210 protein-coding genes and 6 pseudogenes (1 of these 216 cut by a window edge) are annotated in these 226,285 nt (G+C 62.4%); 117 read left to right on the top strand and 99 right to left on the bottom strand.

Annotation, left to right across the window (positions count from 1 at the left end):
• Nucleotides 1-535 carry the 5' portion of a FecR family protein gene (locus tag AC244_RS05875; RefSeq protein WP_053247877.1) on the bottom strand. 443 nt of this gene lie to the left of the window's left edge, so only the first 535 of its 978 coding nucleotides appear in the window; its start codon is at nt 533-535; its stop codon lies off the left edge, out of view.
• Nucleotides 532-1,056: an RNA polymerase sigma factor gene (locus AC244_RS05870; RefSeq protein WP_053247876.1), complete on the bottom strand. Its 525-nt coding sequence runs from the start codon at nt 1,054-1,056 to the stop codon at nt 532-534. Before AC244_RS05870 ends, AC244_RS05875 begins: the two co-directional genes overlap by 4 nt.
• Nucleotides 1,057-1,650: 594 nt before the next feature.
• Here AC244_RS05870 and AC244_RS05865 point away from each other — a divergent pair.
• The 5 genes from AC244_RS05865 (at nt 1,651) to AC244_RS05845 (ending at nt 6,065) form a co-directional block, all read left to right on the top strand.
• On the top strand, nt 1,651-1,914 hold the full coding sequence (locus AC244_RS05865; RefSeq protein WP_234716856.1) for a hypothetical protein: 264 nt from the start codon (nt 1,651-1,653) through the stop codon (nt 1,912-1,914).
• Nucleotides 1,915-2,018: 104 nt separating this feature from the next.
• The gene (locus AC244_RS05860; RefSeq protein ID WP_053247874.1) at nt 2,019-2,402 is read left to right on the top strand and encodes a hypothetical protein; all 384 of its coding nucleotides are present in this window, start codon (nt 2,019-2,021) and stop codon (nt 2,400-2,402) included.
• Between the two features lie 87 nt (nt 2,403-2,489).
• Entirely contained in the window at nt 2,490-3,164 is a 675-nt protein-coding gene (locus tag AC244_RS05855) for a response regulator transcription factor (protein WP_053247873.1), read from the top strand.
• A complete protein-coding gene (locus AC244_RS05850) occupies nt 3,161-4,630 on the top strand; it encodes a sensor histidine kinase (protein ID WP_053247872.1) in 1,470 nt (489 codons plus the stop codon). The genes AC244_RS05855 and AC244_RS05850 overlap by 4 nt, the downstream gene beginning before the upstream one ends.
• Before the next feature lie 193 nt (nt 4,631-4,823).
• The gene (locus AC244_RS05845) at nt 4,824-6,065 is read left to right on the top strand and encodes an adenylate/guanylate cyclase domain-containing protein (RefSeq protein WP_053247871.1); all 1,242 of its coding nucleotides are present in this window, start codon (nt 4,824-4,826) and stop codon (nt 6,063-6,065) included.
• A gap of 61 nt (nt 6,066-6,126) precedes the next feature.
• Here the strand turns inward: AC244_RS05845 and AC244_RS05840 are convergent, their stop codons facing one another.
• On the bottom strand, nt 6,127-6,765 hold the full coding sequence (locus AC244_RS05840; protein WP_053247870.1) for an alpha/beta family hydrolase: 639 nt from the start codon (nt 6,763-6,765) through the stop codon (nt 6,127-6,129).
• Between the two features lie 127 nt (nt 6,766-6,892).
• Between AC244_RS05840 and AC244_RS05835 the strand changes: the two are divergent.
• Nucleotides 6,893-7,174, top strand: a pseudogene (locus AC244_RS05835) (low affinity iron permease family protein); the annotation flags it as partial.
• Between the two features lie 43 nt (nt 7,175-7,217).
• Here the strand turns inward: AC244_RS05835 and hutC are convergent.
• Both hutC and AC244_RS05825 read right to left on the bottom strand, forming a co-directional pair.
• On the bottom strand, nt 7,218-7,973 hold the full coding sequence (gene hutC / locus AC244_RS05830; RefSeq protein WP_053247869.1) for a histidine utilization repressor: 756 nt from the start codon (nt 7,971-7,973) through the stop codon (nt 7,218-7,220).
• A 672-nt stretch (nt 7,974-8,645) separates the two neighbouring features.
• A complete protein-coding gene (locus tag AC244_RS05825) occupies nt 8,646-8,825 on the bottom strand; it encodes a hypothetical protein (protein WP_053247868.1) in 180 nt (59 codons plus the stop codon).
• Between the two features lie 403 nt (nt 8,826-9,228).
• Between AC244_RS05825 and repA the strand changes: the two genes are divergently transcribed.
• From repA to AC244_RS05805, 4 genes are all read left to right on the top strand, one after another.
• Nucleotides 9,229-10,425 carry a plasmid partitioning protein RepA gene (gene repA / locus AC244_RS05820; RefSeq protein WP_053247867.1) on the top strand — a complete coding sequence of 399 codons (1,197 nt, stop codon included), beginning with the start codon at nt 9,229-9,231 and terminating at the stop codon, nt 10,423-10,425.
• 3 nt (nt 10,426-10,428) lie between these two features.
• On the top strand, nt 10,429-11,433 hold the full coding sequence (gene repB, locus AC244_RS05815) for a plasmid partitioning protein RepB (RefSeq protein WP_053247866.1): 1,005 nt from the start codon (nt 10,429-10,431) through the stop codon (nt 11,431-11,433).
• A 155-nt stretch (nt 11,434-11,588) separates the two neighbouring features.
• The gene (gene repC, locus AC244_RS05810; RefSeq protein WP_053247865.1) at nt 11,589-12,893 is read left to right on the top strand and encodes a plasmid replication protein RepC; all 1,305 of its coding nucleotides are present in this window, start codon (nt 11,589-11,591) and stop codon (nt 12,891-12,893) included.
• Between the two features lie 1,628 nt (nt 12,894-14,521).
• Nucleotides 14,522-15,676, top strand: coding sequence for an RHE_PE00001 family protein (locus AC244_RS05805; protein ID WP_053248377.1), 1,155 nt, complete (start codon nt 14,522-14,524; stop codon nt 15,674-15,676).
• A 291-nt stretch (nt 15,677-15,967) separates the two neighbouring features.
• Here the strand turns inward: AC244_RS05805 and AC244_RS05800 are convergent, their stop codons facing one another.
• Entirely contained in the window at nt 15,968-17,122 is a 1,155-nt protein-coding gene (locus tag AC244_RS05800) for an amidohydrolase (RefSeq protein ID WP_053248376.1), read from the bottom strand.
• Nucleotides 17,123-17,348: 226 nt separating this feature from the next.
• A complete protein-coding gene (locus AC244_RS05795) occupies nt 17,349-18,377 on the bottom strand; it encodes an NADP-dependent oxidoreductase (protein ID WP_053247864.1) in 1,029 nt (342 codons plus the stop codon).
• Between the two features lie 89 nt (nt 18,378-18,466).
• On the opposite strand from AC244_RS05795, the gene AC244_RS37435 reads away from it, so the two are divergent.
• Entirely contained in the window at nt 18,467-18,631 is a 165-nt protein-coding gene (locus AC244_RS37435) for a hypothetical protein (protein WP_202596057.1), read from the top strand.
• 35 nt (nt 18,632-18,666) lie between these two features.
• On the opposite strand, the pseudogene AC244_RS38820 reads toward AC244_RS37435, so the two are convergent.
• Nucleotides 18,667-19,038, bottom strand: a pseudogene (locus tag AC244_RS38820) (NAD(P)H-dependent oxidoreductase); the annotation flags it as partial.
• Nucleotides 19,039-19,136: 98 nt separating this feature from the next.
• Between AC244_RS38820 and AC244_RS05785 the strand changes: the two are divergent.
• The gene (locus AC244_RS05785; protein ID WP_053247862.1) at nt 19,137-20,030 is read left to right on the top strand and encodes a LysR family transcriptional regulator; all 894 of its coding nucleotides are present in this window, start codon (nt 19,137-19,139) and stop codon (nt 20,028-20,030) included.
• Nucleotides 20,031-20,052: 22 nt separating this feature from the next.
• On the opposite strand, the gene AC244_RS05780 is transcribed toward AC244_RS05785, so the two are convergent.
• On the bottom strand, nt 20,053-20,877 hold the full coding sequence (locus AC244_RS05780; protein WP_053247861.1) for an IclR family transcriptional regulator: 825 nt from the start codon (nt 20,875-20,877) through the stop codon (nt 20,053-20,055).
• Between the two features lie 148 nt (nt 20,878-21,025).
• Between AC244_RS05780 and AC244_RS05775 the strand changes: the two genes are divergently transcribed.
• Genes AC244_RS05775 through proC form a run of 6 tightly spaced genes read left to right on the top strand, consistent with a single transcriptional unit; the run spans nt 21,026 to nt 28,190 of the window.
• Nucleotides 21,026-21,796, top strand: coding sequence for an enoyl-CoA hydratase/isomerase family protein (locus tag AC244_RS05775; RefSeq protein WP_053247860.1), 771 nt, complete (start codon nt 21,026-21,028; stop codon nt 21,794-21,796).
• Nucleotides 21,797-21,854: 58 nt separating this feature from the next.
• Nucleotides 21,855-22,931, top strand: coding sequence for a polyamine ABC transporter substrate-binding protein (locus tag AC244_RS05770; RefSeq protein ID WP_053247859.1), 1,077 nt, complete (start codon nt 21,855-21,857; stop codon nt 22,929-22,931).
• 12 nt (nt 22,932-22,943) lie between these two features.
• Nucleotides 22,944-24,023, top strand: coding sequence for an ABC transporter ATP-binding protein (locus tag AC244_RS05765; RefSeq protein WP_053247858.1), 1,080 nt, complete (start codon nt 22,944-22,946; stop codon nt 24,021-24,023).
• On the top strand, nt 24,020-25,786 hold the full coding sequence (locus tag AC244_RS05760; RefSeq protein WP_053247857.1) for an ABC transporter permease subunit: 1,767 nt from the start codon (nt 24,020-24,022) through the stop codon (nt 25,784-25,786). Before AC244_RS05765 ends, AC244_RS05760 begins: the two co-directional genes overlap by 4 nt.
• Nucleotides 25,787-25,807: 21 nt before the next feature.
• Nucleotides 25,808-27,340, top strand: coding sequence for an AMP-binding protein (locus AC244_RS05755; protein ID WP_053247856.1), 1,533 nt, complete (start codon nt 25,808-25,810; stop codon nt 27,338-27,340).
• Nucleotides 27,341-27,368: 28 nt separating this feature from the next.
• A complete protein-coding gene (proC, locus tag AC244_RS05750; RefSeq protein WP_053247855.1) occupies nt 27,369-28,190 on the top strand; it encodes a pyrroline-5-carboxylate reductase in 822 nt (273 codons plus the stop codon).
• Between the two features lie 24 nt (nt 28,191-28,214).
• On the opposite strand, the gene AC244_RS05745 is transcribed toward proC, so the two are convergent.
• Entirely contained in the window at nt 28,215-29,141 is a 927-nt protein-coding gene (locus AC244_RS05745) for a LysR family transcriptional regulator (protein WP_053247854.1), read from the bottom strand.
• Nucleotides 29,142-29,411: 270 nt separating this feature from the next.
• Between AC244_RS05745 and AC244_RS05740 the strand changes: the two genes are divergently transcribed.
• The 5 genes from AC244_RS05740 to AC244_RS05720 are packed head-to-tail and all read left to right on the top strand — an operon-like array spanning nt 29,412 to nt 33,665.
• Entirely contained in the window at nt 29,412-30,188 is a 777-nt protein-coding gene (locus AC244_RS05740) for a 5-oxoprolinase subunit PxpA (protein WP_053247853.1), read from the top strand.
• 16 nt (nt 30,189-30,204) lie between these two features.
• A complete protein-coding gene (locus AC244_RS05735) occupies nt 30,205-30,447 on the top strand; it encodes an acetyl-CoA carboxylase (protein WP_053247852.1) in 243 nt (80 codons plus the stop codon).
• Nucleotides 30,444-31,829, top strand: a complete 1,386-nt coding sequence (locus AC244_RS05730; protein WP_053247851.1) for an acetyl-CoA carboxylase biotin carboxylase subunit — start codon at nt 30,444-30,446, stop codon at nt 31,827-31,829. Before AC244_RS05735 ends, AC244_RS05730 begins: the two co-directional genes overlap by 4 nt.
• A complete protein-coding gene (locus tag AC244_RS05725) occupies nt 31,829-32,704 on the top strand; it encodes a 5-oxoprolinase subunit B family protein (protein ID WP_053247850.1) in 876 nt (291 codons plus the stop codon). The genes AC244_RS05730 and AC244_RS05725 overlap by 1 nt, the downstream gene beginning before the upstream one ends.
• Nucleotides 32,694-33,665, top strand: coding sequence for a biotin-dependent carboxyltransferase family protein (locus tag AC244_RS05720; RefSeq protein WP_053247849.1), 972 nt, complete (start codon nt 32,694-32,696; stop codon nt 33,663-33,665). Before AC244_RS05725 ends, AC244_RS05720 begins: the two co-directional genes overlap by 11 nt.
• A gap of 110 nt (nt 33,666-33,775) precedes the next feature.
• Here AC244_RS05720 and AC244_RS05715 read toward each other — a convergent pair whose 3' ends face one another.
• Nucleotides 33,776-34,786 carry a GntR family transcriptional regulator gene (locus AC244_RS05715; RefSeq protein ID WP_053247848.1) on the bottom strand — a complete coding sequence of 337 codons (1,011 nt, stop codon included), beginning with the start codon at nt 34,784-34,786 and terminating at the stop codon, nt 33,776-33,778.
• Between the two features lie 266 nt (nt 34,787-35,052).
• Between AC244_RS05715 and AC244_RS37095 the strand changes: the two genes are divergently transcribed.
• The 22 genes and pseudogenes from AC244_RS37095 to abc-f all read left to right on the top strand — a co-directional run bounded on the left by AC244_RS37095 (nt 35,053) and on the right by abc-f (nt 59,378).
• Nucleotides 35,053-35,220, top strand: a complete 168-nt coding sequence (locus AC244_RS37095; protein ID WP_161807842.1) for a hypothetical protein — start codon at nt 35,053-35,055, stop codon at nt 35,218-35,220.
• 139 nt (nt 35,221-35,359) lie between these two features.
• On the top strand, nt 35,360-36,436 hold the full coding sequence (locus AC244_RS05710; RefSeq protein WP_053247847.1) for an ABC transporter ATP-binding protein: 1,077 nt from the start codon (nt 35,360-35,362) through the stop codon (nt 36,434-36,436).
• An 84-nt stretch (nt 36,437-36,520) separates the two neighbouring features.
• Complete coding sequence (locus AC244_RS05705; RefSeq protein WP_414735887.1) at nt 36,521-37,411, top strand: ABC transporter permease; 891 nt, start codon at nt 36,521-36,523, stop codon at nt 37,409-37,411.
• 2 nt (nt 37,412-37,413) lie between these two features.
• Nucleotides 37,414-38,259, top strand: a complete 846-nt coding sequence (locus AC244_RS05700) for an ABC transporter permease (RefSeq protein WP_053247845.1) — start codon at nt 37,414-37,416, stop codon at nt 38,257-38,259.
• Nucleotides 38,259-39,005, top strand: coding sequence for an SDR family NAD(P)-dependent oxidoreductase (locus AC244_RS05695; RefSeq protein WP_234716855.1), 747 nt, complete (start codon nt 38,259-38,261; stop codon nt 39,003-39,005). Before AC244_RS05700 ends, AC244_RS05695 begins: the two co-directional genes overlap by 1 nt.
• Nucleotides 39,006-39,019: 14 nt before the next feature.
• Complete coding sequence (locus AC244_RS05690) at nt 39,020-39,793, top strand: SDR family NAD(P)-dependent oxidoreductase (protein ID WP_053247844.1); 774 nt, start codon at nt 39,020-39,022, stop codon at nt 39,791-39,793.
• Between the two features lie 78 nt (nt 39,794-39,871).
• Nucleotides 39,872-41,104: an ABC transporter substrate-binding protein gene (locus AC244_RS05685; RefSeq protein WP_053247843.1), complete on the top strand. Its 1,233-nt coding sequence runs from the start codon at nt 39,872-39,874 to the stop codon at nt 41,102-41,104.
• A 123-nt stretch (nt 41,105-41,227) separates the two neighbouring features.
• Nucleotides 41,228-42,334 (top strand): ABC transporter ATP-binding protein, encoded by a 1,107-nt coding sequence (locus AC244_RS05680; protein ID WP_053247842.1) that lies wholly within the window; start codon nt 41,228-41,230, stop codon nt 42,332-42,334.
• Nucleotides 42,335-42,367: 33 nt separating this feature from the next.
• A complete protein-coding gene (locus AC244_RS05675; RefSeq protein ID WP_053247841.1) occupies nt 42,368-43,249 on the top strand; it encodes a polysaccharide deacetylase family protein in 882 nt (293 codons plus the stop codon).
• Between the two features lie 56 nt (nt 43,250-43,305).
• Nucleotides 43,306-43,638, top strand: coding sequence for a hypothetical protein (locus AC244_RS05670; protein WP_053247840.1), 333 nt, complete (start codon nt 43,306-43,308; stop codon nt 43,636-43,638).
• Nucleotides 43,631-44,710, top strand: coding sequence for a CobW family GTP-binding protein (locus tag AC244_RS05665; protein WP_053247839.1), 1,080 nt, complete (start codon nt 43,631-43,633; stop codon nt 44,708-44,710). Before AC244_RS05670 ends, AC244_RS05665 begins: the two co-directional genes overlap by 8 nt.
• Nucleotides 44,707-45,927: an ABC transporter substrate-binding protein gene (locus AC244_RS05660; RefSeq protein ID WP_053247838.1), complete on the top strand. Its 1,221-nt coding sequence runs from the start codon at nt 44,707-44,709 to the stop codon at nt 45,925-45,927. The genes AC244_RS05665 and AC244_RS05660 overlap by 4 nt, the downstream gene beginning before the upstream one ends.
• Nucleotides 45,928-45,938: 11 nt before the next feature.
• Entirely contained in the window at nt 45,939-47,306 is a 1,368-nt protein-coding gene (locus AC244_RS05655; RefSeq protein WP_053247837.1) for an amidase, read from the top strand.
• Between the two features lie 240 nt (nt 47,307-47,546).
• Nucleotides 47,547-48,512 (top strand): helix-turn-helix domain-containing protein, encoded by a 966-nt coding sequence (locus AC244_RS05650; protein WP_053247836.1) that lies wholly within the window; start codon nt 47,547-47,549, stop codon nt 48,510-48,512.
• Between the two features lie 108 nt (nt 48,513-48,620).
• A complete protein-coding gene (locus tag AC244_RS05645; RefSeq protein ID WP_053247835.1) occupies nt 48,621-50,660 on the top strand; it encodes a hydantoinase/oxoprolinase family protein in 2,040 nt (679 codons plus the stop codon).
• Nucleotides 50,653-52,608 carry a hydantoinase B/oxoprolinase family protein gene (locus AC244_RS05640; RefSeq protein ID WP_053247834.1) on the top strand — a complete coding sequence of 652 codons (1,956 nt, stop codon included), beginning with the start codon at nt 50,653-50,655 and terminating at the stop codon, nt 52,606-52,608. The genes AC244_RS05645 and AC244_RS05640 overlap by 8 nt, the downstream gene beginning before the upstream one ends.
• 55 nt (nt 52,609-52,663) lie before the next feature.
• Nucleotides 52,664-53,107 (top strand): GNAT family N-acetyltransferase, encoded by a 444-nt coding sequence (locus AC244_RS05635; protein ID WP_053247833.1) that lies wholly within the window; start codon nt 52,664-52,666, stop codon nt 53,105-53,107.
• Between the two features lie 41 nt (nt 53,108-53,148).
• Nucleotides 53,149-54,504, top strand: coding sequence for an aspartate aminotransferase family protein (locus tag AC244_RS05630; RefSeq protein WP_053247832.1), 1,356 nt, complete (start codon nt 53,149-53,151; stop codon nt 54,502-54,504).
• Between the two features lie 273 nt (nt 54,505-54,777).
• Nucleotides 54,778-55,014: pseudogene (locus AC244_RS37935) on the top strand (hypothetical protein); the annotation flags it as partial.
• A 78-nt stretch (nt 55,015-55,092) separates the two neighbouring features.
• A complete protein-coding gene (locus tag AC244_RS05620; protein WP_053247830.1) occupies nt 55,093-55,569 on the top strand; it encodes a GNAT family N-acetyltransferase in 477 nt (158 codons plus the stop codon).
• Between the two features lie 11 nt (nt 55,570-55,580).
• Nucleotides 55,581-57,611: a beta-N-acetylhexosaminidase gene (locus AC244_RS05615; protein ID WP_414735881.1), complete on the top strand. Its 2,031-nt coding sequence runs from the start codon at nt 55,581-55,583 to the stop codon at nt 57,609-57,611.
• Nucleotides 57,612-57,755: 144 nt separating this feature from the next.
• Nucleotides 57,756-59,378: a ribosomal protection-like ABC-F family protein gene (gene abc-f, locus AC244_RS05610; protein WP_053247829.1), complete on the top strand. Its 1,623-nt coding sequence runs from the start codon at nt 57,756-57,758 to the stop codon at nt 59,376-59,378.
• Between the two features lie 129 nt (nt 59,379-59,507).
• Here the strand turns inward: abc-f and pepT are convergent, their stop codons facing one another.
• Together pepT and AC244_RS05600 are read right to left on the bottom strand one after the other, a co-directional pair.
• The gene (pepT, locus tag AC244_RS05605) at nt 59,508-60,740 is read right to left on the bottom strand and encodes a peptidase T (RefSeq protein WP_053248373.1); all 1,233 of its coding nucleotides are present in this window, start codon (nt 60,738-60,740) and stop codon (nt 59,508-59,510) included.
• Between the two features lie 136 nt (nt 60,741-60,876).
• Entirely contained in the window at nt 60,877-62,412 is a 1,536-nt protein-coding gene (locus AC244_RS05600; protein WP_053248372.1) for an MFS transporter, read from the bottom strand.
• A 167-nt stretch (nt 62,413-62,579) separates the two neighbouring features.
• Here AC244_RS05600 and AC244_RS05595 point away from each other — a divergent pair, with 167 nt between their 5' ends.
• A complete protein-coding gene (locus AC244_RS05595; RefSeq protein ID WP_053247828.1) occupies nt 62,580-63,488 on the top strand; it encodes a LysR family transcriptional regulator in 909 nt (302 codons plus the stop codon).
• Between the two features lie 101 nt (nt 63,489-63,589).
• On the opposite strand, the gene AC244_RS05590 is transcribed toward AC244_RS05595, so the two are convergent.
• The 4 genes from AC244_RS05590 to AC244_RS05575 all read right to left on the bottom strand — a co-directional run bounded on the left by AC244_RS05590 (nt 63,590) and on the right by AC244_RS05575 (nt 67,549).
• Entirely contained in the window at nt 63,590-63,973 is a 384-nt protein-coding gene (locus tag AC244_RS05590) for a hypothetical protein (RefSeq protein WP_152975860.1), read from the bottom strand.
• A gap of 236 nt (nt 63,974-64,209) precedes the next feature.
• Entirely contained in the window at nt 64,210-65,451 is a 1,242-nt protein-coding gene (locus AC244_RS05585; protein WP_053247826.1) for a saccharopine dehydrogenase family protein, read from the bottom strand.
• A gap of 134 nt (nt 65,452-65,585) precedes the next feature.
• On the bottom strand, nt 65,586-66,683 hold the full coding sequence (locus AC244_RS05580; protein ID WP_053247825.1) for a carboxynorspermidine decarboxylase: 1,098 nt from the start codon (nt 66,681-66,683) through the stop codon (nt 65,586-65,588).
• A 50-nt stretch (nt 66,684-66,733) separates the two neighbouring features.
• A complete protein-coding gene (locus AC244_RS05575) occupies nt 66,734-67,549 on the bottom strand; it encodes a hypothetical protein (protein WP_053247824.1) in 816 nt (271 codons plus the stop codon).
• Between the two features lie 796 nt (nt 67,550-68,345).
• Between AC244_RS05575 and AC244_RS05570 the strand changes: the two genes are divergently transcribed.
• The 8 genes from AC244_RS05570 to AC244_RS05535 all read left to right on the top strand — a co-directional run bounded on the left by AC244_RS05570 (nt 68,346) and on the right by AC244_RS05535 (nt 78,398).
• Entirely contained in the window at nt 68,346-69,392 is a 1,047-nt protein-coding gene (locus AC244_RS05570; RefSeq protein ID WP_053247823.1) for a LacI family DNA-binding transcriptional regulator, read from the top strand.
• A 3-nt stretch (nt 69,393-69,395) separates the two neighbouring features.
• Nucleotides 69,396-70,373, top strand: a complete 978-nt coding sequence (locus AC244_RS05565) for an ABC transporter permease (RefSeq protein WP_053247822.1) — start codon at nt 69,396-69,398, stop codon at nt 70,371-70,373.
• Nucleotides 70,373-71,269 (top strand): carbohydrate ABC transporter permease, encoded by an 897-nt coding sequence (locus AC244_RS05560; protein WP_053247821.1) that lies wholly within the window; start codon nt 70,373-70,375, stop codon nt 71,267-71,269. The genes AC244_RS05565 and AC244_RS05560 overlap by 1 nt, the downstream gene beginning before the upstream one ends.
• A gap of 49 nt (nt 71,270-71,318) precedes the next feature.
• Entirely contained in the window at nt 71,319-72,743 is a 1,425-nt protein-coding gene (locus AC244_RS05555; RefSeq protein ID WP_234716854.1) for an extracellular solute-binding protein, read from the top strand.
• Nucleotides 72,730-73,914: an ADP-ribosylglycohydrolase family protein gene (locus AC244_RS05550; protein WP_053247819.1), complete on the top strand. Its 1,185-nt coding sequence runs from the start codon at nt 72,730-72,732 to the stop codon at nt 73,912-73,914. Before AC244_RS05555 ends, AC244_RS05550 begins: the two co-directional genes overlap by 14 nt.
• 17 nt (nt 73,915-73,931) lie before the next feature.
• The gene (locus AC244_RS05545) at nt 73,932-76,040 is read left to right on the top strand and encodes an ADP-ribosylglycohydrolase family protein (RefSeq protein ID WP_234716853.1); all 2,109 of its coding nucleotides are present in this window, start codon (nt 73,932-73,934) and stop codon (nt 76,038-76,040) included.
• An 88-nt stretch (nt 76,041-76,128) separates the two neighbouring features.
• Nucleotides 76,129-77,184: an ABC transporter ATP-binding protein gene (locus AC244_RS05540; protein ID WP_053247818.1), complete on the top strand. Its 1,056-nt coding sequence runs from the start codon at nt 76,129-76,131 to the stop codon at nt 77,182-77,184.
• Nucleotides 77,181-78,398 carry a CaiB/BaiF CoA transferase family protein gene (locus tag AC244_RS05535; protein ID WP_053247817.1) on the top strand — a complete coding sequence of 406 codons (1,218 nt, stop codon included), beginning with the start codon at nt 77,181-77,183 and terminating at the stop codon, nt 78,396-78,398. The genes AC244_RS05540 and AC244_RS05535 overlap by 4 nt, the downstream gene beginning before the upstream one ends.
• A gap of 137 nt (nt 78,399-78,535) precedes the next feature.
• Here the strand turns inward: AC244_RS05535 and AC244_RS05530 are convergent, their stop codons facing one another.
• The 3 genes from AC244_RS05530 to AC244_RS05520 all read right to left on the bottom strand — a co-directional run bounded on the left by AC244_RS05530 (nt 78,536) and on the right by AC244_RS05520 (nt 80,521).
• Nucleotides 78,536-78,919, bottom strand: a complete 384-nt coding sequence (locus AC244_RS05530) for a hypothetical protein (RefSeq protein ID WP_053247816.1) — start codon at nt 78,917-78,919, stop codon at nt 78,536-78,538.
• A gap of 175 nt (nt 78,920-79,094) precedes the next feature.
• Nucleotides 79,095-79,502, bottom strand: a complete 408-nt coding sequence (locus AC244_RS05525) for a VOC family protein (RefSeq protein ID WP_053247815.1) — start codon at nt 79,500-79,502, stop codon at nt 79,095-79,097.
• A gap of 2 nt (nt 79,503-79,504) precedes the next feature.
• A complete protein-coding gene (locus AC244_RS05520) occupies nt 79,505-80,521 on the bottom strand; it encodes a threonine/serine dehydratase (RefSeq protein WP_053247814.1) in 1,017 nt (338 codons plus the stop codon).
• Between the two features lie 85 nt (nt 80,522-80,606).
• On the opposite strand from AC244_RS05520, the gene AC244_RS05515 reads away from it, so the two are divergent.
• On the top strand, nt 80,607-81,941 hold the full coding sequence (locus tag AC244_RS05515) for a PLP-dependent aminotransferase family protein (protein ID WP_053247813.1): 1,335 nt from the start codon (nt 80,607-80,609) through the stop codon (nt 81,939-81,941).
• 120 nt (nt 81,942-82,061) lie between these two features.
• Here AC244_RS05515 and AC244_RS05510 read toward each other — a convergent pair whose 3' ends face one another.
• Nucleotides 82,062-82,499, bottom strand: coding sequence for a hypothetical protein (locus AC244_RS05510; RefSeq protein WP_053248370.1), 438 nt, complete (start codon nt 82,497-82,499; stop codon nt 82,062-82,064).
• A gap of 225 nt (nt 82,500-82,724) precedes the next feature.
• On the opposite strand from AC244_RS05510, the gene AC244_RS05505 reads away from it, so the two are divergent.
• A complete protein-coding gene (locus AC244_RS05505; protein ID WP_063934075.1) occupies nt 82,725-83,060 on the top strand; it encodes a hypothetical protein in 336 nt (111 codons plus the stop codon).
• Nucleotides 83,061-83,231: 171 nt separating this feature from the next.
• Here the strand turns inward: AC244_RS05505 and AC244_RS05500 are convergent, their stop codons facing one another.
• Entirely contained in the window at nt 83,232-83,624 is a 393-nt protein-coding gene (locus AC244_RS05500) for a hypothetical protein (RefSeq protein WP_053248369.1), read from the bottom strand.
• A 568-nt stretch (nt 83,625-84,192) separates the two neighbouring features.
• On the opposite strand from AC244_RS05500, the gene AC244_RS05495 reads away from it, so the two are divergent.
• Both AC244_RS05495 and AC244_RS05490 read left to right on the top strand, forming a co-directional pair.
• Nucleotides 84,193-86,142, top strand: coding sequence for a hypothetical protein (locus tag AC244_RS05495; protein ID WP_053247812.1), 1,950 nt, complete (start codon nt 84,193-84,195; stop codon nt 86,140-86,142).
• Nucleotides 86,143-86,175: 33 nt separating this feature from the next.
• Nucleotides 86,176-86,394: a hypothetical protein gene (locus AC244_RS05490; RefSeq protein ID WP_053247811.1), complete on the top strand. Its 219-nt coding sequence runs from the start codon at nt 86,176-86,178 to the stop codon at nt 86,392-86,394.
• 12 nt (nt 86,395-86,406) lie between these two features.
• Here AC244_RS05490 and AC244_RS05485 read toward each other — a convergent pair whose 3' ends face one another.
• From AC244_RS05485 to AC244_RS05475, 3 genes are all read right to left on the bottom strand, one after another.
• The gene (locus AC244_RS05485; RefSeq protein WP_053247810.1) at nt 86,407-86,853 is read right to left on the bottom strand and encodes a GNAT family N-acetyltransferase; all 447 of its coding nucleotides are present in this window, start codon (nt 86,851-86,853) and stop codon (nt 86,407-86,409) included.
• Between the two features lie 352 nt (nt 86,854-87,205).
• Nucleotides 87,206-88,564: a dicarboxylate/amino acid:cation symporter gene (locus AC244_RS05480; RefSeq protein ID WP_053247809.1), complete on the bottom strand. Its 1,359-nt coding sequence runs from the start codon at nt 88,562-88,564 to the stop codon at nt 87,206-87,208.
• Nucleotides 88,565-88,792: 228 nt separating this feature from the next.
• A complete protein-coding gene (locus AC244_RS05475) occupies nt 88,793-89,815 on the bottom strand; it encodes an LLM class flavin-dependent oxidoreductase (protein ID WP_053247808.1) in 1,023 nt (340 codons plus the stop codon).
• 214 nt (nt 89,816-90,029) lie between these two features.
• Here AC244_RS05475 and AC244_RS05470 point away from each other — a divergent pair, with 214 nt between their 5' ends.
• Nucleotides 90,030-90,623: an ABZJ_00895 family protein gene (locus tag AC244_RS05470; RefSeq protein WP_321166220.1), complete on the top strand. Its 594-nt coding sequence runs from the start codon at nt 90,030-90,032 to the stop codon at nt 90,621-90,623.
• A gap of 135 nt (nt 90,624-90,758) precedes the next feature.
• On the opposite strand, the gene AC244_RS05465 is transcribed toward AC244_RS05470, so the two are convergent.
• Nucleotides 90,759-91,730, bottom strand: coding sequence for a GlxA family transcriptional regulator (locus AC244_RS05465; protein WP_053247806.1), 972 nt, complete (start codon nt 91,728-91,730; stop codon nt 90,759-90,761).
• Nucleotides 91,731-91,857: 127 nt separating this feature from the next.
• On the opposite strand from AC244_RS05465, the gene AC244_RS05460 reads away from it, so the two are divergent.
• On the top strand, nt 91,858-92,475 hold the full coding sequence (locus AC244_RS05460) for a cysteine hydrolase family protein (protein ID WP_053248368.1): 618 nt from the start codon (nt 91,858-91,860) through the stop codon (nt 92,473-92,475).
• Between the two features lie 118 nt (nt 92,476-92,593).
• Here AC244_RS05460 and AC244_RS05455 read toward each other — a convergent pair whose 3' ends face one another.
• Nucleotides 92,594-93,793 carry an MFS transporter gene (locus AC244_RS05455; protein WP_053247805.1) on the bottom strand — a complete coding sequence of 400 codons (1,200 nt, stop codon included), beginning with the start codon at nt 93,791-93,793 and terminating at the stop codon, nt 92,594-92,596.
• 110 nt (nt 93,794-93,903) lie between these two features.
• Here AC244_RS05455 and AC244_RS05450 point away from each other — a divergent pair, with 110 nt between their 5' ends.
• Complete coding sequence (locus tag AC244_RS05450; protein WP_053247804.1) at nt 93,904-94,842, top strand: AraC family transcriptional regulator; 939 nt, start codon at nt 93,904-93,906, stop codon at nt 94,840-94,842.
• A 196-nt stretch (nt 94,843-95,038) separates the two neighbouring features.
• Here the strand turns inward: AC244_RS05450 and AC244_RS05445 are convergent, their stop codons facing one another.
• Complete coding sequence (locus tag AC244_RS05445) at nt 95,039-96,127, bottom strand: citrate synthase/methylcitrate synthase (RefSeq protein ID WP_053247803.1); 1,089 nt, start codon at nt 96,125-96,127, stop codon at nt 95,039-95,041.
• Nucleotides 96,128-96,200: 73 nt separating this feature from the next.
• Here AC244_RS05445 and AC244_RS05440 point away from each other — a divergent pair, with 73 nt between their 5' ends.
• Nucleotides 96,201-97,331, top strand: coding sequence for a citrate synthase (locus tag AC244_RS05440; protein ID WP_053248367.1), 1,131 nt, complete (start codon nt 96,201-96,203; stop codon nt 97,329-97,331).
• 283 nt (nt 97,332-97,614) lie between these two features.
• Nucleotides 97,615-97,923, top strand: coding sequence for a hypothetical protein (locus tag AC244_RS05435; protein WP_053247802.1), 309 nt, complete (start codon nt 97,615-97,617; stop codon nt 97,921-97,923).
• Nucleotides 97,924-98,333: 410 nt separating this feature from the next.
• Here the strand turns inward: AC244_RS05435 and AC244_RS05430 are convergent, their stop codons facing one another.
• The 5 genes from AC244_RS05430 to AC244_RS05410 all read right to left on the bottom strand — a co-directional run bounded on the left by AC244_RS05430 (nt 98,334) and on the right by AC244_RS05410 (nt 103,617).
• Nucleotides 98,334-99,452, bottom strand: coding sequence for an IS110 family transposase (locus tag AC244_RS05430; RefSeq protein ID WP_053247801.1), 1,119 nt, complete (start codon nt 99,450-99,452; stop codon nt 98,334-98,336).
• 105 nt (nt 99,453-99,557) lie between these two features.
• Complete coding sequence (locus AC244_RS05425) at nt 99,558-100,103, bottom strand: ribonuclease H family protein (RefSeq protein WP_053247800.1); 546 nt, start codon at nt 100,101-100,103, stop codon at nt 99,558-99,560.
• 276 nt (nt 100,104-100,379) lie between these two features.
• A complete protein-coding gene (locus AC244_RS05420) occupies nt 100,380-101,156 on the bottom strand; it encodes a sulfite exporter TauE/SafE family protein (protein WP_053248366.1) in 777 nt (258 codons plus the stop codon).
• Between the two features lie 97 nt (nt 101,157-101,253).
• Nucleotides 101,254-102,132 carry an MBL fold metallo-hydrolase gene (locus AC244_RS05415; RefSeq protein ID WP_053247799.1) on the bottom strand — a complete coding sequence of 293 codons (879 nt, stop codon included), beginning with the start codon at nt 102,130-102,132 and terminating at the stop codon, nt 101,254-101,256.
• A 3-nt stretch (nt 102,133-102,135) separates the two neighbouring features.
• Complete coding sequence (locus AC244_RS05410; RefSeq protein ID WP_053247798.1) at nt 102,136-103,617, bottom strand: aminotransferase class V-fold PLP-dependent enzyme; 1,482 nt, start codon at nt 103,615-103,617, stop codon at nt 102,136-102,138.
• A 108-nt stretch (nt 103,618-103,725) separates the two neighbouring features.
• On the opposite strand from AC244_RS05410, the gene AC244_RS05405 reads away from it, so the two are divergent.
• A complete protein-coding gene (locus AC244_RS05405; protein ID WP_053247797.1) occupies nt 103,726-104,199 on the top strand; it encodes an Lrp/AsnC family transcriptional regulator in 474 nt (157 codons plus the stop codon).
• A gap of 60 nt (nt 104,200-104,259) precedes the next feature.
• On the opposite strand, the gene AC244_RS05400 is transcribed toward AC244_RS05405, so the two are convergent.
• The gene (locus AC244_RS05400) at nt 104,260-105,168 is read right to left on the bottom strand and encodes a LysR family transcriptional regulator (protein ID WP_053247796.1); all 909 of its coding nucleotides are present in this window, start codon (nt 105,166-105,168) and stop codon (nt 104,260-104,262) included.
• 110 nt (nt 105,169-105,278) lie between these two features.
• Here AC244_RS05400 and ilvD point away from each other — a divergent pair, with 110 nt between their 5' ends.
• The 3 genes from ilvD to AC244_RS05385 all read left to right on the top strand — a co-directional run bounded on the left by ilvD (nt 105,279) and on the right by AC244_RS05385 (nt 108,659).
• On the top strand, nt 105,279-106,952 hold the full coding sequence (gene ilvD, locus AC244_RS05395; RefSeq protein ID WP_053247795.1) for a dihydroxy-acid dehydratase: 1,674 nt from the start codon (nt 105,279-105,281) through the stop codon (nt 106,950-106,952).
• A gap of 241 nt (nt 106,953-107,193) precedes the next feature.
• The gene (locus AC244_RS05390) at nt 107,194-107,904 is read left to right on the top strand and encodes a methyltransferase family protein (RefSeq protein WP_202596047.1); all 711 of its coding nucleotides are present in this window, start codon (nt 107,194-107,196) and stop codon (nt 107,902-107,904) included.
• A 350-nt stretch (nt 107,905-108,254) separates the two neighbouring features.
• Nucleotides 108,255-108,659, top strand: a complete 405-nt coding sequence (locus tag AC244_RS05385; protein ID WP_053247794.1) for a DUF2809 domain-containing protein — start codon at nt 108,255-108,257, stop codon at nt 108,657-108,659.
• On the opposite strand, the gene AC244_RS05380 is transcribed toward AC244_RS05385, so the two are convergent.
• Nucleotides 108,660-109,235 carry a TetR/AcrR family transcriptional regulator gene (locus AC244_RS05380; protein WP_053247793.1) on the bottom strand — a complete coding sequence of 192 codons (576 nt, stop codon included), beginning with the start codon at nt 109,233-109,235 and terminating at the stop codon, nt 108,660-108,662.
• A 133-nt stretch (nt 109,236-109,368) separates the two neighbouring features.
• On the opposite strand from AC244_RS05380, the gene AC244_RS05375 reads away from it, so the two are divergent.
• Nucleotides 109,369-110,574 carry an MFS transporter gene (locus AC244_RS05375; protein ID WP_053247792.1) on the top strand — a complete coding sequence of 402 codons (1,206 nt, stop codon included), beginning with the start codon at nt 109,369-109,371 and terminating at the stop codon, nt 110,572-110,574.
• A gap of 113 nt (nt 110,575-110,687) precedes the next feature.
• On the opposite strand, the gene AC244_RS37090 is transcribed toward AC244_RS05375, so the two are convergent.
• Nucleotides 110,688-110,993 (bottom strand): hypothetical protein, encoded by a 306-nt coding sequence (locus AC244_RS37090; RefSeq protein WP_161807841.1) that lies wholly within the window; start codon nt 110,991-110,993, stop codon nt 110,688-110,690.
• Nucleotides 110,994-111,118: 125 nt separating this feature from the next.
• On the bottom strand, nt 111,119-111,832 hold the full coding sequence (locus tag AC244_RS05365; protein WP_053247791.1) for a DUF6065 family protein: 714 nt from the start codon (nt 111,830-111,832) through the stop codon (nt 111,119-111,121).
• Between the two features lie 229 nt (nt 111,833-112,061).
• Here AC244_RS05365 and AC244_RS05360 point away from each other — a divergent pair, with 229 nt between their 5' ends.
• Nucleotides 112,062-112,463, top strand: coding sequence for a cupin domain-containing protein (locus AC244_RS05360; RefSeq protein ID WP_053247790.1), 402 nt, complete (start codon nt 112,062-112,064; stop codon nt 112,461-112,463).
• Nucleotides 112,464-112,788: 325 nt separating this feature from the next.
• Here AC244_RS05360 and AC244_RS05350 read toward each other — a convergent pair whose 3' ends face one another.
• The 4 genes from AC244_RS05350 to AC244_RS05335 all read right to left on the bottom strand — a co-directional run bounded on the left by AC244_RS05350 (nt 112,789) and on the right by AC244_RS05335 (nt 116,360).
• Nucleotides 112,789-113,028, bottom strand: a complete 240-nt coding sequence (locus AC244_RS05350) for a tautomerase family protein (RefSeq protein ID WP_053247788.1) — start codon at nt 113,026-113,028, stop codon at nt 112,789-112,791.
• Nucleotides 113,029-113,095: 67 nt separating this feature from the next.
• On the bottom strand, nt 113,096-113,809 hold the full coding sequence (locus AC244_RS05345) for an SDR family NAD(P)-dependent oxidoreductase (protein ID WP_053247787.1): 714 nt from the start codon (nt 113,807-113,809) through the stop codon (nt 113,096-113,098).
• 140 nt (nt 113,810-113,949) lie between these two features.
• Nucleotides 113,950-114,882, bottom strand: coding sequence for a LysR family transcriptional regulator (locus AC244_RS05340; RefSeq protein ID WP_053247786.1), 933 nt, complete (start codon nt 114,880-114,882; stop codon nt 113,950-113,952).
• A gap of 140 nt (nt 114,883-115,022) precedes the next feature.
• The gene (locus AC244_RS05335; RefSeq protein ID WP_053247785.1) at nt 115,023-116,360 is read right to left on the bottom strand and encodes an MFS transporter; all 1,338 of its coding nucleotides are present in this window, start codon (nt 116,358-116,360) and stop codon (nt 115,023-115,025) included.
• A 264-nt stretch (nt 116,361-116,624) separates the two neighbouring features.
• On the opposite strand from AC244_RS05335, the gene cyoA reads away from it, so the two are divergent.
• The 5 genes from cyoA to AC244_RS05310 are packed head-to-tail and all read left to right on the top strand — an operon-like array spanning nt 116,625 to nt 121,646.
• Nucleotides 116,625-117,815: a ubiquinol oxidase subunit II gene (cyoA, locus tag AC244_RS05330; RefSeq protein ID WP_053247784.1), complete on the top strand. Its 1,191-nt coding sequence runs from the start codon at nt 116,625-116,627 to the stop codon at nt 117,813-117,815.
• A gap of 32 nt (nt 117,816-117,847) precedes the next feature.
• Nucleotides 117,848-119,851, top strand: a complete 2,004-nt coding sequence (gene cyoB / locus AC244_RS05325) for a cytochrome o ubiquinol oxidase subunit I (RefSeq protein ID WP_053247783.1) — start codon at nt 117,848-117,850, stop codon at nt 119,849-119,851.
• Between the two features lies 1 nt (nt 119,852).
• Nucleotides 119,853-120,476: a cytochrome o ubiquinol oxidase subunit III gene (gene cyoC / locus AC244_RS05320; protein WP_053247782.1), complete on the top strand. Its 624-nt coding sequence runs from the start codon at nt 119,853-119,855 to the stop codon at nt 120,474-120,476.
• On the top strand, nt 120,473-120,880 hold the full coding sequence (gene cyoD, locus AC244_RS05315; RefSeq protein WP_053247781.1) for a cytochrome o ubiquinol oxidase subunit IV: 408 nt from the start codon (nt 120,473-120,475) through the stop codon (nt 120,878-120,880). The genes cyoC and cyoD overlap by 4 nt, the downstream gene beginning before the upstream one ends.
• A 22-nt stretch (nt 120,881-120,902) precedes the next feature.
• Entirely contained in the window at nt 120,903-121,646 is a 744-nt protein-coding gene (locus AC244_RS05310; RefSeq protein WP_234716852.1) for an SURF1 family protein, read from the top strand.
• Nucleotides 121,647-121,793: 147 nt separating this feature from the next.
• On the opposite strand, the gene AC244_RS05305 is transcribed toward AC244_RS05310, so the two are convergent.
• Entirely contained in the window at nt 121,794-123,905 is a 2,112-nt protein-coding gene (locus tag AC244_RS05305; RefSeq protein ID WP_053247780.1) for a methyl-accepting chemotaxis protein, read from the bottom strand.
• 354 nt (nt 123,906-124,259) lie between these two features.
• Between AC244_RS05305 and AC244_RS37425 the strand changes: the two genes are divergently transcribed.
• The 5 genes from AC244_RS37425 (at nt 124,260) to AC244_RS05280 (ending at nt 128,177) form a co-directional block, all read left to right on the top strand.
• The gene (locus AC244_RS37425; protein WP_202596056.1) at nt 124,260-124,406 is read left to right on the top strand and encodes a hypothetical protein; all 147 of its coding nucleotides are present in this window, start codon (nt 124,260-124,262) and stop codon (nt 124,404-124,406) included.
• 653 nt (nt 124,407-125,059) lie between these two features.
• Nucleotides 125,060-125,803: a septum site-determining protein MinC gene (gene minC / locus AC244_RS05295; protein WP_053247778.1), complete on the top strand. Its 744-nt coding sequence runs from the start codon at nt 125,060-125,062 to the stop codon at nt 125,801-125,803.
• Nucleotides 125,804-125,835: 32 nt separating this feature from the next.
• Complete coding sequence (gene minD, locus AC244_RS05290; protein WP_053247777.1) at nt 125,836-126,651, top strand: septum site-determining protein MinD; 816 nt, start codon at nt 125,836-125,838, stop codon at nt 126,649-126,651.
• Nucleotides 126,648-126,911: a cell division topological specificity factor MinE gene (minE, locus tag AC244_RS05285; RefSeq protein WP_025429518.1), complete on the top strand. Its 264-nt coding sequence runs from the start codon at nt 126,648-126,650 to the stop codon at nt 126,909-126,911. The genes minD and minE overlap by 4 nt, the downstream gene beginning before the upstream one ends.
• Nucleotides 126,912-127,076: 165 nt before the next feature.
• Complete coding sequence (locus AC244_RS05280) at nt 127,077-128,177, top strand: NAD(P)/FAD-dependent oxidoreductase (protein WP_053247776.1); 1,101 nt, start codon at nt 127,077-127,079, stop codon at nt 128,175-128,177.
• Nucleotides 128,178-128,385: 208 nt separating this feature from the next.
• Here the strand turns inward: AC244_RS05280 and AC244_RS05275 are convergent, their stop codons facing one another.
• Complete coding sequence (locus tag AC244_RS05275; RefSeq protein WP_234716851.1) at nt 128,386-129,459, bottom strand: adenylate/guanylate cyclase domain-containing protein; 1,074 nt, start codon at nt 129,457-129,459, stop codon at nt 128,386-128,388.
• Here AC244_RS05275 and AC244_RS37925 point away from each other — a divergent pair.
• Complete coding sequence (locus AC244_RS37925) at nt 129,439-129,636, top strand: hypothetical protein (RefSeq protein ID WP_234716850.1); 198 nt, start codon at nt 129,439-129,441, stop codon at nt 129,634-129,636. The genes AC244_RS05275 and AC244_RS37925 overlap by 21 nt on opposite strands.
• On the opposite strand, the gene AC244_RS05270 is transcribed toward AC244_RS37925, so the two are convergent.
• A complete protein-coding gene (locus AC244_RS05270; protein WP_053247774.1) occupies nt 129,633-130,532 on the bottom strand; it encodes a LysR family transcriptional regulator in 900 nt (299 codons plus the stop codon). The genes AC244_RS37925 and AC244_RS05270 overlap by 4 nt on opposite strands.
• 118 nt (nt 130,533-130,650) lie before the next feature.
• On the opposite strand from AC244_RS05270, the gene AC244_RS05265 reads away from it, so the two are divergent.
• The 5 genes from AC244_RS05265 (at nt 130,651) to AC244_RS05245 (ending at nt 134,815) form a co-directional block, all read left to right on the top strand.
• On the top strand, nt 130,651-131,487 hold the full coding sequence (locus AC244_RS05265) for an oxidoreductase (RefSeq protein WP_053247773.1): 837 nt from the start codon (nt 130,651-130,653) through the stop codon (nt 131,485-131,487).
• A 270-nt stretch (nt 131,488-131,757) separates the two neighbouring features.
• Nucleotides 131,758-132,648 (top strand): helix-turn-helix domain-containing protein, encoded by an 891-nt coding sequence (locus tag AC244_RS05260; RefSeq protein ID WP_053247772.1) that lies wholly within the window; start codon nt 131,758-131,760, stop codon nt 132,646-132,648.
• 296 nt (nt 132,649-132,944) lie between these two features.
• Nucleotides 132,945-133,358, top strand: coding sequence for a GlcG/HbpS family heme-binding protein (locus tag AC244_RS05255; protein WP_053247771.1), 414 nt, complete (start codon nt 132,945-132,947; stop codon nt 133,356-133,358).
• A 50-nt stretch (nt 133,359-133,408) separates the two neighbouring features.
• A complete protein-coding gene (locus tag AC244_RS05250; RefSeq protein ID WP_053247770.1) occupies nt 133,409-134,212 on the top strand; it encodes an SDR family oxidoreductase in 804 nt (267 codons plus the stop codon).
• A 105-nt stretch (nt 134,213-134,317) separates the two neighbouring features.
• Nucleotides 134,318-134,815, top strand: a complete 498-nt coding sequence (locus AC244_RS05245; protein WP_082366744.1) for a nuclear transport factor 2 family protein — start codon at nt 134,318-134,320, stop codon at nt 134,813-134,815.
• A 60-nt stretch (nt 134,816-134,875) separates the two neighbouring features.
• Here the strand turns inward: AC244_RS05245 and AC244_RS05240 are convergent, their stop codons facing one another.
• On the bottom strand, nt 134,876-136,333 hold the full coding sequence (locus tag AC244_RS05240) for a PLP-dependent aminotransferase family protein (RefSeq protein WP_053247768.1): 1,458 nt from the start codon (nt 136,331-136,333) through the stop codon (nt 134,876-134,878).
• A gap of 74 nt (nt 136,334-136,407) precedes the next feature.
• Here AC244_RS05240 and AC244_RS05235 point away from each other — a divergent pair, with 74 nt between their 5' ends.
• Nucleotides 136,408-137,046, top strand: coding sequence for an FMN-binding negative transcriptional regulator (locus AC244_RS05235; protein ID WP_053247767.1), 639 nt, complete (start codon nt 136,408-136,410; stop codon nt 137,044-137,046).
• A 9-nt stretch (nt 137,047-137,055) separates the two neighbouring features.
• Nucleotides 137,056-137,619 carry a GNAT family N-acetyltransferase gene (locus AC244_RS05230; protein ID WP_063934073.1) on the top strand — a complete coding sequence of 188 codons (564 nt, stop codon included), beginning with the start codon at nt 137,056-137,058 and terminating at the stop codon, nt 137,617-137,619.
• 108 nt (nt 137,620-137,727) lie between these two features.
• Here AC244_RS05230 and AC244_RS05225 read toward each other — a convergent pair whose 3' ends face one another.
• Complete coding sequence (locus AC244_RS05225) at nt 137,728-138,108, bottom strand: YciI family protein (protein ID WP_053247766.1); 381 nt, start codon at nt 138,106-138,108, stop codon at nt 137,728-137,730.
• 264 nt (nt 138,109-138,372) lie between these two features.
• Between AC244_RS05225 and AC244_RS05220 the strand changes: the two genes are divergently transcribed.
• Nucleotides 138,373-138,552, top strand: a complete 180-nt coding sequence (locus tag AC244_RS05220; RefSeq protein ID WP_141690503.1) for a hypothetical protein — start codon at nt 138,373-138,375, stop codon at nt 138,550-138,552.
• A gap of 136 nt (nt 138,553-138,688) precedes the next feature.
• On the opposite strand, the gene AC244_RS05215 is transcribed toward AC244_RS05220, so the two are convergent.
• Nucleotides 138,689-139,540, bottom strand: a complete 852-nt coding sequence (locus tag AC244_RS05215; protein ID WP_053247764.1) for an alpha/beta fold hydrolase — start codon at nt 139,538-139,540, stop codon at nt 138,689-138,691.
• 455 nt (nt 139,541-139,995) lie between these two features.
• On the opposite strand from AC244_RS05215, the gene AC244_RS05210 reads away from it, so the two are divergent.
• Nucleotides 139,996-140,427, top strand: a complete 432-nt coding sequence (locus AC244_RS05210; protein WP_053247763.1) for a GlcG/HbpS family heme-binding protein — start codon at nt 139,996-139,998, stop codon at nt 140,425-140,427.
• 136 nt (nt 140,428-140,563) lie between these two features.
• On the opposite strand, the gene AC244_RS05205 is transcribed toward AC244_RS05210, so the two are convergent.
• The 8 genes from AC244_RS05205 to AC244_RS05170 all read right to left on the bottom strand — a co-directional run bounded on the left by AC244_RS05205 (nt 140,564) and on the right by AC244_RS05170 (nt 149,311).
• Nucleotides 140,564-141,241 carry an RraA family protein gene (locus AC244_RS05205; RefSeq protein ID WP_053247762.1) on the bottom strand — a complete coding sequence of 226 codons (678 nt, stop codon included), beginning with the start codon at nt 141,239-141,241 and terminating at the stop codon, nt 140,564-140,566.
• A 122-nt stretch (nt 141,242-141,363) separates the two neighbouring features.
• Nucleotides 141,364-142,392: a hydroxyacid dehydrogenase gene (locus AC244_RS05200; protein ID WP_234716849.1), complete on the bottom strand. Its 1,029-nt coding sequence runs from the start codon at nt 142,390-142,392 to the stop codon at nt 141,364-141,366.
• Nucleotides 142,393-142,433: 41 nt separating this feature from the next.
• Entirely contained in the window at nt 142,434-143,282 is an 849-nt protein-coding gene (locus tag AC244_RS05195; protein WP_063934072.1) for an HpcH/HpaI aldolase/citrate lyase family protein, read from the bottom strand.
• On the bottom strand, nt 143,279-144,493 hold the full coding sequence (locus AC244_RS05190; protein ID WP_053247760.1) for a CaiB/BaiF CoA transferase family protein: 1,215 nt from the start codon (nt 144,491-144,493) through the stop codon (nt 143,279-143,281). The genes AC244_RS05195 and AC244_RS05190 overlap by 4 nt, the downstream gene beginning before the upstream one ends.
• A 21-nt stretch (nt 144,494-144,514) precedes the next feature.
• Nucleotides 144,515-145,594, bottom strand: a complete 1,080-nt coding sequence (locus AC244_RS05185; protein ID WP_053247759.1) for an ABC transporter ATP-binding protein — start codon at nt 145,592-145,594, stop codon at nt 144,515-144,517.
• Nucleotides 145,587-147,305: an ABC transporter permease gene (locus AC244_RS05180; RefSeq protein ID WP_053247758.1), complete on the bottom strand. Its 1,719-nt coding sequence runs from the start codon at nt 147,303-147,305 to the stop codon at nt 145,587-145,589. The genes AC244_RS05185 and AC244_RS05180 overlap by 8 nt, the downstream gene beginning before the upstream one ends.
• A gap of 129 nt (nt 147,306-147,434) precedes the next feature.
• Nucleotides 147,435-148,547, bottom strand: coding sequence for an ABC transporter substrate-binding protein (locus AC244_RS05175; protein ID WP_053247757.1), 1,113 nt, complete (start codon nt 148,545-148,547; stop codon nt 147,435-147,437).
• Nucleotides 148,547-149,311, bottom strand: coding sequence for an IclR family transcriptional regulator (locus AC244_RS05170; RefSeq protein ID WP_053247756.1), 765 nt, complete (start codon nt 149,309-149,311; stop codon nt 148,547-148,549). Before AC244_RS05170 ends, AC244_RS05175 begins: the two co-directional genes overlap by 1 nt.
• Before the next feature lie 352 nt (nt 149,312-149,663).
• On the opposite strand from AC244_RS05170, the gene AC244_RS05165 reads away from it, so the two are divergent.
• The gene (locus AC244_RS05165; RefSeq protein ID WP_053247755.1) at nt 149,664-149,849 is read left to right on the top strand and encodes a hypothetical protein; all 186 of its coding nucleotides are present in this window, start codon (nt 149,664-149,666) and stop codon (nt 149,847-149,849) included.
• Nucleotides 149,850-149,982: 133 nt separating this feature from the next.
• On the opposite strand, the gene AC244_RS05160 is transcribed toward AC244_RS05165, so the two are convergent.
• Nucleotides 149,983-150,702, bottom strand: coding sequence for a GNAT family N-acetyltransferase (locus AC244_RS05160; protein ID WP_202596046.1), 720 nt, complete (start codon nt 150,700-150,702; stop codon nt 149,983-149,985).
• Between the two features lie 239 nt (nt 150,703-150,941).
• Here AC244_RS05160 and AC244_RS05155 point away from each other — a divergent pair, with 239 nt between their 5' ends.
• The gene (locus AC244_RS05155) at nt 150,942-152,225 is read left to right on the top strand and encodes an MFS transporter (RefSeq protein ID WP_053247753.1); all 1,284 of its coding nucleotides are present in this window, start codon (nt 150,942-150,944) and stop codon (nt 152,223-152,225) included.
• Nucleotides 152,226-152,357: 132 nt separating this feature from the next.
• Here the strand turns inward: AC244_RS05155 and AC244_RS05150 are convergent, their stop codons facing one another.
• From AC244_RS05150 to mtnK, 5 genes are read right to left on the bottom strand one after another with little or no spacing between them, the layout of a single operon-like run.
• On the bottom strand, nt 152,358-153,476 hold the full coding sequence (locus AC244_RS05150; RefSeq protein ID WP_053247752.1) for a RuBisCO large subunit C-terminal-like domain-containing protein: 1,119 nt from the start codon (nt 153,474-153,476) through the stop codon (nt 152,358-152,360).
• Nucleotides 153,476-154,477, bottom strand: coding sequence for a transketolase family protein (locus tag AC244_RS05145; protein ID WP_053247751.1), 1,002 nt, complete (start codon nt 154,475-154,477; stop codon nt 153,476-153,478). The genes AC244_RS05150 and AC244_RS05145 overlap by 1 nt, the downstream gene beginning before the upstream one ends.
• Before the next feature lie 2 nt (nt 154,478-154,479).
• Entirely contained in the window at nt 154,480-155,415 is a 936-nt protein-coding gene (locus tag AC244_RS05140; protein WP_053247750.1) for a transketolase, read from the bottom strand.
• A 3-nt stretch (nt 155,416-155,418) separates the two neighbouring features.
• Entirely contained in the window at nt 155,419-156,513 is a 1,095-nt protein-coding gene (mtnA, locus tag AC244_RS05135; protein ID WP_053247749.1) for an S-methyl-5-thioribose-1-phosphate isomerase, read from the bottom strand.
• Nucleotides 156,510-157,781, bottom strand: coding sequence for an S-methyl-5-thioribose kinase (gene mtnK / locus AC244_RS05130; RefSeq protein ID WP_053247748.1), 1,272 nt, complete (start codon nt 157,779-157,781; stop codon nt 156,510-156,512). Before mtnK ends, mtnA begins: the two co-directional genes overlap by 4 nt.
• 145 nt (nt 157,782-157,926) lie before the next feature.
• On the opposite strand from mtnK, the gene AC244_RS05125 reads away from it, so the two are divergent.
• Genes AC244_RS05125 through AC244_RS05115 form a run of 3 tightly spaced genes read left to right on the top strand, consistent with a single transcriptional unit; the run spans nt 157,927 to nt 161,603 of the window.
• On the top strand, nt 157,927-159,450 hold the full coding sequence (locus AC244_RS05125; RefSeq protein WP_053247747.1) for a sugar ABC transporter ATP-binding protein: 1,524 nt from the start codon (nt 157,927-157,929) through the stop codon (nt 159,448-159,450).
• On the top strand, nt 159,440-160,507 hold the full coding sequence (locus tag AC244_RS05120) for an ABC transporter permease (protein ID WP_152975856.1): 1,068 nt from the start codon (nt 159,440-159,442) through the stop codon (nt 160,505-160,507). Before AC244_RS05125 ends, AC244_RS05120 begins: the two co-directional genes overlap by 11 nt.
• A gap of 52 nt (nt 160,508-160,559) precedes the next feature.
• On the top strand, nt 160,560-161,603 hold the full coding sequence (locus tag AC244_RS05115; RefSeq protein ID WP_053247746.1) for a substrate-binding domain-containing protein: 1,044 nt from the start codon (nt 160,560-160,562) through the stop codon (nt 161,601-161,603).
• 94 nt (nt 161,604-161,697) lie between these two features.
• On the opposite strand, the gene AC244_RS05110 is transcribed toward AC244_RS05115, so the two are convergent.
• The 4 genes and pseudogenes from AC244_RS05110 to AC244_RS05095 all read right to left on the bottom strand — a co-directional run bounded on the left by AC244_RS05110 (nt 161,698) and on the right by AC244_RS05095 (nt 167,425).
• Nucleotides 161,698-162,678 carry a sugar-binding transcriptional regulator gene (locus AC244_RS05110; RefSeq protein WP_053247745.1) on the bottom strand — a complete coding sequence of 327 codons (981 nt, stop codon included), beginning with the start codon at nt 162,676-162,678 and terminating at the stop codon, nt 161,698-161,700.
• 378 nt (nt 162,679-163,056) lie between these two features.
• Nucleotides 163,057-164,283, bottom strand: coding sequence for an alanine racemase (locus AC244_RS05105; RefSeq protein WP_053247744.1), 1,227 nt, complete (start codon nt 164,281-164,283; stop codon nt 163,057-163,059).
• Nucleotides 164,284-164,324: 41 nt separating this feature from the next.
• A pseudogene (locus tag AC244_RS38815) lies at nt 164,325-166,204 on the bottom strand (ABC transporter ATP-binding protein).
• Between the two features lie 267 nt (nt 166,205-166,471).
• The gene (locus tag AC244_RS05095; protein ID WP_053248360.1) at nt 166,472-167,425 is read right to left on the bottom strand and encodes a LysR family transcriptional regulator; all 954 of its coding nucleotides are present in this window, start codon (nt 167,423-167,425) and stop codon (nt 166,472-166,474) included.
• 123 nt (nt 167,426-167,548) lie between these two features.
• Here AC244_RS05095 and AC244_RS05090 point away from each other — a divergent pair, with 123 nt between their 5' ends.
• From AC244_RS05090 to AC244_RS05065, 6 genes are all read left to right on the top strand, one after another.
• Nucleotides 167,549-169,477: an ABC transporter substrate-binding protein gene (locus AC244_RS05090; RefSeq protein WP_053247743.1), complete on the top strand. Its 1,929-nt coding sequence runs from the start codon at nt 167,549-167,551 to the stop codon at nt 169,475-169,477.
• Nucleotides 169,478-169,553: 76 nt separating this feature from the next.
• Nucleotides 169,554-170,591, top strand: coding sequence for an ABC transporter permease (locus AC244_RS05085; protein WP_234716848.1), 1,038 nt, complete (start codon nt 169,554-169,556; stop codon nt 170,589-170,591).
• On the top strand, nt 170,588-171,460 hold the full coding sequence (locus AC244_RS05080) for an ABC transporter permease (protein WP_053247742.1): 873 nt from the start codon (nt 170,588-170,590) through the stop codon (nt 171,458-171,460). Before AC244_RS05085 ends, AC244_RS05080 begins: the two co-directional genes overlap by 4 nt.
• 36 nt (nt 171,461-171,496) lie before the next feature.
• Nucleotides 171,497-173,173: a serine hydrolase domain-containing protein gene (locus tag AC244_RS05075; protein ID WP_053247741.1), complete on the top strand. Its 1,677-nt coding sequence runs from the start codon at nt 171,497-171,499 to the stop codon at nt 173,171-173,173.
• 8 nt (nt 173,174-173,181) lie between these two features.
• Nucleotides 173,182-174,276 carry an aminotransferase class I/II-fold pyridoxal phosphate-dependent enzyme gene (locus AC244_RS05070; RefSeq protein ID WP_053247740.1) on the top strand — a complete coding sequence of 365 codons (1,095 nt, stop codon included), beginning with the start codon at nt 173,182-173,184 and terminating at the stop codon, nt 174,274-174,276.
• Between the two features lie 17 nt (nt 174,277-174,293).
• Complete coding sequence (locus AC244_RS05065) at nt 174,294-175,091, top strand: M55 family metallopeptidase (RefSeq protein ID WP_053247739.1); 798 nt, start codon at nt 174,294-174,296, stop codon at nt 175,089-175,091.
• A 110-nt stretch (nt 175,092-175,201) separates the two neighbouring features.
• Here the strand turns inward: AC244_RS05065 and AC244_RS05060 are convergent, their stop codons facing one another.
• The 4 genes and pseudogenes from AC244_RS05060 to AC244_RS05045 form a co-directional block, all read right to left on the bottom strand.
• Nucleotides 175,202-175,669, bottom strand: a complete 468-nt coding sequence (locus tag AC244_RS05060) for a DUF1801 domain-containing protein (RefSeq protein WP_053247738.1) — start codon at nt 175,667-175,669, stop codon at nt 175,202-175,204.
• Nucleotides 175,670-175,883: 214 nt separating this feature from the next.
• Nucleotides 175,884-176,588 (bottom strand): DUF899 family protein, encoded by a 705-nt coding sequence (locus AC244_RS05055; protein ID WP_053247737.1) that lies wholly within the window; start codon nt 176,586-176,588, stop codon nt 175,884-175,886.
• A 110-nt stretch (nt 176,589-176,698) separates the two neighbouring features.
• Nucleotides 176,699-176,929: pseudogene (locus AC244_RS05050) on the bottom strand (alpha/beta hydrolase); the annotation flags it as partial.
• A gap of 58 nt (nt 176,930-176,987) precedes the next feature.
• Entirely contained in the window at nt 176,988-178,763 is a 1,776-nt protein-coding gene (locus AC244_RS05045) for a cytochrome c biogenesis protein DipZ (protein WP_053247735.1), read from the bottom strand.
• A gap of 354 nt (nt 178,764-179,117) precedes the next feature.
• On the opposite strand from AC244_RS05045, the gene AC244_RS05040 reads away from it, so the two are divergent.
• The 5 genes from AC244_RS05040 to AC244_RS37420 all read left to right on the top strand — a co-directional run bounded on the left by AC244_RS05040 (nt 179,118) and on the right by AC244_RS37420 (nt 183,211).
• Entirely contained in the window at nt 179,118-180,170 is a 1,053-nt protein-coding gene (locus AC244_RS05040; protein WP_053247734.1) for an alpha/beta fold hydrolase, read from the top strand.
• A gap of 125 nt (nt 180,171-180,295) precedes the next feature.
• Nucleotides 180,296-181,036 carry a response regulator gene (locus tag AC244_RS05035; protein ID WP_053247733.1) on the top strand — a complete coding sequence of 247 codons (741 nt, stop codon included), beginning with the start codon at nt 180,296-180,298 and terminating at the stop codon, nt 181,034-181,036.
• Nucleotides 181,033-182,355 (top strand): sensor histidine kinase, encoded by a 1,323-nt coding sequence (locus tag AC244_RS05030; protein ID WP_053247732.1) that lies wholly within the window; start codon nt 181,033-181,035, stop codon nt 182,353-182,355. The genes AC244_RS05035 and AC244_RS05030 overlap by 4 nt, the downstream gene beginning before the upstream one ends.
• Before the next feature lie 170 nt (nt 182,356-182,525).
• Entirely contained in the window at nt 182,526-182,942 is a 417-nt protein-coding gene (locus AC244_RS05025; RefSeq protein WP_053247731.1) for an organic hydroperoxide resistance protein, read from the top strand.
• A 110-nt stretch (nt 182,943-183,052) separates the two neighbouring features.
• On the top strand, nt 183,053-183,211 hold the full coding sequence (locus AC244_RS37420; protein ID WP_202596045.1) for a hypothetical protein: 159 nt from the start codon (nt 183,053-183,055) through the stop codon (nt 183,209-183,211).
• Between the two features lie 71 nt (nt 183,212-183,282).
• Here AC244_RS37420 and AC244_RS05015 read toward each other — a convergent pair whose 3' ends face one another.
• From AC244_RS05015 to hemA, 4 genes are all read right to left on the bottom strand, one after another.
• Nucleotides 183,283-183,471, bottom strand: a complete 189-nt coding sequence (locus AC244_RS05015; RefSeq protein ID WP_053247729.1) for a hypothetical protein — start codon at nt 183,469-183,471, stop codon at nt 183,283-183,285.
• 76 nt (nt 183,472-183,547) lie between these two features.
• On the bottom strand, nt 183,548-186,667 hold the full coding sequence (locus AC244_RS05010; RefSeq protein WP_053247728.1) for an efflux RND transporter permease subunit: 3,120 nt from the start codon (nt 186,665-186,667) through the stop codon (nt 183,548-183,550).
• An 8-nt stretch (nt 186,668-186,675) separates the two neighbouring features.
• Entirely contained in the window at nt 186,676-188,001 is a 1,326-nt protein-coding gene (locus AC244_RS05005) for an efflux RND transporter periplasmic adaptor subunit (RefSeq protein ID WP_053247727.1), read from the bottom strand.
• 17 nt (nt 188,002-188,018) lie between these two features.
• Nucleotides 188,019-189,368: a 5-aminolevulinate synthase gene (hemA, locus tag AC244_RS05000; protein ID WP_053247726.1), complete on the bottom strand. Its 1,350-nt coding sequence runs from the start codon at nt 189,366-189,368 to the stop codon at nt 188,019-188,021.
• Between the two features lie 277 nt (nt 189,369-189,645).
• Between hemA and AC244_RS04995 the strand changes: the two genes are divergently transcribed.
• Nucleotides 189,646-189,984 (top strand): hypothetical protein, encoded by a 339-nt coding sequence (locus AC244_RS04995; protein ID WP_234716847.1) that lies wholly within the window; start codon nt 189,646-189,648, stop codon nt 189,982-189,984.
• 165 nt (nt 189,985-190,149) lie between these two features.
• Here the strand turns inward: AC244_RS04995 and AC244_RS04990 are convergent, their stop codons facing one another.
• Entirely contained in the window at nt 190,150-191,391 is a 1,242-nt protein-coding gene (locus AC244_RS04990) for an alpha/beta hydrolase (RefSeq protein ID WP_053248357.1), read from the bottom strand.
• 482 nt (nt 191,392-191,873) lie between these two features.
• Here AC244_RS04990 and AC244_RS04985 point away from each other — a divergent pair, with 482 nt between their 5' ends.
• Together AC244_RS04985 and AC244_RS38580 are read left to right on the top strand one after the other, a co-directional pair.
• The gene (locus AC244_RS04985; protein WP_053247725.1) at nt 191,874-192,113 is read left to right on the top strand and encodes a hypothetical protein; all 240 of its coding nucleotides are present in this window, start codon (nt 191,874-191,876) and stop codon (nt 192,111-192,113) included.
• A gap of 93 nt (nt 192,114-192,206) precedes the next feature.
• Nucleotides 192,207-192,329, top strand: a complete 123-nt coding sequence (locus AC244_RS38580; RefSeq protein ID WP_268750761.1) for a hypothetical protein — start codon at nt 192,207-192,209, stop codon at nt 192,327-192,329.
• 23 nt (nt 192,330-192,352) lie between these two features.
• On the opposite strand, the gene AC244_RS04980 is transcribed toward AC244_RS38580, so the two are convergent.
• The 10 genes from AC244_RS04980 to tauA form a co-directional block, all read right to left on the bottom strand.
• Nucleotides 192,353-193,078, bottom strand: coding sequence for an LrgB family protein (locus AC244_RS04980; RefSeq protein ID WP_053247724.1), 726 nt, complete (start codon nt 193,076-193,078; stop codon nt 192,353-192,355).
• Complete coding sequence (locus AC244_RS04975; protein WP_053247723.1) at nt 193,068-193,454, bottom strand: CidA/LrgA family protein; 387 nt, start codon at nt 193,452-193,454, stop codon at nt 193,068-193,070. Before AC244_RS04975 ends, AC244_RS04980 begins: the two co-directional genes overlap by 11 nt.
• A 382-nt stretch (nt 193,455-193,836) precedes the next feature.
• Nucleotides 193,837-194,835, bottom strand: coding sequence for a phosphate acetyltransferase (gene pta, locus AC244_RS04970; RefSeq protein ID WP_053247722.1), 999 nt, complete (start codon nt 194,833-194,835; stop codon nt 193,837-193,839).
• Entirely contained in the window at nt 194,835-195,872 is a 1,038-nt protein-coding gene (locus AC244_RS04965) for a YeiH family protein (protein ID WP_053247721.1), read from the bottom strand. The genes pta and AC244_RS04965 overlap by 1 nt, the downstream gene beginning before the upstream one ends.
• Before the next feature lie 76 nt (nt 195,873-195,948).
• Nucleotides 195,949-197,724, bottom strand: coding sequence for a sulfoacetaldehyde acetyltransferase (xsc, locus tag AC244_RS04960; RefSeq protein ID WP_053247720.1), 1,776 nt, complete (start codon nt 197,722-197,724; stop codon nt 195,949-195,951).
• Between the two features lie 43 nt (nt 197,725-197,767).
• Nucleotides 197,768-199,165 carry an NAD(P)/FAD-dependent oxidoreductase gene (locus AC244_RS04955; protein ID WP_053247719.1) on the bottom strand — a complete coding sequence of 466 codons (1,398 nt, stop codon included), beginning with the start codon at nt 199,163-199,165 and terminating at the stop codon, nt 197,768-197,770.
• A gap of 25 nt (nt 199,166-199,190) precedes the next feature.
• On the bottom strand, nt 199,191-199,577 hold the full coding sequence (locus AC244_RS04950) for a nuclear transport factor 2 family protein (protein ID WP_053247718.1): 387 nt from the start codon (nt 199,575-199,577) through the stop codon (nt 199,191-199,193).
• A 158-nt stretch (nt 199,578-199,735) separates the two neighbouring features.
• Complete coding sequence (locus tag AC244_RS04945) at nt 199,736-200,563, bottom strand: ABC transporter permease subunit (RefSeq protein ID WP_053247717.1); 828 nt, start codon at nt 200,561-200,563, stop codon at nt 199,736-199,738.
• Entirely contained in the window at nt 200,556-201,368 is an 813-nt protein-coding gene (locus tag AC244_RS04940) for a taurine ABC transporter ATP-binding protein (RefSeq protein ID WP_053247716.1), read from the bottom strand. The genes AC244_RS04945 and AC244_RS04940 overlap by 8 nt, the downstream gene beginning before the upstream one ends.
• 80 nt (nt 201,369-201,448) lie before the next feature.
• On the bottom strand, nt 201,449-202,468 hold the full coding sequence (gene tauA, locus AC244_RS04935; RefSeq protein WP_053247715.1) for a taurine ABC transporter substrate-binding protein: 1,020 nt from the start codon (nt 202,466-202,468) through the stop codon (nt 201,449-201,451).
• Nucleotides 202,469-202,620: 152 nt separating this feature from the next.
• On the opposite strand from tauA, the gene AC244_RS04930 reads away from it, so the two are divergent.
• The gene (locus AC244_RS04930; RefSeq protein WP_053247714.1) at nt 202,621-204,093 is read left to right on the top strand and encodes a PLP-dependent aminotransferase family protein; all 1,473 of its coding nucleotides are present in this window, start codon (nt 202,621-202,623) and stop codon (nt 204,091-204,093) included.
• Nucleotides 204,094-204,140: 47 nt separating this feature from the next.
• Here AC244_RS04930 and AC244_RS04925 read toward each other — a convergent pair whose 3' ends face one another.
• Together AC244_RS04925 and AC244_RS04920 are read right to left on the bottom strand one after the other, a co-directional pair.
• Nucleotides 204,141-204,332, bottom strand: coding sequence for a hypothetical protein (locus AC244_RS04925; protein WP_053247713.1), 192 nt, complete (start codon nt 204,330-204,332; stop codon nt 204,141-204,143).
• Between the two features lie 104 nt (nt 204,333-204,436).
• Entirely contained in the window at nt 204,437-205,114 is a 678-nt protein-coding gene (locus AC244_RS04920) for a GntR family transcriptional regulator (protein ID WP_053248356.1), read from the bottom strand.
• A gap of 181 nt (nt 205,115-205,295) precedes the next feature.
• Between AC244_RS04920 and AC244_RS04915 the strand changes: the two genes are divergently transcribed.
• From AC244_RS04915 to AC244_RS04895, 5 genes are read left to right on the top strand one after another with little or no spacing between them, the layout of a single operon-like run.
• Nucleotides 205,296-206,747, top strand: a complete 1,452-nt coding sequence (locus AC244_RS04915; RefSeq protein WP_053247712.1) for a M20 family metallopeptidase — start codon at nt 205,296-205,298, stop codon at nt 206,745-206,747.
• Entirely contained in the window at nt 206,744-207,463 is a 720-nt protein-coding gene (locus AC244_RS04910) for an ABC transporter permease (RefSeq protein ID WP_053247711.1), read from the top strand. Before AC244_RS04915 ends, AC244_RS04910 begins: the two co-directional genes overlap by 4 nt.
• Nucleotides 207,463-208,188, top strand: coding sequence for an ABC transporter permease (locus AC244_RS04905; protein WP_053247710.1), 726 nt, complete (start codon nt 207,463-207,465; stop codon nt 208,186-208,188). The genes AC244_RS04910 and AC244_RS04905 overlap by 1 nt, the downstream gene beginning before the upstream one ends.
• Nucleotides 208,185-208,967 carry an ABC transporter ATP-binding protein gene (locus AC244_RS04900; RefSeq protein ID WP_053247709.1) on the top strand — a complete coding sequence of 261 codons (783 nt, stop codon included), beginning with the start codon at nt 208,185-208,187 and terminating at the stop codon, nt 208,965-208,967. Before AC244_RS04905 ends, AC244_RS04900 begins: the two co-directional genes overlap by 4 nt.
• A 38-nt stretch (nt 208,968-209,005) precedes the next feature.
• Entirely contained in the window at nt 209,006-209,863 is an 858-nt protein-coding gene (locus AC244_RS04895) for a transporter substrate-binding domain-containing protein (RefSeq protein WP_053247708.1), read from the top strand.
• A 122-nt stretch (nt 209,864-209,985) separates the two neighbouring features.
• Here the strand turns inward: AC244_RS04895 and AC244_RS04890 are convergent, their stop codons facing one another.
• Complete coding sequence (locus AC244_RS04890) at nt 209,986-210,798, bottom strand: C1 family peptidase (RefSeq protein WP_053247707.1); 813 nt, start codon at nt 210,796-210,798, stop codon at nt 209,986-209,988.
• A gap of 525 nt (nt 210,799-211,323) precedes the next feature.
• Between AC244_RS04890 and AC244_RS04885 the strand changes: the two genes are divergently transcribed.
• Nucleotides 211,324-211,689: a hypothetical protein gene (locus AC244_RS04885; protein ID WP_053247706.1), complete on the top strand. Its 366-nt coding sequence runs from the start codon at nt 211,324-211,326 to the stop codon at nt 211,687-211,689.
• A gap of 300 nt (nt 211,690-211,989) precedes the next feature.
• On the opposite strand, the gene AC244_RS04880 is transcribed toward AC244_RS04885, so the two are convergent.
• From AC244_RS04880 to AC244_RS04845, 8 genes are all read right to left on the bottom strand, one after another.
• Nucleotides 211,990-213,693, bottom strand: coding sequence for an aconitase X (locus AC244_RS04880; protein ID WP_053247705.1), 1,704 nt, complete (start codon nt 213,691-213,693; stop codon nt 211,990-211,992).
• Nucleotides 213,690-214,691: a 4-hydroxyproline epimerase gene (locus AC244_RS04875; RefSeq protein ID WP_053247704.1), complete on the bottom strand. Its 1,002-nt coding sequence runs from the start codon at nt 214,689-214,691 to the stop codon at nt 213,690-213,692. Before AC244_RS04875 ends, AC244_RS04880 begins: the two co-directional genes overlap by 4 nt.
• Nucleotides 214,692-214,705: 14 nt before the next feature.
• Entirely contained in the window at nt 214,706-215,956 is a 1,251-nt protein-coding gene (locus AC244_RS04870; RefSeq protein WP_053247703.1) for an NAD(P)/FAD-dependent oxidoreductase, read from the bottom strand.
• Between the two features lie 7 nt (nt 215,957-215,963).
• Nucleotides 215,964-216,686 (bottom strand): amino acid ABC transporter ATP-binding protein, encoded by a 723-nt coding sequence (locus tag AC244_RS04865; RefSeq protein ID WP_053247702.1) that lies wholly within the window; start codon nt 216,684-216,686, stop codon nt 215,964-215,966.
• Nucleotides 216,679-217,332 (bottom strand): amino acid ABC transporter permease, encoded by a 654-nt coding sequence (locus tag AC244_RS04860; RefSeq protein WP_053247701.1) that lies wholly within the window; start codon nt 217,330-217,332, stop codon nt 216,679-216,681. Before AC244_RS04860 ends, AC244_RS04865 begins: the two co-directional genes overlap by 8 nt.
• A gap of 12 nt (nt 217,333-217,344) precedes the next feature.
• The gene (locus AC244_RS04855) at nt 217,345-218,010 is read right to left on the bottom strand and encodes an amino acid ABC transporter permease (RefSeq protein WP_053247700.1); all 666 of its coding nucleotides are present in this window, start codon (nt 218,008-218,010) and stop codon (nt 217,345-217,347) included.
• 72 nt (nt 218,011-218,082) lie between these two features.
• Nucleotides 218,083-218,889 (bottom strand): transporter substrate-binding domain-containing protein, encoded by an 807-nt coding sequence (locus AC244_RS04850; protein WP_053247699.1) that lies wholly within the window; start codon nt 218,887-218,889, stop codon nt 218,083-218,085.
• 182 nt (nt 218,890-219,071) lie between these two features.
• Entirely contained in the window at nt 219,072-220,589 is a 1,518-nt protein-coding gene (locus tag AC244_RS04845; protein ID WP_053247698.1) for an aldehyde dehydrogenase (NADP(+)), read from the bottom strand.
• A gap of 144 nt (nt 220,590-220,733) precedes the next feature.
• Here AC244_RS04845 and AC244_RS04840 point away from each other — a divergent pair, with 144 nt between their 5' ends.
• Nucleotides 220,734-221,771 carry an Ldh family oxidoreductase gene (locus AC244_RS04840; protein ID WP_053247697.1) on the top strand — a complete coding sequence of 346 codons (1,038 nt, stop codon included), beginning with the start codon at nt 220,734-220,736 and terminating at the stop codon, nt 221,769-221,771.
• Nucleotides 221,772-221,878: 107 nt separating this feature from the next.
• Here the strand turns inward: AC244_RS04840 and AC244_RS04835 are convergent, their stop codons facing one another.
• From AC244_RS04835 to AC244_RS04825, 3 genes are all read right to left on the bottom strand, one after another.
• On the bottom strand, nt 221,879-222,841 hold the full coding sequence (locus AC244_RS04835) for a dihydrodipicolinate synthase family protein (RefSeq protein ID WP_053247696.1): 963 nt from the start codon (nt 222,839-222,841) through the stop codon (nt 221,879-221,881).
• A 122-nt stretch (nt 222,842-222,963) separates the two neighbouring features.
• On the bottom strand, nt 222,964-223,668 hold the full coding sequence (locus AC244_RS04830; RefSeq protein ID WP_053247695.1) for a GntR family transcriptional regulator: 705 nt from the start codon (nt 223,666-223,668) through the stop codon (nt 222,964-222,966).
• 234 nt (nt 223,669-223,902) lie between these two features.
• Complete coding sequence (locus AC244_RS04825) at nt 223,903-225,054, bottom strand: hypothetical protein (RefSeq protein ID WP_053247694.1); 1,152 nt, start codon at nt 225,052-225,054, stop codon at nt 223,903-223,905.
• A 447-nt stretch (nt 225,055-225,501) separates the two neighbouring features.
• On the opposite strand from AC244_RS04825, the gene AC244_RS04820 reads away from it, so the two are divergent.
• Nucleotides 225,502-226,152: a YceH family protein gene (locus AC244_RS04820; protein WP_053248355.1), complete on the top strand. Its 651-nt coding sequence runs from the start codon at nt 225,502-225,504 to the stop codon at nt 226,150-226,152.
• Between the two features lie 22 nt (nt 226,153-226,174).
• On the opposite strand, the pseudogene AC244_RS04815 reads toward AC244_RS04820, so the two are convergent.
• Nucleotides 226,175-226,285, bottom strand: a pseudogene (locus tag AC244_RS04815) (IS5/IS1182 family transposase); the annotation flags it as partial.

The following is a 226,285-nucleotide window of genomic DNA, read 5'->3' as shown; positions in this document are numbered from 1 at the left end:
CGACGACGAAGGGTCTGTTCCTGTCGGCCGCGACCTCAACGAATGCCTCGCCGCGCAACAGAACGATCCGACGTTCGCTGGCGGTGAACTCATAGGCAACGGCCGATTGGGCGTTGAGCTGCAGCGTCGAGCCGTCGTCCAGCCTCAGGATCGGTCTTTCGCCCTTGCCGGCAATGACGTCAGCCCGCATCCACATCGCGCCGTCGAGCGTTAGGAAGGCAGCGGTGCCGGCAATGAGGACGGCAGCGAGCGACGAAAGTGTCCTTCGACGATTTCCCGGCGCCCTCGCCGCTCTTTGGGCGAACTCCGGCTCGCGCCGGATCAACAGCGTCGCATCGCCGACCGCCCGCCGAGCCCGTTCAAAAATCTCGGCATGCAGCGGGTCGTCTGCTCGCCACCGTTCGAAGGCGAGCCGCAGCTCTTCATCTCCAGGCTCGCCGGTCAGGCGGACGAGCCAGTCCACCGCCTGTTCGCGCACGCGTTTTTCAAGCGCCTCGCGGTTGGTTGGCGGATGTCGTCCGTCGAGCGCGGTCACGACGCGTCCTCCAGGCGGTCCAGGCAATGCAGGTAAGCCTTGCGCAGGTGCCGGTCCACCATGTTGCGGCTGATGCCGGTGCGCAGGGCAATTTCGTCGGAGGTCAGATTGCCGATGCGGCTGGCGAGGAACACCCGCCTTCGCTGCAGCGACATCTCCATGATGGCGGCCTTCAGGATCGACAGCCTGCGGCGAAGATCGATATTCGCATCGGGAGCAGCGATATCGCTCGCAACAGTCAGGGCTTCTGCCTCGCTGCCGGAGAACAGCTTGAGTTCAAAGCGGTCGCGTCGCAGCCAGTCGATACCAAGATTGGCGCAGGCACGGCGCAGGAAGGCCTTCAACGAGGATTTGCCTTCAAGCGATGTCCGGCGGTCCACCAGACGGACATAGAGTTCGTGAACGACCTCGTTTGCCGTTGCCGGTGCGTGACCGCGCCGCCGCGTCATCGTGCAAAGTTCGTCGTAGTAGGCCACGATCGCGTCGTCGAGCATCAAATGCGAAGCGGATTTCTCTGACATGTCTGTTTTCAGGACCGATCCGGGCCGGCCGGCGGGAAGAAGATGGACGGCAAGGCGCCCGCGAAAATCCGGCGCCGGCGTTCATTAACGTGTCCTTGCTGCGCAGACAACAAATATGAGAATAAAACTCATCTTTTGTCACAGCACGCCTGTTCGCCCCTACCCTTTGCCTTTCTGCTTCGACACACGAGCCGCAAACAGCCTCGAGGACGCCCCGCCAGCATCGGGTCATGAACATTTAGCCCCTCGACACGCGTGGCCGAACCGACCCTGACACTCGGTGCTTTACGGTTTCCTTATTCCCAAGCCGCGTCTTCCCAAGCGATTTTCTATGTGCGCTCGGGTTAGGCTCTGTGAGTGGTTGCCGCCGCCCTTGGATGATCAGTGGTGACCAGCGAAACGACGGCCGAGAGCACACTTGAACGCCGTTGCCATGCTTGCGCCGCTTTCGGGTGGCTTGAGACGCCCGCCTTTCTCTTTCCCGGCATGCGCGCCCGCTAGCGGTGCCCGACAGGCGAAGCGAGACCCTATGACGAGTACCAGACGATGAAGATAAAAAACGCATTCAAGCTCGCGCCGAAGCAGAGCCGGAGATTGCCCACCGAATATTTCACTTTGGCGAATGTGCGTTTTGAAGGACAGGTCGTCGGATATCTCGCCGGGCGGCCGATCCGCGAAACCGCTACCGACGGCGGCGGGCTTCGATACCGGTTCGTCGGTGTGGCCGCGCGTAACGCTGCCGGAGGGCCGGACGTACAGTCGCTGCGCAAGGGCGAGTGGATCGTTCAACCGGGATTGGTCTATGCCAGCATCGACGACGCCCCTGCCTCCATTGCTCCCGCGGACCGAGCCGCCTGATAACCACCGGTCGGTGCCGGCCGCGACGCTCGAAGGTGACCGCAATGTCTATGTAATCTTCGCAGATTAGCTCCGGGGCAGACAATTCGAACCCGGGATCGATCATGCCCTTCTGCAATGCGCGCAGCGCCTTCGCCGTCATCGCCACCACCGCAGCCGTCGTTCTGGCCGGTTGCGCCTCCACCGTCATGAAGAACTATATCGGTCAGCCGGTGGAATCGGTCATCATCGATTACGGCCCGCCGACGGCCGTGCTTGACCTCGGCTGGGATCAACGCGCCTACCAGTGGCGCAAGATCTCGACCAACGTCGTTTCCGGTTCAACCAGCGGCGAGATTCGCGACACCCGGCGCGGCCAGCGCTACGAAGAGACCGTGACGCCGGGCTATGTCGAGGAGCAGGAATGCTTTTACACATTCTACGCCCGCCAGCAGGGCGGCCGCTGGTACGTCACCAACTTCCGTCAACCGAAGCTCGAATGCGAGTGAGCGCTTCAACTCGCCCCCGATTTGAGAAATGATGCATTCGATACCGCGGTTACGGACCTTCCGTCGCCGCATTCAGGAGAAATCGGCATGCGCATCCTGCTGCTAGAGGACGAGCCCGAAATGGCATCGGCCCTGAAGGCTGCACTCGAGCGTCGACAGGTGATCGTCGATCATGTTTCGACGCTCGCCGATGCCGAGGCCGTGGTCGAGCTCTGGTCCTACGACGTGATCGTGCTCGATCGCCGCCTCCCCGACGGCGAAGGCCTGAGCCTCATTCCTAAACTGCGTGCGTTGCGCGTCGAAGCGCCGATCATGATGCTGACGGCGCTCGGCGCCATCAACGACCGGGTCGCCGGTCTCGATGGCGGGGCCGACGACTATCTCGCCAAGCCGTTTGCGGTCGAGGAGCTGATGGCGCGGCTTCGTGCGCTCGGCCGCCGCCCCGTCACGCTCAAGTCCGACCAGACCATGGTCGGCCGCCTGACCTACGATTTCCGCCATCGCGAAGCGGTCGTCGACGACAAGCCGCTCGACCTGTTGCGGCGGGAAAGGCTGGCGTTGGAGGCGCTGATGCGCCGGCCGGGGCGCACCGTCCTGCGCGCCACGCTGGAAGATTCCGTCTACGCTATGGAAGACGAGATCGATTCCAATGCGCTCGATTCTCACCTCTCGCGGCTGAGGCGAAAGCTCGACGAGGTCGCAGCCGGCGTCGAGATCAGGGCAATCCGCAACCTCGGCTATCTCTTGCGCGCCACGGCATGAGAAAACCCCGCCCGCGTTCACTTCAATGGGTCCTGGTCCGTCGCCTCATCCTGCTGCAGGCGGCGACCTTTGTTGCCTTCATCGGCCTGCTGGTCGCGATCCTGACGATTGCCCAGCCTCGGCTGATCATCGACAACGAGGCGGCCATAAAACACCTGTCCGAAGCCGTAGCCCGCGACGAGAACGGCGACCTCATCGTGCGCGACACCGAAGAGCTCCGCGCGTTCCGGGAAGATTTCCCCAATCTCTGGTTCGTCATCCGCGATGCCGACGGACATATGGTCCGGCAAGGCAGCATTCCCGCCGCCTATGAAGCGGCTGGCGGAGAGCTGTTGAAGAATATCGGCCGCGCGACATTGCGGTTTGATCAGGGCGATCGGAGGCCGGAAGCCGCGTTCGCCAATGTCGACACCGACGTCGGCCGGGTGCAGATCCTTGCCTCCTCGATCTCGTCACGCGACGAGAACGATGGCCTCGAAGTCGAGATCAACGTGGATGTCGAGATGGCGAAGGATGCCAACGGCGATCCCGAGTGGCTGCGCGTGCTGCCGGTCCTGGCGCTGCTTATCCTTTGCCTGCTGTCGCCGATCATTCTGGTGATGGGCGTCGCCACGCTAGTCACAACGCCGGCGGTCGTGCGGCGGTCGCTTGCCGGTCTCGTTTCAACGGCAGACCAGGCGGGGCGGATCGATATCGACAATCGCGCGGTGCAGCTCGAAACGGCCCAGGTTCCAACCGAAATCGCGCCGATGGTCCATGCCTTCAACAATGCACTTTCCCGCCTGGACGAAGGCTACGATCAACGCAATCGGTTCCTGACTGACGCTGCCCACGAGTTGCGTACGCCGATCGCCATCCTTCGCACCCGCGCCGAACTGCTGCAGGAAGATCCGCAGAGTGCGCGGCTCCGCAAGGATATCGAACGGTTGTCGCATCTGACCCAACAGCTCTTGGACCGCCAGGTGCTTGAGCACGGCATGGGCACCCGCGAGGTCGTTGATCTCGTGGCATTGGCCAAAACGCTTGCTGCCGACTTCGCGCCGCTTGCTTTCGAAGCCGGCTACGAACTGGCCTTCGAGGCGAATGCGACGCAGCCGGTGCCGGTCAGCATTCATGTGCAGCAGATCGAACAGGCGGTCGCCAATCTCCTGCGCAATGCCGTCGAGCATGGTAGCAATCGCGGAACGATCACCGTTCTGGTCGATGCCCGCGGCGGCATCGAAATCCACGACGAAGGCCCCGGTATTCCCGAAGATGAGTGCGAACGTGTCTTCGAGCCCTTCTATCGCCTGCGCCCGCGTTCGAGCGGCGCGGGCCTCGGGCTCAATCTGGCCCGCGAGATCGCCCGGCTGCATGGCGGCCGCATCGATATCCTTTACGGCTCGTGGTCCGGCGCGCGGATACGGCTGCAATTGCCAATGCTCGACGCAAATCATCCCGCGGCGCTCTTAACCGCCACCGTCTGAACAGCGCAGAGCGACACGTGGAAAGCCGAACCGGCACCGGCGGCTTGAAGCAACTTTTCAGATCACTTTTCGCCTTGGGCCTTATCAAGGGTCGACCGATGGTCCACATATGTCTCGGCGTTTCGAGGTCAGCGTTCTCCGGAGCTTCCGCTTCGAGAGCAGCAAGGCCGTCAGAACAGAATGGAGAATTGCGATGCAGACTTCATCCGAGGCAATGGCCGGACCGCTGCATGACAGCGGCGCCCGTCCCATCGACAGCAAGGGAATTCTCGACTGGCTGGTCACCGAGACCCGCGACCAGCGCTTCGTCGACAATATCTTCGTGGATCTGTGCGAACGACTGGTGGAAGCAGGCTTGCCGCTTGCGCGAGCGACGCTGCATTTCCGGATTCATCACCCGCAATGGCTCGGCGCCCGAATTCTTTGGCGCAAGGGTCTGTCGGAGGCGGATATCCGCATGTACGACTACGGCGTCGAAGACACGTCCCAATACCTCAACAGCCCACTTTACGCCATCAACAATGGCGCCAGCCAGGTTCGCAAGGACCTTGAGGCAGGGGCCGACGGTGAGGTGCCGAACTCGCTCTATGACGAGCTGCGTGCCGACGGTCTCACCGACTACCTCGCCTTGCCGCTGGAACACACGCTCGGCAAGCGCCATGTCGTCACCTTCGCCACCGATCGAAAAGGCGGCTTCGAGGCGGGACATATTGAGGTTCTCGTCGGTCTGTTGCCGGTTCTCGCCCTTGTCAGCGAAATCCGGCTGAAGAACAGGATGGCGCGAACGTTGCTTGAAACCTATGTCGGACCGCATGCAAGCGAGCAGATCCTTGCCGGCGCGACGACGCGTGGAAGCGGCGTGACCGTCAGCGCCGCAATCCTGATCTGTGACCTTCGCGACTTCACCAAGCTATCCGACCTCTGGCCGCGGGACGACGTGATCGAGCTTCTCAATGGCTATTTTGACGCCATGTCCGAACCGATCGAGCGGCATGGCGGCGAGATCCTGAAGTTCATGGGCGATGGCCTGCTGGCGATTTTCCCGCTCAGCAACGCTCAGGCCTGCGAAAGCCTGCTGCTGGCGATCGGCGAGGCAGAGGCCGCGATCGCCACCCTGAACCAGGAAAACCTGGCAAGGGGGCGCGAAGCCCTGGGCTACGGTATCGGCGTTAACGTCGGCGATGTGATGTACGGCAATATCGGCTCGCGTCGGCGGCTCGACTTCACGGTGATCGGACCGGCGGTCAACATCGCTTCACGTCTGGAAAACCTGACCAAGCAGGCGAAGCGCCCGGTGCTGCTATCACGCGCCTTCGTCGAATTGGCGGGACGCACGCGCGAAATGGAGCATCTGGGCACCTTTCCGGTGAAAGGTCTCGACGACCCGATCGACGTCTTCGCATTTTCGTCGGGCACCGCTCAAGCAGCGGAATGATCGGATTGGACCTCGATCCTCGATAACCGGACGGCCTTCCCCTCGGGAAGGCCGCAGCCATTCACTTCAGTCGATCGCCCGCCCAGCGGGCGACGGTCTGTGCCATCGTTTTCAGGTGATCCGCGGCTGAATAGCCGGATATCGTCTTGCGCGGTTTGAGATCGTGGTCGCCATCTTCGAGCCATAGGAGTTCTATCGCGTCGGACAACAGGTATCCGGGAACTTCCTCGCGTGTACCGAATTCGTCCCGCGTACCCTGGCAGATCAGCGTCGGCGTCTTCAACGCTTCGAGGTGCTTGGTCCGCAACTGATCGGGCTTTCCCGGTGGGTGGAAGGGATAGCCAAGGCAAAGCAGGCCGGTGATTTTTCCTTCGGCATAGAGCTCGTCGGCAACCATGCTGGCGACGCGTCCACCCATCGATTTGCCACCGATCAGCAATGGACCGGTCGCGCCGATGGTCGCCACGGCCGCCTTGAACTCCGGGTTTAGCGTTTCGGCGCGCGGCGGCGGCTTGCGGCCACCCGACCGACGCGCAGCCATATAGCCGAATTCGAACCGGGCGACACGAAAGCCTTCGGCAGCAAGCGCCTTGGCTGAGGCGGTCATCGAAGCCGAATCCATCGGCGCGCCGGCGCCATGCGCCAGCAAGATGGTTACGGGCGCGTTTTGTGGCCCATCGAACAGCATGGTCTTCTCCATCTCGCTACCTTCTGGCCTAACGCCACCAAATTGCAGGCTCATGTCAAACTCCGCGCCAGCGGCCTGTCGCCGCTTGCGACTAACGTGCTTCTACCATGTCGAGCGCCGTCAGCCACGGGTGCCCAGCAACACCGGGACGACGATCATCCCATTTCTGATGGTCTTCGTGCTCCAGAATTCCCAGAACCGCGACAGCACCGCACTCAAAGCCAAGCTCGACGAACTGATCCTGACCAGCTCAGCCGAAAACAAATATATCGGCATCGAGAAGCTGGAAGAACATGAGCTGGACCGGCTAACGGAATTGCTGAAGGAGCATGCGCAGGACGCGCACGATCACGCGCTTCACCGCAAGATTTCGAATGCCGTCGGCAAGAAGCGCAAACGGCGAACCGATCCGGCGGCGTGAGGCGACGCGCGTCGTGCCTCCCCTAACCGCCCGACGCATGCATCTAACCAAGTGGACTTGGCGCGAATTGTGCCACCAATTCATGCCGATCACCCGGGTAGGTTAATCTGACATGGGTAACCGGGGCGCGGCCGCTCCAGGTCCGCCGCTCGATGACGAGACAAGCCGCCCCTGTCGAGATGTCGAGCGCCTGCGCTGCACTGCGCCCTGCCGCCACGGCCCGGATGCGATGCTCAGCCGTGCTCCACGGCACCTTTCCCAGCAACCACGAACCAGGCGCCGACGTCTCGAAAAGCTCCGTCTCTGCCTCGGGAACGGCCGCCAGGCTGATAAGCCGCTCCTCGAAACAGAAGGGCCGGCCGCCTGCGAAATGCCGGCAGCTGACCTCGAGCAGTCTCGCAGACGGCGGCAGGTCAAGCCGACCGGCATCCCTTCCCTCGGCCTTGCGGATGCTGCGCTCATCCAGATGGAAGCTGTAATCCAGCCCAAGGGACTGAACCTCCAGTTTGACATCGTGGATTTCCATGACCGCCGACTGCACATGCGGAAAGGTGACATAGCTCCCGGACTTCCGCCGACGCTCGATCAGTCCACGTTTGACCAACTCCGTCAGCGCCTTGTTCACAGTCATACGCGAGCAACCATATTGCTCGGTCAACTCGTGCTCGAACGGGATACGGTGGCCAGGCGGCCACGCGCCGGAGAGAATATGACCTTCCACATCCCCGAGGATTCTCTGGTGCAACGAAAGCGACTGAGGCTGGTTGCCCGTTTCGTCGGCTGGCTGATCGCTCGGAATGTTGGCACCCTCAATGGTTTGCTGTTGCCGGCAAGCTTAAACATTTCCCAGCTTCGCGACAGCCCTCCCCTCACCCTTTCCTGTTTTTCCACCAAAGCTTCCCAGCCGCCGCATTACCACGGGAACGCCGCAGCTTGCGTAATCGGCCGTCAAAGGCACTTGCCAGGATCCACCCAACCGCCAATCTCGCTCCAGCGGCAGCCACCGCCCGACACCGGCCGGTGGCTGCTCCGCGGTCCCACGCCTTGCGTCGCCTGCCGGTGACCCATCTAACACATTGTATTTTCTGGCGTTTTTGTTCCGCTTCGAATCTCCTTTCGAAGCGGAATGTTCGCTGCCGTCGCCGAGCTGGCTCGAGCTCGTTCTTGAGCAGGAAACGCGCATGGGCAGTTGACAGCTGTCAACGTTGACGGCCCAGCGTATCGGCGCTCCAAAGAGCGGCGCCACAGGCCATGGCTTCACGACAAGCAGACACAACTAAGCCAAGGCCAACGGCATGCCGTGCAAAGTGCACAGCGGTTTTGGGATAACGACTTGTCCAAAAACAAGAGCTTAATGCGCCGCAGCGCATCTGAACGATCGCGGCGCGCTTTACCGTGGAAGCGAAGTTCACTTCAGACCATACGCAGCGGTAGCGCCGACCACCGCACGTTTTTGAGGGCAGCGTTCGTATCAGTAAAACAGATGCCAAGGCGTTAGAAAGGCTCGGGCCCATTCCTGGTCGCGCTCGCGTTCACGATCGTCCGCCGGCTCCCGAGGCGTCACTTCGATGCGCGGCTTAACCGACTGTACGACGGCCTTCGGTGCTGGTGGCTCGAGGTAACCAAGTGTCATCCCACCGAGATAGAACATGCTGCATCCCTTCCAGTCCGTCCGACACGATCGTCGTTGCATCACGATCTTGCCACAATTCACCTTCCTGTCAATAGTACACTAAATCCATATTCTAATAGCGTGCGTCTGGAGCCGGTGAGCGAGGCAGCCAAGGCAACGTCCTTTTCCCGTTCATCTCCAAAACAAACACGCGCGCCGTTGCATTTTTGGTGTTGGAATCGCATCCACATGATAGCAGTCTGGTCGGCCATCACATGAGTTGTCCGCGGACAACTGGTGCCGGCTGCGCCCCTCCCCGCTCATCGAAGCGACAAGACAGCCGTTCGGCTATCCATTTGTACATTCACGCCGAATCGGATCATAGTGCATCTGCGCATATTGCCGCGATATGACAATTTTTGCGCAGTTTTTGGAGAGTTCGATGTTGCAGCAGAAAATTCAGGGCCTCGATGTGCAGGAGCATTTGCCAACGCTCCTGGCTGCCGATGCCTTGGAACTTGCGCACCAACTCCAGCAGCATCAGAAGAAAATCTTCCCGCCGCAAGCGCAAAAGACATTACGACTTTTCAGCCCAGCTGAGGCGGCAGCCTTCATCGGGATCGCGGAAGGCTACTTGCGCCAGATCGCGTCGGAGGGTCACGGCCCCGAGCCGTTGTCAAACGGGCGTCGCATGTATGCGATCTCCGACATCGAGCGCATTCGCCGTGTTCTGGACGAAGGCGGTAAGTCGGGAAAATACATTCCGCATCGCCGCGGCGACGAGAGGCTGCAGGTCATCTCGGTCATGAACTTCAAGGGCGGATCGGCGAAAACGACGACCTCGGCGCATCTTGCACAATATCTCGCACTTCGAGGCTACCGGACACTGGCGATCGATCTCGATCCGCAGGCATCGCTTTCGGCCCTGTTCGGGCATCAGCCGGAGCTGGACGTCGGCGAGGCTGAAACGATCTATGGCGCCATCCGCTACGAAAACCCGCGACCGATCGCAGAGATTGTCCGTTCCACCCATCTGCCCAACCTGCACCTGATCCCCGGCAACCTCGAACTCATGGAGTTCGAGCACGAAACGCCGAAGGCCATGACCAGTGGCTCGGCAGAAACCATGTTTTTCGCGCGTATCGGCGACGTGCTTGCCGATATCGAGAGCTTTTACGACATCGTCATCATCGATTGCCCGCCGCAGCTCGGCTTTCTCACCATGTCGGCGCTGTGCGCGGCGACATCGGTGCTGATCACCGTGCACCCGCAGATGCTCGACGTCATGTCCATGTCCCAGTTTCTCTCAATGACCAGTGAGTTGATGCGCGTCGTCGAGAATGCCGGCGGTCGGACGAGCTACGACTGGATGCGCTACCTCGTGACCCGGTTCGAGCCGAATGACGGCCCGCAAAGCCAGATGACCGGATTCATGCGGTCGATCTTCGGCAACCGCATGCTCCACAATGCCATGGTCAAGTCGACAGCCGTTTCCGATGCCGGCGTGACCAAGCAGACGCTCTATGAAGTGGAACGCTCGCAGTTCGTCCGCGGCACCTACGATCGCGCGATGGATTCCCTGACGCTCGTCAATGGCGAGATCGAGGAACTCCTACGCAAAGTGTGGGGAAGGAAGTAAGCCATGGCCCGCAAGAACCTGATCGGTGTTTCAGACAGCCCGGCCACAGACGGCGAGGATGATCGTCCGCTTGCCGGACGGCCAATCGTTGGTCTCAATCCCGGCCAACGGCCATTGAGCCCGATCGGCGGCATCACTCGATCCCTGTCAAACATTACGCAGAAAGTGGAGCGCGCTCAGGAGCTGGAACGCCAGCTCGCCGAGGGCCTGGCAATTATCGAGCTCGATCCAGCCCTCGTCGATGCCTCCTTCGTCGCAGATCGCCTTGGCGTCGCAGCCGAAGCCGAGCAGTCGCTTCTTCAACAGATCCGGGATCACGGACAACATGTGCCTATCCTGGTTCGACCCCATCCGCGCGAGGACGGGCGCTACCAGGTCGCTTACGGTCACCGTCGTCTTGCCGCCACGCGTGAGCTTGGCAGCAAGGTCAGGGCTGTCGTTCGCGACCTCAGCGACGAACAGCTGGTGATCTCGCAAGGGCAGGAAAACAGCGCCCGCACGGACTTGTCCTTCATCGAGCGGTCGCTGTTCGCCACCCGTCTCGAAGACCGCGAATTCTCGCGTGACGTCATCATGTCGTCGCTGGGCGTCGACAAGGCGGCCCTGTCGAAGATGATTGCCATTGTCCGCCGGCTGCCGGTCGTCGTTATCGAGGCCATCGGCGCCGCACCCTCCATCGGGCGGCGGCGGTGGACGGAACTCGCTGATCTCATAGGAAACGATGACAAGCTCGCCGAGGCCCATGAGTTCGTGCGTCGTTCCGAATTTCTGGCCCGGGACAGCGATCAACGGTTTGAGACGCTCTTTTCCTTCCTGAGCACCGTCAAGGCCAGGAGCCAGGCAGTTGCTTGGGTAGCGCCGGATGATACGCGCCCCGTGCGCATCCGAGAAACAAACAGCGAAACCACGCTTTCCTTCAACAGGAAGGTCGCGCCGGGTTTTGCAGATTTCGTGAGGCAGAGGCTCAAATCTCTGTACCTCGAATTTCAAGAGGAAACAGGAGACTAACAGAGCAAAAGAAAAAGGCTTCCGAACGACTAGCGCTGCGGAAACCCTTCTCTCGTGTAGCAACTAGAGAATCCCATTTCCGCGAATCACTGTCAAGCGTTTTCAGCGTCGTCTCGGCGAACGGACTTCTTTTGCCTTTGAAAAGGTGAAGAAAGATGGAGCGTAGAAATGTGACGACGCCCTTTGGGCGGCGCGCGATGACGCTTGGCATGTTCGCAAGCCAAGTCATCGCGAGCGAAATCGATTCGCGTCAGCCGATCGATAAATGGAAACTGTTTCGTACCGTCTGCGAAGCCAAGGCTGTCGTCGGCGTGTCCGATCGTGCCTTGGCCGTGCTCAATGCGCTGCTCAGCTTCTATCCGAAGGTCGAGCTGACCTCAGGCAAAGGTTTGGTGGTATTCCCGTCAAACAACCAGCTCGCGCTGCGCACCCATGGAATGGCGGGCACGACGCTGCGCAGGCATCTGGCTGCATTGGTGGAGGCCGGCCTCATCCTTCGTAAGGATAGTCCCAATGGCAAGCGTTATGCACGCAGGGACAGCAAGGGCTCGATCGGCGATGCCTTCGGGTTCGATCTGTCGCCGCTGCTTGCACGCGCCCATGAACTACAGACCGCCGCAGCCGCAGTCGCACTGGCCCGTCAGGAGGAGCAGCTCGCTCGCGAGCGTCTCAGCCTTTGCCGTCGCGATCTTACCAAACTCATCGACGTGCTGCGCGAAACCGATGGAACGTCTGAGTGGAGTGACTTTCAAAGTCGTTATCTGCTCGCCGTCAACACTCTTCCAAGAAAGCCTGGTCTTGCTGAAATCGAGCCTGTGCTCAAGCAGCTCGACGCTTTGCGCGTGGAAGTGCTCAACCAATTGGAAAAACAGTTAAATCTTGAGAAAACGGCCACCAATGATAGCCAAAATGGCTGCCACATACAGAGTTCACATCCAGACTCTTTTACTGAATCTGAACAGGGCTTTGGAAGTGAAGCAGTGGCGAGTTTGAGCGCGAGCCGGAGCAGCAATGTGCCCGTGGTGCAGGTAAGTCAGCGGGAGGCAATTGCAACGGATGCTGCCTCTCATGCAGAAATGCCGAAGTTGACACGAGATGAAGTGCATCGATCTACCCAAGCGTTCCCGCTCGCAACGGTGCTGAAAGCTTGCCCTGACATCGTCGATTATGGTCCGGGCGGTCAGGTGCAGTCCTGGCGCGATCTGATGCTGGCTGCAGTTGTGGTTCGCTCCATGCTCAATGTCAGCCAGGGAGCGCATGATGAGGCTTGCCGGGTACTCGGTCCGGAAGTGGCCGCGGCCGTGCTCGCATGTATTCTGCAGCGCTCGCCGTACATCACGTCCGCCGGTGGTTACCTACGGGACCTGACACGTCGGTCTCTTCGGCAGGAATTTGCAGTTGGACCCATGATCATGGCGCTGTTGCGAGCCAATACCGGCGATATCGCGTTAGCCAGCTAACCTAGGGCAACTCGACTGTTTAGACAGACGTTGACAGCTGTCAACTGCAGCGGGCTGCGCGCATCCCTCAGCAATCAAGGCCGAGCGAGAGGCCGCGAGGTGGACTGATGCCGAGTTCCGCGGGGTGAAAGCTAAGCACTGTGCCTCGAACAGCGTTGCTACCGCGATAGGTATTCTTAGGTTTTCCTCCCGTGGTGGGGACATTGTGATCCCGGCAAGCCGTTGCTCCTGACGAGTGCCAAGGACGTAGTGCAAGCTAAATGGCCAATAATTTCGTCCACCGAGTTTCCCCGCTTGGGGGCACAAGTTAACGGCCTAACAGTGTGGCGTTTTAATCATCGTCTAACCAGCAACCTTCGGCGAACGCAACTCTCACAGGGAACGACGATCTCTCCGCAGAGCATGCAGAGTAGCAGTTGTTCCTGCCAAATTCGCGCGATCACGATGCGAGCATCCGGTGGTGAGTTGACAGCTGTCAACAGTATCGCCCGCGGAAATGCACTTTTGCGGTCGTCTCTAGGCTTGCCTGGCGCAAGCACGCGGAGTGTCGTTCTGCGAACGACCGAGATGTAGACAGCTGTCAACTTATGGACGGGCCTTGCCCGGTGCCTGAAAATCGCGCGCCACTCGATTGAACAGCAGAAATAGATATAAGACCCGATGGGGTCTACACCGCGGGTTGACTATATGGCAACGAACTGGTTTGCGGGGTTAGCCGAGACAGCCAGAATTGCTGGGGCACGTAGCTTTCGCGAACGTCTTCCGATCGCAGAACGCAGGCAAGTGGGCGACGATGGCGGGCGATATGTCCCATTCTTGGCGCTGGACGGCCAGCCAACTTAGCCAGGCACTGTCACTACCAACTGCGAACCCTCAATGTTGGGAATGCTTGTCTTCGGGTAAAACGCACGCTGCTACCGTTTGTCAGAGGTTGGAAGTATCACACGTGCCACCTGTGATTATCTCGATCGTGAGTTCTTTGGATAGCCAGACGACGCGCTTCTTGTCCGATCGGGTGGATATCTCGGCGGTCACACCGGGGCATTCCTCGTATGGGTGAGGCGGGGAATGAACATGCGCCGGGACCGATGACGACAGTGCAGGTCACGGGGCTGTGCGTCGGTCGGCTAGAGGAGGGCGGGGTGCAGTGGCGGCGGCATCGCCGAGGCTAGTATCCAACTGCCGCATCGTTGCCGGTTGACAGCTGTCAACACGTGGGCTCTGTCGGCTCCCGACCTGCGATGCCATGCGGGTTTATGGCTTCTTCAAGGACGTGTCGTCTGGTCGCGATGCTGCCTGACCTGACTATGGTCTTCGACCTCTAAAAGACTGCGCGGCCGCCTTTCGGCCTGTTATCGGAATGGAAAGGAAATGTTGCTATGTTGGTGACGCTGGCCTTCATGCGTTGCGAATGGCCCTCAAGAGCGTACAATGGCATGGTCAATTTCGCCGATTCGCGCCCATTTTGCGCTCAGTTGAAGCGCGGAGAGGGCCAGTTTAGTCCTCCGCATTGACCGATGCAGAAACCCGACGACAATCACCGTGGTATCCGCTAAAACGACACCTCCCATGTGTCGGAAGGAAAACATGCGTTTTCTTCCGTTTGCCAGAAATAGCGTGTGATTGTAATGCGATACGACATCCCGGATTTGCTCCTGCAGACGCTGTTTTCCGCGACGATCGAAGTTGAAGATCGCCTAGCGCGGCTGGATGAGCGCGCCGGTCGCCATCCCGTTGCCGAGGGCTTTCGCGAGCGTGGGCAGTTCTTCGATGCGGCCGGTGCCCTCTGGGTCGCCGGCGAGTTGGTTCATGTCGAGGACCTGGTGCTGCATGATGCGCATATGGACGCCCGCGCGCCGACGCATGAGTTGACGATTGCGCACGCAGTCTTGCGCGCCCGCCGGAGGATCTGGCTTTCAGAGCCGGATTGGGCGCTGTCGACCGCCGGCCTCGCTGTCCTTCGCGGAGAGCAGGGGGGTGGAGAGACACCACCAGGCGAGATCGACCGGGACGTTTCGTCCGGGGCTGCGGATGAGGACGATGTCGTCGCTGACGGCGATGACGACGACAACCCGCTTTCCCTTGAGTTCGCGGAGATCGACGCGGCGATCGCCCGATCGCAACGTTTGCTGGATGAACAAACCGGTGAGTTCGGCGACAGTGGGTTTGGCGGGCTGGAGCGCCCGTCCGCCTCAGAGCCCAAGGGGCAGTTGGGCCTGCTTTTCGATGACGAATGGGACGAGGGCGTGCGGCTCGACGCGTGGCGATCGTTGATCCCGGCGGTGGATCGACTGCCGGCCTGTCTCGGTGCTGCGATCCTCTTCGATGCCTGGGAGCAGATCGAGCCGCTTCGCAGGCAGCATTGGCTGGGCGGATTGCTCGTTGGCGCCTACCTGCGCGCGCGCGGCAAGGTGACCTCGCATTTGCTCTGCTTCCATACCGGCCTAAAGACAATCCGCCACGAACGGCGTCGAGCGAAGGATCAGGAGGTGCGGCTCAAAGCGTTTCTGGAGGCCCTGGTTCTCACTGGCGAACTTGGCCTCAAGGAACTGGATCGACTGTTTCTTGCCAAGACCCAGATGGAAATGCGCGTGCGCGACCGTCGTTCAAACAGCAGCCTGCCAAGCCTGATCGAGCTTCTGCTGTCCCGGCCGATCGTTTCCGCCGGACTGGTGGCACGCCATGTCGGCGTCACCCAACGGGGCGCACTCAATCTGGTTCGGGAACTCGGGGCCAAGGAAATGACGGGCAGGGGGCGTTACCGCGGCTGGGGCATACTTTAGCCGGTCAAGCAATTGCGCGATCGGCAAACGTCCTTGCCCATAATATATCAGCTCGCCGCGGTCTTATGGGTCAACGCGGGCGACGGCTCGCGATCGGTACAATGAGGTTGCGACAGACGACGACCGGTCGGTGCAAAGGGCACGGACGCCGCGCGACGTTTTTCCGGGGTGAGGCCGCCGCAGCCGATCCGGATCAACAGCCGTCGATCCTGATCTCGCCCGCAAAAAATGCTAACCGGTGCTGATCGCCGCGGCTGCTGTGATGCGGCCCCGTCGGCTCCCCGGCGGCGATCAGCCGAGCAGGTTACGGATCGTTCGCATGAATGCGCGCGCGCCCACCTCGATTAGTGCATCGGGAAAATCATAGTCCGGATTGTGCAGGCGAGGGTGGTTCTCACCTGCCCCAAGAAAGAACATTGCCGAGGGGGCGACACGGCCGAAAAGGCCGAAATCTTCCGACGCCTTCATCGGCAGCGCCGTAGGGCCTGCGTGCTGGCTGATCCCTTCGTCGCCAAGAGCGCGGCGCAGCTCGTGGACTGCCGCCGGTGCATTGCTGCAGTGATGGAAGATGTCTTCGTAGCTGATCGACGACGTGAGGCCGCTTGCCGTCGCGTGTTTACGGACCAGCGCTTCGGCGCGCTCCACTAGGCCGCCCATTCGCTCGTCTGTCAGCGTGCGCAATGTTGCCCAGATCTCGGCATAGCCGGGGCTGATGCCGAAGGCGGGTTCGCCGAGGCGCGCATGGGTCACGGTCACCAGCGTGAAATCGGCATTGAGCGAACCGCCAGCGCCAAGCCCGGTCAGCTCGCCCAAAAGGTGAGCCATGGCGAAGGTCGGCGCGATGCCATCCTCGGGGCAGGACGCGTGCGCCGTCTTGCCGGAAAGCGTGATCTTCATGCCGCGCGATGCACAATTGACCGGGCCTTCCGCCAAAGCGACGTGACCCAGTCGTAGGCCGGGAAAGTTATGCAGCGAAAACACGAAGTCCGGCTTCAGCGCCGCGAATTTCGGGTCAGCCAATACGGCCGCGGCACCGGCGCCGTTCTCTTCGGCGGGTTGGAAAAGCAGGATCGCCCGTCCGCATGCCGGCCTTTTGTGAGCGAGCCCTTTGGCGAGAGCCATCAGAATTGCCGTGTGGCCGTCATGTCCGCAGAGGTGTCCCTTGCCGGCGATTTCGGATCGGTGGGGTACGGTGGAAAGCTCCTCGATCGGCAGGGCATCGAGTTCGGCGCGGATCATCACCGTCGGACCGTCGGCCGTTCCCTGATAGATGGCAGCAATGCCGTGTCCGCCCAGGTCGGTGACGATCGCGTCCGGTTCGCCCGGCCGTAGTGCCCGTGCGACCATCCCGGCTGTCTCGACCTCTTCGCCCGAAAGCTCCGGCTTGCGGTGAAGCTCGCGTCGAAACGTGATGATCTCGTCCAGTTCGCCACCATTCAAAAACATGCCCAGCATCCCACAGCAGAAAGTATGCCCGCGGCGCCGCCGATCGAGCTTTGATATCGGCAGGGAATGTGAAGGCGCGCTCCGGCTGTGTCCAGCCATGAAGATACAAAAGACGGGTATGTTCGCGTCGCTGCCGCGCCTGGTGCCGCCTGCAGGTCGGTCGACGTTCTCCACCGCGCTGGGGGATAGGCGGTGGAGACGACGCGGCGAACCTCTGGACTTTGCGTTACCTTGACAAGGCGGCGTCCGTCGTCAGGCGCACCAGCATCTTGCCGTGGTTTACGCCGTTGAAGAGGTCGATGAAGGCGGATGGCGCATTATCGAGGCCGTCGACCACGGTTTCACGGATCTTGACCTGTCCCGCTTTCAGCCAGCCGATCATATCGCGATTGAAGTCCGCTGAGAGGTCGAGATGATCCGAACCGATGAGACCTTGCAAACGAATGCGTTTTTCGATGGCGGCGAAGATGTTCGATGGCCCTGCCTGCGGCTGTTCGGCATTGTAGCCGGAGATCATTCCGCAGAGCACAAACCGCGCATTGACATTGGCGATCGCCAGCGCAGCTTCCAGATGTTTGCCGCCGACATTGTCGAAGTAGATGTCGATGCCTTCCGGGGCCGCCTGCGCCAGCGCCGCAACCAGATCCGGCGTTTCGCGGTAGTTGATAACGGCGTCAACGCCCACGTCGTCGACGAGCCACTTCGCCTTGTCGGCTGAACCAACCGAGGCAACGACACGCAAGCCTTTGCTCTTTGCGATCTGGGCGACGATGCTGCCGACGGCACCGCTCGCCGCAGAAACGAAGATCGTTTCGCCCGCCTTGATCTCGGCAATCCGCATGAGCCCGGCATAGGCGGTCAGACCGGGAAAGCCGAGCGCGCTCAGATAGGTCTGCGGCGCGATGCCCGTGTCGGTGATCTTGGTTGCGCCATCCGCTGCGACGATGGCGTGATCGCGCCAACCGGAGAAGTGCACCACTCGATCACCAATGGCAAATGCAGGATCGTTCGAACGTTCGACGACGCCGACGACCGCCCCCTCCAGCGCTTCGCCGAGCTTGAACGGAGGGATATAGGTTTCGCGATCGACCATGCGGCCGCGCATATAGGGGTCGACCGACATCCAGGTGTTGCGCACAAGCAGTTGGCCGGGCGAGGGCGCTGCCAACGTCGTCTCGACAAGGTCGAAGTTTTCGGGGGTCGGCAGGCCAAGCGGCCGGCTCTTCAGGCGGATTTCGCGCGTGGTGGTACTCATTGTCGTTCCTTTCGTGAGGGAGGTTGATTGGGGAAGGAAGATCAGGAAGCTGTTGCGGGAATGCGGGTGCTGTATCCGGCGCCGAGCGCTTGCCCGAGTTCGAAGGCGGTCGCGAGGTTGCGCGGACGGGCCGCGCTGTCGCCATTTTCGACGTCGAGAAACAGATGCGTCTGCAGGTCGCGAACGCCGCTGAAACGGAAGATGCCATGCTCGATCTGCGCGGCGATCGCCGTGCGGTAGCCTGCTTCTCGTAAGCCCCGGGCTTCGATCCGCCTGTAGCGATCAGGCGAACGGACTTGGTCGCGAGCGGCCCTGAAAATCGGTCTTGCGCACCAAAGGCCCAGCCGTTGGTGAATACCCGGTCGATCCAACCTTTCATGACGGCCGGCATCGACCACCAATAGATCGGGAAGGCGAGAACCAGGACATCGGTGCGCTCGATCCGCAGCTGCTCGCGACGCACATCCTCCGGAACCGGTTCCTCGTTGCGATAAAGCGCCAGATCATCCTCCGTCATCCGAGGGTCGAAAGCCTCGCCAAACAGATCGGCTCGTTCGACGGCGGGCGTGGCATGACTTTGCACGCCCGCGAGGTAGCGCTCCGCCAAGGATGCCACGAAGGACCGGCTGCTCGGATCGGCTGTTATGACGAGAATGTGCATGACTGATTTCCTGTCTGGTGTATGGCGCTATACAATCAGGCAGCAGATCGATAAAAAAGTTCGATTTTTCGCGCTAAATCATCGAATGGATAGATGGAATGTCGCCACGTATTTCCCTGGATCAATGGAAGGCGCTGGTCGCCGTGGTGGAGGCCGGAGGTTTCGCGCAGGCGGCCGAAGCGCTCAACAAGTCGCAGTCGACCGTTAGCTACGCGATCCGGCAGATCGAGGAGCGTCTGGGTGTTTCGGCTTTCGAGATCGAAGGCCGCAAGGCCCTGCTCACGCGCCAGGGCCATGTTCTCTACCGGCGCGGCAAATCGCTCGTCGATGAAGCGCTAAGGCTTGAGCGGGCGGCGCGAAACCTCGCCAAGGGCCAGGAGCTGGAACTTCGCCTTGCGGTCGAGGGGCTATTTCCCACCTGGCTACTGCTGCGTTGCCTCGATCAGTTCGGAGCCGAACACCCGGAGACGCGCATCGAGCTCTTCGAAACCGTCATGGGAGGCACGGACGAACTGTTACTCAAAGGCGCCGTCGACCTTGCCATCTGCGCCGATACTCTTCCGGCAGGCCATAGGGGAGAGGTGCTGATGCGCTATCGGGCAATCGTGGCGGCCGCGCCGTTCCATCCGCTGCATCAGATCGGCCGCGAGTTGGCGATGGAGGATTTGAACGGGCACCGCCATCTCGTCATCCGCGACAGCGGGTTGCAACGGGTGCGCCATAGTGTCTGGAACGTGACCGAGCAGAGGCTCACGGTCAGCCACAAATCGACCTCCATTCGGGCGGCCTGCATGGGCATGGGCTTTGCCTGGTATCCGGAAGACTGGATCCGCGAAGAACTGGCCGCAGGACAGCTCAAGCCCCTGCCGCTCAAGGAAGGGGCGGAGCGATGGGGGGCGATGTATCTGGTCTATCCCGATCCGGATGGTGCCGGACCGGGTGCCCGCCGGTTGGGAGATATCATCCGGCACGAGGCACGGGGCATCGCCTAAGACGCGGCCCGAAGCTGGACAATTATCTTCGGGCGCCGCCGACGAGCGAGATCGAGCGCGCCGCGGCGGTCACCAGCGGGGCAAACCGTTCTTCCGTTTCTTCCGGCGTGTAGCGACTGCGCGATACCGCGATGTTGATCGCGCCGTAGGGCGTGCCGTTGGCATCGAGCACTGGTGCTGCGATCGACAGGTCGCCATGGAAGTATTCCTCGAAGGCCGTGGCATAGCCCTTGGTCGCGGATTGTTTCAGCTTTGCCTTCAGTGCGTCGATGTCCCATGTCGTATGCGGCGTAAACGGGTAAAGGTCCGATTTTTCGAGAATCGCATGCGCGGCGTCCTCCGGCAGGCCCGAGAGAATGGCGATGCCCGGTGCCGTGCAATAGGCCGGCAGCCTCGTGCCGGTGATGACGTCGTTGTTGAGAACGTGACGGCTCATGAAGCGCGACACGAACACGATGTCGGTATCGTCGAGCACGGTCAGGTTGACCGTTTCCTCGGTCGCTTTGCTCAGGTGCAGGAGATAGGGCATGCCGCGCTCAACGAAGCCGCTGGCGCGGGTGTAGTGATAGCCGAAATCGAGCGCCTTCACCGTCAGCTCAAAGCGCTTGGTGTCCGGGTTCTTGCCGAGATAGCCGAGCTTCGCAAGCGTATGCGTGAAGCGCTGGGCGGCGCTCATGTCGAGCCCGGTTTCTTCCGCGATCTGTGACAGGCTGAGGTTCGGCCGGCGACCATCAAAGGCTCTCAGAACCCTGAAGGCCTTCTCGACCGACTGCACCAGCAAGGGGTCGCGGTCTTCTCCCGACGTTTCGTTTTCTTCTGCCGCAGCCTTGTTCGCCTTGCGCGCCATGTATCCCCGGTCCCTGCCGTTTCCCACATATCGATAACAGAATCGCCAAGCATTGGAAAAGGTGCTTGACAGCTAAAATAAACATAATCACACTATGACATAACAATTATCGCATTGCAATAGTTGTTTCATTGCAACGGAGAAAATCATGGATCGCTTCATCCTGACAGAACGGCGCGGCGAGGTTGGCGTCATCACGCTGAACCGCCCCGAAATCCTTAATGCCTGGCATAGCCCGATGCGCCAGCAGCTGGTTGCTGCCTTCAAGGCTTTCGAAGAAGACGAGGCGGTCCGCGCCATTATCCTCACCGGTGCCGGTGACCGTGCGTTCAGCGCCGGCCAGGACCTGAACGAGACCCGCACGTTCGACGCCGCCCGCGGCCAGGAATGGGTCGGCGAATGGGAGCGGCTCTATGATGCGATGCGTTCGCTGTCGAAGCCGCTGATCGCCGCGCTCAACGGCGTTGCCGCCGGCTCGGCGTTCCAGGTGGCGCTTCTCTGCGATTTCCGCATCGCGCATCCGGGCGTGCGCATGGGCCAGCCGGAAATCAACTCCGGCATCGCCAGCACCACGGGCCCGTGGATGATGCGTGAAATGATTGGTCTTGCCCGCACCATCGACCTGACCCTCAGCGGCCGTCTGATGCAATCGGATGAATGCCAGGCCATCGGCATCATCAACCGCATCGTGCCGCAGGAACGCGTCATGGATGAGGCCCTCTCGCTGGCGCGCGAACTCGCCGCCAAGCCGCCGGTCGCCATGCGGCTTGACAAACAGCGCTTCAGGGAGATGACAGAGGCTGGTTTCCGCGACTGCCTCGAAGCCGGCGCTCGCATCCAGCGCGAAGCCTACGCCTCCGGCGAACCGGCGCGGATGATGGAACAGTTTCTCGCACGACGTGCGGCAAGCAAGGCCTGACAAAGGCCAGAGCCGCTTATGGGAGGCGGCGCGCAATCCAAAACAAGAGGGTAGAACAATGACCAACAATAAACGAATTCTGATTGATCGCCGCAGCCTGTTGAAAATCGGCGGCGGCCTCGGCGTTGCCCTGGCCGCGCCTGCCGTCTTCACGCGATCGGCATTTGCCGCCGAAACGCTGACCGTCGCCGATCCCGGCGGTCCTTATAGCCCGGGATACCGCAAGGCATTCTACGATCCTTTCGAACATGCAACCGGCATCAAGGTTATCAATGTCGCCCGCGACGCCGAACCGACCGCGCAGTTCCGGGCGATGGTCGAGACACAATCCTATAGCTGGGACGTCTGCACGCTGACGCTTTCCGCCCGCGACATCCTGAAAAAACGCGACCTGCTTGAGCCGATCAACCTGCCGGCGGCCGACGTGCCCGGGCTGATGCCCGACGCGCTGACCGAGCTGTGGCTTGGCGTTGATGTCTATTCGACGATCATGGCTTATCGCACCGATCGTTTCGACGCCGCCAATGGCCCGAACTCCTGGGCCGATTTCTGGAATGTCGAGAAATTCCCGGGCCGTCGCGCCCTGCGCAAGAACCCAATCGATACGCTGGAGCAGGCGCTGCTTGCCGATGGCGTGCCGCTTGCCGAACTCTACCCGCTCGACATCGAGCGTGCCTATGCCAGCCTCGAGAAGATCAAGCCGCATGTCGACGTCTGGTGGACCGGCGGCGCGCAGTCGAGCCAGCTGATCCAAAGCGGCGAAGTCGACGTGATCGCCCTATGGAACGCCCGCGCTCAGGCGGTCATCGATGGCGGTGCGCCGGTCAAGATCGGCTGGAACCAGGGGCTTTACTCGATCGAGGGATGGGGCATTCCCAAGGGCTCGCCGCGCGCTGATATCGCCCGGCAGTTCGTCCGGTTCTGCGCCGATCCAAAGCAGCAGGCGCTCTTTACCGAGTTCCTCGCCTACGGCCCGACCAACCTCAAGGCCTATGAGCATATCCCGGCAGAACGCGCTGCAGCCCTTCCGACCTCCGAGGCCAATCTCAAGGTCATGACCATTGCACGGGAAGACTGGTGGAGCGCCAACCGTTCCGAAATGACCGAGCGCTTCAACGCCTGGATCCTGGCTTAAGGGGAAAATTTGATGCTCGCGAAGCCCGAACAAGCCACTCAGCCAAAACTTCTCGTCGATGGATTGGCGAAAAGCTACGGAGCCACCGTCGCTCTCAAGCCCACTCACGTCGCGGTCAAGTCCGGCGAGTTCCTGACGCTTCTCGGGCCATCGGGCTCCGGCAAGACCACCTTGCTGCAAATGATCAGCGGGCTGGTCCTGCCGACTGAGGGGCGCCTGTTCATCGACGGCAGCAACGAGACGAACACGCCGGTGCACAAGCGCGACATCGGCCTGGTGTTCCAGCACTACGCGCTGTTTCCGCATCTGACGGTCGCCGAGAACATCGGCTTTCCCCTGAAGATGCGGGGCAAGAGCACCGCGGAGATTGACAAGCAGGTCAACGGAGCCCTGGACATGGTTCAGCTCGGCCATCTGGCCGGGCGGTTCCCGCGCGAGCTTTCGGGCGGGCAGCAGCAGCGCGTGGCGCTTGCCCGCTGCTTCGTCTACCAGCCATCGATCATCCTGATGGACGAGCCGCTCGGGGCACTCGACAAGAAGCTTCGCGAGCACATGCAATTCGAGATCAAGCGGCTGCACCGGCAGACCGGCGCCACGATCATTTATGTGACGCATGACCAGGAAGAAGCGCTGGCGCTTTCCGACCGCATCTGCCTGATGAACCACGCCATGGTCGAGCAGATCGGTCCGCCGCAGGAAATCTACGCCCGGCCGCGCACTGCCTTTGCCGCCGATTTCATCGGCATCTCGAACATCTTCCGCGGTCGCGTCGAGCTCGGCTCGGGCGGTGCTGCGCATCTTTCGACCGCGAGCGGCCGCTACCGGATCGATGGCGCCAGCCTTTCCAATAATGCCGAGCTGGCGCTGGTGGTGCGGCCGGAGCATCTCGAACTCGGCTCGACCGGAGCAAACGAGATCAGCGGCCGCGTCGCCGAGGTCGTCTATGCCGGATCGGAAACCCGCCTGCTCGTCGACATCTCGGCCGAACAACTGGTCACGGTTCGCGTTCTTCCCGGCAAGCCGCTGCCGAGCCTCGGCGAAAACATCACGCTGAGCTGGGCGCCCGAGGCGGCAGTATTGGTGACGCCATGAACGCGACGGCTGTTACCACCACGCGCGCTCAGCGCTCCAACCGCTTCCGCTTCGGCCCGCTTTGGCTGGCGGTGCCGGGCATCGCCTTTCTGCTGATCTTCTTCCTTGTCCCCGTCGCAAGGCTGATGGGTCTCAGCCTGGAGGATGCCGACACCGGCGCGATGACCGCCAGCCACTATGCGAGGATCTTCGAGACCGACGTCTATTTCCGCGTCCTCTTGATCACGTTCCGCATCGCCGGGCTGACGACGCTCTTCTCCCTGTTGCTCGGCTACCCCCTGGCCTACTGGCTGTCGCGCCTGCCGGACCGGACGCGTGGCACCATGATTCTGCTCGTGATGGTGCCGTTCTGGACGAGCTACCTCGTCAAGAGTTTTGCCTGGGTCATCGTGCTGGGCCGCACCGGCATCATCAACCAGATCGGCCTTGGAACCGGCGTGCTCAGCCAGCCGCTCGAGCTGCTGCACAATGAGCTCGGCGTGATGATCGGCATGGTCCATGCCATGGTGCCGCTGGCCATCCTCACCATGCTACCCGTGATGACCGGTATCGATCGCCGGTTGACGCAGGCATCGGGGACGCTGGGCGCGACCCCTGCAAAAGGCTTCTGGCTCGTCTATTTCCCGCTTTCGCTTCCGGGGGCTGCGGCTGCCGGCCTGCTGACCTTCATCTCCTCGCTCGGCTTCTTCATCGTTCCGGCCCTGCTTGGCGGCCGTCAACAGACGATGCTGGCGCAACTGATCATCGTTCAGGTGCAGGAAATCCTGAACTGGGCGTTTGCCGGGGCTCTCGCCGCCATGATGCTGGCTGCAGCACTGGTCACGTGCTGGCTCTACGATCGGGTGTTCGGCCTTTCGAGCCTGTCCGGCGAACCTTCCGATGGCAAGGCCGGTAAAACCGGTTTCCTGCGCGCCCTTGGTCTGGCAATCCTCGATCGGCTGGCGAGCGTCCGCAGCGCTATTTCGGCCGGCAGCCACCGGCTGCTGGGGGCGGCGGTTTCGAGCCGGATGCTCGGCATCTACAGCCTGCTGATGTTCGCCTTCCTGATGCTGCCGACGCTCGTCGTCCTGCCGATCGCCTTCACCAGCTCGCAGTTCCTCGAGTTCCCGCCGCCGGGCTATGGCCTGGAATGGTTCAGGACCTATTTCACCTCCGATCTCTGGGTTGCGGCCACCATCCGCTCGTTCGGTGTCGCCTTCGCGACGGCCATCGTTGCAACGGTGATCGGTGGCTTTGCGGCGCTGGCGCTTGCCCGCTCGCGCTCGCGTTGGCGGGGCATCATTTTCGCCTTCTTCCTGGCGCCGATGATCGTGCCGCGCATCGTCATCGCCGTCGGCCTGTTCTATCTCTTTGCCCAGATGGGACTGGTCGCCACCGACCTTGGCCTGGTGATCGGCCACACGGTGCTGGCGCTGCCCTTTGCCTTCGTCGCCATCGCCGCCGTCCTGAAGAGCTACGACTGGCGGCTCGACCAGGCGGCGGCCACGCTCGGGGCAAACCGCGTTCAGGCGCTGCGCTTCGTCACCGTGCCGCTGATCAAGAGCGGCCTGACGGCAGCGTTCCTCTTTGCCTTCATCACCTCGTTCGACGAGCTAACCGTGGCGATCTTCGTCAGCGGCGGCGTCAAGACGACCCTGCCGAAGCAAATGTGGGATGACATGATCCTTCAGCTCAACCCGACGCTCGCGGCGGTTTCGGTCGTCGTCTTCATCGTCGTGACAACACTTCTCCTGGCGGCGGAAAAACTCCGCCGCTCCTCCTGACACCACATCCGAGATCCTCCCATGACCGTATCTCTCGAAGGCTTCCTCGGAAGCTTCACGACCAAGGCTGCCCGCAGACCGGACCAGGTGTTCGCCCGTTTCAACGGCGAGCCGATCACCTTTGCCACCCTCGACGCGATGTCCGGGGCGCTTGCCGCCGACCTGCGTCAACGCGGCCTGAAATCCGGCGATCGCGCCGCGGTGATGATGCGCAATTCGCGCCTGTCGCTTGCCGTCCTGTTCGGACTTGCCAAGGCAGGTGTCGTCTGGGTGCCGGTCAACGCCCAGCTGCGCGGCGAGGGCCTGCGCTATATCCTGGAACATTGCGAGCCGGGCGCCGTCATCTGTGACGCGGAGCTTGCCGAGACCATCGCCGAAAGCGGTGCCGTTCTGCCTGCGGCCGGGGTTATTCTCGCCGGCGAACAGGCCGGCGCGGCGTCACTTGAGACGATCCTGGCTTCGGGTGCCGCCTTCGACGAGGAGCTGCCGGCCGCCGACGATCTGTTTGCGATCATGTATACCTCCGGCACCACCGGCCGGCCGAAGGGCGTGCTGGTGACCCACGGCATGATCCGGCTCGCCGGTGAGGCGGTCCGCACTCTTTCGGTGGCAGGCCCGGGCGATGCCTTCTTCGTCTGGGAGCCGCTCTATCATATCGGCGGCGCGCAACTGATCGTGCTGCCGATCATCGAGGACCTGTCGCTCGCCATGGTCGATCGTTTCAGCGCCAGCCGCTTCTGGGACCAGGTGCGCAGCTACGGCGCCACCCACATCCACTATCTCGGCGGCATCCTGCAGATCCTGCTCAAGCAGCCCGAAAGCGAACGCGATCGCCAGCATCCGGTGCGCGTTGCCTGGGGCGGCGGCTGCCCGAAGGAGGTTTGGCCTTTATTCAAGGAGCGCTTCGGCGTCGAGATGCGGGAATGCTACGGCATGACCGAAGCGTCCAGCATTACCACCTGCAACGCCAACGGTGTCGTCGGCGCCGTCGGCCGGCCGATGCCCTGGTTCTCGGTCGATATCCTCAATGAAAAGGGCGAGCCGGTGCCGGCTGGCGACAAGGGCGAGATCGTCGTGCGTACCTCGCTTGAGGGCGCGCTGTTCAAGGGATATCTGCGCAATCCGGAAGCGACCGAAAAGACCCTTCGCAACGAAGCGCTTCACACCGGCGATTCCGGCTCTTTCGATGCTGACGGTAACCTGTGGTTCCACGGCCGACTCACCGACAGCGTCCGGTGCAAGGGTGAAAACGTCTCCGCCTGGGAGGTGGAGCATGTTGCCGCTGCCTATCCGGCGGTCGAGGATTGCGCCATGATCGGCGTCGCCGCGGATGTCGGCGAGCAGGACATCAAGCTCTTCGTCAAGCCCAAGGCGGGCAGCGCGATCGATCCGATCGACCTGTCGGGATGGCTGGCGCATCGGCTCGCGCCCTACCAGAACCCGCGCTACATCGCCGTTGTCGATGATTTCGAACGCACGCCGAGCCAGCGTATCATGAAACACCGGCTGCCCGCCGGTCTTAACGATTGTTGGGATCGGCTAGCGCGGCAATAGACCGTCACCAATGAGAGGAGACGCGCGGATGGAACAGTCCGGAGATATCGTGCTTGTCGGTTGCGGCAACATGGGCTTTGCCCTCCTCGAAGGCTGGCTCGAGAGGGCCGGTATTCCTGCGAGCCGAATTCACGTGGTCGAGCCGGCGGAACCTCTTCGCGGCCGCGCTGCCGCTCGCGGCGCCACGGTTTACGCCGATGCATCCAACCTGCCGGAGGCGCTGCAGCCGCGCGCCGTCATTGTCGCCGTCAAGCCGCAGATCGTCGGCTCGATGCTTGCGGCATACCGCCGGTTCAGTGGAGCGGCCGTGTTCGTCAGCATCGCCGCCGGCGTGCCGATCTCGACCTTCGAGGCCACACTGGGCGAGACCGCGGTCGTGCGCGCCATGCCAAACATGCCGGCCTCGATCGGCATGGGGGTGATTGCAGCCTTTGGCAACACCCACATCGACGACGTTCGAGCGGCTTATGTTACCGACCTTCTGGCGGCCGTCGGCAGTGTTCATTGGCTGGCGGAGGAAAGGCTTGTCGATGCGGCAACGGCGATATCCGGTTCGGGGCCGGCCTATCTCTTCCACTTTATCGAGTGTTTGACCGACGCGGGGATTGCTGTCGGCCTGCCGGCGGAGACCGCGCATGCTTTGGCAAAGCAGACGGTCGGTGGCGCCGCTGCTCTTGCTGCAACAAGCACGTTTTCCCCGGCAGAGCTGCGCCAACAGGTGACCAGCCCGAACGGCACCACGGCTGCAGCGCTCGAGGTTCTCATGGCTGATTCTGACCTGGCCGACCTCGTGAAGCGGGCGGCCGTGGCTGCGCATCGCCGGGCGTTGGAACTTGCCGTCGCCAACTGATCGCCAGCCGAGGATGTATCCGCGTCAGGGTGTGGCGAACGACGCGTCGCGCACGCCCGGAATATGAAACGTCTGCTGGAAATAGGACCGCAGCGCCTGCATCGGCGGCGTGAACTCAGCGCCACGCCGCCAGGCAAGGCCGACATCCATGGCCGGGACGGGGTCACGCACGTTGATCGTCTCGATGCGCCGGCCCTCGAGCGACCAGGGGCGGTGTACCATGTCGGACAGAATGGCCACGCCCTGGCCGTTGGCGACCAGCGAGCGCACCGCCTCGACCGACGACGTTCGGAGAATAACGCGCGGCTGGTAGGTCGACGTGCTCCAGTATTTCAGCGACGAATGCGCCGCCTCGTCGACCGTCAGCATGATGTAGGGCTCCTCGGAGATCTCGCGAAAACCGACGCTGTCGCGTTGAAGCAGCGGATGCTGGGCCGGAACCCAGAGCCGTCGCGTCGAGCTCATCAGTTTTTCGGTCGTCAGCGCGGGGTTGAGGATGTTCGAGGTCAAGAGCACCGCCATGTCGTAGCGGTTGGTGAGCAGGCCTTCCTCGATCGATTCCCGTTTGAGTTCGAACAGCTGCAGCTCGAGCTTGGGGAATAGGCGCCGCAGACGCTCGATATGCTGCGGCAGGAAATAGCCGATCACGGTATAGGTGGCGGCGATCGCCAGCGTGCCTTCGACGGCGCTGCTGACGACGTTCAGATGCGTTGCCTCGTCCACCTTCTTCAGGATCTCGTAGGCGTGCGAGAGGAACTGGCGGCCTGCCATCGTCAGGTCCATGCCGCTTGGGGTGCGTAGGAAAAGATTGGCGCCGACGATGCGCTCCAACTCCTTGATGGCCGTGGTCACGGCGGACTGGGAGATCGAGAGATCGACTGCCGCCTGCGATATCTGTCCGAGTTCCGCCGTTGCGACGAAATAGCGAAGCTGGCGAAGGCTGATCGACATAACGCATCTCCCATCTGATTTTTTTATACCGTAGGTGAGAAAATCAGAAAGTCTGCCGCGCCTTTGAGCAGTCCGTTGATCATCCCTCAGGCATTCCCACGTAAGCGGCTCAAAAGACGCTAATTTTCACAGCGGCATTTTGCAACTGCGAATTCTGAAATTCAGATACGTGGCATATGAAAATAGAATTTTTCAAATGCTTTGTTTCACCCTAGCGTTCTCTCTGTTCAAGGTCGCATGGAGAGCGGCCCGCAAGAGAGGGATGAGGCATTGCTCGACGTCGTCGACATCAATTGCGACATGGGAGAAGCGTTCGGCCGCTGGCGCATCGGCGATACGGATGATGCGGCACTGATGCCGCTGATCAGTTCTGCCAATATCGCCGCCGGCTTCCATGGTGGCGATCCCAATCTGATGGATGAAACGGTTCGGCTCGCCGCCGAACATGGCGTCGGCATCGGTGCCCATCCCGGTTATCGCGACCTGCAGGGGTTCGGCCGCCGCAAGATTGCGGGCACTGCCCGCGAGCTTGTCAACGACATCGTCTATCAGGTCGGCGCGATCCGCGAATTCGCCCGCCGCCACGGCGCGCCCTTGCAGCATGTGAAGCCGCACGGCGCGCTCTATATGGAGATGGCGGTCAATCGCGAACTCTCGCAGATCTTCATGCAATATATGCGCACGGTCGCGCCGAACGCCTTCGTCTTCTGCATGGCCGGATCGGCGACGGAGCTTGCCGCACAGGAGGTCGGCCAGCCTGTCATCCGAGAGTTCTATGCCGATCGCGACTATGACGACAGCGGCTCGATCGTGTTTACCCGTGATGCCGGCCGGCCGGATGCCACGGCAATCGCGCGCAAGGTCGTGCGCGCCTGTCGGGAAGGACGGGTGCGGACGGTCACGGGTGCCGACGTCGAGGTCCCGTTCGAATCCATCTGTTTTCATTCCGATACGCTGGGCGCGCTCGATATCGTGCGGCTCATGCGGGAGGCGCTGAGTGCCGAGGGCATCCGCATTGCTCCCGTCTCTCAGGTCAAAACCAAATAACATAGCGGAGGCAACCATGAGCAAGCACGAAATCCGATCGCCACTTCCAGGAACCTTCTATCGCTCGTCTGCTCCGGATGTCCCGCCCTTCAAAACGGATGGCGATACCGTTTCCTCGAACGACGCTATCGGTCTGATCGAGGTCATGAAGACCTTTCAGGAGATCCAGGCCGGTGTGGCGGGCGGCAGTATCCGCTTTCTCGTCGACAACGAAGAGCCCGTCATGGCCGGCCAGGTGATCGCCGAGGTCGACCAATGAAGCTACGCTCGGTTCTCGTTGCCAATCGTGGCGAAATCGCCGTCCGCATCATCCGCGCCGCCAAGGCACTCGGTATCCGCACGGTCCAGGTCTATAGTGCTGCCGACGCCGACATGCTGGCGGTCAAGCTCGCCGACGAGGCGATCGAGATCGGTCCGCCGGCGCCGAAGAAATCCTATCTCGACATTGCAGCCGTGATCTCGGCGGCCAAGCGTGCCGATGTCGATGCGGTCCATCCGGGTTATGGTTTCCTGTCGGAGAACGGCGATTTCGCCGACGCCGTGGTTGCCGCCGGCCTCATCTTCATCGGCCCTTCCGGCGATGCCATTCGCCTGTTGGGCGACAAGGTCGCCGCCCGAGCCGTCGCCGAGAAGGCTGGTGTGCCGACAGTTCCGGGAAGCGACGGCCGGATCTCCAGCCTTGCCGACGCGCTTGAGGTGACGAAGCGCACCGGCTTCCCCGTGATGATCAAGGCGGCAGCCGGCGGTGGTGGCCGCGGCATCCGCATCGTTAACACTGCGGCCGAGTTGGAGACGCAGTTTCCCCAGGCGTCCGCCGAGGCGCTGGCATCCTTCGGCGATGGCGGCCTCTATCTGGAAAAGGTCATCACCCGCGCCCGCCATGTCGAAGTCCAGATTCTCGGCGACGGCAAGAACGTCGTGCATTGCTTCGAGCGCGAATGCTCGCTGCAGCGCCGCCGGCAGAAGGTCTGGGAAGAGGCGCCGTCCTTCCTGCTTCCGCCCGAGGTCAGGCAGAAGCTCTGCGACAGCGCCGTCGCGCTGGCGCGCTCCGTCGGCTACCGCGGGGCCGGCACGGTGGAATATCTCTACGACGACGAGACCCGCCAGTTCTACTTCATCGAGGTCAACACCCGCATCCAGGTGGAGCACCCGGTGACCGAGATGATCACCGGTATCGATCTGGTCGAAGAGATGTTCCGCATTGCCGCCGGCGCTTCGCTGTCGGTCCGCCAGGCCGACATCGCCGTCAAGGGCCATGCCATCGAGTGCCGGATCAATGCCGAGGACCCGAGGCGCGGCTTCATGCCGGCGCCAGGCAGGATCGAAAGGCTCGCCGTGCCCGAGGGCAAGGGCATCCGCTTCGACACGATGCTCTACGGAGGCTACGTCATCCCGCCGTTCTACGATTCGCTGCTCGGCAAGCTGATCGTCTGGGGCGAAGACCGCCCGGCGTGCCTGGTCCGCCTTTCCCAGGCGCTGGAGCAGCTGAAGATCGAGGGCGTGCCGACAACGGTTCCGTTGCATCGGGCGCTGGCTGCCGATCCGCAGATCGCAAAGGGCGCCTTCCATACCCGCTTTCTCGAAACATGGCTTGAAACTGAATTTGCCGCCGATGGTGGCCGTGCTGCGGAGGTCGCGTGATGCCGACACGATACACGTTCGGAGGCGACGAGCATCTGTTCGTCGAGTGTAGCGACGAGATGTCGTTGGAGGCCTTCTTCAAGAGCCTCTCCATGGCCAACGGCGTCAAGGAGAGCGGCATCAAGGGCATCACCGAAATCTGCCCGGCCAATGCGTCCTTCCAGATCAAGTTCAACCCGGACGTAATCAAACCCGATGACGTGCTGAGGGAAGTCCGGGCGATCGAGGGCGCGGCCGAACGGGCAGAACCCGTCATTCGCACCCGCATCGTCGAAATCCCGGTTTTCTACAACGACCCCTGGACGCATGAGACGCTGATGCGCTTTCGCGAGCGCCACCAGGAGCCATCAGGAACCGATCTCGACTACGCGACACGGATCAACGGTTACGGCGACGTTGAAGATTTTGTCGCCGCCCATTCCGGTTCGCCCTGGTTCGTGTCGATGGTCGGCTTCGTAGCCGGCCTGCCGTTCATGTATCAGATGGTCGAGCGGCAACGGCAGATCCAGGTGCCGAAATATCTTCGCCCGCGCACCGATACGCCGCGCCTGACCGTCGGCCATGGCGGCTGCTTCGGCTGCATCTATTCGGTTCGCGGCGCCGGCGGCTACCAGATGTTCGGCATCACGCCGATGCCGATCTTCGACCCGACGCAGACCACCAGCTATCTCCGCGATTTCATGGTGTTCTTCCGGCCGGGCGATGTCGTCAAATTCAAGCCGATCGACCGCGATGCCTATGATCAGGCGGTCGAGGATGTCGACAAGGGGCGCTTCAGCCCGCCGGTCCGCGAGGTCAGCTTCGACCTGCGCGAGTTCCAGAAGGATATCACTGGCTACAACATCCGGCTGGAGGGCATGATCAATGGCCATTAAGGTGCTGCATCACGGTCTTGCGACCACCGTCCAGGACCTTGGCCGTCCCGGCTACTTTCATCTCGGCATTCCGCTCGGTGGCGCCATGGATCGCTATGCGATGCGAGCCGCCAACCTGCTGGTCGGAAACGAGGAGGGCGCGGCTGGCCTCGAGACGGTGTTCCTCGGCCCCAAGCTCGAATTTACCGAAGACACGCTGGTTGCCGTCACCGGAGCCCACATGCCGGCAAAGGTCGATGGGGTGGAGCAACCGGGTTGGACGGCCTTCCCTGTTCGCGCCGGCCAGACCCTGACCTTCGATTTCCTCAAATCCGGCGCCCGCATCTATATCGCCGTTGCCGGCGGTATCGATGTGCCGCTGGCACTCGGCAGCCGCTCGACCTACCCGATCGGCGCGCTTGGCGGTTACAACGGCCGGCCGCTTCAGCCTGGCGACGAACTCCCGGTCGGTGTCGGCAACGGTTCCAGTGAAGGCCGCTCGGTCGGCGAGCAATTGCGACGCCTGCCGGCCGCACCCGTGGCCCTGCGTGTTCTGCCCGGCCTCTATTGGGATCGCCTCGCCGACGAGGCGAAACAGAGCTTCTTTGCCGACGAATGGAAAGTGGCGCCCGAAGCCGACCGCATGGGTTACCGCTTCCGCGGCGGCCGCAAACTCTCCTTCATCGAACGTGAGCAACCGTTCGGTGCCGGTTCCGACCCGTCCAACATCGTCGACAGTTGTTACCCCTACGGCTCGATCCAGGTTCCCGGCGGAACCGAGCCGATCATCCTGCATCGCGATGCGGTTTCCGGTGGCGGCTACTTCATGCTTGGAACGGTGATTTCTGCCGACATGGACCTGATCGGGCAGATGCAGCCGCATACGCCGACCCGGTTCGTCGAGGTCACGATGGATGAGGCGCTGGCGGCGCGAACGCAGGAAAACGCCCGGCTGGAAGCGCTGCGCACGTCGCTGCGCTGACGGGTCCCGGGGAAACGGAGGGCAACATGGAGCGCGGGCAAAAGGACAGGGGACCAGCAGCCGCGCTTAGCCACCTGAGCCGGCTATGCAACGATGCCGAGCGCTTCTGCCTATTCGACGACGCGAGTCAGATAGGCGGCAGTGACGCTCGGGCCCGGAATGATCGCGACGATCTTCATCTGTGCGATCGTCCGGTTCATCGAGGCGTCGATGTGGTTCTCCAGCATCGCTGCCGCCGCGGCGGTCGCACCACGCGTCATCAGTTCCACGATCAGCCTGATTTCCGCGATCACCGCCGGGTCTCCTGGCAAGCCGAGCTGCCGCAGCAGCCGCTCCGTCGCCGTCACCGGCAGCAGATTGTTGCGGATCAGTTCGCGCAGCCGTTCGTTCGGCATCGCCAGCACGCAGCATTCGGTAAATTGCGTGCGGATGTCCTCAAGGTTCTGCCAGGCGTCCGCCGATTGCGAGCCGTCGAGTTCCACCAGCTGGCTGAACAGGGCGGCAAGTCGATCCCTGTCGATATGGCTGGCGCCGAGCGCAAGCGCCTGCGGCTCGAGCAGACGGCGCAGCATGAAATGGTCCTTTACGGTCTGGGCCGTCAGCGGACCGGCAATCCAGTGCGAACTCTGGTTCTTGCGCACCAGCCCGCGCTCGCGCAGCCGCGTGAGCACGTCGCGCACCACGGTTCGGCTGACGCTGAAGTGGTTGGCAAGCTCGTTTTCGATGATGCGATACTGGCCGAAGATCACGCAGCCGGCGACGTCGTTTTCGATTTCGGTGTAGATGCGCTCCCAGGACGAGCGGCTTTGCAGCGCCTCGTCGGCGTGTTGCGGAATGGTCAGCCCAAGCGACTTGATGTCGGTGCGGTTGGGCTCGATCGCCCGACCCGGCGGTCCGACGAGGTAGCCGCGCCCCTTGAAGCGGTGGACGAGGCCGTCGCTTTCCAATTGCAACAGCGCGCGCTGAACAGGCGCACGCGATATCTGCAGGATCTCGGCGATCGGCCCTTCGAGCAGGACAAGTCCGGGCGGCAGAATGCCTTCGGCGATATTGCTGCGCAGAACGTCCTCGGCAATTTCGTAGCGGCGCTGGGTATTCTGGCCGAGGCGTGGCTCGCTCATGCGATCGGGCGTCTTCCGTTTGGCTGGCAATTTCGTCCTCTTTCTTTACGCCACTTGCCGGGGAATGTGACAGCTGAAAATAAATGCATTTTGCATACTGATTGGCAAATTAAATGAGTGTCTGTCCATCGTATTTGTCGCTGAAGCGCAGGGCGTAGAGTGCTGTCCGATGGAATTGGTGGTGAATTGGCTGTCGTCCTGTTGTGTCTACACGGAAGGGTGGAGCCGGTCGATGCACTAGATTGCATGGTGTTTCAGGTGGCCTGATGCATTTTCTCATCGAAGCTGTGATGGGCGGAGTGCCGGGGATGACGGTGCGTCTCGCCGCAGCAGAAAAGACGAATAAAAGTCTATTGCATACAAAAATCATTCATGTCATTGTTCGTGACATGCAAGCGCTCAGAAGAAGCGTGCAGGTGGAACTTATTTTTTGAACCGCAAAGGACCTTCATCTCCGACGCGCATGTGACCATGCGCGAACGCAATCGCATGTCCGTTCGGATGCCTCCTCGGCTCCGGCGAAGGCGAAGCTTTGGGTGGTGGGTGTCTGGACGGCAAACTGGCAGGAAACCAATGTCAACGGTCCTTCAGCTCAAGAACATCACCAAAACCTACGGCGACATGCGTGCGCTCAACGGCATCGATCTCGCTTTGCCCGGCGACGCCTACATCTCGCTTCTCGGGCCGAGCGGATCCGGCAAGACGACTCTTCTAAGAGTCATTGCCGGTTTCGAGCATCCGGATGGCGGCGCGATCCTGTTTGACGGCAAGCGCATCGACACAGTGCCGCCGCACAAGCGCGGCATCGGTTTCGTCTTCCAGAACTTCGCCCTCTTCCCGCATCTGTCCGTCGCGCAGAACATCGCCTTCGGCCTGGAAAACAGGGATGTCGATCCCGTCGCCGACCGGCGTCTCGTCGACACCAGGGTGCGCGACATCATCAGCCTTGTCGGCCTTTCCGGTCTTGAAGGCAGGGCCGTCACCCAGATCTCCGGTGGCCAGCGTCAGCGCGTGGCCTTGGCGCGCACGCTTGTCACCGAACCGCGCATGGTGCTTCTCGATGAGCCACTCGGCGCGCTCGACGCCAATCTGCGCGCCCGGATGCGGGCGGAGTTGAGGGCGATCCGCGAGCGCTGCGGCGTCACCTTCCTGCATGTGACCGGCAGCGAGGCCGAGGCTTTGGCCATGGGCGATACGGTCCTGGTGCTGGAAAGCGGCCGCATCGCCCAGTCGGCGGATTCCGATACCGTCTACAACAGGCCCGCGTCGCCGGCCGTTGCCCGCTTTCTCAATTGCTACAACCTCTTTCCCGGACGTATCGAAGGCGGCGTGTTCGTCGGCGGCTCCGGACAGTTCGCGCTCGGATCGGCGACGCCGTCGCGTGCGGCGTCGCCCGCCTATGCCATCCGCTACGACCGTGTTTCGGTCCGGCCGCGCGAAGCCGCCATCGCCGAGGACGAGATCCGGATCGAGGCGAATTTCGTCGCCAGCGAATATTCCGGTGCCGCGGTCAATTCCTTCTTTGCGCTCGATGACGGCCGGGTTTTCGAGGTCGAAAGCCATCTCAGCCACGCAGCGCCCGAGACCTATGCCGAACAGGGCCGCTACGCCCTCGTGTGGAAGCGGGAGGATGCCCTTGTCTACGCTTGAAACGTCTATGCCTGAAACCGCTTTCGCAAAACCCGGCGCCTGCGCGCCGCACCGTTCCCGCCCGGAGAATGAGAGATGAGCATGATGGCCGTTGCGGAGCAGACGGAAACCGAAACCGTCGCCGAGAAGAAATCACCCGGAAAGGCGCTTTGGCTGCTTGCGCCCGGCGTTATCTGGATGAGCCTCTTCCTCGTCCTGCCGATGCTGATGATGGTCTACGTTTCCTTCTGGACGCAGACGACCTTCACGATCGAGCCGACGCTGACGCTGAAAAGCTGGGTCACGTTCTTCACCAGCGACACCTATCTCGGTGCCTTGTGGACGACAGTGCGCATCTGGCTGATCGTTCTCGTCGCCACCGTGCTGGTCGGCTATCCCGCTGCCCTTTTCGTCGGGCTGTTCGTCAAGAACAAGGCGCTGCAGACGGTACTCCTGGTGCTGTGCGTCATCCCCTTCTGGACCTCGTTCCTGATCCGCGTACTCGCCTGGCGGCCGATGCTCGGCAAGGAGGGCGCGATCAACATGATCCTGATGAACCTCGGCATTACCGACGCGCCGATCGAGGTGCTGCTGTTCTCCGAGCTGTCGGTGATCATCGGCATGACGCAGATCTACTGCGTCTTCATGGTCGGCCCGATCGCCTTCATGCTCGGCCGCATCGACACCTCGATCATCGAGGCTGCTCAGGATCTCGGCGCCGGTTTCTGGCGGATCTTCCGCACGATCATCCTGCCGCTGTCGATGCCGGGCGTGGTCGTCGGCGCGATCTTCGTCTCGGTCATGGTTCTCGGTGAATTCGCAACCTCGGCCGCCCTCTCCGGCCGCAAGGTCAACCTGCTCGGAAACATCATCGTCACCCAGGTCGGTTCGTTGAAATGGGCCTTCGCGGCGGTCGCCGGCGTCGTGCTTACCATCCTGATGGGGGCGGTCGTGGCCGCACTCCTGCGGGTCGTCGATCTCAGGAAGGAGCTCTGATCATGAATGCCAGCGGCATGAAACTCAGCCTTGGCGCCTATACCGCGCTCTTCCTCGTCTTCCTCTATGGCCCGCTCGTCGTGCTTGCCATCCTGTCCTTCCAGACGGGACCGGAGGGCGGCCCGCAGTTCCCGATCATCGAATGGTCGACCTATTGGTACAAGCACCTCTTCGGCCTGACGCCGCCGTCGCGCATCGCGCCGCTGCCGATCGAGCAGGCGCTGGTCCGCTCGCTCGGCCTTGCGGTGATGACCATGATCGTCTCGACGGTGCTGGGGGTCACGGCAGCGCAAGCCTTCCGCCGGAAGTTCCGCGGCTCGGGCGTGGTCTTCTACCTCATCGTTCTCGGCATGATGGTGCCGGGCGTGCTCGTTGGCCTCGGCATGGCGCTCGTTGCCAAGACGCTCGGTATCGACCGCCACTGGTGGAGCACCGCCTTCGTTCTGCACGTGGTCTACACCTTTCCCTTCGCCTTCCTGGTGATGCTGGCGATCTTCAACCGCTTCGATCCGAGCATGGAGGAGGCGTCCTGGTCGCTCGGCGTCACGCCGGCGCGCACCTTCCGCAAGGTGACCTTCCCGCTGATCTTCCCCGGCGTGCTTTCCGCCATGCTCTTTGCCTTCACGCTCTCCTATGACGAGTTTTCGCGCACGCTTTTCGCCTCCGGCCGCGACCTGACGTTGCCTCTTGCGATCTACGGCACCTTCTCCGTCGAAGTGCACCCGAACGTCTTTGCCTTCGGCGTGCTGACGACGCTGTTCTCCTTCGCGCTGCTCGGCACCTACGCGGCGCTGATGATGCTTTCGGTACGCCGCGCCAAGCGCATCGCGATCCAGGAGGAGGCGTGATGGCCGGCTCGATGCTTGGTTGCGCGATCGTCACCGGTGCCGGTTCCGGCATCGGCCGGGCCATTGCTCTGAGGCTGGCGGCCGACGGCTATGCCGTCGTCGTCAACGATCTTTCGCCGGAACGCTGCAAGGCGGTTGCGGACGAGATCGCTGCGGCCGGCGGCGTGGCGACAGCGATTGCCGGCGACGTTTCGAGCGAAGCCGACGTCAAGGCGACGGCTGAGAAGGCGGCCCAGCTCCATGGGCCCGCGGCGCTGCTCGTCAACAATGCAGGCATCGCCCATCAGGCGCTGTTCGAAAATCTCGAGGTCGCCGATTTCGACCGGATGTTTGCGGTGCATGTGCGCGGCACCTTCCTGATGACCAAGGCGGTGCTGCCGGCAATGCTTGCCCGCGGCGAGGGCGTGATCGTCAACATGGCCTCGCAGCTTGGCCAGATCGGCGGTGTCGAGCTCGTTCACTATTCGTCCGCCAAGGCCGCAATCATTGGCATGACCAAGGCGCTTGCCCGCGAGGTTTCCAGCCGCGGCGTACGCGTCAACGCGGTCGCGCCCGGCCCCATAAACACGCCGCTGGTGATGGGGCTTTCTGAGGATTGGCGGGCCGCCAAGAAGGCGCAGCTGCCGCTCGGGCGTTTCGGCGAGCCGGACGAAATCGCCGCGACCGTTTCGTTCCTGGCTTCGCCATCGGCGAGCCTGTTCGTGGGCCAGACGCTCGGGCCCAATTCCGGCGACGTGATGCTCTGACAGGAAAGATGAAAATGCCAAATCCTCCCAAGACTTCCCGCATTGTCATCGTCACCGGTGCCGGCATCGGTATCGGCCAGGCGACCGCCAGGGCATTCGCCGCCAAGGGCAATCATGTCGTCGTCACCGACATCCTCGAGCGTGAGGCATCGGCCACGGTCGAGGCTATCGTAGACGCTGGCGGTTCTGCCGAATTTGCCTATTACGACGTCCGCTCGACATCTGCGACCGACGCGCTGGTCGCTGACCTGGAAAAGCGGCACGGCCGCATCGATGTGGTCGTTGCCAATGCCGGCATTGCCCATCGTACACCGCTTGCAGCGCTCACCGACGACAAGTGGGACCTGACCTTTGACATCGACCTCAAAGGCATCTTCCGCCTCGCGCGCGCCGTTGCACCCGGCATGCGCCAACGCGGCGAGGGCAGCATCGTCGCCCTCTCCTCGATCATGGGCGTTGCCTATGGCTGGGACGAGCACGTGCATTACTCCGCCGCCAAGTCCGGCGTGGTCGGCCTGGTTCGGGGGCTTGCGGTCGAGCTTGCCGGCGACGGCGTTCGCGTCAACGGCGTAGCACCCGGCTACATCCGCACGGCGCAACTGCTTTCTGAAGAGAATTCGCTGGGACCGGAAGGCGCGGAGGCGGCTGCCGCCTTCATCCCGATGAAGAGGCTCGGAACGCCGGAGGATATCGCCGACGTGATCGCGTTCCTGGCATCCGACAGCGCGAGATACATGACCGGCCAGGTGCTGGTCGTGGATGGGGGCCTCCTGGTGGGCCGCTACTAGCGCCGCGTTGCGCGGTGAAGAAACAAGGAGCTCGCATCAAACGGGCTCCGGGGAACAACAACAACTGGAGAAGAGACAATGCCAAATCTGGAACTCAATCGCCGCTCGCTCCTCAAACGGTCCGCCGGGATGATGGCGCTTGCCATGGGGGGCGGCACGCCGTTCCTGTCGTCGCGCGCCGCCTTCGCGCAGGCCGCCGATCTGGCGGGCCAGCAGCTGCGCACCATCGGCCTTTCGGTCACCGTTCAGGAACGCATCCTCGAACAGTTCAAGGCGGCTGCCGGCGTCGGCGGCACCTCCGGAACGGCGGCGACCTTCCCGGATGCCCAGACGAAGATCCTCTCCGGCTCCAAGGACTATGATTGCTGGGAAATCATCGCCGAGCGCCTGCCGTCGATCGTCATGACCAACAATGTCGAGCCCATCCCGGCTTCGGCGTTGAAGAACTGGGCCAATATCCGCGATACCTTCACGACTGCCAGCGACAAGTGGGACCGTGGCGCGCAGATCATCGGCCAGATCTGGACCGACGAAAGCCAGACGGCGCTGAACATGGTGCCGGCGGTCTATAATTACGATTCCATCGGCTACAATCCGGACGTGCTGTCGGCCGAAGAGGCCAACAGCTGGACCGCGATCTTCGATCCGAAGTGGAAGGGAAAGTCCGGCATCAACACCGATCCGCTGATCGCCATTGGCCAGGCGATGATGGCGATGAACTCGCTCGGCCTTTCCGACGTCAAGAACCCCGGCAATGCGACCGCAGCCGAGATCGACGAGGCTGCCGCCTTCCTGATCTCAAAGAAGAAGGAGGGCCAGTTCCGCGCGCTCTGGGGCGATTTCGGCGAACTCGTCAACCTGATGGCATCAGGCGAGATGGTCGTCTGCGACGCCTGGCAGCCGGCCGTGATGGCGGTCAAGGCGCAGGGTAAGCCCTGCCGCTACGCCGTGCCGAAGGAAGGCTATCGTGGTTGGGCGATCGGCCCGGCGATGATCGCCGGAACGGCCAACAAGGAGGCGGTCATCGCCTATGCCGACTACTGGCTCTCGGGCGAGCCGGGCATCACCGTTTCCGAGCAGGGCTACTACTCTCCGTCGACGAACATCAAGAACGTCATGGCGCCGGAAAAATACGCCTTCTGGTACGAGGGCAAGCCCTGGGTCGGCGCCGAAGAGCGCGGCATCAAGGAAGGGGACCTGCGCGACGGCGGCTCGCTCGAAGAGCGCGCCAAGAACGTCGCCTACTGGCACCAGTGGCCGGATGAGTACGACCACCTGATCCAGAAGTGGGACGAGTTCCTCAACGCCTGATCGGACAGGCCGGGAGGCAGGCGCCTCCCGGTGTCTCCAGACACAGGCGCGTGGCCCTTCCGCGAACCACCGTGCGGCCACGCGCCCGATACCAGCAATTTCAGCAAGCTCCGGAGAGCCACGATGATCTTCGACCTCGAACTCAACAATGTCGGCAAGGTCTACGACAACGGCACCCCCGCCGTGATCGATTTCAACCTGTCGGTTTCCAAGGGCGAGTTCATCGCGTTTCTCGGGCCCTCAGGCTGCGGCAAGACGACGACGCTGCGCATGATCGCCGGCTTCGAATCGATCTCTTCCGGCGAGATGCTGATCAAGGGCAAGCGCATGAATGACATCCGACCGGAGCACCGGCCGACGTCGATGATCTTCCAGAGTTACGCGCTCTTTCCCCATATGACAGTGCGCCGCAATGTCGGCTACGGACTCGACGTCAAGGGCATGGCAAAGGCCGAACGGGATGCCAAGGTCGACCGTATCCTGGCGACGCTCGGGCTGGAGGACATTGCGGAGAAGAAGCCGGATAGACTCTCCGGCGGGCAGCGCCAGCGGATCGCGCTGGCCCGCGGGCTTGTCGTCGAGCCGGACATTCTTCTGCTCGACGAGCCGCTCGGCGCGCTGGACGCCAATCTGCGCAAGGCGATCCAGAACGAACTGAAACTGCTGCAGAAGACGCTCGGCGTCACCTTCGTCTTCGTGACCCATGCCCAGTCCGAAGCCTTGGCGCTTTCTGACCGCATCGTCGTGATGAACCAGGGCAAGGTCGAGCAGATCAGCCCGCCGCACCAGCTCTATACCCGGCCGAACACGGCCTTCGTCGCCCAGTTCATCGGCAACAACACGATCTTCCAAGGCGAAGTTGATGGCGCATCGGACGACCGGATGCTGGTTTCAACGCCGCTCGGTCAGCTTTCCGGCCGCCCGAACGGCACGCTTTCCGCGAGGTCGCGGGTCAATGTCGTCATCCCGGCCGAAGCGATCGAGGTGCATCCGGCTGCCCGGGTTTCGCGTGAGCAGATTGCTCATACGGTCGGCGGCAACGTCGTCGGCGCCAGCGTGCGCCGGTTCGACGTGGTCGGCCACGTGTCCCACCTGACGGCGGCGCTTGCGGACGGGCGCACCGTCTCGCTCGAAGCGCATGTCGACAAGTACCAGCCCGACGCCTTCCCCGTCGGCGCGGACATTCTTCTGAGCTGGCAACCGGGCGAAGCCACGGTCATCCCAGCCTGACTTTTCGAACGAGAAACACGAAGGAGACATACCATGGCCAAGGAAATCCTCTGCAGCTTCGGCATCGACGTCGACGCGGTCGCCGGCTGGCTCGGTTCCTATGGGGGCGAGGATTCGCCTGATGATGTTTCGCGCGGCCTTTTCGCCGGCGAAGTCGGCAGCCCGCGCTTGCTGAAACTGTTCGAGCGCTTCGGCATCAAGACCACCTGGTTCATCCCCGGCCATTCGATCGAGACCTTCCCGGAACAGATGCAAGCCGTTGCCGACGCCGGCCACGAGATCGGCATTCACGGCTATACCCATGAAAACCCGATCGCCATGACGCGCGAGCAGGAGACCGAAGTCCTCGACAAGTGCATCGATCTCGTCACCAAGCTCTCGGGCAAGCGGCCGACCGGGTATGTCGCGCCGTGGTGGGAGTTTTCGAACGTCACCAACGAGCTGCTACTGGAGCGCGGCATCAAGTACGACCACTCGCTGATGCACAACGACTTCACGCCCTATTATGTCCGTGTCGGCGACAAGTGGACCAAGATCGACTACTCCAAGAAGCCGTCCGACTGGATGGTGCCGCTGCAGCGCGGCAAGGAAACCGATCTGATCGAAATCCCGGCCTCCTGGTACCTCGACGACCTGCCGCCGATGATGTTCATCAAGAAGTCGCCGAACAGCCACGGCTTCGTCAATCCGCATGACATCGAACAGATCTGGCGCGACCAGTTCGACTGGGTCTATCGCGAGATGGACTATGCGGTGTTTCCGATTACCATCCATCCTGACGTTGCCGGGCGCCCACAGGTGCTGATGATGCTCGAGCGGCTCTATGCGCACATGATCAAGCATCCCGGCGTGAAGTTCGTGACCATGAACGAAATCGCCGACGATTTCGCCAAGCGCTTCCCGCGCAAGAAGTGATCCACCGACAGGGGTGGCTTGACCGCCCCTGTCCATCAGACAGGCTGGATGAAGCGATGTGCTCTCTCTGCGGCGTCCTTGGAGGCAACGAACACTGGGCCGATGCCGTGGCGCGGCCAGGCGTCTATACCCGCAATGTCGAGCGCATCGATCGACGGCGCGAACGCGCCAATCGCGTGCGGATCGCCAATGCGATGCTGGCACGTTTCGGCCTGACCATATCGGATTGGCAGGGTGCATCCTTCGTGCTTTCCACCCGCACCGGCAAAAGCGAGATCATCGAGGATCTCGGCCATCTCTGGCCGGCCGCCGAACGGCTCTGCGGCCGCCCTTGCGATCCGCTCGACCCGACGCTGATTGTCGCCGCGGAGGTTGCGATCGATGACTGAACCACAGGTCCCGCTGCTGACCCCGATCAACCTGCTCACGGGCTTCCTCGGCTCCGGCAAGACGACGCTGCTTGCACGTCTGCTCGCCGATCCGGCCCTTTCGGACGCCGCCGTTCTCATCAACGAATTCGGAGAGGTCGGCCTCGACCATCACCTGGTCGAGCGCATCGACGACACCATGGTGCTCTTACAATCGGGCTGTCTCTGCTGCACGGTGCGCGGCGAGCTGGCCGATGCGATCAAGGACCTGCATTCGAAGCGGGAGCGCGGGCTGGTCCCGCCTTTCCGTCGCATCGTCGTTGAAAGCACCGGGCTTGCCGATCCATTCCCGGTGCTGTCGACGATCAAATCCGACTCGGTTCTGCGCCACCATTTTCGCCCCGGTAACGTGATCACCACCGTCGATGCGGTCAACGGGCTTAGCCAGCTCGGCACCTATGTCGAATCCAACCGCCAGGCCGCGGTCGCGGATCGGCTGGTCATCACCAAAGTCGACCTGGCGCCAGCCGGCGACGTCGTCAGTCTTGTCGAGAAACTGCGCGGCATCAATCCGGACGCGCCGCTTCTGACGGCGACCGATCCGTCCTTCGATGTTGCCGACCTCGTTGACGAGAACCTCAGCCTGCGCGCAGCGGCGCTACAATCGTCAAGCGGCTTCTACTGCGAGGCACCGGTTCAGCTGACAACGGCGGAAGGTGCCGTTCATCAATCGGCGGTGACCTCCTTCGTGATGACGGTGGAGCGCGCCATCGACTGGACGGCCTTCGGTATCTGGCTAACGATGCTGTTGAACCGCCACGGCGAAAAGGTGCTGCGGGTGAAGGGCATTCTCAACATTGCCGGCGAGGAGCGCCCGGTCGCCATTCATGGCGTTCAGCACCTGGTGCATACGCCGGTGCACATGGAGCGGTGGCCAGACGAGGATCGCCGCTCGCGCATCGTCTTTATTGTTGACGGTCTGGACGTTGGCCTGCTGAAACGATCGTTCGAGGCATTCGCCCTCGACCGGTCGCCAGCCGAGGCCGCGGCCGTCCCGAAACGCAGTCTTCAGGAACGTCAGTCGTCTTCATGAGCAAACACCAGCCTGACCAAGCGACAACAGCGACACCAGCCCTTCATCTCGCAGGTCGTCCACGCCTGCGCGTGCTCGGCACGGCGATCTCGTTGCTGGAGGAGCTGCGGGTCCGCGCCGAGGCGGATCTCGGCATCGATGTCGTCTTCGACAACAACGACTTCCTGACGACCCAGCACAAAGCGGCGCAGGAGCCTGATAGTTACGACATCTACGACCAGTGTTTCCATAACCTCGATATCGTCTGGTACTGGCGGGCGATCCAGCCGATCGATATCGGCCGTATCACGCTCTGGAACGAGATCAACGATCTGACCAAGACCGGCCATATCGGCCCGAATGCCCGCCTGGGGCAGGGGGATGCGCCGGTCAAGAAGCTGTTCGTGCAGCCCAATCTCGAACTGGGCGACACGCCATCAAGCACGATCTCGATGCTGCCGACGACGCACAATTTCGACAGCTTTGCCTATCGGACAGATGTTGCGCCCAATACGGTGTCGATGAACAGCTGGGCGGCGCTGCTCGACGAGCGCTGGGCAGGGCGCGCGGCCCTCGTCGACGAGCCGGCGATCGGCATCTTCGATGCCGCCCTTGCCGCACAGGCGTCCGGGCTGATGTCGTTCGACAATATCGGCAGCATGACGGTCGACGAGATCGACCGGCTGATCGGGCTCTTGGAGGAGCGCAAGAAGAACGGTTATTTCCGCGCCTTCTGGCGCACGGCCGAAGATGCGGCGCGGTTGATGGTGCGCGGCGAGACCGATATCCAGAGCATGTGGTCCACGGGCATCAGCATTCTCAACGGCCAAGGCGTTCCGGTGGAACAGGCGGTGCCGGCGGAAGGTTATCGCGCCTGGCATGGCGGGCTGTGCCTGGCGCGTCATCTCTCGGGCCGCATGCGCGACGTCGCCTACGACTATCTTAACTGGTGGATTTCCGGCTGGCCGGGCTCGGTCGTCGCACGCCAAGGCTATTACATCTCGACGCCTGAGCGCTCGCGGCAATTCATGTCGGTGGCCGAGTGGGACTACTGGTATGGCGGCCTGCCTGCGGCATGCGACCTGCCGGGCCCGGACGGCACCATTCGCATCCGGGCGGGATCGGTCCGAAGCGGCGGTTCCTACTGGCAGCGCGCCAACTGCATCGCGGTCTGGAACACCACCATGGACGAACACAATTATCTGGTCCGCCGCTGGATGCAGTTGGTCGAGAGATAGAGGGAAACGCGATGACGCAGGATCTTGGCGGACGGTCGATCGCGCAGCTTTCCGCGCTGCTGCAATCCGGTGCGCTCGATCCGCGCGATCTGGCAGGCTGGACGCTCGACCGGATCCGCAACCACGACGACCAGACGATTTTCACCACTGTTTTGCCGGAGCGGGCGTTACACGAGGCTGGCGCCTCCGCCCGGCGCATTGCGGCAGGCCGTTCGCTGGGGCTTCTCGACGGAATTCCCGTCGCCTGGAAGGACCTATTTGCGATCGCCGGCGTTCCGACGACGGCGGGATCAGCCGTGCTGAAGGACGCGCTGGCGGCGCAAGAAGACGCGGCCGTGGTGACGGCGCTTGCCCATGCCGGCCTGGTCAGCATCGGCCGGGTCAACATGAGCGAGTTCGCCTTTTCCGGGCTCGGCATCAACCCGCATTACGGCACGCCGCGCAATCCGCGCGCACGCGACGTCGATCGGCTGCCGGGTGGCTCGTCGTCGGGCTCCGGCGTTGCGGTTGCGGCCGACCTTGTGCCCGTGTCGATCGGCACGGATACGGGCGGGTCGATCCGTATCCCCGCCGCCTTCAACGGTATCGTCGGCTATAAGGCGACCCGGGGCCGCTATTCCATGCGCGGCGTCTTTCCGCTGTCCAAGAGCCTCGATTCGCTTGGTCCCCTCTGCCGCACGGTGCAGGATGCCGTCTGGGTCGATGCCGCGATGCGCGGCCTGCCCGCGCCGGAAATCCGTCGCGGCAGTCTCGAGGGCCTGTCGATCGTAGTGCCGACAACGGTGGTCTTCGACGGCGTCGAAGACGGTGTCGTTTCCGCTTTCGAAGCAGCCCTCGACCGGCTGGAACGGGCCGGCGCCCGTATCCGCCGCCAACCGTTTCCGGCATTCGCACGTATTTTTGAGACAATGGCGCGGCACGGGCCTCTGGTCACGGCCGAGGCCTTCGCGCTGCATCGCGAGCGGTTGGAAGGCCCGCAGGCGGCATCGATGGACCAGCGCGTCGTGGCACGGGCACGGCTCGGGCAGGGGATCAGCCTTTCCGATTACATCGCCACGCTTGAGATACGCGAGGCGCTGATCGCCGACGTCGCGGCCAGCGTTGGGCCGAAAGAGCTTATCGCCTATCCTACGGTCGCCCACGTGGCGCCTCCCATGGCGCCGCTTCTCACTGACGATGCTTTGTTTGTCGAAACCAACGCCCGCACCCTGCGAAACACCTCGATTGGCAATTTTCTCGACTGGTGCGGCGTCTCGCTGCCCTGCGGTAGCGGGGAGGCCGGCATGCCGGTCGGCCTGCTCCTTTCCGCCCAGCCGCATCACGACGCGCATCTCTTGTCGATGGCGCTTGCGGCGGAAGCGGTCGTGCGCGCCGATTGAGGTGCTCATTGCCCTGCGAACACGCCCAGCGACAAGAGCAAGCGCACTTTGCGACTAGCCGGGGCGGGAAAGGCATAGTCTACTGCTTGACGACCTTCCGGAAACGCCGGTCGCAAAGGCCCTGAAGAGGCCGCGACGTCCACGGTGGCCGGTCAGGAAAAATAGGCCGCGATCGGCCGTCGCATCGGCAACACGGGAACAGCCGAAGCGAACGGACGGCGGACTGGATGGGAGCTTCGCATGGACGTGAGTTATTCCACGGCAGGCACGGTTGCGTTCGAGCGCAAGCGCTATTGGGACGAGGCGGTGTCGAGCACCTACTTCCCACTCGACCTGCGCTTCCAGAATTCGGCGGAGTTTTCCGGCGAGCTGAACGTCTGGGATCTCGGCGCGGTGTCGCTGTCGCGACTGGAATCCGACGGGCTTCTCTACCGACGACAGAAGCGGCATCTGCTGCATGAACGCGAAGAAAGCTACCTGATCACCGTGCCCGAGAAAGCGGAGATCAGTTTCGAGCAGAGCGGCAAGGCGGTGCGCTGCAAGCCGGGCGCCTTCCTCGTCGAGCGCAGCCATCTGCCCTATGAGTTCAGCTATGCCGCGAAGAACATGCTTTGGGTGCTGAAGGTGCCGATCGCCACGCTGCGCCCGCGTGTCGGCCTGCCCGAGCGCATCGCATCACTCAGCTTCGATTCGACCCGGGGCACCGGCGCCTTGTTCGTCGATATGATCCGGTTGATCGCGCCGCGGCTTGTCGAGATGGATGCCCCCGCCCGCGACATGACCGGCAAACATCTGGTCGATATTCTCGCAATGTCGCTCACCGCCGACGAGCGCATGCTGACGTCCGATGCCGGCTCGGTTCAGGTCGGCCACCTCCATCGCGTCGAGAGCTACATCCGTGCCAATCTTGCCCGGACCGATCTCGGGCCGCAGGCGATCGCCGATGCCTGCGGTATCTCGGTGCGCTACCTGCATCAGCTGATGAAGCGGCAAGGCACTTCCGTATGCCAATGGATCCGGGTCCAGCGGCTTCTGCGCTGCGACGAGATGCTGCGCGATCCGTGTTGCCGCAAGCTGGTTTCGGAAATCGCCTATGCGCTTGGCTTCAGCGACCATGCGCAGCTCAGCCGCCACTACAAGGCACATTTCGGCTACAGCCCGAGCGAAGCGCGCGAGCGCTATAGCCTGGGGAGCCCCAGCGGCTGAGCCGGGCAGCCGACAAACTCTAGGAAGACACAAGGTGATCGCACGCCCGAATGGGCGAAGGGCGAAGCCTTGCCCGATTTTCAACGGATGAAAGACAGGAGACGGATTTTGCAGAACCTTCGCGTTGCGGTCGATGTCGGTGGCACCTTTACCGATATCTGCATCATGGACGAGACCACGGGCCGGATCCGGGTCGAAAAGACGTCGTCCTCCGCCGATCCGATCGACGGGATCATGTCCGGCGTCGAGAAAGCCGGCATCGATCTGTCGAAAGTGGCGCTTTTCTCGCACGGTACCACCGTTGCCACCAACGCCCTGATCACGCGGCGCCTGCCGCGCACGGCGATGGTGTGCACCCGCGGCTTTCGCGACGTGATCGAGATCCGCCGCGCCAACAAGGAAGATCTCTGGGATACCTACAAGGATGTGGTGCCGCCCTATGTGCCGAGGCGCGACCGGCTGGTGGTCTCCGAGCGCGTCGACGCGCAAGGCGGGATCGTCGCCTCACTCGACGAGGAAGAGGCACGCGAGGTGGCGCGCATTCTCAAGCGCCGCAATGTCGCGGCAGTCGCCGTCTGCTTCATGAACGCCTTCATGAACGGTGCCAACGAGCGCCGGATGAAGGAAATCCTGATGGAGGTGATGCCCGGCGTGCCGGTATCGACCTCGTCCGAAGTCCTGCCCGAGATCTTCGAACATGAGCGTTTCTCGACGACTGTCGCCAATGCGGCGCTCAGCCCCGTCGTCGTCGATTACACGTCGCGGCTCGGCAAGCGGCTGCAGCAGGAAGGCTATGAGCGCGACCTTCTGCTGCTGCACACCGGCGGCGGGGTGATGACGCCGAAAAGCGTCGAGGACTTTGCTGCCCGTCTTGCCGGCTCCGGCATCGCCGCCGGCGCGATCGCCAGCAAGTACATTGCCGAACTCTGCGGCTTCCGGAACTCCATCGGCCTCGACATGGGCGGCACGTCGACCGATGTGTCGCTGGCCTATGACGGCCAGTCGCGCATCACCAAGGACTGGTTCATCGAGTTCGGATATCCGATCCGTTTCTCGTCGATCGAGGTTCTGACCATCGGCGCCGGCGGCGGGTCGCTTGCCTGGACCGACGAGGCCGGATCGTTGCGCAACGGGCCGCAGTCGGCCGGCGCCAATCCGGGCCCGGCCTGCTACGCCAAGGGCAACCGGCAGCCGACCAATACCGATGCCAATGTCGTGCTCGGCCGCCTCGGCACCAGTCTTGCCGGCGGTAAGATCACGCTCGACGCGAACCTTGCCCTTGAGGCGGTCCGCGAAGGGGTAGCCGAGCCGTTCGGGCTCGAGCCCCATGCGGCGGCCGATGCGATCATCCACGTCGCCAATGCCAACATGTCGGACGCTGTGCGGCTGATCTCAATCAGCCGCGGTTATGACCCGCGTGACTTCGCGCTCGTCGCCTTCGGTGGTGCCGGGGCGCTGCACGGCGCGGCGATTGCCCGCGAACTGTCGATCCCCGCCGTCATCGTTCCGCCGAACCCCGGCGTCACCTCGGCGCTCGGCTGCCTGCTTGTCGATATGCAGCACGATTTTTCCGAGAGCTATCTGAAGGCGGCCGCCGACGCCGACGCAACGGCGATCGAGGAGGCTTTCCTCCGTCTCGAACAGGAAGCATCGGAGCGGCTTGCCCATGAAGGCGTCGCGGCTAAGGACGTGGTGCTCCAGCGCAGCATCGATATGATGTATCTCGGGCAGTGGCGCTCTCTGGCCGTCTCTGCGCCGTCGCCTGTCGCCGACATCGCGCCGCTGGTCGAAGCCTTTCATCGCGAGCATCAGCGCGAATACAATTTCCGTCGCGACGAAACGCCCGTCAGCCTGTTCCGCATCAACTTGAAAGCCGTCGGCATGGTGCCAAAGGCGTCGCTGGCCCGGCACGAGCCGAGCGGGCTCACACCCGAGCCGAAAACGTGGCGGAGCGTCTGGTTTGCGGCCGACGCCGCGCTCGATACGCCCGTCTACGACCGCGAAACTCTGCCCGCAGGCTTCGTCTTCAAGGGACCCGCCATCGTCGAGCAGCTCGATTCCACCGTCGTCGTCCCGCCGGGAACGACCGCGGAGGTGGACACCTATCTCAACATCATCATCCGCATCGAAGGTGAAGCGAATGTCTGAACAGCAAAACCTTGACCCGGTGACCTTCGAGGTCCTGAAGAACTCCTTCATCACCAGCGTCGATCAGATGGCCGAGCAGATTTTGAGAACCTGCTATTCCTTCGTCATCTATAACAGAGACTTCTCCAGCGCCCTTCACGATGCCGAAGGCAATTCGGCAGCCCAGGGCAACCAGGACATCGCGGTCCATGTCGGCACGTTGCATTTCACCTGCAAGGATGTGATCCGCGCCTTTGACGGCGATATGCATCCGGGCGACGTCTACGCGATCAACGACCCCTATGCCGGCGGCACCCATTTCAACGACGTCCGGCTCATCCGACCGATTTTCGTCGACGGAAAGATCATCGCCTTCAGTCAGTCGAACGGACACTGGTCGGATCTCGGCGGCAGCGTACCCGGCTCCTTCGATGTCGCCGCCAAGGAGATGTTCAGGGAGGGTATGCGGATCACGCCGATCCGCTTGTTCGACAAGGGGCGCTTCTGCAAGGACGTCGCCCATCTGATTGCCTCCAACACCCGCGACCCGGCCTCGATCATCGGCGACATTCACGCCCAGGCGCAGGCGACCCAGGTCTGCGAGCGCGAGATCCTGCGGCTCGTCGGCAAATACGGTGAGGGCACGGTGAAGCAGGGGCTCGGCGCCGTGCAGGATTATGTCGAGCGCGCGATGCGCCAGCGCATTGCCGCGCTGCCCGACGGCGAATGGGAAACCCAGGACTTCATCGACCGCGACCCGGCCGGTAACGAGGGCATGATCCCGATCAAGGTCAAACTGACGATCAAGGGCGACCGGGCGATCTACGACTTCACCGGCAGCCACCCGACCATTGGCTCGATCTACAATTCGGCATTTGGCGCGACCTTCTCGGCGGTCGCGGCAGGCATGAAGACATTCTTCCCCGACCTGCCGCTCAACAGCGGCTTCTACCGGGTGTTCGAAATCATCGCGCCGGAAGGCTCGATCGTCGATGCCAAGTGGCCGGTGGCCGTCACCGGCTTCCTCATGCCGTTCGAGAAGATCATGAACGCGATCTACGAGATCTGGTCGAAGATCATCCCGGAGCGCGCCATCGCCTGCGCCTTCAATCTTGAATATCTTTTGACCGGTGGGCGCGACGCGCGGGCAGCGGAGAAACCGATCTTCATGTTCTATGACTGGCTGCCCGGCGGTTGGGGCGGGCGCAACGGCATGGATGGCTGCAACGTGACGACGGCCTGCTTCGGAACGGGACTGATGGCCCAGCCGGTTGAGGGGCAGGAGCGGGCAAATCCGATCCTGACAACCGAATTCGAGGTGCTGACCGATTCGGCCGGTCCTGGGAAATGGCGTGGCGGCGCCGGCGTGCTCAAGACCTCCCGCATGCTCGAAGCCGAAAACACGGTCATTTCCTACATCTGCGACCGCGAGCGCGCCATTGTCTGGGGCATCGAAGGGGGGTTGCCGTCGATGCCGCACGGATTGACGCTGACGCGGGAAAAGACGGGAGAAAAGGAATGGCTCGGCGCCACCTTTTCGGATGTCGCAATCGAGGCTGGCGATATCTTCTCGCGCCCGACAGCCGGCGGCGGCGGCTTTGGCGATCCGCTCGAGCGCGATCCGCAACGCGTCCTTGCCGATGTGATCGACGATTACGTCTCGGTCGAGCGAGCGGCGAAGGACTATGGCGTCGTCATCGAGCCCGTCGATCCGGAAATCTGCGCTTACGAGATCGATACCGCCGCGACGGCGGAACTGCGGCGACAGATCCGGGCTGACCGCCTGGGCTGGCTGGACGAGGATCCCGCCGAGGTCTCGGCGAAATTCAAGGCCGGAGAGATCAATGCGCTCGACGCCGTGCGCCGCTATGCCGTGATCCTCAACTGGGACACGGGCGACCTGCTGCCTGTCTCAACCGACCAATTCCGCGACATGTATCGCAAACGGTCGGCGGACGCCTGGCAGTAAGGACGCAAACGCTTGGTTGGTGGGCGGCTCGCCCACCCGAACACGGGGGGACGTTATGGCAGGTGTTACGATCGTTGCCGCGGGCGAGGACGACAGATCCGCATGGAACGAACTTCATGCGGGATTTGCCGCCTTCTACCGGGTTGAGCAGACCGACGAGATGCGGGATCGGGTCTGGGGCTGGATCCGCGACGGCCAGCTCGAATGCCGACTGGCGCTCGATAGCTCTGGCCGCCCGATCGGGTTGACCCATTTCCGGGAATACATAAGGCCGCTGATGGCGGCACGCGGCGGTTTTCTCGACGATCTGTTTGTTGCGCCCGAGGCTCGCGGGAACGGGGCAGCACCGGCCCTGATCCGCGCTGTTGCCGACATCGGGCGCGAACGCGGCTGGTCCGTCATCCGCTGGATCACGCGCGACAACAACTACAGGGCTCGCGGCCTTTACGACCAGCTGGCCACCAGAACGGATTGGCTGACCTATGATATTGCCTTGTGATCACGCAACAGAGTGATCACGCATCAGAACGGGAGACGCCGATGACCGCACAGCCGAATTCCACCGAAGCGCGGGACATGGCCTACCATCTCCATTCCTACACCAACCCGCGGCGGTTGGAGCGGGAGGGGCCGCTGATCATCGACCGGGGCGAGGGCATCCATGTCTTTGACAACAGCGGCAAGCGCTATATCGAGGGCATGGCGGGGCTTTGGAGCGTGGCGGTCGGCTTCGGCGAGAAACGGCTGGTCGAGGCGGCGCGCAGCCAGATGGAGAGGCTGCCCTACTATCATACCTTTTCGCAGAAATCGCACGGACCGGTTGTTGACCTGGCGGAGAAGCTGGTCAGCATGGCGCCGGTGCCGATGTCCAAGGTCTATTTCGCCAACTCCGGATCCGAGGCGAACGACACCGCAATCAAGCTTGTCTGGTACCGTTCCAATGCGCTCGGAAAGCCGGAGAAGAAAAAGATCATTTCGCGCATCAAGGGCTATCACGGCGTGACGGCGCTGAGCGCCAGCCTGACTGGCTTGCCCAACAACCATCGCTCCTTCGATCTGCCGTTTGCCAACATCCTGCACACGACCTGCCCGCACTACCGCACCGGTGCGGAACCGGGGCAGGACGAGCTTGCGTTTTCGCGCTGCTGTGCCGAAGAGCTGGAGGCGCTCATCCTCGAGGAGGGACCGGAGACGATTGCCGCTTTCATCGGCGAGCCGGTCATGGGCGCCGGCGGCGTCATCGTTCCGCCGGAGGGCTATTGGGCGGAGATCCAGGATGTGCTGCGCAAATACGACATCCTGCTGATAGCCGACGAAGTGATCTGCGGATTCGGGCGCACCGGCAACATGTTCGGATCGCAGACCTTCGGTATGCGGCCGGATATCATGACGCTCTCCAAGCAGCTGTCCTCGTCCTATCAGCCGATCGCAGCCCTCATGATCAACGACAACGTCTATGAGCCGATCGCCACTGAGGCGGACCGGATTGGAGCGCTTGGCCATGGGTTCACCGCCAGCGGACATCCGGTCGCCGCTGCCGTGTCGCTCGAAAACCTTGAGATCATCGAAGAGAAGGATCTGGTCGGCAACGTTCGCCGTCTTGCGCCGCATTTCCTTGGCCGGCTCAATGCGCTCGAACGTCACCCGCGTGCGGTCGAAGCGCGCGGTGTCGGCCTCATCGGCGCGCTCGAACTCGAGCCGGCCGACGGCGCTGCCGCCGGAACAACGGGGGCGAGGGTGAGTGCCATGCTGCAGAGGAACGGCCTGATCTGCCGCAATATCGGTGACTCGATCGCCTTTTGCCCTCCGATGATCATCACCTCGGCCGAGATCGACGAGATGTTTGATATCGTCGAGGCTAGCCTTGTCGAGCTTGGTCGATTGATGCCTGCATGATTGTCTGGACATCAGGCCCGCATCACGGCTCCGACAAGCCGGGCCGCAGACGCCTTCGCGATGATAACGGAAGATCTCCGCGACGAGACAGTTGAAAGCTGAAGGGCGCGCGCCTCCCCTCGGTTGCATCTCCATCCTTCGTCGTAGCGAAAAGACGCAGATTGACACGCCTTCGATCCTGGACATATCATTAAGTCAAATTATTTGACTTATTAATGCGTTCATTGAGCCTGGAGGGGGAATGGTCGCAATTGCCGATCTCGGTTGTGCCGTCGTCAATGGCAGTGCATCGTCATTTGCCTCGCACTCCGGCCGCAGCTGATCCTCATGGTCGAGCCGACGACGGCGCTCGATATGGTGGTGCAGCGCGAGATCCTCAAGCAGGTAGTCAACATTCAGAGCCTCCACGGCTTCTCGGCGGATGTCCAGCAGAGCAGCCGCTCGCACACGACTCGCAAGCTCTGGGGCGCTTCTGCCGCTCCCGGTTCCCGCAAGAGAGTGGGAGAATGAACGTCTTACCCATCGTCTCACCTGAGCCAACGCCAGCGCACACTTGGCGCCGCCTAATTCGCACCTCACAGGTTCTCAATGGATTATCTCGTCAATCTATCTCTGCTTCGCTCAAAGCCCGAACTCGACCGGCGGATGGAGGCGGCCGGGGTGACGATCAGGCGCGCCCTGGCGCCCGAGTTCGAATTGGTGACCGCGTGGGTGCAGCAAAAATTCGGTTCTGGCTGGGCTGGCGAGACCGCCGTCGCGTTCGCCCGCCAGCCGCCAACCTGCCTTCTGGCCACGCGCGATGGACAGCTCATCGGCTTTGCCTGCCACGAGTCGATCGCGCGCGGCTTCTTCGGCCCGACCGGCGTCGACGAAGCGGCACGCGGCGAAGGCATAGGGCACGCATTGCTGCTTGCCTCTTTGCTCGATTTGAAGACGATGGGCTACGCCTATGCCATCATCGGCGACGTCGGTCCGTCGGAGTTCTACGAGAAGACCGTCGGCGCCATGCCGATCCCCAATTCCGCGCCGGGCATTTATGCCGGCATGCTGAAAATCGACGACTAACCCTGCTGGAGATGATGATGACGATCGCCACCAAACCGGAATTTCGGCTGGAAACACTCTGGACGCCGGCAAAGACGGATACCCAAGCGGTTTATTCACTGACACTGACGAACGCCTCCGATCGTCCGCTTAAGGATTTTCGGCTCTGCGTTTCGGGACCCGCCCGCATCGACCCCGCGGCTGTCGTCGAGGGCGGGACATTGTTGAGCCGGCTTTCCAACCATTCCGAGTTTGCGCCGCCGGCTGACCTGGTGCTTCAGCCGGGAAGTGTGTGGACCGTAAAGGCGCATGGAATGAGCTTCGAGCCGCAGCACTGGACCGACGGCGCCAACTCCGCCTATCTCGTTCTTGCCGACGGCAGCACGGCGCCGATCTCCGTCGTGCCGTCGCGCGCCCACGGCGACAATGCCGAGCTGAAACGAGGCGCGGTCATCTATCCCGTGCCGAAGGTCGCACCGGTTGCCGTCTCCGTCGTGCCCTGGCCGCAGGAGGTGTCCGTCTCCGGCCGCCTGACGCCGCCGCTCGGGCTCGACCTTTTTCCGGACGGGGCGGAAGCCGAGGCCGCAGCGCGGGCATTTGCCGAGCTGACCGGCAGCCTGTTTCCGGTCGAAGGCCTTGTCAGGCCGGTGGCGGAAGGCGGCCTTCCGGCAACGCTTTCGCTCTCGGGCGATCTCGCGGAGGAGGGCTATGTCATCCGCTTCTCGCCAGCGGGCGTCGCGGTGACCGGCGGCACGCGCACCGGTCTTCTCTATGGCCTGATCACGCTCGGACAGATCCTGCGCGGCGCGAGGCTTCATCCCGGCACGTTCCTGTTTCCGGCAGGTGGCGAGATCAGGGACGAGCCGGCGCTCGCCTGGCGCGGCACGCATCTCGACGTTGCCCGCCAGTTCTACAGCACCGCCGAAGTCTCGCGGTTCCTGCGGCTGATGGCCTGGAACAAGCTCAATCGCTTCCATTGGCATCTCTCCGACGACGAGGCCTGGCGGATCGAGATCGACGCCTATCCAGCGCTGACCGATGTCGGCGCCTGGCGCGGCCATGGCCGCAATATCCCGCCGCTGCTCGGCTCCGGCCCGCAGGTGACGGGCGGCTACTACACCAAGGCTGCCGTTCGCGAGATCGTCGCATTGGCGGCGACTTTGGGTATCGAGGTGATGCCGGAGATCGATGTTCCCGGCCATTCCTTCGCGATGCTGCAGGCCATTCCCGAGCTGCGCGATCCAAATGAGGCCGGCAGCTATTATTCCGTGCAGGGTTTTCCGGACAATTGCCTCAACCCGGCCCGCGAAGAAACCTATCGCGTGCTTGAAGTCGTCTTGGACGAACTGATCGAACTCTTCCCGTCGAAGATTATCCATGTGGGTGCCGACGAGGTGCCGCTCGGCGCTTGGTCGGGTTCGCCCGAGGCGCTCGAACGCTTGCGTGCCGTGGCCGGCGACGAGATGGCGACAACCCACGCCCAGCGGCTGAATGTCGTCACCAATACCCATGGGGCAGACGAGATCGACGGGTCGGGCGCAGCCGTGCTGCAGGCCGAGTTCCTTGCCCGCGTCCAGAGCTTCCTCGCAAGTCGCGGCTGCGTCACCGGCGGCTGGCAGGAGGCCGCCCATGGCAACGTCATCGACAAGGAAAAATCGCTGCTGTTCGGCTGGCGAACGGTCGAGGCCAATGCCGAGCTTGCCGGCGAAGGCTACGACATCGTCGTTTGCCCGGGGCAGGTCTATTATCTCGACATGGCCAACAGCCCGGCCTGGTCGGAGCCCGGCGGCAGCTGGGCCGGGTGGTCGGATCCGGAAAAACTCTACCTGTTCGACCCGATCGAGGGATGGACCGAGGCCCAAAAGAAACATCTGCGCGGATTGCAATGCTGCATCTGGTCCGAGCCGATGACCGATCGCGGTGTGTTCGACCGTCTGGTGTTCCCGCGGCTGTCGGCGCTGGCCGAAACCGGCTGGACGCGCCCGGAGCGCAAGAATTTCAAACGCTTCGAGGCGCTGGTCGGGCTGATGCCGGTTCTCTACGGCTTCTACTCCGAGCAATAATCCTTGCTGTTGAACGAGGCATCAAAGCGATGCGATGCCTCGTTTCCCGTGCGTTTTTGAGGGGGCAGACGCCGCGAATCAACGTTTGCGGCGCGGCCGTTACCCGTGACATAAGGGCGCCGCAACGTTTCGGGCCCCTAAAATATGATTCGTATCGAGAATATCAGCAAACAGCTCAGCCACCGGATACTCTTCATCGAGGCATCCGCAGCTCTTAACAAGGGCGAGAAGGTCGGTCTCGTCGGCCCCAACGGTGCGGGCAAGACATCGCTCTTCCGGATGATCACCGGCGAAGAGATGCCGGACGAAGGCCAGGTCGCCGTCGATAAGGGCGTGACGATCGGTTACTTCAACCAGGATGTCGGTGAAATGTCCGGCGGCAGCGCCGTTGCCGAGGTGATGAACGGTGCCGGCCCGGTGAGCACCGTTGCCGCCGAACTGCACGAGCTTGAAGCGGCCATGGTCGATCCTGATCGTCTCGATGAGATGGACGCGATCATCGAGCGCTACGGCGAGGTGCAGGCGCGCTACGAGGAACTGGACGGCTATGCGCTGGAAGGCCGCGCCCGGGAAGTGCTGGCGGGCTTGAGCTTCTCGCAGGAGATGATGGACGGTGATGTCGGCGCGCTTTCGGGCGGCTGGAAGATGCGCGTCGCGCTCGCTCGCATTCTGCTGATGCGGCCTGACGTGATGCTGCTCGACGAACCGAGCAACCATCTGGATCTCGAAAGCCTGATCTGGCTTGAAGCATTCCTGAAAGGCTACGAAGGCGCGCTGCTGATGACCTCGCACGATCGCGAGTTCATGAACCGGATCATCACCAAGGTGATCGAGATCGACGGCGGCTCGCTCAACAGCTATTCCGGCGACTATGCCTTCTATGAGCAGCAGCGGGCGCAGAACGAAAAGCACCAGTTGGCGCAGTTCGAGCGCCAGCAGGCGATGCTCGCCAAGGAAATCAAGTTCATCGAGCGCTTCAAGGCGCGTGCCTCGCACGCAGCCCAGGTACAGAGCCGGGTCAAGAAGCTCGAAAAGATCGACCGGGTGGAGCCGCCCAAGCGCCGCCAGACCGTGTCGTTCGAGTTCCGGCCGGCGCCGCGGTCGGGCGAAGACGTGGTCAACCTCAAGAACGTGCACAAGAAATATGGCGAGCGCAGCATCTATGAGGGTCTGGATTTCATGGTGCGCCGCCGCGAGCGCTGGTGCATCATGGGCATCAACGGAGCCGGCAAATCGACGCTGTTGAAACTGGTGACGGGCTCGACCGATCCGGACGAGGGCAGTGTCGCGCTCGGCGCCAGCGTTAAGATGGGCTACTTCGCCCAGCACGCCATGGACCTGCTTGATGGCGAGCGCACGGTGTTCCAGTCGCTCGAAGACGCGTTCCCACAGGCCGGCCAAGGTCCGCTCAGGGCGCTCGCCGGCTGCTTCGGCTTTTCTGGCGACGACGTCGAGAAGCGCTGCCGGGTGCTTTCCGGCGGTGAGAAGGCGCGGCTGGTGATGGCAATGATGCTGTTCGATCCGCCGAACCTGCTGGTGCTCGACGAGCCCACCAACCACCTCGATCTCGACACCAAGGAAATGCTGATCAAGGCGCTGGCGCAGTACGAGGGCACGATGCTGTTCGTCTCGCACGACCGCCATTTCCTGGCGGCGCTGTCCAACCGCGTGCTGGAGCTGACGCCCGACGGCGTGCATCAATATGGCGGCGGCTATACCGAATATGTCGCCCGCACCGGCCAGGAAGCGCCGGGCCTGCGCAGTTAACATCGATCGGTCGCGGCCAAGCCGTGACAACTGTCCAAAACGATAAGGGCCGAAGCGCGTCACGTGCTCCGGCCCTTATCGTTTTCCGTACCTTATCCGAAACCGTTGCGTCGGCTCGGATGACCGACGTCAGGCGCGCTCTTCCCAGACCTTTGCCAGTTCCACCAGTGTCTTGACCGCCCGTTCCATGTCCTGCCGGCTCACCCATTCGAGCGGCGAGTGGAAGGCATGGCCGCCGGCGAAGATGTTGGGGCGGGGCAGGCCCATGAACGACAGACGTGACCCGTCGGTGCCGCCGCGGATGCTGCCGCGCACCGGTGTCATGCCGGCGCGGCGCACCGCCTCGAGCGCATTTTCGGCGATCTCGGGGTTGCGGGCGAGAATGGCCTTCATGTTGCGGTACTGCTGCTTGACCTCGAAGGTATAGGAGGAACCTGGATAGGCGGCGATCACGTCCTTGACGATGCTCTCGATCAGCGCTTCCTTGGTCCCAAGGCCCTCGTCCTCGAAATCGCGGACGATCAGGCTGAGGCTGGCCTTTTCCATCGTGCCGGTGACGCCGGTCGGGTGAATGAACCCCTCGCGCTTCTCGGTGCTTTCAGGCGCGATCTCCTTCGGCAGGCGGTCGATGATGGCGCCTGCAATCTTGATGGCGTTCTCCATCTTGCCCTTGGCAAAGCCAGGATGGATGGCAACGCCCGAGATGGTGATCTCGACGCCGTCGGCGGAAAAGGTCTCGTCTTCGATATGGCCGGCGGTCTCGCCGTCGATGGTATAGCCGAACTGGGCGCCAAGCTTTTTCAGATCGACCTTGTCGGCTCCACGGCCGACTTCTTCGTCAGGCGTGAAGAGGATGCGGATGGTGCCGTGCTTGACATCGGGATTGTCGATCAGGAACTGCGCTGCCGACATGATCTCGGCAACGCCGGCCTTGTCGTCGGCACCCAGAAGCGTCGTCCCGTCGGTGGTGATGATGTCGTTGCCGATCTGGTCGAGCAGAACCGGGTGCTCGCTGACGCGGATGACCTGCTGCGGGTCGCCGGTCAGCCTGATGTCGCCGCCCTGGTAATTCTTCACGATCTGCGGCTTGACGTTGGTGCCGGTGAAATCCGGCGCCGTGTCCATGTGCGAGCAGAAGCAGATGACCGGGACCGGCTTGTCGACGTTCGACGGAATGGTGGCGTAGATATAGCCGTATTCGTCGAGATGCGCGTCCGACACGCCCATCGCCAGCAGTTCTTCGACCAGAAGCCGGCCAAGGTTCTTCTGTTTCTCGGTGGTGGGCGTGGTCTTCGATTTGGCGTCCGATTGGGTGTCGATAACGACGTAGCGAAGGAATCGATCGATAACAGTGTCGGTCATGGGCAAAGCGTCCAATATATCTGCGTCAACGATAGCCCCGCTATAGCGCATCACTGACGCCGCCGTGAATGGGCTTTTCGCCACGCCGACGGGTTTTGTCGACGCGGCGGAGGCGACCGGTGATTTGCGACGTGCGTTACGACGATTTCGCCGTCGAACACTCAAGCGTCTCTTCCGTCCTCGGGCGCAGGCCGAAGACGAGCAGGCTTGCGGCTGCCGATAGCCAGACGCCGATGGCGCCGTAGAGCATGACCCAGCCGAAGCCCTCGCGCAGCGCCGTATGGATGACGGTTTCCGACAGGCCGTAGTCGGAGTTCAACATGCCGCCTGCCGAGATCTTCTCGGCGAGCATGCGCAGGTCGGCGCCGGCCGTCTGTCCGAAAAGCGAGCTTTGCAGCGAAGACAGCACCCCTTCGACCAGGATGAGGCCCATGAGCGCGATGTTGATCGCCAGCGAAATCATCCGCGCGCTGGTGTCGATGCCCGAGGCCATGCCGGCGCGCTCGGAGGCGACCGCGCCGGTTGCGGCATTGGTGACCGTGGTATTGGTGAAGCCAAGGCCGATGCCCGCCACCACGCATCCAGGCAGCATCGTCAGCCAACTGGCGTTGGCGACGCTGCTGCCGAGCTTCATCATGAAAAAGCCGAGACCGATCGTGAACAGCCCGGCCGGAATGACGATCCCCGGGCGAAGGCGAAGCATCAGGCGCTCGGCAAAGGGCGGGACGACGAGCGGGGGAAGGGTATAGGCCAGAAGTGCGATGCTCGCGGTGACGCCGTCATAGCCAAGGCCTGCCTGAAACCAGATCGGCAGATAAATCATGAACGGCCAGAAGCTGATGTTCATGCCCATCGAACCGAACAGGGCGCCGGAGAAGCTGCGGATGCGGAACACCGAAAAATCGAACATCGGCCGGGCGCTGACTTTTTCGGCGATGACAAAGCTGGCCAGGCTGACGATGGCGATGCCGAGGATCGACAATGCGGTCGGGCTGGCAAAGCCGAGTTCTGGCCCTTGCGTGATGAAATAAGCGATGCAGAAGACGGCGACAGACAGTGTCATGATGCCGGCGATGTCGAGGCTCTCGGCATTGGGATCGCGCGATTCCTGAACGCCGGCAAGCGCAAGCACCACTGTCACGCCCGAAAGCACGACATGGACGAGGAACACCCACTCCCAGCTCAAGAGCGCCACGGTCGCGCCGCCGACGATCGGGCCGAAGCCGAGCCCGATCCCGAAGATGATGCCCCACCAACTGAACGCGATCCCGCGCTGACGGCCGGACTGGAACTGGTGCGAAAGGACGGCAATCTGGCAGATGAGCATCACGCCGCCGGCCATGCCCTGGATGAAGCGGGCGACGATCAAAACCGAGGTGTTGTCGGTCAGCCCGCAGATCAGCGAGGCGATGCCGAAGGCGATGATGCCGGCGACGAAGACGCGCTTGCGGCCGTAGCGATCGGCCAAAGTGCCTGCCGCCATCAGGACCGCCGTGACCGCGATAGTATAGGCGTTCATGATCCATTGCAGCTGTTTGAAATCTGCGCCGAGCACCTGCTCCAGCGTCGGCAGGATCGCCGGAATGCTCGAAATCTCCAGGCCGAACATCAGCGAGGAGAGGCAGACGGCTGCCAGCGCCAGCGCACTGCGGCGGGTTATGGGTTCGTTCATGCTCATGGTCTTTCGATGCTGCGGCGGGTCTCGTGGAGAACCGGCATGCCTTTCCACACGTTCCGCCCGAATTGATAACGCTCGAGTCGGGGCACAATAGTCGGGCCTTGATCACAACTGAATTGTATGGATAGCTATTTCAGAGATAACAAAATCGGATGATTGTAATGACGACGCTGGATGTGGATGCGGTGCAGGCATTTGTCGCGATTGCCGATTTTCAAAGTTTTACCCGTGCGGCGGAATTCCTCGGCAGCACGCAGGGCGCGATCAGCGTCAAATTGAAACGGCTCGAAGACCGGCTCGGGGTCAGGCTGCTCGAGCGGACGCCGAGGCAGGTTCGGCTTTCAGCACAGGGTGCCGTGTTCATTGAAGGTGCGCGCGAATTCCTCGCCGCCCATGAGCGGGCACTGGCCGGGCTATCGTCCACGCGCCGCCGCTTCGGCCTCGGTATCGCTGCCCATGTCGCCGGGCCGGAAGTCCCGACCTTGCTGGCGCGTCTTTACGCCCATGACCCGGGACTGTGCATCGAAGTGCGGCTCGAAACGTCGCGAAACCTGCTCGGCGCCTTCGACCGCGGAGAGCTCGATGCCGTCATCATCCGGCGCGACGAGGACCGGCGCGACGGCGAGACGCTCGGGCCGGAACATTTCGGCTGGTTCGCGTCACCCGGTTTTAAGCGCGCGCCCGGTGAACCGCTTCGCCTGGCGGCGCTTGCGCCTTTGTGTGGGGTACGCGATATCGCGACGCGCGCGCTCGACGCGGCCGGGGTTCCCTGGGTGGAGGTGTTCGTCGGCGTGTCGACCGCCGTCAACGCGGCTGTTTCGGCGGGGCTCGCCGTTGGCCCCTTCTCCTGTCGTCTTGCGCCCTCCGACACGATCGAAGTCAGCAAGCAGTTCGGCCTGCCGCCGCTTCCGTCCTCGGAGATCGTGCTGCATTCGACCTTGACCGATGCGAGATCCCGCAAGGCCCTGCAAACCCTTGCCGCCGCCTTCAGGGAGCGGCATGCGGCGTCGATCGAAACCGACACGTCGGCGCAAAAGATCTGGCCAAAGATTGAGTTGTCGGCGTCCTGAGTGCCGAGGGCGGTGACACATGGATGTCCTACCCGCCGCCAGCGTTTGGGCTGTAGAGCATCCCAGATCGAACTCGATCTGGGAGAAGCCAAAGGGAAAGTTTAACGGATGGCAACTACGCGCCGTTGTTCCAAACCGATCCTGCGCACCGGCGCCGTGGGGGCCTTGACCCAGCCCTGCCCGGTCGGCGGCTTTCTGTCGGGTTTGCTGGCGCTCGGTCCCTTCAGCCAACGGATGATGGCCTCGAAACCGTGCTTGGCGAGGCGTTTCGTGATCCGCAGACTGTCGTCGTCGAGATCGCAGGCGAGGCCAATTTCCTTCCAATCAAGCTTGTTGCCGGTCTGAGGCGGCATTGCCCGCCGGGTGACGAAGTCCAGCATGTAGTGGCGGAGGTTGTCGTAGTCGTGCTTGGGAAGGGCGCGGGCGAGTCGGAGCTCACAAAACGATTCAATCTTCTGATGGAAATTGTGAACCGGGGCAGTCAATGGGGGCATGTCACTTGCAACTCATACGTGGTTAACCGGCGAGACGCCGGGGTACGGGCAGCTAAGTGAATCGCGTTAATGAAGCGTTTCCCTAGCCGGGTGCTGATCGACGTGCGGCGCCGAGCAGCCTGTAAAAAACGGCGGAGACCCAATCACCTCGTGATGATTGGGTCTCGCTTCTGCCTCAGTAGGCCGTCCGATGTAACGACTTACTGGAGATGGTTGGCTCTGCCCACTCAGGAGAACGTCAACGCGCGGTCGCCGTCCGCATCCCTGATGCGGGTGGGAAGCCCGATCCGGTTGAGGATGTCGAGGAACGGGCGCGGCGGCAGTTCCTCGACGTTGACCATCTGCTTCACATCCCATTCGCCCGACGCGATCAGCATGGCGGCCGCGACCGGCGGTACGCCGGCGGTGTAGGAGATGCCCTGCGATCCGACTTCGTCGAAGGCTTGCCTGTGGTCGGCCACGTTGTAGATGAAGACTTCGCGTTCCTGGCCGTTCTTCATGCCCTTTACGAAATCGCCGATGCAGGTCTTGCCCTGATAGTTCGGCGCAAGCGACGACGGATCCGGCAGGACCGCCTTGACCACCTTCAACGGCACGACCTCGAGTCCCTCGGCCGTCTTTACTGGCTGTTCCGACAACAGGCCAAGGTTCTTCAGCACGGTGAAGACGTTGATGTAGTGATCGCCGAAACCCATCCAGAAGCGGACGTCGGCGCCGTCCATGTGCTTCGCCAGCGAATGAACCTCGTCGTGGCCGGTCATATAGGCCTTGCACTTGCCGACCACCGGCAGGTCGTATTCCTTGCCGACTTCGAACATCGAGTTGGTCTGCCACTGGCCGTTCTGCCAGGAGTAGACGACGCCGGTGAATTCGCGGAAATTGATCTCCGGGTCGAAGTTGGTGGCGAAATACTTGCCGTGGCTGCCGGCATTGATATCGACGATGTCGACGGCGGTGACCCTGTCGAAATACTCATCCTTGGCGAGACGCGCATAGGCGTTGACCACACCCGGATCGAAGCCGACGCCGAGGATGGCGGTGATGCCCTTTTCCTTGCATTCTTCCGCACGCTTCCATTCGTAGTTTCCGTACCACGGCGGCGTTTCGCAGATTTTTTTCGGGTCTTCGTGGATCGCGGTGTCCATGTAGGCTGCGCCCGTATCCATGCAGGCGCGCAGGACCGACATGTTGACGAAGGCGGAACCGACATTGATGACGATGCCGGCCTCGGTCTTTTCGATCAGCGCCTTCGTTGCCTCGACATCCATGGCGTCGAGCGCATGGGCTTCGAGCGTCACGTCGGTTTTCAGGCTCTTCTTCTCGCGGATTGAGTCGACGATCGCGCGGCACTTTTCGACCGTTCTGGATGCGATATGGATGTCTCCCAGTACATCGCAGTTCTGTGCGCACTTGTGCGCCACGACCTGAGCCACGCCACCGGCGCCGATGATGAGAACGTTCTTTTTCATTTCGGGGGATTTCTCCTTTTCCCTTGGGGGTATGAAGAGCCTAGAGCGCCGTGCGTTCAAAGAACGCACTAAGGACGCTCTAGGCCTTTGATTCTAGAGCCGCCTTAAGTGACTCCACTTGAAGGCAGGATGCTCTAGGAGAGGCTCTGTTCGTAGTCGGCGAAGGTGAATTCGCGGACAAGCCTGACGCTGCCGTCAAGATCTCGGATGGCGATCGAAGGCATGCCGACGCCGTTGAACCAGTTCTTCTTGACCATGGTGTAGCCGGCTGCATCCTGGAACGAGACGCGGTCGCCGACCTTCAGCCGCTCTGGAAAGCGGAACTCGCCGAAGATATCGCCGGCCAGGCAGGATTTGCCGCAGATCATGGTGCTGTGCGGCCCTGCATTCGGCTCGACCTTCGCGCTTTCGCGGTAGATCAGGAGGTCGAGCATGTGCGCCTCGATCGAGCTGTCGACGATGGCCAGATCCTTGCCGTTGTTGAGCGTGTCGAGGACGGTGGTCTCGAGCGTCGTGCTTCTGGTGATCGAGGCTTCGCCGGGCTCGAGATAGACTTGAACGCGATGGCGGCCCGAAAAGGCTTTCAGACGCTCGCAGAACGCATCGACCGGATAGTCGTCGCCGGTAAAGTGAATACCGCCGCCGAGGCTGATCCAGTCGGCGCGGGAAAGCAGCGCGCCGAACTTTTCCTCGATCTCGGACAGCATCCGGTCGAACAGGCCAAAATCCTTGTTCTCGCAATTGTTGTGGATCATGAAGCCGCTGATGCGGTCCATGACCGCCTCGACCTTGGTCGCGTCCCATTCGCCGAGACGGCTGAAGGGGCGGGCGGGATCGGCGAGGTCGAAACTGGACGAGCTCATGCCCGGGTTGAGGCGCAGGCCGCGGGCAATGCCGGATGCCTTGTCAGTGAAGCGGTCGAGCTGGCCGATCGAGTTGAAGATGATCTTGTCCGCATGGCCGATCACATCGTCGATTTCGTTGTCGCCATAAGCGACGCTGTAGGCGTGGGTTCCCCCGCCGAATTTCTCGCGACCGAGCCGTACCTCGTAGAGCGAGGAAGAGGTCGTGCCATCCATGTATTCGCGCATCAGATCGAACACCGACCAGGTGGCGAAACATTTGAGCGCGAGCAGCGCCTTGGCGCCCGATCGTTCGCGCACATAGGCAATCTTCTCCATGTTGCGAAGCAACTTTGCCTTGTCGATCAGGTAATAGGGGGTCTGGATCATGATGTGCCTTGTGTCTTCAACAGCGTGCGGTGTCAGTGAAAGGGGGAGGGCTATCTGACGTTCAGCCCGAGCGCCCGACGTTTCATGACGCGGGCGGCAAGCGAGATATTGACCGAGCGTTTTGAGCGGTAGTTCGTGGCCAATGTCGCCGCGTTGCCTGCTTCGGCCATCAGGGTTGCCGTGGGCAAGCGCTCGGGAGTGCAGGGGCTGCTTGCCGCCGGTGTCGGGCGGAACAGGCCGTCTCTCGTCGAGCCCAACCAGATCAACTCGTACTCGGCCGGCCGCCTGAGAAAGGCCGCAGCGTCAAGAAAATCCGCTTGAGCGGCCGTATCCTGCGGGTCGAGAAGAAGGCGGTTTTGGCTGGCGTGGATTGCCGCCGCGATCCCGTGCGAACCATGCTTCGGTTTCCGCCACAGCAGAAATCGCTCGTCGATCAGGTCGATATATTCGTCGACCGCGGCGACGGGCAGACTTTCTTCGGCAAACGGCCCGAAGAACTGGAAGGGATCCGCATGGGTCGGTTCCCAGCTTGCGCCATTGTCCTCGCAAGCTTCCGGCTCAAAGTCGACAATACGGCTCACCGAGACGGCGATTTGCGGCCAGTTCGAAAGCGCCTGCTTGGCTACGCGAAGCGGAAGATCAGCGTGGCGCCAGAGGTCGTGCATGATAGCGAGGCTGGCACGGGCCGATGGTGACAGCTCGAAGCGCACAAGGCCGCCTGCGTCGGCCGGGCGTTGTGCGCTCCTCAGCATGTCGCAAGCGAACAATTCCCCCAGCGCCACCCCGCTCTCGCCGAGTGCGGTTACGATGTCGAACTCGGTGAACAGGCCCGAGCGCCAGCTGTCAATTTGTGGGATGTTTTTCATTCATGCTGTCGAGAACTAAGGCCTGCTCGCTATCAGGGTGTCCGCTGGAGGCGGAACGAGCCGGCGATCGATTTCATCGTCTCAGCCAAAAGGGAGATAGCTGGGATGGAGTGACATACCCCGGTCGCGTACGACGAAAGCCGCGGCCGGGTTACGATCCCGTTTTGAGGCGCACGGGTTCTCGAAGGGCATATGAAGTCACGATCAGCATGCCACTATCGTAAATGCGACGGCGCATATGTCAAGGCGATGCGCCCGATGTGCGAAACCGCCGCTCTTTCCCATGCCCTTCGGCCGTTTGTGGGGTCGCGGCCTTTGCGCAATCTCGGCCGAGCACGGACAGCGACCCGCCGTACAGTGGCCGAATTGAACGGAAACGCCGCGAACCCTGTATGGGCCGTCGCCCGGAACCAGATGTGGTTTCAAGCCGGGAGCCTTCCGCGGAACCAAAACGAGCAGGCCTCCACGGGAAGGAAAAAAATCCCGAAGGTTAGGCGAATATTGGAAGAGCGATCCCGCTCCGGCTTGAGTTCTGGTTTTGCATTGATTGAGAACCGGGTGCGAAGCTGTCACATTATCCGGGTCGCTTGATGTGCAGCCATCCTCCCGGCTGCGATAGCGATGTTCCCTCTGGAGGTTACACCTCTCACTTTGAGGCCGCCGTTCGAACGGTGGCCTTTTTCTTTTCCACGTCTCGAAACTGCCGGCAAAGCCGCATCCGCAATGGGCGGACTTGCGGACTTGAAATCACCGTGGTAACGTTCCCACGAGTTCATGCCATGGGAGGGCGTGTTTGATGCAGCGGAGGCGGCCGACGATCATTGACGTCGCGCGCAAGGCAGGGGTGTCCAAGAGCACCGCCGGTCGGGCACTCTCCGGCGCGTCCAATGTCACGGACGAGGCGCGCGCGCGGGTTCTCGATGCGGCCCGCGCCGTCGGCTATGAGCGCAACGATCTCGCCGTCGGCATGCGATCTGGCCGCACGGGTCTGCTTGGCCTCGTCATTCCTGACATAACCAACCCGTTCTGGGCCGAGGTGGCGCGCGGCGCGCAGGACCGCGCGGTCGAAAACGAGGCCTCGCTCCTGGTTTTTTCCTCCGATTGGGATCACAGCCGGGAGGCCAGCCATTTGCGAGCCTTGAGGCAGGCGCGGGTCGATGGCGCCATCATCAATCCGGTCGCCGACAATTTCGACGATCTCGACCGGTTCGGACTGCCCTTCGTGCTGATCGGCTCGAGTGCGGAGCGTTTTCCGGCGACCTCCAGCGTCGGTTCCGATATCGCCCAGGCGGTGCGGCTCGGCATGGATCATCTGGTTTCCAAGGGGCATCATGCGCCGGCGCTGATCCTGGGACCGAAATCGCGCATCGCGCGGGCCCGCTTCTTGCGAACCTTTCACGAACATTGCGTCGAGCGGGATATCGATCCGGCGGCTTTGCCGATGGAGGATGGCGAATACACCGTCGAAGGCGGGCGCACGGCGATGATGCGGCTCCTGCAGCGCGATCGGGTCGGCCATCTCGCGGTTTTCGCCGCCAACGACCTGATGGCACTCGGCGCCATGGTCGCCGTGCGCGAGGCCGGTTTGCGCTGCCCGGAGGATGTCTCGATCCTCGGGTTCGACGGCATCCCTGCCGGGGCATTCTCTTGGCCGGGACTGACGACGGTCGCCAAGCCCGGGCGTGAGATCGGCGTGCGCGCCGTCGACTGCCTGTTCGATGAAATCGCCGGCCGCCCCGAGCATGGCCGGGTGTTCATGCCATGCCGGCTGATCGAGCGCGGTTCGCTGGCCGATCTGTCGCTCAACCAGCCCAGACGCGCAGCAAGCTCCGGGAGGGGGTAAGGAATGACCAATCGCGACGAGGCGATGATTTCGCCCAAATTTGGGAACGTTCCCAAATTGAGCGCGCGCCGTAGGCAGGGACGCCTTGCCGTCGCCGCCGATGGTTGGCGGCGCTGGTGGCCCTATTACGTCATGATGGCGCCGGGCATTCTGTTCTTCCTCGTCTTCCATTACCTGCCGATCTGGGAAGCGCGCATCGCTTTCGAACAGGTCCGGATCGTGCCGCCCAACATCTGGGTGGGCATCAAGCATTTCCAGGTGCTGTTCTCGTCGCCGGTGTTCTGGCAGGTGCTCGCCAACACCCTGATCATCTCGGCAATGAAGATGGTATTCTTCCTGCCGGTGCCGATCATCGTCGCGCTGCTGCTCAACGAAGTGCGCGGCGGATCGCTGCGCAAGTTCATCCAGTCGGCGATCTATCTGCCGCATTTCCTGTCCTGGGTGGTGATCGCCGGCATCTTCATCGCGGCGCTGTCGCCGACAGACGGTGCCGTCAACAATCTCCTGGGCATGGCCGGCATGGCGCCGCGGTCGTTCATGACCGATACCGGCGCCATCCGCTGGGTGCTCGTTTTCACTGAAATCTGGCGTTCGGCCGGGTGGGACAGCCTGCTCTATCTCGCCGCCATCATCGCCATCGACCAGCAGCTCTATGATGCGGCCGAGATCGACGGCGCCAACCGCTGGCAGAAGATCCGTCACGTCACGCTGCCGGGCATCGTCCCGACGATCGCGACGCTGTTCATCCTCAACGCCGGCATGTTCCTCAACGCCGACCTCAATCAGGTGATCAACCTCTCCAACGACGTCGTGCGCAGCAAGATCGATATCGTCGACACCTATGTCTACCGCATCGGGCTGCAGACTGGCGAATACTCGCTGGCAACCGCCGCCGGTCTGTTCAAGGCCGTGCTCGGCACGATGATGATCGTGATCGCCCACTTCGTGTCGAAACGCCTGACCGGAAAGGGAGTCTGGTAATGGCCCTGTCGCGCAAGACCCCGATCGAACGCATCGAATATGCGATCATCGTCTCGACGCTGCTGCTGCTCGTCGTCGTCACGGTCCAGCCGATCCTCAACCTGCTCGCAGTCTCGCTGTCCGAGCCGGCAAAGGTGCCGGGCATGAGCGGGCTGACCATCATACCCAGGGGTTTCTCCTTCGAGGTCTGGAGCGTTCTCCTGCAACACCCCAATGTGCAGCGCGGCATCTTCAACTCGATCTTCATCACCGCTGTCAGCACTGTGATCGGCGTCGTCGGTACCGCGCTGATGGCTTGGGGCCTTTCGCGACCCGGCCTGCCCGGACGAAAGGCGCTGTTCATCCTCGTTCTCGTCACCATCGTTTTCGAGCCGGGCATCATTCCCGACTATTTCGTCAACAAGCGCCTGGGCCTGCTGGACAGCTACTGGTCGGTGATCCTCTTCAAGGCGGTCAATGCCTGGTATCTGATCATCCTTATTCGCTTCTTCGAGGAGATCCCGAAGGAACTGCTGGAAGCCGCCGAACTCGATGGCGCCAACCCTTTCCAGGTTTTCTGGCATCTCGTCCTGCCTCTCGCCAAGCCGGCGCTCGCCACGATCTCGCTGTTCTACCTCGTCTTTCATTGGAACGAGTTCTTCCGCGCCATGATCTATCTGAACGACCAGGGCAAATGGCCGTTGCAGGTGGTGCTGCGCCAGTTCGTCATCGATGGCGACAAGGTCGCGATCGTCGGAGCCAACAACGCCAGCAACAACACCGGCGCAAGCCAGATCGATCTCAGGTCGCTGAAAGCCGGCATGATCCTTCTGACCATCGTACCGATCCTCGCGATCTACCCGCTGATCCTGAAATTCTTCACCAAGGGAACCATGAGCGGTGCGCTTAAGGGCTGACGACGACACGAGATCCAACAAGGAAGCCTATCTAAACGGAGGAGACGAAATGCTTAGAAAAATGGTCCTGCTGGCATCGACAGCCCTGGCGCTCAGCCTCGGCGCGGTCGCCCCGACAATGGCCGAACCGATCAAGATCCGGGTGGTGTCCAAGGACTTCACCCCATCCAATCCTGACGACGTCAAGCACCTGCAGCGCATTGAGGACGCGCTCAGGGCGCAGGGCACCGATCTCGACATCGAACTCGTCGACCTGCCGTCTTCCGGCTATGCCGACAAGCTGTCGGTGATGCTACTGTCGGGCGATATCCCGGACCTGATCTATTTCCAGGGCGGCGACGCCAAGATGGTCGAGCAGGGCGTGCTTGAAGACCTCGGCCCGATGCTGGCCGAGACGAAGTATCTGAAAGACGCGCTGTGGCCGCACAATGTCGAGCGGTTGAAGAACTACCCCTACCTGCTCTACGTTTATCCCGTGCGCGGACCCCAGCCGGTGATCCGCAAGGACTGGCTGGAGAAAACCGGCCTCAAGGCGCCGGAAACCGTCGAAGACTATGTGACGCTGTTCAAGGCTATCAAGGATGGCGATCTCGACGGCAACGGCGTCGCCGACAGCTACGGCGTGACCACGGCCGACAATACCAACGAGCTCGATTCGATCTTCAACCAGGCATTCGGCATCACCGGCACCTGGATGAAGAACCCGGCGGGTGAGTGGGTCCATTCGCGCACTACAGCCCAGGAGAAGGACAAGATCGCCTTCTACGCATCGCTGCGCGAGCAGGGCCTCTACGATCCTGAGTACATCACCACCAAGTTCGACGTGAAGGAAGACAAGTTCTACACCGGCAGGGCCGGCGTGATCTTCGGATCCTCCGGCGAGGTCATCGACATCTATGGCGGCAAGATGCGCCAGGTTCATCCCGGCGCCGAACTCGTGCTTCTGCCGCCGCCGAAGGGACCGGGTGGACAGGGTCTCGCAGCCGTCGACGTGTCCAAGGAATCGCGCGGCCTGGCGATCTCGACCGTCTCCGAGCACAAGGCAGAGGTGATGAAGTTGCTCGATTTCATGGCGAGCCCCGATGGCCAGATGTTCGACCGCCTCGGCTTCGAGGGCCAGGAATACACCAAGGATGGCGACAGCTATAAGGTCACCGACAAGATCGCGACTTGGTACGCCCGCTTTATGGTAGCGGCCAACTGGACCCCGCCCGTCGTGTGGCAGTCCGAAGCAGCCCAGCAGTCGCTGGCGACGATCCAGAAAGACTTCAAGCCGGACAACACCTTCGTATGGCCGGCTGACTACGCGGCCGATCTCGACGCGACCGAAAACGTCTACCGGTCCTGGGTCTACAAGTTCATTTCCGGCGCCGCCAAGATGGACCAGTGGGACCAATATGTCGCGGAGTGGGAAGCGGCCGGCGGCAAGCGTCTCAATGACTATGCAAGGACGGTTATAGATGCAGAAAAGTAGCGTTCAAGGGCTCTCCCTGAAGGGGAGAGTCCGCGCGCTCATCCATGGCGTCGCTCTCGGCGATGCCATGGGGGCGCCGGTCGAAAAACTGCCGGCCGCGGAGATCGCGGCCAGATATGGGCGGGTCACGTCGCTCGACACTGAGTGGCACAAGATGTCGCTGGACGCCACGGCCCGCAACGGCCGGGTGCGCGGCAACGGCATCGTCACAGACGACACGCTGATGACGCTTTGCCTGATGGATATCTATGGCGAGGTCGGCAGGCATCTCGATGCCTGGGACATGGCCGACGGCATGGTCAAACAGATCGCCTGGGTGCCGCGCTACGTGCCGGAGCTGCAGCGCGAAGCGATGCTGATCGAGCGGCTGTTCTATCCCGAGAAATGGATATTCCAGCGTCACCAGCTGGCATCTTGCGATCCGCGCCAAGGCGGTATCGGCAACATGGTCAACTGTGGTGCCGCGATGTATGTGGCGCCGATCGGCGTCGTCAACGCCTGCGATCCGAAGGCCGCTTACGACGAGGCGATCGCGTTCGCCTCCGGCCATCAGGAAAGCTTCGGGCTTGAGGCAGCGGGCGTGTTCGCCGCCGCGGTTGCCGCGGCCTTCGTACCGGCCATCGATATCGAAGGCGTGATTGAAGCCGTTCTGGTGCTGGCTAAGGACGGGACGCACAACGCCATCGCCGACATCGCCGAAGTGGCCCGCAGGCTCAAGGCGCAGGGCGCCGACCATGCAACGGTTGTCGCCGCGTTCCATGCGGCCATCGCGCCCTATTCTCCCATGGGCGACGACGTCAACCATACGCCCGCCAAGGCCGGACGGCTGACTGGCGCCTATCAGCCAAACCGCCTCGGCTCGATCGAAGAATTGCCTTTGGCGCTCGGATTTTGTCTGTTCAACGACGGCGATTTCCGCCGGTCGATCGAGGACGGCATCAATTCCGGGCGCGATACGGATTCCATCGGCGTCATGGCCGGTGCGATCCTCGGCGCGATGCACGGCGAAGGCGTCATCGACGCTGCCGACTGCGCGCTTCTCGACAAGGTCAACAGGCTCGACCTCACCGCCTCCGCCGATCGGTTCACCGAAACGGCAACAGCCATGCTCGCCGCAGACCAGGCGTCCGCCGACAGGCGGGCCAGCTTCCGAGCCGCCCTCACATTTTGATTGATAACGAAAGACGCATGATGCCCAAGCTCAGCAGAGAGATGATTTACGAGAAGATCTATGCCGGTTTCATCGGCAAGGCCGTTGGCGTCCGCCTTGGCGCACCGGTCGAACCGACGGTCTGGAGCTATGAGCGCGTCCACAAGACCTATGGCGAAGTCACTCAGTACCTGCGTGATTTCAAGAATTTCGCCGCAGACGACGACACCAACGGCCCGGTCTATTTCATCCGCGCGCTGCGTGACTATGGCCTCAAGGCCAGCGCCGCCGACGTCGGCAAGACCTGGATGAATTATGCCGCCGAGGAGCATGGCATGTACTGGTGGGGCGGCTTTGGCGTCTCGACCGAACACACCGCCTACCGCAACCTGCGCGCCGGCATTCCCGCGCCGCAATCCGGCTCGATCGCCCAGAACGGCGCAACGGTGGCCGAACAGATCGGCGGGCAGATCTTCATCGACAGTTGGGGCTGGGTGCATCCGGGCGAGCCGCAGAAGGCGGCCGACGCCTCTGCCCGCGCGGCAAGCGTTGCTCACGATGGCGACGGCCTGAACGGCGCGCGCTTCTGCGCTGCCGCCATTGCCAAAGCCTTCGAGGCGACCTCAATCGCCGAAGTGATTGCGGCTGCAATGGCCACCATCGATGCGAAATCGACCTATGCCCGCGTGGCGCAGGCGGTGATCGACTTCCACAAGACCAACCCGGGCAACTGGCGTGCCTGCCGCGACATGCTGACGGCCGAGTGGGGCTATGACCGCTATCCCGGCGTCTGCCACATCATCCCCAATGCCGGCGTCACCGTGATGTCGATCCTCTATGGCGAAGGCGATCTGCCGCGCACTGCCGAGATCGCCACCATGGCCGGCTGGGACACCGACTGCAACGCCGGCAATGCGGGCGCCATTGTCGGCACGTTCCAGGGGCTCCAGCCGAACTGGGACAAATACCGGAAACCCATCAACGACTTCATTGTTGCCTCCGGCGTCGTTGGCTCGATCAACATAGCCGACCTCCCGTCCTTGGCGCGGGACCGGACGGTGCTTGCGTTGCAGTGGCGCGGCGACGAAGGGCCGGCCCTTTGGCGGGAGGCCTCCGCCCGCCGTGGCGTCCGCTTTGATTTCGACCTGCCCGGCTCGACCCATGGTTTCCGCACCGAGGGGTTCAACCAGATCAGCCTTAAGGGATCGAGCGAGAGGCAGGTCGAAGGCTCGCGCGGTTCGCTCGAAATCCAGCTCGACCGGCTCGAGCGCGGCCAGGGCGGACGCATCTTCTGGAAGCCGTTCTATCGCCGGTCAGATTTCGACGACGAGCGTTATCGCCCGATGTTCTCGCCGCTGGTCGATGCCGGCCAGAAGGTGTCGTTCAAGCTGTGGCTCGACCCGTGGAATGGTGACGGAAACCTGCGCGTCGCACCCTATATCCGTCGGGCGATATCAGGCGCGATCGAGGAGACCGGTGCCTGGCACGTGCCCAACCATGAAGGCTGGCAGGACTATGCATTTACCGTGCCGGAAGGTGCGGAAGCGATCGACGAGATCGGCATTCAGGTTGAATATTTCGGTCGCCTGAAATTCCTCGGCCGCCTGTTCCTCGCTGATTTCAAGGTCGAAGGCCCGGGCAAGGCGGTCATCGATCCCAGGGGCGAAGTGCAGGAATGGGGGGCGATCTCGCGCTTCACCTGGAACCGTGGCCACTGGACCCTGCAGGATGGCCGCATTCACGCCCATACGGCCAATGATGCCGATATGTGGACTGGCCATTATTACGCCCGCAACGTCAAGGTCCTGGCAAATGTCCAGCCACTCGCCGGGCCGTCGCAACTGGTCACGGCGCGCGTGCAGGGCACCAGTCGGTTCTATGCCGCAGGTTTTGATGGCGACGATGTGGTCATCCTGAAGGAGGATTTCGGCACCACCGTTCTTGCGCGTGCGCCGTTCAAGCGCGAGCTCGGAAACAGCTACGGTTTCGCGTTTTCCGTCAACGGCAACACCCTGTCCTTCGCGATCGACGGCAAGCCGCTGATCGAGGCGAGCGACAACCAGTTTGCCTATGGCATGGCCGGCCTTCGCCTCGGTGCGCTCGGCCGCATGAGTGTCGGAAAGATCGAGATTGTCGAGACCGCCTGAGCGGCTTTGATCCCGCCTGCCGGTCCGTCAAGCGGGCCGGTGGACGGGGCGAGAACCGTGTGGGCTCATCAAGTGGGAGGAGCAGACCATGTCCGAGATTGAACTTAGGAATGTGGGCAAGAGCTACGGCAGCCTGTCGGTGCTCGATGATATTTCGCTGGACATGGGCAGCGGCGAATTCGTGGTCCTGGTCGGCCCGTCCGGCTGCGGGAAGTCGACCTTGCTGCGGATGATCGCCGGGCTGGAGGACATCAGCGCCGGCGAAATCACCATCGGCGGCCGTATCGTCAACCACATGCCGGCCAAGGAGCGCGACCTTGCCATGGTGTTCCAGAGCTATGCGCTCTATCCGCACATGAAGGTCGCCGACAATATGAGCTTCGCGCTGAAGCTTGCGGGCGTTTCGAAGAGCGAGATCAATCGCCGCGTCAACGAGGCCGCCGATATCCTCGGGCTCGAGCACCTGCTCCAACGGCTCCCGCGCGAACTGTCCGGCGGCCAGCGTCAGCGCGTGGCCATGGGCAGGGCCATCGTGCGCGATCCGCGTGCCTTCCTTTTCGACGAACCGCTTTCCAACCTCGACGCCAAACTCCGGGTGAAGATGCGCGGCGAGATCAAGAAGCTGCACCAGCGCCTGGGCAAGACGACCATCTACGTCACCCATGACCAGACGGAAGCCATGACCATGGCCGACAAGATCGTGGTTCTGAACGGCGGCAAGATCGAGCAGATGGGGCCGCCGCTGGAGCTTTACAGAAATCCGATGAACCTGTTCGTCGCCAGCTTCATCGGCTCGCCCGAGATCAACCTTTTGCGTGGCGAGGTCGACGGCCAGATGCTGCGGCTTGCCGATGGCGCCCGTCTGCCGTTGCCGCCCGGTCATGGGCTCGCCCCGGGCCGCAAGGGGGTCTATGGGATCCGTCCGCAGCATCTCCATCTTGCCGACAGCGGCATCGCTGCCGAGGTTGTGCTGGTCGAGCCGACCGGGGACGCTCAGGAAGTGATGCTGCGGCTCGAAACCACCGATATCACTATGGTTCTCGGCGAGGGGGCACTTCTGCAGCCGGGCGCAAGCGTGACGATCGGCTTCGACACCGCCAATATCCTCTTATTCGACGACAAGACCGGCGGGCGCATCCAATGAACGAATTTGCCAGGAAACACTGGGATCCGAACGCCGAGGGCCCTCTTGAAGGGATTAGGGTTCTCGATCTATCGCGTCTGGTCGCCGGCGATATGTTGTCGCTGCAGCTTGCCGATTTCGGCGCCGACGTGATCAAGATCGAGCCGCCGGCCGGCGACCCCCTGCGCGAGTGGAAAGACGAAGGCTTGTCGCTCTTCTGGAAGACCTATGGCCGCAACAAACGCTCGGTGGTCCTCAACCTGCGCGAAACGGCCGACCGCGAGGCGCTCTGGGCGCTGGTGGCGGGTGCCGACGTCCTTATCGAGAATTTTCGCCCGGGAACCCTGGAGCAAATGGGCTTCGGCCCGGACGCGCTGTTGGCGCGCAATCCCGATCTCGTCGTCGTGCGCATTTCCGGCTTCGGGCAAACCGGGCCCTACGCGGCATTTCCCGGCTTCGGCACCATCGTCGAAGGCATGAGCGGCTATGCCTACCGCACCGGTTTTCCTGACCGCGAACCGGTCTTGCCGCCCCTGGCGCTTGCCGACATGATCGCCGGTGTCTACGGCATGTCGGCGACGATGACGGCGCTCTTTGCACGCCAACAGGGCAGGGCGCGCGGGCAGGTCATCGACCTGTCGCTGCTGGAGCCGATCTTTTCCGTGCTTGGCCCCGAGGCCGGTATCTATGCGCTCAACGGTACGGTCAAGGAGCGCATCGGCAGCGCCTCGAACACCGCCTGCCCGCGCAACGTCTACCGATGCGCCGATGGCAAATACGTCGCGCTCTCCGGTTCGACGCCGGCCGTCGCCCGGCGGATATTCGAGATCATCGGCCGCGCCGATATGAACGAAGATCCACGCTTCCGCTCCAACAGCGAGCGCCTCAAGCATCGCGATCTGGTCGATGAGGCGATCGGCGCCTGGTTTGCCGTCCGTTCTCATGACGAAGCCCTTGCCATCATGCGCGACAGCGGCGCGACGGTCGGGCCGATCTACAACATTGCCGATGCCACCGAGGACGCGCATTTCGCCGAGCGTGAGGTAATCGTGTCGCTGGACGATGCGGAGCACGGGACGCTGCCCATGCACAATATCGTGCCGCGCATGTCCGAAACACCGGGGCGTTTCCGCCGCCCGGCGCCGGCGCTTGGGGAGCATACGGCCGAGGTGTTGGCAGAGGTGGAGCTTTCCCCAGCGACAGTCGCTGCGGTCGTTGCGGGGGTTGCCCGATAAGGCCGCAGTGCTTGTGGCAACCATCCCGCGTCTTGAGCGGTCTATCGCCGAGGCAGTCGTACCGATGCGATCGCCTCGGCGCATTGCAGGTTGCGCGTTCGCTCAGACACGCAGACGTCGCTGAACGCGCCCTGATGTTACTGCGGAAGCTGGGCGGCCTGTTGCTTCAAGGCTTCGCCCGAGTGCTTGCACAACTCTTCGGCGCCAAGCGGGCTGGAAGCCAGTTCGACCTCGTTGCCGTCCAGGACCAGCCTGCCGGCCAAGCCCTTGGCTTCGGCTGCGTTACCGCCGCTCTTATCGACGTCCGGCGTGTCCGTCATCTTGACGAGCGCGGAGATATGGCCTTCGCTTTCGGTGCCGAGGTACCCGCTTTTGACGCAGAACTTTATCACGCCCTGCATGTTGCGCGACGCTTCATAAACGTCCTTGAGAGCGGCAGCCGAGCTTTCCTCGGCCGATGCTGTGAGAGGGGCGACGAATGACGAGCACACAATAAGAGCGCAGACTGCAAAACGCTTCATTACATTTTTCCTTTGCTGTTTGGGAACCTTACCGAGCCGTCACGTTGATTGCAGATATGCGCGGCGTGTACGATTTTCTGGCCGTGCACACTGCGACGTGAATTGCCGCGCATTTGCGTTGGTGGTGAACGGATGCGGATAAGGGAAGGAATGCCTGGTCGCAGCGATGCCGATGCTACGCGGGCTGAAGGTCGCCTCGAAAGACGACATGGACTTTGTTGCCATCGGGATCGCGCAGATATGCGCCGTAGTAGCCGTCTCCATAATGCGGGCGTGGACCGGGGGCGCCCTCGTCCGTGCCGCCGGCAGCGAGGCCCGCAGCGTAGGCTCGGTCGACCGCCGCAGAAGCTGGTGCGAGAAACGCGACCATGCTGCCGTTTCCGACGCTGGCGGGGTTCCTGTCGAACGGTTCATAGACGTAGAAGCGTGGCAATGCCTGACCCGGTGCGATCCAGCAGGACGATGCCGGCCCGCCATCCGGCGTAACTGGCCGCTGGACGAGGCCGAGAGGTTCTAGAACGGCATCGTAGAAGAGGGTGGCGCGACCGAGGTCGCTGCAGCCGACCGTGACGTGGCTGAACATGCTCATGCCCTGCCGACTGTTGGCGCATCACCCGCCAGTATGGCACCGGCAAGGTCCAAATCGACGTTCCGGCCGGATAGCGTGACGGCAAATGTCCTGCCTTCGAGCGGTATCTTGCGGGCGAGCACAGCCGCCAACGCCACGGCGCTTCCCGGCTCCAGAGCGAGGCCGAATTCGCTGAAGGCGACACGCATGGCCTCCCTTGCCTCGTCATCCGTGACAGCGAACGTGCCGGCCAAATCAGGCTTGATGATCTCGAAGGGGATCTCCGCCATATAGAGCCCGCTGATGGCATCGCAGATCGAATGGCCTCCTGGTGCCAGGTTGATGCGTTTGCCGACGGCGAGCGACTTTGCCATCTTCTCGAAACCGACGGCCTCGACGCCATAGACCTTGGTGGCCGGAGACATCTTGCTCAGGCCCAGCAGGCAACCGGCGGTCAGTCCACCGCCGGAGCAGCAGGTGAGCAGGACGTCGATCTGGGCGTTCAGTTTTGCGGCTTGCTTCGCCATTTCAAGCGCGACGGTGCCGGCGCCGGCAACCACCCAGAAATCGTCGGCCGGCGGAATAAGCACCCGATCCTCGCGTTGGGTGATTTCGGCGGCAACGTCGGCGAGGTCCTTCATCGGAACCATTACGACGCGTGCCCCATAGGCTGCGATCCGCTCGACCTTTGCCGCCGGTGCGGTCTCGGGTACGACAACCACGGCTGACGTGCCCATCAGTCCGGCGCAATAGGCAATCGCAAGGCCGTGATTGCCGGAAGAGCGGGCGACGACGCCACGGCGCCGTTCGTCCTCGGTCAGCGACCCGACCCTGTTGACCGCCCCACGCAACTTGAACGAACCGGTAACCTGCAGGTTTTCAGCCTTGAGCAGCAACCGGCCTCCATATTTGCGGTTGAGATAGGACGATTCCAAGAGCGGCGTCTCGATGCAGTAGCTGTCGATCAGCCGGGCGGCGGCTTCGACGTCCTGCAACGTCGGCAAGGAAAGTGCGGAGGAGGCGGGAAAGGTCATGAGATGATCCGGTGCTGCAATTTGATTTACAAATGCACCGATGGCATAAGAGTGCAATTGATTTATTGCCCTCGGAGCATTTGAGATGCTGGATTACCGCGCCGTCGCCGACGCCGTTGCCGCCGAGATCGCCTCAGGAAAACTGCCGGCCGGTGCGCGACTTCAGCCGCAGCGAGCCTTTGCCTATCAAAGAGGAATAGCGGTCTCGACCGCGAGCCGCGTCTATGCCGAACTTGTCCGCCGCGGACTGGTTGTCGGCGAAGTCGGGCGGGGAACCTTCGTCAGGACACCGGACCGGCTGCAGTCCACGCGGATCAGCGAGATCGCCGACGCGCCGATTGATTTGCAACTGGCGACGTCGGGTTCCCTGGAGCAGGCGGCCCTGATGGCGCCAGCGTTCGAGAGCCTGGCCAACCCGGCTGTGCTCCTTGGCGCCATGGACGCTCTCGGTCCCTTCGGGCCAAAGGGAGCAGGCGCGATCGTCTCGCACTACCTCGGGCACGATCACTGGACCCCCAGGCCCGATGGCATCCTCTTTGCCGGTGGCGGGCGTCAAGCGATCGCGTGCGTGATGGCGGCCCTTTGCAAGCCTGGCGATCGCATCGGCGTCGAGCCGCTGACCTATCCTTCGATCATCCGTATGGCGGCCCGGCTCGGATTGCAGCTCGTGGCGCTTGAGGTCGACGATGACGGTGTCGATGTCGCGGCCCTTGCCAGGGCGCATCGCGCCAAGCCGCTCGATGCGATCTACATCCAGCCGACGATCCATAACCCGCTCGGCTTCTCGATGTCCCACGCGCGGCGGACTGCCCTCGCCGAGGTGCTTGAAGAGACTGGGATCTTCTGTATCGAGGACGCGGCCTTTGCCTTCCTTTCCGACGTAGCACCGCTTGCGGCCTATGCGCCGGCGCAGGTCATCTACGTCAACAGCATGCAAAAGCGACTTGGGCCGGGCATCGGCGTCGGCTTCGTCGTCGCACCGCCGTCGGCCAAGGATCGCATTGCCGCTGTGATGCGCGCGGGTGGCTGGATGGCGTCGTCGTTATCCATGCGCCTGGTGTTATCGTTGATCTCGGATGGCACAGCCGGCCGTGTTGCCAGCCTGAAGCGGAAGGATGCGGGCGATCGGCAGTTGCTGACGGCGCGCATCCTCGACCGCGCGCCGCCGCCGGCAGGTAGCAACGCGTTTTATGTCTGGCTCGAACTCCCCGAGGCATGGAATGCCGAGGCGTTCGTATCGGCCGCCGCTCTGCAAGGCGTCGCCATCACGCCTGCTGGCGTGTTTGGTGCCATCCCAGGGCGTGCGCCAAACGCGGTGCGGGTCGCGATCTCCGCTCCGCCGCTCAAGGAACTGGAGCGCGGGCTTCACGTGATCCGATCCCTGCTGGCCTCCGTACCCGGCGACGCTGAGATCGAATGACGCTGAATTGACGCAACCGGCGGCAGGGCCGTGCGCTTTTCATCCGGGCATCATCTGTACCTCAGCGAACCGTGATCCCGCCGACGCCACCGCTCACACCATGACGAAATGCGGCTCGCGTCAGCCGACAAACAGCGCGCGCAGCCGCGCAAACAGGCCGCTGCGTTCGCCAGTCAGAATTGACCGGACGAGCCGAGCTGCCGTCTCGGCGTTCACCGTTGCACCGAAGTGGCAATAGCAGATCACGCCGTGTAGCTGCCAGTCGCGTAGTTCGAAGAACCGGAGCGCCTCGCCGTAGGTGTCGTCTTCCATGCCGGCGGCACGCAGTATGGGGTCGTCGAACGCCACGGAGATTGGCGAGCCGTCGTTGCGCAGGGTATCGCGCACGGTGGTCGTCTGGTGCTCGGTTTCATAGAGCGTCGCCAGATGTCGGGTCGGGCTCTGCTCGAGAAGCTCCGCCCAGCGCTCGAGACGTTCCCTGCGCGACATGCTCAGCGGCCGATAGTCCGGTTCGATCTGTGCAAAGACCTGCAATTGCTCGCGTGTATGGTGCTTCATTGTTGCCTCCATTTGGACGATAGATGCTCTGCGCCAGCCCATTTCTCCCTGTGGGAAAGCGTGACTCTTGTTGGGTGCGAAGTCCAATCACGATGACGCTTCGGCCTGCGCTTCCAAGCCGAGGCCGCGGAAAATCATCCACAGGCAACGCGCCTGTTCCCGGCTGAAGATCCAGATTTTGACATCTTGTGGGATCACTCAAATTGCATTGTGACGGAGGCATTCATGAAGACGAAAGCGCGCGATCGCGAACTCATCGACGTGATGAGACGATATTTTGTGGCAAAGGCTGAACTCACCGCGCTGCGCGCGTTGCTGGAGCAGGCCAGGCGCGTCACCGGCGAGGACATCGGCAGCTTTTACGATCCGCGCACTAATACCAGCCACGCCGATCACATCCTGCGCTCCCATGCCCTCAACGCCGAGATGCGTTCGCTGATGGATCGAGCCGAAGCTTGGGGGAAGCAAGAGGTTGCGGTGCTGGCAAGAGATGTCGTGATGGGAGATCAGGACTCCGAACCGTTGCCAGCGAATGAGCCGGCCGCATCTGATCCGGATTGAAATTGGATTGAGGGCAGGACGGCGCCGTCGGTTCGTGCCTTGCGATCCGCAGCGTGCTGTCTGCTGTGACCGAACCTCATGTGGTATTGGGTGCCCTCGATGAAATCGCAAAAAGCCATCACCGCACTTACTTGGTCCTTGTCGTCCCCTGAAGAGCGCTGTTCTCGATGATCACTCAGTCAGCGTAGATCGGATGGTGCGGGCCGCTGTTGCCGCGCTGACGGTGGTTCCGAAGTGGCAATAGCAGATGACCTCGTGCAACTGAGCGTCGCTCAGTTCGAAGAACCGCTTTGCTTCGCCATAAGTGTCACTCTGCAATCCGGCCGAGCGTAGCGTCGTATCTGCGAACGCGACGGAGATCGGCGAATTGTCGCTGCGCAACATAGCGCGGACCTCGACGGGCCTGTACTCGGTTTCGAAGATTGTTGAGAGAAGCTGCTGCGGTATCTGCTCAAGAAGTTCCGCCCAGCGTTCAAGACGTTGCTTGCGAGACATGCTTGCTGGCTGCAGGTCCTGTTCAACCTGCGCAACGGCCAACAGTTGCTCGCGCGTTTGGTGCTTCATTGTCGCCTCCATTCAGACGATAGATGCCTCGCGCCAGCCCATTTCCTGTCGTGAAAACGTGACTCCGCGAGGCTACGAAGTCCAATCACGATGGCGTTTCGCAGGTGCGAGCGTCATGCCGGCGCAGGTTGGTATAAGGTCACGGCCCCTGCCTTCTCCTTCGGTGATGCCCACCTGATCTTCGCGCGAGTTCAAACTGATCGTAAGGTCTGCGGTGGTTCCGCGGCAGATCTGAAGGATGGAGCGAAGTGCCGATCCCGGTGCACACGGCTCCTGTGTCATTCGAAGCGTTTTTCAGTCTTTTCGGGGTAGTTTGGAATAAAGCCTGGAATTGAAGGTAAAATAAACTGCAGCTGCACGGAGAATACCTGTCGGTAAACTATCATAGGTTTCGATTGTCGATGTAAATTCCTGGTTGAATTCTGGAAGGCATTGATACAAACTCTTTCGAGCAATCGTTTGTCCAAAGTGCTTCCCGACTATCGCCCGAAAGGCTTAGACACTGCCGTTGAGTTTTTGCGGCGCGGGGGATGCTGATCAATATTGGCGCAACCGGCTAAAGGTACAAATGGCTTTCGTCTTGCAAACCTTTGGTGGCCTGAAGCTTGTTGATCCAGAAGGACAACAGGTCGCCTATCCCGAGAAAGGTTTGTTACTTCTCGCTTATTTGCTGACGACCAAAGATGCAGCCGAACACCGAACGGCTATGGCCGCATTTTTGTGGGGCAACGAAGACAATTCCGTTTCTCTCGTGAACATGCGCAAGATGATCTCGAGGATCAAGCTCCGCCAGAAGGAACTCGGAGTAGAGCTGCTGTCCTTTACCAACAGTATGATCCTGATTGATCGGCTATCATTGTCGTCGGATATGGTTTGGACCACCGATTGGGACATGGCCGAGCCATTGCCCCAGCTCAGCAAGCTTGCGACGCTGATGCATCGCTCTTTCCTTGGGCAAGTCGGCTGTCAGAGCGGTGAGTTTTATGGTTGGGTTGCCGAGCAGAAGGACCGCCAGAACGCCCTACTCAAGGCTTTGTTGAGAAAGGCATCGCGCTCGGCGCGGTCGGAGGCGGATGCCGAAGTTCTCAAGGACGCGGGGATCCTGTTGCTCGGGGTCGAACACGCGGATTCGGATACGCTGCAATTGCTCGTCGAAGTCTTTCACGCCGAGGATCAAGTCGATCATCTCAGCAAGATTATCGAGAGGCGAAGCCGTGCGCTTGCACGCGGCGCCGATCTCGTGAACGCTAGGGCGAACAGAGGTATGAGGGAAACGGCGCCGGGCGCCGGGGTGCACGCTCGTCCCGCGAGCATGTCGGAATCCGGCTTCCAGGCTGGATCTGAAAAGATCCGCCATCAGACGGTTCCTCGTCTGGTGCTGTTGCCCCCGAGCGACCACACCGGGCGTCCGGACAATCGGTTTCTCGCGTACGCCTTGATCGAGGATATCACGATCGGATTTTGTGCCTTCAACAGCCTTCAGGTGATTGCGCATCATTCCGCCGTCCAGATAGGCCACCAGTTCGAGGGCCGGAACGATTTCTTCGAACGCCATTCTCTCAGTTACATCCTCGACAGCCGCATCAGCGACCGGGATAGCGACGGGACGTTGTTCGTTCAGCTCGTCTTCTTTCCTGACAACGAGGTTGTGTGGGCGGAACGGTTCAGCCTGAACCATCCGGACCTCGTCGGTACCCGACACCTGATCGCGCGAAACATCGCGCTTTCGGTTTCAAGCGAGATCGAACGGCATGAGGCGGCGCGCATCTATCGCGAACTGAACCCGGCTGCGTATCATAGTTATCTCGTGGGAAGGCGACACTTGAACCGGCTGACGCTTCCGGATCTGCGGCGTGCGCGCAAGGAGATGAAGACCGCGCTGCATGCGAGCGCCGATTTCGCGCCGGCGCTGAGTTCGATCGCCAGGACCTACTCCAAGGAATGGCTGCTGACGGCACGTGGCGATATCGAACTGCTGAAGTCGGCCGAGGTGTTCGCGATGCGTGCCATCGATGCCCGTCGGAATCTGGCTGATGGCTATCGCGAGTTCGGCGTGGCCAAGCTGCTGCAGGGGGCCTTCGATGAAAGCGCTGAAGCGATGGAATTGGCCGAGACGCTTGGTCCCCACCATGCGGATATCATCGCCGACCATGCCGATACTCTCGTCCATTGTTCACTTCCCGGCAAGGCGTTGCAAAAGATCGAACGCGCGATCGAGCTCAATCCTTTGAGCCCGGATTCCTATCTTTGGACCGCCGCGGGAGCGAACTACGCACTCAGCGAATTCGAGACCTCGCTCGATTGCATCGGGCGGATGGCCGATCCGAGCCTGGCTGACCGGCTTTCGGCTGCGAACTGGGCCATGTTGGGCCAGCGGGACAAGGCGCGCGTCTTTGTTCGCCGAGTGCGCGAAGCCAACCCCAATTTCGATCTGGATACATGGCTTGCCGCCGTTCCCAGCAAGGAACAATGGCACAAGGACCTCTATCGAGAAGGCTTGAAGAGGGCGGGATTTTAGACCGAGCAAATCCATAGCAAGAGGGGAAAGCGAATGGCCAAAGTTGTTGTCATAGGCATCGAAGGCGAACAGGGCCTTTGGATTGTCGATCTGGATGCGCGCAGCGTCGAACCACTTGAAGCGCCGAAGGCAGGCGGACTTAGGACGGTTGCCGATCTGCGCGCGGCAGGGGTGAGCGTGATCAAGGGTGCGGACGTGGCGTTGGTCGTCAAGTCGGCCGCCGCCGCATCATCGGGTCACTACGAGGGGTAGGGCCTCAGAACGTCATTGTAGCGATTTTGAATAGACCCTGAGCCTCGCGGCCTGTTCGTAGCCGCTTGCCTTGTAATATTCTGCAGCGGTGCCCTGACCTTGCGACAAAAGCCATGCGCTCGAGAAGCCGGCGTTCTGGGCTTCAGCCTCGAGCAGTTTGAGCAGCTGCTTCCCAATGCCTCTGGCCTGGTGAGATGGAAGCACCGCGATCTCAGGTATATACAGGCCTCGGCCTGAAGCGGACGTGTGTGGGAGACCGATGGCAAACCCATACAACCTGCCATCCTCGAGTGCCCCGACGCCCAGCCAGCCCGGGGTGGCCGACAACTCGCCCATGCGCGCCGTCGCCCGGTCAAGCGTCCACTCCTCATTCCAAGGCGGCTCAATATATGCCTTCACGATAATGGTAGCCGCCTGCAACGCGTGGTCTTCATTTATCCGCTGGAAGGTGACCGGCATCCAAGCTCCGCTGCGTAACGTGCTGTTAAGACAGAAATCACAGTCACCCAGTATTCCAATCGCCGGCCGATAACAACTCTACGATATTGCTGGTCGTCATTGAAACGCGCAGATTGAAGCGCGAGCACTGCTGGCAACCGCCAATCTTGAATTCGGAATGGAACCGTCGTGATCCAACCGGGCTTCGGGGTCCTGCTTCACTGACGCTTTCGATGCGAGCAGTGCAAAAACGCGGAAGGCCGATGCGATGCGCAGGGCCCGAACTGCAACATTCCGTGGCATCCGGCGGATGGCCAAGCAAAAGAATCAAAAAAGCCGGCGAGGTGCCGGCTTTCTCTGGATGTGAAGGCGATCATGCCGCCTGGAGCGCAGCCGCCGGTTCCGGGTCCTCTATGGACTTGCCGGCATTGTAAACGGTTTCGTCGAGAATGCCTTCGCGCTTGGAAACGATCGTCGGCACCAGTGCCTGACCGGCGACGTTGACGGCGGTGCGGCCCATGTCGAGGATCGGGTCGATGGCAAGCAGCAGGCCCACACCCTCGAGCGGAAGGCCAAGCGTCGACAAGGTGAGCGTCAGCATGACTGTCGCCCCGGTCAGGCCGGCGGTCGCTGCCGAGCCGAGCACGGAGACGAAGATGATCAGCACATACTCCTGCAATCCGAGCGGCACGCCGAAGAACTGGGCGATGAAAATCGCCGAGATGGCCGGGTAGATCGCAGCGCAACCATCCATCTTGGTCGTTGCGCCGAGCGGCACTGCAAAGGCCGCAAATTCGCGCGGCACGCCGAGGCTCTTTTCGGTCACGGTTTCGGTGACAGGCAGTGTTCCGACCGAAGAGCGCGACACGAAAGCAAGCTGGATCGCCGGCCAGGCACCGGCGAAGAAGCGTGAGGGCTTCAGGCCATGCGCGATCAGCAGCGCGGGATAGACGACAAAGAGCACGATGGCGAGGCCGATATAGACTGCCGCGGCATACCAGCCGAGCTGTGCCAGCGTTCCCCAGCCATATTGCGCCACGGCGCGGCCGAGCAGGCCGATGGTGCCGATCGGCGTCAGGCGAATGACCCACCACAGGATCTTGCGGACGATGGCGAGAAGCGACTGGTTGAAGGCGAGGAAGGGCTTGGCCGCTTCGCCCGCCTTCAGTGCGGCTGCACCGAAGGCGATGGAAACGACGAGGATCTGCAGCACGTTGAAATTCAGCGACGTGCTGGCGCTTCCGTCCGTCAGCTTGGTGCTTGCCTCAAGGCCCAGCATGTTGGCGGGCACCAGGCCCTTGAGGAAATCAAGCCAGGAGCCGGCATAGGATGGCGCCTTGGCAGCCTCCTGCGACACGGCTGAGCCGATGCCGGGCTGGATGATGAGGCCGAGCGCAATGCCGATGATAACCGCAATGAGCGACGTGATCGCGAACCAGAGGAGCGTCTGCCAGACAAGCTTTGCCGCATTCTGGAGCGTCGCCAGATTGGCGATCGAGGCAACGATCGCCGTAAAGACGAGCGGCGGGACCAGGGCGCGCAAAAGCTGCACGAAGATGGAGCCGATGGTCTGGAGCGTCACGGTCAGCCAGTTGGGGTTGCCGGCCGCGTCGGCGCCCATATTTCGGGCGATGAGGCCGAGCAGCAGTCCGATGACCATGGCTGCCAGAACTTGAAAGCCGAAAGACAGGAAAAACGGCTTCGGCTGGGATTTGGTAGTAGCTTGGGACACGATTCACACTCGATTGATGGCGGGCGGGGAGCGTTCGGAGAGAGCTTCCGCAACTGGCGCAATCTAGTCAAGCCTGCTGCCTGGGATAAGCAATGCTTTGGCACGTGGCCCACCATAGGTGGAATAATTTTCCTGCGCGTAGCGGTCGCCGGGCGTCGAAATCTCGGCCCGCACGATCGTCCGTGCGGGCGAAATCCAGCTGCCGTTCGAATGAGTTGGTCTTGCCGTTTACCGCCAACCCAGCGCGGGAGCGATATGTTTCAAAATGGCCTCGATGACGTGGGCATTGTAGTCGACGCCAAGCTGGTTCGGGACCGTCAAGAGCAGCGTATCGGCTTCGGCCACGGCTTCGTCCCCGGCGAGTTGCCTGATGAGCACGTCAGGCTCGGCCGCGTAGGACCGTCCGAAGATCGCCCTTGTATTCTCGTCGATGAAGCCGATCGTATCCTGCTCCTTGCCGCTTTGGCCGAAATAGGCGCGGTCGCGATCATCGACGATCGCAAAGATGCTGCGGCTGACGGAAACCCGCGGCGTGCGCGCGTGGCCCGCTTCCTTCCACGCCTGCCTGTAGGCGCGGATCTGTGCGGCCTGCTGGATGTGAAACGGCTCACCGGTCTCGTCGTCCTTCAGCGTCGAACTCTGCAGGTTCATGCCGAGCTTTGCCGCCCAGACGGCGGTGGCGTTCGAACTTGAGCCCCACCAGATGCGGTCGCGCAATCCTTCGGAATGGGGCTCGAGGCGCAACAGGCCAGGTGGGTTCGGAAACATTGGCCGCGGGTTGGGCTGGCCGAAACCGTTGCCTTTCAGCGCTTCGAGAAACACTTCGGCGTGGCTGCGGCCCATATCCGCATCCGATGCGCCATCCTGCGGCTGGTAGCCGAAATATCGCCAGCCATCGATCACCTGTTCGGGCGACCCGCGACTGAGACCGAGTTGAAGACGGGAACCCGAGATCAGGTCGGCGGCGCCGGCGTCTTCGGCCATGTAAAGCGGGTTCTCGTAGCGCATGTCGATGACCGCCGTGCCGATCTCGATGCGCTTCGTCTTGGCACCGACGGCCGCCAGAAGCGGGAAGGGGGAAGCCAGCTGCCGGGCAAAGTGGTGGACGCGGAAATAGGCGCCGTCAGCGCCGAGCTCCTCGGCCGCGACCGCAAGATCGATGGACTGCAGAAGCGCGTCGCCTGCCGAGCGGGTTTGCGACTGGGAGGAGGGGGTCCAATGGCCGAAGGAAAGGAATCCGATTTTCTTCACGATATCGCCGCCTGGGAATGTGTCATTGCTATTGCCCTAGATGGCATGGGATGGCCCCGAGCAACAGATGTTGGAGGGCGAACGCTGTGTTTCTGATTTGCTCATGAGGGCAGCTTCTCAAGCCTAACATACTGCTGCGGCAGCGCTAGAACCTCTTTGAAAATCGTGGGATAGCCTCCTCGTGCAACTGGCGTCGCGCGTGTGTCATGAATGAATGCAACCGCTGGGGCAAGCATTACACATGGTCGATCCAATCCCGCTTACGCCGTTTTATCGACACTACGCTTTCGTTGCACTCGGCTTGTGCCTTGCCTGCACCGCCGGAGTAGTCTTGTATGAAAACCTCGTCGCTCCAATTCCAAGCGGCGCCGGGACGGGACTCTGGATTGGCCAGCTCTTTGCGGCCGGCGGATACTCGGCGGGACACTTTGTGAAGACCACTGGCCGCGCGCCGACAGAAGGTGAGAAGCTGAGGCTTGCCCGCGTGGGCACAGCGCTCAGCTTATCGGTGAGCGTCGTCGGCCTTCTGGCGCTGTTCGCCTACCATTATGCCATGGCATTCGTGGTCGCGCTTCCGTGGTCTCAACTCCAGTACTATGTGTTGCGCCAGCAGCTGGTATCGATGTGGCTGGACTTCGGGACGGGCGTCTGGATTCTGATCCTCGGTGGCAGCTGCGCGCTGTCACTGGTATTGGGATACTGGATATTGAAGAGCACCTATGGAAGGAACGCCCAGAAGCTGGCTTCGAAACTTTCGTCGCAGAAAGTCTCCCAAAAGCGCTGGCGGGTTGGTTCAACACGTTCTTAATGCCGTTTGGCATTCGGCTCCAGATGTCTCGCCTGGCAAGGCCCGTCAAAAAATCCTGTGCTTGAACGCTGACCAAGAAGCTCGTGAACCGCCACGGGCCGACCTTGGACAGCGGAAACAGCGCTTTGGGACACCTCACGGAACCGTCAGGGTGGCAGGTGCCTTCCTGAACTGCCGGCGGTAGCTTGCCGGCGAGATCGAGAAGGCCCGGGTAAAGTGCTGGCGCAGCGAGACGGTGGAGCCGAAGCCCGCCATCTCTGCGACCCGTTCGATCGGGCAGGAGCCGGTTTCGAGCAGGCGTTGCGCGGTCGCCAGCCGTTGGTTGAGCAGCCATTGGGTGAACGTCGTGCCGGTCGCTTTTCTGAAATGCCGGGTAAAGCTGCGCAGGCTCATTCCGGCCCGCGCCGCCAGCTTTTCGAGTGACAGCGGCTCGCCCAGATGCTCGATGGCCCAGTTGATCGTCGCGCCGAGCTGCACCTCGCTGCCGGCAGCCGGCATCGGTTTCTCGATGTATTGGGTCTGGCCGCCATGGCGATGGGGCGCCACCACCAGCCGTCGGGCGATGCGGTTGGCAATTTCCGCTCCATGGTCGCGGCGCACGATATGCAGGCAGCAATCCATCGCGGCTGCTGTCCCGGCCGATGTGAGAATGTCGCCATCATCGACGTAGAGCGCATCCTGATCCAGCGCGACCTGCGGATAATGTCGCTCGAACTCCTCGGCCCAGGCCCAATGGGTGGAGGCTGGGCGCCCGTCAAGCACCCCGGCTTCCGCCAGCACGAAGGTGCCAAGGCATAGGCCGACCAATCGCGCCCCGCGTTCGTGCGCAGTCTTGAGGCTCTTCAGCAAGACTTCTGAAGGCCGCTCATCTGGATCGCGCCACGCCGGCACGATGACGGTGTCGGCCTCGGCCAAGTGACTGAGATCATGCGTCACCTCGATGCGAAAGCCTGAGCCGGTGGGGACCGACCCCGTGTTCTCGCCGCAGATCAGCAGGCGGTAGCGGGGTGCTCCGAGCTTCAAGAGTTCGTCGCCGAACACGATGCAGGGAACCGAGAGGTGAAAGGCGCTGATGCCTTCAAAGGCGATGATGGCAATGGTGTGCATCGGCGTGTGACCCCAATCTGATAATTTGGCCAGAACCTATCATATATTGTCATTCCGGCCACTTTCGCGGAACCGCCGCCTGCGGGAATTTCTCGCCATCGACAACGACGCGAAAGGACTTCCCATCATGCAGCACCCCACCATCCGCGCCATCGCTGGAGCCACAGCGCCGCACGGGCTCAATCCGGCCAGAACCGCCTTGCTGGTGATCGACTTTCAGAACGAGTATTTCAGCGGCAAGCTGCCGATCCCGGATGGTGAAAAGGCGCTCGCCAACGCCAAGCGCCTCATCGACCGTGCCGATCAGGACGGCATGAAAGTCTATCATGTGCAACACGTGACGCCGGCAGGCAGCCCGGTCTTTGCCGAGGATAGCGAGACCTCCCGGTTTCACGACGCGATCCAGCCGTCCGCCCATCATTCGGTGGTGCGCAAATCGTCCGTGAGTGTGTTTCCGACCACCGACATCGACCAGTGCCTGAAAGAGGCCGGCGTCGATACGCTGATCATCGCCGGGCTGATGACCCACGCCTGCGTTGCCGGTGCCGCTCGCGACGCCGTCCCGCTCGGGTACAACGTGATCGTGGCAGGCGACGCCTGTGCCACGCGGGATCTCGACATGGCGGATGGCAACACCGTCTCGCATATCGCTCTGCACCGCGCCGCTCTGGCCTCCATCGACGACACCTTTGGTGACATCGTCACCACCGACCGGCTCTTGGCCTTGCCTCTGACAGGCAAATGAGGCGTTGACGGTCAGCCATCTTTGCGGGAAACGCCGCCATTCGGCGATGAATGGTGACGGCGCTGACTGTTAACTTGGAAACACAGGATCTCGGCCGCCAACTGGTAGGACTGTCATCTCAGCTCGGCTGGAGGGCCACCTTGCGGGACACCGCGACGAGCGAGGCGCCCAGCAGCGCGGCCAGTGACGCGAACAGGAAGACGCCCGCGGGTCCCTGGAGCTCGACGATCAGGCCGCCGAGGATTGCCCCGGTCGAGATGGCGATCTGGAATGTTGTCAAGGTCGCGGCACCCGCGCCTTCCGCCTCGTCGCCGGCGGCCCGGCTGATGAAGGACTGGACGCTGACCGGGAGTGCACCAAAGGCGAAGCCCCAGGCTGCTGTGGCAGCGGCGGCAATGGCCGGCAGCATGCCGGCTACGGCGAGCAGGAGTGCGGTGGCGGCGATGCCAATGGCCGCCAGCGTCATGGACAGGCGCGTATTGCGCTCTGCCAGGAAACCGCCGGCGATATTGCCGAAGAAGCCGCCGATACCGAACGCGAGCAGGATCGCGGTGATCATTTCGACGTCGAAACGGGGCACCTGTTCGAGATAGGGGCGGATGTAGGTGAAGCCGGCAAAGTGGCCGGTGACCACCAGCAGGATCGTGGCAAGCCCAAGCCGGATCGCCGGGCGTCTAAGCACCCTTGCGATCGTGCCAAGGCCGGTGGTCCCGATCGGCGGCAGGGATGGAACAGTCAGTGCCTGGACGACAAAGGTTATCACCCCGACTGCGGCTGCAAGCAGGAAGGCATAACGCCAGCCGAGCGTGGCTCCTATCCAGGCGCCGACGGGTGCGGCGCAGACCGTCGCGATCGATACGCCTGACATCACGATTGCCATGGCGCGAGGCATCAACCTGCCGGGAACCAGCCGCATGGCCAGCGCCAGCGACATGGCCCAGAAGCCGCCCAGCGCAACGCCGAGCAAGACGCGGGCCGCAAGCAGGAAAGGAAGGTTCGGCGCAAAGCCTGCCATCAGGCTCGAGACGACGAGTAGGCCTGTCAAAGCCAGAAGAACCGTGCGGCGGTCGAGCCGTCCCGTGTAGACGACGATCGCCGGGCCGGCGACCGCCGCCACAACCGCGGTCGTCGTCACCGATTGCCCGGCAGCGCCGACGCTGACCCCGAGATCCGCCGACATCGGGGTCAGCAGGCTTGCCGGCAGAAATTCTGCCGTCACCAGGCCGAAGACCCCAAGCGAAAGGGAAACGACGGCGCCCCATCGGGCTCTGTTCTGCTCGTCCGTCGGGGGCCCTGATTTCGTCACGACGCCATCCATGATTTTTATCTCCGCGATTGTTGATGGCGAAAGTAGGCATGACTGTTCGGAGTTTCTATGCTAGAAAATCCAAAAGACTATGCCGTTTGTCCAAACTTGCGGAGCGCCTTATGAGCGATGCATTGACCGAGATTCTGCGCGGGCTGAGGCTCGACGGCGTTGAATACGGGCGTTGCCAACCCTGTGCGCCCTGGGCGACGGCTTACCCGGCGCAGGAGCCCGCACGCTTCCATTTTCTCGCGGCAGGCTCGGCCCATCTTCAGACACCGAATGGCGAATGGATAGAACTCGCGCAGGGTGACGCGGTCCTGTTGCCGAAAGGGGACGCGCATGTCCTTGCCAGCAAGCCGGGCATTCCGGCCATTTCGATAGGAGACCTGCCGAGACGACAGCTTTGTGATGGCATCGTCGACGTGCAATGCCCGTCATCGGACAGCAAGAACCTCCTGTTCTTCGCGGTGATGCGGTTCAATGTCGATCGGCTGCATCCGCTGCTGCAACTGATGCCGGCCGTCATGCGCACGAGCGACCTTGCATCGAGCGAGCCTTCGATCCCAGCGCTGCTCGATGCCATGATGCGGGAAGCCGAGATGCAGCGCGTCGGTTCGGGCGGCATTCTGGCGCGGCTCGCCGACGTGCTCACCGCTACGCTCATTCGGACCTGGGTAGAGCATGGCTGCGGCACGGCGACTGGCTGGCTCGCGGCCGTTCGCAACCCGGAACTCGGACGTGTCCTTGCAGCCATCCATCTCGAACCTGCAAGGGATTGGACAGTGCCCGAACTGGCAAAGCTCATGGGGGCGTCGCGATCGGGTTTCGCCCAGCGTTTTGTCGACACCGTGGGCGAGACGCCGGCCCGCTACGTCGCGCGCATGCGGATGCACCAGGCGCATCAATGGCTGCAGGAAGGGCAGCGGGTGGCCCTTGTCGCTGGCCGCCTCGGCTACGATTCGGAGGCCTCGTTCAGTCGCGCCTTCCGCAAGATCATCGGGGCACCACCGAGCCATTACCGAAGCAAAAGCTCAGCCAGGGGGCAACTGGCGTCCTGAGGCGTCCGATAGCCCCTCGGTTTCAGTCGACCATACTCAGAGCCGTCCTGGGGCAAAGAGTTGTTGGCGCCCGATAAGGCTGGGCGCCTCGCAGCACTGGGCAGTCCGATCGAGCCCGAAGCACTCGACCCTGCCTACCGGCAGCCATTGCTGCTGAGCCCCGAGTGGCTCTTCGTCGAATCCTGGGCCGGACGACCTAGGCAGCCTGCGGCAGCGGTCCGACATAGACCGAGCGCGGACGGATCAGCCGACCTTTGAGCGCCTGTTCGCGTGCGTGAGCGATCCAGCCGATGGTGCGACCGATGGCGAAGACACCGGTGAAGGCACCTCTCGGGAAGCCCAATGCATCGAGCAACAGTGCCGTGTAAAATTCAACATTGACGTCAAGCGGTCGGTCCGGCTTGCGCTCCTTCAGTATCGCCAGTGCTGCCTGTTCAACCGCATTTGCAAGCTCGATGCGTTCGCGATCAACCTGATCGGCGTCGATCAGGGGCTTTAAAGCATACCGCAGCGCATCGGCGCGGGGGTCACGGACGCGGTAAACTCTATGGCCGAAGCCCATCAGACGTTCGCCCCGATCGAGCGCTTGGTTGAGCCATGTTTTCGCGTTGTCCTGACTTCCTATCGCATCCAGCATGTCCAGCACCGGTCCAGGCGCGCCGCCATGGAGCGGCCCCTTCAATGCGCCGATCGCGCCGAGCACTGATGAGGTGAGGCCGGCTTTGGTGGAGGCGATCACCCTTGAAGCAAAAGTCGAAGCGTTGAGGCCGTGATCCGAAATCGTCACGAGATAGGTATCGAGCGCCTTCACCTTTTCCTTGCTCGGTCTCCCCCCGTCAAGCATGGCGAGAATGTCCGCCGATTGGGAGAGCGCCGGCGATGGGGCAACAGGCTCGTCACCATTCTTCAGGCGCAGAATTGCCGGCAGGAAGACGGCGGGTGCCGCAAGCAAGCCGAGCGCCGCCTCAAGATCGTCGGTGTCCGGCAGGCGGGCGATGAGCGCGCGCATGATGTCCACTGGCGGCAATTCAAGCATATCGTCGTCGATAGCCCGGATATGAGCGAAGACCTCTGTTCGTGCTTGTCCTAGGCGTTGGCGCACATTTTCTTTTGCCAGGTTTCCTTCGATCAGGCCGTCGAGCAGGAGGGCAGCGACATCCTCATAGGTGGCGTACTCGGCAAGATGGTCGAGTGACACCCCGCGGATAACCAGCCGACCCGCCTCGCCATCCACGTCGGAGAGCTGGGTTTCAGCGGCGACGACGTCTTCAAGTCCGTTTTTCATAAGCGTTTCTCCTTTACCCGGAGAATGGTCCAGCTTAGATGTATTGACGTCAATCTTGATAAATATGATCAATATGAAGACACTTTGGATAACCGCTGAGGAGGCGCTCAGCCAGCTCGGCACCAAACCGCAGACGCTTTATGCGAATGTCAGCCGCGGGCGCATACGCGCCAAGCCTGATCCGCTCGATTCGCGCCGCAGCCTTTATCAGGCCGATGATGTGAAGCGGCTTGCGGAACGTCATGCGGGCCGCCCGCGCACCTCGGCCGTCGCGGCCGAGGCGATCCGCTGGGGCGACCCTGTCTTGCCGACGACGATATCCAGCATTGCCGACGGACGACTATCTTATCGTGGCCATGACGCGGTCGAGCTCGCCGTGAAGGCCGACCTGGAGGAGGTCGCCGCGCTGCTCTGGCAAACACAAGCGGTCGCTGTCCGCGCTGCCGGCTGCGACTTGGCGGATCGATCGCGTTTGGCCGCGGCTTTGATGAGCCTTGCCGCCCGGGTGGCCGAGGACCTGCCTGCTCTTGGTCGTGCATCGCCCATTTTGAGGATTGAGGCCGCCGATGTGTTGTCGACCGTGGCAGCGGCACTGGCACCATGGCCGGAACCACTGCCGCTGCATCGGCGGTTGGCTCTCGGATGGGCACGGCCCGAAGCGGCAGAGCCCATCCGAAAGGCACTGGTGTTGGCGGCGGAACACGAACTCAATGTTTCCGCGTTTGCAGCGCGCGTGACGGCCTCCTCCGGCGCCGCTCTTTCGGCCGCCGTCCTGTCCGGGCTGGCGGCGCTGACCGGCCCTCGCCACGGCGGCGCCTGGCTCAGCGTCACACAGCTTGCAGAGCGGACGAACGCAGTCGGCGCACGCGAGGCGATACGCGGCATGCTATCCTCTGAAGGTGCTGTCCGGGCCTTCGGCCATCGGCTCTATCCTCACGGCGACCCGCGCGCCAAGGCGATCATGGCAAGTTTCGAGGCTCCGCCCCTCTATGGACTGTTGGCCGAGGCGGGCGAAGAGCTGCTGGGAGAGCCGGTGAATATCGATTTCGCACTGGCGTCGCTCGCGGCCACGTTCCGGCTGCCTGACGAAGCGCCGCTGGTGATCTTTGCGCTTTCGCGTACGGTCGGCTGGCTTGCCCATGCGATGGAGCAGGTGGAGAGTGGCCACATGATTCGTCCACGAGCGCGTTACTCCGGACAATGAAATAACAGCCGAGCGCACCGTTTGGACAATCATCGACCGACGGTCACCTGCTCAACTGGCATGCGGCGCGACTGCGATCGCGCTCAGAACTTTTTACTCTCCAGCACTGTGCCGTCGGTTGGACTCCACGGCGCGTCGTCAGTTGGCCGATGCATGTCATGCATTAGCCGCATGGCGGACATGATTTGCTAATGTTCGCGCGGAACTCCATATGTTGCCTAACACCTGACTTCGAACGCGATGCCAGCGCCGCAGCGAGCCTGCCGGGCGCGAAGGAGGCGATATGAACGGGATTCCGAAGACGCTTGAAGAAATGAGCTTGCGCGAGCGGTGCGGCATACTCGAAACGGTGGCCTGTGCGCTCGAGGCTATCGCTGAAGAGGCCGACGATCGGGGCGATACGCGCTTCGCCACCAACTCGAAATGCGTGGCGGGTACGATCCGCGGATACACGGCCAACCTTGCAGAACATGATCTCAAGCCGGCCGAGTTGCTCCTCGAATTGGGGATAAATCTTGTGCATCTTTCTTCAACACGGTCCGGTCGCGCGGCGACCGCTGTCATGAACAGCATTTCGGAGGTGCGTCAGTAGGTCTTTGGACGGTACCTTCGTTGGCTTGCATGGGCTTCACAGCCCGAACGCTTCACCCTCGATCCGCTCCACCAAATGCCGGGACTAAACAGCTCTTATGTTCATTTGCAAGCTCTTTAATCATGACTCTTTCCTTTCCGGCCTTGAGGACGAAAGCACATGCGTGAAGCTGTTGAACAAAGCAGGAGGCAGGGCATTTAGACGACGGCTGGCATACTCTTATGCGCGGGTTGGGTACCGCATTTCCGTGTGTTCGTCTGGGGCTGCCTCGGTCTAGGATCGGGCGTGGATTTTATCCGCCACATAGCTGTGACGAGGGTTCCCCACGGGAGCCCTGCCTCCATCTTTGTTCAACAGCAGATGATTTCAATTTTTCGGTTAAGCGTTGCTCTTCAAGCTGACTATCGGCTTTAGGATTTTGCTTTGGGAGCGACCTCCTGTCCGATCGCCCACAGGAACGCGGCCATTTCTCGCGCAATGGCGGTGACCGCGACGACCTTCGGCTTGCCTGCCGCCATCAGCTTGCGATAGCGCGCGCAAAGTCGCACCTGGCCGTTCCAGGCAATCTCTCGAACTGTCCTTGGCAATCCCTCCAGCCGCGCCTGGATCGTTGGGCTTACACGTGCAGGGAAGCGATATGTCCAGGCGCCTTCGATTAGGACCCGCCGCGCCCTTGTGTTGCCTGCCTTGGTGATCCCACCACGTTTGACCCGTTCGCCGGTTGAGCTTTCCGACGGTACGAGACCGAGATACGCCATCAGCTGACGAGGATTGTCGAAGCGCCTGACATCCCCGATCTCGACCACAAAGGTGACCGCCGTCATGAACGCGACGCCGCGCATCGCCTGGTAGGCGGCCACAACCGGCGCCATCGACCAGGATAACGCGGTTTCGACTACCAGCTTGGTCAGCCGATCTAGGCGCACGCCGGCATCCTCGATGGCCTGGCAATATTCCGCCAGCAGGATTTGGTGGGCGGGATGGTCGAAGGCCTGGCACGCCAGCCACCTTGTATGGGCGCGCGTCCATGGTTTGCGGCCGGTATAGATCCGGCCATGACGCAACAAGAAAGACTGAAGTTGCTGACGCGCCTGTTTCAGCGCATCGACGGCCGCCTCGCGAGCCCGCACCAGGTCGCGGATAGCCTCATGGCCTTCGTCGGGAACCCAGACCGCCGTTAGCTCGCCCGCCCGGTGCAGGCGTGCCAGGCTTACGGCATCCCGGCGGTTGGTCTTCACTCGGTCGCCCGCACGCTTGGGCACCAGGGACGGCGCCACCACCACGCAGTCATGACCAAGCTCAATAAGCTGGCGGTAAAGACCGTAGCCGGTCGGACCGGCCTCGTAGCAGAAGTGAAGCTTGGCTCCACGCTTGGAAAGCTTGTTGACCATCAATGCCACTGATGCCGGCTCGGAAGAGATGTTGCCGAAAAACCGCACCTCGCCGTTGCGTGCTCCGTCGGCAATGGCCACCGAAATCTTCAACTTCGACGTATCCAAGCCGATGAAAATTACGCTATCGTCTTTCATGGTTCGCCCTCGCTAAGCATGGGGCAAGGCTCCGGCCTATCCAGAGCAACCCCCGAATTCAGCTTACCGCGGGGGCGGGCCACCTTCACCCAGCGAACATACGGTCTAGGGCGCCGGTTCGCCGCTCCGGATCGATTGGCGTCCATGCGATGCGAGTGTATCCGCGCGTTCGTTGCCGACTATCCCGGAGTGACCCTTGCACCATGAGATGGCGAGGAGAGGGCTGCGGGATAGCTGAAGATCGATTGCCATCCAAAGGTCCCGATTGGCTATTGTTCGGCTTCGGGCCTTTGCATTCGGGACAATCTTTCTCCAGCCGTTGTTCTTCCAGATCTGACGCCAGCTGTTGCAGCCCTTTACCGTGTAGGCAGAGTCGGACCAGACGACCGCCGGTTGACCGGAAGCATTGCTGTTGATCCAAAGCGCTGCCTTGAGCAGCGCGGTCAGCTCCATTGTGTTGTCGGCGGAGCCTTGCGCGCCACCAAACTCGGACGCTATTTCCACGCCCTCGTGATAGACGACAAATGCCCATCCGCCCTTGCCGGAGATCGGTTCATACGAACCATCCGTGAAGACGTGAAGGCCCTGGGAGGAAGGCTGCTCCTCGGCCGTATTCGTGGGGGAGTTGAGGGTGGTGGAAATGCCGTTCATCGCTGGTCTGTTCTTTCCGTGCAACTTTACCCATGTCTACCAGACGATCCGGAATGTTGCGCGCTGGTGCTGACTGCGCTCATTCTGTCGAGGACCCGGGCATTTCCCGCGCGCTTCTACGGCATCCGCCGTAAGGCCACGGAACAGGCGGCGATGGACACAGGCGACCTTGTCTTTCAATGATCGCATGAAGAGGTGTGTGCTCAATGCAGCTCAATCGCTGGATTTATTACAGTGACTCGTCGTCCATCCGGTAGTTGGCGCGAGCCGGCGATCCTATCGCCAGGCATAGAACGCCAGGCCAACGGCGACGGACAAGGTCAGTGCTGCGAACAGCAGGTTCAGCGTGGATTGGTACTTGCTGAAACTATGGGCGGCTCGGCATCCCGCCAGCGCGCCAAGAGCCCCGCCGCCAACGAAGGAGAAGGCGAGCGGCCAGTCGACCAGGCCGGAAAACGTGTAGCTTGCACCTGTGGTAAGACCGAAAGCGGAAATGGCAACCAGCGATGTGGCGATTGCGTTGATCGTCGGCATGCCGGTCGAAACCATCAGGCCCGGCACGATCAGGAATCCGCCACCGATCCCGAAGAAACCCGAAACGATGCCGGTTCCGGCGCCAAAGGAGAGCACTTTCGGCGCGTTTCTGGGCGTGCAGGTTGACGCCGGATCGCCAGCCAGGTGGCGTCGCTTCAGCATAGTGAGGCTGACAACGGCCATGAGGGCCGCGAACAACAGCAAGAGCCGCTGGCCATCCAGAGCCTTGCCGAGCGTCGCGCCGACCCATGCGCCACCGATACCGGTGATGCAGTACATTGTCGCACAGCGCCATTTCACCGTGCCGTGTCGCGCATGCATCGCCAGTCCAGAGAGCGCATTCGCTGCGACGGCGACGGCGCTCGTCCCGATCGCCACGTGCACGTTGCTCACGCCGACCACATAGACGAGCAGCGGGACGGCCAGAATGGAGCCGCCACCGCCGAACAACCCAAGGCTGAAGCCGACGAGACCGCCGCTCAACGCTGCCAGGATGTATTGGACCAGATCCAGTGTCATGGTTCGGCGCCGTGCCGCCGGGGAAACGATGGCGCATGCGATGCGTCGAAGCCGGAAGACGACCTGGGCGCAGAGCGTGCTCGTGAATGGAGCGGCGTCAGGACCATGCCGCACCTTGCAGGGCGTCGATGGGGAGTTTCAGGTAGCGCCGGCCGTTTTCCTCCGGCTCCGGAAGCCGGCCGCCGTTGATGTTGACCTGCAAGGCATGAAGGATGAGCTTGGGCATCGGCAACGTTCGATCCCGTCCCTCGCGGAACGCGACAAACTCGCTTTCGCAGCCATAGCGCGTCAAATGGATGTTGTCCGCCTTCTGCCGGGCGACGGTGCTTTCCCAACGCGGTTCGCGTCCACCAGGCTGATAGTCATGGCCGACGAAAACGCGGGTGTCATCAGGCAGGGCGATGATATCGCGGATGCTCGCCCATAGCGCGTTGGCGCTGCCGCCGGGGAAGTCTGCGCGCGCAGTTCCGCTGTCCGGCATGAAGACCGTGTCGTGCACGAAGGCGGCGTCACCGACGAGATAGGTGATCGACGCCAGCGTGTGACCCGGAGAGAACATCACCCCGGCCTCGAGATTGCCGATCCGGAATGTGTCACCGCGATCAAACAGCCGGTCCCATTGCGATCCGTCCGTTTTCAGCTCTTGCCAGTTGTAGATGTCGGCCCACAGTTTCTGGACCTTGACGATGTGCGTGCCGATGGCCGTGGGCGCGCCGGTCTTGGCTTTCAGATAGGCGGCGGCGGAAAAATGGTCGGCATGCGGATGGGTATCCAGGATCCACTGGAGGTCAAGGTTCTGATCCCGCACGAAGTCGAGCAGCCGGTCGGCATTGGCAGTCGCGATCGCGCCGGACTTCTCGTCGAAGTCGAGTACCGGATCTATGATCGCACAGGCCCGGGTTTTCGGATCGTTGACCACATATTGCACGGACCAGGTTCGCGGGTCGAAGAAAGCCGCAATGTCAGGCCTCGCCATGTCTCACGCCCCCATTGCAAGCGCGGCGCGCGGGAAGAAAATGGCGCGTGCCGGGTCGAAATCATAGTGTTGCTCGTAGCTGGTCGCGTCGATGGCAAGCTTGGCGACGGCGTCGAGGATGAACGCCACTTCCTCGTCTGCAAGCAGGACGCTCAAGTTCAGTCGGACAAAGCCCGGCTTCAGCATTTCCTGTCCTGAAAGGATGGCCTCGCGCAGTCGCTGCGATTCTTCGTCATCAATGCCCAGCAGCCGGTGCACATAGGGCCCGGCGCAGGCGCAGCCGCCGCGCGCCTGGATGCCGAAGCGATCGCTGAGCATACGGGTCACGAGTTGCTGGTGGACATGGCCGCCCTTGCCGTCCTTAACGCGGAAGGAAAAGATCGGCAGCCGCTTTGGTTCTAGAGGACCAAGCAGTTCCAGCCGCTCGTTGCGCTGCCACGCGGCAATCGCGCTGCGGGTCAGCTCGGCACTTTTGGCCTGCATTGCCTCGGCACCAATCGCTTCCTTGACGAGGAAGGCGAGTGCCGCGCGGATATCGCCGACGACATTCGGCGTGCCTGCCTCCTCGCGCGCCTCGAGGCTTTGGCTGTAGTCATGGCCGGTGGGCGAAACGAACTTGACGGTGCCGCCGCCGGGCCAGGAGGGCTTCACGGTAACGGCCGCGTCACGTCGCAGGATCAGCACGCCTGACGTGCCGGGACCGCCGATGAATTTGTGCGGCGAGACGACGACGGCGTCGATCGCGGCGTCCTTGTCGGGCGACATGTCGATCGGCAGGTACGGCCCAGCACCGGCATAGTCCCAGACCATCTTTGCGCCTGCAGCCTTGGCGATGCTGGTGACGGCCGCGACGTCGGTGACAATGCCCGTGACATTGGAGGCGGCGGAGAATGCGCAAACGGTGAGATCGGCCGGTTGCTTCAACGCTTCATCGAGCGCTGCGAGATCCGGACCACCCGTCGAGCATTCGGCGATCTCGACCACCTCGGCGCCGCTTTCGCGCCAGGGCAGGATGTTGGAATGATGCTCATAGGGCCCGATCAGGATGCGCACGCGCCGGCCGGCCACTACCGCGTCGGCGACCCCCAGCAGCTTCACCAGCCGATTGATGCCGGCGGTGGCGCCCGAACCCGCGAAAATGACGGCGTGCTCAGGTCCCGCCCCGCAGCAGGCGGCGATCGCCGCGCGCGCATCGCGGCGCAGCCTGGTCATGAAACCACCGCAGTAGGAGGCCTCGGTGTGGCTGTTGGCGTAGTAGGGTAGCACCTGTTCGAGAATGAAATCCTCGATCTGCATCAATGCCCGGCCCGAAGCGACATAGTCGGCATAGACGAGCTTCTTGACGCCGAAAGGCCCCTCGATCTTTGCGTTCTTGCCGACCAGTCCGGCTCGCAGGGCCGCGATCGCGTTATCGCCAGCAAGGCTCTCCCGAAACGCATCGAGCGGACCGGTAAGGTGTGGCTGGCGTGGGCACGGCGTCGTCATCGTTTCCTCCCAGGGTCGGACAGACGATAAGTCTAATCGAGCAGTTGCATAGAAACCTCATCATTCTTATGCTTGGATGCGCTGCAATTGGGTCATGTGATCGCTAAAATGGAAAAAATAGACGAAATTGATATGCGAATCCTCTCCTGCCTGCAAAAGGACGGCGCGATCTCGCAGCGTGATTTGGCCGACCGTGTCGGCCTGTCGCAGAATGCCTGCTGGCGCCGCCTGCAGCGGCTGAACGCCAGCGGGCTCGTGCTTGGTACCCATGCCGCGGTCGACGTCGCAGCGCTCGGCTTCGACCTCACAGTGTTCGTGATGATCCGCACCCGCCATCATTCCAAGGAATGGGCCGACAGCTTCCGCAAGCATGTCGAGCGTCTGCCGGAGGTGACGGATCTGTACCGGATCGGCGGCGACTGGGATTATCTGATCAAGGTGGTGACGCGCGGCATGGCCGGCTATGATGCCTTCTATCAGAAGCTCATCACCGATTTCGACCTGATGACGGTCACCGGCTTCTTCTCGATGGAAACCATCATCAGCAACCGCATGCCCGACCTGCGTGGTCTTACGCGGTAGCGTGCACGTGGTGCTCCAGCGGGGCCGTTGCGCTGCAGTCTACGGGCCGAAGGGCGCACATCATTTGTTGTCGACCGGTATCGCCGCGGCAAGAAAGGTGTCGAGGGCCGGATTTTGGTCCGAACGACGCCACGCAAGGCCGGTTTCCACCTCCGGTACATGGCCGGCCAGCGGCAAATAGGTCGCGCCGCGCCGCTGAAGGTTGGTCATCGATTGGGGGACCAGAGCGACCCCAAGGCCGGATGCGACCAGACCGACGATCGTCTGCATCTGGATGGCTTCCTGATAGGTCGAGAATGCCATTCCGTGCTCGGCGAAATATCTCGAGACGATATCGTGAAAGGCCGGTGCGGCCCGCCGTGGAAAAACGATGAGGGGCGCCTTGAAGAAGTCGGCTGGCTCCAGAACACTTCCTGCAAAACCCACTCGCTGTTCCTCGACCCAGGCCGTGGGCACCGCGGCAACCAGCGGTTCCCGCAGCAGCGGCAGGTAGGAAAGGGTCGGATGAAGGGACGCCTGGTTGGGGGCAATGATCAGCCCGACATCGATCTCTTCATCGAGCAGCGCCTCTATCTGTATATCGCTGGTGGCTTCGCGCATCGTCAGTTCCACATGCGGATAGGCCGCGCGATAGCGGCTGACGATGTCGGGCAGTACGCTATAGTCGGCCGTGCTGACGAAGGACAAACGCAGGTGCCCGATCTCGCCGTGTGATAGCCTTTTTGCGGTGTCAGCAAGGCCGTTCGCCCCGTCGAGCACCTGGCGGACATGGATGAGCCATTGCCTGCCGACAGATGTCAGCTCCACGTTCCGCTTCGTCCGTTTGAAGAGCTGTACCTTCAGCTCCTTCTCCAATGCCAAGATCGATTGACTGAGCGGCGGCTGCGTCATGTTGAGGCGGGAGGCCGCATGGCCGAAATGCAGTTCTTCGGCGACGGCGACGAACTGGCGAAGTTGCCTCAAATCCATGATCTATCTCTATTGATATCTTCTGCGACTTATTTGTTCGAGAAAAGTATATTTCACAGTCATCTTGAACGCCAGTAAACTCGATCTCGAACCAACTGAGGGAGCAAGTCATGGCCTACAACGAACGATCGAAACACATTACGCAAGGTGTCGCGCGGTCCCCCAACCGGGCGATGTATTATGCACTCGGCTACGAGAAGGCCGATTTCGCCAAGCCGATGATCGGCATTGCCAACGGTCATTCGACGATCACGCCCTGCAATGCCGGGCTGCAACCGCTGGCCGATGCTGCTGTGGCGGCAATCAAAGCTGCCGGCGCGAATCCGCAGATCTTCGGAACGCCGACGATTTCCGACGGCATGTCGATGGGCACCGAAGGAATGAAGTATTCGCTTGTATCCCGCGAGGTCATCGCCGACTGCATCGAAACCTCGGTGCAAGGGCAGTGGATGGACGGCGTGCTTGTGCTCGGCGGCTGCGACAAGAACATGCCGGGCGGCATGATCGGCATCCTTCGCGCCAATGCTCCGGCGATCTATGTCTATGGCGGCACGATCAAACCCGGCCACTGGAAGGGGCAGAGCCTTTCCGTCGTGTCCGCGTTCGAAGCCGTCGGCGCCTTCATGGCCGGCAAGATGAGCGAAGAGGATTTCGAAGGCATCGAACGCAATGCATGTCCGTCGACCGGCTCCTGTGGCGGCATGTATACGGCCAACACCATGAGTTCGTCCTTCGAGGCGCTCGGCATGTCGCTTCTTTACTCGTCCAACATGGCCAATCCCGATCAGGAAAAGCTGGAGAGCGCCGCGCAATCGGCCCGTGTCCTCGTCGAAGCCGTCAAGAAGGGCATCAAGCCAAGGGACATCGTCACGCGCAAGTCGATCGAGAATGCGGTCGCCTTGATCATGGCGACCGGCGGATCGACCAATGCGGTACTGCACTACCTCGCCATCGCGCATGCGGCGGAAGTCGAGTGGACGCTGGACGACTTCGAGCGCGTTCGCCGCAACGTCCCCGTCCTCTGTGATCTCAAGCCATCGGGCAGATACATGGCCGTCGACCTGCACCGGGCAGGCGGCGTGCCGCAGGTGTTGAAGATCCTTTTGAATGCGGGCCTTCTGCATGCCGACTGTCTGACGATCACGGGCAGGACGATCGGTGAAGAGCTCGCAGCCGTTCCGGACCAGCCCCACTCGGACCAGGACGTTATCCGGCCGTATGAAAGACCGATCTACCGCGAGGGCCATCTCGCGGTGCTGAAGGGGAATCTGGCCGAAGGCGGTGCGGTCGCAAAGATCAGCGGATTGAAAAGTCCCGTTATGACCGGACCCGCGCGTGTCTTCGAAGACGAACAGTCGGCGATGGATGCCATTTTGTCGGATAGGATCAGACCCGGCGATATTCTCGTGCTGCGCTACCTCGGGCCGAAGGGCGGCCCCGGCATGCCTGAGATGCTGGCGCCGACCTCGGCGATCATCGGCAGAGGTTTGGGCGATAGCGTCGGTCTCATCACCGACGGTCGCTTCTCGGGCGGAACCTGGGGCATGGTGGTTGGTCACGTCACGCCGGAGGCTTTCGAAGGGGGCACGATCGCGCTGGTGCAAGAGGGTGACCGGATCGTTATCGACGCCCATCGACAGTTGCTGCATCTCGACGTGGACCCGGAAGAACTAGCAAGAAGGCGCGCCAAGTGGCGACAGCCGGAGCCGCGTTACAAACGCGGGGTGCTGGCAAAATTTGCAGCGCTGGCGCGCCCGGCCAATGAGGGCGCCGTCACCGGGTGATTTGCATTGGCCAATCACGGATCGTCAGCAGGCCGCGCTTGTCAGCGGTTGATCTGGCTTTCCGGTCTTGGGCCAGCGGCCTGCTCTATCTGCGCGAAAAAGCCCGATCGTGTTGCTTCCGGCGCCTGCCGCCCTAATTGGTGGTTGTGGCGATGGTGACATCGTGATCGCCATTGCCAATCCCCGTGGGGGGACAAGCGCAAAAGGTAGTCCGGAGATATTTCTCCAAAGGACCAAGGCTATGGAAGAGACCGAAGCGGCGCGGGAGCCGCGCGCGATGTCGCGCCGCATGGCCATTGCCTATGCGATCGGCCTACCGCTTTCGCTGCTGGCATTGATCTTCGTGCCGGCCGGCACGATTGCCTGGCGCCCTGGTTGGATGTTCCTGGCGGTCCTGATCTTGAGTTTTGGCGCTTCCGCTCTGGTGCTTGCGCGGGTCAATCCTGTGATCTTCCGCGCGCGCAGTCGGTTTCAGGCGGGCACGAAAAGCTGGGACAAGGCTCTGCTTGCCATCATCCTGCCGGCAATGGTTGCGGTGTTCCCGGTCGCAGCGCTTGACGCCGGGCGGTTCCACTGGTCGGTCGTTCCGGCCTGGGCGATGCTGTCGGGCTACGGCGCCATGCTGGCCGGCGTCGCGGTGACCGCCTGGGCGCAGGCGGTCAATCCGTTCTTCGAGCCGGGTGTGCGGATACAATCAGAGCGGCATCACCGCGTGATCGATACCGGCCCCTACCGTTTCGTCCGTCATCCCGGCTACATCGCCGCCCTGTTCCTCTTCTTCGGCATGGCGCTTGCGCTCGGCTCGTTTTGGGCGCTCATTCCCGCAGCGCTGGCAGGGACGCTGCTCGTGCTGCGCACGTCGTGGGAAGATCGGCTGCTGCGGGCCGAGCTTGCCGGATATGAAGCCTATTCCCGTCGGGTTCGATGGAGGCTGGTTCCCGGCATCTGGTGACGTCGACGCTCGGGTCACCAGATGCCGGCTCGCCGGTCAAGGGAATGATCCATGTCCATCCGCCTCAAGGCCTTATCCCCATTGGTGTCGTCGTTGTGGCTTTTCCTGCCGACAATGTTGCGTGCCGAAAACACGTTTGTCGATCGCCGCGGAAAGACGGTCAAGTTTGCAAAGCCCCCGGGAACGGATCGTCACCATCGCGCGCTCCGCGCCGATCATCTATCGCGCTGTCGATGCGAAGGCGGATAAGATCGCCGCCATGAACAAGGATTCGTTGACAGACTTCGTCATCCTACCGGCAGCTCTGGAACCGCTCGACAGGCGGGTCGCACCCCTTTACATCGCTCGCCATGGAACTCCGCTTCAACCGCCCCGCCTTTGTATTCTCCATCCTGCTGTTCGTCGTCCTCGTCCTGTTGGCGACGGTCGGGGCCGGATGGGGGTGGATCCGCAGCTTTTCCGGCGATGTCCTTGCCGTGATGTGGGTTTACTGCATGCTAGCATCGGTGGTGAAGGCTCGGCCCCAGCTGGTCGCCGGTATCGCATTCTCGCTTGGCGTGGCGGTCGAACTTGCACAGTACCTGGCGTCCAATTTCGGTATCCGCGTTTCCAACCCCATTATGAGGGTCGTGTTGGGAGCCACACCAGACTGGTGGGATGTGCTGGCCTATGCGCTGGGTGCCGTCCTCGTGTTGGGCATGGCGATGCTCGGTCGCTTCCGGCAGCGCCGCACCGTTGCACTGCGCGCGCTTTGATTAGACGGGGGCGGGCGCAGGCGAAACCAGCTCCATTGCCCCGGTCACCAGACGCGCGACACGAGCCGTATCCGGTGCCTCGCCAAAGAGGATGCGGTACATGATGGGCGAGACGACGCGGTCCATGACGGCGTCGACATCCGGGAATGCTTCGCCGCGGCCTTCAGCGCGCGCCGCGATCACCTCGATCTGCTGCTTGGTGAAGTTGCAGCACTGATAGGCGCCGCTGCCGTCCTGTGCCGCCAGCACATCGCGTATCATCGCGCGCCCGGGTTTCGAGGACATCTCCTCCGCATATTGCTCGGCCCAGGCCAGCAGATCTTGGCCGCCATTCCCGGTATCGACCGGCTCCATGTCGGGTCTCAACCGCTCGACCGCGACATCGGCCAACAGTTCCTGGATATCGCCCCAACGGCGGTAGATGGTCGACGGCGTCACGCCCGCTTCCACGGCGATCATCGGAATGGTGACCTCCGCGCGCTCCATTCTTGTCATCAGCGCCTGCACGGCCCCGTGCACCGATGCCTGTACCCTGGCGCTTCGCCCGCCCGGGCGCGGACCTTCCCTGCCTGCCATTCCAACTCTTCCTTCCGTCTGCAGCGTATGGATCAGAAACTTTCACAGCACCATAAACGCAAATTATTTGCTTTTGCGGCGGCTCGCTCCTACATCGCCTAAACGCAACGATTTAGCGTTAAGGATTATATAGATGTTCTCCTCTGCCAAATCCAGGGAGAGTGGCGCTGCCGCCGCCACCCCTAGGGCGTCCCACGCGGTCACGCTTGCCCCTTTCTTCGGCGCGTCGTCCGCGCCCACGCCGCTCTACCGCATTTACCAGGAGAGCTTTGCAGCCTCTCCGGTCATGATGACAGGAATCTTCGCGGTCTATGCTTTCGCGCTTCTCACCGCGCTTTTGATCGCCGGTTCGATCTCCGACCACCTCGGCCGGAAGCCGGTGATTTTCAGTGCGCTGCTTCTCGAAATCGTGGCGATGCTGCTCTTCGTCGTTGCCGACGGACCGTCCTGGCTGATCGCGGCGCGCGTTGTTCAGGGGCTGGCGACCGGCATCGCCGGCGCCTCGATCGGTGCGTCGCTGGTTGATGTCGATCGCGCCAAGGGCCAGCTCGTCAATTCGCTCGCGCCGCTGATCGGCATGGCCGTTGGCGCCTTGGGGACCAGCGCACTCATTCAATACGGACCATTTCCCCTTCACCTCGTCTACGGGTTGCTCCTGATCGGCTTTGTCTTGCAGGCAGTGGCGATATGGTTGACGCCGGAGACGGGCGGCAAACGCACCGGCGCGCTCTCATCGCTCAAGCCGACGATCGCCATTCCGCCTCAGATCAAGCGGCCGCTCGCACTGGCGACCCCGATCAACATCGCGAACTGGGCCCTTGGCGGCTTCTATCTCTCGCTGATGCCCTCGCTCGTCGCGTCCGTCACCGGCAGCAGGGCGCCGCTGACGGGCGGAGCCGTTGTCGCCACGCTGATGGCGGCCGGTGCCTTCAGCGTCTTCCTGCGTCGCGCCTGCAGTCCTCGGGCAAACGTAACCTTCGGCGTTTCGGCCACGACCACCGGCATGCTGATCGTAGTTGCCGGTACCCACCTGGCGAACGTGCCGGTCATGATCCTCGGCACACTGCTCACCGGCGCCGGCTTCGGCACCAGCTTTCTTGGCATCATGGGGTCGATCATGCCGCTCGCCAAGGCGGAGGAGCGCGCCGGGCTGCTGTCCGCCTTCTACATCCAGAGCTATCTCGCCTTCAGCCTGCCGGCGATGGCCGCCGGGTTTTTTGCAAAGACACTGGGCTATCAGGCGACGACCGACATCTACGCGGCCGTCATCATCGCCACCGCCGTTGGCGGGCTGATGGCAAGCCGCGAGCGCCGGGTGAGGGTGCCGGCGGTTTCATGACCGATCTCAGACATAGGCTCGCGCAACAGTTCGAGTGAGGAAAGTGTTCCCGGATGGAATAGAGCGTCGCTACGTCCGTTATCCCTTCGGACCGGAGATGCCGGTCCGTTTTTTCAAGAAGGAGTTACGGGCATGAAAAACCACTGGAAACTGAGCGCCGCCCTCATCGCCGGCGTTACCGCCTTTGCCGGCGCCGACGCGCAGGCAAAGCAGGCGACCGCTCCAGCCCACGCGGTCGGCAGGCAGGTAGGCGGCCACCACGACGATACCATCATCGTTGCGGGTAACAGCTCCTCCAACTCGTCGAGCAACTCCAGCTCGAATTCATCGTCCAACAGTTCGTCGAATTCGAGTTCCAATTCCTCATCGAACAGCTCTTCGAACTCCAGTTCGAACTCGTCATCGAACACCTCGTCCAATTCCAGCTCGAACGGCTCGGACCGTTCGTATCGTTCCGGCAAGCTGTGGCATACGCGGTGAAAGCGAAATCGCAAAAGAGCGGGGACCGGGCGACCGGTCCCCGCTTCTTACTTTCTGCGGTAGGCTAGCGCGCGGACCGTGCCATCCGCCGATACCATCCCGCACCGGCGATCGTGTTCCGGTGGACGACGTTGCGGCTCGCCGCTTCCTCGTTTGTTTCCGCGCGAATGTCCGCTTTGATCGCGGCCCCATCCCGACGAAAAGGGACGACCTGAACAAGCGGCGTGCCCTTCTCGATCACATGGACGCCGTCAGCTGCGGTGGCAAAGAACGGGAAATGGATGTTGGCGGAATAGGTGTCCGTATCGACAACGCCGGCCACGCACTCGAACGGCTGCGCCGGTCGGTTCAAAGGCGGCACGAACAGGCAGCTCCAGCCGGGAGGAGTGCGGATGGACCAGTAATTGTGAAACTTGCAGGGCGGGCTCGGCTCCTTCGGGTTGCCCGCAACCTGGTGAGCACCGTGATTACTGACCATCACCCGGTCGAATTCCCAGCCGGCTTCGACGTTTCGCCCCTCATCCCGGATTTCGAGACGCACCGTGGCTGCCAATGGCAGGATCCAGCCGGTGGTCATCGCATCCAGAAATGGCATGCAGCGCTTGATGGTCAGGCCATTGTCTCTGGCGGAAAGATGCTGCGGATCGACTGCGGGCAGCTTGCGGTACCAATCCGGGAGAATGGTCTTGGCGGCCACCGGCGGCGCGATGACCCCCAGGTCTTCCGGATGACAAAGGAATTGGATGCGTGACGGTTTCTTCTTCAGAAAGTGCAACATGTTCGTTCTCCGTTCGGTGGACGGAAGAACGGGCGGCGCCGGAGATTATTCCACGGCGCGTTGCAATACGCGCGGCTCGGGCGACGGATGCGCGCGTCGTCGGTGGCGCGCTCCACAGGCTACATGACGTTACAAAAGTCGGGCGGGGCGGACACACTGCTCATACATGCCGCTGGTCAGATTGCGACATTGGCTTCAAGCAAAGCTTCAAAAAGGGAAGGACGACCGGATGAAAACGACGAGCATCATCGCCGCTACGCTGCTGATTGTTGGTGGCGGACTGACACTGCAGGCTGCGCATGCACAACAACATGGACTTCAACGCACCGACCTCCTGCAGAACGACATCAGTGTGCCGGGACGTGAAGTCGTCCAGGTGCGCGTCGACTTGGAGCCGGGCGCGGTTTCCATAAAGCATTCTCATCCGGGCGAAGAGGTTGCCTACGTCCTCGAGGGCTCATTGGAGTACCAGCTGGACGGCAGGAAATCCGTCACACTCAAGGCCGGCGAGACCTTGTTCATTCCAGCCGGAGTGAACCATGTGGCCCGGAATGTCGGCAGCGGCAAAGCGTCGGAACTCGCCACATACATCGTCAAGAAAGCGACCCCACTCGTCGTGCCCGCGAAGTGATCGTCTCAGGCGATGATCAGCGATGGAAGGCCCGGCATCAGCCTTAGTCAGCCCTTCCGGCTGCCGAACAGCTCTTCGGCGTCGCCTGGTCTGCCCGCTTCATCGCCGCCCTGCGGGTCGCGGCAACACAAAGGAAGATCATCCTTCTGACCGATACGCCCGTGTTGTCGCTTGGGAGCAGCCGGAGCTGTTCTCTAAAGAGCTTTGGGTGGCCAACCGCTGCGTTGACTTGATTGAACAGACCGCGCCGCTCCTGACGCGGTCTGTTCGATGACGGTAGGGCCGTCCGCTGCGGCTGAACCCGCGGGGCCATGAAGTCCTTGTCTCAGGACCGTGCCGCCGCTGCTCGTTGAGCCCGGTATTGCGCTGCTGGCAGGCCGCCCCAGCCCCAATTGTCGAGTTCGACTTCCTCAATGATCACATAGGTCGATTCAAGCGGCTTGTTGAGGACGTTGAGCAGCACTTCGCTTACGCCGCTGATGATGGCCGCCTTCTCTTCGGCTGATACCGAATTGCGATCGGCGGACGTTCCTTCGCGCGTGACCTGTACGGTGACGATGGGCATGGCACCTCCTTTGTGGGTAGGTTTACGTTGGCTGGCTCGACCTCGGTCCGAGCCAGCCTCGACGTGGTCACCAGCGGCCGGCGTTCTGGCCGCCGTCGACGTGGAGAATTTCGCCGGTCACGAAATTGGCCGCTTCGAGATAGAGCACCGCATCGACAATATCGCCGATCTCACCCATCCGGCCGACCGGATGCAGCGCTGCCAGCGAGGTGTGTGTCTCGGGCGCATGCATCGGGGTCTTGATGATGCCCGGTGAAACGGCGTTGACGCGGACGCCGGTCTTTGCGAACTCCATGGCGAGCGACTGCGTCACCGCGTTCAGACCACCCTTGGTCAAGGAGGCAAGAGCGGCCGGCAGACCGGCGATCGGCTGGTTGACGAGGCTCGTGGTGATGCTGACGACGTGACCTGCACCTTGTTTCAGCATTTCGGCAGCGGCGCGCTGCGTGATGTGGAAGAAGCCGGCGACATTCACACCCAGGTTGTCGTCATAGTCGGCCAGGGTGAACTCGGTAAACGGCTTTGAGAGAAAAACGCCGGCATTGTTCACCAGCGAATCGATACGGCCGAAACGCTCCAGCGCCACTTGTACGATCCGGTCGGCGGTCTCCGGCTTGGCAATGTCGCCTTGAACAGTCGCGATATCAGGATCGACGCTTTCCTTGATCGACCGGGACGTGGCGACCACGCGATAGTTGCGGCTGCGGTATGCTTGCACCAATGCAGCGCCAATCCCTTGCGAGGCGCCGGTGATGATGACGACTTTCTGGTCCTTGCTCATGATCTTGATCCTTTTCAGTTGCAGCGATCGCTATCGGCGACCGCCCTACGCCCTCGGCGTTGGTGCGACTGTTTTAGATCCATTCGTTTCTCGGCAGAATAATCGCTGTTTGGCGAATACTCGTGCGAATACCGGCATAATTAGTTGAGCGTACCGGCCTCGAGGGCTAGACGTGCAAACTCCGCTCGTAGGGTTGGAGCGGCAAAGTCGACAAAGGCGCGCACTTTCGGCACGGACATGCGGCCATGCGGCGCGAGCAGATGGACGGGCAGGGGAGGATGCTCGGCATCAGCCAGCACGATCTTCAGTCGCCCGTTCCTCATATGCTCCGCGACATGATAGGAATAGAGCCTGGTCAAGCCTTTGCCGGCGGCAGCCGAGTCAGCCGCAGCGCGCACGCTGTTGACGATGCAACGGGGTGTCAGGTGAACCGTCCGGGGAATGGTCGAACCATTCGCCGGCGTGAAGTTCCAGCTCTCGAGACCGAAGTTGCTGAATGCCACGATCCGGTGTTTTGTCAGATCCGCGGGTTCCTCGATGCGCGGGTGATTTGCAAGATAGTCAGGCGACGCGACCACGACGCGCCGCACATCGCCGCCGAGGCGGGTGGCGATGTTTGATGAATCGGCCAAATGGCCAATGCGCAACGCAATGTCGATACCTTCGTCGACGAGATTGACGAACCGATCGAGCAGAAGGAGCCGGACTGAGACATCCGGGTAGAGATCGAGGAAATGATCGACGATTGGGCGCAACACTTCCTCGCTGACGATCGGTGGCGCCGAGATGGTCAACACGCCGCGAGGCGCTGAACGTTCGCCGCCGGCAAGCATGTCAGCTTCCTCCAGATCTGTGAGGACGCGTCGGCAGGCGGCTGCATAGCGCTCGCCTGCTTCGCTCAGCTTCAGGGTGCGGGTTGTGCGATGCAGAAGTTCGACACCAACGTGAGATTCCAGGAAGCCGAGCGCCCGGCTGACCGCTGTCGGTGACCGGTTCAACCGCCGCGCCGCGCCGGCGAGGCTGCCCTCGTCGATCGCGGTGACGAATACCCTCATTGCGTCGATGCGGTCCATTCTGCCGATCTCCGGAGTAATAGCTGCCAAACGGCCACTATTCACCCGACGATCGACAGGAGTAAATATGTGAGCTGAGACGATGCGCGTTGCCGCCGCAGCTGCCGATGCTGGAAGAGGCCTGCTAAAACACGGCGACGCTAATTCTGGTCGGGCGCCCGCGTGAGGCTGAGCGCCACCAGCGTGCAGATCGCGCCGGAGATCAGATAGCCGCCGATGAAAACGATGCCGAAGCTGGTCGCAAGCCCAAGCGCCACCAGCGGCGCGAAGGCGGCGCCGACGAGCCAGGCCAGATCGGAGGTGAGCGCCGCGCCGGTGTAGCGGTAATACTGGGTGAAGCGCGAGGAAACGGCACCGGAGGCTTGGCCGAAGGTCAGACCAAGAACGGCAAAGCCGATCAGGATATAGGCGTCCTGTCCGGCTCCGCCGGCGTCAAGAAGGAAGGGTGCGGAGAAACTGAAGATTGCGATCAGCATCGCGCCGATCATCAGCTCGGTGCGGCGGCCGATGCGGTCGGCGATCACGCCCGACACGATAATGCCGATCACACCGACGGCGGCACCTGCTACCTGGACCAGTAGGAACCGGGCGGCCGACTGTCCGCCGTTCAGGATGACCCAGCTCAGCGGGAAGATCGTCACCAGATGGAACAACGCAAAGCTCGCCAGCGGCACGAAGGCGCCGAGCACGACGTCCAGCGCGTGCTTGCTCAGCATTTCGAACACCGGCCGGGCTTTCAGCTCCTGTGCCTCCATCGCCGCGCCGAATTCCTTGCTGGCGACGATGCGCAGGCGCGCAAACAGCGCCACGACGTTGATCGCAAACGCCACGAAGAAGGGGTAGCGCCAGCCCCAGGAGAGGAAGTCATCCTCTGAAAGATTGACGACGAAATAGTAGAAGATGATGCTGGCAAGCGCAAAGCCGATCGGAGCGCCAAGCTGCGGGATCATCGCATACCAGCCCCGGTGGTTCGGCGGGGCGTTGAGATTGAGCAGGGATGCAAGCCCGTCCCACGCGCCCCCGAGTGCAAAGCCCTGCCCAAGTCGGAAAAGCGCCAGCAGCGCCACCGCCCAGTAGCCGATCGTCTCAAAGCCCGGCAGGAAGGCGATCGAGGCGGTCGAGCCGCCGAGAATCACGAGCGCGATCGTCAGCTTGGTACCGCGCCCGTAGTGGCGGTCGATCCACATGAAGACGAGCGAGCCGACCGGACGCGCGATGAAGGCCAGCGGAAAGATCGCAAACGACATCAGCGTGGCGGCGACCGGGCTGGGTGCAAACGGGAAGATGAGTTTTGGAAAAACCAGAATGGAGCCGAGGCCGTAGACGAAGAAGTCGAAGAATTCCGACATGCGGCCGATGACCACGCCAATGGCAATGCTGCCCGGCGACAGCGGCTTGTCGTCATGGATGCGACGGGCATCCCGCTCGAGGCCAGACGACGTTGGGCCTGAAGACGTAGGATTGACGACCGAGCTCATGAATTCCTCCCGGCGATTTGTGCCGCCTCGTCGAAATGTTGATCAATCAACGCCTGAGATCAAGGAAGCGGCGAAAAAAAACGTGAACTCATCGGCATCTCCCCAATGGTCAGCCGGCGAGGATGCTCTAGATTGGGCATTTGCGGACATCGCCGTCCACTCTGCTGCGGTGCGACAGAATGCTGCAGTGCGACGAACAACCTCATTCCGCCGAGCCCAATACGCGATTAGTGCCGACTAGACAAAACGCAAATGGAGCCCGAAATGCCCACTCCATTGAAGCTCGCCGGACGATCGGCCGCTCTTTTCTCGACCTTGGCCCTTGCCGGGTGCGACATGGTCGTGATGTCGCCGTCCGGCGATATCGCGGCGCAGCAGCGAGATCTGATCGTCGTTTCGACGATCCTGATGCTGATCATCATCGTGCCGGTGCTCTTCCTCACGCTGTTTTTCGCCTGGCGCTACCGCCAGTCCAACACGGCTGCCAAGTACGATCCGGAATGGCATCACTCCACCGGTCTGGAAGTCGTCATCTGGTCTGCGCCGCTGGCGATCATCATTGCGCTCGGCGCCATCACCTGGATCAGCACCCACAAGCTCGATCCCTACCGGCCGCTCGACCGGCTCGATGCCGATCGACCTGTTCGCGCCGATACGAAGCCTCTGACGGTCGAGGTCGTGGCGCTCGACTGGAAATGGCTGTTCTTCTATCCGGATTACGGCATCGCGACCGTCAACGAGATGGCGGCACCCGTGGACGTGCCGATCAACTTCAAGATCACCGCATCCTCGGTCATGAACTCCTTCTACGTGCCGGCACTGGCCGGTATGATCTATGCGATGCCCGGCATGCAGACCAAGCTGCACGCCGTCATCAACAAGTCGGGCGAGTATGAAGGCATGTCGTCCAACTACAGCGGCGACGGCTTCTCGCACATGCGCTTCAAGTTTCACGGGCTGGAGCAGGCGGGCTTCGACGATTGGGTCGCAAGGGTCAAGCAGAACGGCACCCTGCTCAACCGCGACAGCTACCTGAAGCTCGAAAAGCCGAGCACCAAGGAACCGGTGCGTTACTTCGCCAGCGTCGAGAGCGGACTTTTCCAAGCGGTGCTCAACATGTGCGTGCGCACCGGCCAGATGTGCATGAACGACATGATGCACATCGACATGATGGGCGGTGCCGGCGTCGAAAGCCACGAGAACCGCGCCAAGCTCGAGCATGACAACCGCCATGCGGGGGAAACGGGCCATGCCGGCGAAGCGGCACCGGGCGCCACCTTCCCGGCGACAGGCAATCCATCAAAGAGCGAAGAGCCGGCCGAAGGCATCGACAACGAGCCACAGTCGATGAACCACGACATGCACAACATGCACGGGGACGAGACGGCGCCCGCCGAGAACCAGGACGGCCCGGCGCCTGCGCAGTTGAACGACGCCGGCACCACAAAGCCCTGACGCCCGCATTTCAAGAGAATTTGGATAGCCCTATGTTCGGTAACACCAACCTCACACAATTCATCTTCGGGCGGCTCACCTGGGAAGCGATCCCCTATCACGAGCCGATCCTGGTCGCGACGTTCATCGCCGTGGCCATCGGCGGCCTCGCCATCCTGGCGCTGATCACCAAATACAGGCTCTGGGGCTATCTCTGGAACGAGTGGTTCACCAGCGTCGACCACAAGAAGATCGGTGTCATGTACGTGATCCTGGCGCTCGTCATGCTGATGCGCGGCTTTGCCGACGCGATCATGATGCGGCTGCAGCAGGCGATCGCCTTCAATGGCAACGAGGGCTATCTCAATCCGCATCATTACGACCAGATCTTCACCGCCCATGGCGTGATCATGATCTTCTTCATGGCCATGCCGTTCGTGACCGGCCTGATGAACTATGTCGTGCCGCTGCAGATCGGCGCGCGCGACGTCTCCTTCCCGTTCCTCAACAATTTCTCGTTCTGGATGACGACGGCTGGTGCCGTCATCATCATGATGTCGCTGTTCGTCGGCGAGTTCGCCCGCACCGGATGGCTTGCCTATCCGCCGCTTTCGGGCGCCGACTACAGTCCGGGCGTCGGCGTCGACTATTACATCTGGGGCCTGCAGGTGGCGGGTGTCGGCACGACGTTATCAGGCATCAACCTGATCGCGACCATCGTCAAATTACGCGCGCCGGGCATGACGCTGATGAAGATGCCGGTCTTCACCTGGACGTCGCTCTGCACCAACATCCTGATCGTCGCGACCTTCCCGATCCTGACGGCGACCCTCGCCTTGCTGTCGCTCGACCGTTACGCCGGCACCAATTTCTTCACCAATGACCTTGGTGGCAACCCGATGATGTATGTCAATCTCATCTGGATCTGGGGCCATCCGGAAGTCTATATCCTCATCCTGCCGGCCTTCGGCATCTTCTCGGAAGTTGTTGCCACCTTCTGCGGCAAGCGCCTCTTCGGTTACGCCTCCATGGTCTATGCAACCTGCGTGATCATGATCCTGTCCTATCTCGTCTGGCTGCACCACTTCTTCACCATGGGTTCGGGCGCATCGGTCAACGCCTTCTTCGGCATCACGACGATGATCATCTCGATCCCGACCGGGGCGAAGATGTTCAACTGGCTGTTCACAATGTATCGGGGCCGCATCCGCTACGAAGTGCCGATGCTGTGGACCGTCGGCTTCATGGTGACCTTCGTCATCGGCGGCATGACCGGCGTCATGCTGGCGATCCCGCCGGCGGATTTCGTGCTGCACAACTCGCTGTTCCTGATCGCCCACTTCCACAACGTCATCATCGGCGGCGTCGTCTTCGGCCTGATGGCCGGCCTCGTCTACTGGTGGCCGAAGGCCTTCGGCTACAAGCTGGATCCGTTCTGGGGCAAGATGAGCTTCTGGTTCTGGCAGATCGGCTTCTTCTTCGCGTTCATGCCGCTCTACGTGCTCGGCCTGATGGGCGTCACCCGCCGCGTGTCGCAGTTCGAGGATCCTTCGCTGCAGATCTGGTTCGTCATCGCCGCCTTCGGCGCCGTCCTAATCGCACTCGGGATTGCTTCCTTCGTCATCCAGCTTATCGTCAGCTACTTCAGGCGCGATCAGTTGCGCGACACGACTGGCGATCCGTGGAATGGCCGGACGCTGGAGTGGTCGACCTCCTCGCCGCCGCCGGAATACAACTTCGCCTTCACCCCCGTCGTCCACGATCACGACAGCTGGTACGACATGAAGAACCGCGGCTACGAGCGCCCGCTCGGCGGCTTCAAGCCGATCCATATGCCAAGGAACACCGGAACCGGCGTCATCCTGGCGGGGTTCAGCGCCGTGCTCGCCTTCGCACTGATCTGGTACATCTGGTGGCTGGTGATCGTCTCGTTCGTTGCCATACTGGCCGTGTCGATCGGGCATACGTTCAACTACAAGCGGGATTTCTACATCCCCTCAGAGACCGTGACGGCAACGGAAGACGCCCGTTCCGAACTTCTGGCGGAGCGGAGCTGAGATGACCGACACAACCCAAGCTGAAGCAACCGAAGCGCCGCAGTTCTACCTGGAGGAGGAGCACCATCCCGAAGGCAGCACCATGCTCGGCTTCTGGCTCTACCTGATGAGCGACTGCCTCATCTTCGCCGTCCTCTTTGCCACCCACGGCGTGCTCGGGCGGAACTATGCGGCCGGTCCGTCCCCGGCCGATCTGTTCGATCTGTCGCTTGTTGCCATCAACACGGCGATGCTTTTGTTCTCTTCGATCACCTATGGTTTTGCCATGCTCCAGATGGAGCGCAACGCCAAGATGGAGACGATCTTCTGGCTCGGCGTGACCGCCGTGTTCGGCCTGGCGTTCCTCGGCATCGAACTCTACGAGTTCTATCACCTGATCCTTGAGGGTGCAGGCCCGACACGCAGCGCCTTCCTGTCGTCATTCTTCACGCTCGTCGGCACGCACGGCCTGCACGTCACCTTCGGCATCATCTGGATCGTGACGATGATGGTGCAGGTCAAGATGCATGGCCTGATCCCCGAGAACCGCCGCCGGCTGATGTGCCTGTCGATGTTCTGGCACTTCCTCGACGTCATCTGGATCGGCGTCTTCTCCTTCGTCTATCTGATCGGAGCCATCGGATGAGCCCACAGCCACACAGCCTCACCCATGAAGATGCCAGCCAGGCGCATCATGGCCACAGCCACGGTCACGTAGCGGGCCACGGCTCGCTTAAGAGCTACCTGATCGGCTTTGCGCTTTCCGTCATCCTGACCGCCATTCCCTTCGGGCTGGTCATGAGCGGCGTGCTCGACAGCAAGATGATGACGGCCGTCCTCGTCATGGGCCTCGGCGCCATCCAGATCGTCGTGCACATGGTCTTTTTCCTGCATATGAACCCGCGCTCGGAAGGCGGCTGGACGATGATGGCGCTGATCTTCACGCTCATCATCGTCGGCATCGCGCTCGCCGGTTCGCTCTGGGTCATGCATCACCTCAACGTCAACATGATGCCCATGACCCACGAAATGATGAAGAACATGCCGTGACGGCCCGTTGACGCGTACGGCCATGAGCGAGCGTGCGGCAGACATGAAGGCGGGCGCGCGGCCTTCCCGCTCCCGCCTCGTTCTCACCACCGCCCTGTCGGTGCTGGCGGTGGTTTTCATCGCTCTCGGCTCCTGGCAAGTGCAGCGTCTCTTCTGGAAGCTCGACCTGATCGCCCGTGTGGACGCCCGCGTTCATGCCGAACCGGTGCCGGCGCCGCCCCTGCCGGAATGGCCCGGCATCAGCGCGGAAAAGGACGAATATCGTCGCGTGACCGCGCAGGGCGCCTTCGACCATGATCGGGAAGTCCTGGTTCAGGCGGTCACCGAACGCGGCGCCGGCTTCTGGGTGGTGACGCCGATCGTGCAGGAGGACCGTTCGACCATCCTGATCAATCGCGGTTTTGTGCCGTCGGACCGGCGGGATCCTGCCGCGCGCGCTCAAGGCCAGACGTCCGGTATCATCGATGTCACCGGCCTCTTGCGCATGTCGGAGCCGGGTGGCGGCTTCCTGCGCTCCAACGACCCGACAGGCGACCGATGGTATTCCCGTGACGTCGTCGCGATCGCCAAGGCCCAGGGCCTGACGAATGCCGCGCCCTACTTCATCGATGCCGACGCCACGCCCAATCCGGGCGGCCTGCCGGTCGGCGGTCTGACGGTGGTCAGCTTTCGCAACAGCCACCTCGTCTATGCGGCAACCTGGTATGTGCTGGCACTGATGAGCGCGGCGGGCATCTTCGTCGTTCATCGCGCGCGGCAGGGTTAGGTGCACGCCGGTCGACGCCGGTTAGAACCCCATTACTTAAGACGCGCGTGATCGGGAAAAGGACCCGGATGCCCGGTTGGGACCGCGAAGCGCGAAGCCTGGGGCCGCTTGTTGGCACGACCGCTGCCACGCCGGGGAGGCCGGCCGTCAGGCGGCGGCGGATATGTTGCTCGCGCCTGCGTCCCCTGTCGCAAACTGCCCAAGCTGGAAAACCGACAGTAGTTCGCGAAGGCTTGCGGCTTCGCTCGCTAGAACGGTGCTCGCAGCGGTATTTTGCCCGACCATGGCGGTGTTCTGCTGCGTGGTCTGGTCCATCTGATTGACCGCAGCGTTTATCTGGGACAAGCCGGCCGACTGCTCGTTCGAGGAGAAGGCGACGGCCTCCACATGCCGACTGACTGCGTCGACCTGAATGCTGATGTCACTCAGCGCTTCACCCGTCTTGCGCACTGTCGCCGCGCCCTTCTCGATCTCGTGTGCGCAGCTCTGGATCAGTCCCTTAATCTCCTTGGCGGCCAGCGCCGATCTTTGCGCCAACTCCCGCACCTCGTGGGCAACGACGGCAAAACCCTTGCCTGCGGTCCCAGCGCGCGCGGCCTCGACGCCCGCGTTCAAGGCTAGAAGATTGGTCTGGAATGCGATCTCGTCGATCACGCCGATGATGTTGGATATGCGAGCAGAGGACTGTTCGATGCGCTGCATCGCTTCGATGGCGTCCTCGACAAGGTCGGAACTCTCGCTGGCGCGGTGGTTCGTTCGCTGTGAGGCCGAATGGGCCTCTTGAAGCCGTGTCGAAGCAATGGTGGCATTCGCCGTGATCTGATCGAGCGCTGCCGCGGTTTCCGCGAGTGAAGCGGCCTGACGTTCTGTGCGGCGGGCGAGCTCGCTCGCGCTGCCGCTGATCTCACAGCTTCGCTCGTCGATCGACCGGCTCGCTTTGGCAATCTGTGCCATGACGTCCCGCAACTGTGAGAGCGTTGCGTTCAGATCGTGGCGCAGGGGCTCGAAATCGGGTGCGAACTGGGTCGTAAGCTGGAACGAAAGATCGCCGGCGGCCAGTCGTCTGAGTGCTGCGGCCAGATCGGCCGTAGCCCGCATCAACCGCTCTTGCGCGCGAACGTCTGCAGCTTCCTGCATCCGCAACCGGTCCGTCTCGGCCTGCGCCCGGACCCGGGCTGCGTCTTCTTCGAGCTCGCTTCGTTCGATGGCGGCCTGGCGGAAGACTTCGAGGGCCGTTGCCATCTCGCCCAGCTCGTCCCGACGCCCAATGCCCGGAACGGTCGTCATGGTATCGCCCCTGGCAAGGTTGCGCATCGAAGCGGCAAGCACCAGGATCGGCCTGCTAATCGACCGGCCGATCAACCACACACCCGACAGGATGACAACGAGCGCAAGGGCAATGAGACGGATTGCAAGCGTAATGTTGCGCTCAGCCACATCGGCATTCTCCGACAGGGTGGCTGCCTTTTCGAGCGCGTAGTGTTCGAGAATGCGTGTGACGATCGGCTCGACTTGGCGGTAGGTGGCCGTCACGGACGTGCGAGCGGCAGCCTCCTCGAGCGTAGCATCGGCATAGAGCCTGAAGGCATCGGCATAGACCTTGAGAGCCTCCAGGATGCGCATGCGTTGCGCACCCGGGCGAAACGCTTTCTTGGCAAGCGTTGAGAAGTTTTCGATCTCGGCCGCGTGTTTTTCGAGGTAATGGGTCTGGCGGCGAAGGATAAAATCCTTCTCGTGACGGCGCAGCGTCAGCATGCTGGCTTTCAGCTCCAGATCTGCAGTCGCCTCGAGCCGTTGCTCGATGGAGTGAACGGCCTCGCGCATGGCGCCTTCCAGCCCGCTCGATGCGTCAAGCCCAAGGTCCTTATTCCGGCCGACGAGGTCCGAAAATGCGGCTGCGTATTTGCGGAGGCCGAGCTGAAGCGCTTCAAGATCGGCGCCATGCTGCGGGGCGGACATGGCGCTGAGGGCATCGACAACAGCGCTTGCGCTTGAAAGCGCGGCGTTGAATTTTTCGACCGACGTGGCTTGCCGGTACAACAGGAAGTCCTGCTCCCACAAAAGCGTTTCGCGGAAGTGGCCCATCATCCGAGCGACCTCGGCCTCCCGCTCAGACAATCCTTCTGCCGTGGCGCGGTAATCCGCCTCGATCGTTCGCTGGGCGAGAAATATGCCCGATATCGTCACAATACCGGCAAATGCCACGCATGCGAGCAGCAACACACGATGAGCGATCTTAAGGTTGGAAACGAATGACAAGGCCCCACTCCGGCTTCATGCGATCCTTGCCGTTTAGATGCCGTCGGTTAATCAAGATCCAATCTGCGATGAAGATTTCATGAACGTTTTGTGATGGTCCGGCCGAGCGTGCATCGATCGTGTGGCAAATCGATCCGGGATCCTGAGGGTAAATCGGTATCCTGTCATCGGTTGGCTTGGCTAGGCTCGCGGTTGCAAGCTGCCCATTGTCGGCGAGGTGTTGCGGCGAGCCACCGTAGTCGAGTTTCTCCCTGTTCCCCGCGGAACAGCCCAATCGGGACCGACCCACTATTCTCTCAAGATTGAAGTGGTGATAAATCGTGAGGGAGAGCCACGATGCCGTCAGATATGACCATGACAGAGGTGCTGAAGGATCCGCTGATCAGACAGGTTTTGCGCGCCGACGGAATCGCGCCCAGGACCTTTGCTGCAACCCTGCGACTAGCGGCAAAGCGGGCGGCCGAGCAGGCCCCGGTCAACCCTGCCAGTTCAGTGAACTGACGTAACGCTCCATTCGTGCCGCATTGTCGTGAAACAGCGGCAATAGCGGAGCCCTGCCTGACCGGACCCGATCTTGGCCCTGCGGTCATCGGTTCTGGATGACGCCGTTGCCCAGGCTCCGAGCCGATCCTCTTCACGAGCAACGCATGCCGCAACTGATGCGCAGGCGAGCCTGGATCTGCTGATCGTCATCATCCGGTTGCTATGACTGCCTGGCCGAGGCGGGATGTCATTTCGCCGTGAAGTTCGTCAACAGCACCCCTTGTCGCCAAGCAGGCACACGAATCGATCCGCCTTTCCCGCAGTCCCGTTGCGCTCGATATAAGCTTCTCCCAGGATCACCGTTTTGACGGTCACATCTAGGGACTCACCTTCCGATTGAGAGCCGCGGCGCTTGCCGCCGCAGCCCGCAACGTCATTGGCTTGCATTCTGTTCCGGCTGCATGACGTGGGCTCCATTTATCGGCCCATTTCCCGGTCCCGTTTTCATCGTGATCGGAATGGAATTTTCGGTGGCGAACGAGCACATCAGACACTGCCGCCGAAGGCATCGAGCCGCTTTGAAAAAGCCTGCCTGCGAGAAGCGGCAGGTGGCTGTTAACCATTTGTTAACCATCCGTCGCCTAGATCTTGGCAACGAAAAATTAACGAAGATGATCAAAGTGCTAACAGACGCTCGTTCGATCCGTATCAAGGGCCGCTCGTTTCTGAGCCTCGCGCTTTCGCCGGAACTGCCACTCGATTCGTGGCTGACGCGGCTCGACGATCTGGCCGCTCGCTCGGCGGGGTTCTTTCTCGGCCGGCCGGTGGTGCTCGACATCGTCGATCTCGAAATCGACCGGCCGCAGCTGAAGGGCCTGCTCGACGAGCTTGCCAAGAGAAACGTCCGGGTTCTCGGTATCGAGGGCGGGCGCCCCTCGCTGTTCGAGCCCGGCATGCCGCCATCGATGAGAGGCGGCCGACCGGCGCCGGAATTCGAGGCGGCGGCGGGCGAATTGATCGCCGGAGAGCCGAAGGCGCCTGAGGCTGTCTCCGTCATCGGCCAGGAAACACCGGCGGCCAGAGCGACAGCTTCGATCATCGTCAGGGAGCCCGTTCGCTCCGGACAATCGGTGATCTTTCCGGAAGGCGATGTCACCGTGATCGGGTCGGTCGCTTCGGGTGCGGAAATTATCGCCGGCGGTTCGATCCATATCTACGGAGCGCTCAGGGGGCGGGCGCTGGCGGGGTCGGTGGGAAACACTTCGGCGCGCATCTTCTGCCGCCGGCTCGAGGCGGAACTGCTGGCCATCGATGGTGTCTACAAGACCGCCGACGATATGGCGCACGAACTTCGCGGACAGTCGGTGCAGCTCTGGCTCGAAGACGACTCGATCATGGCAGAGAGACTTAACTGAGCCGGCTGCCGGCCAGGAAACAGGAGCGGAAGATGGCGAAAGTAGTTGTTGTTACATCGGGCAAAGGCGGCGTCGGCAAGACGACGTCGACCGCTGCTCTCGGTGCTGCCCTGGCGCAGCGCAACGAGAAGACCGTCGTCGTGGATTTCGATGTCGGCCTGCGCAATCTCGACCTCGTCATGGGTGCCGAGCGCCGGGTCGTCTATGACCTGGTCAACGTCATTCAGGGCGACGCCAAGCTGCCGCAGGCGCTGATCCGCGACAAGCGCCTGGACACGCTCTTCCTGCTGCCGGCATCGCAGACCCGTGACAAGGACAGCCTGACGCCGGAAGGCGTGGAGCGCGTCATGAACGACCTGAAGAAGCACTTCGACTGGATCATCTGCGACAGCCCCGCCGGGATCGAGCGCGGCGCCACGCTTGCCATGCGCCATGCCGACATGGCCGTCATCGTGACCAATCCGGAAGTGTCGTCGGTTCGCGACTCCGACCGGATCATCGGCCTGCTCGACGCCAAGACCGAGAAGGCGGAACGGGGAGAACGGGTCGAGAAGCACCTGCTTCTGACCCGCTACGACGCCCTGCGCGCCGAACGTGGCGACATGCTGAAGGTCGACGATGTCCTGGAGATCCTGTCGATCCCGCTGCTCGGCATCGTCCCCGAGAGCATGGACGTGCTGAGGGCATCCAACATCGGCGCACCGGTGCCGCTCGCCGACAGCAAGTCTGCGCCGGCGCTTGCCTATCTCGACGCAGCCCGCCGGCTTGCGGGCGAAACGGTGCCGATGACCATTCCGGGCGAAAAGCGCGGTCTGTTCGGCAAGATCTTCGGACGGAGGGCAGCATGAGCATTTTCAGTTTCTTCAAAAAGCAGAGTTCGGCCCCGACGGCGCGCGAGCGGCTGCAGGTCCTTTTGGCACATGAGCGGGCCTCCGTCGGTCAATCGGATCTCGTAGCGCTGCTGCGCGAAGAGATCCTTGCCGTCATCTCCAAGCACGTGCAGATCGATGACGACAAGGTCACCGTCAAGATGGACCGCGGCGAACACGTGACGACCCTTGAAGTCGACATCGAGATCCCGCTCGCCGCAGGCGCTCGGGCGGCCTGAAAAAAGCTGGACGGCAGTGTGTGATATCAGGCAGCGCGGGATGTCGATGGTTCGGATCATCCGTTCCCGTGCTGCCTGACGCATCCCGCCATCCTGTGCTACTGCATCGCCTTATAGTGTCCTTGACGCGTCCTGTTTGACGCGCGGCGCTGTAGAGGTCGGCCAATGTCTATTGAGCAAGTGGAATGCATTGTCGCGGGCGCCGGGGTCATCGGGCTGGCCGTCGCTCGTGCGCTTGCGCAGGCGGGCCGCGAGGTGATCATCGTCGAGGCGGCTGATCGCATCGGCAGTGAAACGTCGTCCCGCAACAGCGAAGTCATCCATGCCGGGATCTATTATCCGGCGGGCAGCCTGATGGCACGTTTGTGCGTCGAAGGCCGGACATTGCTTTACGCCTATTGCCGGGAACGCGGCATCCCCCATCGGCAGTGCGGAAAGCTGATCGTGGCGACCTCGGCGTCCGAACTTGAACAACTGCCTGATATCGCGGCCCGGGCGGCAGGGAATGGCGTGACGGATCTCCGGCAAATCTCGACCGCGGATGCCCGTATCCGCGAACCGGCGCTTGCCACGACCGGCGCCCTCCTATCGCCGGCGACCGGCATCATCGACAGCCATGCCTACATGATGTCGCTGCTCGGCGATGCCGAGAACGCCGGTGCGGTTCTTGCGCTCAACAGTCCCGTCGAGCGGGGCCAAGTGACCGATGACGGTGTCGTCGTCGATGTCGGCGGCGCCGAGCCGGTGAGCCTTGCTTGCCGCCTGTTCGTCAACGCCGCCGGCCTCGCCGCACCGAAGCTGGCGCGCCGGCTTGAGGGAATGCCTCTCGCGCTCGTGCCGAAGGAATACTATGCCAAGGGCGATTATTTCTCGCATGTCGGCAAGGCGCCGTTCTCCCGATTGATCTACCCCGTGCCGGTCAAAGGCGGCCTCGGGATCCATCTGACGGTCGACATGGCCGGCCAGGCGCGCTTCGGGCCCGATATCGAATGGGTCGATGCATTGAATTATGACGTCGATCCGGCGAAGGCTGCATCGTTCTACGCCGGTGTCCGCCGCTATTTTCCTGACCTGAAGGACGGCGCGCTTGTGCCAGCCTATTCCGGTATTCGCCCGAAGATCGTGCCGCCCGAAGTGGCGAGCCAGGACTTCGTCGTGCAAGGGCCAAGCGTGCACGGTGTACCCGGACTGATAAATCTGTTCGGCATCGAGTCGCCCGGCCTGACCGCATCTCTGGCGCTGGCGAAGCTTGTCGCAGAAATCTAGCGCATACATGGCCAGAGCGCTTCCGGTTTAGACGGAGTCGCAGAAACGCTCTATCTCTTTGTTTTTACGCATTTCCTAACGGAAAACCGCTTCGCACTTTTCCTGGAAATGCTCTAGAAGAGCCGTGCCATTGTTGGTGCCAGGCGGATTGCCGTGGTCGCCTGCCCTGCTGTGCCATCGGTTGGCGTCCGATTGTGCGAACCAGTTCCTAGCTGGGTTTTCGAGCGTAGAGCCGCTTTGCGTTCGTAACGCCCTTCAACTGAAACGGACCAAGGTCCGCAAAATGCGCCCTGTCGGGCTCGGAAAGCAGGGCGGCGAATTCCTGCGAAACGACGAAGGAATGCCCGACCGCCCGGCACGTCGATGATATCCGGCAAACTTCGTTTACTGCGGGGCCGATGACGGTGAAATCGAGCCGTTGATCACTGCCGACGTTGCCATAGAAAACCTCGCCGACATGGAGTGCCACATACGCCGAAGTGATCGCCTGCCCGTCTTCGCGCCGACGTTCATTGAGCTCTGACAGGCGTCTTTGCAGGTCGTCTCTTGCGCGCAGGGCGGCCGCTGCAGCCAAGTTTTGGTCCACATGGTTGAAAATGGCGAGCGTCCCGTCGCCGATCAGCTTGAGGACATCCCCGCCTGCACCGTAGACCGCCGAGATGACCGCCTCCGAATAATCGTTCAGCATGGCAATCAGTTTGCTGCTATCCACCGCCTCGGAAAGCGAAGTGTAGTTCTCCATGTCGGAGTACCAAAGCACCGTATGGATGCTCTCCACGGTTCCGCGTGCAATACGCCCCTCCAGCACGCGGCGGCCCGGATCGCTTCCAAGATAAACCTCGACCAACGAGTTCGCTATCTTTCTGAGCGTGGCTGATTTGACGCCGAGCGCAAGGACCGGGACCAGTTTGCGCAGGGCCTCGAGGTCGCTGGCGGCAAAGCCGCCGGGCCGCCGGGTCGACCACCGGGAGTAGATGCTGTCCATCTCGCCGATCGCGTCCTTGTCACTCAGCTGGTGTATCAATGCCAGATAGTCGCTATGGCCTTCCTGTTTGAGATCGTCGAGAATCGAAAAGCGCGCCTCGCCTTGACAGTCGAGCGCAATACGAAGCTCCGAAAGCCCGTTGTCCGACATGAAATGAAACGGACTGCTGCGCCAGCGCTTGGCGTTGTCCTCCGATTCTCGTCGCGAAAACACCTGTTGTTCGACTTCGTCTGTCTTGTTCGCATGCCAATAGAAGCCCTGCGATTCCAGGACGGGATGGAGCGTGTCGATGAACACTGCGCCCTGTGCAATGCCGATGCCCGCATCGCGCAGGCGCTCGCAAAAGCCGGCCAGCAGGTCCGCTTCTCCCAGTCCGCGAAGACCCTGGTCCAGGAGCCAATCATTGATCTTGGCAATGTGACCGTACTCCATGGCGCGTTCCTTCTGTTCGAGGCTTTCCTTGCCAGGGCTTAAGATCCGGACCCCGAAGCTTTGACGAAATCGACAAAGGCGCGAAGCGTCGCCGGCATTTGTCGGCGGCTCGGATAATAGATATAGAAACCACTGTAATACGGACACCAGTCCTCAAGCACGCGCACAAGACGCTGCTGTTCGAGATGCGTCCGGACCTGGTCCTCGAACGTATAGGCGACGCCGGCGCCGAGAAGCGCTGCATCGACCATCATATCCTGATCATCGACCACCAAGGCACCGTCGACCTCGACGCTCAGTTCGACGCCACCGCGCTCGAATTCCCAAGCGTAGAGCCGGCCGCTGCCGAAGCGCAAGCCGATGCAGGGAAGGTCGTGCAGGTGATCGGGCGTCGTCGGCTGGGCGTACCGTTCGAAAAACGCGGCCGACGCGACGATGGCGGTGCGTTGACGTGGTCCGATCGGGATCGCGATCATGTCCTGTGCGATCACTTCGCCGAAGCGGATCCCGGCATCGAACCCTTCGGACACCATGTCCACGAGATCGTTGTCGACGACGATCTCGATGCTGATCTTCGGGTGCGTTTCCAGGAAACGGGCGACGACGGGCAGGAGCACCATCTTCGCGGATGCGCGCGCCGCATTGAGCCTCAGCCGGCCAATCGGCGTGCCGCGCAACTCGTTGAGATCATCGAGTGCATCCTCGATGTCACGGAAGGCGGGTGCGACGCGGACAAGCAGGCGCTCGCCCGCTTCCGTCAGCGCGACGCTGCGCGTCGTTCTGTTGAAAAGACGCAGATCCAACCGTTCCTCCAGCGCCTTCAATGCGTGGCTGAGCGCCGAGGGCGTACAGCCGATCTCATCGGCGGCGCGGCGAAAGCTGCGGTGCCGGGCAAGGGCCAGGAACGGCGAGAGGTCGGAGGGAGATATTGTTCGCATTGCTGAGCTATATTCATCAACTCAAAGAGAATCCAGTCGATTATCTCAGCAGCCTTCCCGCGGTAAAAACGCTTCAACCGCCAAGCAATGGAGCGGTCACGCAAATCAGGAGGTTCACATGCATACGTGGTTCATCACCGGCGCATCCCGTGGTTTTGGTGCTCTCATCGTCGAAAAGGCCCTGGCAAAAGGCGATCAGGTCGTCGCAACGGCGCGCAATCCCAAGGCGATCGTCGACCGCTTCGGTGCGCACGCCAATCTTCTTGCCGTCGCCCTTGACGTGACCGATGAGGCGCGGGCGCACCAGGCCGTCAAGGAAGCCATCGCCCGCTTTGGCCGCATCGACGTACTCGTCAACAATGCGGGATACGGGCTCCTCGGCGCGGTTGAAGAGGCAAGTGGAGCCGATGTCGAGGCTCTCTACCGAACCAACGTCTTTGGGCTACTTTCGGTGACCCGGGCCGTTCTGCCGCACATGCGCCGCCAGCGCTCGGGGCGCATCCTCAATTTCTCGTCGATCGGTGGTTATCGCGGCGGATCTGGTTTCGGCGTCTATTGCTCGACGAAGTTCGCCGTGGAAGGTTTGACGGAGGCTCTGGCCGATGAACTGAGGCCCCTTGGCATCTATCCCACGGCGATCGAGCCGGGCTATTTCCGCACCGACTTCCTGGATTCCACGTCGCTCAGCGTCAGCCCGATCGAGATCAGCGACTATGCGGAAACGGCCGGCGCCGTGCGCAGCAAGGCCAGGGAGATCAGCCACAACCAGCCGGGCAATCCCGACAAGCTGGCCGAGGTGGTGATCTCCTTCATCGACGCGAAAGATCCGCCGGTCCGCCTGCCGCTCGGCAGCGATACAGTTGCCGCAATCGAAGCGAAGCACGCGTCGGATCGTGAACTTCTCGCCCAATGGCGCCAGGTTTCGGTTTCGACCGATTTTCAACAGGCTCGGTGATCATTCAGATCGGCGGACGCTCCCTTACTCAGCACGGGGAGCGTCCGCTTCCAAGACGATGACAGGTCGCGGCAGCCTGCAATGAATTTGCTCAACAGTTGCGAGACGCAAAGGTGGTTCATGCCGCAGAAATTCGAAACGGCAATTCTCATTGAGGCAGTCATCTTGTCTCGGTCCTGCCAAATATTGCAGATCTGTATTCCGCTGATAGGATCGTAATCTTTAGGGATACATAAAACTATAGGTATTGCCCGTTGAGAGAGCGTTTCCATGTCTGTAAATACACTTGCGGATACGACCATTCACATTCGCCGGTTGCAGGGAGGCTTGGCTCCGCCCGTGGCTCCGGAAGTCTTTTTCGGGGACACGCGGCTGGTAAGCCGGTGGCGGAACGAGCCTTTCGAATATGACTTGCCGCCGTTGAAGCACCATGTCCTCGCCGCAAAATTTGCAGGAAGCGGCATGGCTTCCGTCAAGATCGGCCGACAGCTGGTTCATGGTCCGGCGCTCGCGGGAACCATAACGCTCGCGCCAAGGGGACATGCTGGGTTTTGGCGCGCCGATGCTCCTGTCGAGGTCTCGAACATCTTCCTGGGGCATAATCGCCTGCTGGCCTGTGCGGACCAACTGGGCAATGGTCGGGAACCCGAGCTGCTCGACCGCGTGAACTTTGGCGACCCCAAGCTGTTTGCGATCATGTCCATGATCAATGACGAGATCGGTTTGCGCGATGCGATGTCCCACCTGTTTGTTGAGCAACTGCTCGATCTCGTGTGCCTGCAGCTGATCAGAGCCCATTCGGCCGCAACGGTGGCGATTGCGCCGGGCCCGCGAAGCGGTCTGTCCGGCTGGCAGCTAAGGCGTGTCACACATTACATGCGGGAGAACCTGGCGGCGGATATCCGTCTCCAGGAGCTGGCCGATCTGGTCAATCTCAGCCGCTTCCATTTCTGCACCGCTTTCCGGATAGCCACCGGATACACCCCTCACGCATGGTTGACACGTCAACGCATCGCCTATGCCAAGACGCTGCTCAAGGACAGGACGCTCCGCATAGGCGACATCGCGTTCGCGGTCGGATACGAGACGCAATCGTCCTTCGCCGTGAGTTTTCGCAAGGTCGTGGGCCTCACGCCGCGTGAGTTTCGACGCAGGCTCTGACGATCGCCAGCGTCGACATCCGGTCGCAGGAAGCCGGGACTGCGGATTTGGCCGGAACGCCCTGCCGATGATCGCAATTTCCGAACAAACCCGAAATCTCGCGACAGTCACGCCTCTGCATAGGCCCTATGTTTCAACCGGCCACCTGAATTGGCCAGGCGTTTCTTTGTCATTCGCATATCGGATCACACCAGACGGCAGTGCGTGCGTTCGAGGTCGCTCGGACGGCAACGGTTACGATCGCTTCGAAAAAAATGCGGGCTGGCCAAACAGGACATGAAGGGGAGACCGACGCCATGCAACTCACCTCTCGCCAGGCGCAGGCCGTCATTGATGGCGCGGAGGCCAAGGCCCGCCAACTGGACCTCGCCGTGATCATCGCGGTTCTTGATGCCGGGGCCTACCTCAAAGCTTTCCGGCGCATGGATGGTGCCGTTCTCGGATCGATCGACATCGCCATGAACAAGGCCAGGACGGCGGTCCTGTTTCAGGCAAACAGCGAAGCGGTTTGGGAATACTGCAAGCCGGGTGCCCCGGCGCAGGGGCTGCAGCTGACGAACGGCGGCCTTGCCACCTTCGGCGGCGGCATTCCGCTGAAAGGGCCGGACGGCGTCGTCATCGGCGCGCTTGGAGTCTCCGGTGGCGCGGTGCCGCAGGACGTCGAGGTCGCCCAGGCAGCGCTCGCCGCATTCGAAAAACTAACCCGCTGATCTCGACCGTCGCCAACGACTTCGGGCCATCAACCAGAGAAGGAACCCTCATGTCCAAGACCATCCTTATCACCGGCGCGGGCTCCGGCTTCGGCAAGGCCGCCGCCATCGGAATGGCCAGAAACGGCCACAAGATCATTGCCACGGTGCAGGTCTCGCCGCAGGTGATGCCGTTGCGCGAGGAAGCCCAGAAGCTCGGGCTCGAGAATCTGCGGGTCGAACGCCTCGATCTGACCGACCCGTACGATATCGCGCAGGCGCAATCCTGGGACTTCGACGTGCTTTGGAACAATGCCGGCCAGGGCGAAGCCGGGCCGGTCTGGGAAATCCCGATCGACCTTGTCCGCCGCAACTACGAGACCAATGTCTTCCTGCCTCTGGTGCTCACGCAGGGTGTCGTGAAGAAGTGGGTTGCCGAGAAGAAGAAAGGCAAGGTCGTCTTCACCTCCTCCATGGGCGGCCTGTTCACGCCAGCCAATTGGGGAACTTATGTCTCGACCAAGCACGCGCTGGAATCGATTGCGGAGGCACTGCAGCAGGAGCTTGCCGCCTACGGCATCAAGATTCAGACGATAAACCCGGGTGCCTACTACACCGGATACAACGAGACCATGGCGGACAACCCCTTCCGCTGGCTGGACGATAGCAAGAACTTCACCAGGCGAGCCGACCTTCGCAAGGGATTCGACGACTTTTTCGCCACGCCCGAAGGGAAGATGGATCCGCAGGAGATGATCGATCGCATGATCGAGATCGTGCCCGCCGATACCGGCAAGTTCCGCAACGTTGTTCCGAAGAAGATCGAAGACATGCTGAAGGAGTATCAGCTCGCCGCCTGGGAGAACAAGATCTAAGCGCGGCCGCTTGATGTCGAGTGGTGGCGCATCCGCCGCTCGTTCCCTTCTGTCGTCCGGCACGACAGCCAGCCGACAGAAATGTTCCTATGGACGGAGATGGCAATGACAAGCATCGGCATATTGACGGCAATTGCAACGGTGGGCTTTGCCATGGCAGCGCTCATCCCGTCGGCGCAGGCGGAAACTGTCGCTGACGAAGCGAGCAACAAAGCCATCATTCAACGCGCTTTCGACGCCTGGGCGGCGGGAACGGGTGGACCATACGATCTGCTGGCTGACGACGCGACCTGGACGATCACCGGCAATTCGCTCGCTTCCAAGACCTATCCCAGCCGCGAGGCATTCATGAGCGAGGTCATTCGCCCCTTCAACGCCCGTATGAGCGTCGGATTGAAGCCGACCATCAGGAGCCTCTATGCGGAAGGCGACACAGTGGTGGTTTTCTTCGACGCGAGCGGCACTGCGCGCGATGGCAAGCCCTACGTCAACACCTATGCCTGGTTCCTCGACCTGAAGGGCGGCAAGGTTACCAAGGCTTCCGCTTTTTTCGATAGTATCGCCTTCAACGACCTTTGGACCAGGGTGCAGGTCAATCCGTAAACGCGACAGCCGCGGCTGAAGCGCGGGGGATGTCGGCCCCGGTGTCACTTCCGCTTCGCCTCAGAACTCGGTAGAGCTGCGAATGGCCGATGCCAGCCTTTCTGTTCCCCTGCGCAGTTCGGCTGGGCTAAGCGAGGCATAGCCAAGGACCATGCCGGCCAGGTCTGGCTTGCGTTCGAGATAGAGCGGCGACACGGGGTAGATGCCAATCCCCGCAGCCCTGGCGGTCTCGATGAGCCGCGCCTCATGCTGCGCGCCGATCCCACGAAACCAGACGACGACATGCAGCCCGGCCGATGTGCCGACGATTTCTATCCGTTCGCCAAAGGACGATTTCAGTGCCGCAATCAGGGCGGCGCGACGCTCGCCATTGGACCGGCGCATCTTTCGCACATGTCGCTCGTATGAGCCGGCTTCCAGCAGGGTCGCGAGCGCCTCCTGCTCGAGGCTGGGGCTATGACGATCGGCGAGCTGCTTGCATCGAGTGAAGAGGTCGATCAACGGCGTGGGAACGACGAGATAGCCCAATCTGAGGGCAGGTGAGAGCGTCTTCGAAACCGTGCCGACATAAATGACGCGATCCTGATCCGATTGGAACAACGGCGGTATCGGCTTCACGTCATAGCGGTACTCACCGTCGTAGTCGTCCTCGATAATATAGGCTCCGACGGCATAGGCCCATTGCAGCAGCGAATCCCGTCTGCTCTGTGGCAAGACGCCGCCCAGCGGGAACTGGTGGCTCGGCGTTACGTATCCGAGAACCGATTTTCCCTGGTGCGGCAGGTCCTGTACGAGAAGGCCGGCATTGTCGCAGGAAACTGGAACGATTTCAGCGCCCGCGGCCGCCATGACGTTGCGTGCCATGGCATAACACGGCTCCTCCACGATGACGCGATCGCCGATATCGACGAGGGCGCGGGCGCAAAGATCCAGCGCTTGCTGCGAACCGGAAACGACGACGATCTGGTCGGCATCGCAGCGGATGCCGCGTACGCGCCAGAGATAGCCCTGGAGTTGCTGCCTCAGGGCGGCGGACCCTGCCGGGTGTTCATAGGAAAGGCTGTCGCGGTGGCGCAGCAGCGCTGCATTCATCGCCCGCCGCCACAGCAGCGTCGGAAAGTCGGCAGCGGCAATATCGCCGTAGCGAAAATCGAAGTCCAGCGCCGGCCGCCTCTCTGCATAGTGGATCGGAAGCTGCATCAGTCGGGCGGCATAATCGGACATCGGCCATTCCAAGCGATCCTCAGCTGGTCGGCCGTGTTGCGTCTTTTCTCCGGCCAGTTCCGAAACGATCGAGGCTGAGCCCTGGTGGCTGGTCACGAAGCCCTCGGAGACGAGCTGGTCGAAAGCGGCCGTGACTGTCGTGCGCGACACGCCCAGCTCTTCGGCGAGCGCCCGGCTCGATGGCAGCCTGTCACCGGGCGCATAGACACCGGCGCCGATCTGCTCGCGCAGATCGAGGTAGATGCGGCGGGCAGCGCCCGTACGTCTTGATTTCGCGCCATCCAACTGGCCCAATGAAAATCCCCACAACTGGATATTTATTTTGTGCCAGTTAACGCCGATGCTGTGCCGAGTTCAAGGAGAGTTCGATGTACACGCCGCCAGCTTTTGTGGTCGACGACACCAGCGAAATACACGCGATGATGCGGGCGTGCCGTATCGCCAACTTCATCACGGCGACGGCGGAGGGACCAGTCGCGACACCGCTCCCCATGTTTCTGGACGCAGAGGAAGGGGAAAGGGGTACGCTTTATGCCCATCTCGCCCGCCCCAATCCGCAGTGGAAAATGCCGGTGATCGGTGAGGGCCTGGCGGTCTTCATGGGTCCCGACGCCTACATCACTCCGGCCTGGTATGCCGCGAAATCCGAGCATGGGAAGGTGGTTCCGACATGGAATTACACCGCCGTCCAGGCGAGGGGCCCGGTCGAATTCTTCGACGATCCGGGCCGGTTGCTCGATATCGTCAAGCGGCTGACCGACCTCCATGAGGGGACAGCCGCGAAACCGTGGGCCGTCAGCGATGCGCCCGCGGCGTATGTCGCAGCGCAATTGCGTGGCATCGTCGGAATTCGGATGCCGATCACGCTTTTGACCGGCAAACGCAAGCTCAGCCAGAACCGCCCTGAAGCGGACAGAGTGGCCGTCAAGAACGGCCTTTCCGAAAGTTCTCGCGACTTTGACCGTGCCATCGCGGACATGATCCCCGTTCCATCATCTTCATCGTGAGACAGCAGCATGTTCAGGAATGATTTCGATCCGCAGCCGGCACTGAGTGGTGAGGCCATTCTCCTCAGGCCCCTGCGGCCGTACGACCTCGAGGGACTGTATTCAGCCGCAAGCCATCCTGATGTCTGGGCGGGTCATCCGGCAACGGACCGCTACAAGCGGGAAAAGTTCGAGCCTTACTTCTCATTGCTGCTCGAAAGCGGGGCGACGCTTGTAGCTGTCGATCGGCAGACCGACGAGATCATCGGATGCTCCCGCTACTACGTCGCCCCTGATATGCCGGACAGCATCTCGATCGGCTTCACTTTCCTCAACAACGCCTATTGGGGCGGCGGCACCAATTTTGAGCTGAAACGGCTGATGCTCGGCCATGCCTTTCACGCCTATCCCGATGTCTGGTTTCATATCGCGCCGACGAACATTCGCTCGCAAAAGGCGACTGCAAAGCTCGGCGCGACCCATGTCTACGATGCGACGCTGGACCTCTCGGGCATGCCGTCACCATGGATGTGCTTCCGCCTGCGACAGGAGGATTGGAACTGTGTCGTCGAGAGCAAGGCTGGCGCGACTTGATCACCTGGCTGGGGGAACCGGCCGCCAAATAGGGCACACCGACAGACGCAAAAGACAGGGCTCACCAGAACGGAGAGCCCTGTCTTCATTGTAAGGCATAGCTTACGGCTATTCTTCCTTGAAATCCAATGACGTGCCGGGAAGGTAAAGCGAAATCGGCCGGATTTCATAGGTCGCTGTCGGGTTGGCGCGACGCAGCTCAAGGGCTGCCGCTACGGCAGCCTCCTGCGTCGGAAAGTCCACGACGTAGAAGCCGAGCAGTTGTTCCTTGGTTTCGGCAAAGGGGCCATCGATAACCGTGCCCTCGCCTTTGCCTCGCAGCGTCACCGCGCCTTGGGTTGGGCCAAGCCGTGCGGCGGGCCCTAAGGATTTTTCTCGCACGAGGCGATCGTTGACCTTGAGCAGGTCGGTCATCAACGCGGCGTCCTCCTCCTCCGTCCAGGATTCGACCACTCCCTCTTCGTGATAGGCGAGGATGGCGTAATACATCAAACATCTCCCTTGCGCGTCTTTGGTTTCGCCCAGCCAAGCAAGCGTTGAAAGCATGCCGGATGAGCCTCGGCGCGACTATATGGCCGGATCGGCGCTGAGACTATGGGCGTCCCGGATTGTGAGCCCAGCACAAAGGCAGTCTTCCCGTGGAAGGCGCTCACGGTTTCAACAAACTGTCGCACAGGGAGCGTATCGAAGACGGCGAAGCAATCTTGACGTCCGCGCCCACTTGTGGTCGCGCCGACGTTTGATGGGTATGACATGCGCACGTCTCGAATACTGGCCGGACTGATCGAACGGCACGACGAACTGGAGCTCAAGCTCGATTTTCTCGAGTGCACCAGCACCGCTCTGAGCGATGATGGCACTCTCACCGAGCTGCGACACACGCTCAAGGAGATCAGACGAGACATCGCCCGCAACAGGGCCCGTTCTCGCTGAAGCCTGTCGGCGTCAACGGCATTGTTGGCACGCGCCTGGCTATTTCTTCGCCACCAACCAATGGCGGCACGCAGCGCCTGTTATCAAGTCCGCCTGCTTCAATGCGGATACCGCGGCGTCTGGATGCGGACGCTACCTATTCCGTGTGCCTGACAATGGCTGGGACCATCGTGCCCCAGTCCTGCCGGTGCAACTCATGGCCGCCGCCCTCAATCGGAAGAAATTCGGAACCGGGCACAGCATCGGCAATCGCCATCCCGTGCTCGACCGAAAAGATCGGGTCGCTGGTGCCATGGATCACCAGAAGTGGCGCTTCGAGCGATTTGAGCTTGCCGTTGGCGGTCTCGCCGCCCTGCAGCATGAAGTGGTTCGTGGCGGAGAGCAGGCCGCCCGAACGATCATAGTCCTCCTCGATGAAGGCGCGGATTCGGTCCGCGTCGTGGGGATGCGCGGTGCTCGCGATCATGCGGGTATCCCTGACCATGAAATCGATCACCTGGGCACGGTCCGACCAGTCAAGGCTTTCGCCCGCAGCAGCGTGTTCCAGATAGGCGGGGCTTATCGGCGGCAGCTCAAGCCCGAGGCCGATCGGCGTGGTGCTGATGAGGGTCAGCGAAGACACGCGCCCGGGGGCGGACAGGGCCAGGATCTGGGCGATCATGCCGCCGAGCGACATGCCGACGATGTGGGCCGAGGCAAAGCCATAGGCGTCGAGCACGGCGGCCGCGTCGCCGGCCATGTCGTCCATCGAATAGGGGGGATTGCCCGGGGCATATTTGGTCGAAAGCCCGGTGTCGCGGTTGTCATAGCGGATGACATAACGGCCGCTCGCCGCCAGCTTGCGGCAGAACGCGTCGGGCCACCACAGCATCGAGGCCATCGCGCCCATGATCAACAGCATCGGCGGCGCCGAGGGATCGCCAAAGGCTTCCGTGGCGATTGTGGCGCCATTGGCGCTTACGATCTTCTTCAATGTTTCTTCGGCCATAGCCTTGTTCCTCGATGTTGGATCAGTTGCGGCCGAGGCTGCTGCCACGAGCAGGCGCTGGTCGGCTGGTGACGTAGGTATCTAGAGTGCTTTCCATCTTCGTCTCCCTCGCGAGCTCTAATGTCGGCATGGGCAGGACATTAGGGGCGCCGAGCCTCTTCCTCGAGAGAGAAATTGGACAGAAACGGGGGCATTCGTGCCGCGGCGCTGCACTTGCAACGTGACGTGCCTCGCCCGAAACGATGGCGGTGCAAGAGGCCACTGTGGTCCGGTCATGGGCGTCGCTAACTGGTGAGTCGATCTTGCCATGCCGCCCAGGTTGACCGTGTCCGGGGCGACGGGCAAGTTGCGTTTGTCATAGCTTACGAAATGGATGGATTCCGATAGCCCCTCTGAGCCATGAACCGAAATCTTCAGGCCGGCTGGTGCCGGCAAAAAATATGATTGGAACTGTTATGCCTCAACTGACCCTTGATCTCGCCAACGGCATCATCGACGGTGCTTTCGGCGCGGCGGCAAAAGCCCGGCTGAAGCCACTTTCGGTAGCCGTCCTCGATGCCGGCGGCCATCTCGTCGCCTTCCAGAAACAGGATGGATCATCGATGCTGCGCTTCGAGATCGCGTCGGGAAAAGCCTATGGCGCACTGGCCGTCGGCATGGGATCACGCTGGCTGAACAACACTGCGATCGAGCGGCCGCATTTCATACAAAGCCTCTCGGCTGTCTCCGGCGGCCGCATCGTGCCGGTGCCCGGGGGTGTCCTGGTCCGCACGGCCGATGGCGATCTGCTCGGCGCGGTCGGCATCACGGGGGATACGTCTGACAATGATGAGGCCTGTGCCATCGCCGGCATCGAGGCCGTCGGCTTCGTGGCCGACGCCGGATAACATGCACCTGGTCGACGACCGCTTGGCGGTCAAATCGATCGCCGTGCGCTTGCGGCAGTCCCGTGCTTATCGTCGGCAAGCGACCACGGCACCCGATCGTTTGTCTTTCTGAGCTCACGCGCAGGCTTGTGGCGGCCTAGTCGACCAGGCTGCAGCCCAGCCGCTGCAACTCGCGATCAACCCAGGACCTGTCGGTCGTTCCCGACAGTGTCGCCGCCATCTGCTTCGCCTCGGCGTCGTGTTTGGTCTGGGTTGCCTTCAGAACCGCCTCGGCATCCGCCTTGGGCACACAGACGATGCCGTCGACGTCGCCGAGCATCAGGTCGCCAGGATTGATGACCATGCCGGCGATGGAAATCTGGAAGCCAATTTCGCCTGGGCCGGTCCGGTAAGGGCCGCGATGGGTGACGCCAAGCGCGTAGAGCGGCAGGTCTTGGGCGCGGATGGCCTCGGCGTCCCGGATCGCGCCGTTGAGGACGAAGCCGGCGACGCCACGCTTGACCGCATGCGCCAACATGAGTTCGCCCATCAGCGCATTGGTGGTGTCACCGCCGGCATCGACGACGATCACGTCGCCCGGTGCCGCCATGTCGATCGCCTTGTGCAGCATCAGGTTGTCGCCCGGGCAGGTCTTGACCGTCAGCGCCGGCCCGGCCAGCACGCCGCCACCATGCATCGGGCGCAACCGGTCGCCGCCGGCGACAAGCCGCGACATGCTGTCGGACACGTTGGCGACCGGCAGGACGCGGAATGCCTCGACGTAGGAGGCGTCGACGCGTTCCATGCTGTTCTTCACTCTGAAACCGATGGGCATGTGTTCTTTCCTTGTGGAGCTTTAGAGCGTTTCCGGCTTGAACGGGGTCGCGGAAACGCTCTATCTCGTTGTTTTTACGTATTTCGTGGCAAAAACCGCTTCGCACTTTCCCTGGAGAAGCTTCAGGCGGTCGCCTTGCGCAGGCCGAGGCTCTGCGGTGTCGCAAGGCTGAAGGCATCCGGCGCTTGGCCGTTGAGGACGCTGATGATGTGGCGCGCCGCGATCTCGGCCATCGCTTTCGACGAACCGTGCGTGACGCCGCCGATGTGTGGCGTGGCCAGCACCAGCGGCGAGGCCCAGAGCGGGTTGTCGGCGGCCGGCGGTTCGGCTGCGAAACTGTCGAGCGCCGCACCCGCGATACGCCTGTTGCGCAGGGCGTCGGCAAGCGCCGCCTCATCGATGATGCCGCCGCGGGCAGTGTTGACGATGAAGGACGTCGGCTTCATCAGCGCGAGACGGCGGGCGTCGATGAGGTGGCGCGTCTCTGCCGTCAAGGGGCAATGCAGGCTGACGATGTCGGCGCGGGCGACAAGCTCGTCAACGTCGTCGATGGCGGCAATGTTTTCTTGTGCGAGTGTGGCAGAGGCATGCGGATCGTAGACGATCACGGTCATGCCGAGTGCGCGCGCCATGGCCGCGGTTTCGCGACCGATCGCGCCATAGCCGATGAGCCCCATGAGCGTGCCGGCGATGTCGCGTCCCATAAAGGTTGGTTTCGGCCACTGGGCGCCTTTCACCGCCGCGGTCAGCGGCCCGATCTCCTTGATCAGCGCCAGCGAAAGCGCGATCGTGTGCTCGGCGACCGCGCGGGCGTTCGAGCCCATCGAGCGCAACACCGGTATGCCGCGATCGGCTGCCGCCTGGATGTCGACATTGTCGACGCCGACGCCATGCTTGACGATGACCTTCAGCTTCGGCGATGCGGCAATGACGGCCTCATTGATCTGGCCCTGCCGCACCATGATCGCGTCGATGCCGAGATCGGCCGCGCGTGCGGCAACGACATCCGAGGCGTCGTAGGGCGGAGAGAAAAACACGTCGCAGTCATGGGCGTTGAGCAGCTCGACGGCGCTCTCCGCGATCCTGTTGTGGGTTACGAGGACACGCCATTTGCGGCCCATATGTCTCTCGGTGGTGGGAAAGTCTGACACTCTGTTCTCCAGGATAGATGCGGGGACGCAGGGCAATCGGATCAGCCCGGGGACCGCGCAAGCAAAGCGCGGGCGCGCGTGACGATCGGCAGGTCGACGAACTTGCCTTCGAAGGTAAAGGCGCCGATCCCGGCTTGTGCGGCGGCGTCGGCAGCTGCAATCAGGCGGCGCGCACGGTCGAGTTCTTCTTCGGACGGTGAAAAGCCTTCGTTCAACAGGGGAACGACACTCGGGTGAATGCAGGTCGCGCCGTCGAAGCCAAAATCCTTGGCTTCGCTTATGGCCGCGGACAAGGTGGTCTTGTCGGCATAGTCGGCGGTGCTGCGCAGCAGCCCGAAAGATAAGACGCCGGCGGCCTTCGCGGCGTAGTGGATCATCAGCTTCGGCATGCGCAGTACCTCAGGCGTCGGCTGGGCCCCCATGGATGTTGCAAGGTCCTCCCCACCGGCCGACAGGGCAAAGACCCGCGGGCCTGCGGCGACCGAGGCCGCGTTCAGCAGCCCCGCCGGATCTTCGATCAGCGGCGCAAACCGCATCGGTGGACGGTTCGCGGCCGTTTCCAACGGCTGCAGATGCCCGTCGAGCTTGTGGAGAATTTCGGGCGAAGACACCTTGGGGATATAAAGCGCACCTGCACCCGCCTCGCAGGCAGCGCTGGCGTCGGCCAGCATCGCCGTTTCGTCATGGGTGTTGATCCGGACAACCACGAGGGCGCCGCCTCGGCCAACCATCGGCACGGTTCGAGCGAGTGCTGCCCTTGCCGCGTCCTTTTCGTTCGCCGCGACAGCGTCCTCAAGGTCGATGATGATGGCGTCGGCCACGCGTTCGTGGGCCCTTTCCAGAAAGCGCGGCGAACTGCCGGGAACATAGAGGAGCGAGCGCAACATCATTCGGTTCGGCCTCCCATGATCAGGTCGATTTCATCGGTCGACAGGCCTACTTCGTTGAGCACGTCGCGGGTGTTTTCGCCGAGCGCCGGTGCCGGATTGCGCCAGACGCCCGGCGTCGCCGACATTCGCGGCAGGATGTTGTGCATCGGCAGCGAGCCGTGCTCACGATCCTCGACTTCGGTGAAGACCTCACGCTCGATGAAATGCGCGTCGTTGAAGGCATCGGCGATGTTGTAGACCGGTCCGACAGTCGCGCCGGCCCGACGCATGACGTCGAGCGCGTCGTCGCGTTCGCGGGTGGCAAACCAGGCGCCGACGGCCTCGTCGACCAGCGGCCGGTTGCGCACCCGGTCTGTATTGGTGGCAAACCGCGGATCAGCGATCATTTCGGGACGACCGATGATCTCGAAGATGCGCTTGGCGACGGCCTGGGTGGAGCCGGAAAGGGCCACATATCTGCCGTCGGCGCATCGGTAGACGTTGCGCGGCGATGTCGTGTTGGAGCCGCTGCCGACCCGTTCCTTGATCTTGCCGGTCGTCTTGTAGATCGCTGCCTCCGGCCCGAGCACGGAGAACATCGGCTCCAGCAGCGACAGGTCGATGACCTGCCCGCGCGCCGTGCCGCGCTGCCGCGCCAAAAGTGCCATGCTGACGGCGGAAGAGCCGTAGATCCCGGCGATCATGTCGGCGAGGGCCAGCGGCGGCAGCACCGGCTCGCGATCGGCAAATCCGGTGCGGGCAGCAAATCCGCTCATCGCCTCCACCAGCGTGCCGAACCCGGGCAGGGTTGCGTAAGGGCCGGTCTGGCCGAAGCCGGAAATGCGCACGATGACCAGGTCGGGATTGCGGGCAAGCAGCGTCTCCGGCGCCATGCCCATCTCTTCGAGTGTCCCAGGGCGGAAGTTCTCGATGAAGACATCAGCCGTATCGAGCAGCTTGAGCATGGCATCCATCGCCGCCGGTTCGCGAAGATTGAGCATGACCGAGCGCTTGTTGCGGCCGTAGGTCTTCCAGTAGAGCGAGCTGCCGCCGTCGCGCCAGTCGCGTAAGGGGTCGCCGACCGGCGGCTCGACCTTGATGACGTCGGCGCCGAAATCGCCGAGCTGCAGCGACAACATGTTGCCGGCGACCAGGCGCGACAGATCAACGACGCGAATGCCGTCAAGCGGCCCCTTCGCGTCAGTGTCGAAGCTTTTGGGTTGCTTGCTCATGGGGTGCTCCGCGTTCACGGCTTAGGCCAGCGGCCGGGATTGCGCGGCAAACAGCGTCGAGGCTTCCGGCGGCACATAGACGAAGACATGTTTGTCGGCGACCTCACGCGCGGTTTGAACGCGGAAGGTGCTGCCCGCACCTGTCAGCTCGTACTGGTAGACGGAGCCGAGATAGGAGCCGCCCTGGATGGTTGCCTGCACGATGTTCTCGCCGGCACCGCCAACGATCTGCAGCCGCTCAGGACGCACGGCAATCACGACTTTCTCGTCCGCACCGTTCCTGCCCGTATTCGCCTTGATCACCGTTCCGTCATCGAGGCGAACATTGGCAATGCCGGCGGCGCGATTGACCACGGTGCCCGTCAGGAAGTTCGAGGAGCCGATGAAGTCGGCGACGAAGGCATCGGCCGGCGTTTCATAGATCTCCTTTGGCGTGCCGAGCTGGCGGATGCGGCCGGTGTCCATCACCGCAATGCGGTCGGAAACCGCAAGCGCTTCCGCCTGATCGTGGGTCACGTACACGGTGGTGACGCCGAGCCGCTCCTGAAGTTCGCGCAACCAGACGCGTGCGCGCTCGCGCAGCTTTGCATCGAGGTTGGACAGCGGCTCGTCGAGCAAAAGCAGGCCCGGTCGGTAGACGAGTGCCCGGGCAAGCGCCACGCGCTGTTGCTGGCCGCCGGAAAGTTCGAAGGGATAACGCTCCGCGAACTTGGCCATTTCGACAAGTTCAAGCGCTTCCTTGATGCGCTTGTCCTGCTCGGCGCGGCCGATCTTGCGCAGTTTCAGCGGGAAGGCGAGGTTTTCCGCCACCGACATATGCGGCCAGAGCGCGTAGCTTTGAAAGACCAGCCCGATGTTGCGCTGTTCCGGCGGCACCACCGTTCCGGTCTTGCCGTCGAAGAGCACGCGGTCGCCCATGCGGATTGCACCCGACGTCGCGTGGTTGAGCCCGGAGATTGCAAAAAGCGTCGTCGACTTGCCGCAGCCGGAGGGGCCGAGCAGCGTCAGGAATTCCCCCTTCGGAATGGTGAGCGAGACCTCACTGACGGCCTTGTAGGAGCCGTAATTGATGGAAAGATTGTCGAGGATGAGATCAGCCATAGATCTTGGCTCCCAGCAGACGGCGCGCCATGAAGACGAACAAGGCCGTGATGATGACTTGGATGGTTGCAAGGGCAGAGACGGGACCGTTGTCGCCCTGGGCATAGAGCTGCAGCATGGTCGAGCCGATGATTTCGGATCCCGGCTGGTAGAGGAAAACCGCCGTCACATACTCCTTGAAGAAGTGGATGAAGAGCAGCGCGAAGCTTGAAAACAGCGCCGGCTTCAACAGCGGCAGGACGATGCGGGTCATCGTCGTCCACCAGTCGGCGCCGGAAATGCGCGAGGCGCGGTCAAGCTCTTCGCCGATCTGCGACAGCGCCGGCGCGATCGCACCGAAACCGATCGGAATGTAGCGCACGACGAAGGCGGCGATCAGGATCCAGATCGTGCCGCGGATCATGTCGAGGCCCGGCACCCAGACGACCGCATAGAAGAAGCCGAGGCCGGCGATGATGCCGGGCAGCGAGCGCGGGAACAGGGCGACGTATTCCAGCGCGCGACGGAAGCGGAATTCGGAACGCTTGGCGACGAGCGCGATGAGCACGACGCAGGCAGTTCCGATGATGCCGCCGAGGAAGGAGATGACCACGGAATTGAGGATGGCCCTGACATAGCCCGGCTGATTGAAGATCAGCTCGAAATTGGCAAAGGTCAGGAGCTTCCAGAACGGCACTAGTGGTGTCAGGAAGCTGACGCTGGCGCGCATGAAGATGCCGGCGAAGACGGCGACGATGGTGAAGAGCACATAGGCTGCGACGGCGGCGAATGCGACCCAGCGCCAGTGTCCGAGATCGACGAGCGAGGGGCGGGAGGCCTTGCCGCGCACCGTCACGAAGCGGCCGCTGTCCTTCATCAGCTGGCCCTGCAGCCAGACGAGCAGGCCGACGATCAAAAGCAGCATGACGGCGCCGGCGCCGACGATGCCGTAGTCGGATTGCACCGCGGCATTAATGCCCTGGTCATAGAGGAAGGTCGTCACCGTGTGGATGCCGCTCGGGCCGCCGAAGACCAGGGGGATCGCCAGCATCTCGATACCGATGACGAAGTTCAGCACTGCGGAATAGACCATTGCCGGCCGCATCATCGGAACGGTGATGCTGATTAGTGCGCGCATGGGGCTGGCGCCTGCCGAGCGGGCGGCGTCCTCGAGCTGGGCGTCGGCCTTGGTGACCGCGCCGATGCACATGAGGTAGGCGAGTGGCGCCTGGCTGAGACCAGCGACGATGCTCATGCCCGTCAGGCTGTAGAGGTTCCACGGGCTAAGCCCGGTGCCGGCCTTGAAGGCGAGTGTGATATAGCCCGACGGGCCGTACATGGTGAACCAACCGAAGGCCATTACGAGGTTGCTGACGAACAGCGGCCAGATCAGGATCTCGCCGATCCATTTGCGCCCGGGCAGATTGGTGCGACCGACGATGACGGCCATGACCGAACCGAAAAGCTGGGCAACGACCATGGTGACGACGGCGAAGAAGAGCGTGTTGAGCACGATCTTGCCCATGCCCGCCTCGGTAAACAGGCGAACGAAATTGCCTGCGGTGACGACGGCGTCGGGCTTGTAGAGCGGCCGGTCGAGAAAGGCCTGGAGAATGATGGGCGCAATCGGCCCGATCACCAGGATCGTCGTCAGGATGCTTACGGCCCAGAAGGTGATGGTCGACCGGTCACGCGTGGCGCTCGGTACCGACCCTGCTGAGAGCTCGGTCATGGCAATAGTCCTCGAAAGCCGTCCGCAAACGCGAAGAGACGGTCGTCAGGCTTCGTAGAGTTGAAAAATGAGGGCAGAGGAACCGCCGGCCGACCGTGTTGTCGTCGGCGGTTCCCGAGCCGTGGCCGATTAGTTGCCGGCCATCGCAGCGGTCCACTTGGTGGCAAAGCCCGCGGCGTCATCGATGAGCGCCTTGTCGAAGCCGACGGCGATCAGGTTTTCCATGCCGACCTTGGCGGCGATCGCTTGATAGGTGTAGCGCACCTCGGCTTCGTCGACATCTTCGCGGTAAGGGGTCAGTCCGCCCTTGCCGACCTGGGTCTGGCCCTTCTGGCTCAGCAGATAGTCGACGAACAGCTTGGCCGAGTTCGGGTTGGCCGCCTCGCTCGGAATACCGAGGCCGCGAAGCATGACCGGGGTGCCGTCATCGGGGAAGGCAAAGCCGAGGATCTCGCCGCCGGGCTGCTCCAGGCGGGGGAAGATGGTGATGCCGGAGACAGCGATGCCGACGAGATATTCGCCGGTGGCGATCTTCTCGTTCATCGGGCCGCCGGAGACTTCGCCGCGGATCATCGGGCCGATTTCGCGCAGTCCCGTCCAGCCGTCGTCGCCCTTGACCTGCAGCGTCTTCCACCAGGCGGCGAGCCCGAAGGAATTGCGGGCGGCGTCATAGGTGGTGATCTTGCCGTCGAATGTCGCCTTATCGGCCGCGGCCGCCTTGACGAGCGAGGCGAAACCGGTCGGGCGCTGGCCCTCCGGCAGCAGGGCCGCATTATAGGTGATGACGAGCGGATCGGCCGACATCACATAGATGCCGGGGTAGGGATTGGCGAAGCCCGGCAGGCGTTCGGTTTCCGGGCTTGGATAGTCGAGCATGCGCGCTTCGCTGCCATAACGTGCCCAGCGGTCGTTTGCGCCCGATACCAGGACATCGGCGGTGCGCGCGCCGCTGCCGGCCTCCGCTTCCCAGCGGGTGTGCACGGTGCCGGAGCCGAGGTCGAGCGTTTCGATCTTGATCCAGGGATAGAGTTCGTTGAAGCCCTTGATCACCGGCTGCCAGTTGTTGTCGGCCATGTTGGAGTAGACGACGAGGCCCGCCTCCTTGCGCGACGCTTCGACGATCTGGCCGTAGTCGGCCGGATAGTAATCGGGGAGCGTCGGCTCCTGGGCAAATGCGCTGGTCGAGAGCGTGGCCGATGCGGCCAACAGCCAACCGGCAAGCTCCCTTTTCAAATAGGACATCAATTCCTCCCGTGGGTTTTCCCATTTTTGAAGATGCGCCGCGAAAGCTCCTCACTTGCGCGACGCGCGGCCTCGACCGTCGCCTCGGTGACGCAATCGAGATTGTTGGCGATCCGCTCGCGCGGACCGGAAATGTTGACGACGGCGACGATGCGGCCGTCAGGATCGCGGATCGGCGCGGCGACCCCGGCTGCCCCCTCGACCCGGCCGTAGAGATTGGCGACATAGCCGTCCTTGCGCCCGGCGCTCACACGCTCGCCAATGGCTTCGGGGTCGTCCTCAGCCGGGACGGAACCGTCGAGATAGGTTTCGAGATCCTGGTCGGAAAGGCCGGAAAGCAGCATCAGGCCGCTTGCCACATAGTGGGCGACGCGCTGCGTGGCGATGTCCCGGTCGTAGCGGATCTCGCGCATGGGCAGGATCTTGTTGAGGTAGCGAACCTGCCGGTCATCCGTCAGCACGGCGATGAAGCCGGTCTCCTCGATCGCGGCGACCGTTTCGCGAAGGATCGGCTCCGCTACCCTGAGGATCGTGCCCCAACCGCTGTTTGCCTCCGACGGTTCGCCGGGCAGCCGGATGAGCAGATAGCGCCCGTCCGTCTGGCGGGCGACATACCGGGCATCGACCAGGGTGCGCAGCAGAAGCAGGGTGCTGCTCTTCGGCAGAGCAAGGGCCTGCACGACCTCGGCCAGCGTCACGGCTTCGCTGCGCGACGCCAGCCACTCAATCAGGTCCAGAATTCTTTCCGCGCCTCGGCCGCTCATCGCGATTTTTTCCTTGTTCAACATATTGAACGCGTGCTATATAGTGAACTTACCGAGCGTGACCGCCCTTGTCAAGGTGCGGTCCTTATTGTCGTTTCGAGTGGCATTTGCCGTGCGCTAGAGAGCGCCGGTGGGCAGATGACACGTTCCTGCTTCTTTGCGTGGTTCGGGATATATGAAGCTCTGGTTCATCTCATCGGACCGAGACGTCATTTCAGACCGCAACAAATCTTGAAAAACCTCATCAAACGCTCGCCTGCATTGGCAGGCACGCTCCCTCCGTGCCTGGTCTCGATCACACCTGCCGATGTGCAGGTGCGATCGGGCCAAGGTTCGAATGAGGAGTGAACATATGCGTAAGCCCAAGCTTAACTCGACAGCCCATCCCGTAACCGAGCCCGGCTACAAGCCGGTAGCACTGCCGGCGGTGCGTGCCGCCCACCTGATGCTGAAAAGCAAGCGCGAAGCCGAAGTGCGCCACGCGCAGCGGAAGACCGCCATGCGCATCGTCAACCAGTTCGATCGCGACACCGACTGACGAGCGGTCGCCCGCTTCGCATGAAGGCTTCTTGATTTGCACTTAGGTGCAAGAGCGATAGGTGGTCCACGTCCCACGATATCTGAGCGGAGGCGGCGTGGATCCGGTGCCGCCGTTCAGTGAAGCTGGCCGCTCAATTCGCGGAATCGGGCGAAACCACCTGCCACTTTCCAAACAGCATGAGGCCCGATGCCTTCGCAAGCGCCACGGACGCCTGGTTGTCGAGCTGGCATCGATACTGCGGCTCGAAGCCCTGCTCATAGGCATGCCTGCTGATCGCGCGAACGACGTTGCGCGCGTGGCCCTTGCCCCTGGAGGGTGGGAGCGTGAGGACGCCGGTGTCGACGATCTGCGCATCCTCCCAGGGGTACATACTGGCGGCACAGACCAGGCGGTCCTGGTCGAAAGCACCAAACACCGCCCAGTGGTCCAGTTCCACATAGGCATCCTCCAGATCCTGCTCCGACGCGGCATCCTCGAAGGCGGCGAAGACCGCTCCATCTCGCGCTGTCAACTGGCGCAAATCGCCTGTCGGCTCGTCCCGCAACAGCGAACTCCTGGCTTCAGGGAAATAGAATACATAGTCGGCGCCGTGCAGCGTGACCGATGCTTCATCCAGTATCCGACGAAAGGCTGGCGCGGTGAGGTCCGGTCGCCGTGCGAGGTCCAGGCGATCGGCGAGTGCAGGCGTCAGCACCACCATCGTCTGGCCGTCGGTGGCTTCCAGCACCATCACCCTGTTTTCATCGCTCAAATCGGGGTTCACGGCGACAGTAAAGCTGTCATCGCGACGGAGCACCCCTCCGCTCAGGAAGGTTCTCCGCCAGAACTCAGTTATTTCTTGTGCAAACATGGACATAAGTCTCTTCAATTTATTTGGTCAATGCCGGTTCGAGTCCAGCGCGGCGTCTGCTTGACGGCAAAAATAGCATGTACAAATAATAGATCAAGTAATCGATTAATTAAAATCAACGGGCAAGTGATGCCGCTTATGCGCAATTTCAGTCCATCCTTCAACGCTGTGCGCGCGCCTGTGCTTCGCCGTCTCAACCGCGCTTGTGCCCCATGGCAGTTCAGTTCTGTGGCGCGCAAATGAGCGGGCATTCCATCCGCATCCGGCGCCGCCTGCCGGTTTTGGGCAGCGTCATGGCAGGCGCATTCTCGACGCTCGGAAATGCGGTCGCCATGGTGGCGTTGCCCTGGTTTGTGCTGACGTTGACTGGAAGCCCGTTGTGGACCGGTGTTGCCGCAGCCGCAGGCGTTTTGCCGATGATTGCCGGCTCGCTGTTCGGCGGCGGGCTTGTCGATCGCTTCGGCCCGCGCTGGATCGCATTCACCGGCGATTTTACAAGCGCGCTGGCGGTGGCGGCCGTGCCGCTGCTCTATCATCTCGATTTGCTCGGGATTGGCACGCTCGTGGTATTGATCGCGATCGGTGCGGCAATGGACGGTCCTGCGTCCATTGCCGCTGAAAGCCGCCATCCGGAACTGGCGCGTCTTGCCGGGTTCCGGCTGGAGCGGGTCAAGGCCATCGACGAATTGGTCGAGAACGCCGGTGTCCTGGTCGGCCCGGCGCTTGCCGGCGTGATGATCGCACTGGTCGGTGTCGAAGACACGCTGTGGCTGACCGCGGGATGTTCCCTTGCGGCGGCCATACTCGACGTCATCTCCCTGCCGACGCGCCGCAAATCCGTCGGAACCGAGGACGTTGCCATCGGTCTGGCGGGCGCATTGGAAGCCGTCCGGTTTCTGCTGCGCGATCCGCTGCTGCGCAGTCTCATTATGCTCGGAACGTTGTTCGGCATCATCTTCGGTGCTTTAGAGGCGGTGGTCATGCCGGCCTTCTTCAAGGCGACCGGGCAAAGCGCCATGAGCCTCGGCCTGTTCCTGTCGGCGACCGGCGGCGGCGCTATCGTTGGCACGCTTGTCTATGCCGCCTGGGGACACCGGCTTTCCGGACGTGGCATCCTCATCGTCGGTTGCGCCGTCGAGGCGCAAGCCATCCTCGTGCTCGCATTCGCACCTCGGATTTCGGTGCTGATTGCGGCCGGCGCCATGGCCGGGTTTGCAACGGGGCCGATCGGGCCGATCGTCGCGACAGCCGCTCTTCGCCGCGTGCCGGTGAAGTTGCGTGGACGGGTGCTGGGTGCGGCGGATGCGCTGGAACTGTCGGCGATCCCGCTGGCCATTATTCTGGCCGGTGGGGCGGTCGAAGTCTTTGGCGCGCAGTGGCTGCTTTTCGGCTGCGCCGCGGCTCTGGCCGCCACGACGCTGCTTGCTTTGTTCCTTCCGGGACTGCGGCAGCTCGACATCAGACGAACCGGGAGTGCTGCAAGTTCTTCCACAGGCGACGAAGTCGTTCGTGCGAGGGAGTAGGCACCCCGGGAAGCGCCTTTGTGGGTGCACGGCAGGCCGTGTCCTTGCCGCGACGGTGATCAAGACTGCCGAGCGCACCATCGCGCTCGGCAGCACCCGGGGAGGTTATCTTGTTGCTGTACCGTTGGACGCTTAGCTAGCGACCGCTTCGACGATCCGGCGGCTGGCTGAGACAATGTCCGTGTCCTGAAGCAGCGCGCCTCCGATCAGGTACATCACGTCTTGGCCGTACGCTTCGCGCATCTCCGGCACACGGCCGAGATTCATGCCGCCACCGGGGGCTGGCACGATCGCCTTCGGGCCGCCCATGTCGACGGCGCAGGCCTTGGCGATCGACTGGCATTCCTCGCGGGTGAAGCCGAAGCGGCCGCCGAAATTCGGATAGATTGCCGCATCGACGCCCATCAGGCGCTGCAAGGCGCCGTAGAAGCAGCGATGCGAAAATCCGGTATCCGGCGAGACGACGTTGGCACCCGAAAATGCCGGGTGCGAAACGATCGGCAGGGTGAAGTCAGGATCGGCCGCCAGCGTGTGGATCACATCGTAGCCGGCAAGCGCCGGGGATATCATGACGGCACCGGCGCCGGCCCCCTGCGCCATCATCGCCCGCTCGAACAGTTCTTTTGCCGACGCGGTGATGTTCGGCACGAAACTCGCCCGCCCGCCGCCCTTAGCATTGGCTTCGCCGATGGCGTCGACGCAGGCCGCCAGCCGTTCGGCGAACGGTGACGTCCTTTGATCCACCAGCCCATGGTCGTCCTTGACGAAATGCATGCCGCCGAGCGCGAAGTCGTGTGCGCGGCGCGCGAGTTCGGCGGAAGACAATCCGACCGGCTTGATGGCGGACATCAACAGCGGCTGCGCCCCGATGCCGGCCCTTTGCCGCAGGCCGGCAATGCCATGGCGGGGGCCGGGGCAAAGCGCCAGGATACCCGCGGACAGGCCGATGTCCTCGACCTTCAAGCCCGGCTTGATCGAGCTGTTGCCGAAGACGATGTTGAGGAACTGCAGGAAGTCACCGCCGACATCGTCTTCGCTATAGGAGATGGTCGCGAGATAACCGGGCCGGCCGTTCGGGTCTGGCGCGAGGGCTTCGAGTTTGCCGAGGATTTCATCCTCGACATAACCTTTGGGCACGACATCGCGCGGGATCTCGACCGTCTGTTCCAGTGCGATATCCAGCGCGCGCGTGCGCGCCTCGGATTCGTCGGCGGCCCTGACGTAATAGCTGACGGTGAACCGTGGTGCCATCACAGCGCCTCCGCCTTCTGGGCCGAGTGCACATGGTCGAGGCGGACCTCGGTCAGTTCGTCCTCGCCGATGCCGAGCGTCTTGCCGGTCAACTCTTCGATCGCCGACACCAGCGCGCCGGCGTCGAGACCATATTTCTTCATCAGGTAGGGCTTCGAAGCGCCATGGGCGAAGGTGTCCTTCAGGCCGAGACGCTTCAGCCGGACGCCAAGGCCCTCTTCAGCGACGATCTCGGCAACAACCGAACCAAGCCCACCGACGATGGTGTGGTTTTCCAGCGTGACGATGCCCTTCTTGCCGCGCGCGGCCTTGAGCAACCCGTCTCGGTCAAACGGCTTCAGCGTCGAGGCGTGCAGATGGTGAAGCCCGATGCCGCGCGCTTCGATCGGCCGGGTGGCCCGCAGGGCCTCCTCGGTGCAGACCCCGGAACTGACGACGAGGATGTCGTCGCCTTCCGACAGGGTACGTAGCTTGTTGAACGCGAACGGCGTCGAGAAAAGCCGGGGGACCTCACCGCGAAGGATGCGGACATAGACCGGCCCGTCGATGGCATCGGCAACCTCCAGGACCGTCTCGACCTCGGTCGCGTCGCCGGTTTCCAGGATGGTCATGTTCGGCACGGCGCGCATGACGGCGATGTCCTCGATCGCCTGGTGGGTGATGCCGCCGGGCGTGGTGATCCCCGGCAGGAAGCCCATCAGACGGACCTTGCGGTTGGAATAGGCAATAGAATTGATCAGCTGATCGTAGGGGCGACGATAGAGAAACACCGAGAAGGTGTGGATGAAGGGCCGGTAACCCTGCATGGCAAGCCCGCCGGCGAAGGAGAGCATGTTCTGCTCGGCCATGCCGAGCGACAAGAACTGGTCCGGATGCCGGTCGCGAAAGCCGTCGACCTCGCAGGATGAGGTGAGGTCGGCGGAAAGGCAAAGCACTTCCGGGCGCGCTGTCGCGAAAGCCTCGAATGCTCCGGCATAAGGGCGGTTGACGATTTCGACCATGGTCAGGCCCCTTCCATTTCGTTCGGGCTCACGCCCAGTTCGGCGGCAAGCGCTGCCTGCATTTCGAGCCTCTCCTCGGCGCTCTTGAAGCGCACGTAATGAAGACGCGGGAAGCGCTTTTGCAGGAAGTCCATTCCCTGGAACGGCGACGTATTCGCGAGAATGATCAGCGGCTTGCCCGGCTCAGTGCTATTGGCCGCCTCGCGCATGGCTTGAAGATCGTGGCCGTCGATCGAGCGGCAGGTGGCGCCGAAGGCTTCGACCCGGCCGGGAAGGTCACCGAGATCGAGAACCGAGGACATGGCGCCGTCGCATTGCTGGCGGTTGACGTCGACGATGACGCGAATGTTGTCGATGCCGTGGTGGGCCATGGCGGCAAGGCACTCCCAGGTCTGACCTTCCTGGAATTCCCCGTCGGACATGTAGACCCAGACCTTGCCCGGTTCTTTCTGCTTTTTGCGAGCGAAGGCGACGCCCGCGGCCATGGAAAGCCCCTGCGCCAGCGAGCCTGTCGTTACCTCCATGCCCGGGCTGTGCTCGGCGCCGATCATCTCGACCGAGCTTCCATCCTTGTTGAAGTGGTCGAGCGCCCCGTCGTCCATGCGGCCGACCTCGATCAACGCGCAATAGATCACCAGCGCGTAATGCGCCGGGGAGATGAAGAAGCGATCGTAGTCCGGGGCCGCCGGACCGTGGTAGCCGGCGCCGGTAAAGGCATCGGGATTATCAGCGGAAGGTACGCCGCGAAATGGCAGCGGCACCTTCGGCAAGGTCGGCTCTCCGAGCTTGAGGATCTCGTTGTAGAGCAGAGCGAGGCTTTCGGCGGCCGAGCAGGCCTGGCTCAGATAGCCGCCATTGTTCTTCATCGTGTGGAAGAAGACGCGGCGGCGAATGCCGAGCGCGATCTCTTCGGTGGTTTTCTGGTTTGTCAGGCTCACCGGTCAGCTCCTTTCCGGAAACAGCGCTTTGAGGCCCTGCGGCGAAGGCATGGCGACGCCGCGCTCGGTGATGAGGCCGGTGATCAGCCGCGCCGGCGTCACGTCGAAGGCGGGGTTTGCCGACGGGCTGCCTTCGGGCGAGACGCGAACCGAGATGATCGAGCCATCGGGGCCGCGGCCTTGCACAAAGCTCACCTCGTCGCCGGTGCGCTCCTCGATCGGGATCTCCTTGATGCCGTCCTTGACCGTCCAGTCGATGGTCGGCGAGGGGAGCGCGACATAGAAGGGAACGTTGTTGTCGCTGGCTGCAAGCGCCTTCAGGTAGGTGCCGATCTTGTTGCAGACATCGCCGTTGGCGGTAGTGCGGTCCGTGCCGACGATCACCATGTCGACGGCGCCGTGCTGCATCAGGTGGCCGCCGGCATTGTCGACGATCAGCGTGTGCGGCACGCCATGACCGTTCAGCTCCCAGGCCGTCAACTGCGCACCCTGGTTGCGCGGCCGGGTTTCGTCCACATAGACGTGGACGGGAATGCCCGCCTCCGTCGCCATGTAGATCGGTGCGGTCGCCGTTCCGTAGTCGACGGTTGCCAGCCAGCCCGCATTGCAGTGGGTCAATATATTGACGGGCTCGCCGGGCTTCTTGGTTGCCGCGATCTCGCGGATGATCTTAAGGCCGTTGGCACCGATCGCCCGGTTGAGTTGCACGTCTTCCTCGGCAATTTCGCCGGCGCGTCGATAGGCGGCCTCGGCACGGTTTTCAACCGAAAGCGGCCGCAGGAACTGCCGCATGGCCTCGAGCGCCCAGCGCAGGTTGATCGCCGTCGGCCGGGTCTCGTTGAGTTCTTCCCAGACCGCGTCGAGATGACGGTCGGACGGGTCGTCCGCCATGGCAATGGCAATGCCGTAGGCGGCGGTGACGCCGATCAGCGGTGCACCGCGCACCCACATGTCACGGATGGCGACCGCAACATCGGCAACCGTCTTCAGCGTGACGATCCGGAACTCGTGCGGCAGCCAGCGCTGGTCGATGATATCGACCGAGCGGCCGTCGGCGTTGAGCCAGATCGTATGGTAGTGCTTTTCTCCGACTTTCACGAAAGTGTCTCCTGCTGAAGCCGTTGCGCAGTGGCGCGAATGTCCCTGAGGCTCGCAATGCGATCCCGGTTGACGGCAAGATGACGTCCGAGCTTCAGCGCCTTGCTTTCGCACGCGGCGCGGCGGCTGAGGTCGCCGATGGTTTCGAAATCGGCATTGTGGGCAAGGCCGAGGATGCGCCTGAGGATCTCGACCCCGGCAAAGCCGAGCATCTCGCGGTAGATCTCATCAAGGACGATGGTCAGCGCCTGTTCCGAGCCGAACGGGTCGTCGCGGTCTTCGAAAAGGCTTGCCTGGTAGAGGATGCCCTTGCGCTCGCTGCGCCAGAGTGCGGAAAACTCGTCGCAGAAGGTTTCCCAGATCGTCTCTGTCGTATCCAGCAGGTAGGCGCGCATCTGGTCGCGTTCGCCGGCGGCGTTCTCGTGGCCATCCTGCGAGAAGTAACTCATCCAGAAGTTCGCCAAGAGCATGCCGACATCGAAACTGATCGGGCCGTAAAAGGCGAATTCCGGGTCGATGACGCGCGTCTCGTCGTCGGTGACCATGACCGAACCGGTATGCAGGTCGCCGTGGCAGAGGGTTTCTGCCTTGGCGGAGAAAATGTGCTTCAGTCGCTGGGCTTCGACCTTCAGGTCACGGTCGCGGCGGAGTTCCTCGACAAGGCCGTCGAGATGCGGTGTCGTGTGCCGGTTCATCTCCGCCTCGAAGTAGGGATCGGAGAAAACAAGGTTTTCGGTGATGTCGCACAGTTCGACATTGTCGGCGAACAGGGCGAGATCGGCTTTCTTGTCGCGCGTCGGCATTGAAAGATCCGAGCCGCGGAAAAGCGTGCGCGCTGCGAAAAGCCCGAGATCGCGACCGATCTTCGGCAGCGTGCGCCCCTCGATCAGCGCGCGCCGCAGGATCACGTGCGGCGTCAGGTATTCCATGATGATCATCGCCTGCTCGGCGTCGAAGAACAGGATTTCCGGCACCATGCCCGGGTCTCGCGCCGCCTGGCGGATGAGGGCGTGGTATTCGAAGAAGGAGCGCTTCAGCGGCAAAGGCCAGCGCTCGCCGACGAGCCTGACATAGGGAAGCGCCTGCTTGACGATCGCCGCACCCTTCTCGCCCGTGACGATGAAGACGAGATTGAGGTTGCCGTCGCCGACCTCCTTGACCTGCCAGCGGCCATGATCGCCGCCGATCCTGTCGCAAAGTGCTGAATTGCCGCTCAGTCTTGATGGCAGCGTTTCGGCGCTCAACGCCTCGAAAACGTGTGTGTCCATACGGTCCTCCTTATCGGCATGACCGGCCTCGGCCGCTCCTCGTCATGCTGTCGTGGCTCATAGGTAAGTCGCCATTCTGTCAAATGTCAACAGCCTTGACATTTGATGGATAGCCATCCTAACCTGCCTTCATTGGGAGGAGAGCATGAGCGAACAAGCAGTGTTTCGCATCGAGGGCGTGCGCAAATCCTTCGGGCTGATACCGGTCCTGAAGGGCGTCGATCTCGAATTGCGCAAGGGTGCCGTCACGGTGCTGATGGGGGCCAACGGCGCTGGAAAGTCGACACTGGTGCGCATCCTCAGTGGCGTCTACGTCAGAGATGCCGGGGATATGCGGCTCAGCGACCTCTCATTCGCGCCGGCGACGCCGGCAGAGGCGATCCGGGCCGGCGTGGTGACGGTTCACCAGAACATCAATGACGGCGTCGTCTCCGATCTCGACGTCGCGACCAATCTCACGCTCGATCGCCTGAACGGCCGCGGCGCGCGCCTGTTCTTCAATCCGCGCCGTGTAAGGCGCGAGGCGGCTGTCGTTGCTGCCCGCATGGGTCTGGCCATCGATCTTTCCGCCGATATCAACGATCTGACGCTCGCAGACCGGCAGATGGTCGCCATCGCCCGCGCCATGGCACACGAGCCGCAGGTGCTGATCCTCGACGAGCCGACCTCGTCGCTGTCGAGTGCTGAGGCCGATCGGCTGTTCGAGCTTCTCGATCGGCTGAAAGCCCGCGGCGTGGCGATCCTTTATATCTCGCACCGGATGTCGGACATCCGCAGGCTCGCCGACAGCATCGTCACGCTGCGCGACGGGCGCATAACCGGCCGCTTCGAAGGGGCGGATCTCGACTACGAGGCTGCCGTCAACGCGATGCTCGGGCAAAAGGTGTCGGCAGGGGCCGTGACGGTGCGCGAAGCGCGTGGCGCAGTTTTTTCGGTGAAGAGCCTGCGGCTTACGGAGACGTCCCGTCCGTTCGACCTGGCGCTTGGCGATGGCGAAATCGTCGCCGTCACCGGGCTCGTCGGTGTCGGCAAGACGGCGCTGGCCGAGACGCTGTTCGGGGCGCGGTCGGCAGCAGCCGGCCAGATGACGCTCGACGGCGCATCCTACCATCCACAATCGACCGGACAGGCGATCGCCAAGGGCGTGTTTCTGGTCGCCAAGGATCGGGCTGACAGCGGCATCGTTCCGGATTTCAACATCTACGAGAATATCAGCCTGCCGTTCCTCAAGCGGCTGTCGCGCTTCGGCATATCGAGCCGCCGGGCCGAACGGGCGAAATCGCGGGCGCAGATCGCCGCACTTGGCGTCGTCTGCCGCAGCGAGCGCGACGAGATGCAGACGCTTTCCGGCGGCAATCAGCAGAAGATCATGGTCGGGCGCTGGCTTTCCGAGCCTTCGCGCCTCCTGATCCTCGACGAGCCCTTCCAGGGTGTGGACATCGCCGCGCGCCGCGATATCGGCGCCAAGCTGCGCGCCTCGGCCTCCGGCCGCGCAACCATCGTTTTCCTGACCGAACTCGACGAAGCCTTCGAGATCGCCGACCGCATTCTCGTGATGTCGGAGCACACGATCGTCGGCGAGCATCGAAACGCCTCGGTCGACGTCGAGCGTCTCCTCCAGGAGATCGCCGGTCAACATCATCAGCAGGGACAGCCCCATGAGCAGTGAACAGATGAAAACCGCGTCCCCCGCCGCTTCGGTGCTGCCGGCGCCGCCGCCAAGTGCCGGAGTTAGCCTGCGCGACGTCGCGATCAAATACGGCTTCCTTGTTCTCCTGGTCGGATTGGTTGTCTATTTCTCGCTGGTGACGAACGGGTTTTCCTCGCCGCAGAGCGCCGTCTTCATCCTGCAATCCGTATCGATCACCGGTATCCTGGCGCTCGGCGTCACGGCCACGCTCGTCGTCGGCGGCTTCGACCTGTCGATCGGCTCGGTCGCGACCACGGCGATGATGGCGTCATCCTATGTGATGGTGGTGATGGGCGGCGACGCGCTGACGGCAACGCTCGTCTGCCTGGCGATCGGCGTTCTTGTCGGACTGATCAACGGCGTCATCATCGTCTATATGCGCGTGCCGGACCTCCTGGCAACGCTCGGCATGATGTTCCTGCTGCTCGGCCTGCAACGCATACCGACCGAAGGCCGCTCCATCGCCGCCGGCATGACACTTCCCGACGGCTCAGTGGCTACAGGCACTTTCAGCCCGGCCTTCCTGGCGCTGGGCCGCCATCGCTTCGATCTCGTCCTGCCGAACCTCGTGCCGGTTTCCGTCGTGGTGCTGATCGTGCTGGCGGTCGTGATCTGGTTCTTCCTCGAATACACCCGTTTCGGGCGCATGATGTATGCGGTCGGTTCCAACGAGCGCGCCGCGGGCCTCGCGGGCGCCCCGGTCAATGCCTACAAGATCTCGGCCTATGTCATCTCGGGCGTCTTCGCATCTATCGGCGGCATCCTGCTCGCCGCCCGCCTCGGCCGTGGCGACATCGCCTCGGGCAACAATCTGCTGCTCGATGCCGTTGCTGCGGCGCTGATCGGCTTTGCAGTGCTCGGTGCCGCCAAACCGAATGCGTTCGGCACGGCGATCGGCGCGCTCTTCGTCGGCATTCTGCTTCAGGGCCTGACGATGATGAACGCGCCCTATTACACCCAGGATTTCATCAAGGGCGCGGTTCTCGTCATCGCCCTGATCTTCACCTTTGCGCTCTCTAAAAGAGGCAAACGCTGACGGGAATACCCCGCCCGCGGAAAACAAACGTTCACCAGTGGAGGAGACTGAAATGAACTTTACACGCAGAGCAATGGGCAAGCTGGCGCTTGGCCTTGCCGGAACCGTGGCTTTCGCCACCGCTTCCTTCGCCGCCGACATGCCGAAACCGTTCGACAAGCCGGGCGACGTCAAGATCGCGCTCGTGCGCTATCTCTCGACCGGCGACTTCTTCCAGTCCTACCTTGCCGGCGTGGAGGCGCAGGCAAGGGCTCTCGGCGTCCAGCTTCAGGTTCTCGACAGCCGGCAGGATGCAGCGCTTCAGGCCGACATGGTCGACCAGGCGATCGCGCTCGGCGTGCAGGGGATCATCATCCAGCACGGCCTGACGGAATCGATGAAGGAAGCGGCCCAGCGCGCCGTCGATGCGGGCATCAAGGTCGTGGCTTTCGACGTGAATGTCGAAAACGAGAAGATCCCGCAGGTCGAGCAATCCGACCGCGACCTCGCCCGCCTCGCTTTGGAACAGGCGAGCAAGGATAACGGCGAGAGCTTCAAGGCCGGTTACGTCTATGTCGCCGGCATCGCGCCGCTCGACCGTCGCGACGAGACCTGGAAGGAATTCAAGGCCAAGTATTCGGGTATCAACGAGATCTCGCAGTTCGGCACGATGGACAACCCGATCGCCAACTCCGTCGCCAACCAGGCGCGCTCCGTCATCTCCGCCAACCCGGATATCACCGTGATGTTCGCGCCCTATGATGAGTTCGCCAAGGGCGTGAAGATTGCGGTCGACGAAGCCGGTCTGTCGTCGAGCGTGAAGATCTATTCCGCCGACATCTCGACCTCGGATATCGCGGCGATGCGCGAGCCCGATTCCGCATGGGCGGCAACAGCTGCCACCAACCCGGCCGTGGTCGGGCAAGTCTCGGTCAGGACGCTTGCCATGCTGCTTGCCGGCGAGGATCCGGGCCGGAGCGTCATCGTGCCCCCGACGCTGATCACGCAGAAGGACCTGAACGATCAAGATATCAAGAACATGGAAGAACTCGGCACCAAGCTGCCGCAGTTCGCCCATGCGGATGTCGCCATGCCGGCATGGATGCCGAAGCCCTGATTAAACAGCCACTTGCAGGAAAACGGGGCGGTCGAAAGGCCGCCTCGTTTGCATGTGGCCGACCTTGCGTGCCGTGCTGCGTTTCAACACCTGGCTAGGCGGTTGCGGCATGCACCTTGCCGAGGCCGTCGCGCCGCCAGCGATCCATCACCCGTCGCGCCATCGATGTGGTGACGACGAGATGCGAAGCGAAGCCACCCTTCAGCGCAGCCATCAGCGGCTCGAACTTACTGTCTTCCTGGACGACCAGCATGCGCTTGCTGATGGCGCGGATCGAATCGAGGTCGGCGGAGATGCAGCGCCGATTGTGGGCGCAGTTTATCCACTGGCCGTCGCCGTCGATCAGTTGCCCGGCGATGACGCCGACAGCGCCTTCTTCACCCATGCGATGCATCTCGCTGGCGCTGAGTGCGCCGCATTTGACGAGGTGGCTGTCGTCTTCGATGCCGCCGACGGAATAGAGCGCCAGATGACAGTCGGCGATCGTCGACAACTGCTCCCGGATCACCGGCTCGCCGCGAAGCTCCTCGGCCAGCCGCTCGGACGAGAGCACCAGCGGCGCGTAGAAATTGATGCCTTCGGCATTGAGCCGGCGGGCGATCTCCGTCGTGCACTGGTCCGGCCGATAGGAATAGGGTGCGCCGAGATTGCCGCAGAGCTGGACCACCGTCACGCCGCGCAGGTCGGCAAAGGGCATCACATCGGCGATATGGTAGACCGTGCGTCCCCAGGCGACACCAACGCGATCGCCCTTGTTGATCAGCTCGAGGAAGGCGGATGCGGCCAGCACCGGCATTTCAGCCGTTGGGTCCATGGCTTGGCGATCCTCCGGTACGATCCAGGCCGCAGTGACGCCGGTCGCGTCCTCGAGTTCTCGCGCCAGCACGTCGTCGGTGAAAAGCTCCGTGGACGTGGTGATGTTGACGATCCCGGTTTCGCGCGCCCGCCTGAGATAGGTGGCAACAGAGGCGCGGGATATCTCCAGTTTCTGCGCGACTTCGTCCTGCCGCAGGCCATGGCTATAATAGAGCCACGCGGCCTTGTGCATGATCTGGTCGGTGTTGCGGATAGGCATGGGGATCCTTCAATTGTCGACGCCTGACATTATTCATCGCTCGTGACATAAGTCAAATCGTTGCTCAATTGGGTGACGAGAGCGAGTGTTTGCGGTAAGCGCCGCCGCAAGCAGTTGTCGCGTTCGGCCGCTTCATCCATTCACGCGACGAGATGCCAATCACCGGCGCTCGATCGCCGTCGGTGATGTCGCGACAGCATAAGCGAGCCCGCTCAGCCGCGGCCGATCAAGGGCGACAGCCAGTCGGCGGTCTGAATTTTCTACAGTGCTTAAATATCGCCGACAAGCGCAATTCCCAGCCAGGCGATGGCCGTCGCTACCAGCGGGAAACTGTCGGCGGTTGGATACGGCGCGTTCGCTACCACGCGTCCTGCACCATCAGGTCTGGCAGCAGCGGGCATCGACGGGCAGCGTCGTCGCCTCGCCATTGGCGAGGTGCAGCGTGAAATGGTCAAAGTTGGCGATCGAGGCGCAGGAGTGGTTGGGGAAGACCCGCACCCGGCTGGCGAGCGGCAAGGGGCGTCCCGAGAAGGGAACGAAGCCATGCTCCTCGGACAGTCGCTCGAGCGTCCACATTCCCGTTTCGCCATCGCCCTCGGCGCTGACGACGGTGCCGAAGCCGGCGCCGCCCATGCCGTGGGCGCCGCGATCGGAACTCATCGACTTGGACCCGGCATCGATGATGAAATGCGTGTCATTGGACGCAACGACGCGGGCGACCACCGAGAGCGCCAGATCATCGGCGGTGCAGATGCCCAGCCGAAGGGCGGTGCCGTCGAGAAAGACGTAGTTGCCGGGCCGGATGCAATCGACCTCAGAGGGCAGCGGCGCCCCCAAACAGGTCGGCGTCGCACCGATGGAAAGGCAGTCGACGGCAATGCCGCGCTCCTGAAGCCGGCCGGCGAGACCGGCGAGATCTGCCGCTTCATCAAAAGCGACCTTGGCCAGGCTTTGCAGGCTCGCGGCCGCATAGGAATGGCCGGCATGCGATAACAGGCCAGCAAAATGCAGGCCTTCGGCGGCCGCGATCAGAGCGCATAATTCGAGCGCCGCCGGATCGTTCGGCTTGAGACCGACGCGACCGAGGCCGACATCGACCTTGAGGAATACACCGATTTCGACGCCGTGACGGGTGGCGGCCTCAGATAGCGCGTCGACACCCGGCGTGCTCGCCGCAATCGTACGCAGTTGCGTGCCGCGCTCCTTCACCACCGGCAGCAGACGGTCGAGCGACTGCGCCTTGACGATGGGATAGGCAAGGATGATCGACGGGGTTCCCGCTTCGGCGAAAACCAGCGCCTCGCTGGGCTTGGACGCGGTGATGCCGCGCGCGCCGAGTGCCAGCTGCTGGCGTGCGACATAGAGGCTCTTGTGCGTTTTTACGTGCGGAAACATCGAGACGCCGGCGGCATCGGCGCGCTGCTGCATGGCCTCTAAGTTGCGGGCAAGGCGCGGCTCATTGACTTCGATATAGGGCGTCGGTCGCTCCGCGGCTGCCGGGCGCAGAAAGCCTTCTGCTTTCGTCTGGGTCTGGTCGCTGCCGATCTCTGCGGTCGCGTTGCCGGCGGCGTTCGCAGCCGCCAGCGTCACTTCGGAAGTGCTCATGTTCGAATGCTCTGATCTGGAAGGGAGATATGCGGCCGTCGTCAGCCGGCCGCGACCTCGCGCACGAAATGGGTCGATGAGATCTGCTGCATCGGCAGTTCGCGCGGCACAAAGTCCGGCGCGCGCACGGCACTCGGGATCTCGTCGGACATCGGCTGGCGACCTTCCGGGCGACGCGTCGGGTCGGCGATCGGAACGGTCGACAGGAGCTTGCGGGTATAGGGGTGCTGCGGATTGCAGAAGACCGAGCGGCGGTCGCCGATCTCGACGATTTCACCGAGATACATCACCGCGACGCGGTGGGCGATGCGCTCGACCACGGCCATATCGTGGCTGATGAACAACAGCGCAATCTGCATCTCGCGCTGTAGGTCCATGAGCAGGTTGATCACCTGCGCCTGGATCGTCACGTCGAGCGAGGCGACGGCCTCGTCGGCAACGATCAGGCGCGGGCGGAGCGCAAGCGCGCGGGCGATGCAGATGCGCTGGCGCTGGCCGCCGGAAAACGCATGCGGATAGCGCTCGAGATGCTCGGGCGACAGTTCGACCTTTGCCAGAAGCTCGGCGGCGCGGGCACGCATGACCGCGGTCGAACCCAGCCTGTGAACCCGCATCGGATCCATCAGTGACTGCTCGATCGTCATGCGCGGGTTGAGCGACGAGAACGGATCCTGGAAGACCATCTGGGCGTCGCGCCGAAACCGTGCGAGGACAGCGCGCGGCGCGCCGATCAGCTCGGTTCCATCGAACCGGATCGAGCCCGAGCGCGGCCGGTCGAGCTGCATGATCGAGCGGGCGACCGTCGACTTGCCGCAGCCGGATTCACCGACCAGAGCCAGTGTCTCGCCTGGAAAGATGTCGAAGGAGACGTTCTCCACCGCATGTACCCGGCCGGAGACATGGCCGAACAATCCGGCCTTGAGATCGAAGCGCGTCACCAGGTTGCGGACCTCGACGAGCGGCAGGCGGGTTTCCTTCATCGGCGCGGACGCGTTCATTCTGTTACCTCGGCGAACTGGCGCTCGGGTTCGAAGACCAGCAACGGGAATTTTTCCGGCGCGTCCTTGCCGGCCATGCTGCCAAGGCGGGGCACGGCCGAAATCAGGGCGCGCGTATAGGCATGTTTCGGCTGGGCGAAGATGTCGTAGACCGAGCCGGTCTCGACGATTTCGCCCTTGAGCATGACGCAGACGCGGTCGGCGACTTCGGCAACCACGCCCATGTCGTGGGTGATGAACAGCACCGACATGCCGATCTCGCGTTGCAGGGCGCGCACCAGATCGAGGATCTGCGCCTGTATGGTCACGTCGAGCGCGGTCGTCGGCTCGTCGAGGATCATCAGCGACGGGCGGCAGGCGAGCGCAATGGCGATCATGACGCGCTGCCGCATGCCGCCGGAGAGCTGGTGGGGATACTGGTCGAGCCGGCGCTCGGCATCGGGCACGCGAACGAGCTTCAGGGTATTGAGCGCGATCTGGCGCGCCTGTTCCGGTGTCTTGTCCTGATGATGGATCACCGCCTCGGCGATCTGGTCGCCAACGGTGAAGACCGGGTTCAGGCTCGACATCGGATCCTGGAACACGATGGAGATTTCCGCGCCGCGAAGGGCTTCGACCCGCTTATCCGACAGCTTGGCGAGGTCGGCAACCTTACCGTCCTTCAACCGCATCAAAACCCGTCCGCCGGTGATGGCTGCGCCGTCATATTCGGTCAGTCGCATGATCGTCATGGCTGTTACCGATTTGCCGGATCCGGATTCTCCGACCAGCGCGACGGTCTCGCCACGGGCGATGCTGAAGGAGACGCCGCGCACCGCGCGCAGCTGTGCCCTTGTGCCGGCAGCGAAGGAGACTTCGAGGTCTTCCACGGAAAGGATGACATCCTCGGGCAGCTCAGGCTTTGCGGATTTGGTCAGGATCATCAGCACATGCACCCGATTTCGAAGGGACGTTGCGCTCTCAGGTCTCGCAACGAGGTCGCATCCTGTCAATACGGGTGGGCGCGGCCGCCACCGCGCTCAACCGGGTCGTAGAAGCGGATCGTCGGGATCGGCCTGCGCCGCTTGGTGCGCAAAACCCAGCGAAATCAATGTGTCACGATTGTGGCAGGCAAAACTATGCACATTGCGCATTGCATCGTCTGTCTTCGCATATGACGCCGATCCGGCAAATTCGGGCGGCCTGACGCCTCAGGCGGCGTCGATATCCGCATCGAAACCGCTCTTGTACTGGGGCAGCGCTGCGCATTGCTTGAGATGCTGCCACAACCCATCGCTGTCATGGCTGCCGGGACCCGCGCGCCTGAAGATCCGGATCTCCATCTCCAGCGACATCTGCTGGCCGCCGATCTGGGCAAGGCGCCCCTGCCGCATCGCCTCGGCCACGCAGATCTGTGGCAGCCAGGCGACGCCGCGGCCGGCAATGGCCATGTGCTTCAGGCCGTCGGCAAGGCCCGACTGGTAGACGGTGCTGAGGTTGAGCGGGCGACGCCAGCGCGATTGGATCAGCGTTGCCAGCTTGCCGATATAGCCGTCGCTCCAGGAATAGGCGAGATAGGGAATCTCCGTGGTTTCGGCCACGTCGATGTCGAATAGCGGCCGGCCGTTGTCGTCGGTTCCCGATACAAGAATGAGCCGATCCTTACCGATCTGCAGGGATTCGAAGGGGCCGCCCTCCAGCACCGGCGGGCCATCGGGATGGACATAGGTGATGGCGAAATCGCACTGGCCCGAACACAGATGGTCGATGCTTTCGAGGAAGTCGGCCGCATGCATGCTGGTGCGAAGGGGCATGCGCGAGATCAGCGGCGAGCCGATCCACCTCGGGAAGAAATACATCGCCAGCGTATGCAGCGAGGTGAAGGTGAGCATGGCCGAGCTTTCGCCGGCGACATTGCGGCAGTCGGTGCGCAGGCGATAGGCTTCCCGGACGAGCCGCTGGCAGCCCGGCAGGAACATCGTGCCTGCCCGCGTCAGTTGCACGGGATAGGTGCTGCGGTCGATCAGGTCCGCACCGATCCAGTTCTCCAGCGATTTGATGCGCCGGCTGAAGGCCGGCTGGGAAATATTGCGTGCAGTCGCTGCCGTCGAGAAATTCCGCGTGGCGGCAATTTCCAGAAAATCTTCAAGCCATTGCAGTTCCATGCCGGCCCTCATGCGTGTTTTGCATAGTCTATCCTAACTACACATTGGACAGACCTGCAAGCGCTCTTCTAGCCTCCCCTATAACGAGAAGAAAACTTCCGCCTCCACCAAATGGGAACAACGATGAAACGCACCTTAGCCCTAGCCCTCAGCCTGGGGCTCGGCATCGCGGCTGCGCCCGCTATGGCCGAGACCAAGAACCCCGGCACTTTCGTCTTCATGTGGACCGACGACATCCAGTCGTTCGATCCGGCCTATATCGCCAACACGCCGAGCTCCTACGGCGCGCTCAACATCTACAGCCGGTTGTTGAACTTCAACGGCTCGAAGATTTCCGAGTTCGTGCCGTCGCTTTCGACCGAGGTGCCGTCGCTTGAAAACGGCCTCATCAAGCAGAGCGACGATGGCTCGGTGAGTTATACCTTCCCGATCCGCAAGGGCGTTTTTGCCCACAAGGTCGGCGTCAAGGGCGCCGACGGCAAGGTGACCTGGGAGTATTACGACAAGCTGACCGACGCCCAGAAGGCGACGCTCGCGCCGGGCTACGGCCAGATCACGCCCGAGGACGTGCGCTATTCGCTGCTGCGCGCCATTCTCCAGGGGCAGTCGTGGATGTCGAACGCGATCACCGAGGTGATCACCGCCGGCAAATATACCGACATCGCCAAGTGGGTCGAGACTGAAGGCGAGGTCAAATCCATCAACGACGCCAGCCCCGAGATCCTGCGCAAGGTCTACGACCAGCTCGCCTCGCAGATCGTCGTCGACGGCGACAATCTCACTCTCAAGCTGCCCAAATCCTTTCCGGCCACCCTTGGCGTGATCGCGCTGCCCTTCGGCACCTCGGTTCTCGACAAGGAATGGGTTGCCTCGGTCGGCGGCTGGGATGGTTCCGGTGATACCTGGAAGGCCCACTATCGCCCTGAACTCGGCGCCAATCCGCTGTTTGCCGAAGAAAACGGTACCGGACCTTTCATGCTCGAGGAGTGGGACCGCACCGATCGGCGCATCACCTTGAAGCGCTTCGACAATTACTTCATGGGGCCTGCCAAGCTTGAGCGGGTGGTGATGCGCACCGTTCCGGAATGGACGACGCGTCGCCTGCAGCTTCTGTCCGGTGACGCCGATTTCGTCACCGCACCGGTCGAGTTCATCGACGAGCTTAGCAAGACCGAAGGCGTCAAGGTCATCGATGGCCTGCAGAAGGTGTTTTCGCGCGGCGTCTTCTTCGCCTGGCCGCTCGACGACAACGACAACCCGGCGATCGGAAGCGGCAAGCTCGACGGCGCCGGCATCCCCCCGGACTTCTTTGCCGACATCGACGTGCGCAAGGGCTTCAACTATGCCCAAAACTACGATGCGCTCCTCACCCAGGTGCTGCTCGGCAAGACGGTGCAATCGCGCGGACCGACCGTGCGCGGCATCATGGGCTATCGCCCGGACTCGCCGATCTACAGCTACGACCCTGCCAAGGCCGAAGAACACTTCAAGAAGGCGTTCGGCGGCAAGCTGTGGGATACCGGCTTCGCCTTCACGGCCTATGTGACCGAGGGCAATCCGCAGCTGACGGCGGCACTTTCGGCGCTGCAGCAGGGTCTGTCGCGTGTCAACCCGAAGTTCAAGTTGCAGATCCAGGCGCTGCCCTGGGCCTCGATCTCGGACAAGCTCAACAACCGCGAAAAGCCGGCAGCACCCTTGACGGTGATGGGCTGGGGTCCTGACTATTCCGACCCGGGTGGTCCGCTCGGGGCCGCCAGCTACTACCTTTCGCCCACGGGTCTCGTCGGCGGCATGGTCGGCCAGGGCTACCGCGACCTGATGGCGGAAAAGTTCAAGCCATTGCTCGACGAAGCCTGGGCCTCGGTCGATCCCGCAGTTCGCGAGCCGATCTACGCCAAGCTCCAGGAAATGTCGTACGAATACGCCACCACCCAGTTCCTGTGGGAGGACTTCGGCTACGTCGTCACCCGCAGCAACATCGATGGCTACGTCGACAACATGATCCTCTACGGCGCCTGGGATTTCTACCCGGTCACCAAGGCCAACGACTGATTGGCGACCGGCACGCCGGGCTACAAAGCCCGGCGTGCCTTTGCTTCATTTTCCCTGAAATCGGAACGTGTGAACCGTGCTGAACTATGCACTCAGACGACTGATGATGCTGCCCATCGTTCTCTTCGCGCTGTCGTTGATGATCTTTGCGCTGCAGATGTCGCTTTCGCCGACGCAGAGACTGGCGGCCTATGCGCCGTCGCCTGATTATCTCAAGGGTGGTCAGGAAAGCATCCGCCGGATGATCGAGCAGTATGGGCTGAACGATCCCTTTTATATCCAATACGGCCGCTGGATCGGCGGCATCCTGACCGGAAATCTCGGGTGGTCGGAGACTGCCCGCCAGCCGGTTTCTACCGCGCTGATGTCGCTGTTTCCAGCGACGCTGGAACTGGTGGTGCTGGCCTTCGTTCCGTGCCTGCTGCTCGCCGTCTTCCTTGGCTCGCGGGCGGGCATCTACCTCAACCGCTGGCCGGATCACGTCATTCGCATCTTCACCATTCTCGGCTGGTCTTTCCCGGTCTACGTCTTCGGGCTGCTGATGCTGTTGATCTTCTATTCGGCGCTCGACTGGTTTCCGCCTGGCCGGCTCAGCCAATGGGCGCAGACCGTGGTCAGCTCCAGCGACTTCGTGCGCTACACCGGCGCCAACACCGTCGATGCCCTGCTGAACGGCAATCTGGCGATCTTCGGCGATGCGCTGCGCCACCTCGCAGCACCGGTCATCACGCTGACCTATGTCAACGTCGCCAGCATGACGCGGGTGATGCGCACCTCGATGCTGGAGACGCTGCGTCAGGATTATGTGCGCACCGCCCGCGCCAAGGGGCTGCCGCGCCGTGTCGTAGAACTGCGCCACGCACGGCGCAATGCGCTTCTGCCGCTTGCGACCATTGCCGGAATGGAGCTGGCCGTGATGATGGGCGGCGTCGTCATCACTGAGACTATCTTCGACTATGCCGGCCTCGGCCAGTTTGCAGCCAAGACCGCCGCCAATCTCGACTTCCCGGCAGTCCTTGGCTTCGGCCTCTATTTCGCGGTCGTTCTGGTGCTGATGAACCTGATCGTCGACCTCATCTATCCGTTGCTCGATCCGAGGGTGAAGACGCAATGAAGGTTCTTCGTTACCTCGCAAGAAATCCGGTATCCCTGTTCGGCGTCGTGATCCTGCTCGCCTTCGTGCTGATCGCCGTTTTCGCACCGGTTCTGGCACCGCCGCAAAGCTTCCAGCTTTCGCCCTACGACACGCCGCGTGCCGGCTTCCTGGCCACGCCGCAGCCGCCGTCGCCCGAGGCTGCTTTCGGCACCACGCAAGGCCAGTACGATATCTTCTACGGCGTCGTCTGGGGCACGCGCACGGCGTTCAAGATCGGGCTGGGGGTCGTCGCCATCTCCGTGCTGATCGGGACCGTCGTCGGCGCAGTTGCCGCCTATTATGGCGGGGTTGTCGAGGAAGTGCTGATGCGCATCGTCGACGTGTTTATGGCGGTGCCGTTCCTGATCGCGGCAATGGTGCTGACGGCGCTGCTCGGCAAGGGCATCGTGCCGATCACGATCGCACTGACGACGTTCGGCTGGATGAGTTATGCCCGTATCGTTCGAAGCGAGATCCTGAGGATCCGCGAGATGGATTATATCCATGCGGCCAGGAGTTACGGCGCCAGCGACCTGCGGCTGATCGTGCTGCATATCCTGCCCAACGCCATGTTCCCGGTGCTTGTGCTGGCGACGATGGCGACCGGCTCCATGGTGCTGTCGGCCTCGGCGCTTAGCTTCCTCGGTGTCGGCACCGAAGAAGGTTATGCCGATTGGGGGCAGTTCATCGCCTACTCGCGCAACTGGATCGTCGGCCAGCCCGGCAACCCCTTCCAGTTCTGGTACACGCTGGCCTTTCCCGGCGCTGCCGTCTTCCTTTTCGTGCTGTCGTGGAATCTTGTCGGCGATGCGTTGCGCGACATGTTGGATCCCCGCCATTCCCATTGAGACCCCAATCCCTTTGAGACCCAAGGAGCATTTCCGATGTCCTCTCTGTCTGCCGCCTCGATCGAGCTGTTCGAGGATCTGATCCGCTATGAGGTCGAGGACAAGGCGATCCCCTCGATCTCCTATGCCCTTGTCGATCGCGACGGCGTGCTCGCCGAAGGTCATGTCCAGCGTCACGACCGCCATTTCGACATGGGCAAGGACACCTGCTTTCGCATCGGCTCGATCACCAAGACCTTCACCTCACTGGCGATCATGCAGCTGGCCGAAAGGGGCCTTGTCGAAATCGATGTCGACGTGTCGACCTATCTGCCCGGCTTCAAGCCGGTAAACCCGTTCGCCGGCGCCGAAGGCGGGCCCTACGGCTCGGTGATCAGCCTGCGCAAGCTCATGACTCATACGGCGGGTCTCGTGCGCGAACCGAAGAGCGGCCACTATCTCGACGCCACCCGGCCACCGCTCGAAGACACGGTCAACGAGCTTGCGAGCTCGACCTTGAAGCAGGATCCGAGCCTTGGAGTGATGCATTATTCCAACGCCGGCATCGCCGTCGTTGGCCGGGTGATCGAGACGGTGACCGGCCAGAGCTATTCGGACTATGTCGCTGCCAATATCCTAAAGCCGCTCGGCATGAACAGCTCGTCCTGCGGCATGGCACCCGGCATTCGCGAGCGGCTCGCGCCTGCCGACATGTGGACGCTGGAAGGCGACACGCCGGCGCCGGTGTTCAGCCTCGGCGGTTCGCCGGCGGGCAACATCTTTTCCACCAGCGGCGATATGGCACGTTACGCCCAGTGCCTGCTGCGCGGCGGGTTCGACACGGAAGGCAACTCCATCATCTCGCCGGCCTCGCTGCGCGAAATGTGGACGCCGTTCGGCAAGCGGCCGGCCGGCCACGACAAGACGCTCAACGGTTACGGCCTGTGCTTCGGTGCCGGCGACGTCGACGGCTGGACCTCGGTCGGTCATGGCGGCGCCGTCTATGGCTATGCCTCGCAGATGATGCTTCTGCCGGCCGCCGGCGTCGGCGTGCTGATTTTTGCGACCCTCGATTTTTCCAACCAGATCGCCTCGCGGCTCGGCGTTGACGGCGTGCGCATCGTCCTTGCCGAACGCAAGATGGGCAAGATGCCGGAGCGCGTCCAGCGTCCGCCTGCGATCTCAGAAGCGCAGTTCAAGACCTTGCCGGGTTATTACCGCGACGACGCCACGCAGGAGATCGTCGAGGTCAAATCTAAGGACGGCAAGCTCTATCTGATGGGCGAGGGCGTGCCCCACCAGATCCGCCCGGTGGCCGGCAACGACTTCGTCATCGATGGCCGCATCTACGGGCGCGGCGCCGACTATGCCCACATGAACCTCTCCTTCCCTGAAGCCGGCAAGCTCGTCTGGAAGGATGCGCGCTGGACCCGCATCGAGGCGCCTGATGATGAGACCGTGCCCGACGCGATCGCGCCGCATCTCGGCGAATACGGGCCGGATTTCAACATCACCTACCTGACCTACAGCCATGGCGGATTGAAGTGCCTAATCGAGTATTTTTGCACGCACACCTGCGAGCCGGTCGAAGAAGGGCGCTTCCGCATGCATGGGCGGTTGTACGAAGACGAGATCCTCGAACTCGACGCCGTCGATGATAACGGCAAGCGCGGTATCCGCGTCGGGCCGATGTTCCTGGAGCGGCGCAGCCCGTCCCAGGCGGAAGCGGCGTGATCCGGGCCATGGCAGCTCCGATCAAGATGGAATCGCCGCTCGGCGCCCGCATGCTCATCGGCGGGCGCGAGGTCGATTATTATTGCGGCACGTCCTACTTCTGCCTGCACGGCCACCCGGAGGTGATCGAGGCGGCCTGCGACGCCACGAGGCGGTACGGCATGGGGCCGGGTACGCTCGCCCATATGCAGGTCTATGCCGACCTGCAGGAGCGGCTGCGCGACTGGTTCGGCACGGAGGAGGTCGTCTATATGATCTCCGGCTACACCAGCCCGATGGTGTTGCTGCAGGGGCTGCGCGACGATTTCGACGTCGTCCTCATGGATTCTGCGACGCATTACAGCACCCGCGACGCAATCCCGACGCTCGGAAAGCCGATCCATGAATTTCGCCACGCCGACCCGGACGATCTGGCCTCGCAGCTGTCGCTGCATGTGAAGGCAGGCGTGCGGCCGGCCGTGCTGACGGACGGCGTTTTCCCATCCTCAGGCAAACTCGCGCCGCTTGCCGATTATCGACAGGCGATGGCTCCCTATGAAGGTGCGCTGCTGTGCATCGACGATTCCCACGGCGTCGGCGTTCTCGGCGAAACCGGCCGAGGCTCGCTGCAGCACGCCGGGCTCGAAGGCGAGGGCAATTATCTCGCCGGCACCATGAGCAAGGCGTTCGGTGCGCTCGGTGGCGTCGTTCCCGGCGATGCGGCCCTTGCCGAAAAGATCGCGTGCAACGCGATGATCATGCGCGGCGCTTCGCCGGCACCGCCCGGCCTTGCGGCTGCGGCCGCTGCATCGTTGCGAGTGCTGCAAACGACGCCGGAAAAGCGTACCAACCTGACCCGCAATATCGGGCATGTGCGCAGCGGCCTTCGGGCGCTGGGCTTCGAGGTCGCCGACACGCCGGTGCCGATCGTGACCGTCAAGGGCGTGACCGATCTCGAGCACCTTCGCGACCGTCTTGCCGAACGCGACATCATCGTCCGTGTCCAGCAGGCCGGCGGCTACTCCGACGCCCCTGATGTACCGACGCTGCGGCTCGCGGTGTTTTCCGAACATTCCCCAGCTCAGATCGATCGGCTGCTGCAGTCGATGGCCGAGCTTCTTTGAAACATGAGAGAACGATCATGAAGGTTTTCATCAGCGCAGATATCGAGGGCACGGCGGGGATCACCGCCTGGGACGAGTCCAAGAAGGGGCATCCGGAATACGAAGAGTTCCGCGAATACATGACCGACGAGCTGGTGGCGGCCTGCGAAGGGGCGAAGGCTGCCGGCGCCAAGGAAGTAGTGGTCAAGGACGCGCATTCGACCGCGCGCAATCTGATCCTCTCGAAACTGCCGGCCTATGTCAGCATCGTCAGAGGCTGGAGCGGCCATCCTGATCTGATGATGTTCGGCATCGACAAGAGTTTTTCCGCGGCCCTCTACACTGGCTATCACAACAAGGCCGGCGCCGACACGAACCCGCTCGCCCACACTCTGACCGGCACGGTGTCGCGGCTCTTGATCAATGGCGAAGTGGCGTCCGAGTTCACGTTGAACGCGCTTTGTGCCGCGCGTTACGGCGTGCCGTCGGCGTTCCTGTCCGGTGACGCCGGCATGTGTGCAGAGGCCAAGGCGATCGTTTCCGGTATCGGCACCGTTGCCACCAGCGAAGGTTTTGGCCCCGCGACCCGGTCGCTGACGCCGAACGCCTCGGTTGCTGCCATTCGCGAGGGGGTGGAGAAGGCGCTGTCGGGCGATCTGAAGGCCTGCCTGCCGGAACTCGCCGACCGCTTCGAACTGGTCGTCGAATATACGACCCCGATCGAGGCCTATCGCGGCAGCTGGTATCCGGGCGTCGAGCATGTGGCGGCACGCACGCTGCGCTTCGAGGCCAAGGACTTCTTCGAAATCCAGCGTGCCATCCGCTTCATCGTCTGAGCAAGGCAATTGACGGCAGGCTCGATACTGCATCGCGGCCTGCCGCCTCCCGGCCGACAAAGGTACCGCGCCGAGGCATTGCGCGTCTAAACGCGTGCGGCAATACGCTGTCAGGCTCGCTGTTTCCGTCCTCCCGTTGATATTTTGAGCCCGGCCTTTGGCTGACCCGTTGCGCGTCGATGATAGGTCAGTGCTGCCCGCAGGCAGAGCGCCAGCGGTTCTCTGGACATCTCGCCGGTGATAGGGACAAGGAGGGCGCGGTTGCCCTCAAAAGTGAAATCTTCGGCAAAGTGAACGCGGAAGGTTTCGACAAGCGTCGTCTTGCAGTTGAAGATCACCGCGCATTGTCCGGGCGCTGATGTGGCAACGCCCAGCCGGATGGTCGTTCCGCTTTTGCTTGCCTCCGTGAGATAGGCCGGCTCCCCCCATTTGAGCGCTTCCGTCAACGGTCCGACGCCTTCGGTCTCGGCGGCAACGGTGAAGATGAGATCGCGAACCTGGAGGAGGCGCGCCCGTATTGGCTCGGCGTGTTGCGCGAGCACCTCGGCGACAACCGCTGGAATCGGTGGGTTCGTCATGGCACACGCTTCAGCGGCCGATGCGTATCCTGCAATTCGCACCGTAGATCTTTGCGCATATTTGTCCCTTGTCGGCTCGCCATAATAAACAGACTTGCACGAATAGGGCCGACAAATCCTGCGGACTTGAGAGCGGTGCGATCTACCGCCTGATGCGCCGCCAAACGAGCAGAGACCGGTTGGCGGCATCCCGACCGCTGTATGGCCGCGTCGGTCAATAGCTGAGTTTCGGATACCAGTCCGTACCGCGACCCTCCGGCGTCAGATCCAGCATCGACCAGAGCGAGGCTATGTCAGGCGCGTCTCTCGGGTCCTGGCCAGGGTCGGCCATTTCCATCGTCATCTCGCTTGCCCAGAAAAGCCTGACAGTGTCGCCGTCACGTTTGAAGACGGAAAGCGCCGGATTTTCGCTTCCGTCGGCATTGATGAGACCGAGATCCCGGGCATAGTCGTCGCCGACGGTCTGAACGAAATCAAGATCTCGCCAGCCCCGTTCCTGCGCAAATGCCAGCTGACGCTCGACGGGGCTGCGGCCAAGGATCTTCAGCGCCACGCGCTGCTTAATATCGGCGGCATTGCCGTTCACGGCGCCGAGCCAGTTCGTGCACATCGGGCAGGGGCGCGGGCGCTGCGGTCCGTACATCCAGAAATAGGTGATGAGCGTTTGCTTGTCGCCGAAGAGGTCGAGCAGGCCGATGTCGTTGCCGTTGGCATCCTTGAAGCGATAATCCTTTTCAATCGTTGGTCCATCGGGCAACGACCGCCGCAGCTCGACGAGCCGCGTCATCTGCCGCCGGAACTCGATTTCTTCGCGCAGCAGAGCCTGCCGCGCGCGTCTGTACTCTGCCGTTTCGCCGGGGAAGGGCGACTTGCCCTTGGCGGCGAGATCCGATGCCAGTACGAGTTGATCGAAGCTCATATCCTTGCCCTCGTTTTGTCGATCCCAACTAACGGCCTGGAGGCGTTCAGGTTCCCAAGCGGGTGAAGGAATGTCGGCGCCAGTGGCGCCGAGCCGGGACCGGCCTAATGAATGGCGCGGTTCGTGGCGGCGACGTCATCGGCCAGCGAGGTGATGGGCTGTTGGACGATGGTGACGGCGTATCCCCGCTTCTCGAGAATTTCCGTTGCCTGGCGCCAGCCGGAGCCGTCGGCCAATGCGCCGTGAACGATGACGATGTTCTTGACCTCGGCGGCCTGGGCCGCAAAGGCGATCACGCTGGTGAAGAAAGCGAGCGCAAGGGTGGAGAGACGGCGGTTCATGGATTTCACTCCTTGTCGGGTTGACGTTTGTTGGCAGTCTTGAAGGTGTCTCGAGGTCTCAGCCGAAGGTGAAGGCGTAGGCCTGGACGCCGGGATCGAGGAACCGGATGTTGAAGGTACGCGCCGAGACGTCGCCGGACTGGCGCACCAGTTGGTAGAGCCTGGTCGCCGTAACGGTGCCGTTTCCGTTGGCGTCGATATCGGCGCCGTGGTTGTTGCCCGGCGCTTTGCCGTCGATGGTCACCTGAAAGCGGACCGGCTTTCCGCCCGCGCTCGGTCCGAGAACGAGATGCAGGTCGCGGGCGCTGAAACGTGTGGCGATGCCGCCATCGGGCGCATCGAGCGTCGCCTGTTCCGCGCCCACGGTCCAGGTTCCCGACAGACCCCATTCGTTGAGGCCCGGTTCGGCGGCCGTGTATGTGCGCGCCGCATCGGCGCTCAGGCTCTCGTTGGAGGCGAAGTTCGCCGCGCGCTGGTAGCCGATGTAGGTTTCGCTGGAGCGGATATTGCTGAGGTCGGCGCCGAGTTCTGCGCCCTTGGTCTCGGGCGTGACCGGTGCGCTTGCATCCATGTCGCTGCCGGCTTCGCGCAAGAGGTCCTGAATGGCCCTTTCCGTCTGTGGGTAATTGCCCTCGCCGAAATGGTGATAGCGAAGCTGCCCCTTGGCATCGATCAGGTAATGTGCGGGCCAATAGCTGTTTTCGAAGGCGCGCCAGATGCGGTAGTCGTTGTCGATGGCGACGGGATAGTTGATTTTGAAATCACCGACCGCCTTGCGGACATTGTCGATCTTCTTCTCGAAGGCGAACTCCGGCGCATGCACGCCGATGACGACGAGCCCCTGATCCCGGTATTTTTCCGCCCAGGCGCGGACATAGGGCACGGTGCGAATGCAGTTGATGCAGGAATAGGTCCAGAAGTCGATGAGAACGACCTTCCCGCGCAAGGCTTCGGTGGTGAGGGGCGAAGAGTTCAGCCATTCCACCGCTCCGTCAAGCGATGGGGCAACGGCTTCCACGGGCAGGTCGCTTTGAAAGGCGCGGTTCGCGTCGGCTGACGCGACCACCGCGTCATTGGTGGCGGTCTCGGAGAGCGGCCCGCCGGCAGCTTTCGCATCAAGCCTTTGGAGCACGCTCTGCTCGAAGGAAGAAGTGCTGGCATAGGAAAGCTGGGCCAGCAGGCCGGTATCGAGGCCGAGCGCGATTGCCGCCACGCCGGCGAGCACCGCGGCACCGAGGACCTGGCGAATGCGCTCGCTGATGCCGAGCGAACGCTTCATGGCAGCGAAAACCTTTCCGCCGACAAGCATCGCAATAGCAAGCGAGGTGGCAGCGCCGGCGGCATAGGCAAGCAGCAGGAATGTCGTGGCAAGGCTGGCGCCCTGCAGCGCCGCCCCGGTCAGGACCAGGCCGAGGATCGGGCCGGCGCAAGGGGCCCAGAGCAGGCCGGTCGCGATGCCGAGAACAAAAGAGCCGGCGATATCGGGCGTGGCGCGCCCATGGCCGGTCGCGCTCATCAGCCGGTTGCCGAAATCGACGACCGGCTGCGAGAGCGCGCTGGCGATCCGCGGTGAGAGAAGGCTAACGCCAAACACCGCAAGCAAGGTGATCGCGGCAATGCGGCCATATTCGTTGGCCTGGACGGCCCAGCTGCCGCCGATCGCTGCCAGCGTGGCGACAAGCGCAAAGGTGATGGCCATGCCCGCAAGCATCGGCAGCGTGCTCCGAACGAACGATTTCTCGGCGCGTGCGAAGACGAAGGGCAGAATGGGCAGGATGCACGGGCTGAGGATCGTCAGCGCGCCTCCGAGATAGGCAATGATAAGAAGCGTCATCATCGTTTCCTTTGAACCGATTGATCGGGCTCTGGGCGGCGATGTGCCTTGACCAGCAACGGACCCGTATGTGGTCGGCGCGACGTATCCCGCATGTGTCTGGTGGGGTGGGAAATTGTACCGGGGTGTAGGCGCAGCCCGGCGCGCTACAGAGGGATACAAATTTGCTTCCGGCGGTCTGGCATCGAATATGCGCCGGCTGCCCGCGGAGGAATGTTCACAAGGCGTATTGTATCAGACTGTATCCGGGCGGCTTGGCGCTACACTGGTATTCAAGATCGAGCGGCGGCGACACATGCAGGACACATGCGGCCCGCTTTCTCCCATTACGCTTGAGTTCAACAGGAGAGACCGATGTTTGACGAAATCAACCATGAACGCCGCAGGTTCTTCGGCGTGGCAGCCATGACCATCGCCGCGGTCGAACTCGGCATGGCGGGGGCTGCCATGGCGCAGTCGGGGCAAGCATCCGCCGCACCGTTGGCTGACATCAAGCCCGGCACGCACACGTCCTTTGCGGCGCTGAAACAGATCCCGGCCGGCGTGCTCGATGTCGGCTACGCCGAGGCAGGCCCCGCCGATGGACCGGCTGTTCTGCTGCTGCACGGCTGGCCCTATGACATCCACACTTATGTCGACGTCGCGCCCTTGCTTGCTCAAGCCGGCTACCGCGTGATCGTGCCCTATCTGCGCGGTTACGGAACGACGCGGTTCCTTTCGCAGGATACGCCGCGCAACGGCCAGCAATCGGCCATTGCGGCGGATATGATTGCGCTGATGGACGCGCTGGGCATCGAGAAGGCGATCCTCGGTGGTTGCGACTGGGGCGCGCGCACCGTCAACATCATGGCGGCACTTTGGCCGGAGCGCTGCAAGGCGATGGTCTCGGTGAGCGGCTATCTCATCGGCAGTCAGGAAATCAACCGGAAGCCGCTGTCGCCCAGCGCCGAGCTTGCCTGGTGGTACCAATTCTATTTCGCCACCGACCGCGGCCGGCTGGGCTATGAGGAGAACCGGCGCGCCTTTGCCAAGCTGATCTGGCAGACCGCTTCGCCCACCTGGAAATTCGATGATGCCACGTTCGATCGTTCGGCTGAAGCCTTCGACAATCCTGACCATGTCGCTGTCGTCATCGACAATTATCGCTGGCGGTTGAGCCTGGCGGACGGTGAACGCAAGTACGACGCCTATGAAAAACGGCTCGCCGAGGGACCGAAGATCTCCGTCCCTACGATCACGCTGGAAGGCGATGCCAATGGCGCGCCGCATCCGCAGCCTGCCGCCTATGCCGGCAAATTCTCGGGGAAATACGAACACCGCACCATCACCGGCGGCATCGGTCATAACCTGCCGCAGGAAGCGCCGCAGGCTTTCGCACAGGCGGTTCTGGACGTTGATCGCTTTTAGACGGACGATTGGATCTCGCAACAGGGCGCGCGGCCTTCTGGATGCGTGCCTCGCGCAAGCCGCCTCGGATCTAAAGGTATCAGGCGGTGTTGCCGCTGAGCACACAGGGGAGTGAGAAGTCGGATATGGAGCACGTCGATCACATCCTGATCGTCGACGACGATCGCGAAATTCGCGAGCTGGTGTCGAGCTATCTCAAGAAGAACGGCCTGCGTACGGCCGTTGCCGCCGATGGCCGTCAGATGCGCGCCTTCCTGGAGGCAAACACCATCGATCTGATCGTGCTCGATGTGATGATGCCCGGCGACGACGGGCTGGTCCTGTGCAGGGAACTGCGCGCCGGCAAGCACAAGGCGACGCCGATCCTGATGCTGACTGCCCGCAGCGACGAGATGGACAGGATCATCGGGCTCGAAATGGGCGCGGACGACTATCTGCCGAAACCGTTTGCCGCGCGCGAGCTGCTGGCACGCATCAAGGCCGTGCTGCGCCGAACCCGGATGCTGCCTCCGAACCTGCAGATCAGCGAGGCCGGTCAATTGCTGACCTTCGGCGACTGGCAGCTCGACACCGTCGGTCGCCGTCTTCTCGACAGGCAAGGCACAGAGATTGCCCTGAGCGGTGCCGAATACCGGCTGCTGCGCGTCTTCATCGATCATCCGCAGCGGGTGCTCAATCGCGACCAGCTTCTCAACCTGACCCAGGGGCGCGACGCGGAGCTGTTCGACCGCTCGATCGATCTTCTCGTCAGCCGTCTGCGTCAGCGGCTAGGCGACGATGCGCGCGAACCGACCTACATCAAGACGCTGCGCAGCGAAGGTTATGTCTTCTCCGTTCCGGTGGAGATTTCGGAGCCCAGGCAATGAGCTTGGGCGTCACATCGGGCATCAGATGGCACTGGCCAAGCACCTTGCGCGCCCGACTTTTCCTCGTTCTGCTCGCAGGGCTGGCCATCGCCTACGGCCTTTCCTTCAGCATTCTCTTTCTCGAACGCTACATGTCGGCCAAAGCGGTCATGCTCGGCACGCTGGAGACCGACATTGCAACATCGATCGCCATTCTCGATCGGCTGCCGGCAGAGGAGAGGGCGGGCTGGCTCGATCGCCTCAGCCGCGGAAGCTATCGTTTCGTGCTGGGACCGGGCCTTCCCGGCGTGCCGGATCTGTCGAGCCGCGGCGCGGAGATCGCTGCCAAGATCGAGGAGGCGGCCGGGCACAGCTTTCCGCTGCGGGTGGAAGCGATCCCCGGTGACGACAAGAGATTGCAGGCCCACCTGACGCTCAGCGACGGCGCACCTTTGACCATCGACGTGACGCCGCGGGGCGTCATGCCGATCGCCGAATGGCTGCCCTACGTATTTGCAATCCAGATGGCGCTTCTGCTCCTCTGCGTCTGGTTTGCCGTGCGCCAGGTTATCCGCCCTTTGGGCGACCTTGCAGCCGCCGCCGATGCGTTGGACCCGAACAGGAAGGGCGCGCCCCTGAGCGAGGCAGGCCCACGCGAGGTCGCCCATGCTGCCCGGGCCTTCAATGCCATGCGCGATCGGATCGCCCATTATCTCGAAGAGCGCGTGCAGATCCTTGCCGCCATTTCCCACGATCTCCAGACGCCGATCACGCGCATGCGACTTCGCGCCGACATGGCGGACGAGTCTCCGGAGAGGGACAAGCTGGTGCAGGATCTCCGTGAGATCGAACGCCTGGTTCAGGACGGCATCGCCTATGCCCGAAGTGCGCACGGCAATGTCGAGAAGACCTCCCGCATCGATCTCGCCTCGTTCGTCGACAGCCTGGCCTACGATTATCAGGACACCGGAAAGTCCGTGAGCGTCGTCAGCGCCGTTGAAGGCACCATATCCACCAAGCCGCATGCGTTGCGCCGGATCCTGTCCAACTTCATCGACAACGCCCTGAAATTCGCCGGGGCTGCCGAGATCAGCGTTGAGCGAAGCGAAGAGGGAGAGGTCGCCATCACGGTGATGGACCGCGGCCCTGGCATTCCGGACGATATGCTCGAGGCTGCGATGCAGCCGTTCTTCAGGCTCGAGCAATCTCGCAATCGGGAAACCGGCGGCACTGGGCTCGGCCTTGCAATTGCCCAGCAACTGGCCGGGGCCATCGGCGGTTCGGTCCGGCTTTACAATCGTGCTGGCGGTGGCTTGGCGGCCGAAGTCGTTATCCGCTGAGATCGTCGGCAAACTGTGTCGAAGCTGTTTGTAATGCTGCGTGTCAGGTCTGGCAGCCGCTACGTTTTGGTACATTTCCGGCGATTTACGAAACATGCCGGATACTTCAGAAGGTCAAATCTTTCTCCGTCAACGCAGTCGCCAGGAGCGACACAGAAACGGAGTGTTCCATGACACAGATCGACAAGGTTTTGTACACCGGTAGGACGCACACCAGCGGCGGCCGCGACGGCGCCTCGCGCAGCGATGATGGCCGGCTGGACATCAAGCTCTCGCCACCGGGAAGCGCCCACCCCGGGACCAATCCCGAGCAGCTCTTCGCGGCCGGATGGTCCGCCTGTTTCATCGGCGCCATTGGCAAGGCGGCGGGAAAGCGCGACGTCAAGCTTCCGACTGATCTCTCCGTGGCTGCCGAGGTCGATCTCGGATCGACCGATGGCGCCTATCTGCTGCAGGCGCGGCTGAAGGTGAACATGCCGGGCATCGAGCGGGCGCTGGCAAATGCGCTCGTTGAAGAGGCGCACCAGACCTGCCCCTATTCCAAGGCGACGCGCGGCAACATCAATGTCGAGCTGACGATCGCTTAGCCAATGGCGTTGCTCGCCGCGCAACGGTTTTGCGTCGCGGCGAGCAATTCTTTGGATGAAAGCGGAACGAGGAAATGGGTGAGGCAGACGCCTCTCTATCGGAGGGACAAATGAAGCTGATGATCATCATCACGCTCGGAGCCGCCGTCTTTGCGGCACCCTGCATCTACGACTTGAGCTCGCAAGAGCCTTCGCCCTTGATAGGGCTTGTTGCTGCCGCCTCCGCGATTGACGGCGCGACAGTTGACGTTGCGCCGAGCAGGCACTGACCTTCGAAGGCAGCTGCGACCGGCCGTCGCTTACATGAACCGGGCCGGTCGCAGCGCTGATCCCCTGATCGTCAGTCGATGATCTCCTCCTGGCGTTCGGGCAGAAGCCAGTTGAGGAAGACCGCGCAGATGCCGCCGGTCGCCACGCCCGATTCCAGCACGTCCGCCAGAGCTCGGGGCATATGGGTGACGAACTCGGGAACCTGGGAGACGCCGAGCCCCAGAGCCAGAGAGATGGCGATGATCAGTGGCACAATCATGCGGAGTACCGGTTGTGTGTCGTTGCGCGCGCGATCCGTACCGAATGGGTGAGGGAACGTTGGGGAGAGACAACCGTCAGCTGCGCGATCGGGTGGCGGATGTGCGCGGCGTGGCGCCGACAAACCTTGCGAAAACGACTTGCAGAGCGTGAACGCGCAGGAAGAGCGCCGGCACGAAAAGCAACGAAAGGGCCGTCGAAGCGAGCAGGCCGCCGATGACGACGATCGCCATCGGTGCGCGGAACGCACCGCCGTCGCCAATGCCGAGGGATACGGGGATCATCCCGGCAATCATGGCCGCCGTGGTCATGACCACGGGGCGTGCGCGCTGTTCGGCCGCAGAAACCACAGCCTCGCGGGGGGCGTGGCCCTCGCTAATTAGCCGGCCCGAGAGATCGACGATCAGGATGGCGTTCTTGGCGACAATGCCCATCAACATCAGCGCGCCGATCAGCACCGGCATTGTCACGCCGTTTCCGGTGATGGCAAGCGCCAGGATCCCGCCGGACAGGGCCAGCGGCAGAGACAACAGGATTGTCAGCGGTTGGAATGGATTGCCGAAGAGCACCAGCAGGATTGCGAACACCGCAGCGAGCCCAAGCAGCGCCGCGCGGAAGAAGCTTGAAAAGAAGTCCTGCATTGACAGGGTCTCTCCCGTTGGCTGCAGACTGACGCCCTCCGGCAAGGGGTTCTTTTCGATCCAGGCCATCACTGCCGATAGGGCAGTGCCTGACGAAGCCGATCCGTTCAGGTCAGCCGCAAGATCGATACGCCGCAACCCGTCGCGCCGTGTGATCTCGTCTGGGCCGAAACCTGTGACGATCTCTGCGACTGCGGCCAGCGGCACGACGTTTCCGTCGGCCGTCCTGAGCGGCATGCTTTCTAGCAGCGAAATGTCGCCGCCATCTCCAGCCTCCACCTGAACCCGAACGGGGACCCGGCGACCCTGCAGATCGATATGTGCAAGTTCGCGGCTGATATCTCCGACGGTGGCCACACGCACTGCGTCCGACAGCGCGTCGAGACTGATGCCGAGCTCGGAAACGAGGTCCCGGTCGGGCATGAGCTGCAGTTCCGGCCGAAGGGCGGGGCGAAGAGACGTCACGGTTCGAAATGCAGGCATTTGCGCCATCGCCGAGGCTAGGCTGTCACTTACCTGCTCCAGGCTTTCGGGCTCGTTTCCCAGGAGCGTCAGCGAAAACTGGCGGCTGCCGGTCAACCCCACTTCGCTGCCGCGGATATCGGCAATGCTTGCGAGCCGCCGGGCGACATCCGCCGCCACGTCCTGGCGGGTCCGAATACGCTCACCGGGAGGCGTCAGCATCAATTGAACGATGAAAGACTGTTGGTTCGACCGACCGATATTGGAACCGCCACGGTAGGCGTAGATATGCTGGACATCGGCGTCGCTCTTCAGCGAGCGTGCGACCTCCAGGGACTTCTGCATCATCGACGTTGCGCTGGCACCGTCCGCCATATCGATTGCGAAAGTCAGGCGCGTGCCGTCTTCCGTGGGGATGAACCCGCGCGGCAAGGCCGGCAGCACCGTCAGGAATGGTATCGCGACCGAAAGCAGGCCGAGCGCGACGGTCACATGCGTCATGTCGAGATGGATGCCGCGGCGCCTGAATGGGATGGCCTGCCGGCGGGTCGATAGCCGCAGCAGCCGCGAATAGAGCCTATGGATGTTTCCGGGTTCGCCGTGCTTGCCGGAAGGCACAGTCTTCAGGAGCGTCACTGCCAGCAAGGGTGTGATCAGTCGTGCGACCAGCAACGAGAGAAGCGTCGCAACGGCAACGGTCATTCCGAACTCCCGGAAGTATCGCCCGGGCAAACCCTCGATCAGCGCAAGCGGCAGGAAAACCGCGACAACCGTCAGCGATATGGCGATGACCGAGCCGCCGATCTCTTCCGTCGCATCGATGACCGCGCGCCAGATTGTCTTTCCCATCTCACGGTGGCGCGACACGTTCTCGATCTCGACGATGGTGTCATCGACTAAAAGGCCGATCGCCAGCGTCAGGCCGAGCAGGGAAACGAGATTGAGAGAGAAGCCGAGCGCTTCCATGGCAAGAAAGGTCGGGACCACCGCCAGCGGCAGACCGATGGCAGCAATGAGCGTCGAGCGGCGATCTCGCAGGAACAGAAAGATGACCGCGACGGTGCACAGTGCGCCTTCGGCCATGGTTCGCATCGTGCTGGTGAAATTGTTACTGGTGTAGCTGGCATTTTCGTCGAGCAGCGTCAGCTGCACCATGGTGTCAGCATCGTCCATACGCTGAACGGCGTCTCTGATCCGCTCGAACGTCTCCACCTCGTTGGCCCGCTTTTCGGCAAAGATCGACAGGGCGACGATCGGATCGGCATCGAGCGTTGCGAAACCCGAAGGCACGCTCCAGGCATCCTCGATCCTGGCTATGTCCGAGAGCCGGTCGCTGGAGCCGATGCTGCTTCTGACAGGAAACGTCCCGAGATCCTCGATTGAAACCGGTGCCGACATGGTGCGGACCGGCTCATCGAAACCGGCGGTCTTCACCGTACCGGCCGCCTGGTTGTCGCTCACCGCGCGCAGCGCCCGACTGACGTCCTGGGGAGCGAGGCCACGGGCGACCATTTCGTCTCGCTGCAGCCAGACCCTGATCTCGCGTTCGCTGCCGCCCACCCGGGCAATCCTGCCGACGCCCGGTACTTTCTCCAGAGCGGGGCGGATGCGGTCATCGACGCGCCTGGAGATCGCCGGCAGCGACAACTGGTCGGAGCGCACAGCATAGGTCGCTATTGCCAGCCTGCGTATGTTGGAAAGCTCGATCGAAGGCTCGTCCAGTGTCGCCGGCAGCTGGACCCGGACCGCCAGCATCGCGGCCTGTATCCGATCGAGGGCGACGTTCGGCGCGACATAGGCCGCGAACTCCGCCGTCAAGCTGACGCTGCCGTCGCTGATTGTGGCATCCAGCCGCTCAAGCCCTTCGATGTCCTCGAAGGCGTCTTCGACCTTCCGTGCCACCTGTGTTTCGAGATCGCTCGGCGACGCGGCCTGCTGGTGCAACTGGACGGTGACGACCGGAAGCTCCATGTCCGGGAAGCGGTTGACCGGCAGCGAGGTCAGAGACAGCCATCCCATCGCCGTCAACACGAGAAACAGTGCGATGCCGACGGCGGGACGCTCGATCGACCATTTCGAGACGTTGATCGCCATCGAATGCCTCACCAGCTTGAGGCGATGACGGCGGCGGGAAGGACTGCCGTGACGCGCATGCCGGCGCGCACCAGGCTTCCCGACCGCAGGATGACCTGCTCGCCGGCCGACACGCCAGACACGATCTGAACAGCCTCAGCTGTTCTGCGACCGGTGACGACAGCTCGCGTTTCGACGGTTCCGTTTGCAACCAACAGCACCTGACTGCCATCGGTGGTGGACTGGACGGCGCTGAGCGGCAGAACGATCTGTAGCTGCTCTGTGGTTCGGACTTCCGCGCGTGCAAATGCGCCGAGCCTGGGCGTGGCGGCCGCTGGAAGCGCAATGCGGACCCGTGCCATTCTGGTGTTCTGTTCGATCCGCGGCGAAAGATGCCGGACGGTGCCGGCGAGGGGTGCCGCCATGCCCGAGATAGAGACGGACGCTGCCGTGGCAGGCCCGACCCGATCCATCATGCGCATGGGAACCAATGCCTCGAGTTCGAAAAGTCCATCCTTGGCGATGCGAAACAGTGGCGCCTTGCCCGTGGATATGTCGCCCACACGCGCGAACCGCTCGACGATGATGCCTGAAGTGGGCGCGCGCACGCGCGTTCTTTCGAGGCGTGCGGTCAGTTCGCGGTGTTTGACCATTGCGATGGCCCGCTCCGCCAGGGCTACGCGTTTCGCCTGTTGCGCGGTTGCGAGCTTGGCCTCGGCGACAAGCACATCTGCCTCGCGCTGCTCCAGAACGTCGAGGGACGTCACCCCGGATTTTGATAGCGGGTGGGCGCGCGCCAGTGCCTTGCTGGCGAGATCGAGGTTCGTTTGCGCAAGCGAGATTGTACTCTCGCTTTGGGTCAGCAGGGCGTTGGCGCGCTCGATCTCGACGTCGTTCATCGCCAGGGCAATCTCGTCGAGGTCGGACGTCAGGACGGCCAGCACCTGGCCCTCCTGTACGGCATCGCCTTCTTCGACCAGGAGGGACCGAATGCCGGCGCCCTCGCTTTCCGTTCCCACGAGCACGTCTTCTCGCGCCACGATCGACCCGGAAACGGTGCTTGTTGTCGTGAGGGCGCTGGGTGAGGCATTGACGACCGATACGCTCATCACCGCGGCGCCTGCGCCATCGAGCGCCGAGGCGGGCCCGGTTCCCGTGGCGACTGCCATTGCCGAACCTGCGGTCGAGGAGAGGTTGCCGACAACCATCGGGCAAGCCGCCGCAAGCAAGGTCGCAAAGGCCACGAGTGCGACGGAACCGATCTTTCGGCGCCGCCCGCTTTCCGCCCTCGGCGCGGCTGCAGGCTTTCTGGCCGACGGCGGTGCCTCGAAACGTGTTGGTCGTCTGCGGATCATGACGACACCTCTTGCGCCTATGAGTGCATCTCGTGGGCTGCGGGCTCTTCTGCCGAGGGCACCAGCGCCATCAGTTCGCGACAACCCTGGCATAGCGCCGGGTCGGGCAGCGGTTGTTTGCTTGCGATCCGCCAGCGGGGCATCGTCGGTCCGATCGGCCGGGTGCGGGCGAGATGGTGCTCCGACCAGACCGCATCAAGTGCGTCGACGAGATAGTCGATGTCTTCGTAAGTGTGCAGCGGCGACGGGGTGATCCTCAGCCTTTCGGTGCCGCGCGGGACGGTCGGATAGTTGATCGGCTGTATGTAGATGTCGAAGCCATCGAGCAACCGATCGGAAACGGCCCGGCATTTCGCCGCGTCGCCGACGACGACCGGAACGATATGGCTCGGATTGTGCATATGCGGGATACCGGCTGCGTCCAGCTTGTCGCGCAGCACACGCACCCTGTCCTGATGCGCCCTGCGCTCGCTCTGGCTGTCTTTCAGATGTCGCACCGAAGCCAGGGCGCCGGCTGCCAGCATCGGCGGCAGTGCGGTCGTGAAGATGAAACCGGAGGCGAAGGACCGCACGAAATCGACGATCGGTCCCGTGGAGGCAATATAGCCTCCGACGACCCCGAACGCCTTTCCAAGCGTGCCTTGAACGATGGTCAGGCGATCCATGACGCCGTCGCGTTCGGCGACGCCGGCCCCGCGGCGGCCATAGAGCCCCACCGCATGGACTTCGTCCAGATAGGTCATGGCATTGTAGTCGTCGGCAACGTCGCAAAGCTCCTTGATGGGGGCGATGTCACCGTCCATCGAGTAGACGGATTCGAACGCGACCAACTTGGGCCGATCCGGCTCCACCTCCCGCAGGCAGCGGGCGAGATCGTCCGGATTGTTATGCTTGAAAATCCGGTAGTCCGCCCGTGAATGGCGGATGCCTTCGATCATCGAAGCGTGATTTCCGGCATCGGACACAACGACGCAATCGGGCAGCTTGGCCGCGAGCGTCGACAGCGCCGCCCAGTTCGAGACATAGCCGGACGTAAACAGTAGTGCTGCCTCCTTGCCGTGAAGGTCCGCCAGTTCGCGCTCGAGCAAGACGTGCGCGTGGTTCGTGCCTGCGATGTTGCGAGTGCCGCCGGCGCCGGCACCGGAGAGGTCCAGCGACTGGTGCATGGCGCGACGGACTTTTTCGTGCTGTCCCATCCCGAGGTAATCGTTCGAACACCAGACGATCACCTCGCGCGCACGGTCTCCCTCGTGGAGCCTTGCATGCGGAAACGCGCCGGCCATGCGTTCAATATCGGCAAAGATGCGATATCGCCCTTCCTGGCGCAGTCCCTCCAGGGCGTTGGTAAAAAAGACATCGTAGTCCATTGCCCCCTCCTCAGCCTGGTTGCCCGTTGCTGTCGGCTCGATCTGTCCCGAGATGGTCGATTTCGAGTTCTCGTATGGTAGGGCTTTCCAGGGCGGCGGGACACAGACTTAGGTTCCGCGAGGTTTTCGACGTAGGTGCCCGCCCTGCAAGACCAAAGTCTGATGCGAGATCTTGCCGTTGACAGATTGACCTAAACTATACTTGAGCTTCTATAAGGCACTCCGTACAGCGATATGGAGAAACATGGTGACTGACCAATTGCTCTTTCGAAATGTTATGAAGATCAAAGCCGGGCACCTTCAGCCTTTCCGCGAAGCGGTGCGGGCGGCGGTTGACTTCGTGGAAGAAAGCGCGCCGCAACTGATGGTCCGGACGTTCATCGACGAGACGGAAATGCGGGCGGTCAGCTACCAGCTTTATCGAAATTCGGCCGACGTCCTGCGCCACTGGCAGATGTCGGATACGCACATCCAGAGCGTGTCCGAGCATTGCGCTGTCGAAAAGTTCGAAGTCTATGGCGATCCGAGCGAGGAAGTGGCGAGAGGCGTGTCCCAGTTCATGAAGGACGGGCGCGGCATGATCATGCCGCCTCTGAAAGGCTTCTCGCGCTTCTAGAGCGTTTCCGGTTTAAACGGAGTCGCAGAAACGCTCTATCTCTTTGTTTCTACACATTTCCTGACGGAAAACCGCTTCGCACTTTTCCTGGAAATGCTCTAGGCGCAGGCCGGCAACGCGGAAAAGTTGCTGCGGACGAGGGGTGCCGGTTTCTCACGCATGTCTTTAGCGGACGCACCCCGGCGCTGTCGGGCGTGTCCGGTCGCATCCGCCAGTCGTTGCCGCGCGGCCGCTATTTCTCGCAGCAGAACCTCCGAGGTGGTCGGCATAGTTGTCGCGGGTGTTCTGATCGACGACGGCCACTGGCGCTGCAAGAACCAGGCCCGCCGCGTTGCCGACGGCCGCAGCCGTTCCGGTCGTTGCCACCAGGATCTGGTCGCCGAGGCCCACCCGACTGTCGGTCAGCGTCTGGCCGTCGGAGATACGCGAACCGATGAGGCGAACGATCTCGGGCGATTCCGCGAACTTGCCGTGGTGGAGGCGGTCGCCCGCCTTTATCTTCGTCAGGTCGATCACCGCGATCTTGTTGTCCTCGAGCTCCTTCTTGTACGGCTCCTGCTCCGGGTCGATGGCCCCGAGCCGGGATACGTCGCCCCAGACCCTGCGTGAGACGGCGAGGGCGCGGTCGTCGCGGGAGACGAACAGCGTGAAGTTCGGATGTTTCTCGCCCATGTCCTCGATCTGCTGGCGGAAGACATCGACGTCGACATCGGGGGCCGCCAGCATGACGTTCTTGAACTTCGCCGGCAGCTCGCCATTGCGGATCGCCATCTGGCGCAGTGCTTCCAGCGCCAGCCAGTTGCCCATGGAGTGCGCCAGGATCGAGACTTCCTTCACTTCCGGATCGCGGTAGAGGTACTGGAACAGGTTTTCCAGCGCGTTGCGCGTGTAGTTGGCGCTTTCGCGGTCATAGCCATAGGCAAGCAGGCTGCCGCGTGACGGCCACGTCACTAGGATGGGGGCGCTGTGGACGCCGGAATCGTGGACGATCTGGGCGAAGCGATAGACGGAATCTTCGAAGCGGTTGTTGAAGCCGTGAATGAAGACGAGAACGCTTTTGTCAGGAGTTTTGCGAACACTTGCACTCAACCATGATTTGGCACCGGCCATATCCAGTTCCTCCGCCTTCAGCGTCGCAAAATCGGTTGCCGGATTGGGCGGCAGCCGTTTCGGCCAGGCAACCTCGCCTACCTTGCGCACCGTGGCTGGTGGAATGGAAACGGTCATGTCGGCGAAGGTGGGCGCCAGGGCGCGTTCGCCGCTGTACATTTCTCCGGGATTTGCCGACCGGCTGCGCGTCGTCGTGATCAGCATGTTGACCCGGCTTGAGTCCGGGGTGGTATCTGCGACCGGCGTCAGCACGCCCTTCGGATGCCCGCCGCACGCGGCTAGCACAAAGGCAAGCATGGCGACCACTGCGCCCCTCCGAATTCGCTCGATAGGCGCATTGCACCTCACGCCGCCAGTTTTCCTGCTCATTCATCCCCCTGTCAAAGCGCAGTGCAAGCAGTCCCCAGCCGGCTTCCTGTCTTATTCCGGGGATGCTAATGCACGGAGCAGTTACAATGCAATAGCGCGCGCTGCCTTTCGGGCGAACCTTGTCCGGCATCGGCGACGGGCTTGCGAGCTTTTGGCAGGCCCCGACCAGGGCGTCGTGACCGTTCTTCGCGCTCGTCAGGTGGATCTGTGGTCGCATTCCGACGATCCTGCTGATCACCTCAGTAAAGCCCCAATCACCGGCTACCCATCAATCGTCATTCTCAGGCTCATCCGGCTTTTCGCTGCGGCGGCGACTGCAGGTCCGCCGATGCGCCCGTTTATCGATCCCTCCATAGGCAATTCGGTCCCTGCTCACCGGCAGGACGGCGCGAATGCGGAGCGAGGTTTTTATGCGCGGAATTCCCGACGAGATGCTTGCCGCCTTGAGCACGGCGGAAGTCGGCATGCTTTGGCGCGTCTTTGAGACTGTGTGTATCGAGTACGACATTCCGCGAGATGGCGAGCAGATCCAGCATCTCGCCCGATTTCTCATGCACGAGTTTCGCCGTCCGCTGGACGAACAGGCGCTGCTCGTCGCAGCCGAGACTTTCTACCGTCACCACGACGGCGAATTCGCAAAGTCGGCCTGAGGCCGCAAGCCTTATAGGCGTCGTCTCGACGTCCTCTCCACCAACCCGGGTACCCGGGACGCAGTCGTTCAGAAACAACCACGGGAGAAAACCATGAAGCCATCTGTCGGAAGCTTCGGATATCAGTTCAGGCTGCTCGATTTCACGGTTCGATCGTCGCTGGCAATCGTGCTCGTTCTCGTCGGCGGCGTCACCTTCTACGGCGCCTTCTGGTAGCGGAGTCCCCAGACGGCTGAGGATCAGAGCAGTATCCCAAGGACAATGGCTGCGATGGCTGACGTCAATATGCCGTTGAGCGCCATGGCGAGGCCCGAAAACGTGCCGGCAATCTCGTTGACCTGAAAGGCCCGTGCGGTGCCGATGCCGTGCGATGTCAGGCCGGCCGCGAAACCGCGCGCCGCATAATTCCGGATGCGCAGAAGGTTCATCAGCGGCGTGACGATGATCGCCCCGAGCACGCCGGTGAAGATGACGAGAAGCGCTGTCAGAGCCGGGTCGCCGCCGAGCTGCTGCGAGATGCCGACGGCGATGCCTGCCGTTGCCGACTTCGGCGCCAAAGATATGGCAACACTGTCAGGTGCGCCGAGCAGGATGGCGACACCCGTGGCACAAACGATCGCCGTCAGACTGCCTGCGATAAGCGCGACGATGACGGGCACGAAGTTCTGCCTGATCAGTGTCCGGTTCCGGTAAAGAGGAACGGCAAGCGCCACCGTCGCCGGCCCCAGTGCGAAATGCACGAATTGTGCCCCATCGAAATAGGTCGAATAGGATGTTCCGGTTACCGCCAGTATCGAGATCACCAGGACGACGGAAATCAGGACGGGATTGACGATCGGGTTGAAACCGCTCAGGGCCGCAAGCCGCTGAGCGGCGATATAGGCACCTATCGTCACGGTCAGCCACAGCAGGGGGCTGGTCGAGAGGTAGACCCAAAGCTCGAACACGCGACCGCTAGTGTCCATCGCCAGTCCCTTCCGCGCCGAACAATCTGCTCGCGAGCAGGAACGCTCCCACCGTCACTATCAATGTCACAATGGTGGACACCACAACGGCGATCACGATCGTGCCGGCATAGTCGTGGATCAACCGATAGTTCTGCATCACCCCGACGCCAAGCGGCACGAACAGCACGCCGAGGTTCTTGAGGAGAGTGTCGGCTACGCCGCTGACGCGGGTGTGGGCAGCGCCATCGCCCGACCCGGCACTCCTGTCGGCAAACCAGAGATAGACAAGCAGAAGCACGATGCCGAGTGCGGGAGCTGGCATGCTCAGGTCGAGGGTTCTGACGACGATCTCCCCGATCAGTTGACAGACCAGTATGACAAACAGTCCTTCCATCGCCGTCTCCCGCATTGTCCATGGGGGTGCCCCATGGACAATTCCGCAACGCAGCCGCATCAATGGATGCTTCGTAGCCGAAATCTTGCCGCCGCGCCTACTGCATAATTCGCGGCGGCGACCTAAAGCGCGTCGCGATCTCCAGGACTCGCTTACTGCGCTTTAAGCTCTTGTTTTTGCGCGCCATGCTTCAGTGGTGCGGCACCGCACGGGATCTCGTTGCCATCGCAAACGCGAGCCTCGAACTATAGGCCGGGGATCGGCGGCACCATTGCATGCGGGGGATTTGAAGTTGTTTTCGGTTTGGGAGCGGTAATGGCGTTCGTGCGGAATCGGTCGTACCGCCGCAGAAGCAAGCATCGCCGCGGGCCAAACCGCGCCGCTATAGCGACGCGGCCTGGACCACGGTGACGGCGATCATGTGGAAGACGTCATCGGCCGTACAGCCGCGCGAAAGATCGTTGGCGGGCTTGGCGAGCCCCTGAAGCACCGGGCCGATGGCGGTCGCGCCGCCGATACGCTGGGCGATCTTGTAGCCGATATTGGCGGCGTCGAGATTGGGAAACACGAAGACGTTCGCCTGCCCGTGCAGCGCCGAGTTGGGCGCCTTGGACGAAGATACCGCCTCGACGAAGGCGCTGTCGAACTGCAACTCCCCGTCGATCAGAAGGTCGGGGTTGGCGGCGCGGGCAATACGGGTTGCCTCGACCACCTTGGAGACACGATCGTGAGCGGCACTGCCATTGGTCGAGAAGGAGAGCATCGCGACCTTTGCCCGATCACTCAGCAGCGACTGATAGGATTGCGCCGACATGCGGGCGATATCGGCGAGACCGGCGGCGTCGGGATCGACGACGAGGCCGCAGTCGGAAAAGACGAAGGCGCCCTTCTTGGCGTGGTGGGGCTGGCACAGCATCATCAGGAAGAAGCTGGAGACAAGGCCGGCATCCGGCGCGCGGCCAATGATTTGCAGGGCGGTGCGCACCGTATCGGCCGTGGTTGCCACCGCTCCGCCGATGGTGCCGTCCGCCTCGTCTTCGCGAACCATCATGGCGGCAAAGACCAGATCTTCGCGAACCGCCTCTTCGGCCGCCTGCCGATCGACGCCCTTGCTCTGGCGCAGTTGATGGTATCGGGAGGCAAACCGCTCTGTCAGCGCTGACGTCGCCGGGTCTTCGATCCGGAAGGCATGCGCATTGCCGCCGTGATCGCTGAGGCGCTCGGCGACGATCTCATGCCGGCCGACGAGGGTGATTTCGGCCAGGCCTTCGGCGCGCGCACGCACGGCGGCAGCAACCACCCGCGTGTCCTCGCCTTCGGCAAGGACGATGTGGCGCGGTGCTTTTCTTGCGGTTTCGATGATCCGGTCGAGTGGTTTCATCACAGATGTCCCAGATAATGCATGCCGCCGAGGATGAAGACGCCGAGGAAGATGGTTTCGGCGACGATGAGCGCGACCGCGTCGCCGCCGACATCGAGAACGCGCCGGAGCGACGTCTTCATGCCGACGGCGACGATGCCTGCCAGCAATGCCCAGCGCGATGCCTCCATGCCGAGTTCGGCGACTGCGGCCGGCACGATCCCGCCGGAGTTCATGGCGGCAAGGATCAGGAAGGCGACGACGAAACCGGGCAGCAATGGCGGTCGCCTTCCGGCCTCCACCCCCTCCTGCGGAACGTTCCTGAGCGCGATCGAGAAGATGAGCACAACGGGCGCCAGCATCGTCACTCGGATGAGCTTGACGAGCGTCGCCGTTTCGCCGGCTTCCGGCGACACCGAAAAGCCGGCACCGACCACCTGTGCGACGTCATGGATGGTGCCGCCGAAGAAGATGCCGGTGGCGCGTGCGTCCAATCCGAGCGACTGGGCGAGGATCGGATAGCCGATCATTGCCAGGGTACTGAGAACAGTCACTGAAAGCACGGTGAAGATCAGATTGCGTTCGGAAAACTCGTTTTTCGGCAGAACGGCGGCGATCGCCATGGCAGCGGAGGCACCGCAGATCGCAACCGCGCCGCTGGTGAGAAGGGCGAGCCGCCAGCCTCTTCCAAGGATCTTGGCGGCCGCCAGTCCGAACAGGATCGTTGCTGCAATCGCTGCCACCAGCAGGAGAATGGTGCCGCTGCCGAGCCCGATCAGCAGGTCGACGCTGATGCGCATGCCGAGCAAAGCGACGCCGATCCTGAGAATCTTCTTTGCCGATAGCTCGATGCCGGCGACACACCGGCCTTCTTCGGAGAGGAAGTGGAACGCGATGCCGAGCAGAAGTGCCATCAGCATGGCGGGGGCGCCATAATGATCCGACAGGAACTGCGCGGCCATGGCAACGGCCGCCGTCACCAGCAGGCCGGGACCATAGGTCGACAGGGCCACAGGCAGCCATTGGAACCGCCGCGTCGTTTCTGATACCGCATTCATGTCAAATTTCCCGTCTGAGAATGCCAAGTCGGAGGTGCATGCCCGGCGACATCAGTCGCCGGGCATGTGTTGGACGTCAGATGTGCTGCTGCGGCCGCATGTCGGAGCGCTGGATGCCTGCCACCTGCACCGGCTTCTTCATCGCATCGCGGCGGAAGGGCTCTCCGAGCTCCTGGTTGAGGATGACTTCGACGAAGGTCGTCACGCCCTCAGACTGGTCCTGCAATGCCTGCTGCAGGGCGGTCGTCAGGTCGGCCTGGGTGTCCACCGTCACACCCTTGAGGCCGCAGCCGTCGGCCACTTTCGCGTAGCTGAGGTTGGGGTTGAGCTCGGTGCCGACAAAATTGTTGTCGTACCAGAGGGTGGTGTTACGCTTCTCGGCTCCCCACTGGAAGTTACGGAAGATCACCATGGTGATCGGCGGCCAGCCGGCGCGGCCGATGGAGGTCATCTCGTTCATCGAGATGCCGAAGGCGCCATCGCCGGCAAAGCCGACCACCGGCACATCAGGGCAGCCGATTTTGGCGCCGACGATCGACGGGAAGCCGTAGCCGCAGGGTCCGAACATGCCCGGAGCAAGGTATTTCCGGCCCTGCTCGAAGCTGGGGTAGGCGTTGCCGATGGCGCAATTGTTGCCGATATCCGTCGAGATGATGACGTCCTTCGGCAAGGCCGCCTGGATCGCGCGCCATGCCTGGCGCGGCGACATGCGGTCCGTCTCTCGGCGGCGAGCCGCGGCATTCCATTCGGTGCCCGGATCGTCATCCTCGTGGTCCATCGACGACAACTGCTGCAGCCAGGCCGAGCGGGTGGTGTGGATCAACGCCTTGCGCTCCTCGCGGCCGATATCGCCGGCCGACGGCGAAAGCTGTTCGAGGATCTGGCTTGCCACCTGCTTGGCATCACCGCAGATGCCGACCGTCACCTTCTTCGTCAGGCCGATGCGATCGGAGTTGATGTCCACCTGGATGATCGCGGCATTCTTCGGCCAGTAGTCGATGCCGTAGCCGGGAAGTGTCGAGAACGGGTTGAGGCGGGTGCCGAGCGCCAGCACGACGTCGGCCTTGGCAATCAGTTCCATCGCCGCCTTGGAGCCGTTGTAGCCGAGCGGGCCTGCCGCCAGGCGATGGCCGCCGGGGAAGGCATCGTTATGCTGGTATCCGCAGCAGACCGGGGCGTCGAGACGTTCGGCAAGCGCGATGGATTCGGTGATCGCGCCGCCGATGACCACGCCGGCGCCATTGAGGATCACCGGGAATTTTGCCTCGGACAGCAGCTTTGCCGCCTCCGAAATCGCCTGCCGCCCGCCGGAGGGGCGCTCCAGGCGAACGATGCTCGGCAGCTCGACGTCGATCACCTGCGTCCAGTAATCGCGCGGAATGTTGATCTGCGCCGGGGCGCAGCCGCGCCACGCCTTCTCGATAACCCGGTTGAGCACCTCGGGAACGCGGCTCGCGTCGCGCACCTCTTCCTGGTAGCAGACCATTTCCTCGAACAGCGCCATCTGGTCGACTTCCTGGAAGCCGCCCTGGCCGATCGTCTTGTTCGCCGCCTGCGGCGTGACGAGAAGCATCGGCGTATGGTTCCAGTAGGCCGTCTTGACTGCCGTCACGAAGCCGGTGACGCCAGGACCGTTCTGGGCGATCGCCATCGACATGTAGCCGGTGACGCGGGTGTAGCCGTCGGCGATCAATGCGGCGTTGGTTTCATGCGCGCAGTCCCAGAAGGTGATGCCCGCTTTTGGAAAGAGATCGGACACCGGCATCATCGCCGAGCCGATAATCCCGAAGGCGTGTTCGATGCCGTGCATCTGGAGGACTTTTACGAAAGCCTCTTCGGTCGTCATTTTCATTGTCAGTTTCCTTTCATGTTGGGTTTTGGGGCCGACCGAGCGGCTAGAGGATTTCGTCCTTGAGGTAGTACCAGCGGTACATCCCCCACTGGCCGATGCGCCGGAACGGCGTCAGCAGCCCATGGCTGGGGAGAGGGGAGGTGAAGATCGGCAGGTCGAGGGTGCCGCCCTTGCCGGCAACCATCTGCGCCATGCGTCGTCCGGCCTGGGCCGAATACATGACGCCGTTACCGCCGTAGCCCATGGCGTAGAACAGCGCCTGTTTCGGGTCGGGGCGAAAGATGCGCGGCATCATGTCGTGGCTGACGTCGACCCATCCCCACCAGGAGTAGTCGACCTTGATGCCGGCAAGCACCGGGAACTTGCGGTAGAGGCCCTCGAGCAGGCGGTCGAGATGCTTCGGGTTGACCGCGTCCCGCCCGGTGATCGCGCTCCGGCTGCCGATCTGCACGCGTCCGTCAGGCAGCAGCCGGTAATAGTGGCGCAGCGTGCGGGTGTCGGTGAGCGGAATATGCGTCTGAAAGTTCAGCGCCGACCGCTCTTCGTCGGTGAGCACGCGCGTGACGATCGAGTTGGAGAGGATCGGCATCAGCCGGTGCTTGGTCAGTGGATGCAGGCCGGGCGAGGTATAGCCGGCGGTCGCGAAACACACCGCCCTTGCCCGCACGACGCCGCCGGGGGTGCGAAGGTGAAAGACGCCGCCTTTTCGACCACAGCTCAGAACCGGGCTCGAAGTATGAATGCGGGCACCGAGCTTGCGCGCCAGGGTGAGATAGCCGAAGGCGAGCTTGGCCGCGTGGATGCCCATGCCGTCGGGCTCGTAAAGCGCGCCCACCGCCTCGTTGTCGCGCACGAAATCGCGATGGATTTCGTCACGGCCGAGGATTCTCGTACGGTAGCCGAAGACGTCGTTGAGCACGCGGGACTCCGCCTCCAGCGACGGCATCACCTTGTTGCGATGGGCGATGTAGAGATGCCCTCCGTCCTGCGGCTCGCAGGCGATTTCCGGGGAGCGGATCAGGTCGCGGAAGAGATCGAAGGCTTCACTGATTTCGACGTGAAGCTTCTTTGCGACGTCGACGCCCCAGCGCTCGATCCATTGCGAGCGCTTGAGCCGGCCAGCGGAAATCTGCGCCTGGCCGCCGTTGCGGGTGCTGCAGCCCCAGGCGACGCCGTTGGCTTCAAGCACCGTCGCCTTGATGCCGTGCTCCTTGGCAAGATGGATGGCGCAGGAGAGGCCGGTGTATCCCGAGCCGACGATGGCGACGTCGACGTCGATATCCCGTGTAATGGGGCCATCGTCGGCGGGTGGCGGTCCGGCCGTTGCGATCCAGTAGGTCGGCGCATAGTCCTTGCCGTCGCCGGGATTGGCGGCGCGGTTGGGATCGTATGCCGGATCGAAGGGCTTGCTCGGCCGTGCTGTTCTGACAAGCTGTTCCATGTCGGGTTCCTGGCCTGGCTCGAGCTCAGTAACGGAAGGGAGCCGCAATCAGCGGCCGGTTCTTGCGAAAGGCCTGCTTGCGGACGATCTTGCCGTCACGGAGCGTGAAGAGGTCGCAGCCTTCCGCCTCGACGCGGCTGCCGTCGGCGTTCGTGCCGGAGAAGGTCCATTCCGATACGGCCCGATCTCCATGAACGAAGTGGTCGTGATGGGCCCAGTGCGCGTCGGCCATCGTCTGCCAGACACCGCTGAAGGCGGTCGCGATCTGCTCGGCGCCTTCGATCCGCGTGCCGTGGGCTTCGCTGCCGGCAACCGTGTTGAAGACGCAGTCGTCGGCGAAGAAGGACATGACGCCGTCGATGTCGTGCCGGTTGAAGGCGTCGAAGAGATTGGAGAGGTCGTTGGCGGTCATGGGGTAGTTTCCTTGAGCGTTGCAGGCGATGTTTTCGGGCATGGCTTCGCCGTGGCCGGATGAACCGGCCGGATCGGCTTTGCATGTGGTGTATGGAATCCCGTTAGGGCGGGGCGGCCATCAACTCGGTGGCCGCGCCCCTGTTGAACGGCGCATCGTCACACCTTGCCCTTCCAGGGAATGAGCATCTTCTCGAGGTGCCGGATCAGCAGATCGAAGGCGAAGGCGAAGACGCCGATAACGATGATGCCCATGATCACCGTATCGCTGGCGAGGAACTCGGCGGCGTTCAGGACCATGAAGCCGAGACCCCGGTGGGCGGCGACCATTTCGGCGGCGACAAGCGTCGTCCAGCCGACACCGATGCCGATGCGCATCCCCGTGAAGATCTCCGGCAGGGCGGCTTTCAAAATGACGTGGCTGATGACCTGCCGGCGGCTTGCGCCCATCGCATAGGCCGCATGGATCTGTTCGATCGACACGGACCGAACGCCGGCACGGGCGGCGATTGCCATCGGCGCGAAGATCGCGAGGAAGATCAGGAACACTTTCGGGAACTCGCCGATGCCGAGCCAGATGATGATCAGCGGCAGGTAGGCGAGCGGCGGCAAGGGACGGTAGAACTCGATGATCGGATCAAACAACCCGCGCATCACCCGGTTCACGCCCATGAGAATGCCGATCGGAACGGCGGTGGCAAGGGCGAGCGCGAAGGCGCCGAGCACGCGGCCAAGGCTTGCCAGCGTATGCTGGGCGAGCGTCGAGTTGGAGACGCCCTCCGTCAGCGCGATCACGAACTTGTCCCAGACCGAAAGCGGCGACGGCAGGAAGAGCGGCCGCACCCATTGCATCTCGGTGACCAGCAGCCAGAGCGCCACCAGGGTCAGCGCGGTCAAGAGGCTGATATGCCCGCTCATGCCTTCGCCCGGTGCGCCGTAGATCCGGCCCGGCCTTACCGGCTTGGCTTTCGTCACGCGCTCAAGCATGGAGGAGCTCCGGGTTTCCGGACTGGCGTTCGTCGCCGTAGATGATGCTGAGGATCTGTTCACGCATGTCGATGAAGTCGCGACTGGATTTGATTGCACGGGCATTGCCTTCTTCCAGGAACCGTTTGTTGAAATCGAGCTCGTAGGTGTGGGTGATCCGTCCCGGCCGCGGCGACATCACGATCAGGCGCGACCCCAGGAACAACGCCTCCTCGACGCTATGGGTGATGAAAAAGAACATCTTGTTGGTCAGTTGCCAGACTTTCAGCAGCAGTTCCTGGATGGTCTCGCGGGTCAGCGCATCGAGGGCTGCCATCGGCTCATCCATCAGCAGCATCGACGGGTCGCAGCTTAGGGCTCGGGCGATGCCGACGCGTTGCTGCATGCCGCCGGACAGGTGGTAGATCATGTGCCGGTGAAAATCCTGCAGGCCGACGAGGGCGAGGTTCTTGGCGGCCACCTCGTGGCGCTTCGCCTTGTCGACACCGCGCAGTTTCAGCCCGAATTCGGTGTTGTCGATGACATTCAGCCAGGGCAGCAGGGCATGTTTCTGGAACACGACCCCACGGTCGGCGCCGGGGCCCGAGACGCGACGGCTTCCCAGCGTGATCTCGCCGGCGCTCGGGGCCATGAAGCCCGCCATCAGATTGAGCAGCGTGGTCTTGCCGCAGCCCGAGGCACCGAGCGCGACGACGAAATCGCCGCTCTTGATCTCGAGATTGACGCCCTTGAGCGCGATGACCGCCTCGTCCGTATAGAGACCAGGATAGGTCAGGCTCACATTGCTGACATTGAGAGTTTCCATTGTGCAGGCCTTTCGAAAAACGGCTGTTGAGTTGCGTTTGCGGCGCTCCTGACCGACCTGCGGTCAGGAGCGGGCGTCGGCTACTTCGCAGCCTCTTTCGCGTAGGCGCTGTTGACGTAGGGCGCGTAGTCGTCGAGCGCCTTGTCGATCTGCTTCTGGTCGGCAAGGAATTTCGCGCTTTCCGACAGGGCGCGCACAGCGCCACCGCCGAGCCAGGTTTCGGAGGCCTGCTCCTGTGCTGTCGGGAACGACAGCAGGTTGAGCGCCTCGACGGTGCCGGCGCCATCGCCGCCGATGAGCTTCACGATGTTCTGGACCGGTGCGGAATCTGCCGTCCAGCTCGCGCCGTTTGCCTTGTAGTCGGCGTAGGCTTCGGCCAGAACCTTGGTGAAGGCGGCCATGAACTTCGGGTTTTCAGCCGCCCATTTCTTGTCGACCACCAGTCCGTCGAAGGTCGGGACGCTCGCCGCGCCGATCACCTCGGAGTCGGAGATCACCTTGCCGGTCTTCAAAAGTTCCGACAGGGCCGGGGGCCAGACATAGGCGGCATCGATATCGCCACGCTGCCACGCGGCGACGATCTGCGGCGGCTTCATGTTGAGGATGTTGACTTCGCGCGGATCGACCTTCCACACCTGCTCAAGACCGACGAGCAGATGGAAATGCGACGTCGAGACGAACGGCACGCCGACGGATCGACCGACCAGATCTTCCGGTTTCTCGATGCCCGAGCCTTCGCGGGCGACCAGCGCTTCCGACTTGCCGATGTTGTCGAGGATCCAGAACAGTTCGAGATCGACGCCGCGCGTCGCCGCTGCCGTGGTGCCGGTGGAGCCGATGACGCCGATCGGAACGTTACCCGACGCAAGCGCTGTCGAGATATCGCCGCCGGAGCTGAACTGCCGCCAGTCGACGAGATAGCCCGCCTCTTTCGCGGCGGCGTCGAAGCGACCGTCGGCGATGGCCGCAATGAACGGGCCGACGATCTGCTGGTAGCCGATGATCACATTGGTCTCGGCGCGGGCAAGGCTGGAGGTCAGGAGGCCGGCCGCAATCGCGGCTGCCCCCGCCATGGTTTTCAAGGCGTTGGAATAGAACATTTGTTTCCCTCTGGTTCCGACCCATTTTTTGGGTCTGTCGACTGATATGCCGATCTCATTTTCGACCATTAGGGGTAAAGCAGCTTTCTCGTTTGCTTTATAGCCAGATTGAAAGTTAGATAAGTCCAGTTCTGGCCGTTGGGGGATCGGACTTGGCGCGCATCTCTGTTCCGGAAACCATCTTCTTCGTCGACCGGTCGAGCCGGACCAGCCTGCAGGCGCAGATCCGGGAGACGGTCGTTTCCGCCGTGTTGTCGGGGCGGTTACCGCCCGGCGCCCAGCTTCCGTCCACCCGCAAGCTTGCGAGCTATCTCAACATTTCGCGCCTGACTGTCACGCTCGCCTACCAGGAACTGGCGGCCCAGGGTTATCTCGAGGCGGCCGACCGGAGCAGCTACCGCGTCGCCGACAAGCCGCCTTTCAACGTGCTCGACACGGATGCGGCGTCGCCGGGGGCGGATGCCGTGGACTGGTCGTCCAAGTTGCGCTCGACATTTCGCGTCGCCAAGCAGATGCGCAAACCGCTTGATTGGCGGCGGTATCCCTATCCGTTCCTCTATGGCCAGATGGACCCATCACTGTTCGATCTCACGGCCTGGCGAGACTGCGCCCGGCGTGCACTGGCGCGCGAAGATTTCGAGTTGATGGCCGGCGATTTCGCCGCATCGGACGATGTGCAACTGGTCAACTATATCTGCTCGCGTACGCTACCGGGGCGCGGCATCCGGGCCAATCCCGACGAGATCCTGGTGACCGTGGGAGCGCAGAATGCGCTCTGGATCGTCATCCAACTGCTGCTGCGGCGTGGCTCCCATGCCGTCTGCGAAAACCCCTGCCACCCGGATATGAGCGCCTCGCTGCGGCTGAGCGGCGCAAAAGTCACGGTGCTCGATGTCGATGACGGCGGGCTGCCGCCGGCGGCCCTGCCGCAGCAGGTCGATGCCGTGTTCGTGACGCCGAGCCATCATTCCCCGACGGGTGCGACGATGCCCATGGATCGCCGCGTCGCGCTGCTCGAAGCCGCGTCAAGCAGGGATTTCGTCATCATCGAGGACGATTACGAGTTCGAGATGAGCTTTCTCGCGCCGCCGTCACCGGCGCTGAAGGCGTTCGACAGAAACGGGCGGGTCTTTTACATCGGCAGTTTTTCGAAGTCGCTTTTCCCCGGTCTGCGGCTCGGCTATCTCGTCGCGCCGGCTCCGGTCATCCGGGAAGCGCGGGCACTCCGCGCCCTGATGCTGCGCCACCCACCCGGGCACCTCCAGCGGACCGCTGCCTATTTTCTAGCGCTCGGCCACTACGACGCCGTGCTTCACAGGATGAGGGAGGAGTATCATCTGCGCCATCGGGTGATGGCAGACGCGCTCAACGCCAACGGGTTGAAGATCGCCGGATCGGCCGCTTTCGGTGGAACTTCCTTCTGGATCGAAGGGCCTGACGGTCTCGATGCCGACAGGCTGATGGCCGATCTGCGCGAAGACGGGGTTCTGATCGAGTCCGGATCGCCGTTCTTTCCGACCGAAGAGGAAAGCTGTCGCTTTTTCCGCATGGGATATTCGTCGATCAGCAGAGATCGCATAGCCGAGGGCGTGAAGTTGACGGCAAGAAAAATGGCGCAGACTTGAGAAATGGGCCACACCTCTCGCCGTTGCCGCAACCCGGCGAACGTCGGCTATCCGTTCGACAGAAGGGCCAAAATCTCGGCGCGATTGAGTTTCTTGCCGCTCGCGACGTCGAAAATCCGAAGCGCGATTTTGTTGGCGGGGGGGTCGGATTGGGTGCAATTGTTCTTCGCGCACCACTCCGTCAGTGCCTCACGCATCTCCACGACATCGGTTACTGGGGGATTGCGGGTGTTTGACATGGCAGAACCTCATTTTCGACGCGAGCTTAGGTTCTGCGCCACTCCGTCACAACTCTGAGAAATCAGGGGGATTTCGGCCTTTTTCGGCTGGACGGCGGTTGGCGTCATGCTTGACGCGCAACTCCTTCAGCGGGAGCGGCATCGCCGGTCTGGCGGATATGCGCCTCGATCAGGCGTTTGAGGCCGGCGACGTCGCGGGCTTCGAGCGCATCGACCATCATATGGTGCTCGCGCGCGGAGCGTTCGACGCGCGCTCGTGTGCGCCACTGCGAGACCGGAGCGGATGATGTGCGTTGGCGAATTTCGGAAACGAGGTCCACAAGCTCATGGTTGCCTGACAGGAGCAGCAGTTCACGATGGAAGGCGAGGTTGGCCTCGTAATGCTCCAGCACTGTGCCGACCATGGTCATCTGATCGAAGTGCCTGGCAAGTTGGCGCAGTTTGGCGATGCTTTCGGGTGTGGCCCGTTCCACCATCAGGTCGGCCACCGCAGTTTCCAGGATGACGCGAATATCACTGACTTCCTGCGCGCGCCTGCCGTCCGGCAGATAAACGTGATAGCCGCGGTTGGGCACGTGTTCGACCAACCGTTTCTGCGACAGGCGGTCAAGAGCACGTCGAACTTCCGGGCGGGTGCAATCATATCGCTTTTCGAGGTCGATCTGCTTGAGCCAGGTACCGGCCGGCAGCACCCCGGTCAGAATGTCCTCGAGAACGAGATCGGTGACGTCCCGCTCCTTGGCCGCAGTCTCGCTCACATCTTGCATTTCGGTCATGGACATTCCTGTTTGCTCGATTGCCGGCGGGTCTTTTCCGATCCGCTTCGTTCGCATTCGCGATCGTCTGTTTTTCAGCCCGCGACGGATACCGAAAATATCCATCGCCGCCCATTGCGCAATTTATTTTTGTATCCTAAATTGGCGCCAATTTTGGTAACTATCGCATATGGGACGCTAAACGCCAATGAAGAATTCCGAACTCGTATGGTCGATCGTCGAGGAGAAGAGCCCGGCATTCTTCGAGCTCAGCGACCGCGTGTGGGACAGTCCCGAAACCAACTATGAAGAGTTTCAATCCTCCAGCGAGCATGCGCGACTGCTCGAAGCGGAGGGGTTTCGCATCGAGCGCAACGTCGCCGGTCTGCCGACCGCTCTGGTGGGCGAAGCGGGAGAAGGCGGCCCGGTAATTGCCATCCTCGGCGAATTCGATGCGCTTCCGGGCCTCAGCCAGGTCGCGGGCGTTGCCGAAGAGCGACCGATCTTGGCCGGCGGCAACGGCCACGGCTGCGGTCACAACCTGCTTGGCTCAGGTTCCATGCTCGCCGCTGCCGCCGTCAAGGATTATCTCAAGGCAAACGGCCTGAAAGGGCGGGTGCGCTACTACGGTTGCCCGGCCGAAGAGGGCGGCTCGTCGAAGGGCTTCATGGTGCGGGCCGGGGCTTTCGACGATGTCGATATCGCCATCTCCTGGCATCCGGCCGCCTTTTCCGGCGTCAACAATCCGATCTCGCTTGCCTGCAACGAGATCAACTTCCACTTCTCAGGCCGCGCCTCTCACGCCTCGGCGACGCCGCATCTCGGCCGCAGCGCGCTCGATGCCGTTGAGCTGATGAATGTCGGCGTCAACTACATGCGCGAGCACATGCCATCGAGCGCCCGCGTGCACTATGCGATCACTGACGCCGGTGGTGATGCGCCGAATGTCGTGCAGGCCCGGGCCACGGTGCGCTATCTCATTCGCGCCCGCACATTGCCGGAACTGCTGGGGCTGATCGAACGCGTCAAGAAGATTGCCGAGGGTGCGGCACTGATGACGGAGACGACCGTGCGCCACGAGGTGATCAGCGGTGATGCCAATCTCGTCGGCAACGGTCCTCTGGAGGCACGGCTCCACTCTTGCCTCGAGCATCTCGGCCCTGCCGTGTTCGACGCCTGTGACCTCGAGACTGCGCGAAAATTTCAGGCGACCTATTCTCCCGACGATATTGCCGCGTCCTATGCGCGCTTCGGTCTCTCGCCGCGCAAGGGGCAGCCGCTGTGCGACATGATCTACCCGCTTTATGGCGGCGACGGCAGCATCGTCGGCTCCACCGATGTCGGGACGGTGAGCTGGGTCGTCCCGACGGTGCAGATGCGTGGCGCGACCTATGCGATCGGCACGCCGGGCCATTCCTGGCAGCTGGTCGCGCAAGGGAAACTGCCGGCCGGGCACAAGGGCATGGCGCATGCCGCCAAGGCCATGGCGAGCCTCGCCATCGATCTGATGTCGGATGCCGATCTGGTGGCGGCCGCCAAGGCGGATCATCGCAATCGCCTCGACGGAACGCCCTTCGTCAATCCGATCCCTGATGATGTCGATCCGCCTCTTCCTGCGCGCGCAGCTCGGTCTGCCGAAAAGGGAGTTCAGGTGTTTTGACCCAACCCGGTATCTTCGAACTCCTGAGTTTCGGCCCCGGCGGCTGGGGGAATATCCTCCTTGCCGGCGCGATGATGACGATCCTGATCGCGCTGTCGGGTTATGCGACCGGTGCCGTCATCGGGGTCCTTGGTGCCTGGGCCAAGGTCCGGGGCGGTCCGGGGATGCGCCTTGTTGCGGACGTCTACACGACGGTGCTGCGCGGCATTCCCGATCTGCTGGTGATCTATCTGCTCTATTTCGGCGGCTCCGCCGCGATCACCGCAATCGGGCGCCTGTTCGGCGCCGAAGGCTTCATCGGCTTTCCCGGCTTCCTTGCCGGCATGCTTGCTGTCGGTATCACCTCCGGCGCGCAGCATACCGAGGTCTTCCGTGGTGCGTTCAGGGCGGTTCATCCCGGAGAGATAGAGGCGGCGATCGCCTGCGGCATGCCGCGCTGGCTCCGCTTCAGGCGCATCGTCGCACCCCTGACCCTTCGGCACGCGCTGCCGGGCCTCGGCAACGTCTGGCAGGTGGTGCTCAAGGAAAGCGCGCTCGTCTCGATCACCGGCGTGGCCGAATTGCTGCGCCAGGCGCAGATCGCCGCCGGCTCCACCGGCCTGCCCTTCGATTTCTACCTGATTGCCGGCGGCATCTATCTCGCGATCTCGACGGTGTCGAGCACCGTCCTGCATCGGGCCGAGCGTCATTTCAGCCGCGGCGTGAGGAGAAGCTGATGGACTGGACCTTCCTTCAGGAGACCTTCATCAGCCTCGTTTCGGCTGTTCCCTTGACGCTTTTGCTGGCGGCAAATTCGATTGCCCTTGGCGCGATCCTGGCCGTCGGCATCGCTGTCGCCCGATTCTCGGCCATCGCTCCCGTGCGCTGGTTGGCACAGGCCTATGTCTTCGTCTTCCGCGGCACGCCGCTGCTCGTTCAGATCTTCATCATCTATTATGGCCTCAGCCAGTTTCCCGCCATTCGCCACAGCCTGCTTTGGCCGATCCTCAGGGAGCCATACTGGTGTGCGGTGCTGGCGCTTGCGCTGAACACGGCCGCCTATACCAGCGAGATCGTCCGCGGCGGCCTGCTTTCGGTGCCGTTCGGTCAAGTCGAGGCGGCAAGGGCATGCGGGATGTCGCGCTTCATGATCTTTCGGCGCATCACGCTGCCGCTCGGCGTCAGGCAGGCACTGCCCGGTTACGGCAACGAGATGATCTCGATGGTCAAGGCCACGTCACTGGCGTCGATCATCACCCTGATGGAAGTGACCGGCGTTGCGGCGCGCATCATCTCCGAAAGTTATCGCGCGATCGAAGTGTTTATCGTCGCCGGCGCCATCTACCTCACCATCAACTTTCTGCTCACCCGCCTTGTGCAACTCGTCGAGTTCCGGCTGAGCCCGCATCTCAGGCAGCCGGTTGCGGTGTTGCCCGCCATCATCGAAGGAGAAGCGCATTGAGCTCGCCCGCATCGTCCATTGCGCCCGTCGCTATCAGCGTTCGGGACATCCACAAGAGCTTCGGCCCGATAGAGGTCCTGAAGGGCATCTCGCTCGATGCGCGCGAAGGCGAGGTCGTCTCCATTCTCGGTTCCTCCGGCTCGGGCAAGTCGACCCTGCTTCGCTGCATCAACATGCTCGAAACGCCCGACCGAGGCGAAGTCACGGTCGCCGGCGAGACGATCGAGATGCTTGCCGCCGGCAACGGCAAGAGCCGCCCGAAGGACCGCGCCCAGGTTGATCGCATCCGGTCGCGCCTCGGCATGGTGTTCCAGAGCTTCAATCTCTGGTCTCACAAGACAGTGCTGGAGAACGTCATCGAGGCGCCGATCCACGTGCAGAAGCGCCCGCGCGCCGAGTGCATCGAGGAAGCCGAAGCGCTTCTTGCCAAGGTCGGGATCGCGGCCAAGCGCAACCACTATCCGGCGCACCTGTCCGGGGGCCAGCAACAGCGCGCTGCCATCGCCCGAGCGCTGGCGATGCGTCCGGCCGTGATGCTGTTTGACGAGCCGACATCGGCTCTTGATCCCGAGCTCGTCGGCGAGGTGCTGCGCGTCATGCGCGCGCTCGCCGAAGAGGGGCGCACGATGCTGGTCGTGACCCATGAGATGGGTTTCGCCCGCGATGTCTCGAGCCGGGTCATTTTTCTTCACCAAGGTCAGATCGAGGAAGACGGTCGACCGGACGAGGTATTTGGCAATGCCAAATCCGAACGCTTCCGGCGGTTCATCAAGGCGTGAACCGGCGGCTTTAACCACTCAAAAAAGGGGAACTACGAATGAATTATAAGAGAACGGCAATGAAGGCCTTGTGCATCGCGACGATGATGTTTGCCGCCAACGGTGCACATGCGGAAAACAAGACATGGACGCATGTGACGATCGCGACCGAAGGCGGCTTCAAGCCTTACAATTTCACCAAGCCCGACGGCACGCTCGACGGCTACGAGATCGAGCTCAGCAAATATCTCTGCGCTCACATGAAGGTCGAATGCGAGATCAACGTCCAGAATTTTGATGGCATGATCCCGGCGCTGAACGCCGGCAAGTTCGATGCGATCATTTCCGGCATGTCTGCGACGGCCAAGCGTGAACAGGTCATCGACTTCAGCGACTCCTATGGCTCGACCGGCCAGGCATTTGCGACCTCGAAGTCGGGCCCGCTCGCGTCGCTGCCGGAAAAGGGCGTGGTGTTTTCGCTCGCTTCGAACGAGGCAGGCGCTGTCGCTGAGATCGAGAAGCTGAAGCCGCTGCTCGAAGGCAAGACGATCGGCGTCCAGATCGCCTCGACGGGTGCCGCTTTCGTCGACAAGTATCTGAAGGGCGTTGTCGAAGTGCGCGAATACAAGACGACCGAGGAGCACGATCTCGATCTCGCCGCCGGGCGGGTCGACCTGGTGATGGCCTCGATGGCTTATCTGACGACGGCTGCCGAAAAGCCGGGCAATGAGGATATGACGACCACGGGTCCCCGGTTCCAGGGCGGCTTTCTCGGTCGCGGCAGTTCCGTCGGCCTGCGCAAGACCGATCCGGAGCTGAAGGCACTGTTCAACGAGGCGATCGCAGCCGCCAAGGCGGACGGCACGATTAAGGCACTTTCGGAAAAGTGGTTCGGTTTCGACGTCACGCCGCGATAAGTCAATCGCCGCGATAAAAACGCACAGCGATCTCGCTCGTTAATGGACGCCGCCACGCATGATCGCGGCGGCGTCCAGTTCGCGTCGATACGTAAGGCGAAGCCAGCGCGTACGTTCCTAGCTTACCCGGTCACATACATGGCCTGGCCCTGTGCCAGGAACTGGAACAGCGCGTAGCTCATCCAGATGTAACCGCCGCTGCCGTTCCACTGGCAGCCCCAATCCGGTCCGAAGCTGTTCTGGATGAGGATCGCCTGCTGCGTATCGTCGTAGCCGATGATCAGCATGCAGTGGCCGACAAGCTTGCCGTTCGCCCCCTTGACCTTGTCGAACGGCCCCGTCAGTGGCCCGGGGCCGCTATAGCTCATGAAGCCGGAATTAAGCGCGGTGCCGTAGCACAGCGCGCCACCGCCGGCGATAACGGTCTTGATCGCGTCGAGGTCTGACGTCTCGACGATCGCCCAGCCGGGGATCTGGAAGCTGGCGTCGGAGGCGGCGCCGGCGTTGTAGCTCGACCAGAGTTCAGGGCAGTTGGGGTAATAGGGGGCCGTCGCCCAGTTCGGCGTACCACCCTCTTGCAGGATGTTGAGGTAGGATGCCAGGTTCGAGCCGTTGCACGTCGTCTGTCCATCGTTGATCATCACCTCGATGTAGATATGCGCGGGGCTTGCCTGTTGCGACGTGCTTGAGGGCGACTGGCCGGAAGCGGCCGCGGCCGTATATGTTGCAAGGCCATAGGTCGAGGCCCAGGCGGCGCAGCTGCCGGGACTGCCGACATGCTGGGCAGTGCCCTGTGCCTTCGGCGGCGGTAGATATTGCGCGTCTACCGTTGCTGCAGCCGGTGGCGCGCCGGTCGTTTTGGGACGAATGGTGCGGCCGACCTCAACGATGGTCGGATCATAGCCGAAATCCAGAAATGCTTGGTGGAGAGACATGAGACCTCCTTTTCGCTGAACCCTTATGCCGGGCCAGACGCGTTTGTTGACGAGGGGACTTCTGTCGGCCGTACGGGCCCATGCGTTGCGCGATGATGTCTTGTCGGCGATGCCGGGCATTTGGCGTGGCGACCGGGCTCGAGAACGAGGGTCTCTCTGCCGAAACTTCGGGTAGATCGCCAGATCGGATCTGACCGCATTTCGAAAACGAAACCCGAGGCAGCCCCGGTTACATTGCATCCTACTGCGGTTCGTCATGACCGCCTGCAGCCGCGCCTTCTGCACGCAGAGGTGGAATATAGTCATGGCCACCGGGGGCAGTACCCTCAGTTTGAAGGGGTGCCGGCGAGCACTTGGCCGTATGGTGTAAACATCGTGTGTGCCGTTCGATATTGGGCCTTCTTCCAAGGGGATGGGGGGCAAGATGACAGCTTGGGGTGGAAGCCGCAATTCTATCTCTGGTCGGCTGAACTCGCGCTGATCAAGTGTTAAGCTCGCGGCCCCGAGGGAACAAAGGCGAGTGAGATGCTGAGCGCAGATCAAGGCGACCAGGGGCCGTTCTGGACACGGCCTATTCCGGTGGGGCAGGCGGAACTCAGTCCGTCCGTTCTCGAAGAGATCGATTCGAACGGAGGCCGAACCGGGTTCCGCGGCTACGTGCTGCAGATCTTCGATGCGCCGAATACGCGGCCTTCGGGTGTTCTCGAAATCGCGTTCAATCGAAAGCAGCGCCGCGCCTGCGGCGTCTACGAATGCGAAGCATCCGGCGCTGCCACCCGGCAGAATCGCGCCGTCCTGGCGACCGATCCGGTCTGGCTTGCCGCGACGACGCCGCAGGAGGCTGCAAACGTGTTGTTTCAGACCCTGGTCGACCGCGCGCCTGATCTGTAGGCGCGCTTGGGCCGTCCCTACAGCGCCGCGCGTCTTATCAGACGCGCAAAGGTCGCTGTAGCACTTTGAATTGCTGCATGTTTCCTTAAATCGGCTACGATTTAAGGAAACATGCAGTAGAGCATTTCCAGGAAAAGTGCGAAGCGGTTTTCCGTCAGGGAATGCGTAAAACAAGGAGATAGAGCGTTTCCGCGACTCCGTCTAAACCGGAAGCGCTCTAGTCATCGCGTGACCTCAACAAGCGTCGCTCCGCTGCGTGATGTCGTGCGGCGTCTTGTCAGTGTGCGGGCAGCTTGCCCGTTACCGCCCTGCTGCGGAAAGCCAGTCCGCCAGCCGCGCCGGCACGCGTCCGGTCAGCGCCGCCGTCACGCAATCGGCGAGATTTCCGAGGCGCACCGCACGGCCGGACAGGCCGGGGCCGTAATGGGCGTATTTGCCGGAATTGGTCATCAGCGCGCGGGTTCGCGTCGGGAAAACCGGTTCCGAGATCGAGCACCAACAGAGGTCGGGCAAGACCTGCACGCCACTTGCCTCCAGTTCGGCAAGTACGCCTTCAGTGCGGGCAGCGGCAATCACCTCGCGGCCCGCCGTTACGATCACGGCCACATCCCTGTGCCGTCTGCGACCGGCGAGCGCTGCCGCCAAGGCTCGACATTCGTTGAGCGAAGCGTGGGGGCTGCCGATGGCAACCAGATCCACGTCCTCCGGCCCTTCGTTCAACAGGGTCCAGGCGGCGGCCATCTCCGCGCGGGTGATTGATACGGTGTCAGTCTCGGTTATCGCCGCGCCTTCGGCCTCCGGCGTGATGCCTTCAACATGCAGCATCGGCGCCGCCGATGTCGTGCCGAAGGCGGCGCAGAGCGCCTTCAGGTCATCGGACGAAGGCTTTGCAGCGGCAAGGCCACGCAGCAGAGGGATGCGATCGGGCGCGGCACGTCCGGCGAGATAGCCGATCAGCGGCCAGAAAGCGTCGTCCACCCCTTCCGGCAGATCCACGTCGATCACGCGGCGGGCCTTGCGGTGTTCGTCGAGATAGACGCCGGAGAGTGGTGCACGGCCTGTCAGCGCGATGCAGAGGTCAAGGAAATCCGGGTGCTTCGCAGTCCGGGCGCCGAGCACTGTATTGGCATAGATGACGGCGTTGGATTCCGCCCATGCGACCGCCTCGCCGGCCTGCGGCGCGCTGTCGAGCAGGTAGGGTGAACAGGTAAAAGTCGGTCGGCAGCCCATGCGGACATAGGCGTCGGCGAGCCGCGCGGCCGGGTCGCCGAAGGACGACGGCACACCCTGAGCCTGCCAGTTGGCGCGGTCGACCGAGATGGCATTCATCGTCGTCGGTAACCGGACCCGCGCACCCATATCGGCCATTTTTTCGGCGAAGGTCAGGTTGGCGGGGCTGGCATAGATGCAGCCGTCGATGTGGCCCTGGGTCACGCTGATGAGGCGCGTCGCGCCCTGCTGCGCTGCCATGGCGCAGATGATGCGCATGGCGACCTCGACCGCAACGCCGTTGCGGCCATCCAGCATGGCGAGGTCCGCTTCATCAAGATCGAGCGCCGCGGTGGCGAACGGCGCGATCGGGATCGTCAGGCCATCGGCCTCGATCGCCGTATCGGTTATGCGCGCAGTCTTTGCCTTGGCGAGTGCCGCGAAGGCATCGGACGAAAGGCGCAGGACTGGCAGCGGTTTGCCGAACATCTCGGCTGCGATCAGCGCGCCGAGGGTCAGTACGTCCTCGGCCTCGGAAAAGATAAGCGCTGCCGGCGCGCGGCCGGTCAGCGCGAGATCGAGCAGCACGCCCGAGCCGGTGCAGGAGCCCCGGCTCGACGGCATCATCAGGATCGTGTCGGTGAGACGGGTCCCGTGCAGGGGGTGATGGACATCGATCACCGCTCCGGTGGCCGGATCGACGCCACCCCAGAAGCTCAGCGCTTCAGGTGCTGCAACGATGGGTCCCTCGGCCGTGCCGCCAAGGATGCTGCGAGCGGAGATCGGATTTTTCATTTTACGACGAAGCCATGGGCAAAGGGGTCGCGATCGTCGATGAAGATCGTGTTGATGCCGGTCATCCGTGCCCATCCGGCGATGGAGGGGATGATGGCATCGCGGTCGGCGACCTTGGTCGCTGCCTCGACACGGCCCTTGAACAGCGAGCCGATGATCGATTCATGGACGAATTCGTCGCCGACTTTCAGCTTGCCCTTGGCGGCGAGCTGCGCCATCCGCGCCGAGGTACCGGTGCCGCAGGGCGAACGGTCGATCGCCTTTTCGCCGTAGAACACGGCGTTGCGGGCATGGGCCTCTGCCTGCGTCGGCTTGCCCGTCCACTGGATGTGGCTCAGCCCCTTGATCTCCGGATGCTCGGGATGGACGAACTCGTATTTCGCATTCAGGGCGGCGCGCAGTTTCGGGCTCCAGCCGATCAGCTCGCCGGCCGTGTGGTCGGCCATGTCGCGGAAGTTCTTCTGCGGCTCGACGATGGCGTAGAAGTTGCCGCCATAGGCGACGTCGACGACGATCTCGCCGAGGCCCTCGACCTCGGCCGTCAGTCCCTCGGCATAGAGGAAGCCGGGAACGTTGGTCAGGCGCACTTCCTCGACGAATCGGCCCTCCTGGCGATAGCTGATGTCGACCTTGCCGGCCGGCGCGTCGATCGACAGCTTGCCGGGCTCGCGCGGCGTGATCAGGCCGTTCTCGATCGCCATGGTGATGGTGCCGATCGTACCGTGGCCGCACATCGGCAGGCAGCCGGAGGTCTCGATGAACAGCACGGCGACATCGCAGTCGGGCCGCGTCGGGGGATAGAGGATCGAGCCGGACATCATGTCATGCCCGCGCGGCTCGAACATCAGGCCGGTTCGGATCCAATCGAATTCCCTGAGGAAATGGGCGCGTTTTTCCAGCATGTTCGCGCCCTCCAGACGAGGGCCGCCGCCGGGAACGAGGCGGACGGGGTTGCCGCAGGTGTGCCCGTCAATACAGGAGAAGGTGTAGGTGGCCATGGTCGAAACCTCTGTCAGAACCGTTGAGGCGAGAAGGGGGAGATGTCAATCGTCGGCGCCTGGCTGGTCAGCAGATCCGCGACAAGCCTGGCGGTGCCCGCCGATTGGGTCAGGCCGAGATGGCCGTGACCGAAAGCATAGATGACCCGCGGTGTCGCGCGGGCGTGGCCGATTGCCGGAAGGCTGTCGGGCAGCGACGGGCGGAAGCCCATCCACTGCACCCCTCCCTCGGGCTTGAGCCCTGGCAGGAAGGCGCGCGCCTTCTGCAGCATGGCCTCGGACCGGCGGTAGTTCGGCGGCAGCTTCAACCCGCCGAGCTCAACCGCGCCGCCGACACGGATGCCGGTCGACAGGCGGGTGACGACGAAGCCATGGCCGCCGAAGGTGACCTGTGTGCGCAGGTCGAAGGCGTCTGCCGGCAGCGTGGTGTTGTAGCCGCGCTCGGTTTCGAGCGGGATGCTTTCGCCGAGAGATTTGGCAATCCGGTGGGAGAAGGCACCGGCCGCGAGCACGACCTGGGCCGCCCGCCGTGTGCTGCCGCTTGTCGTTCGGATCTCGACGCCGCCATCGATGGGCGCAAGAGCAGTTACCTCGGCGCGCTCGATCACGCCGCCTCTGGCGCGGAAATGCTCGGCGAGTGCGAGGGTGTACAATTTTGGGTCGGCGATCGAGTACCAGCCCGGCGTAAACGTACCATGGGTGAAGCGAGACGCGAGACCCGGCTGGATTTCGGCCATCGCGGCAGTATCGAGATGCTGGAAGGCGATGCCATGTTCCGCGCGTGCCTGCCATCCGGGCAGCGAAGCCTTGAGTTCGGCTTTGCTTTCATAGACCTGAAGATTGCCCTCCTTGCGCAGCATCGGCAGGGTGCCGGTTGCGGCAAGGAACGGCTCCAGCTCGGCCTTGGAAAGGTCCATCATCGCAGTCTGGGCGGCCGTCGAGTGCGCCACCCGCTTCGGCGAGCAGGCGCGCCAGAAGCGGAACATCCACGGCGCGATCTGCAGCGCGTAGGCGGGCGGGACGCTCAGCGGCCCGAGCGGGTCGAGCAGCCATTTCGGCGCCTTCTTCAGGATGCCGGGCGAAGCGAGCGGCAGGATGTCGGTGAAGGCGAAGGCCCCGGCATTTCCCGCCGAGGCTCCGGCTGCCGGGCCTTCCCGGTCGAGCACGGTGACCGAAAGCCCCCGTGCCTGAGCCGCGATCGCGGCGGAAAGGCCGACAACGCCGGCGCCGATGACGATGACATCAGGCTGAGCTGCATCTTTCATGATCGGCTCAGTGCGTCGCTGCCAGGAACTTCTGCAGTTCCGGATCCTTCGGCGCACCGAATAGCGCTTCCGGCGGGGCGATCTCGGCCATCACGCCCTTGTGGAAGAAGGCCACTCGATCGGACACCTCGCGGGCGAACTTCATCTCGTGCGTGACGCAGATCATCGTCATGCCTTCGGAGGCGAGCATGCGCAGCGTGTCGAGCACTTCGCCGACGAGCTGCGGGTCGAGTGCCGAGGTCACTTCGTCGAACAGCATGTATTCCGGCGACATGGCGAGTGCGCGGGCAATCGCCATGCGCTGCTGCTGGCCGCCCGACATCCGGTTGGGATAGACCGAGAGCTTCTCGCCCAGACCCACATGCGTCAGCTGTTTGACGGCGATCTCCTCGGCGTTCTGCTTGGACAGGCCGAGCACCTTGCGCGGAGCGAGCATGACGTTTTCAAGCACGGTCAGATGCGGGAAGGCGTTCCACTGCTGGAACACGATGCCGACCTTGCTACGCAGCTTGTTGAGGTCCGTACTCTTGGCATGGACTTCGGTGCCGTCGATCTTGATCCTGCCGGCATCGATCGGCTCAAGCCCGTTGATGCAGGTGAGCAGGGTCGATTTTCCGGAACCGGAACCGCCGATGACGGTGACGACTTCACCCTTCTTCACGGTGAGGTCGATCCCTTTCAGAACTTCCAGCGTGCCGAAGGATTTGCGGACGTTTTCAATCTCAATCATTGGGGGACCACCGTTTTTCGAGATACCCACCAAGCCGGGCGATGGGGAAGCTGATGAGGAAATAGATTGCGCCGCAGATCAGGAGAATGAAAAGCGGTTCTTGCAGGCGGGTGACGAGGATCTGTGAGGCGCGCAGAAGCTCGATCAGGCCGAGCCAAAGCACGAGCGCGGAATCCTTCATGACGCCGAGCGCGAGGCCGATCCAGGACGGAAGCGAAACGCGGGTGGCAAGTGGCGCCACGATGTAGCGCATGTCCTGCCACCAGGTCATGCCCAGCGAGCGCGACGCGCGGCGTGTGGTTGCCGGCACGGACGAGATGCCGCCGCGCACGATCTCGGTGCAATAGGCGGCTGTGTAGAGCGACAGCACCACGCAGGAGGTCGTGAACGGACCCCAGCCCAGTTTGGCGATGGACTGGAAGGCATTGGCCAGCACAAGCTGGATCAGGAGCGGAACGGAGCGAAACACGTCGAGCACGAAGGTCAGCGGCGCGGACCAATAGGTGCCGGCCTGAACGCGGATCACCCCGAAGAGGATGCCGAGCAACGTGCCGGCGGCAACCGAGACGGCGGTGACGGCGAGCGTCATCGCCGCACCCTGTGCAAGGAAGGCAAGATCACTCCAGGTGAGGGCGGTATTGAACATCTCTCACCTCTCTCAGTAGCGGAACATGCGCGAGGCGATCGCTCGGGCAGCAAGGGTCACGGCTTTGGCGATGATGTAGTAGATCACGGCGGCCAGGGCGAAGAATTCGAAGGTGCGGAAAGACCGGGCGTTCAGTTCCTGGGTGACGCCGGCAAGGTCGGTGTTCATGCCGACAGTGACGCCGAGAGAGGTCATCAGGATTGCCCAGACCATCTGGTTGGTGGTCGGCAGGAAGGCGACGCGCAGCATCTGCGGCAGAACGATGAACCGGAAGGCCTGCAGCGCCGTCATGCCGAGCGAACGGCCGGCACGGGTCTGCGTATCCGGTATCGCTTTCAGGGCGCCGCGGAAGTTTTCAGCCAGATAGCCCGCATTGTTGAAGGCAATGCCGACGAGCAGCGCCGTGTAGGGGCTCAGATGAATGCCGAAATTGCCGAGGCCGAAATGGGCCATGTAGATCTGGAACAGCGCGGGCGTGTTGCGTGCGATCTCGACCCAAGTGGCAGCAAATCCGCTGAGGACGCGGTTGCCGGACAGGCGGAACCCCGTCAGGGCGAGCGCGCAAACCACGCCGATGAGCATGGAAAGCAGCGCGATCTGCAATGTGATCAGCGCGCCGTCAAGCATTTGCGGCAATGCTTTCAGCGCCTGGTTCCAGTGGAAGGTGTAATTGAACATTGCCGTCTCACTTTTTCGCCAATGAGCAGCGGCGCGAGACGTTTGCCTCGCGCCGCCAGTGAAACGGGCAGTTTAGCGGTAGACGCCGTTCACCGCCAGCGAAGGCAGCTCGCCGCCGACCCACTTTTCATAGAGCTCGGCATAGCGGCCGGTGCGGACCTGCTGGTTGATGAAGAGGTTGAGGTAGTTGATGAGGCCATATTCTTCGCGGTTGGTGAAGAGAGCCACGTAGTCGGTGTCGAACGGCGCCTTGCCGACGACCGAGATGCCGGCGAACTTGCCGGTCTTGACATTGGCCTGCGCCACGGTCGAGGTCGACACGGTGGCGTCGATCTGGCCCTGGCTGAGGGCGAGGAATACGTCAGCCTGCGTCTGGTAGGGACGGAATTCGCCCGCACCCCATTCCTTGACCTGCTTTTCCAGAGCGATGGCTTCGAAAGTGCCGGCGGTGGCGCCGACAACCTTGCCCTTCATGTCCTCAAAGGACTTGATGCCGGTCTTGTCGTTGGCGGTAACGGCCATTTCGAAGGCGAAGTAAGGAACGGTCATGCCGACGGTCTTGGCGCGCTCCAGCGTGTCGGAGGTCGACGCGACGCCGACGTCGACGCGTCCGGACATCAGCGCGGGGATACGCTCGGGGAAGGGGGTCTCGACGATCTCAGCCGTGACGCCAAGCGCCTTTGCCAGGTCGTTGCAGTAGTCGACGTCGAAGCCGATCGGATTGTTGTTCTCGTCGCGAGAACCCATCGGCGGGAAGTCGAGAACCACTGCGCAGCGCAGCGTACCCGAGCCGATGATGTCATCCAGCTTGTCGGCATGGGCCGGGCTGGTCAGAGCGGTGGCGGCAACGAGGCCGAAGGCTAGGACCGAGGTCTTCATTTTTCTCTCTCCCTGAAATTGGTGCGCCGTTTGACGGCGAGCGCAATATTCCGCGTTGGAGAGCGTAAATCAACTTAAAAATACAAACAGTATACAAAAAGTATATCAACCTATCGCAAAATGCGTTCGGGGATCCCATTTGTTTCGTCAAATGGGATCCCCGCGCAGCGATCGGTCGTGTGTCAGTTCAGGAAGTCTTCCGGCAGCAGGGCTTCCGGCAGGTTCTGGTAGGAGACGGGACGCAGGAAACGGCGGATCGACATGGTGCCGACGCTGGTGGCGCCGAAGTTTGTCGAGGCCGGATAAGGGCCGCCATGCACCATGGAATCGACGACTTCGACACCGGTCGGGAAGCCGTTGACGAGCAGGCGTCCTGCCTTGCGTTCAAGGATGGGGCGCAGGCGACGCGCCGGCTCGATGTCGCCTGCATCCATATGAACGGTCACCGTCAGCTGTCCCTGGAGACCGCGCGCCAGCCGTTCCATCTCGTCCTCAGAGTTCACCCGGACGACGAGGCCGAGCGGGCCGAAGACTTCCTCGCCGAGCGCATGGTCGGCAAGAAACTGGCTGCCGCTGGTCTCGAACAGATTGGGCGATGCGGTGCGCTCCGTCGAGCTGGTCTCGAGCAGCGGCTTGACGCTGTTTCTTGTGGTGAAACGCTCCTGCCCGTCGCGGTAGGCCTTGGCGATACCGTCGGTCAGCATCGTCTGCGGCGCCACCTTGCCGAGCGCTTCGACTGCGGCCGTCGTGAAGCGGTCGGCGTCGGAGCCCTCGATCACCACGGCAATGCCGGGATTGGTGCAGAACTGGCCGGCGCCCATGGTCAGCGAGCCGGCCCAACCCTGTCCGAGCGTCTCGGCGCGTGCCTTCAAGGCTTCGGGCAACAGGAACATCGGGTTGACAGAGCCGAGCTCGCCGAAGAACGGGATCGGTTCGGGACGGGCGGCGCACAGATCGAAGAGCGCGCGGCCGCCGGCGAGCGAGCCGGTGAAGCCGACAGCCTTGATCAGCGGGTGCTTGACGAGTGCGTGGCCGACGTCACGGCTGCCGCCCTGGATCAGCGAAAAGACGCCCGGGTGAACGCCGGTCTTGCGAATGGCGGCTTCGACGGCTTCAGCCACGATCTCACCGGTGCCGGGATGCGCCGAATGGCCCTTGACCACCACCGGGCAGCCAGCCGCGAGCGCCGCGGCGGTATCGCCGCCGGCGGTCGAGAAGGCGAGCGGGAAGTTGGAGGCGCCGAAGACGGCGACCGGGCCGATCGGCCGCTGGATCAACCGGATTTCCGGACGGGGCGCCGGCTGGCGCTCGGGGAGTGCTGCATCGACGCGCCGGTCGAGATAGTCACCCGCCTCGATATGGTCGGCAAACAGCCGGAGCTGGCCGGTGGTGCGGCCGCGCTCGCCCTGCAGCCGCGCTTCCGGCAGGCCGGTTTCCTGGCTGCCGATCGCGGTAATGGCTTCGGCGCGCGCCTCGATCTCGTCGGCGATGGCGCGCAGGAAGGCTGCGCGCTCCGCCCGCGACGAATAAGCATAGGTCCAGAACGCTTCTTCTGCAGCTTCGCAGGCGCGGTTCACCAGTTCCACGGTGCCGACAGCGAAGTCATGTGCCGGACCATGCGCCGGCGTCGCGGCGAAGGTGCCTGCGCCGTCGAGCCATTCGCCGGCAACGAGATGTTTTCCTTTGGGGGTGAAGACCATCTGCGGATCCTTTCTTGAGAACACCGGTGTCTTTCGGCATGAATAGCACGCAGCCGATTTGCACTTGTCGGATCTTTGTATACTCTATGTATGCAGAACTTCAACCACCCGCAACAGGGTCATACGCAGTCAGAAAGGTACAAGATGAGTGAGACCACCACCCTGACGATCGCCGCAGTTCAGGAGCGGGTCGAGGCAATCTTCCGCAAGGGCGGGCTCAATGCCGTCCAGGCGGGCGCCCTTGCCCGGGTGATCGTCGCGGGCGAGCGTGACGCCTGCAAGTCGCACGGCGTCTACCGGATCGAAGGCGCGCTGCGCACCGTCAAGGCCGGCAAGGTCAAGCCGGATGCCATTCCCGAACTGCTGGCGCAGGAAGGCTCTGCCATCGTCAAGGTCGATGCCAAGGGCGGTTTTGCCAATCCGGCCTTCGAGCTTGGCCTGCCAGTCCTCGCCGACCGTGCCCGCACGCTGGGCCTTGCCGCACTCGTCATCAATGACTGCACCCATTTCTCGGCCCTCTGGCCGGAGGTCGAAGGCCTGACCGGTGAAGGCCTCGCCGGCCTTGTCATGTGCCCGGGCTATGCGACGGTCGCGCCGACCGGCGGCAACAAGCCGCTGCTCGGCACCAATCCCTTCGCCTTCGGCTGGCCGCGCGAGAATAAGCCGCCCTACGTCTTCGATTTTGCGACCTCGGTTGCCGCGCGTGGCGAGATCGAGCTGCACCGCCGTGCGGGCAAACCGCTGCCGGAGGGCTGGGCGATCGATGCCGAGGGCAACCCGACGACCGATCCCGAAGCGGCGCTTGCCGGCGCCATGCTGCCCTTCGGCGGCCACAAGGGCTCGGCAATTGGCACGATGGTCGAACTTTTGGCCGGCATCATGATCGGTGACCTGACGAGCCCGGAAGTGCTCGATTATCTCGGCACCACGACCTTGGCGCCGTTCCATGGCGAACTGATCATCGCCTTCTCGCCGGAAAAATTCGCGGCCGGCCGGCCGGGCAATCCGTTTGCACGCGCCGAAGTGCTGTTCGAGGCGATCGTCGGCCAGGGCGCCCGCTTGCCGTCGCAGCGCCGCTTCGTGGCGCGTGCCAAGTCGGAAGCCGAAGGCATCGTGCTGAACAAGACGGAGATGGAGCAGCTCGACCGGCTGCTCGCGCTCGGGCTCGACGCCGTCGCGTAAGCGACGGCCCAGCCGGGCAATACCCTTCTCGATGTACAGCCGAGACGGCAAACGAAAAAAGGCCCTCCAACTGGAGGGCCTTTTGTTTTGCGGGCCGATGCGGGCGATCAGGCCTTGTACTTCTGGACGGCGCCCGGGAGCTTGCTCCACTCGGCGTACCAGCTGTTGAACAGCTTGAACTGGGCTTCGACGTAGCCGCGCTGGCTGTCCGACAGGGCATCGCTCTCGTTGAAGTGCAGCGTGTACTCCTTGTCGCCCTTCAGCACCATCATGTGCTTGAAGTAGAGAACCAGGTCCGGGCCTTCATCGAAGGAGGAGAGCACGGCGAGCGCCTGTTCCAGTTCCAGCGCGCGCTGGCGTGCATCGACGTCGCCTTCGGCGGCTGCCCGCGACAGGTTGCACATGTGGATGACTTCCTTCGGCAACACGCAGCCGATGCCGGTGATAGCGCCGGTCGCACCGCAGTTGACGAAGCCGTGGAACACGGCCGTGTCGACGCCGATCATCAGCGAGACGCCATCGTCACGGCTGGTGATGTTCTCGGCCGCATAACGCATGTCGGCGGCACCGCCGAATTCCTTGAAGCCGACGAGGTTCGGATGTTCGGCGCGCAGTGCGAAGAACAGGTCGGCGCGGGTGGCGAAGCCATAGTAGGGGCTGTTGTAGATCACCGCCGGCAGGTCCGGAGCGGCCGAAAGAATGGCCTTGAAGTGATTCTTCTGGGCGGCGACGACCGAGCCACGCGAAAGCACGCGCGGGATGACCATGAGACCCTGGGCGCCGACCTTCTGGGCATGCGCCGCATGGGCGACGGCGGAAGCGGTGTTGACGGCGCCGGTGCCGACGATGACCGGGATGCCGGCCTTGACCAGGCGCTCCACGCCTTCCATGCGCTGCGCGTCGGTCAGGAGCGGCCAGTCACCCATCGAGCCGCAGTAAACGACTGCGGACATGCCTTGGGCAATCAGCTCCTGGCCCTTGCGCACCAGGGCATCGAAGTTGGGGCTGCGGTCGTCGTTGCACGGGGTCATCAGCGCAGGAATGACGCCGGAGAAAATCTTGGCCTTCATCTCAAACTCCTATTGATCTGTCGAATGGGCAAAGACCAACGCCATCACCGGCGCCGATCTCAGCCTTCGACGATGACAATAGCGCGTTGTATTTTATTTGTCGACAAGAAATCGACAGGATTTCACAAAGCGATATCTAGCCGCTCGTCGCGGGTGAACAGCCGCTTGATCTGCGTCACGATCTGCTCGGCATGTACCTTGGCCAACTGGTCGGCCGCCTCGACATCGCGCGCGGCGATCACGGTGATCATGTCCTCGTGTTCGTCGACGAAACGCTGCGGCAGCTGGTCACCGTAGGATTGGTAGTAGAGACGCAGCATCCGACGGCCCTCGTCGAGCAGCCGGTTGAAGAGGCCGATAAAGTACGTGTTGCGCCCCGCCTCGGCGATGGCCGAATGGAAGGCCGCGTTGGTGGCGATCATCGCCAGCGCGTCCTGGGCCTGCACCGCGGCTGCAAACTCGGCCTGCCGGGCGCGGATGATCTGCAAGTCCTCCGGGCGATGATGCTGTGCCGCGAGCCGCGTGGTGACGCGATACATCAGCACGAGCGCATCGAAAAACGTGTGCATGTTGAGGAAGTCGATGCTCGAAACCATCGTCGAACGGTTCGGCAGCGTATCGATCAGGCCTTCTCCGGCCAACCGCACCAGCGCTTCGCGGATCGGCGTGCGCGACATCTTGAAGCGTTCTGCGAGTTGGACCTCGTCGATCGGGCTGCCCGGCGGCAGCACCAGATCGAGGATTTCGTCGCGCAGAAGGTCGTAGACCATCTTTACGCCAGAGCCGCGCTTGCGTTCGAGTGTGGGGCTGGAATCTGTGTCGGTCATATCAAGAATCCTTTTGTCGACACGATAAATACTTCTCCCTGCCCCTCGGATCAACTCTGCCTTGGTCGCTCGATCAAGTGGATGTGATCCTGATGCCGACGCGGGTGATAGCCATGCTATCGCCATGCACGCATGCGTCGGTTGAAATCGAAACGAGAATGCGGTTGCCGCCAAGCCCGGACGCGCCAGCGAGGAGACCGCTGGCAGGTCATCAACGATCAAAGGCCCCGCTGGTCAAAGCGTCGGTATGTTTGCTCGCGAAAAATCCGCGAATGCCGACGCCGGCAGCGGACCTGCGGTCATCAAGGTAAAGTCGAAGGACGCACGAACGTCCGGGCCGAGCACATACTGGCGATGGACGCGCAGGAGGTTGCGCCTGATCCGCCGGTAGCGGTCAGACGACAGCATGTGCTTGACCTTGATATAGGCGATGGACGGCTGCTTTTCCTGCGGATGTCCGGACAGGGCGACAACGCGCGTCTTGTAGAAGTGGATCGCATCCGTCAGGCAATGGACCTCGAACCAGAAGATCTCCTTGGCGCGCGCGATTGCCCCGACGCGGGCGCGAAGAGCCTGCGCAGGCCTCATCAGCGCACATTGCAGGATCGCGCCGCCAAGCGTTGCGAACACCACCCGTTTGCCCGCCAGAATATTCGGCTGCCGTTCCAGCAGCATGCCGATGACATGCGCGGCGACGCTCGAACCCATGCTGTGCGAGCTGATCAAATACTCGTCCGCCTCTTCGCTGAACGCCTCGCGGGCGGCACCGACACAGCTTTCGAGCCAGTGGTTGAAATCGGGACGATCCAGCCGCGCCATGGCGACGGCCATTTCCCAGTCGGCAAACAGGTGCAGCGTATGGAACTTCCTGGCCAATGGCAGCAGGATCTGCTGGAGCAGAAGGCCGGCCAACGGCACGCTCCACAGCAGGTTCCAGCTGGATAGGTTCAACCCCTGTGGGAAGAATGCGACGACTAGGGCGGCTGCCGTCATCAGGCCGGCGAGCAGGAAAGGAAACAGGAAAAACAGGCCGAAGCGCCAGGCATGGCGAAAATAGCCCCAAAGCCCGCCATTGAACGCGACATGCAGCGCACTGGCAAATCCCCCGCCCAGCCGGCGAACGAACGACCGGCGGCTCAAGGTATCGACGAGCACATCGTGATCAAAAACATAGATGCGGCTTGAAGTCTGCCAGTCGGGTCCGGCACTGTCGACATCGAAGTGCGTCGCCGCGCTGGTGCTCACCAAAGGCCCGACATCGGACTTGAAGTCCCACACCTTGGCGCTCTGTCGCGCCGAACGCGCGTAACGCGAGCGGTGCGCCTCCGCATCGAAGGGCTCAAAGCCTGGAAAATGCAGAACGACCCTCTTTTTAACACGGGACATGGGAGGCTTCTGTGATGATCGTTTTCGAGAGCTGTCGGCCATCGACGCGGCGGTGATCCGGATGGAGCGACCGCTGCGCATGTGACGACGTAAGGCAAGGGAGGGCGTAGGTGGAATCAGCTTGAAATTGACGGGCACCGTATCGACGCGAACTGCGGCGCAATCGTGATCGTTCGCGCGACCAGCATCGTGGCCAGTGAAATAAAATGGTGCCGGTGAGTGCGATCGAGTGGAATGCCGTGCCAGCCATCATTGCTGGCGACATATCTGCTATCGAAACCGCAATGCGGCTTGGCCTTGGCCGTTCAACGGGCTATCGAGGAGCCCGGTTCGACCGAGGAGTTTCAGGAGCTCTCGCCCGAAGACGGCGACGAACCTGGATAACATCATCCGTGGTTGGAGAAGCCTTGGGTTGCCGTTGAACTCGTTGCCGAGAAGAGTGAGCTTATGAACACCAATCCAGACACCGATTTTCCCGAACTCAATGCGATCGAAGCCCGCGTCCTTGGCTGCCTGATCGAGAAGAAGGAAACCACGCCTGACGTCTATCCGCTGACGCTCAACTCCGCCCACTCCGCCGCCAACCAGAAAACCGCGCGCGATCCGGTGATGGCATTGGAACAGGTGGACGTCCATCGCGCGCTCAATTCGCTCGCCCAGAAGGGATTGGTCCGACAGGCCTTCGCATCGCGTGTCGAGCGTTATGAACATCTGGCCGCCAACCGCTTTTCGCTGACGTCGCCGCAGGTCGTCGTGCTGGGTCTGCTTTTGCTGCGCGGTCCGCAGACGGCCTATGAGCTCTGGTCCCGCAGCGAACGCATGGCTCGGTTCCAGTCGATTGAGGATCTCAAGGACAATCTCGATCTGATGATCGGGCGAAGGCCTCCGCTCATCGTGCAGCTGAACCGCGGCGCCGGCCAGCGCGAGGACCGGTTTGCGCATCTGCTGTGTGGCGAGGTCGATCAGACGGTTGCCGCCGCACCGGGCCCGTCCTCCTTTGTCGGGACCGGATTGTCCGAGCTGGAGCAGCGCGTGCAGACATTGGAAGAGATTGTCGCGGCGCTTCAGGCCGAAATTGCCGCGCTCAAGGGGCACTGAGCGCGCTAGGTCGTGTGGACACTTACCTGATCCAGAGGACGATGGCTGCGATTGTGACGACGGCTCGGTAGTTTTGTGCCGTTTTCTCGTAGCGCGTGGCTACTCTGCGGAACTGTTTGAGTTTTGAGAAGCA

It is taken from the genome of Ensifer adhaerens (assembly GCF_001270265.1).
GTDB classification, from domain to species: Bacteria; Pseudomonadota; Alphaproteobacteria; order Rhizobiales; family Rhizobiaceae; genus Ensifer; species Ensifer adhaerens_B.
Note: the sequence above shows the minus strand (reverse complement) of the source record. Positions and strands in the feature narration are given on the sequence as shown.

Excerpts from the sequence above, each read along its gene's own strand:
- AC244_RS05870 (WP_053247876.1), bottom strand. The coding sequence starts at position 1,056 with ATGTCAGAGAAATCCGCTTCGCATTTGATGCTCGACGACGCGATCGTG.
- AC244_RS05860 (WP_053247874.1), top strand. The coding sequence starts at position 2,019 with ATGCCCTTCTGCAATGCGCGCAGCGCCTTCGCCGTCATCGCCACCACC.
- AC244_RS05855 (WP_053247873.1), top strand. The coding sequence starts at position 2,490 with ATGCGCATCCTGCTGCTAGAGGACGAGCCCGAAATGGCATCGGCCCTG.
- AC244_RS05850 (WP_053247872.1), top strand. The coding sequence starts at position 3,161 with ATGAGAAAACCCCGCCCGCGTTCACTTCAATGGGTCCTGGTCCGTCGC.
- AC244_RS05845 (WP_053247871.1), top strand. The coding sequence starts at position 4,824 with ATGCAGACTTCATCCGAGGCAATGGCCGGACCGCTGCATGACAGCGGC.
- AC244_RS05840 (WP_053247870.1), bottom strand. The coding sequence starts at position 6,765 with ATGGAGAAGACCATGCTGTTCGATGGGCCACAAAACGCGCCCGTAACC.
- AC244_RS05825 (WP_053247868.1), bottom strand. The coding sequence starts at position 8,825 with ATGTTCTATCTCGGTGGGATGACACTTGGTTACCTCGAGCCACCAGCA.
- repA (WP_053247867.1), top strand. The coding sequence starts at position 9,229 with ATGTTGCAGCAGAAAATTCAGGGCCTCGATGTGCAGGAGCATTTGCCA.
- repB (WP_053247866.1), top strand. The coding sequence starts at position 10,429 with ATGGCCCGCAAGAACCTGATCGGTGTTTCAGACAGCCCGGCCACAGAC.
- repC (WP_053247865.1), top strand. The coding sequence starts at position 11,589 with ATGGAGCGTAGAAATGTGACGACGCCCTTTGGGCGGCGCGCGATGACG.
- AC244_RS05805 (WP_053248377.1), top strand. The coding sequence starts at position 14,522 with ATGCGATACGACATCCCGGATTTGCTCCTGCAGACGCTGTTTTCCGCG.
- AC244_RS05800 (WP_053248376.1), bottom strand. The coding sequence starts at position 17,122 with ATGTTTTTGAATGGTGGCGAACTGGACGAGATCATCACGTTTCGACGC.
- AC244_RS05795 (WP_053247864.1), bottom strand. The coding sequence starts at position 18,377 with ATGAGTACCACCACGCGCGAAATCCGCCTGAAGAGCCGGCCGCTTGGC.
- AC244_RS05785 (WP_053247862.1), top strand. The coding sequence starts at position 19,137 with ATGTCGCCACGTATTTCCCTGGATCAATGGAAGGCGCTGGTCGCCGTG.
- AC244_RS05780 (WP_053247861.1), bottom strand. The coding sequence starts at position 20,877 with ATGGCGCGCAAGGCGAACAAGGCTGCGGCAGAAGAAAACGAAACGTCG.
- AC244_RS05775 (WP_053247860.1), top strand. The coding sequence starts at position 21,026 with ATGGATCGCTTCATCCTGACAGAACGGCGCGGCGAGGTTGGCGTCATC.
- AC244_RS05770 (WP_053247859.1), top strand. The coding sequence starts at position 21,855 with ATGACCAACAATAAACGAATTCTGATTGATCGCCGCAGCCTGTTGAAA.
- AC244_RS05765 (WP_053247858.1), top strand. The coding sequence starts at position 22,944 with ATGCTCGCGAAGCCCGAACAAGCCACTCAGCCAAAACTTCTCGTCGAT.
- AC244_RS05760 (WP_053247857.1), top strand. The coding sequence starts at position 24,020 with ATGAACGCGACGGCTGTTACCACCACGCGCGCTCAGCGCTCCAACCGC.
- AC244_RS05755 (WP_053247856.1), top strand. The coding sequence starts at position 25,808 with ATGACCGTATCTCTCGAAGGCTTCCTCGGAAGCTTCACGACCAAGGCT.
- proC (WP_053247855.1), top strand. The coding sequence starts at position 27,369 with ATGGAACAGTCCGGAGATATCGTGCTTGTCGGTTGCGGCAACATGGGC.
- AC244_RS05745 (WP_053247854.1), bottom strand. The coding sequence starts at position 29,141 with ATGTCGATCAGCCTTCGCCAGCTTCGCTATTTCGTCGCAACGGCGGAA.
- AC244_RS05735 (WP_053247852.1), top strand. The coding sequence starts at position 30,205 with ATGAGCAAGCACGAAATCCGATCGCCACTTCCAGGAACCTTCTATCGC.
- AC244_RS05730 (WP_053247851.1), top strand. The coding sequence starts at position 30,444 with ATGAAGCTACGCTCGGTTCTCGTTGCCAATCGTGGCGAAATCGCCGTC.
- AC244_RS05725 (WP_053247850.1), top strand. The coding sequence starts at position 31,829 with ATGCCGACACGATACACGTTCGGAGGCGACGAGCATCTGTTCGTCGAG.
- AC244_RS05720 (WP_053247849.1), top strand. The coding sequence starts at position 32,694 with ATGGCCATTAAGGTGCTGCATCACGGTCTTGCGACCACCGTCCAGGAC.
- AC244_RS05715 (WP_053247848.1), bottom strand. The coding sequence starts at position 34,786 with ATGAGCGAGCCACGCCTCGGCCAGAATACCCAGCGCCGCTACGAAATT.
- AC244_RS37095 (WP_161807842.1), top strand. The coding sequence starts at position 35,053 with ATGCATTTTCTCATCGAAGCTGTGATGGGCGGAGTGCCGGGGATGACG.
- AC244_RS05710 (WP_053247847.1), top strand. The coding sequence starts at position 35,360 with ATGTCAACGGTCCTTCAGCTCAAGAACATCACCAAAACCTACGGCGAC.
- AC244_RS05705 (WP_414735887.1), top strand. The coding sequence starts at position 36,521 with ATGGCCGTTGCGGAGCAGACGGAAACCGAAACCGTCGCCGAGAAGAAA.
- AC244_RS05700 (WP_053247845.1), top strand. The coding sequence starts at position 37,414 with ATGAATGCCAGCGGCATGAAACTCAGCCTTGGCGCCTATACCGCGCTC.
- AC244_RS05695 (WP_234716855.1), top strand. The coding sequence starts at position 38,259 with ATGGCCGGCTCGATGCTTGGTTGCGCGATCGTCACCGGTGCCGGTTCC.
- AC244_RS05690 (WP_053247844.1), top strand. The coding sequence starts at position 39,020 with ATGCCAAATCCTCCCAAGACTTCCCGCATTGTCATCGTCACCGGTGCC.
- AC244_RS05685 (WP_053247843.1), top strand. The coding sequence starts at position 39,872 with ATGCCAAATCTGGAACTCAATCGCCGCTCGCTCCTCAAACGGTCCGCC.
- AC244_RS05680 (WP_053247842.1), top strand. The coding sequence starts at position 41,228 with ATGATCTTCGACCTCGAACTCAACAATGTCGGCAAGGTCTACGACAAC.
- AC244_RS05675 (WP_053247841.1), top strand. The coding sequence starts at position 42,368 with ATGGCCAAGGAAATCCTCTGCAGCTTCGGCATCGACGTCGACGCGGTC.
- AC244_RS05670 (WP_053247840.1), top strand. The coding sequence starts at position 43,306 with ATGTGCTCTCTCTGCGGCGTCCTTGGAGGCAACGAACACTGGGCCGAT.
- AC244_RS05665 (WP_053247839.1), top strand. The coding sequence starts at position 43,631 with ATGACTGAACCACAGGTCCCGCTGCTGACCCCGATCAACCTGCTCACG.
- AC244_RS05660 (WP_053247838.1), top strand. The coding sequence starts at position 44,707 with ATGAGCAAACACCAGCCTGACCAAGCGACAACAGCGACACCAGCCCTT.
- AC244_RS05655 (WP_053247837.1), top strand. The coding sequence starts at position 45,939 with ATGACGCAGGATCTTGGCGGACGGTCGATCGCGCAGCTTTCCGCGCTG.
- AC244_RS05650 (WP_053247836.1), top strand. The coding sequence starts at position 47,547 with ATGGACGTGAGTTATTCCACGGCAGGCACGGTTGCGTTCGAGCGCAAG.
- AC244_RS05640 (WP_053247834.1), top strand. The coding sequence starts at position 50,653 with ATGTCTGAACAGCAAAACCTTGACCCGGTGACCTTCGAGGTCCTGAAG.
- AC244_RS05635 (WP_053247833.1), top strand. The coding sequence starts at position 52,664 with ATGGCAGGTGTTACGATCGTTGCCGCGGGCGAGGACGACAGATCCGCA.
- AC244_RS05630 (WP_053247832.1), top strand. The coding sequence starts at position 53,149 with ATGACCGCACAGCCGAATTCCACCGAAGCGCGGGACATGGCCTACCAT.
- AC244_RS05620 (WP_053247830.1), top strand. The coding sequence starts at position 55,093 with ATGGATTATCTCGTCAATCTATCTCTGCTTCGCTCAAAGCCCGAACTC.
- AC244_RS05615 (WP_414735881.1), top strand. The coding sequence starts at position 55,581 with ATGATGATGACGATCGCCACCAAACCGGAATTTCGGCTGGAAACACTC.
- abc-f (WP_053247829.1), top strand. The coding sequence starts at position 57,756 with ATGATTCGTATCGAGAATATCAGCAAACAGCTCAGCCACCGGATACTC.
- pepT (WP_053248373.1), bottom strand. The coding sequence starts at position 60,740 with ATGACCGACACTGTTATCGATCGATTCCTTCGCTACGTCGTTATCGAC.
- AC244_RS05600 (WP_053248372.1), bottom strand. The coding sequence starts at position 62,412 with ATGAACGAACCCATAACCCGCCGCAGTGCGCTGGCGCTGGCAGCCGTC.
- AC244_RS05595 (WP_053247828.1), top strand. The coding sequence starts at position 62,580 with ATGACGACGCTGGATGTGGATGCGGTGCAGGCATTTGTCGCGATTGCC.
- AC244_RS05585 (WP_053247826.1), bottom strand. The coding sequence starts at position 65,451 with ATGAAAAAGAACGTTCTCATCATCGGCGCCGGTGGCGTGGCTCAGGTC.
- AC244_RS05580 (WP_053247825.1), bottom strand. The coding sequence starts at position 66,683 with ATGATCCAGACCCCCTATTACCTGATCGACAAGGCAAAGTTGCTTCGC.
- AC244_RS05575 (WP_053247824.1), bottom strand. The coding sequence starts at position 67,549 with ATGAAAAACATCCCACAAATTGACAGCTGGCGCTCGGGCCTGTTCACC.
- AC244_RS05570 (WP_053247823.1), top strand. The coding sequence starts at position 68,346 with ATGCAGCGGAGGCGGCCGACGATCATTGACGTCGCGCGCAAGGCAGGG.
- AC244_RS05565 (WP_053247822.1), top strand. The coding sequence starts at position 69,396 with ATGACCAATCGCGACGAGGCGATGATTTCGCCCAAATTTGGGAACGTT.
- AC244_RS05560 (WP_053247821.1), top strand. The coding sequence starts at position 70,373 with ATGGCCCTGTCGCGCAAGACCCCGATCGAACGCATCGAATATGCGATC.
- AC244_RS05555 (WP_234716854.1), top strand. The coding sequence starts at position 71,319 with ATGCTTAGAAAAATGGTCCTGCTGGCATCGACAGCCCTGGCGCTCAGC.
- AC244_RS05550 (WP_053247819.1), top strand. The coding sequence starts at position 72,730 with ATGCAGAAAAGTAGCGTTCAAGGGCTCTCCCTGAAGGGGAGAGTCCGC.
- AC244_RS05545 (WP_234716853.1), top strand. The coding sequence starts at position 73,932 with ATGATGCCCAAGCTCAGCAGAGAGATGATTTACGAGAAGATCTATGCC.
- AC244_RS05540 (WP_053247818.1), top strand. The coding sequence starts at position 76,129 with ATGTCCGAGATTGAACTTAGGAATGTGGGCAAGAGCTACGGCAGCCTG.
- AC244_RS05535 (WP_053247817.1), top strand. The coding sequence starts at position 77,181 with ATGAACGAATTTGCCAGGAAACACTGGGATCCGAACGCCGAGGGCCCT.
- AC244_RS05530 (WP_053247816.1), bottom strand. The coding sequence starts at position 78,919 with ATGAAGCGTTTTGCAGTCTGCGCTCTTATTGTGTGCTCGTCATTCGTC.
- AC244_RS05525 (WP_053247815.1), bottom strand. The coding sequence starts at position 79,502 with ATGTTCAGCCACGTCACGGTCGGCTGCAGCGACCTCGGTCGCGCCACC.
- AC244_RS05520 (WP_053247814.1), bottom strand. The coding sequence starts at position 80,521 with ATGACCTTTCCCGCCTCCTCCGCACTTTCCTTGCCGACGTTGCAGGAC.
- AC244_RS05515 (WP_053247813.1), top strand. The coding sequence starts at position 80,607 with ATGCTGGATTACCGCGCCGTCGCCGACGCCGTTGCCGCCGAGATCGCC.
- AC244_RS05510 (WP_053248370.1), bottom strand. The coding sequence starts at position 82,499 with ATGAAGCACCATACACGCGAGCAATTGCAGGTCTTTGCACAGATCGAA.
- AC244_RS05505 (WP_063934075.1), top strand. The coding sequence starts at position 82,725 with ATGAAGACGAAAGCGCGCGATCGCGAACTCATCGACGTGATGAGACGA.
- AC244_RS05500 (WP_053248369.1), bottom strand. The coding sequence starts at position 83,624 with ATGAAGCACCAAACGCGCGAGCAACTGTTGGCCGTTGCGCAGGTTGAA.
- AC244_RS05495 (WP_053247812.1), top strand. The coding sequence starts at position 84,193 with ATGGCTTTCGTCTTGCAAACCTTTGGTGGCCTGAAGCTTGTTGATCCA.
- AC244_RS05490 (WP_053247811.1), top strand. The coding sequence starts at position 86,176 with ATGGCCAAAGTTGTTGTCATAGGCATCGAAGGCGAACAGGGCCTTTGG.
- AC244_RS05485 (WP_053247810.1), bottom strand. The coding sequence starts at position 86,853 with ATGCCGGTCACCTTCCAGCGGATAAATGAAGACCACGCGTTGCAGGCG.
- AC244_RS05470 (WP_321166220.1), top strand. The coding sequence starts at position 90,030 with ATGCAACCGCTGGGGCAAGCATTACACATGGTCGATCCAATCCCGCTT.
- AC244_RS05465 (WP_053247806.1), bottom strand. The coding sequence starts at position 91,730 with ATGCACACCATTGCCATCATCGCCTTTGAAGGCATCAGCGCCTTTCAC.
- AC244_RS05460 (WP_053248368.1), top strand. The coding sequence starts at position 91,858 with ATGCAGCACCCCACCATCCGCGCCATCGCTGGAGCCACAGCGCCGCAC.
- AC244_RS05455 (WP_053247805.1), bottom strand. The coding sequence starts at position 93,793 with ATGGATGGCGTCGTGACGAAATCAGGGCCCCCGACGGACGAGCAGAAC.
- AC244_RS05450 (WP_053247804.1), top strand. The coding sequence starts at position 93,904 with ATGAGCGATGCATTGACCGAGATTCTGCGCGGGCTGAGGCTCGACGGC.
- AC244_RS05445 (WP_053247803.1), bottom strand. The coding sequence starts at position 96,127 with ATGAAAAACGGACTTGAAGACGTCGTCGCCGCTGAAACCCAGCTCTCC.
- AC244_RS05440 (WP_053248367.1), top strand. The coding sequence starts at position 96,201 with ATGAAGACACTTTGGATAACCGCTGAGGAGGCGCTCAGCCAGCTCGGC.
- AC244_RS05435 (WP_053247802.1), top strand. The coding sequence starts at position 97,615 with ATGAACGGGATTCCGAAGACGCTTGAAGAAATGAGCTTGCGCGAGCGG.
- AC244_RS05430 (WP_053247801.1), bottom strand. The coding sequence starts at position 99,452 with ATGAAAGACGATAGCGTAATTTTCATCGGCTTGGATACGTCGAAGTTG.
- AC244_RS05425 (WP_053247800.1), bottom strand. The coding sequence starts at position 100,103 with ATGAACGGCATTTCCACCACCCTCAACTCCCCCACGAATACGGCCGAG.
- AC244_RS05420 (WP_053248366.1), bottom strand. The coding sequence starts at position 101,156 with ATGACACTGGATCTGGTCCAATACATCCTGGCAGCGTTGAGCGGCGGT.
- AC244_RS05415 (WP_053247799.1), bottom strand. The coding sequence starts at position 102,132 with ATGGCGAGGCCTGACATTGCGGCTTTCTTCGACCCGCGAACCTGGTCC.
- AC244_RS05410 (WP_053247798.1), bottom strand. The coding sequence starts at position 103,617 with ATGACGACGCCGTGCCCACGCCAGCCACACCTTACCGGTCCGCTCGAT.
- AC244_RS05405 (WP_053247797.1), top strand. The coding sequence starts at position 103,726 with ATGGAAAAAATAGACGAAATTGATATGCGAATCCTCTCCTGCCTGCAA.
- AC244_RS05400 (WP_053247796.1), bottom strand. The coding sequence starts at position 105,168 with ATGGATTTGAGGCAACTTCGCCAGTTCGTCGCCGTCGCCGAAGAACTG.
- ilvD (WP_053247795.1), top strand. The coding sequence starts at position 105,279 with ATGGCCTACAACGAACGATCGAAACACATTACGCAAGGTGTCGCGCGG.
- AC244_RS05390 (WP_202596047.1), top strand. The coding sequence starts at position 107,194 with ATGGAAGAGACCGAAGCGGCGCGGGAGCCGCGCGCGATGTCGCGCCGC.
- AC244_RS05385 (WP_053247794.1), top strand. The coding sequence starts at position 108,255 with ATGGAACTCCGCTTCAACCGCCCCGCCTTTGTATTCTCCATCCTGCTG.
- AC244_RS05380 (WP_053247793.1), bottom strand. The coding sequence starts at position 109,235 with ATGGCAGGCAGGGAAGGTCCGCGCCCGGGCGGGCGAAGCGCCAGGGTA.
- AC244_RS05375 (WP_053247792.1), top strand. The coding sequence starts at position 109,369 with ATGTTCTCCTCTGCCAAATCCAGGGAGAGTGGCGCTGCCGCCGCCACC.
- AC244_RS05365 (WP_053247791.1), bottom strand. The coding sequence starts at position 111,832 with ATGTTGCACTTTCTGAAGAAGAAACCGTCACGCATCCAATTCCTTTGT.
- AC244_RS05360 (WP_053247790.1), top strand. The coding sequence starts at position 112,062 with ATGAAAACGACGAGCATCATCGCCGCTACGCTGCTGATTGTTGGTGGC.
- AC244_RS05350 (WP_053247788.1), bottom strand. The coding sequence starts at position 113,028 with ATGCCCATCGTCACCGTACAGGTCACGCGCGAAGGAACGTCCGCCGAT.
- AC244_RS05345 (WP_053247787.1), bottom strand. The coding sequence starts at position 113,809 with ATGAGCAAGGACCAGAAAGTCGTCATCATCACCGGCGCCTCGCAAGGG.
- AC244_RS05340 (WP_053247786.1), bottom strand. The coding sequence starts at position 114,882 with ATGGACCGCATCGACGCAATGAGGGTATTCGTCACCGCGATCGACGAG.
- AC244_RS05335 (WP_053247785.1), bottom strand. The coding sequence starts at position 116,360 with ATGAGCTCGGTCGTCAATCCTACGTCTTCAGGCCCAACGTCGTCTGGC.
- cyoA (WP_053247784.1), top strand. The coding sequence starts at position 116,625 with ATGCCCACTCCATTGAAGCTCGCCGGACGATCGGCCGCTCTTTTCTCG.
- cyoB (WP_053247783.1), top strand. The coding sequence starts at position 117,848 with ATGTTCGGTAACACCAACCTCACACAATTCATCTTCGGGCGGCTCACC.
- cyoC (WP_053247782.1), top strand. The coding sequence starts at position 119,853 with ATGACCGACACAACCCAAGCTGAAGCAACCGAAGCGCCGCAGTTCTAC.
- cyoD (WP_053247781.1), top strand. The coding sequence starts at position 120,473 with ATGAGCCCACAGCCACACAGCCTCACCCATGAAGATGCCAGCCAGGCG.
- AC244_RS05310 (WP_234716852.1), top strand. The coding sequence starts at position 120,903 with ATGAGCGAGCGTGCGGCAGACATGAAGGCGGGCGCGCGGCCTTCCCGC.
- AC244_RS37425 (WP_202596056.1), top strand. The coding sequence starts at position 124,260 with ATGACAGAGGTGCTGAAGGATCCGCTGATCAGACAGGTTTTGCGCGCC.
- minC (WP_053247778.1), top strand. The coding sequence starts at position 125,060 with ATGATCAAAGTGCTAACAGACGCTCGTTCGATCCGTATCAAGGGCCGC.
- minD (WP_053247777.1), top strand. The coding sequence starts at position 125,836 with ATGGCGAAAGTAGTTGTTGTTACATCGGGCAAAGGCGGCGTCGGCAAG.
- minE (WP_025429518.1), top strand. The coding sequence starts at position 126,648 with ATGAGCATTTTCAGTTTCTTCAAAAAGCAGAGTTCGGCCCCGACGGCG.
- AC244_RS05280 (WP_053247776.1), top strand. The coding sequence starts at position 127,077 with ATGTCTATTGAGCAAGTGGAATGCATTGTCGCGGGCGCCGGGGTCATC.
- AC244_RS37925 (WP_234716850.1), top strand. The coding sequence starts at position 129,439 with ATGGAGCGTGTCGATGAACACTGCGCCCTGTGCAATGCCGATGCCCGC.
- AC244_RS05270 (WP_053247774.1), bottom strand. The coding sequence starts at position 130,532 with ATGCGAACAATATCTCCCTCCGACCTCTCGCCGTTCCTGGCCCTTGCC.
- AC244_RS05265 (WP_053247773.1), top strand. The coding sequence starts at position 130,651 with ATGCATACGTGGTTCATCACCGGCGCATCCCGTGGTTTTGGTGCTCTC.
- AC244_RS05260 (WP_053247772.1), top strand. The coding sequence starts at position 131,758 with ATGTCTGTAAATACACTTGCGGATACGACCATTCACATTCGCCGGTTG.
- AC244_RS05255 (WP_053247771.1), top strand. The coding sequence starts at position 132,945 with ATGCAACTCACCTCTCGCCAGGCGCAGGCCGTCATTGATGGCGCGGAG.
- AC244_RS05250 (WP_053247770.1), top strand. The coding sequence starts at position 133,409 with ATGTCCAAGACCATCCTTATCACCGGCGCGGGCTCCGGCTTCGGCAAG.
- AC244_RS05245 (WP_082366744.1), top strand. The coding sequence starts at position 134,318 with ATGACAAGCATCGGCATATTGACGGCAATTGCAACGGTGGGCTTTGCC.
- AC244_RS05235 (WP_053247767.1), top strand. The coding sequence starts at position 136,408 with ATGTACACGCCGCCAGCTTTTGTGGTCGACGACACCAGCGAAATACAC.
- AC244_RS05230 (WP_063934073.1), top strand. The coding sequence starts at position 137,056 with ATGTTCAGGAATGATTTCGATCCGCAGCCGGCACTGAGTGGTGAGGCC.
- AC244_RS05225 (WP_053247766.1), bottom strand. The coding sequence starts at position 138,108 with ATGTATTACGCCATCCTCGCCTATCACGAAGAGGGAGTGGTCGAATCC.
- AC244_RS05220 (WP_141690503.1), top strand. The coding sequence starts at position 138,373 with ATGCGCACGTCTCGAATACTGGCCGGACTGATCGAACGGCACGACGAA.
- AC244_RS05215 (WP_053247764.1), bottom strand. The coding sequence starts at position 139,540 with ATGGCCGAAGAAACATTGAAGAAGATCGTAAGCGCCAATGGCGCCACA.
- AC244_RS05210 (WP_053247763.1), top strand. The coding sequence starts at position 139,996 with ATGCCTCAACTGACCCTTGATCTCGCCAACGGCATCATCGACGGTGCT.
- AC244_RS05205 (WP_053247762.1), bottom strand. The coding sequence starts at position 141,241 with ATGCCCATCGGTTTCAGAGTGAAGAACAGCATGGAACGCGTCGACGCC.
- AC244_RS05195 (WP_063934072.1), bottom strand. The coding sequence starts at position 143,282 with ATGATGTTGCGCTCGCTCCTCTATGTTCCCGGCAGTTCGCCGCGCTTT.
- AC244_RS05190 (WP_053247760.1), bottom strand. The coding sequence starts at position 144,493 with ATGAGCAAGCAACCCAAAAGCTTCGACACTGACGCGAAGGGGCCGCTT.
- AC244_RS05185 (WP_053247759.1), bottom strand. The coding sequence starts at position 145,594 with ATGGCTGATCTCATCCTCGACAATCTTTCCATCAATTACGGCTCCTAC.
- AC244_RS05180 (WP_053247758.1), bottom strand. The coding sequence starts at position 147,305 with ATGACCGAGCTCTCAGCAGGGTCGGTACCGAGCGCCACGCGTGACCGG.
- AC244_RS05175 (WP_053247757.1), bottom strand. The coding sequence starts at position 148,547 with ATGTCCTATTTGAAAAGGGAGCTTGCCGGTTGGCTGTTGGCCGCATCG.
- AC244_RS05170 (WP_053247756.1), bottom strand. The coding sequence starts at position 149,311 with ATGAGCGGCCGAGGCGCGGAAAGAATTCTGGACCTGATTGAGTGGCTG.
- AC244_RS05165 (WP_053247755.1), top strand. The coding sequence starts at position 149,664 with ATGCGTAAGCCCAAGCTTAACTCGACAGCCCATCCCGTAACCGAGCCC.
- AC244_RS05160 (WP_202596046.1), bottom strand. The coding sequence starts at position 150,702 with ATGTTTGCACAAGAAATAACTGAGTTCTGGCGGAGAACCTTCCTGAGC.
- AC244_RS05155 (WP_053247753.1), top strand. The coding sequence starts at position 150,942 with ATGAGCGGGCATTCCATCCGCATCCGGCGCCGCCTGCCGGTTTTGGGC.
- AC244_RS05150 (WP_053247752.1), bottom strand. The coding sequence starts at position 153,476 with ATGGCACCACGGTTCACCGTCAGCTATTACGTCAGGGCCGCCGACGAA.
- AC244_RS05145 (WP_053247751.1), bottom strand. The coding sequence starts at position 154,477 with ATGGTCGAAATCGTCAACCGCCCTTATGCCGGAGCATTCGAGGCTTTC.
- mtnK (WP_053247748.1), bottom strand. The coding sequence starts at position 157,781 with ATGGACACACACGTTTTCGAGGCGTTGAGCGCCGAAACGCTGCCATCA.
- AC244_RS05125 (WP_053247747.1), top strand. The coding sequence starts at position 157,927 with ATGAGCGAACAAGCAGTGTTTCGCATCGAGGGCGTGCGCAAATCCTTC.
- AC244_RS05120 (WP_152975856.1), top strand. The coding sequence starts at position 159,440 with ATGAGCAGTGAACAGATGAAAACCGCGTCCCCCGCCGCTTCGGTGCTG.
- AC244_RS05115 (WP_053247746.1), top strand. The coding sequence starts at position 160,560 with ATGAACTTTACACGCAGAGCAATGGGCAAGCTGGCGCTTGGCCTTGCC.
- AC244_RS05110 (WP_053247745.1), bottom strand. The coding sequence starts at position 162,678 with ATGCCTATCCGCAACACCGACCAGATCATGCACAAGGCCGCGTGGCTC.
- AC244_RS05105 (WP_053247744.1), bottom strand. The coding sequence starts at position 164,283 with ATGAGCACTTCCGAAGTGACGCTGGCGGCTGCGAACGCCGCCGGCAAC.
- AC244_RS05095 (WP_053248360.1), bottom strand. The coding sequence starts at position 167,425 with ATGGAACTGCAATGGCTTGAAGATTTTCTGGAAATTGCCGCCACGCGG.
- AC244_RS05090 (WP_053247743.1), top strand. The coding sequence starts at position 167,549 with ATGAAACGCACCTTAGCCCTAGCCCTCAGCCTGGGGCTCGGCATCGCG.
- AC244_RS05080 (WP_053247742.1), top strand. The coding sequence starts at position 170,588 with ATGAAGGTTCTTCGTTACCTCGCAAGAAATCCGGTATCCCTGTTCGGC.
- AC244_RS05075 (WP_053247741.1), top strand. The coding sequence starts at position 171,497 with ATGTCCTCTCTGTCTGCCGCCTCGATCGAGCTGTTCGAGGATCTGATC.
- AC244_RS05070 (WP_053247740.1), top strand. The coding sequence starts at position 173,182 with ATGGCAGCTCCGATCAAGATGGAATCGCCGCTCGGCGCCCGCATGCTC.
- AC244_RS05065 (WP_053247739.1), top strand. The coding sequence starts at position 174,294 with ATGAAGGTTTTCATCAGCGCAGATATCGAGGGCACGGCGGGGATCACC.
- AC244_RS05060 (WP_053247738.1), bottom strand. The coding sequence starts at position 175,669 with ATGACGAACCCACCGATTCCAGCGGTTGTCGCCGAGGTGCTCGCGCAA.
- AC244_RS05055 (WP_053247737.1), bottom strand. The coding sequence starts at position 176,588 with ATGAGCTTCGATCAACTCGTACTGGCATCGGATCTCGCCGCCAAGGGC.
- AC244_RS05045 (WP_053247735.1), bottom strand. The coding sequence starts at position 178,763 with ATGACGCTTCTTATCATTGCCTATCTCGGAGGCGCGCTGACGATCCTC.
- AC244_RS05040 (WP_053247734.1), top strand. The coding sequence starts at position 179,118 with ATGTTTGACGAAATCAACCATGAACGCCGCAGGTTCTTCGGCGTGGCA.
- AC244_RS05035 (WP_053247733.1), top strand. The coding sequence starts at position 180,296 with ATGGAGCACGTCGATCACATCCTGATCGTCGACGACGATCGCGAAATT.
- AC244_RS05030 (WP_053247732.1), top strand. The coding sequence starts at position 181,033 with ATGAGCTTGGGCGTCACATCGGGCATCAGATGGCACTGGCCAAGCACC.
- AC244_RS05025 (WP_053247731.1), top strand. The coding sequence starts at position 182,526 with ATGACACAGATCGACAAGGTTTTGTACACCGGTAGGACGCACACCAGC.
- AC244_RS37420 (WP_202596045.1), top strand. The coding sequence starts at position 183,053 with ATGAAGCTGATGATCATCATCACGCTCGGAGCCGCCGTCTTTGCGGCA.
- AC244_RS05015 (WP_053247729.1), bottom strand. The coding sequence starts at position 183,471 with ATGATTGTGCCACTGATCATCGCCATCTCTCTGGCTCTGGGGCTCGGC.
- AC244_RS05010 (WP_053247728.1), bottom strand. The coding sequence starts at position 186,667 with ATGGCGATCAACGTCTCGAAATGGTCGATCGAGCGTCCCGCCGTCGGC.
- AC244_RS05005 (WP_053247727.1), bottom strand. The coding sequence starts at position 188,001 with ATGATCCGCAGACGACCAACACGTTTCGAGGCACCGCCGTCGGCCAGA.
- hemA (WP_053247726.1), bottom strand. The coding sequence starts at position 189,368 with ATGGACTACGATGTCTTTTTTACCAACGCCCTGGAGGGACTGCGCCAG.
- AC244_RS04995 (WP_234716847.1), top strand. The coding sequence starts at position 189,646 with ATGAAGATCAAAGCCGGGCACCTTCAGCCTTTCCGCGAAGCGGTGCGG.
- AC244_RS04990 (WP_053248357.1), bottom strand. The coding sequence starts at position 191,391 with ATGCTTGCCTTTGTGCTAGCCGCGTGCGGCGGGCATCCGAAGGGCGTG.
- AC244_RS04985 (WP_053247725.1), top strand. The coding sequence starts at position 191,874 with ATGCGCGGAATTCCCGACGAGATGCTTGCCGCCTTGAGCACGGCGGAA.
- AC244_RS38580 (WP_268750761.1), top strand. The coding sequence starts at position 192,207 with ATGAAGCCATCTGTCGGAAGCTTCGGATATCAGTTCAGGCTGCTCGAT.
- AC244_RS04980 (WP_053247724.1), bottom strand. The coding sequence starts at position 193,078 with ATGGACACTAGCGGTCGCGTGTTCGAGCTTTGGGTCTACCTCTCGACC.
- AC244_RS04975 (WP_053247723.1), bottom strand. The coding sequence starts at position 193,454 with ATGGAAGGACTGTTTGTCATACTGGTCTGTCAACTGATCGGGGAGATC.
- pta (WP_053247722.1), bottom strand. The coding sequence starts at position 194,835 with ATGAAACCACTCGACCGGATCATCGAAACCGCAAGAAAAGCACCGCGC.
- AC244_RS04965 (WP_053247721.1), bottom strand. The coding sequence starts at position 195,872 with ATGAATGCGGTATCAGAAACGACGCGGCGGTTCCAATGGCTGCCTGTG.
- xsc (WP_053247720.1), bottom strand. The coding sequence starts at position 197,724 with ATGAAAATGACGACCGAAGAGGCTTTCGTAAAAGTCCTCCAGATGCAC.
- AC244_RS04955 (WP_053247719.1), bottom strand. The coding sequence starts at position 199,165 with ATGGAACAGCTTGTCAGAACAGCACGGCCGAGCAAGCCCTTCGATCCG.
- AC244_RS04950 (WP_053247718.1), bottom strand. The coding sequence starts at position 199,577 with ATGACCGCCAACGACCTCTCCAATCTCTTCGACGCCTTCAACCGGCAC.
- AC244_RS04945 (WP_053247717.1), bottom strand. The coding sequence starts at position 200,563 with ATGCTTGAGCGCGTGACGAAAGCCAAGCCGGTAAGGCCGGGCCGGATC.
- AC244_RS04940 (WP_053247716.1), bottom strand. The coding sequence starts at position 201,368 with ATGGAAACTCTCAATGTCAGCAATGTGAGCCTGACCTATCCTGGTCTC.
- tauA (WP_053247715.1), bottom strand. The coding sequence starts at position 202,468 with ATGTTCTATTCCAACGCCTTGAAAACCATGGCGGGGGCAGCCGCGATT.
- AC244_RS04925 (WP_053247713.1), bottom strand. The coding sequence starts at position 204,332 with ATGTCAAACACCCGCAATCCCCCAGTAACCGATGTCGTGGAGATGCGT.
- AC244_RS04920 (WP_053248356.1), bottom strand. The coding sequence starts at position 205,114 with ATGTCCATGACCGAAATGCAAGATGTGAGCGAGACTGCGGCCAAGGAG.
- AC244_RS04915 (WP_053247712.1), top strand. The coding sequence starts at position 205,296 with ATGAAGAATTCCGAACTCGTATGGTCGATCGTCGAGGAGAAGAGCCCG.
- AC244_RS04905 (WP_053247710.1), top strand. The coding sequence starts at position 207,463 with ATGGACTGGACCTTCCTTCAGGAGACCTTCATCAGCCTCGTTTCGGCT.
- AC244_RS04895 (WP_053247708.1), top strand. The coding sequence starts at position 209,006 with ATGAATTATAAGAGAACGGCAATGAAGGCCTTGTGCATCGCGACGATG.
- AC244_RS04890 (WP_053247707.1), bottom strand. The coding sequence starts at position 210,798 with ATGTCTCTCCACCAAGCATTTCTGGATTTCGGCTATGATCCGACCATC.
- AC244_RS04885 (WP_053247706.1), top strand. The coding sequence starts at position 211,324 with ATGCTGAGCGCAGATCAAGGCGACCAGGGGCCGTTCTGGACACGGCCT.
- AC244_RS04880 (WP_053247705.1), bottom strand. The coding sequence starts at position 213,693 with ATGAAAAATCCGATCTCCGCTCGCAGCATCCTTGGCGGCACGGCCGAG.
- AC244_RS04875 (WP_053247704.1), bottom strand. The coding sequence starts at position 214,691 with ATGGCCACCTACACCTTCTCCTGTATTGACGGGCACACCTGCGGCAAC.
- AC244_RS04870 (WP_053247703.1), bottom strand. The coding sequence starts at position 215,956 with ATGAAAGATGCAGCTCAGCCTGATGTCATCGTCATCGGCGCCGGCGTT.
- AC244_RS04865 (WP_053247702.1), bottom strand. The coding sequence starts at position 216,686 with ATGATTGAGATTGAAAACGTCCGCAAATCCTTCGGCACGCTGGAAGTT.
- AC244_RS04860 (WP_053247701.1), bottom strand. The coding sequence starts at position 217,332 with ATGTTCAATACCGCCCTCACCTGGAGTGATCTTGCCTTCCTTGCACAG.
- AC244_RS04855 (WP_053247700.1), bottom strand. The coding sequence starts at position 218,010 with ATGTTCAATTACACCTTCCACTGGAACCAGGCGCTGAAAGCATTGCCG.
- AC244_RS04850 (WP_053247699.1), bottom strand. The coding sequence starts at position 218,889 with ATGAAGACCTCGGTCCTAGCCTTCGGCCTCGTTGCCGCCACCGCTCTG.
- AC244_RS04845 (WP_053247698.1), bottom strand. The coding sequence starts at position 220,589 with ATGGTCTTCACCCCCAAAGGAAAACATCTCGTTGCCGGCGAATGGCTC.
- AC244_RS04840 (WP_053247697.1), top strand. The coding sequence starts at position 220,734 with ATGAGTGAGACCACCACCCTGACGATCGCCGCAGTTCAGGAGCGGGTC.
- AC244_RS04835 (WP_053247696.1), bottom strand. The coding sequence starts at position 222,841 with ATGAAGGCCAAGATTTTCTCCGGCGTCATTCCTGCGCTGATGACCCCG.
- AC244_RS04830 (WP_053247695.1), bottom strand. The coding sequence starts at position 223,668 with ATGACCGACACAGATTCCAGCCCCACACTCGAACGCAAGCGCGGCTCT.
- AC244_RS04825 (WP_053247694.1), bottom strand. The coding sequence starts at position 225,054 with ATGTCCCGTGTTAAAAAGAGGGTCGTTCTGCATTTTCCAGGCTTTGAG.
- AC244_RS04820 (WP_053248355.1), top strand. The coding sequence starts at position 225,502 with ATGAACACCAATCCAGACACCGATTTTCCCGAACTCAATGCGATCGAA.